Below are 178,602 nucleotides of genomic sequence, written 5' to 3'. Positions count from 1 at the left end.
GTCCCGCCCTCACTCCTCACGGAAACGGGTATGGCACGCTGAACAGGTTTGGCTCAGCATCATGAACACACCGTCGGCAGGCATCTGGGACAGGGCCTCGGCACTTGGACTGCTGCCCATCATTGCGCCGCCGCCCATCATGCTGCCGCCCATCATGCTTCCTGAACCCATATGAGATGATCCCATCATTGTGCTGTTGGACATCCTGCCTGCCCCTTGGGCTTCTGACATCATCAAGCCGTTCTGCGCCGCCGAGGCCAGACCATCAGAATAGGTCTGCAATCTTTCCGCGAGATCGACGAAATCCTCCCAGTCGGTCCATATGTCAGCCTTGGCTTCAGATGGATGCCTATTTGAACCTTCTGGAAAGAGCGCCGTCAGGACATCACCTGCATGGGCTCCGATTTTTTTTGCCTCTCTGCGGACTGCGGCTGCATCATAGGCCGTTTTTCCCTGCATCATCGGAGCCAGCACTTTCATGCTGTCTTTCATAACTCCCATGCCATCCATCCGTTCCTTAACGACCCCTGTTGCACCGCTATGGGCATGAGCAGCTACAGCAATGAGCGACGCCAATGCGGCGCCGGAAACCAGTTTGGAAAGTGTCATCTTGTTTTCCTGAAATAATTTGAGATTGCGCTTTGAAGGCGCAGGATCAGCATTCAGGAAAGGTAACGGGGCGGCGGCGGATCAAAGCCAGTGATCGTAAACCGCCTCAACAGGGCCAGCGGCATATCATGACGAGAGATCTGCATGCTTGGCCGCATTGAAAGGCAATTGCCTATGAGAACAGCGAAACCACCACAGAGCGAACTGCCATGACAGTGTTCAGTATGGCTACTGCCCGCCTGTTCTTGATCAGTGTCCTGAACAGTGACAGTGATATGCGCTCCGCCGCCAGCCCCATGTGCATTTGCCTGACTTGCAGACAGGAAGATAACTGCGACGAGTAGACCCGCAGCCAGCAGCAAATACCCGATTTCCAGTCTGGCAAAAAGGCGCACTGCTCAGTTTATCCCGTTTTCGTGGCTAAGTTCACGGACACAGGCAACGATGCCTTTCCTACCCATCCGGGTCAAGCGGCCGACCGTCGCGTTTCACTCTGCTGGACCACGCGGCTTGTTCATTTGGGAGCTTAAATTTATGCACTCGAAGATAAGCAGGAAAGCCTTCTGCAAGGACTGCTCGCTCGCTGCAGAGTGTTTTCAATACTGCGCAAACAGAGAAGCAAGCGAAGCTGCCTCTGATACACTTCGCGACAAATCTCTCTCGAACCTTGCCGCAGTGTTCGTATATTTCAAACAAGTATGAGCAACACCCCCCATATTCTGGTGGTCGACGATCACCGCGAAATCCGGTCTGCGGTCACACGTTACCTGGAGAAAAACGGCTTGCGGTCCTCCGCCGCCAAAGACGCCAAAGAAATGGATGCGATGCTCGCGTCCGGAAGCTTCGATCTGGTTGTTCTGGATGTGATGATGCCAGGTGAGGACGGGTTGTCGGTTTGCAAACGCTTATCTCAAGAAGGGCAATTCCCAGTGCTGCTGTTGACCGCCTTGGGCGAGGAGCACGACCGGATCACCGGGCTGGAGACCGGTGCAGACGATTACTTGGCCAAACCTTTTAACCCGCGCGAGCTGCTGGCCCGCATTCGGGCCATCCTGCGCCGTACAGCAAAGGAAGAACCACCCGCAGGCCGCTTGGCAGGAAAACGCGTGAAGTTCGGGCAATGTGTTTTGGATAGCGACAGGCGGGTGATCCTTGACAGCGCAGGACAAGAGACGGCGTTGACCGGCTCCGAATTCAAGCTGCTAATCGTGCTGCTAGAGCGTAACCGCCTGGTACTGAGCCGCGATCAGTTGATGGATCTGACCGCTGGCCGTGCAGCGGCGCCAATGGATCGGACAATTGACAATCAGATCAGCCGCCTCCGCCGCAAGATCGAGAGTGATCCCTTGCGCCCGCGCCTGATTACTACGGTTCGCAATGGCGGATACTGCTTGTCCGTAGATATCGAGGTTCTGGATCAATGAGTTTTGCTCCGCGCAGATTGCGGTCGCAGTTAGTGCTTTTGGTCGTGCTGGCGCTGGCCGCCGCACAAGCCGTAAGCCTGTTCTTCTTGTCTGGGGAACGCAGCCTAGCGATCCGGGCTGCGATGAGCACCGAAGCAGCCGGCAGGGCAGCCAATGTCGCAAGGCTGATTGAAGAAGCTCCCCCGTCCCTTCACCCCTCGATTATCCGGGCTGCCAATTCTCCCTTGGTGCGTTTCGAACTGAGCGATGGCCCGAACGTAACGCACACTTCACATGACACCGATGGTGCTGCCGAGGCACGGGTTCGCGCACTACTGGGCGGAGACACCAACCGGGAGATCAGGGCTGAACTGCACGAGACTGATAGTGCTGGACTGCCACTTCCGTATCTGGAACCAGAGATGGCTGAGATCCATCGGGAAATGATGCGCGGCCAGATGCTGGCAATTGAATTGAACCTGTCAATTGCGCTGAGCGATGGCCAATGGCTGAACGCAGCGACATTGTTCGAGCGGCCACCGCTGCAATGGTCCTTACAGCCGACTATCACTTTTGCCCTCAGCGCAGGCTTCATCCTGGCTGTAATTTTTCTGTTTGTGCTGACCCGTGTCACGGCTCCACTGCGCATGCTTTCTTCAGCGGCGGAAAACCTGGGGGGTGAGAAAGCTACTGAACCGCTTCCCTCAGAAGGGCCTCTGGAGGTACAAGAGCTCATCCATGCGTTCAACAGGATGCAGCATCGAATAACCAGCCTGGTTGCCGAGCGTACCCGGATGCTTGCCGCATTAGGCCACGACCTGCGCTCACCGCTGACAGCCATGCGGGTGCGGGCAGAGTTTGTGGAAGACGATGAAACCCGCTGTAGCATGATATCCCTTATCGGGGAGATGCAGAGCATGGTCGAAACAACACTCTCCTTTGCCCGTGGTTTGGCGGACGCAGAAGAGCCTGAAGATTGCGAGCTGGGCAGTTTTCTCCAAGCTTTACGAAACGACATGCTGAACGGTTTTGAACTGCTGCCTGGGGATCCCGTCCAGATCTGCCTGCGGCAGAACGCCATCCGCAGGGCTCTGCGCAATGTGATTGAAAACGCGCTGAGGTATGGCGGCGCGGCGCAGGTTGAATATCGATTACAGGACGGCGGCGCGGTAATCACAGTGTCGGACCCAGGACCGGGTATTCCGGAAACTGACTTGGAGCGTGTATTCGATCCCTTCACGCGATTGGAAGAGTCTCGCTCGCTTGAAACCGGCGGACACGGGCTGGGGCTGTCGATTGCCCGCACCATCCTGCGCGCGCATGGCGGCAGCCTCACATTGCGCAACCAGCCAGTGGGCGGTCTCTGCGCCGTGCTGAAGCTGCCGCTTGGACAGTGAGACCGGCTATTTTCGGATACACACCGATACAAATCACGGGCCGTACAGGCGTTGACCTTCCCGCGCTGGAAGGCCGCAAATCTAATGGCCGCCAGGACGGCTCCCGCAACGGTGGCAACTTTAGAAATTGGACGGTGAAGACATGAACAGAACGGGCCTTTTACTTGCAATAGCAGTGATTGCCGTCGGCGGATTTGCCATGTGGGGCGTTTCCCGGCCAACAGAGCAGAAGCCGGGAGCAGCGGAAGCCACATTGGAGAGCGTAGCTATTGTTGAGGTTAAGCTGCCCGAGACCCTTTCTGAAAACGCACAGGTCGGAAAACGCATCTTTGAAGCCAAATGCGCATCCTGCCATGGCGAAAACGCCGCTGGTCAGGAAGGGGTTGCCCCGCCGCTGGTTCACAAGATCTATGAGCCAAGCCACCACTCCGATACCGCATTCCTGCTGGCTGCCAAAAACGGCGTACGAGCACATCACTGGCGGTTCGGAAACATGCCGCCAGTGCCCGGAGTGACTGATGGCGAAGTCAACCTGGTGACACGCTACGTGCGCGAGCTGCAGCGCGCAAACGGGATCCAATGAGATCGGACGGACTTGCCAGCATAGCTTCTTCCGCCAGAAGGCTGGGCTGCAGCGCTGCTGGATGTCAGCATTTCACTGCCGGCATTAAATCCGCTTTCTGAGGTTCCAACAGAAACCCCAGGATCTCCTTGTAGCGTATCCGGGTATCTTCGAGCTGCTGATAAAAGCGGAACAGCTCTTTCAGCGGAGCTGAGAAATCCTTATGCGCCGCCAATACCGCGATCAGAGCGCCCAGAGTGATGCGTTCCTCAAGCACAAAGTACCCGCCTAGCGAATAAAAGAGGAACGGTGTCAGAGCGGTCAGGAAATTGTTCAACGCCTTGGCAAAGAACTTCACCCGGTGGATACGTCTGCGGATCGCCTCCAACTGCCGCAACGAGGCCATTGTAAGCAGCACATCTCTGGGGCGGTCCTGTTCAGGGTTCAGCTGTTCCGTTAGACCGCGGGTAAGTCTCCGCATCTCCTGAATACGTTCCCGGCTCAGCCGGTTTACGATACGCTGCAAATAGGGCAGCAGAAACAGTTGCAGCGGCAGAACAGTCAGTGCCGAAGCACCCAGGATCGGATCCTGTATGAACATGAACAGCAGGATTGTAAGCAAGGTTCCGCCCTGGGTCACCGGAAGCGCAACCAGATCCGCTGCAAAGCCGCCAATCGGCTCTGCTTCCTGCCCCAGAATTTGCGGAAGCTCGCTTTTTCGCGGGCGGCCGGCTTGTTTGCGCCAACGACAATAGATGAGCAGCCGGAGACGTCTGAGACAGCGTTCGGCAAGCCGCCCTTTCAGCACATTCAGCAAGTACTTCCCGACACCGTTCAGCGTGATTGCCAGCAGAAAAACACCGCTTAGAACTGCCAGATGCTGCGTAGCAGTCAGATCATATCCCAGCAGGCGCAGCGGTGCGTGCGATTTGCTCAATACGTTATTCACGATCTGCTTGGGCAGTTCCAACGATAGATACAACACAGGCAATAAAGACAGGCTCAGAAGCAGTAGGAAAAACTGCTGCCGGCGCGTGGTCCGGGCAATGTGGGTAACTAGGTTCCGGTCAAGACCGGCGACGGACACGGTCAACGCGGTCGCAAGGCTGGCGGAGGAACGCGCAAGCCGCAAATGGAGCGCCCGGCCGAGCAGCGCAGCCGCAGAGACTGCCAGCAGCGCCGGGGCCAGCAGTAGAACCAGATGCATTGCTGGATGCAGCCATTCCGGCGAGGCTTCATTAAGTCTGAAGCCCAGCCAATTCGCGACGCCATGGACGAAAGAGAAGAGTTCTGGAAAAGATTGCTCGGCAGGCATTGAACACAGTTGGCAAAAGGAAAGAAAAGGCGCGGCAAATCAAAAGATTTACCGCGCAGTGGGGCGCCAGCTGCATTTTCGTGAGTGGTATGGCGCCCGGGAGTGTTACTCTATAGCGACTTTTCCATACATGCCGGATTCATAGTGACCCGGGATCAGGCAGGCGAATTCGAATGTACCGCCATTGCTGAAGTTCCAGATGACTTCGCCGCGTTTGCCAGGAGCCAGGGTGACGGCATTCGGCGTATTGTGCATTTCCATCCCGCCAGCCATTGCCTGCTTGTGCATGGCGTTTCGTTCTTGGGTATCCAGAACGAATTCGTGGTCCAGTTCACCTTTGTTCACCACCATGAAGCGGATGGTCTCACCCTGCTTGAACTCCATGGATGAGGGGGAGAAAATCATTTCTCCGTCGTCGGTTTCTTTCATAATCACTTTCACTGTGCGGCTAACCTTGCTGCGGTTTCCGGGCATGCCGGCCGCCATCTGCTCGCCGTGGCTGCCATGGGCGCCTTGGCCGTCGCCGTGGCCCGAAACACCGGCCAGAACAGGTGTGCTGGTCAGAGCAGCCAGCGCCGCGGAAATGAAAAGCTTCTTCATTGGTATCTCCATGATTTCGAGAGGGGAAATTACCCTTCCGCCGCCGGAACTATGGCGGAAAGGGGATCCACCAGACCGGGCTGTCCCAGCCTGGCGTCAGAGTTCAGAACATCAGGCGGGTTCCGAAGACGACCGAGAACACACCGTTCTCTTCACCGCTGGCGCGCAGCAGATCCGCTGTGCCGCCAAAGGATTCCTCGTAGTTTACGCCGATGTAGGGAGAGACCGCCCGGTCAATCAGGTCGTAGCTCAGCCGCAGACCTGCTTCGACCGTGGCGCCGCCTGCTGCTTGATCGTAGGCTGGATCATCCTGCAGCGGCACTGTCAGCTCTAGGTTCGGAGTCAGGATCAGGCGGTTGGTCAGCGCAGCCTCATACTCTCCCTCGAACCGGAAGAATGAGTTGTCCGACAGGTACAGGTCGGCGTCGATTTCGAACCACTGCGGCGCCAGCCCCTTGAGGCCCAGCACCGCGTTGTAGCGATCAGGCAAGCCGTCTGGCGTGCTGGCCTGCACCCCAACCACTGCATCAAAAAAGGTAGACACCGGGAACTGCAGCCTCAGCTGGTTTTCCAGGGCTTCAAGCTCGCCCGATCCCTGAACCCTTTCCCCTTCACTGCGCCAGACAAGTTTCAGCTCATCGGTGCCGATCATGGCATCGAAATCCCAAACAAAGGCGTCCTCACCGTCGCTTTGCCTGTATTCTAGCTGCTCTGCCTGAAAGCCGTAGATCAGCTGCTCTGCCCTGGCAGGGGCGGAACAAAGTGCCGCCGCGCCGGCAGCGGCAAAGGCCGCGTTGCGTGTTTTGCTCATGTTTGCGTCTCTTTCTGATCTTGCAGGGTCAAGCGGGGCCGCCTTCGACGATCACTTTGCGGAACATACCCGCGTCAGCGTGGTAGGAGAGGTGGCAGTGAAAGGCCCACTGGCCTGTCGCATCGACTTCGGTTTCAGTGTAGACGGTGGTGCCCGGCGCGATGCTGACAGTGTGTTTGATGGGATCCCTGCGGCCCTTGCCGGTATCCAGGATCGTCCACATGCCATGCAGGTGCATCGGGTGGGCCATCATGGTTTCATTGACGAATTTGAACCGGACCCGTTCGCCGTACTTCAGCCGCAGCGGCTCGGCCTCGGACAGCTTCTTGCCATTGATCGACCAGATGTAGCGCTCCATGTTGCCAGTGAGGCGCAGCTCGATCTCGCGTGTCGCCGGACGGTCCCTGTAGAGCGGCCGGCGGGCGCTGAGATCATCATAGGAGAGGAATTTTCCACCGTTGGCCGCGCTGGGAGTCAGCCCGCTGCCCGCCGCGTAAAAACCCTCCTGTTCGCCGGCCATCACCATCTGATGCCCGTTGTGGTTCATCCCCGCCATTGCGCCGCCTTTGGATGTCTTGGCGCCGCTCACATTGTGCTGGCTATGGTCCATTTCAGCCGTCGGTTCAGCTTTGGCCGGCGCAGCCATGTTGTGCTGACTGTGGTCCATTCCAGCCATGGACGGGCTGTCAGAGGCGGCCGGCATCTGGTGCTGGCTGTGATCCATGCCGGGCATCATCATGACACTGTCGGACATGCCGGTGTCGCTGCGCATCACATGGCCTTCCATGCCCATGTCACCCATCATGCCGGCCATATCGGCCATCGTCAGCCGCGGCTTGGGTCGCATTTGCGGAACTGGCCCAGCCAGCCCCTCGCGCGGCGCCAGGGTGCCGCGCACCATCGCGGTGCGGCCCATGGATTCCGCCAGAATACTATAGGCGCGGTTTTCCTTGGGCTGCACGATCACGTCATAGGTCTCCGCCACCGCAATGCGCAGCTCATCCACGGTGACCGGTTTCACGTCATTGCCGTCAGCCTGCACCACAGTCATTTTCAGACCGGGCAGCCGCACATCAAAATAGGCCATGGCGGAGGAGTTGATCAGCCGCAGCCGGACTTTCTCGCCTGGCTTGAACAGGCCAGTCCAGTTCTGCGCTGTGCTCTGGCCGTTAATCATCGGAGCAAAGCCCTGAACATCCTCGATGTCAGTCGGCATCATTCGCATCCGGCCCCACATCTTGCGGTCTTCCAGCGCCGCCTTCAGGCCCATGCTGCCGGAATCCTGGATCAGGTCCTGCAGCGTGCGCTGCGAGCGGTTGTAGTAATCCGCCGACATCTTGAGATTCCGCATGATCCGCTTGCCGCGGTGCGGGTGGGTGTCAGTCAGTTGCACCACATAGTCGCGGTCCGCCCGCACCGTTTCACCGCGCTTCGGTTCGATGACGATGGCGCCATAGGCCCCGTCCGGCTCTTGAAAGCCGGAATGGCTGTGGAACCAGTAGGTGCCCGCCTGCGTGATCGGAAACTTGTAGGTGAAGGTTTCGCCCGGCTTGATGCCGTCAAAGCTGATCTCCGGCACCCCGTCCTGGTCGAAGGGGAGGATCAGCCCGTGCCAGTGAATCGAGGTGTCCTCGCGCAGGTTGTTTGTCACATTGAGCGTGACCTCTTCGCCTTCCTTCAAGCGCAGGATCGTCGGGGTCTGGCTGTTGTTGTAGCCGACACCGGACTTGCGGAAGTCCCCGGCGTTGATGCCGATCTTGTCCACTGTGATGTCATAGGTCCCGGCCTGGGCCGCGGCAGTCGCGGACAGGGCAAGGGCAGCGCCGGCAATGGCCGTGCGCCAAGGTGCGATGGGTGGCATCGTCAATCCTTTGGTCTGTTGAGATGTTGATCAGTTGGCCCCTGCAGGCATCCGCAAGCGCAGTTTTTGCGCGCCGGAATCAGCCGAAGCAGCAGTCACTCATAGAACGGTGCAATTGCACGCTGCTGCAGTCCTCAAGCGAAGGGAATGCCAAGCAGAGGGCTCAGGTGCTTGGGATCACGTTTTGGGAGGTGGAAGGTGCGCTTCAGGCGCCACAGAAGCCAAGCCGGAATCATTCAGGACGACCGCCAGCTTTCCTGCTTTTTCGGTGATGGAAACTTGCTGCCAGGGCTGCAGTGCAACCGGGACTTCACAGGCCGCAGCCTTGTGGCATGGGCCGGGGCCGGAATGGCTGTGCCCGTCTGCCGTTTCATGCTGGGCAACAGGAGCGGCCTCAGCCTGATTTTCTACTTCTGCAGTCAGGGGCGCGAAAAGTGCGGACAGCGCCAGCAACAACGCCAGCGTCAACGATGTCCACAATTTTCCCGCTTTTGAGCGCATAAAACAGCTCCGTTTCCCTTAGCTCTATCTAGCTAGCCAGTGTGGGTCTCCAACTCAAGGATACGTTTTGATACATTTGCGAACCGGGTGCGCTTTTGTCAGTTCGCCGCAAAACGTTCTGCACTTTTACGGCCTTTCTGAGCAGAGAGCGATCATCAGTGCTTCTAGAAACAGAAGGGCTGAGGAGATCCCAAACGATGCGCGGGGAAGCCGTTGCCCAAGCTTGGCAGACAACGCGCCCAACGCATGACCCCAGTTTCACCAGCTAGGGACCAGGGAGCCTGATGGCCTTCATTTCGCACCGGAAGGGGTTGCGCCGGAGAAAATTTTGATTATGTGCCACGCTATGGCAGTTACTGGGTTCAGGAGTGACTTTGGTCGGTTGATACGCGCCGGTGCGTCAACCCTACTTCTTGCTGTGGTTTTCTTGAACACGCTTGCGGCAATTTCTGCTCATGCATCGCCTCCCGCAAATTCCACCGTCGCTGTTTCTGACGTACAGCACGAGACATGCACTTTGCACAAAGCGGCAAAAAGAATGCCGCACAGGCATCATCAAAAGGGCACCTGCGAAATCCCTGATGAAGAACGGTATGCCACTTGTTCGGTGGCCGTTTGCTGTTTTCACGAGTTCAACGCAGCTCCAATTCCGTCTGTTGAGCGCCGCCTGGTAACTGTTCAACTTGTGATAGCGAGCTCGGCCGGAGTAATTTCCAGGTCAGAACTCCCGCATGATCGTCCTCCCCGTTCAATCTGATTGAATTCGCTTGGCGCCCAATCGAGTGCGCCATCTGTTTCTGATCAGACAAGGCTTGCATCCCGCAAGCCAAAACGAGGTTTTCCATGCGTGGACGCTATTTTGCTCTCGGTTTTCTTGCGCTTGCTGCAGGAGTTGCGGGAGGCATCTCTCTCGAAAGACTTATCCTCAACCCGGTATCAATGTCAGGGACGAACGAGGCCGAGATCTTGTATTGGGTTGCACCGATGGATCCGAACTTCCGGCAACCAGGGCCGGGTAAATCCCCCATGGGCATGGATCTTGTTCCTGTATATGCAGGCCAAGAGCCTTCCGGGGATCCTGCAGAAGTGCAGCTATCAGCGGCAGAGATTAACGCCATTGGCGTCCGCACCGCGATTTCACGGATGTCCGAGGTTTCCGGCAAGATCGAAACCGTTGGCTTTGTTGGCTATGACGAGCACCGGACAAGCCATGTTCACACTCGCGTGGACGGTTGGATTGAAAAGCTGAATGTGCGCGCTGTCGGAGACCCCGTTCAAAAGGGCGACGTCTTATTTGAGATGTTCTCCCCTCAGATCGGCTCATCAGCTGGTGACCTGGTTCGCGCTATTGAAGCAGGCAAATCGCAGATCATTGATGCCGCGCGTAACAAACTGCGCAGTCACGGCATGTCTGACAGGCAAATCAAGCGTATTGAAACCAGAGGCATTCCAGAGCGCAACATTGAAGTCGAGGCTCCGCAGGATGGCGTTTTGATTTCACTTGAGGCTGCGGACGGAATGTTTCTGCAGCCCGGTACACGCGCTGCATCGCTGACAGAGCTTACAACCGTTTGGCTAATTGTCGATGTCTTTGAGCGCGACATTGCAAAGCTGACTGACAATATGCTTGCTGAAGCGCGTTTCGAGCATCTGCCCGGCCGTGTTTTCAAAGGTTCAGTTGACTACATCTACCCTGAACTTGACGCTGTGACCCGAACGCTTCCTGTTCGCTTGCAATTTGACAACTCTGACATGCTGCTACGCCCGAACATGTTCGGTACAGTCAGCCTGATCCCGTCAGAAAACCGCATGGCGCTCACGGTCCCGACCGAGGCTGTTATCCGCACCGGCACCGCAGAACGGGTGATACTGAAAACCGGCGACGGCACTTTCAAACCCCGCCTCATCACCGCAGGGCTGCGTGACAATTTCGGCGGCGGCGGGCGGACAGAAGTCGCACAGGGATTGGAGCCTGGAGAAGAGGTTGTAGCCTCCGCTCAATTCCTGATCGACAGCGAAAGTGCACTGAGCGCCGGACTTATGCGCATGGCGCCGACAGATGAAGCTCCTGCACGTGGATCAGGAGTGTTGGTTGCGCTGGATTTTGGGTCCCGTATGGCAAAGATCCAGCACGGTGCTCTAGACAGCCTCGACTGGCCAGAAATGACGTCTAGTTTCCCGATCCGGGCTGATGTTTCTCTTTCGCGTTTGGTTGAAGGTCAGCAGGTGTCGTTTCGGCTGTCTCGTGGAGCAGATGGCCTGCTCGGGCTCATTGAGCTTGGTCCAGACGACGGTGTTGCTGCCACAGGTACCGGAATTGTGAGTGGCGTGACAACGGACGGAAAGCTGTCGCTCTCACATGAACCTATTCCTGAACTCGGCTGGCCTGCAATGCAAATGGATATGCCAGTGGCAGGTCTAGACACTGCCGAAGTACCCATGGATGTGCCAGTAGAGTTCGATCTCTCAAAAGACGATGACGGGATGTTCACCGTTATCGCTGTCCGGGCTGCAGGCCCCCAGCCTATCGCAGATGCAACCCCTGAGACCAATGAACAAATCACCTCCGAGGATGCTTCAGACGTTCTCGTTTCCGGAACCATTGATCAGGTCGACGCCGAAACCCGTATGGCCACGATAACCCACGGCCCTATCATGGAAATTGGCATGCCAAGCATGACCATGAATTTCGAAGTGGGTGAAGACCTGGAAATTACCAGCCTTCCGGTCGGCAACGAAGTGGCGCTGACATTTGCGCGTCCAGACGGCATGACCATGGTGCTCACCGGGGTGGAAACGGTCTCGCCGCCGATGGAGGTATTGGGCAAGATCAATAGCGTCGACCCTGAAACCCGGACGGCGAACATCACGCACGGCCCAGTAAAGCAGATTGGCATGCCGGGTATGACCATGGACTTCTCGATTGATCCAGCCCTCGACTTAGCTGGATTGCCGGACGGACAAGAATTGACTCTGCTTTTCACCCAGAACGCAGACTTCTCAATGACCCTGGTAGGCACAAAGCCGGTTGAGGTGACTCAATGATCGCTTCTGTAATAAGGGCTTCTGTTGCAAATCGCTTCGTCGTTCTTGCACTTGCAGTCATGATGGGCGTGATCGGTGTCTGGGCGATCCGCGAAACCCCCGTAGATGCTATTCCCGACTTGTCGGATGTGCAGGTCATTGTCCGCACGCCTTATGCCGGGCAAGCCCCTCAGGTTGTCGAAGATCAGGTCACTTACCCCATTGCCACTGCCATGCTTGCTGTGCCCGGAGCCAGTGACGTGAGGGGGTTTTCCTTTTTCGGCGACAGCTACGTCTATGTCGTTTTTGAAGACGGCACTGACCTTTACTGGGCGCGCACCCGCGTTCTCGAATACTTGGGTCAGATTACTGCGAACCTTCCGGAAGGGGTTTCGCCCCAGCTCGGGCCGGATGCAACCGGTGTCGGCTGGATTTACCAATACACGCTTATTGACCGGACAGGCGGGCACGACTTGGCCCAGCTGCGAACACTCCAGGACTGGTTTCTGAAGTATGAGCTGCAAACCGTCGAGGGTGTGTCCGAGGTCGCAACCATAGGCGGGATGGTCAAACAGTATCAGGTCGTTGTGGACCCGAACAAGCTGCGCGCCTTTGACGTCACCCTGCCGCAAATCCGCAGTGCCATTCAAAACGCCAACCGCGAGACCGGCGGTTCTGTGATCGAAATGGGCGAGGCGGAATTCATGATCCGCTCTACAGGTTATGTTGATGAACTGGCGGACCTGGCCAAAGCACCGCTTATGGTCAACGAACGCGGTGCGGCACTGACAGTTGGCGACGTGGCAGACATCCGCCTTGGGCCGGAAATGCGCCGTGGAGTTGGGGAGTTTAACGGCGAGGGTGATGCTGTCGGCGGTGTAGTGATTCTGCGCTGGGGCGGGAACGCCCTAGCCACGATCAAGGCTGTTGAGGCGCGTATCGAAGAGTTGCGGTCAAACCTGCCTGAAGGCGTTGAGCTTGTCACAACCTACAACCGCGCGGGCGTTATCGAGCGTGCAATCGAGAATCTCGAAACAAAGCTGACCGAAGAATTTATCGTTGTCATTCTGGTCTGTGCAGCCTTCCTGCTGCACATCCGCTCGTCCCTGGTGATCCTTCTGTCACTGCCTCTCGGCATCTTTGCAGCCTTCATCATCATGAAGCTGCAGGGGGTGAATGCCAACATCATGAGTTTGGGCGGGATTGCCATCGCCATCGGCGCGATGGTGGACGCGGCTATCGTCATGATCGAGGCCATGCACCGAAGGCTAGAGAAGGAAAAGCTGACCAATCAGAATCGCTGGCGCCTCGTCACCGAATGCGCAACCGAAGTGGGGCCGGCACTTTTCTTTTCCCTGGCAATCATCACCGTGAGCTTTTTGCCGGTCTTTGTTCTGGAAAGCCAGGAAGGGCGGCTTTTCAAGCCGCTGGCCTTCACAAAGACCTACGCAATGGCAGCGGCGGCGATCCTTTCCATCACGCTGGTGCCAGTTCTGATGGGATACTTTGTGCGCGGCCGGATTCTTTCGGAGCACAAGAACCCTCTGAACCGTATCGTGATCTGGATCTACCGTCCCTTTCTGGACGCTGCTGTCGCGTGGCCCTGGGCCACAACGTTGCTGGCCGGTGTGCTTGTCGCTTCCATGTGGTGGCCGCTCCAGCGTATCGGGACCGAGTTCATGCCAGAGCTGAACGAGGGCGATTTCCTCTACATGCCGACACTGTATCCCGGTGTCTCCATCGGCAAGGCACGCGAAGTGCTGCAGCAATCTGACCGGCTGATTGCTGCGGTCCCTGAGGTCGCGACGGTGCATGGCAAGCTTGGACGCGCCGATACCGCCACGGATCCCGCCCCGCTCACAATGATCGAGACGACGATTCAGCTGAAACCTGAATCCGAATGGCGCGCGGGCATGACGATGGAGGGCATACGCGACGAGCTTGACCGCGCTGTACAAATTCCTGGTGTGACCAATGTCTGGATTCAGCCGATTAAGAACCGCATCGATATGCTTGCCACAGGGATCAAGACACCCGTCGGTGTCAAAATCTCCGGCGCTGATTTGAGCGTCATCGAGCAGATTGGTGTCGATATCGAACGGGTGGTTGCAGGTATCGACGGCACGGCATCAGCCTATGCAGAGCGGCCTGTAGGAGGGCGGTTTGTGGAGATCGGCGTCAACCGCGATGCCGCTGCGCGCTATATGATGAGCGTGCGTGAAGTGCAGGATGTCGTTCAGACCGCCATCGGCGGGATGCAGGTGTCGGAATCCGTGGAAGGTCTTGAGCGGTTTCCAATAAACCTGCGCTACCCCCAGGAATGGCGGAACAGCCCCGAACGCCTGCGCGACCTTCCGTTGGTCACACCGTCCGGCGCGCATATCCCCCTTGGCAACCTGGCAGAGATCCAAGTGGTGGATGGGCCCGGTATGATCCGGTCCGAAAACGCACGCCGCACTGGATTTGTCTTCATCGACTTCGCCGGCCGGGATCTGGGAGGCTACGTTACCGAAGCCCGTCAACTGGTCGCCGGTAAGGTGGAATTGCCGCCTGGCTACTCGATCACATGGTCCGGTCAGTACGAGTACATTGAGCGCATGCAGGAGCGGCTGAAGCTGGTAGCGCCGGCAACGCTGCTTATCATCACGCTGATGCTCTTTCTGGCCTTCAACCGCGTCATCGAGGTTGGGATCATCCTTGCCGCGTTGCCGGTTGCCCTCGCAGGAGGAGTCTGGTTCCTGTGGTACTTGAGCTTCGACATCTCTGTCGCCGTTCTGGTGGGGTTCATTGCGCTTGCCGGTGTCGCGGTTGAAACCGCGATTGTCATGCTGTTGTACCTCAACCTAGCCTGGGAAAAGCGGAAAAACCTCGCGGCTGAAGCTCAGCGCAAGTTAACAACCGATGATGTCGAAGAGGTGGTATTCGAAGGCGCGCTTCTGCGGGTGCGCCCCAAGGTCATGACAGTGGCGACAATCTTCGCGGGCCTCATTCCGATCATGTACGGTCAGGGCACTGGCTCGGAAATCATGCAGCGCATTGCCGCCCCGATGGTCGGCGGCATGGCCACTGCCACGCTGCTAACCCTTTTCGTCATTCCTTCAATCTTTGTGATCTGGAAGCGGTTGGCTCTTGCACGGGTCAACCGAACCCTGCTGCAGGAACCCGGCCGAGAGGCATCACCGGTACCGGCAGAATAGCCCGAAATGTGAACTCACCCTAAGAGGACAATCCAATGAAAAACTTGCAATAACCCTAGTTGCCGCGCTTTTGGCTGCACCAATCGCTTCCGCTCAGACGAGCCATAGCACAATGGACCATTCCAACATGGGGATGAGCGATGCTCAAATGGAAGTGGTGTGCCCCCATCTCGGCTGGAAATTTGATCTGAAACCCAACGATGAGGGCGTACGGGTTCTCTCAGGTCTTTTCTATTCCTCCGATACCTTCCAGCAAGGAGTCGATAATTGGCCAGGCAAGGTGTCGGTATTTATTGACCCCGACAACCTCAACTTTGCCACCGCGGTAATTCCCGGTCGACCGACCCTGTTTCGCCTTGCCCTCCAGACCACGGTTTTTGCCGACCTCACAGTCTCAGAGTTTTTGGAACTGATGGAAAGCTATCGCCGGGAGGATCCTGAAACGACGACACTCTACGAAGATCGGATCGCGAAAGTCCGGCTCGAAAGGTTCGAACTATTGAAGAAAATTGGTGTGCAGCGGCGAGCGACCTGCGGGATGCGCACTACAGCTTCCCGCGGGCCAGCGTTCTCCACGAAGCGTTCACTGAGTGCGTGACCGATTATTTCATCAAGGCCAGCAACGGAGGCCATTTTGAAGCCCGAGGCCTCGTCGTTACGGGCGAGTCCAGGGTGGGAAAGACTTCGGAAACGATCAAGCTCATCAAAGAATTCAACGACAGTCAAACCATCATGCCCAACGGAAGGCCAGGAGAAATACTCTATTGCAAACTCGATGGTTCGGTCAGCTGGAAGGACCTTGGGCAAAAGACGCTCGAAAAGCTTGGGTACAGCGCCTCTCCCAGGCGGACGCAAAGCGAAATCTGGCGCCTCGTGCGCCATCACAGTCGCGAGTTTGGCGTGATCGGCTTTTACTACGACGAGTGCCAACACGTCTTTACGTCTGGCGCCAAGTCGAACCGCATTTTCTTGGATAGCTTCAAGTCCCTGATGAAAGAACCCGAATGGCCTCTGATACTGGTCTTGTCGGGAGTCCCTGCCCTTGGGACATATGTGCATTCCGAAGAGCAGCTGTCCCACCTGCTGACACAGGTTCATTTCGATGAGATCAGTCTTGGCAAGAGCGCCGATCCGGCCAAGGACCCTGACATGATAGAGCTGAACAAACTTGTATATGCTTATGCCGAACTTGCTGAGGTCGATGTCGAGGCGGTTGTGGATGTCGACTTCCTGGAGCGGCTGGACTTTGCATGTTGCTCACGCTGGGGGCTGGTCATTGAGCTTATGATTAGGGCATTCGCGTTGTGTTGGATGCGCGGAAAGGATGTCGTCACACTCAAGATGTTCACGAAAGCGTACGATAGGGGTTCCCGTCTCCCCAAAGGCCTATCACCCTTCACCGCACCGGACTACCGGGACATCTTCGAGAGGGCGATGCTCCTAGAGATAATCAACAAGACTTAGCAGACGCGGCAAAATCAAAGGCTGCACCGAGGGCTCGCATTCGCGGGCCCTTTTTCTTGGTTAAGGGTGTGCATGCTTATGTGTTTGCTGTGCATGCTTATGCTTCAGCGAGCAGAAAGAAAGGTATAACAAATTGACTAATAACACATTTTTGCAGCGTCACACCGATGCGAATCGATTGGGTGTGCAAACTTATGAGTCATTGGCATTAAATTCAGTTGGTAAGCGACCTCGTTCGACGTGGATGTGTATAGCAGGTACATACAGGGGCCGAATTTGAGGCCACAGAGATTTTAGCGGCCATTCATGATCTCACGCACCCTGTCCGCTACGTCCCGTTTGGCGAACTTGGCGCATTTCTGTGTCTGCGTCTCAGCCACTTGCACGCGCTGCGCTCCCGGCAGCCGCAGCGACAGTTTCACCGCCTCTAATCCTAGGCTGCTTCCGCATCCGCCTCCGGCGACAGGAAGCCCACGGGGTAGATGATCGTGTCAGGATGGATTTCCTGGTAAGCAAGAACGGGCAGGTAAATTCCATGCTTTTCCAGGATCGTGTACAGCGGATATCTTACATCCTGCTGAGTTATCAAAGCCGGATCCTGGCCGCGGCGGAATTCCCCGGAAACATAGCTCTTTGCCTGCTCTGCAATATGTGCCGAAACCTCAGGAGCCAAAATCAGGTAGGAACCTTCGTCCGTCTCCCGCATCCCTTCCCTGATGAAGTTTTCCAGCGTCGGCGCGGTCACGATCACCGGCAGATACCCTTCGGGCGCGAACCGCTTGGTGATGAATTCCGAAATGGACGTGCGTACTTTCTGCAGCACTTTCTCCGGCTCGGAGCGGGTTTGTGACGCCTTGGCGATGGCTTCCAGGATGCGCACGGTGCTGGTCACCGGGATTCGTTCCTTCAGCAGCATGCGCAAGACGCTGCTGATCTGGTTGTTGGACAAATCCTCGCGCAGATCAGCAACCAGGTTCGGATTGCTGCGCCCGACAATGTCCAGCAGATTGGACGTAGCCTGCAGGCCGGCAAAATCCCCCAGATGCTCGATAACAGCCTTTTTGACATGCATCAGAAGCTGCTCCAACGGACCCCAATACTGAATATTTTCCTCCTGCAGCCGCGGAATCTCGGAAACTTCGACCAGCGCCCCCTCCTGCGCGCCAAACCTGGCGATGGACGGAATGCCCAGGCTGCTCAAGTAGCTGATATTTGCCTTCACAAAAACCGTGTCCGGGTCCAGCCGGCCGGAGGCAACCAGCTCCTCCTTGATAAAGATCTGGTACTCTTGCAATTCATCGCTGAGACTGTAGCGCCAGTACCCCATCGGCACGCCGAAATCAGCCTCGTTGGTCGTCCGGACGCCTTCCAGCGTGTTGTTGAACACCTCCGGATTGAACATTCCCGTGACTTTACGCGGCAGAACAACCTTGACCGCTTCATCCGCACCTGTTCTTGCCTTGATGTCATCCCAGCTCAAGCTAAGCCGCTGAATCATGAGATCCCAGTCGCTCCATTGGGCTTCCAGCGTCTTGGCGTATTTTCTGATCCCGAAATAGACACTGCCGGATAACGACAGCCCCAGGATGGCAAAGATCGCAGTCGGAAATCCCGGCACAAGGCCAAACAGAGCAATCACCAGCCCGGCAATGATGATGGTCCTGCGGTTCGCCATCACCTGCTGGCCGATTTCGGTCCCCAGGTCCATGCCTTGCGGATTGGTGACCCGGGTGACCATTGTCCCAGCCGCTACAGAGATCAGCAGCGCCGGAATTTGCGAGACAAGCCCATCGCCCACGGTCATCAGGGCATAAAGCTGGATCGCCTCACCAAACGGCAGGCCGCGCTGCGCCATCCCGATCGCGACTCCGCCCAGCAGGTTGATGGCAGTGATCACAAGGCCTGCAGTCGCATCCCCTTTGACGAATTTCATCGCCCCGTCCATGGATCCGAACAGTTTGGCTTCCCGCTCCAGTGTCTGGCGGGCCGAACGCGCATCGACATGATCAATATTGCCGGCGCGCACGTCAGCGTCCACACTCATCTGCTTGCCGGGCATCCCGTCCAGCGTGAACCTGGCACCGACTTCGGCGACCCGGTCTGCGCCTTTGGTGATCACCAGAAACTGCACCACGGTAATGATCAGGAAAATGACCAAGCCAACAACCAGATTACCGCCGACAACAACCGTCCCGAAGGTCTCGACAATCTTGCCGGCATTACCCTCGATCAGGATCAGCCGTGTTGTCGAAATCGAAATCGCCAGGCGGAACAGAGTTGTGACCAGCAGCAAAGAGGGAAAGGTGGAAAATTGCACCGGGCTGTGCAGGTGCAGCGACATCAGCATTATGATAATCGCCGCGCTCATGTTGAGCGTGATGAAGATATCCATCAGCACAGTCGGCAGCGGCAGGATCATCATCATCAGGATCAGGGCAAAGACCGCGATCAGCATGACGTCCTTCTGACGTCCGAGGCCTGCAATTGCGTTCAGTATTTTCATAGGCCCTGTCCGTGCAGTTCTACTGTCCCGGCGTGTCGATCTCGGGACTGTCCAAAGACGTCAGATCAGGGCCTGAAATCTCGGTTCCCCGCACGACGGCCAGATCGTTCCTGTCCGCTTCCTCAATCGCTTCCACAGCTTTTTTAACAAGCGTGACATATGCCGCTGGTCCGGACACCAGAAAAACCCGGCGCTTCGGGTCCGAGGCGTGAACAAACTTTTCCTGATAGATGCCCAGCTGGGACAGGACATCCAACACCGTACCGCCGTCGTTGTCCTGGAGCGGAATTATCTCGGTCTCAACCGACCGCACGCTGGACACATGCAGCATGACACCATCATAGAACCAAAGCAGGCCGAATTCGTTCGACAGCCGGTCCAGATACGCCCGCCGCGACATCCGCTGATCAATGCTCACGGAGGCCTCGTTATTGATTTCCTCGTCGATGCTGACCGCCACCCGGATGTTGCGGCCAAAAGTTTCCAGCGTTGCCCGCAATCCCTGGTTCTTGCCAAGAAAAGGGTATTCCTCGTTCTCCTGCGGCAGCAGCCAGCGCGTCACCGGCGCCTGCTCCTCCGCCGCCGGGGCAAGCGCAGGCAGCAAGGCCAGCGCCCAGATGACGGTCAAGCGGCACAGGCTGGAAAGAAGACCCCTCATGACCACCCGTCAGTACAGGAACCCGGCGGGCCCGTGCACTTCGATTTTGCCGATGGAACCGGCTTTGCTGGAATACTGGGACAGAATGTATTCAAGGTTGGACATCGGGCGGGACAGGATATGCTCCACCGGCCGCCTTTCCAAATCACCAAACCGGGGGGTAATCACGGCGATCAATTCCCGTTTGGAAGAGCTGATGTTGTCTGTTCCCAGAATCCGCCGCATGGTCGCCGAAAAAACGGTGTCATTTTCACCAGTAGCCTGGTTTCGCGTTTCCTGGCGGCTAAGCCCGGCAATGACAAAACTCTGCTTGTCGCGCAGTTCCACATTGGTAGCAAAGCGGCGAGTGGACAGATTGGGAAAATCGTTTCCGTTAATTGTTGTTGTCGCAGGCTGAAGACCGGATATCACCGAATTGACTTCAAGGCGCAATTTGCTGCCCGGCAGCATTTGCGGCTTGAAGCGGACATTCATGCCGACAAACTTATAGTCGATGCTGAAATTTCCGGTCGCCGCTTCTGTCTCGCCAGAGAACGTCGGAATTGCGATTTCCTCCCCGACAGAGAAATCCGCATCCTTTCCCGAAACTGTCGTCAGCGAGGATTGCGTGACAAGCGTGGCAATACCGCTGTTGACCAGCAGGTCCACGGTGGCATCAACAGAGGTCTGGGGGTCCGTCTCATCATATCCGAAACGGATGATCCCGCCGCTCTGCGCGCCCACGGAAAACCCGCTCGACGCCACTAAGCCATTCCAGTCGATGCCATAGTTCTCGGCCAGGTCCACGCTGATTTCCATCAGCTTGACCTCAAGCTGGATTAACTGGCTGTCACGCACGACCAGTTCATCAATCAGGGCGCTGCTGGGCACACTGTTGCGCAGGGTTTCCAGAACATTTGCATGCACCCGCTCGGTCGAAACGACACCCGAAACGTAAATGCTGCCCCGTGCAGAGGCCAGAGTGATCGCTTCTCCAGGGAACCGCTGGGAAAGCGTCGCGCGCAGGCCTCTCAGGTTATGCGTTACGGAAATTGCGATCTCAAAGAGAATTCCGCCGTTCCTCCCGGTTGCAATCAGCGTCGTTTCACCAACCGCCTTTCCAAATATATATGCGGCCTCACCCGGCGAAGTGGAGACGTCCGCAATTGACGTGTCCGCCACAAAAATGGACTCCGCCTCCCCCAGATTGGACAGGCTTTTACCTTTACCCTCTTCAATCACCATGCGCTGCGTTACTTGGGCCTCCGCCGGAGCCGGTGTCACTGACAGGAAAAACAGCAGCGCCAATGGAACCAGAGAAGCGACTCTCAAGAAATGAGAGTACACGGATTGCGTCTGTTTCATGGCGCACCTGACTTTGATTGACTGCTCTGGTCTCACGGGCCTTATCCAGTGGCCCGCATTTGTAATTTAACCAAATCAGTATCAGCCTCAGGACTCCTTTTCCAATGATTTTCTGACAGGATGCGGGCCAGACCGGCGAAACTGCGCAAACTGACATGGCTTGCGACTTCCGAAGCCTTCATTTGACTGGATGCCAGCATCAATTGATCATGCTTTTGTCCGACAGGAGCCGTCTCGACTGCCGCAGACCTGGAAACCCCGCTGGCGGCAGTGGTTGCTTCTGCCTGCTGCTTTTGGCGCAGCCCCTTGAGCATCTGGGAGGACTGTGGGTCGTTCTGAGGCTTGGCAACTGCTGGCTTTGCAGTCCGGCTCCGCCTTATTTTCTGCGCGCTCGGATCGTTATCCTGCTCGCCGTTTTCCTTACTCGCCCCGCTATGCGCCCGCTGGGTTGCGGCATAAGCTTCATCCACCCCCCCGTCCTGCGCATCCTTGAGCATCGCCGCATAGGAGGTTGAGCTTTCGATCTTCTCCTGTGGCGCATTCTGCTTTTGCTGCTGTTCAGGTATGCTGGGCTGTTGCTGCCGGCGCCTGGGCGCAACAGGCTGCAACGACGTTTGCTGCAGCCGCTCTGATCCTCCCGGTCCAATTGTGTTGCTGCTCATGCCGATCCTCCTTTCAGGAAGCTGCGCACAGCCTCTGATCTGGATGCTTCAGACCCGTCTGTCAGCATTTCCAGCCGTGCCCTGACATAACTCAAATTGCGTGACGGCCGCTTCGCTCCGGCCAGAACCCCGGACACTTCGCTGAACTTCTGGTTCAGCAGCAGAGCCTGGGCATACATCTCGCGGATCCGGTCATCCTCGGGGAACAATGTCAGGCCAAGCCGCCCATAGGCCTCAGCCTTCCACAGCAGACCGGACCGGATGCTGAAGGAGGCAAAAACCAGAAGTGTGTCAGCACATGTGATCATTCATCCACCTGCTGTTCTGCCTGCCGCGGCATCCCGCGGCGGGCTCCGGCCCTGCAGCTGACCGGGAAATCATTCTGCAGCCCTTACAGCCGGAGTTCTGGGCGTGTGCTTGAAATAGCCGATATCGGCGACCTCAAACCCCAGCCGCTCCAATGCCGGATTGGGTTCCGGCATGGTGCAGAAAACATATTCGACGTTCTTTTCCTTGGCCCACCGCATGTAGGCGCGGAACAGGCCAAACCCTTTTCCCCTGGCTTCTGGAACCGTGTACCAGACCAGTTCATTGGCTACAGGGATCGGTGCATAAGGTGTCGCACTGATTGCTCCGACAAAAAAACCGGCACCGCCATCCAGCAGCAGCACCAAAGTATCGTCGCCTTCGATGGCTGCAGACAAAACCTCCATCCATGCCGCTTCGTCATAGGGGAGTTTCATGCCTGTCTTGTGATCGGCACGAAAAGCCGCGCTCAGCTGCTTCAGAACAGGGAGGTCATCGTGTGTTGCCGGGCGAATTGCCATCGTGGTCTCCTTAGGCTTGGCGGTCCGGAAAGGCTGCGTCACCCCATGCTTTGCTGGATTTTGGAGATCAGGCTGAACTTCCCTGCCAGGGAACTCATCACGCGTTGCGATTCCTGGTTGGCCATCGCGCGCTCTGCCTGAAATTTCGACGCTTCCATTGTGTAGATATCCAGCTTGTTCTTGATATCCTGGTACAATTGCTTGCTCCGGACCGTTCTGCCGTAGCTCAGAGCCTGCGATTGTTCAGTCAGCGCCTGGGAAAGCTGCAGGGAGGTGAAGCTGCCGCCGCTGTTGTTTGTTGGGCCTGGAAGATCGAACATAGTTGCGTTCTTTGTTTGGGGCTTGCCCCTCCCCTGTCAGCTGAAGACAGCGGGCGGGAAGGAGCAAGCCGTTCTGCTGTTAAGCTCCGGCCGCCTGAGACAGCTGCGATGTCGTGTTCTTCGACTGGGTCGCGGTGTCGGCCTGGGCATGACGCGACCGTTCCTGCTGGTCGTTGTCAATGCGGCGCTGATGCTCCTGCTGAGCGGATATCTGCTGCTGCGCAAACTGCTCGCGCGAGTTTGCCTGATTCTGCTGGTGCTGCATCAGCATCTGCTGCTGCGACTGAAGTTCCGCCTGTTTGGTCAGTGCTGCTGAAAGAGCCAAAGATCCGGCCATGATATTCTCCTGTTGATATCTGAGTTGGGGTTAATACGGACGGCCGGAAAACCAGCCGGTCCGGGAATTTCAAATGACGAACGCTTAGTGGTACTTCATGCCGTCCGTGTTCGGAGCACCCTTGCTGTCGCCCATATGGATGTGAATATTGATCTCGGTGTCATCATCGCTGTCATAGCCGCTGTCATAGCCGCCATCACCGCCACCTTTATGGCCGCCGACAGATCCCTGATGGCCTCCGGCACCACACTGGTGGCCGCCCTGCTTGCCGCCAACACCATTGTCTTTCATCAGCTGTTCGATGGTTTCCTGCTGCTTGGCATTCTTCTCTTCCATCTTCTTCAGCTGCTCTTTGAAATCGTCACCCTGCTCCTTGATGTCATCTTGCAGGTCCTTGGTCTGATCCATCAGCTGCTGGTTCATCCGTTGATTCTGCGCCTGCTGCATCATGTTCATCATCATCGAAATAATCATGGTCTTCCTCCGCTTCGTTTCAGAAAGGCGGGCAAGCTGGAAACCGAACTTCAGGTCGTCTAGTCACCTTCGGACCAGCGCATTTCTGCCTTACAATTGCCAGATTTCAGCAACTGGGACAGATAAGGTCATAGATATTAATTATAGTTTTCAAATTTCTTAAAAATGAATTGTTTTCAGTCGCTTGATGCCATTAGGTGAAATTGCTGCCAGTCGGCTTTGCTATTCCGGCTGGCGGGAATCACGGTGTCATTGAGGTCCGAAATGCGCGTTACTGACTCACCCGCCGCCAAATTCAACCCGCCCGAAATGCCGGCCCCAAGCAACAGCCGTGGCGGCGCACAAAAGCGGCCGGCCAGCCCGCAGGCACAACCGGACACAGCCAAACAGGCGCGCGCTTCCAGCGTATTCAGCGAAGGCGCTGCAAAGATTGCGTTTCCGCAGACCCGGCCCGCCGCGGCTTCCGCTTCAGCGCCGGCAGCAAAACCCAACCGCCATGACGACAGCTACGCCGGGTTTGTATTGAACACCAAAGTCCCGGAACTAGGCTCAGCGGACACCTCCGCCATTTTGGGCAAGGTCGCGGACAACGTCTCACTCAGCCGCGGCTACCTGGCAAACCAGCGCACCGCAGATGCCATCAACAGCACTTTGGCAGAGGCGCTGGAAAAATCCCCCACCTTCCGCCACACGGTTTCCTTTGCCAGCAGTCAGGGGCTTTCCGATCTCGGGAAAGTCCTGTTTCAAACGGTTTACGAGCCGACGGACGGCGGATTTATCGACGACATCGAACTGGGCGATGTTTATGAGGCCTATGAGGAAGGCAATCCCTTGCCGATCATGAACGTTGCCGAAGCTTGCGAGCGCGACATTGACGGCGAGACCCGCCATGCGGTCAACATTGGCATAGCACCGAACTCAGAGCAGTTTCCGGCTGAATACAGGTTCTGGCAGGAATGCCTGGTTCACGAACTGACCCACCATCTGTGCGATTCCGGCGACCCGAATGACAGCACCTCCCTTGGACCGACCGAACTTCTCGCCCGCCAGGTGGCTGCCGAAGCTGGCTGGGGAGAGATGCCGGGCGGATCCTACAATGACCCGGCCCGCACCTCAGCTATGACAGACAGGAACACAAAGGCGCTGATTGCTGCACTTGGCAGCCACGACGCACCGATGCTCTTTGACCGGCTCAAGGAAATCTGCGCTGACGCGCCCGCCAGTTCAGCCTTGCCGGCTTCTGACGTGTCCGACAGCGAAAGCGACAGTGATGCAGGTTAAGACCAAGCCTGACCCCTAATCGCCGTTTTGCAGCTGCCAAAGCTCTGCATAGGCGTGCCCGTTGCTCAGCAGCTCGGCGTGCGGCCCTTCCTCGATGATCTCGCCCTTGTCCATCACCACAACCCGGTCGCATAGCGGCATGCAGTTCAGCCGGTGGGCGATCATGATTACCGTACGCCCCTTGATGATCTCCGGCAGCCTTTGCAGGATGCCTGCTTCGGTTTCATAATCCAGCGCCGAGGTTGCCTCGTCAAAGATCAGGATTTTCGGATCGGCCACCAGCGCCCGGGCAATCGCAATCCGCTGGCGCTGGCCTCCGGACAGGTTGCCGCCCCGCTCCCCGACCTGAGTGTCGAACCCATGCCGCAGATGCTCGATGAAATCGCTGGCCCCGGACAGCCGTGCAGCATTCAGGATGTCTTCGGGTTTGGCAGTCGGATTACCCAGTGCGATGTTGTCCCAGACACTGCCGTTGAACAGGAAATTCTCCTGAAGCACCACACCCATGTTGCGGCGCAGGTTGGCCGGATCGGCCATGGCAAGATCAACATTGTCGACCAGAACCTGCCCGCTTTGCGGAACATACAGGCGCTGCACCAGTTTGGTCACCGTGCTCTTGCCCGACCCGGACAGGCCGGTCAGCCCCACGATCTCTCCAGCCTGCACCGTCAAATCAAGCCGCCGCAGCACTTCGGCGCCGTCCGGCGCATAACGGAACGTGACCTTGCGCAGATCGATCCTGCCCTTGATCTTCTCCAGCGAAGACCGGCCCGCACTGGCCGCCGTCTCCGGCTCCTCCTGCAGGATGTCGCCAATCCTGCGGATTGAGATGCCGGTGTGCTGAAAGTCCTGCCAGATCTGCGCCAGCCGCAGGATCGGCATGGTCACATGGCCCGACAGCATGTTGAAGGCCACCAGCTGGCCGACGCTCAGCTCGCCCGCCATCACCAGACTGACACCAAACCACAAAAGCAGCGCGGCTGAGATCTTCTGCACCAGCCCGATGCCGCCGCCGGCCCAGTGGCCCAGCATGCTGGCATCGAACGTCGCCTTCAGCGAGGCCCCCAGTCTGTCTTCCCAGGCCCGGGCGAACTGGCCGCCCAGACCCAGCGATTTGATGGTTTCGATGCCCGTCACCGTCTCGGTCAGAAAGGCGGAGTTCTCGGCATGCCGTTCATATTCCCGCTCCACCCGCTTGCGCAGAAAGGGGCCGATGACCAGCCACATCAGCCCGAATACCGCCAGCGTTGCCAGCACCACAAAGGCCAGCTTGCTGGAATAGGCGAACATCACCGCCAGGAAGACGCTGATGAAGCACAGGTCCACCACCATCATCAGCGCCGAGCCGGTCAGGAAGTTTCGGATATGGTCCAGCTCCTTGACCCGGGCCAGGATCTGTCCCGCCTGCCGGTTGCGAAAGTAGTCCAGCGGCAAATAGACCAGATGCCGGAACAGCCGCGCCGACAGCTCCGAATTGGCGCAGCTGGCCATATGGGAAAACACCAGTGACCGCAGAAAAGTCATCAGCGGTTCGAAAAAGGCAATTCCGATCAGGGCAATGGCCAGCACATCCAGGCTTTGCAGACCGCGGCTCACCAGCACCTTGTCAATCACCACCTCGAACAGTTTCGGCGACACCAGCGCAAATCCCTGAATGACCAGAGAGGCCAGCAGGATGCGCCGGAACCGCGCCTTGTGTTTCAGTATCGACGGCAAAAACCAGGAAAAACCAAAAGCTTTCTGCCCGGATTTCCAGGATGGCTCCCGGCTGCACAGGATCACGTCGTCTTCAAAGTCCGCGGCGACATCCGCAGGATCGCTGCGGCTGGTGCCGCCGGTCAGCGGGTTGGTCACCTGCAGCTGGCTGCCAATGGTGCCGGTCACCGCGTACCACTGCCCGCTCTGCGTCTTGCGGATCAGGTATGGCATCGGTGCGGTCAGCAGCCGACGCTTGGGCAAGGCCGCCAGCCGCGCCTTGATCCCCAGCCGCTTGGCGCAGCGGATAATATCCGCATCCTCAAACGCCGCATCGGTCTTGCCGTGCATATGCCAGACCTGGGCAGCCTCTGCCGCAACATCCAGCCGCCGGGCCGCCGCCATCAGCGCCATCAGGCCGCTATCCTGCCGCGGGTCCGACGCTGCCAGCCCGCCCCCTTGCAGGAAGGCCGTTTCCAGCAGGCTTTCCGCTGCCGCGCTCATCACCGTTCCCTCAAAGTTTCGGACTGGTATTCGCGCAGCGGGCTCAGGACATAGTCGATGATCCGCCGGTCGCCTGTCCTGATTTCAGCCGAGACCGTCATGCCGGGCGAGAGGGCAATGCGTTCGCTGCCCGACGTGATCTCCAGCCGCTCCAGCAGAACCCGCGCCGGATAGACCGGCCCCAGCCGTTCGTCTTCAATGGCATCGCCGGAGACATTCTTGACCTCACCCGCAATGGTGCCGAATCTGGTATAGGGGAAGCTGTCCACCTTGACCTCCACCGTATGGCCTGTGCGGACAAATCCGATGTCCTTGTTCAGCACCATGACCTCTGCCTCCAGGTTGGCGGCATGCGGCACCACCACCAGCAGTTCCTGGGCGGGCTGCACCACGGCACCGACCGTGGTCACCGCCACCTGCTGCGCCACACCGCTCACCGGCGCGGTGACGGTCATCTTGCGGGCGTTCTCATCCGCCTGGATCAGCTGGTTGCGCAGGTTTGACAGCTGGATCTGCTCCTGTGCCAGCCGGTCCAGCAGCGACTTGCGGGTCTCATAGCCGAACTGCTCGATCTGCTGGTTCAGATCGTTCTCCTCAGACGTTAGCTGCGTGAGCGAGACCTCGGTCTCGGCCTGTTCCCGGCGCTGCCCGATCAGTTCCCGCGACAGTTCCAGAAACTGGTAGCGCGGGAACAGGCCCTGCTCCATCAGGGTGCGGCGGCTGTCCAGCCGTTCCTGGGTGTTTTTGATCAGCGCCTGGGTTTCGGCGGCTATGGCCGCGGTGGCCTGCCGCCGCAGGCGCACCTGTTCAACCCGGTTCTGCAGCACAGTCAGCTGCGCCTCTGTGCTGTCCGCTTCCGCCTGCAGCCGGCTCTGCGCAATTTCAGCCAGTTCCGGCGGCGTGCCATCGGGAACCAGGAACTCCGTCAGCGGCCCGCCGCTCAGCAGCGCCTCCAGCCGCGCAGTCTCCAGTTCCGAGGCCTGCAGCTGGCGGCGCAGCCGGGCGCGCTCTGCCACCGCCGAGGTCGGGTTCAGCTCGATCAGCACCTCCCCCGCGCTCACCTCCTGACCGTCACGCACCAGGATCAGGCTCACCTCGCCGCGCTCAGGCGCCTGCACCACCTTGGAACGGTCGTCGACAATCAGCCGGCCTGAGGCGGTGGCGATAATGTCGATCCGCCCATAAACCGCCCACAGCACCACACCGATGCACAGCAGCACAATTGCCAGGCTGAAGCCCCGCGCAGCACTGGAGGGCGGCCGCTCCAGGATCTCCAGGTACTCCGGCAGAAACTCCAGCTCCAGCCGGCTTCGCTTGCCGGCTGCGGGTCGGCTGGCTGCCTTGAAGGCGGTCTTGGCCGGTTTCTCCGCCTGATCTGCGGTACGGCCCCGTTTGGTCAGCAAATTCATCTGGCCCTCCTGGTCAGGACGCTGCCGGCGTCCGGGTTTCGGCGGCAGCCAGTTCGCTCTTCTGCAGGTTCCACAGGTTGCGGTAGGCGCCGTCCGGAATCCGGATCAGCTCATCATGGGTTCCGCTTTCGATTATCCTGCCGTGATCCAGAACATGGATACAGTCGCAATCGCGGACGGTGGACAGGCGGTGGGCAATCACGATAACAGTCCGCCCCTTGCGGATTTCAGCCATATTCTGCTGGATCAGCGCCTGTGAATGATCATCCAGGGCCGAAGTCGCCTCATCCAGGATCAAGATGCCGGGATCGCTGAGCAGCGAACGGGCGATGGCAATCCGCTGCCGCTGGCCGCCGGAAATCGAACTGCCGCCTTCTGACAGGATGGTGTCATAGCCGTCCGTCATTTCCAGTATGAACTCATGCGCTCCGGCCTTTTCTGCGGCCTCCGCCACCTCTGCCAGCGAGGCCGACGGCCGGGTCAGCGCGATGTTGTCCCTCACCGACCGGTTGAACAGAAAGTTTTCCTGCAGGACGATGCTGGTGTTCTGCCGCAGCGAAACCGAATCCAGCGTCGCGATATCGGTGCCGTCGATGCACACCTGGCCGCTTTCAGGGATGTAGAGTTTCTGCACCAGCCGCGCGACGGTGCTCTTGCCTGACCCCGACCGCCCGACAAAGGCCACCATGCGGCCGCCGGGAATATCCAGGCTGAAGTCCTTCAGAACCGGCTCACCGTCCGGCGCGTAGCGGAAGGTGACGTTGCGGATCGAGACCGCCCCCCGTTCGATCCGCTGCAGCGGCTTATGTGCTTTCGACACCTCGGGAAGCGTGTGCAGCACATCCCCCAGCCGCTCCACGGACACCCGGGTCTGCACAAACTGCCGCCACAGCTCTGTCAGCCGCAGCACTGGCTGGCTGACGTGGTTGGCCATCATGTTGAATGCGATCAGCTGGCCGATCGACAGCTCCAGCCCGATCACCTTGCGCGCGCCGATCCACAGCACCAGCACCATCGTCAGTTTCTGGATTGCCTGCACCAGCGTGTTGGACAGCTGCATCAGCCGCTGCACCTTGTAGTTGGACAGCACGAAATCGCGGGTCTGGTATTCCCAGCGCCGAACCATCTGGGCTTCCAGCGCCAGCGCCTTGACCGTCTCCACGCCGGTCAGCATTTCTGTCAAAAAGGAGGTGTTGACTGCCCCGTCCCGGTAGAGCTCCTCAATCCTGCGCTGCAGCGGGCCAGTGATCAGAAACGAAACTGCCATGTAACAGGGCACCGATCCCAGCACCACCAGGGTCAGCACCGGCGAGTAATAATACATCACCGCAAAGAAGATGAAGGTGAAACTGAGGTCGATCACCAGCGTATTTGCCGCCCCGGTGATAAACTCGCGGATCGCACTCAGCTCGTTCACCCGCGCCACTGTCACCCCCACAGGGCGCGACTTGAAATAGGTCAGCGGCAGATCCACCAGATGCCGGTACAGATTGCCGCCCAGCCGGGCATCTATCCGGGTTGCGGTACGGGTCGCCAGATACTGCCGCAGGGTCTTCAGCACCACCTCGAACACCGCCACCGCAATCAGCGTGATAACAAGAACATCCAGGGTCGAGACGGAGTTATGGACCAGCACCTTGTCCATGATGACCTGAAAAAACAGCGGTGAGATCAGCGCAAGGCACTCGATAGCGGCAGAGGCCGCGAGGATCTCGAAGGCAAGCCCCTTGTAGCGGATCAGTTCAGGCAGAAACCACCGGATGTCAAATTTCTGAACGATCTTGTGAAACCGCGCCCGCAGCCGCAGCAGGGCCGCCCGCCCGGACCAGATCTGTTCCAGCTCCTCAGGCGTCAGGGCTTCGGGGGCGGCGGTATCCGGGCGCTGGATCAGGGCCTGCTGCTCTGACAGGCTGGCCAGCAGGAACCACACGCCGTCCCGGTCCTGAAGGATCAGCGGCAAGGGCTGATTTTGCAATTTTTCCCGCGTCAGCCCTTTAAACCGCACTTGCAGCCGCAATCCCCGCGCCGCGGCCCGCACCAGGCGCTCCGGGCCCGCCTCCGGCTGCTGCTCCAGCAGTTTACGCACGGCCGGCTCTGCATCCGGCATCTGCATTACCGCTGTCCAGATGACGAAACACTGGATAAGGCTGTCTGCCGGCGCGCTGCCCTCCATCTCCGGCTTGGTCAGGCTCATGCCCGCCACCCGGACAAGACTGCACCTACCTGCCCGCCTGCCTTGGGCAAACGCAAACCAGCGGCAGTCTGCGCCCTCCCGCGGAAAACCGCGGGTCCCATCACACGCCCTCGAATACAGATGCCAGCTGCTGTGCCAGCTTACGGACACAGGACGCTGAGTCCGGATTGCAAACCACGTGGAAATCGATGTTCCCAAGGTCCGGCAGATGCTCTTCCAGCAGCTTGACGGAATAAGGATTCCGGTCTGCCCGTAAGAACTTCTCCACCGTAAAGCCAACACCGTACCCGCGCCGGATCGCATCGAAGTAGGACGTCAGCGATGAGGTTTCAAAAACGATCCGGTAGCGCCGGTTGCAGCTTCTCAGGATTTCGTCCGCAGACGGGCCGCGGCTGACGTTGCCGCGCCAGATCACCAAGGGGACTTCGGCATCTCCGGCCAGCGTGGTTTTGTCAAACTGCAAGCCGCCGATCCATCTCAATTTGCAGCGCTTGGAAAAAACACTGTTCTGCGGCGCCCCCAGACGGCTGCAAACCACGGCAACTTCGATCTGCCCCAGCTCAACTTTCTTCAGCAGATTGTCTTCATTGTCAGTTACGATCTCCAGCTTTCGCCCCGAGCCCGGCGTATCCAGTTTCCAGATCATTTCTGGACCAAAAAAGAATTCGATGGCTGGCAGAACGCCAATCCGCGACCGGCTGCAGGTTTCGCTGTCGACAAGGTTTTCAATCTTGCCCAGCTCTTCGACAATCCGCTGCGTGATGCCATAAAGCTGCCGCGCTTGCTCTGTCATGCCCTGATGCGGGTTGCGGTCAATGAACAGCGTAAACCGCACTGCTTCTTCCAGCCGTTTGATACGGTTGCTGATCGCAGGCTGCGACAAGTTCAGCTTCTTTGAACACGCAGTGTAGGATTTAAGCTGCGCGAGTTCATAGAACGTCCGCAAAAGGTCGAGACTGACCTGGCTCATATACGCCAATCCTGTTCTTCTTGGATCGATACGTGCCAGCATAAGGTTACTCCGCTTAACAACTAATCACAATTCCCAATAGCTGCCGCCACGGAAGCCCAGGCACTGCTGCGGTGGGTACCGGCTGTGAAGGATAAGTGCGGGCACCGGGTTTACCGCCGGTGCCCGCACTCGTCTGGCCAGGGCCGCGGCTACACCGTTGGTGTGACCCACAGGCGGGTGATCTCTTCTTGGATCGTTGCCCCCGACTGTGTTGCCGCACCGTAGTCAAACCGTGCGTGCCCCGCCATCTGAGAAACCAGCAGGTCAATGTTTGCGCTCGACAGGCTTTTGCCGCCCGCTGCCAGTTCCTCAATCTTGCCTGCTCCGTCTTCGCTGAAGTACCCCTCGACCTTCTGGCTGCCCTCAGCCGCCGCGTCGGCCTCCGGTGTGCCTTCGCTGTTCAGGATGTAAAGATCCTCGCCGTCCCGGGTAAACCACAGGTTGGATATCCCGATGGACTGGCCATTCAGGTCTTCATAGATGATCCGGTCGGTGCCTCCGGCGTCAGCGATAACATCATGGCCATCCCCGGCGCTGTAGATGTAGCGGTCATCGCCCAATCCGCCCCGCAGCTCGTCATCGCCTTGACGGCCCCGCAACAGATCGTTGCCATCCTGCCCGTCAAGGTAGTTGCTGGCAGCGGTCCCGTAGAACTGGTCGTTGTGGGCGGAACCGACGGCGCCTTCGAAGTTGGACACATCGTCGCCTTCCAGCCAGCTGCCATTCAGATTGTAGCGCTCGAACTGGGTGCCGCCCAGATCGAACCAGACAGCATATCCGGCTCCCTTGTAGCTGGCGATGTCATAGCCTGCCCCGCCGTCCAGCACATCCAGTCCCGCACCGCCATGGATCAGATCATCGCCGCCGCCGCCCTGGATCGTGTCCGCACCTGCGCCGCCTTGCAGGAAGTTTGCACTGCCGTTGCCGGTCAGAATGTCATTGAAACCGCTGCCGATGACCCCTTCAAAGCCTGTGACGTCATCACCGTCGTTCCAGACACCACCTGCAAAATACTGCTCAGTCTGGCCACCGTTGAGATCGAACCGGATGGCAAAGCTTGCCCCGTCATAGCTCGCGGTGTCGAAACCATCCCCGCCTTCCAAGTGGTCCAGCCCTGCGCCGCCGTGAATGAGGTCGTCACCGCCGTAACCGTACAGGAAGTCCCGCGTGTCTCCGCCAGACAGGAATTCATCCGCATCCGTCCCGACAAAATAGTCTTCGCCGACGCTGCCAATCCGTTGGCTGGCGAAGCTGCCGTTGAAGTAGTCAAAGGCGGTCTTCTGCCTGTCTGAAACGGTGTGGATCTGGGTCTGCGGCAGCGCCGCTTCAGCGGGCCGCACAAACCGGGCGCCGGCCCAATCCGCGTGATCCGCACCGTTGCCGTCACCGGCGTCGCCAACCACCAGCCGCAGCTGGGAATAGCCGGCAACCGACACATCGACTTTGCCTGCGCCATCATTTCCGGTCAGGGTGCCGCTTTCGAACAGCAGCTGATTGTCGCCGTAGACCTTGAAGGTGACAGAGCCGTTGGCGCCGACTTCGTCATCAACCCCGATATCGGAGATGAACCGTCGGGCTCCCTCTGGAATGTCCACCACAATGTCCGAGCCCGCATGCACGCCCACACCCTTGGCATAGGTTGTGCCGCCGATGGTGATCTGGCCGCCGTCGGAGGAACCGGTTTCCCCATTCGACCGGTCCCGCTCTGCCGCACCCCAGCCATTGGTCTGGGAGCTGAAGGCCAGATCGCTCAGATAAACGTTTTCCTGCCCCATCATATTGGACACATGCTCTGTGATGCCCGTGGCCGTGAAAGTGATCTCCTTGATCCAGCGGGCCTTGCTGAAGGTGCCGCTGACCCCAACCAGACGGTAGCTTTTGTAGGGAATGCCCCCGGTCCGGATCTGCACGGTGTCGCTGCTGTTGCCTGCCGGCTCCCAGTCATAGACATCCGAGACATCCTGCCAGGTGCCGGTGTGATCCAGCGCCTGTATTTTGAACTGGCTTTTCGGGTCCGCCGCATTCTGGCTGCGCAGCAGGCTGATCGCGGCATCCGCAGCCGCCTGTTCCTCGTCGTCATAGGCCCTGCTGGACAGGTCGCTGTCGATGGTCAGGCTGGTCAGGATGACCTTGTCCGCCAGGTCGAACCGGATCCAGGCATTGCCGTTCATGGCAACATCATCCTCACCCGTGGTCCAGGCCGTTGCATCCCTGTTCAGCTGCCAGCCGTCAACGATGTTGGACGGGTTGGACCGGCTGCCCCAGGCAGTGGTGTCCGTTTCCGACACGCCGATGTCCTCCGTGCCGGAGTGCGGCACCGCCAGCGAACTGGCCGCTTCGCTTTCCAGAATTTCGCCAGCCTTGATATTGCCGCCGTCCAGATCCCGGTTGGCCCAATAGCTGCGGGCCGTCGAGAAGGTCGTCAGCGAGTCGCTGACTGACACCTGGATCTGCCCGCTGCGGTCGCCGGCCTCATATTTGGCAAAATTTTCATCGCCAGACACGATATCCGCAGCCGAAACGCCTGCATCAATGAAGCGCTTGATGGCATCCGCGCTGGTGATGCCAATCCTGAAATAGGCGTCGATGCGTGCATGATCGCTCAGGCCCTTCTCTGCCATCACCGCCGCAACTTCCCGGGCGGCCGACCGCTGATAGCCTGCGATAAACAGGGCTTTCTCGATCAGCGCCGCGTCCTGGCTGGTTGCTGAACTGTTGATCAGATCCCGGACCGTCTTCACGTCCTGCGGCAGCACGCCTTCGCGCAGGTACTGCTCGCCCTGAATGGCATTCAATCCGGCATCGATTGCCGCCAGCACAAACTCCGCGCTGGCTCCGATGCCCCGCAACTGGTTGACAAAGGCCAGATCGAATGCCTCCGGCCGGAGCTTATCACGAACGTCAGAAGTTCCCTGACCCAGCAGCTCATCATTGAACTGCTTGATCACTTCGGCATCGTCCAGCCCGGCCTTGAGATAGGCAATTGCGTTGGCCAGCGCCGGCTTGGTCTGGAAACCGAAGTCATCCACAAGCTGGTCAATTACGCGGCTCAGATCACCCTGCAGCTTCTGGCCGCGCAGCAGGACCTTGGCTTCGGCAGCAGTCAGCGTCTGATCCAGGTATTCGAACCCGGCCCCCGAAGGCCACCGGCCGCCGGCCAGCTCATACGCTGTGTCGCCAAAGTAGATCGTGCCGTCGAACTCCGGGTGAAACTCCTCAGCCTGCGTATGCTCCAAGCCAGCGCGGAACGCCTCCATCGCGATGGAAGGCAGCTCTGTCTGGAACAGCATCCCTTCTGTGTCATGGGCAATCCGCAGACGGCGGGTGGCCGGATCCATGGCGACAAGGATCTGCCCCGCATTGAAAGACTTCAGATGCGGCGAGCCGGGCGATGTCTGGAACTGGCGGATGTGGCCGCTCCATTCGCGCAGGTGCAATTCCAGGTCGCCCTCGCGGTTGACCTCGATCCGGATGCCCGGCTTGCTGCCCCAACTGGTCTGATCGAAGATCGTGACTTTGGTATCGAACTGGCTCTTGTCCTCCTGCGACAGATAGGCAAATTCCTTGTCCTCCAGCTGCTGCCAGCCGGATGCGGTCCTGGGCGCCTGGACCAGAGTATCCTCTGCGTTGAAAGCCTCCACCATTTGCGCCTCTACTGCCGTTAGGCCGGCATTGGCATAATGGACCACGTCCTTGCTGGCGATGCCGGCATCCAGATAGGTCTGATACAGCGGGTCTGCGTCCGGAAGCTGCACGTCGTGATTGTAGGTATCGCCATGCTTTGCCGCGGCGCTGCTGCGCCAGGCAAAGCTGATCAGATCCGGCTCCAGGTAGTAGTTCTTGAAGTAGAGCGACTGGGCACCGTCCGCAGAGGTCAGCTTCAGGTCCAGACCGATCACTTCTTTCGTATAGGCGGCCACATCCGTGTCCAGTTCAACATAGGCATAGCTCTGATTGCTGCCAAAGGCGAAATGCGGCTCCAGCGGCAAATCAAAGAAATGCGGCTTGCCGTTGTCCATCAGCTGGATGCGCTGGTGGTTGCGGGCATCCAGCTCATAGAAATTGGTCTCTCCGGCCACCAGTGCAGGCAGCCCGTAGTTGAACCCTGCCACACCCAGGCGAACCCGCAGGTGCCGCGCTTCGGTTTCCCGGTTGAAGTTCTTCAGCGTGACCTGGCTGTTCTGATAGGACAGGATCAGATCGCCATCCTGATGAGTAAGCACCACGTCGCGCATGTCTCCGGAGGCAACGCCGTCCAGTTGCAGCATGTCATAGGTCAGGGCGCCATCGGTGTTATCGATGACATAGGATTTGCTGCCTGACAGGTCCACGGCATAGGTGTCGCTGCCGGCTCCCCCTGCCATCTCGGTGTAACCGGCCCCAGACATCTGATCGTCGCCGCTGCTGCCCAGATAGCTGTCTGTTTCCGCGGCAATGGCCTGCGCCGTCACGGACTGTCCGTTCACCGTCAGCCCCGGCGCCGTTGAGGCCGTATAATAGCCTTCGATCAGCAGCGACTGCTGCGCCTCCAGCCCCAGCGCGGGATCCAGCCGGCTCTCGTCATAAACCAGCAGGTCATCCCCAATGCGCAAGTAGGACAGCTGCGACAGCGCGGCGATTGACACCGCCAGCCCGGCGGCGGCATCCGCCTGTGCGACATAGCGGCCTTGTTCCCCGGCAGCACTCAGGTCGACCGTATCGCCTGCCTTCACTGATGTTATCGAGCGCAGGCCGGACACTGCGGCCTCCGCTTCCGGCGTTCCGCCTGCCAGATTGTCCGCGCTCAGCCGCCCGCTGCCCTCCAGCGGCAGCTCCAGCAGCGCCGGAACCGCGGTTTCAGCACCTGGTTTGTTCGCGTAAACCGTTATTTGACCTGCATGGGCCTGATAATCCGGGATGAGCACCTCAATAGTGTCGTCGAACGCAAAATACAGCAGGTTCAGCTGGCCGTCTTCGGTGTAGGAATAATCGACCTTGTCGTAATCGACATTCAGGACAACGGACATCATCCGCTGCGTGCGGGGCTCCAGACGGAACGCGCCCGCCCCTTTGTTCAAACGGTAGGTCGATACAGCCTGATCGCCGGCCAGACGGGTAACATCGTTGCCGCCAGCCGCCTTTTTCTGGAACACAAAGGACTTGGACACCCGCTCCAGCGATACCGGGTACACACGGCTGCCGTCAGCTCGATAGGCGTTCTCCAGCGTCAGCGAGAAATTGGCACCGCTCTTGTCGCGGAACTGCAAGATCTTGTTCTTGCGCACCACACCGTTGCTTTCAAAGATGTCGCCGATCTGCAGGGTCTTACCGTCCGGCCCGCGCAGCACCAGCGCGTTGGCCGAGGTTTCCAGCGTGTAGCGGTCGTAGTTGTCCGGCAGCTCGATCAGCGCAGCCTGCGGGCCGTCGTTCTTGTCCAGCCAGATCTGGCCGTGGCTGCCCGCGCTCCACAGGAAAGTGTCGTCGCTGGTGCTGTGAATAACAATGCCGCTGTTGACGACAATAGTATTGGCGCCGCCGCCGCCATGCACCTCATAGCCGCTGGCAAAAAAGCCATCGCCGCGCACATCCAGAAGGTTGTCGCCATCATCGCCATAGACCTTGGTAAAGCTATGCGCGTTCACCACCGATATGTTCTCGATGCTGGACAGGTTGAAGTCGAGCGGGTCCGGATGCACGATCCGTCCGGTGCCCGTTCTCAGGTCGATGGTCGCTGTATTCCCATCCGCATCCAGGATCAGCGTATCGACACCGGCGCCGCCATCCAGATGACCCACTTTGGCTTCTGCGGACATGTTGTAGACATCCGCCAGATTGCCGCCTGTCAGCCGAGCCAGCTCGGTGGAATTGTCCAGGCTGAACAGGTTCTTCTTGTTCAGGTCGCCGGTGACCGACTCACCGGCCTTGCGGCCAAGCTCCGCCCAAACGGTGGTGCCGGCAGCAATCAGCTGCGTGGTGATCCGCTCCAGGCTGCCAAAAACCGGATCTTCCTGCTGCAGCAGATAGCCAACCTCATCCTTGTCGCCGTCATTGTCGCCGTCATAATCGACAATGCCATAGTTCACGTTAAAGCTGCGGTTGCGGACATTCAGGTCCTTGTGGCCGCTCTTGGCAAAGATGTCAGACAGATAGGCCTTGGTTTCATTCCAGCCATCCAGCAGGCTGGTCTCCGTATCGGCCGCCGCTTCCTCGCCCTGCTTGCGGGCCTTGGCTTCCTTGAACCCGCGGGTTTCCACCCCGACCCAGGCCGCAAAAAACTGATGCACCTTGTCAGCGGTGTTTTCGAAATAATCGCCGTATTCTTCAATCTGCAGCGCACCTTGAACGATGCCTTGGATGATGAATGCCGCGGCCCCGATGGCCAGGCCAATTGGGCCGGCAGAGGAGGCGACGGTGGCAAGCAGCGACCCGGCTGCCGCAGCAGCCGCAACCGTCGTGCCTGCAGCGGATGCCGAGACTGCCGCCGCAATCGAGACGCCGGTCAGCGCGACACTGGCGGCCAGCGACACCGTGGTGATCACGGTGCTGGAGACCAGGGACTTGTATTCGATGCTTCCGGTGTCGCCGTTGTTGTCCCAGAAATCTTTCCATTCCAGCCCGATGGACGCCAGACTGATCGGTGCCAGAACCAGGTCAAGCGCCCCAGCCTTGACCGCCTTGCCCACGGTTCCCAGCGCCTTGCCTGCCAGCTTGAAGCCGGTGCTGATCCCCTTGCTGACCACCGTCGGCAGCGCTACGCCGCCCGCCAGCTCTGTTACCGTCAGCGCTTTCTGGGTGGTGTTCAGGTTGTTCCAATCGGTGATTACGGAACGCACGGAGTTCAATGTCGTCAGGGTGGTAAAGCTGATATTCGCCCCGTTCAGCGCCTTTTGCGCCCGTGTCGGGCGGAAGTTACGGCGCAGCGACTGGCCCAGCTTCTGGGTTTCCAGATCCGTGTCCTGGCGCAGCTTGCCCTCTATCCCCCGGTACAGCTCAGGATCAATCTTGGTCAGCGCGCTGACCAGCTCCAGCCGGTCCCGGTAGGTGCCGCTGTTGACGATCTTGCGTACTGCGGCCACATCCAGGGGATCCGCATAAGGCCCGGCCCGGAACACGCCTTTATCGTTGAGATAGCTCATCGCGTCGGACCGGGTCCAATCGGCCATGTCCACAATCGCGGTTCCGTCATCCAGCCCGCGCACGCTGCGGCGCAGCTGATCCGTTGCCGCAATCTCCAGCAGCTGAAGGTCAGACGCACCTCGGTGCTTGTTTCTGAGTGTCTGGAAGTCCTGCTCGCTGTAGCCGTTCAGCTGCTTGGACAGTTCCGCAACCCGCAGAACCGAGGCGGTATCCTCAATGGACAGCCCGAACTTCGCTTGTAGCTCCTGCGACTTGCGCAGGTTCCGGCTCTGGCTCGTTGCGGTCTCTACCGCCTGATGGAAGTCCGGTGCGGCCTGATAGGCGCCGGTGATCTTGGAGGTGATCACATCCGCCAGCGACTGCGCCAGATTGGTGGACCCGACTGTGCTTTCCTCCAGCGACCCGGTGCTGAACACTTTGGAGAGATCGCCGCTTTCCGCCTCCAGCCGCTGCTTCAGGATCACTGCGATCTTGACCTTCTCCGCATCCGCCAGGTCACTGGACAGAACGCCTTCCAGGCCGCGAACGTCAAAGCGCAGATCAGACAGCATCGCGCCGCCGCTCGACAGTTCGCTGAACACGTTGCCGGACACTTTGAATCCATGCACCGAAGTGCCCGCATCATACAGCGCCAGAGCCGAAACAGCTTTGCCGTTCAGGCTGACATCCCCAAGTTTCGACAGGCGCTGCCGCTCGGTTACGAAACCATCGCCTTCCAGCAAACCGTCAAGATCGGTGAAAGCCTCTTTCCCAGCCACTTTTGCAGGGTCGAACTGATAGGTGTCAAACACCAGGCTGCCTGCGGAATTTTTCTGGGTATCATAGTAGGACGCCAGGCTGCCTTCCCAATGCCCGCCGCTGCTTTTCTGCAGCAGATGGCTCTCGATGATCGACTTCAGCGCCCCGGCTGTTCCTGCTTCTGACGCCGAGGACATTTTCACCTCAGCAGCATTGGTCTCGTAGAAATGATAGCTGGCCGTGCCGCCGGAAACCTTCTTGGCCACGGCAAAGGCATGGTTGCCAGTGTGCAGCTCATAAAACGCATCACCCGAGGACGCCTGCAGCCGCGACATCACCTGATCCAGGGTCAGGCTGCCCTGCCCGTTCAGAACTGACTGCGCCGCATCTCCGGAATTGCCGAATGCACTCAGGCGGCGGATCAGGCTCTGGAAGCCGACGCTTTCCACATCCTCGCGGATGGAACTGCCGCTGTTGTCCACGATCCTTGAATGGGTGAACACGCCGTCCAGGAATTTCTGCTTGACGCTGTCGGACTGCGACAGGCTGTAGAGATAGCCCAGCGACAGCCCCACGCACTGACCGCAAGGCTTGCCGTCCTTACCGACCCCGACATAGAGCGATTGCGGTGCGTGACGGACTTCGGTTGTGAACTGGCCCGCCGGCGCCTTGCTGTCCACCATCCGGGAAAACCCGGCAGACACTTCGCCCGACAGGGCATCCCAGCTCAGCAGGCGCTCGATATCGCTGCCGTCATCTCCCAGGAGATACAGCTGGTCATCCCCCGCCCCGGCCCGCACGCGGCTGGTCCCCGCCTGGCTCGGCGGCGCCTTGTAAAAGGTCAGGTTCTTCTGGATTTCCAGCGACTGGCCCACGGTATAGCCTGCCGCACCGCCTGCTTTAACCACAATACCGCCGGAAGTCACCGCCTTGTCGGTGAAACCGGACTGCACCACGACATCAAAGGTCAGCTGATTTGCGTTCTTTGACTTGGTTGGGTTTTTCAGGATCTTCTGAACGTCCTTCTGGAACCCCGTATTGTCGAACCCGACCTGATGTCCGGAGCTGTCCCGCACAATGTGTTTCTTGTACAGCGCTTCGGCGGCATCATCGCGGATCTTGAAACTCACAACGAATTTTTTCGATTTGTCGTTGCCAAAGGCCTCGCCCGCCGCACTGGACAGCCGCCGCGCCTGCGCCCGCCATTCGTTGAAGACGTCCCGGCCGAACAGTTTCTGCAGCCCGTTCTTAAACCCCAGCAGTTCCTTGCCGATCCCGACAATCGTGTCCTTGTGCAGCGAGAATGGGATCTCGAACCGCCCCCCCTCAGCGATCTTCGCCTGGCCCAGCCGAGCCTCTTCGGTGGCGTAGCTTTGCGCCGCCGAGCCGGCAACGTTGTCAGGCCGCGCTTCATCCGCCCGCAAACCCGCGCCGCCGGACACAGGCGTCCAGCCCAGGGTGACACCGCCTGAAGTCAGCGCCGCCCGCTTGGATACTGCGTCCGGGTCGTTCAGCAGCAGCTTGTCGATATTGACCTTGGTGACTTCCTTGTTGCCCGGCGTCGTGACCGTGATCGAGCCGCTGGAGGTCCCGTCCGCGGCCCCAACGTTCTCCGAATCAGTCCCCGTGGAACCAGCGATCCCGCTGGAAAGGCCCGCCGCAACCTCGCCCTTCTTCTTGATCTCGCGGGTGTAGGTCTGGAAATCAATGGCGTCCAGCGTGCCCGTGTACAGCTTCTCGATCAGATACTGAACTGCGCCCAGATCCAGGTTCTCTGAGGACCAGGTGGCGGTCTTCTGGTAATTGATCAGCTTCACATCCAGTGTCGGCTGCGTATAGGCCACATCGACCCCTGCCCCATAGTCGCCCCGCAGCTTGAAGGACCGGCCGCTGGCGATCATCAGATCCACCGAATAAACACCATCCTTGGCATTGATGGTGAAGACAGAAGTCGTATCGGAATCAAAGCTGACCCCGGCCTTGAACCCGCCCCCGACAACCCCTTTGGCGCCAATTCCGTGATTGCGTTCGGACTGGAAGGCAAAGGTGGTAGTCCCGACGTCATCCGCCATCGAGGTCGGAATTTCCTTCAGGATTTCCAGTTTCTGCGCGTCTGTCAGGTCGCCTAGTGCCGGATCGCGGTTCGGCTTCACAACCTGTTCAAAGAAATAGTCAAATGGCTTGGTGCGGGTTTCACTGCCGTTGAACTGGGCAATCCGGCTCTTCAGGCCTGCCAGATCCTCGATGTCGCCATCTTCGGCCTCCACCAGTGGTGCTTCGTCCCCCGTCGAACCGCTGCGGGCCTCAAGGATCCGCGTTTTCAGGTTACCCACCTTCTTCTTCACCAGCGATCCTGTGCTGGTGGCGCCTTCCTTCAGCCGCTTTACAGCACCAAGGAAGCTGGTCTTCGCACTGGGACGCGCATCCGGGTCGACTGATGTGCCGGTGGTGCCGGATTGCACAAACGGGGTCGCGGACTTGACGAATGCAGTCTTGGAGGATTCAGGCTTGCGCAGCCTGATCAGATTGACGAAATCGAATCCATCCGCCCTGACTTCCGTTGCATCGCTCTGATTGACGTCCAGCAGGCCCGCCGCGTCCTGGCTTGCGGCCCTGCGCAGGCGCCAAGCAAACTCACCCGGCGTCGCCAGATCATTGCGGATCTCGTTCAGCCCGTCAGCCAGGCTTTTGCTCTTGTTCTTCGTCAGCGCACCGCTGCTGGCGCCCTCGGCGCCAGCGAACTCGATATCGAACCCTTCGCCACCCATCTCAAAGACGCCGGCATCTTCGTCTGCCGCTTCCGCCGCGGTGTCGACCTCAAAGGCCTCGGCAATATCCGGATAAAGCGCAGCAGCGAATTTCGCCCCTTCATCACCGCTGCTGTCGCCATCCCCCAGCAGTGCATCAAAATGATGGCCCAGCTCTTCCGCCAGCAGATACTTCAGATATGAGCGGCCGCCGGTGATGGCGTCATAGGTCAGCACAATGGTGCCGCCCGCGTTTGCCGAATAGGCCGCATGCGCACCGCCCAGGCTGTGCTCCGGCAGGATCGCCAGCCCTTCCGGCATCAGATCATCGTCGATATTGGCAAACTTGTTGAACAGCGTGTCTTCCGCGGCCTGGTCTCCTGCGGCCTTGCTGAAACTGGACCGCAGGATCTCCCGCAGCGCAGCTGCATTTTCCGACACCGCCAGATTGAGGTCCGCCAGAACTTCGGCCATGACATCGGCAATGTGATCGTATTCCGCGGCCAGTACGGCTTCTTCACCAGCTTCGGCGTAGAGGAGTTCTTCAGTCGTTGTCATGCGGTTCAGCCTTCAGTCCAAGTTGCCAGTTCTGCACACGCCTGTGCACTTGGCCAAACGTGGTAGGAAAGCCGGACTATTCGCTCAAATTTCTATCCGAAATACACTATTCACCACGTAAATAGGGTCATAATTTTTGACCTAAAAAGGAATGGGCACCTTCGCTCTGCCGGCACGGCGGCCAGCCGGGAGAACCGGCAATCAAACCCTTTTCCGGCAAGACGTTAACACTTCAGACGCAACCCGAACGGTAACAGAACTGCGCCCGCATAGGAATTTCAGAATGTTTGTTTCAATGGTGTTGCAGGGTGCTGATTAACGTAGGGGCAGCCAGTATCGCCTTGCCGACCTCTCAGCCTGACCGGCAGAGCAGCATGACGCAAATGCATTTCAGTTTGCCGCTTTCCTGCCCGGCTGCCGAACACCGGTGGACGGCTTTCCTAGGGTTCCGAATCTCTTTCGCACGGCAGATTGGACACTGGACCGCTGCCCTGTCTAACGAAGCGCAGGCACGCAGCCTGCCCGCGGCCGAAACGGCCACCCAAGCTTTAGCTGGCTGGCCTTCTCTAAGTGTGCAAACCGCTTCCGCCCCGCCTGGAACCGGGACCTTGCCCTAGGTCTTTTCCAACAGCATGGCTGCAAGGCCAAGACCGTTTCCGGCGCCAATCATCAGCACCCGGTCATGCTTGCGAAGCACTTGCCTCCGGCCAAGCTCCCACAGGCCGATAAGCTGGTCAGCCGTTCCCGTATGCCCAATGCTTCGTCCGAGGCCCCACATGTCCTGCCGCGCCAGATCCGCAAAGGCGCCCGCATACAGCCGGGCACTCAACCCGGCTCCGGCATTGGGGTAGATGACATAGTCTGCCGGGCGCGTTTCAAGATCTGCGGTTTCCAGCAGCCTGCGGCGCAAACGCTGCAATGCCGGGATGAACAGCGCGTTGAACCCTTCCCGGCCATGCGCCTCCAGACACGCCTTCTTGGCAGACTTGACATCGTGATCGCCGGGCCCTTCCGGCTCTGGCCTGACGGCCCGGTACATCGGTTCAAGCGCAGGTTCCGACTCCAGCTCAAGGCAGGCAATGCGGTAGGCGCCGGGGGCCGCACTCAGCCGCAGCGCAAACGCCGCATCGCCGTAGAGCGTCCCCAAATCCGAGTTGAACCGGTCAAACGCTGAACCCGAAAACCGGTCCGCGCCAACAACCAGCTGATCGCCCGGCAGCCCGGCACGGATCAGGTCATAGGCCAGGGAAACCGCGGTGAAGCCGCCATTGCACCCCTGGTTCAGCGACATGACACGGGTGCGGCTGTCCAGCTCCAGCACCGGGTGCAGATAGCTTGCCGGCGGCCACAGCAGCTTGTGGCCATGCCGGTGGATGCTGCAAAGATACAGTGAATTGATGGCGCTTGCGTCCTCGGGGCGCAGCAGCGGCCGCACCGCCCTCAATGCCATTTCCGGCGGGCTCAGATGCTCTTCGATGCAGACCGAGGTGAAACCATCCGTTGCCGCCCGGTCTGCGTCATAACGGCCTTGCGAAACGGCCTCCTCCACCGTGCAAGCGGTGTCCGGCAGCCAGGCGCTCACGCCGGAGACATAGACATCCGCTGTCATGCCGCCACCTTGCGGACACGGTCCAGCGCCTGGACGGCATCAGCAACGATATCGTCCTCATGCTCGCAGCCGGCGCTGAGACGAACCAGATCGCCCGGGATGCCGGGATACCGCCTCGCATCCGCACCGACATCAGGTAGCCAAAGCAGTTCTCCTGCCCGCCCGGCTCCAGGTCGCTGTCCACCAGCACCATGTCACGCCGGGCAATCTCATGGCCGGGCATGTCCGGCAGTCCGGGATAGAAGGTCTCTGCGTCCGCCGGATGCGCGGACAGAACCTCTGCCAGCCAGGGCTGGGGCGGCATGGTCATCCCGCGCATTGGCATGGAAGTGGTGGTCGAGTTCCTGGAAGGCGACCCCGACAAGCCGCTGGTCACCGGCTGCGTCTACAACGGCCGCAACAAGCCGCCCTACCCGCTGCCGCAGCACAAGACCAAATCCGTGTTCAAGACGGATACCCACAAGGGCAGCGGCTTCAACGAGCTGACCTTCGAGGACGAGCGGGATCAGGAAAAGATCTATATGCACGGCCAGAAGGACCAGGAGATTGTCATCGAGAATGACCGCTCCAAGACCATCGGCCGCGATGAGAACAATGCCATCGGGCGTGACCGGACCCAAAGCGTCGGCCAGGACGAAACCCTGTCGGTGGGCCGCGACCAGCGCGAAACCGTGGGCCAGGACGTACTCTACAAGGTCGGCCGCAACCAGCAGGAGGAATACGGCAAGGACCATGTGCATGTGGTGGGCAATATCCACAAGCAGGACATCTATGCCGACCATCTGGTGCAGATCGGCCGCAACCACGAGGAAACGGTGTTCGGGAAATCCACCCTCAACGTGACCGAAGCGATCACCAACAACACCCGCAGCCATACGCTGATGGCTTTTGAGACGTTCACCATCAAGGGCCCGGGCGGCAAGATCACCATCGATGCGGGCGGGATCACGCTGGAGGCTGCCAGCATCAATCTGAAAGGCGCGGTCAGCATGGGCGGCAGCGGCGGCGCCCAGGTGCCCACGCTGCAGAACGCCGCCCGCGACGGCCTGCCGCTGGTCGAAGAATGCGTTCAGCAGAAGGATTGACCTGAATGGTGCGCCTGACCCTCGCAGTGCCGCAGGAGACGGTTCCATGCAACCGGTAGCCCGGATCGGCGACACCCACGCCTGCCCCAGATGCCGCAGCTGCCGGATCGTCAGCGGCGGCAGCGCCACCGTTGACGGCCGCCCGGTCGCGCGCGTGGGCGACAAGACCAGCTGCGGCGCGGTGATCGTGGCCGGGTCGTCCATGTCAAAAGACGGCGGCCGCCCCATCGCCTATACCGGCTCCCCAACCTCCGTCGGCGGCACCATCACCACAGGATCGCCAAACCACAAGGTCATGCCGTGAGGGGCCCCGCTCTCTGCACCGTATCCAGCACCTTGATGAACCCGCTTGGAAGCTTGCAATGACCGGATGTAATTCTCGCCATGCTGGCAACATTTGCAGAATGGAGGCGCGGAAGAAAAACGGGAGCTGGTTCGTGCCTGCAATTGATGCTCATTGCAGAAGACCCGGTTCCGACCGCTGCGGCTTAGGGTCAGGAGCCATTGATTTCCGGTGGATGGCGTGATGCGCCCAAAGATTACGGCCCGCACAAGACCTTGTACAATCGTTGGAAGCGGTGGAGCGAAAAAGGCATCTTTGCCCGGATGATGACCGGTCTGGCTGCTGAACACGGTGAGGAAAAGACCGTGATGATCGACGCAACTTACCTGAAAGCACACCGCACGGCCTCCAGTCTTGGGGTTGAAAAGGGGGGCGCGGGCGCCTGATCGGGCGCACTAAGGGCGGCATGAACACTAAGCTGCACGCAATCTGTGACAGCCAAGGGCGTCCACTGAACCAGTTCGTGACGGCCGGACAGGTCAGTGATTACACCGGTGCAAAGGCGCTGCTGAGTGGTCTGCCTGACGTCCAATGGCTTCTCGGAGATCGCGGGTATGATGCCGATTGGTTTAGAGAAGCGTTGAAAGACAAAGGGATACGCGCCTGCATCCCCGCTCGAAAGCAGCGCAAAAAGCCATCAGATACGACAAACGCCGATACAAGCGGCGGAACCGCCCCTCTCGTGACATTGCTGCGCAATGCACTGCCGGGCAGTGATTGAGATTATGTTCGGCAGGCAGAAGGACTGGCGGCGGGTTGCCTGCTTGTAGCCATGCACGAAATTCAGCGCCAGCTCCGGCCAGGCATTGACGACCTGTCCGGGCAGGTCCGGGTGCCCGGCGCTGATCCCCCAGCTGCCCGGCACGGTGACCGGAAAGTCCGGCAGCGGTCCGGCAAGCGCGTCATCGACCATCCAGCGGTATTTTGGCCGGATCGCGGTGGCGAAGTTGTGGAAGCGGCGCAGGGCATCGCGCCAGGCTTCCAGTTCCAGCACCAGCACCTCGGCGTGGCGGACCTCAACCCGGGCTGCGGGATCATGGGTGGACCGCGGGTTCAGCAGCGTGTCGGCCTGGGTCGGAAACCCGCAGGCCTCGCAGATGCCGCACTTGCAGTCATCCAGGCAGCGCGGGCACAACCCGCTGGCACCGGCTTCGTCCAGGAACTGATCCTGATCCGGCAAATACATGAACGAAAAGATTTTTTCTTTAGAATGCCCTGCTCATACAGCTGCAGCAGCGTGTCCCGCACAAAGCCGTCCGAGGCTGGGCCCGGTTCAAAGTAATTGTCGACCTGGCAGCCGTAGATCTCCAGCGTGTCCAGGATGTCGCGGGTCCAGCCGGAGGCCAGCTCCGCCGGATCGCGGTCCTGCTTTCCTGCGGTCGCCCGCACATAGGGCTGGTTGGTGTCGCTGAAGGACAGCACATGCACGCTCTGGCCGCCCGCCTGGGCTGCTTTGGCAAAGATGTCCGCGGCCAGAAACGGCCCCGCCATATGGCCCGCATGCAGCCCCCCGTTCAGGGTCGGCGGCGGCAGGGTGACGATGAAATCGGGGGTGGGCGTTGCGGCTTTCATCACAGGGCGTCCTCAAATTCGGCGTCACGATAGGCTTCAAAGCTGCGGCTCTTGTCACTCCAGTAAATATCAACAAAAACAAATGGTTCAGCGTTCGAATTGCGCAGATGATGTATCCAGAAGCGGGGGATATAGGCCACGTCGCCACTGGACAGCTGCGTTGTCTGGCCTTCGATCTCCAAGTCCGCCCGGCCCGCGGTCACGATGAAGCATTCCTCGTCGTCGTGGCGGTGGGCATCGACGTTCTCCTGCGGTCGGATGGTCACCAGAATGGCGCCGAACTCCGTCAGCGGGCGCTTGCTGTCGACGCGCCCCGGCCAGGGCAGCAGCCGCCGCATGTCGGCGTTGTACTCGCGCGTTGTCACCGCGCTTTTGCCGCGGCGCACCCGGGTTTCAATGTCAAAGGTGTCTCTGTCTTTCAGTTCAAACATAATCTGCCTCTTCATGCGGGTTGGACTGTCCGCGCAGGGGTGTCCTGCCCTGCGCCGGAGGAGTTGTTCTGCGGCCGGACCGGCACCGCGGCAATCGACCGGGCCAGCTCTGCCGAGCGGACCGAAAGAAGGCTGAAGGAACCGGCATCGCCAAAGCCGTGGCTGGTTTCCGAAACGCCGTTCAGAAATACCGGGGCCCGCGTCAGGCCCGGCTTGATCAGCAGCCGGTAGTCCCGCGCCTGGGCGATGGCGCCGTCCGCACGGAACCGGGCCTCTGCCGCAATGCCGGCAAGCAGCGGGTGAAAGGGCTCGCCCTCAGGCGCGCTGCCGTGGTTCAGGAAGCCTGTCGCCAGAATGACCGCATCAAATTCCGCCCGGGTTTCGCTGCGATCCATCCGGTCCAGCAGCGTCAGCTCAAAGCCCCCTGCCCCGCCCTGCGGTGCGATCTCCTGCGTGGTCTTGTTGTCCAGCAGCACGATCTGTGCCCGCCCGGTGACCCGCTGCTCGTACATGCGGAACTGCAGCGCATTGATCACGTCATGGTCAGCGGCGCCATAGTTGCTGCGCCACAGCTCCCGCCGCATGCTGTTCTGCACGTCCTCCGGCGCGTCGTAGAAACGGTCGACGAACTCAGGCTCATACACCCGTTCGGTGAACGGGCTGAGGTCCTTCTGCTTGTAACCGAAGGACCGGCAGATGCCAGTGATCTGCGCCTGCGGGAAATGGCCCGGCAGGTCCAGCAGCATTTCCACCGCGCTTTGGCTGGCACCGATCACGGCGATGCGCCGGACAGTGCCCTCCTCCTGCCAGCGGGCCACGGCGGAGCGGTATTGCGCCGCATGCACCATGCGCCCGCCCATATGCGCGGCAAAGGGCTGGGGGATGCTGATTGACCGGCCCGGCGCAAAGCTCACGCTGCGGGCAAGGAAGACCTCCCCGCTTTCCAGCCCGACCCGCACCGCAGGAAGCCCCCCGGCTTCGGTATATTCCAGGCTGCGCACCGCGGCGCTGTAGCGCACTGCGCGGTCGAACTGACGCGCCGCCCATACGGTAAAGCGGGCGTATTCGGTGCGCGGCGGATAGGGCGCTTCGAGGTTGAGAAATTCGAACAGGCGGCCCTTTGCCTTCAGATAGCTGAGAAACCCATAGGGGAAAGCCGGGTTGCGCGGGGTCACAAAATCGCGCAGCGGATTGTGCTGGATGTCGCTGCCATCGATCAGGAATTCACCCTGCCAGTCCGGCGCTGCCGCTTTTTCCAGAAACAGCACATTGTCCAGTTCCCCTGCTTCCTCGAGCGCAATTGCCAGCGCGATGTTGGAGGGGCCGAAACCGATGCCGATGAACCGGTAGATATGCGGGCTGTCTTCACTCACGTCCGTGCTCCGTCTGTTGCCACCGAGAGGGCGCGGCCAGCACGGGTGCCGGACATCTGACCTGTTTCGGTGATGCCCAAGCCGCCGGAAAATTAAGCGCCAAAAAAGCCGCAAATTGTGCCAAAGGCTGCAGGCCGCGCGCCTGCTGCAGGGGCGTGCCTGCCCGCCGCCAGCCTGAGGCAGCAGAGGTTTCGCAGCGAAACCTGGGCCGCGCATGGCATCACTGTCGCGCTTTGGCTTATAGCTGACCTGGATGGACGGCGGTTCTGCCCGCTATCTTCCAAGCCTGTCCGGTTTGGAGGTTTCGCAGCGAAACCTGTTACGAGGCAATGCAACCCGCTGGCAAGAAAACGAATTGCTGAGCAGAACGCTGCGAACAGGGCGCCGCAGAGAGGATTGGGCAGTTCAGAGGTTTCGCTGCGAAACCTCCCTGCCCTGCTCAGCCCTGCTCAGCCCTGCTCCAGCAGATGGCGGACGTTTTCCATCACCGCGTCAACCAGGTCGGAGGTGACATTGCTGCCGTGGAAGCGGATCGCATAGCCGTTGGGGCCGCTTTCGCGTTCGATGGAAATGCCGTTGGCCAACCGGGTGCGGCGGCTGCGCACGACCTTCTGCGCGGTCTTGGGGCGGCCGCCGCGGGCGGGGTCCTGCGGCGCGCCTTCGGCCTGTTCCACGAATTGCAGCAGCGCGTCCCATTCCTCTGCCGCCGAGCGCGCGCCTGCGGCCTCCAGCGCGGCGCGCATCACCTCTGCGGTGCCGGTGCGCAGGGCTGCGGCCAGCCGCAGGCACTGGCGCTCATTGAGGCCGGTGGCATAGGCCAGCATGTCGCCCAGCTCCTCGTGGATCAGCGCGAAGGAGCGGATCTTGGACCGCTTGGCCTTGGAGGCGTGCTGGAACAGCACCGCCACCGCGTCATCGACATTCTGGAAGATGCCGTCATGCACCGCCGAGGCCGCCGCCCGGCCGCGCTCATACTGGCTGAGGCCGGAGCGGATCTCGTTCTCCTCGATCATCGAGACCAGCGCGTTGGCGATGCTGCCGGGCTCGCGGATGAAGGCGGGGATGGTCTGGAACCGTTCGCCGCCGCTCATGGCATTGAGGCGGCGGATGGCGGACAGGCGGCGGTAGCCGGAGACCAGCGCGTATTTGCCCGCATCCTCGGGGTTCAGCGGCTCGAAGACCTCGATCGGCAGGCGCAGCCCGTTGGCGGAGATCGAGGCCATCAGCTCCTGCATCTCGTCCTCATCCAGCACGATGCGGTCGCGGTTGAGGGCGTCGGCGGTGATGTCCTCCAGTGGCAGCTCCACCGCCACCAGGCCCTTGCCCTCGGCGGCGCGCAACCGTTCGGCGTCAGCCTTGTCCCGTGCGGCTGCCTCGCGGTCGGCCTGGGGCAGCGGGCTGGCGTGGCGGGCGGCATCGGCCACCACATCGGCAATCGGCGGGCGCAGGCCACCGGGGCCGCGGGCCAGGTCGCGGTCAATCCCGGCCTCGATTTCCTTCAGCGCCTCGGGAGAGGGGGTTTCAAGCTGTCTGCGGCGTGCCATCTGCTCTGTCCTCTTTTGGGGTCTGTTCTGCCTGCTCCATCTGCTGATCGCGCCACCAGCTGCCGATCAGCAGCTCCTTGAATTCCGCATAGGTGCGGTCGAACACTTCACGCCCGCGCACATAGGTCTCGCGGTTGAAGTTGCGGTAATCCGCCTCGTAGATGCCGGAGACGCTTTCGCCGGCCTGGCCGACCAGGGCGGTATAGTCCTGGCGGTAGGCGTTCATCATGTCGCCGAAATAGGCCTGGATCACATTGGCCAGGTCGCTTTGCTGGCTGGCGTCGAAACGGGTGATCAGGGCGCGCACCACGTCCCATTCGAACTTCATCTCCGGCAGCCCCGCGCGGCGGCGGCCGGCGTTTTCGCCGTCCTCGATGGAGGCGAAGGTGGAATAGAGCATGTCGAAGAAACGGCCCGTTGAGTCGAACTCCAGGAAGGACGCGCCAAGCGGCACCATCAGGATGTCGGCGGCGGCGAGCGCGTTGATCGTGAGGTAGCCGAGGGCAGGGGGGGTATCCAGCAGCACAATGTCATATTCATCAAGCGCGCCGCCCGCCTCCAGCGCGTTGGTCAGCGCATCCCACAACGCCCAATTGCGCAGTCCCATCCGCCAGACCGGGATCTGGAACTCCGCCCAGTAGAGGTTCAGCTGGGCGCCGATGAGGTCGATGTTGGGCCAGTGGGTTTTCTGCACGACGTTTCGCAGCGAAACCTCCCGCGCCTCGGTCAGAGTCTCATCCAGCGGAATAGGGTCTAATCCGGAGGCGGCGCGGACTTTGTTCTCGGCCTCCACCGCCTCGGCGTAGTCGCGGGCGAGCAGGGGGAAGACGGTCTGCCATTCATCGGCCACCTGGCCGCCGAGGATCGAGGTCATGGAACCCTGGCTGTCGAGATCGACCACCAGCACCTTGTAGCCGTCGAGCGCGGCGGACATCGCCAGGTGGGCAGCTGTAGAGGTCTTGCCGACGCCGCCCTTGAAGTTGGCGACCGCGACAACCTTGGCCGGCAGGCCCTCCGGGCGGTAGGGGCGGTATTCCTTGGTGGCGATGCCTTCGGAGGCGAAATGGTCGCGCAGCTTCAGCACCTCCTCCAGCGTGAACCATTTGGAACCGCTGGCGCCCTCGCCCTGGGGCAGATCTGGGTTCTTGTTCAGCACCCGGCGCAGATGGGCGGGGGCCACGGGGATCAGGTAGCGGGTGATTTCCCAGGTGGAGAACTTGCGCAGCCGCTTGCGGCCGTCGGGGGCATAGCCGCGCTTGGCCAGATCATCGCGTCCGCGGCCCGCAAAGGCGGCGGCCTTGGCAAATCGGGCGGTGTCCACCAGATCGCCAAGCTTGGCCGCTGCTGCCTCCGGATCCAGGTTGAAATAGGGGGGCAGGGGGGTATCAGGTTTCTTTGCCATGTGCCTTATGCCTCGGGTAGATCGCCTGTTTGGCGTGTTATCCCGGTTTTTGTCGCACATCCTGGGCAGAAGGTGAATCATTATCTGGCAGCGCATCTGTTTTCCGCTGCCGTCCGTATCGCGCGGAATATATGAGTCTTTTCCCCAATAATGACTATCGCACAAACAAGTTGAAATGTTGTGAATCTTTGATTCAGTTTAGAATCTTTGCGGTCAGTAATCCGTTACTTATCATATGGTTAGATGTGTTTCGGGACCTGCCTCCGGTATCAAAGGAACCCGTTTACAGGGGCATTGGTACCCGTTTGCGGGAACAAGGGGCCCGATTCGCAGGAGCAGGGGCACCCGCGACTCAAGAGCGCCAAAATGAGGGTCCCGGGGCGTCAGAATAGCCCGGAACGCCGGGTTTTGAGCGCTGATTTGCGCGAAATTCCGAAGGCTGCGCCGATAGGTACCCGTTTGCGGGATGGCGTCGTCCTGTAAAAGGGTGCCCAAAGCAGGATTGAGCGCGGGTGCCTTTTCCGCCATAGTAGCCCCGAGAGCAGATCCCGCAGAGTCGCAAAGGCTAAAGCGGGGCAAAAGGGCAGGGCGATGGACGCTGACAACATCCCGCACAGCAAGCTGACAGGCCCCCTGCGCCGGGGGTCGGTGAAGAAGAACGTGGCGGCGATCCATGTCTCCGGCAAGCTGACGCTGCTGCAGCGGAAGCTGTCGAATGTGCTGTTGCTCAACGCCTATGACGCGCTGGTGACCAAGCCCAAGCACCAGATCGACGCGCAGACGCTGTGCCTGATGGTGGGCTATAACTCCAACGACATGGAGACCCTGAAGCAGTCGCTGCGCTCATTGGCGGAGACGGTGGCGGAATGGGACATGCTGGACGAGCAGGGGCGGCAGGAGTGGGGTGTCAGCTCGCTGCTCTCTTATGCCAAGCTGTCCGGCGGGGTCTGTGAATATGCCTACAGCCCGGCGCTGGCGGAGAAGCTGCATGACCCCAAGGTCTTTGCCCTGATCAACCTGAACATCCAGCGGCGGTTCACCAGCGGCCATGCGCTGGCGCTGTATGAAAACTGCTACCGCTTTGTGCGCACCGGTTCGACCGGCTGGTGGGATATTGCGCTGTTCCGCCGCCTGATGGGGGTGGATGGCAGTGCCTATTACGAAAGCTTCAAGCATCTGAATGCCAAGATCATCAAACCGGCGGTGGCGGAGGTGAACAAGACCTCCAACATCCTCTTGACGCCGGAGTTCAAGAAGATGGGTCGGCAGGTGGCGGAGGTGCGGTTCCGGATCAAGGAGAACCCGCAGCTGGCGATGCTGGATATCGACGATGGCGCGGGGGTCCGGCAGGGGGCTGTCTATGGCCAGCTGATGGAGCTGGGCGTCAGCGACCGGCTGGCGCGGCAGTGGATTGCCGAGCATGGCGAGGACTATGTGGCGGAGAAGGTCGGCTATCTGAAGGGGCAGAAGGGGGTCGACAGCCCGGTGCGCTATCTGAGTGCGGCGCTGCGCGATGATTACAAATCCGGGCCTGCCGAGACTGCTAAGGAGGTTGCGCCGGAGGTTCTGGCGGCGGCGGAGGCGCGCAAGGCGGCGGAGGCCAAGGCGGCGCGGGCTGCCGCGGCAGAGGATGCGGCCAAGGCGCGGGAGCGCTCCCTCAGGGCGCAGAAGCTGGAACGGATCCGGGAGCTGGCGGCGGGGCGTTCGCCGACGCAGCGGGATGCGGACAAGCGGCTGTTCCTGAGCCGCCTGGAAGATGAGATCGATCGCGAGGAATTCCGCAACCGCGGCTGGGCGGCGGCGCTGCTGGCGGCGGATATGGCTGCGTTCTGGGAGGAGCTGGTTCCGGGCGCGTTTGAGGATTTGCCTGCTTAGAGCCTGTTTTCCGGGCTTGCCCGGGTGCGGCCTGATTTACGGAAAGGGATGCGGGCATGGCCCTGAAAGTCAAACCCAAGCGCTATGGCCCGGTGTTCGTGATCTTTGATGGCGGCGCAGCGCTGCGCTATGCCAGCGGCGAAGGGGCGGACAGCAGCCCGTACCCGCCTGCAGGCTCACCGGTAGAGACGATGCTGGCCGCGCTTGGCGCCTGTATTGTGCGGTCGCTGGAATGGACGGCCGGCCGGCACAAGCTGCAGCTGCCGCCGTTTCAGGTGCGGGTAGCCGGAGTGGGTGCGCCAGAGCTGCCGGGGCGGCTGGAAACGGCAGAGGTTGCCGTGATTGGCAGGCTTTCGGATGATGCGGCGCTGGCCCGGCAGATTGTGGCGCAGGCCAAGGCCGCTTGCACCGTCAGCAACTCGATGAACAGCGCGGTGACGGTGAGGCTGGAAGAGGGCTGACGGCGCTACCGGGTGAAGCTGATGGGCAGGCTGAGGCGGATTTGGCTGGCCTGCAGCTGTTTCGGGGCGGGCGGGAATTTTCCGGCGCGGGCGACGGCGGCAAGGGCGGCCTGATCAAAGGCGGCATTCCCTGATGATTTGGCGATGCGGTGGTCCAGCAGGCGGCCGTCGCGGGCCACCGTCAGGCGCAGCACCACCTGGGCCGTGCCGGTGGCGCCGGAGGGGTAGCGTTTGCGCCGTTCGATGCGGGCGCGGATCTTGTTGCCCCAGACGGTGCGCAGCTTGGCCTCGCGGCCTGGATTGGCAGTGGCGGTTTGGGCGCCGCCGGATTGGCCCGCCTCAGCGCCGCCGCCCGCACCCGCGGCGCGCTGGCCTGCCTGTCCTGCCGCGTTGCGGGTGGAGTTGGCCTTGGGCGGCGGCGTCTGTTGCGGTTTGGCCTGAGGTTCCGGTTCAGGCTCTGATCTGCGCGGTTTGGGCTGTGGCGGCGGGGCGGTGTCCGCCTGCACGGGCTGCGCCGCAGCGGGCCGGGCGAGCGGCGCCAGCAGTGCGGCGCGCGGCGCCCGGGCCAGTTCAAACTGCGGCAGGGCAGGGGGCTGGATCTGCGGCGGAGCTTCCGGCTTCGGGGTTTCGATCTGCGGGGTCTCGGGCGATTTCTGCCAGGCCTCGGCCATGCGGGCGACCTCGGCGCTGGCGGGCTGCAGCGAGACCAGCGCGTCGCCGCCCGCACCGCTGGAGTGCGCGCCGGTTTCGGGCGCGCTGGCAAAGAGTGCGATGTGGATGAGGCCCGCAAGGCCCGCAAAGATGGTGAATTCAGCGGCGCGTCTCATGGCTGGCGCACCACCAGTTCGGCGCGGGTGAGACCGGCCTCTGCCAGCTGGCGCAGGATGCGGGCGAGGGTCCGGGCCTCCAGCCGTGCGTCGGCGCGCAGCTGGATTTGCGGGCTGTCCGCGCTGGCGGCAGCGAGGCGGGTGAGGGCGGCATCGCCCTCGGCCCCGTCGAAAAACATCCGGCCATCGGCGCCTATGTAGAGCACCGGCTGGGCCTCCGGCGCGGCCTCTGACGCGGCATCGGGCGGGGTGACGTCGAACGGATCGGGCTGCGCCAGCCGTGAAGTCATCAGGAAGAAGATCAAGAGCAGGAACACCACGTTGATCATCGGCACGATGGATTCGGCGCGGGGGCGTTTGGGGGGATCGCTCAGGTCCATGGGCGTTGCCTCACTCCACCAGCACGACGTTGCTGAGGCCTGCCTGCTGCAGCAGGGCGGTCACGCCGGTGATGCGCTGCAGGCTGGCACCGTCGCGGCCGCGCAGGATCATCATGTCGGCGGGGGATTTCATCAGCGGCGCCAGCGCCTGGGCGAGGTTGCTGTCCGCCACCGGCACGCCGTTCACATCTAGGTTGCCGGGGCCCACGCCAATTAGGCGCGGCGGGCCATCGTAGCTGCCGCCCTGTCCGGCCAGCGGCAGCTGCAGCACCGTGTCCATGCCAAAGCGGGAGGCCAGCATGAAGAACACCAGGAGCAGGAACACCACGTCGATCATCGGTGTCAGGCTGGGTTTGCGCCGGGGGCGCGGGGCGGGGGCGAGCTGCATGGGGTTACTCGGCGGCCAGCGCCAGCTGATCGGGCTGCCGGGCGACGAAGATGCGGGTGGCGCTGTCCTCCAGGTCGCGGCGGATGCGGGAGATTACCGCTTCAAACCAGGTGAGCGCGGCGGAGGCGGGGATTGCCACCGCCATGCCGGCGGCGGTGGTCAGCAGCGCCTCCCAGATGCCGCCGGCCAGCAGGGCGGGGTCGGCCTTGGAGCCGGCGGCCTGCAGCGCCTGGAAGGCGGCGATCATGCCCAGAACGGTGCCGAGGAGGCCCAAAAGGGGGGCGATGGTGGCAATCAGCTCCAGCGCGCCGAGGCCGGTGGCGGCACTGGCCAGATGCAGTTTGGCGACTCGTGCGGTCTCCTCGCGGGCGCGGTCTTCTGGTAGGCTGGCGGTGGCGGTGAGGGCGGCCGTGACGACTTTGGAGCGCACGCCGATGCGGGTCTGCACGATGGCCAGCGCGGCGGCGCGGTCGCCGCGTTCAAAGGCGGCAACGGCATCGGCGGCCTTGCCGCGGGACCAAGCGCCGATCAGGGCCAGCCGCCAGATCTTCCACAGGATCAGCGCCAGGGTGATCACCGAGAGCGCCGCAATGGCCCAGATCGACGGGCCGCCGTCGCGCAGGAATTTCAGCGCCTTGGCGGAGGCGTCAGAGGCCATCTGCGTCAATTCGGGCTGGCTGGCGGACGTTTCAGCCTCGGTCTGCGGTGCAGGGGGCGCGGCCAGCGTGCCTGCGTCTGTCGAAAGGGCAGGGGACGCAGATGCTGGGACCGGAGCAACTGGCGGCTGGGCAATAGGGGCTGACGGCTCTGGCGCTGTTCCGGCGGCGGCGGGCGTGTCTGCGCTGATGACGGGCACCGGTATTGCCGGGGTCTCCTGTGCCGCAGCCAGGGAGGCCATGAGCAGAAAGGCAGCCGCGGCTGCGGGCAAACGAAGGGTCATGGACCGGTCTCCAGCCAGAAGCGCCGCAGGGCTGCGGCGGCAGGTTTGGGGGATGGCTGGGCGGCCCCTGAGGGAGCGGGGAATGCCTTGCTGGGGAGGTTTCGCTGCGAAACCTGCGGCCACGGGTAGGAAAACCAACCCGTTTTGTCAAGATTTCCGGATCAGGCGTTCACGGACTGCCAGTCCATGGCCTCAAACTGCTCGCGGAAGGCGAAGCGTGCCAGGTGGCGGTCGATGATATCGCGGGCTTCGGCCAAGTCTGCCGCGTCCGGCGCGGTGACTTCGGCGGTGAGGATGCCATCGGCGGCGCGCAGCGTGGCAGGCCCCATTCCCAGCGCAACAGTGCCGCGGGTGTCGTCGTGCTCCACGGCAACCTTGTGGGCGAAATGCTTGCACAGCTGCTGCAGGTATCTGGAGGCGTTCGGAGTCTCAAAGCGGCCCTGGTCGGTGAGCATGTTGTAATCCTTAGTGTTTTACTCAGATTGCAGCACAATAGCGCGCTGCAGGCCTGCGGCAAGCGGAAATCCGGCGCGCATTTTGCCAACGGGGCGCGAATTTCGCTGCTGACAAGCGGCGCCGGGATGCGTAGAAGGGCCGGGCTGCGGTGCAGGCAGGATCCGCGCCTTGCCCTTGTTAGTCTCTGTTTCCGGGGATTCGGGCGGGCGGATACGGCGACCCACATCTCAAGCGGTTCCATGAAAATCCTTGAGAGGCTCCCAATGTTCCGGGCTTTTGAAAACCTTGTCGATCCCTTTGCGCCCGCCCATCAGGCGCCGCCGCGGGCCAGCTTAAGGGCCTATCTGGCGCAGCAGCTGGCGCCCTATGGCAAATGGCTGCCCTTGATGTTTGCCATCGGTGTTCTGACCGCGCTGATGGAAAGCGGGCTGATCTTCTATTCCGGCCGGGTGGTGGACCTGATGGCGGAGACCGGCGCGGGCGCGTTCTGGGACGCGCATGGCACCGAGATGCTGCTGGCGCTGTTCTGTGTGCTGATCGTGCGGCCGTCGCTGGTGGGGCTCAATCACCTGCTCTTGGAGCAGACGCTGTCATCAAACCTGCAGGAGCAGGTGCGCTGGCAGGCGCACCGGCATCTCCTGGGGCAGTCGGCGGGGTTCTTTCAGAACGATTTTGCCGGGCGGCTGAGCAACCGGGTGATGCAGATGGGGCCTGCGGTGCAGGACAGTGTGCACATGCTGTTCGAGGCGGTGCTGTTTGCTGTCACATACATGATCGGCGCGGTGGTGGTGCTGACGCAGATCGACTGGCGGCTGGCGGTGCCGCTGGTGGCCTGGGTGGGGCTTTATGGGCTGTATGTGCGGCACACCGCGCTGAATGTGGCGGCGACGGCAGAGAAATGGTCCGATGCGCGCTCTGCCGCGACCGGGCGGATTGTCGATGCCTATGGCAATATCGAGACGGTGAAGCTGTTTGCCCGGGACGGGCAGGAGCAGGCCTATGCCTTGTCGGCGCTGCGGCGGCTGCGGACGCGGTACCAGCGGTTTTTGCGGATGATGACGCGGCTGGCGTTCGGCAGCATTGCCATCAACGGCGTGCTGATCCTGATTGTGGTGGCGCCTGCCATATGGCTGTGGATGCGCGGGTCTGTCAGCGTTGGCGAGGTGGCGGCGGTGTCGGCCCTGACGATCCGGCTCAACGGCATGAGCGGCTGGATCCTGTGGGTGACGATCCGGCTGTTTGAAAACATGGGGGTGATCCGCGAAGGCCTGCGGTCTCTGTCGGCCGCGCATGAGGTGACGGATGCGCCGGGGGCAAAGCCCTTGGAGGTGGCCCGTGCCGAGGTGCGGATCGAGGGGCTGCGGCACCATTACGGCAATACGGCAGGCGGGGTGAACGGGATCGACCTGCACATCCCGGCGGGCCAGCGGGTTGGTATTGCCGGGCCGTCGGGGGCGGGGAAATCGACCCTGATCAACCTCTTGCTGCGGTTCCGCGACCCGGAGGGCGGGCGTATCCTGATCGACGGGCAGGACATCCGCGGCGTGACGCAGGAGAGCCTGCGCAGCCGGATCGGGGTGGTGACGCAGAACACCTCGCTCATCCACCGCTCGGTGCGGGCGAATATCCTGTACGGCAACCCCGGCGCGACTGAGGCAGAGATGATTGCCGCCGCCAAGCGGGCAGAGGCGCATGACTTCATCATGGGGCTGCGCGACCACGCGGGGCGCACAGGTTACGATGCCCATGTGGGGGAGCGCGGCGTGGCGCTGTCGGGCGGCCAGCGGCAGCGGATCGCGATTGCGCGGGTGGTTCTGAAGAACGCGCCGGTTCTGATCCTGGATGAGGCGACCTCGGCGCTGGACAGTGCGGTGGAGGCGGCGATTCAGAAGACCTTGCTGGATGTGATGCAGGGCAAGACGGTGATTGCCATTGCCCACCGGCTGTCGACGATTTCGCAGATGGACCGGATCGTGGTGCTGCAGGAGGGGGAGATTGCCGAGGACGGCAGCCATGCGGAGCTGCTGGCGCGGCAGGGGGTCTATGCCGGGCTGTGGCAGCGCCAGGCGGGCGCGGCGGAGCGGGTGGCGGAAGTGGTGTGAGGGCTAGACACCTGCCATCAGCACATCCACCGCACGGGTGATCAGGTCGCCCTGATCCGCAACAGAGCCGGTGCGGCGCAGGCTGGCGCGGCGCACCGCTGCGATCAGCCGGGTAGCCAGGATCAGGCGCTGGGTGTCGTGCGTGATTTCCGGGTTCAGGTGCGTCACGGCCGGGTAGTTTGCCAGCAACGGAATGACAACGACGGACGGGTCGGGCGGCAGCAGATCGCTTTCGATCACGACCATGGAGATACCATTGTATTCCGCTACGTCGAAGCGGGTCAGTCCTGCCACGAGGTTGCCCCCGGCGCAGTCATGATGTCAGCCAGCGGATGGCCGTGCTGTTCGTGCCACTCGGATTGCGCGGCAAAGGCATCGGCGTTTTCCTTCAGCCACTGCTGGCGCCGTGCCTCGGAAACGGCCTGCACCAGTGCGGTCTCTGCCACTGCGGAGACGTTGATGCCGAGAGCCTTGGCGCGGTCCAGCGCCTGCGCATCCAGGGTCAGGGAGGTTTTGCGTTTGGCGGTGGCGGTCATGGGCATATGCTCCAGTGATATACCGCCAGAATATACCGCCAGGTAGTAATTCGCAAATCCCGGTGCGCGTGGCTGGGCGCACCGGAGGCTGTTGCAGGGCAGGGGGCTGTTCAGACGGCTTCGGCAGTCTCAGGCACCTCTTGCCGGGTTTGGGCGCGAATCTGGACAATATCGGCTTTTAGGATCTGGAAAACCGCATCCCCGAACCACTCCAGCGAGGCCTCGCAGGCCGGGTCCTGGGCCATTTCTGCCAGCAGCGCGCTGTAGTCATAGGCGCCCTGGAACAGCGGCACCATGCCAGCACGGCTGCCTGCGGCGCTGTAGACGTTGGCAGGGGCAAAGACGTCCAGCCGGTCGCGGCTCGACACGTTCTTCAGGTGGTAATGGGCGATGCGGGGCAGGAGGATGCGGCGGGCCTCCACCGGGTCATCGCCGCCTTCCCAGACGTGCAGCGCGTCGAAGTTGATGGCGAGCGCGTCGTGGTCCGTGGCGTCGATCAGATCGCAGGTGGCGGCGAGCGTGTCGGCCAGGGTGCCGGGATGGGTTTCGACCAGCAGGCGCAGCCCGTGATCCGCGGCGATAATGCAGGCTTCGCGCAGGGCGCGGGTGGTCTGGCGGCGCTCTTCCTGCGTGGCCCCGGCGCTGGACTGCTGGCCCGCGAAGGTGCGCATTTTGGCCGCGCCCCAGGTCCGGGCCTGGGCGCATAGCGCCAGGGTGCGGGAGCGCAACAGGTCCGGGTCATGCAGCGGCAGGTAGTCGCTGATCATTGGCACCGACAGGCCTTGCGCCGCCATCCACTGGGCATTGTGAATGGCCAAGGGGGATTGGTTGCGGGCGTGCACGCCCCACAGCTCGATCCCCTGAAACCCGTTGTCGCGGGCCCAGAAGGCGATGTCCTTGAGCCCGATCAGCTGGTGGCGGAAGGAAATGGTGCAAAGCGAGATGTTCATGCCGGAACCTCCTGCGGCTGGGTGTTGTCCAGTTGAGGGCTGGCCGGGCTGCTCGACTGGGCTGGCAGGTTCGCGGCGCACCAGTTGTCAAACTGTGCGTGCAGCGCCGCTTTGATGGTGAATTCGAGCTGGTCCAGCGCATCCAGCGCCGCGAACAGGTCGGGGATCATGGCGCGGTCGCCTGTATGGGCGATGCGGGCGGCCAGGAAGTGCAGGCTGCGGAAACCCTCGCAGAGCGCCTCCACCCGGTCGCATTCGGCGTCGAAGGGCTCAAAAGGCGTGTCCAGCTCCTGCCAGAAGAAGGCAAAGGCGTGCTCATAGGCGTATTTGCGCAATGACAGCACCGGCATTTCCCGCACCGCGCGGCCGAGGTCGGCCAGCGCCAGCGGCCGGGCCGGGTCGCAGTGGTAGCTGAAAATCCGCCGCAGGGCGGAGGTCAGCAGGTTATCATCAGCGCGAAAGGTTTCGGTGAAATAGGCCGCCAGATCCGGTGCCTGCGGCGCCTGCGCATCGCCGCTGTTCAGAATGTACCCGCCCGCCACCGTGGGCTGCGCCATCGCGTTCAGGATGGTTTCGCGCGGCAGGTCGCCGCGCCAGCGGTAGTCCGGGTCATAGAGGTGCCAGAGGTCCGGATCGTCGGTCAGCTCAATGATGACGTAATGCGGGAAGGGGTTCTGGTTGTACTTGTTCTCGCGCTCCGGCAGGTGGAACATGTCGAGGAAGACCACCAACTGCGCGTCATCGGATTTGGTTGAGAGCAGCTGCTCGAAGCGGATCAGGTTCTGCTCCTTGCTCTGCCTGTGGTCGTACCATTCGCGCACCGGAATGCTGTAGAGCCGCTCGATCCAAACCGCGAAATGGTCCTGGGTGATCTCCTCGCTGTGGTAGGCAAGCTGCATCGCAGGCGTCACCGCAAAGCTGCTGTCCCAGGTGCCGAAGTAGAACGGGCGGAAGTTCAGATGCTCATGCCGGCGGATCGCGGCGCAGAGGCAGCTGACAAAGCAATGCACTGTGATTTCGCTGGGGGCGGGGGCGGTGTCTGCCTGCGGCGCGGGGTCTTCGCCCAGCAGCATGCGGATCAGCCCGTCGACGGTGGTGAAATCGCTCTTGGACAGCTCGCGTTCCGGCATCTCGATGCCATGATCGGTTTCCAGATGCAGCATCAGGTTGATGAGGATCACTGAGTCGATGTGCAGGTCGTCGTTCAGCACCGCCTGCGCGGAGAAGTTCTGCAAATACGGGTTTGCGAGCGGACCGGACAGGGTCTGGCGGATGGCCTCGAGGATATGGTCGTAGGTCATGCGTCTGCACTCTCCGGTGTGTACTCTGCGGCGATCTCGCGGCGGTTGATCTTGCCGTTGGCCTGGCGGGGCAGGGCGGGGAGGTGCCGGATCAGGGCGGGCTGCTGGTAGTCCGCAAGGGCGGCGCGGCAGGCCTGGCGGATGGTGTCTTCACTGGCGGTGCCCGAGTAAAGCAGCCCCGCGCGGGCGCCCGAATGCGGGTCGGGCAGGCGGAAGGCGACGGCGTCGCTGACGCCGGGCAGGGCCATCACGGCTTTCTCGACGTCCTGCGGATAGACGTTGAGGCCTGCGACATTGATCATGTCATCGGCGCGGGCGGTGAAGACCAGCATGCCGGTATCGCTCAGGCAGCCGAGGTCGCCGGTGTCGATTGTCTGGCCCGCGATAGTGATGCGGACCGCGTCCGGGGAGCCGTTGCGGCCAGCGGTCAGGGTTACATGCGGCAGGGGCTGGCCGACGTCATACGGGTTCTGCAAATCCTGATTGATCGCCACGCAGCCGGCCTCTGAACAGCCGTACTGCTGGAACAGATGGGTGGTGCGGGCGCGGATCAGCTGGAACCAGGCGTCGGGCAGCACGGTGCCGGAGGTGTTGGCGGCGTAAAGGCGCTGGCCCTCGGGCAGGAGGCGGGCCAGCGTGTGCAGCATCGCGGGCGAGGTATAAAGCAGCGGCTGATCCGTCTCGCGCAGGCGGCGCAGGATGTATTTCGGGTTCAGGCTGTCGAGCACCACCGGCACATGGCCCCGGTGCAGCGCCACGAAGACGCCGGCAATCAGCCCGTAGGAATGGGTGACAGGGCAGGCGATCACCGGCGTCATCGCGGCGCTGGCGGTGAAAAAGGCGGCGTAGCTTTCCACCTCTGCCGCGATCTGGTCCCAGGTGCGGGTGATCACCTTGGCGGCGCCGGTGGTGCCGGAGCTCATCTGCACCAGCACGCCGCCGCGCGGGGCGGTGCCCGCTTGCGGCAGGGCAGTCTGCTTCAGCCCGTCGCTGAGCATCACGTCGCAGCCTGCGGCCTGCGCCATGGTGCGGGCGGTTTCCGGCGGCAGGCTCGCGTGGATCGGAAAGACGCCGGCGCCCTGCGCGCGCAGGTACAGAAGCGCCGAGAGTGCGGCGCCGGCGTTTTGCATGTGCAGGCCGTAGCGGTGCGTGGCAGGCTCCGTCAGCACGCGGTCCAGCCGCGCGGCGAGGTCAGAGGGGTCGATCGGGGTGTCGTTCAGAACAAACATGGCGGTTATCCTTTTCCGGTGGCCAGGGCGTTGGCGATCAGGTGGCCGTGCTGCGGGTTTTCAGGGTCTAACTTGCGGGAAATCAGGCTTTCGGCGCGGATCTGCGGGGTGAAGGGGGCAAAGGCGGCCTGTCGGTCCTGCATTCCGTGGTCCGCCGCGTAGCGGTCCAGACGGCTGCGGACCCGGCGCCAGAAGGTGGCCTCTGCCAGCCCGTAATGGCGTTGCAGCAGGTCCGAGAGGTCGGCGAGGTTGAAGACAAACAGCGTGTCCATCACCAGCCAGCGCAGTTCCTCAGGCGCGGACATGCGGTGGAACTTGTCCGGCGGCGCGTGTTTGTAGGCCGGGTCGATCTGCGACAGGTCCGGGCAGAGGTCCGGATGAGAGAGCAGCTCCGGCACGTATTCCAGGCTTTCGTGGAAATCGCGGGCGATGAGGCCCGCGGGCCAGCCGTTTTCGTGGTGCAGGATCAGATTCTGGCCATGCGCCTCCAGCCCGATGCCGTGCGCGACCATCAGGTGCCAGACGGGCAGCACCGCCACTTCGATCAGCCGGGCGAGCCAGGCGTCCAGCCCGTGCGCCTCGATCCAGGGGGCGACCAGGGGGCGGCCATCTGGGTCGGTGAGGGCAAGACCGTTCACCGGCATCATCTGGTCTGCGGGCAGGCCGAGCGCCTCGGGACTTTGCCGCCAGATCGCGGCCAGATGCCCGTCGAGCGCGGTGCCGCGGCCGGCGGTGATGGCGGCGTATTCCGGCAGGATGGTGAGCGGGTAGCGGCTGGTGAACAGCGGGTCGCTGTCCAGCACCTGCGCCAGCCAGTTGGAAATCGCCGGGGCGACGGCGACGGATTCCGGCGCGAGGGTGCGCAAGGAGGAGGTGTTGCGCATCGCCATCGCGGTTTTCACATGGGCGCGGGCGGGGTCCGTGGCGTTCATCAGGGTGCGGATCGACTGGGTGGCGCGGTAATGGTCTCCGATGGGGCCGGCCTCGGCCAGTTGGCCTGTGTGGCGCCATTGACTGTAGAGCGGGTCGGATTGCAACTGGGCGTGCTGCCAGGGGTGCAGGGGCAGCAGGCGGAAGCTATCCAGAGGCGCGCCGTTCTGCTCTGCCAGTGCGGCGATGCGCTGCCATTCGGCGGTGCCCAGTTCGCGTTCCCAGAAATCCGGCGAAGGCAGCACCTGCTGCACCAGAGACTGGTGGAACAGCACGCCGGCCAGGCGGAAGGTCTGGCCGCCCTCCGGCCCGTAGGAGAGGTGGTCGGCGTCGGTGAACCCGCTGCGGGCCTTGTAGCAGGGGTGATACGGATGGCCCTCATGCAGGGCGGTTTCCAGCGCGGAGATGCCCAAACGGTGCCGCCGGGTTGCGGCAGGGACATGCAGCGCGGTCAGATCGCTGAGGTGCTCAGTGTGCTGAAGATCAGCGCGCAGGATGTCCAGCGCGGGCGACGGGTCCGCCACCGCTGCCAGCACGTCTTTGGTATTGGCGGGGCGCCATCTGCCGCTGTCATGCGTTTCGATGCTGCCCTCCTGCAGCCGGTAGCGGCCAAAGGCGCCGCGGCGGCCGCGGGCACGGAACTGGGCCTGCCGGAAGGACCAGCTGAGGGTCTGGCCGCGGTCCAGTTGCAGCGATGCGGCCCAGCCCTCGCACAAGAGCGCCTCGCACAGCTGGCGCAGGACGCGGGGGGCAGATGTTGCGCGGCTTAAGGGCTCATGCAGGGACATCGGTGCGCTCCTGCACGTGCTGCGGCTGCACCGCGGCGATCGGGTTGGGCATCTGCAGGAACAGTCCCTCCTGCGCTTGGGTTTCCAGCTCATCCACGTTGCGGGCGCGGGTCAGCAGGTTGGCCTTGGCGCTGAGCACCGGTGAGGTCAAAAGGTAGCGGGCGAAATCTGCCCCGGCGCCGCTGAGGCGGCTGGCGGCAGAGGCCAGCCGTTGGCGCAGAAGCAGCAGCAGCGCGGGCTCGGCCACCAGCCCGTCGCAGCCCAGGCGGCGGATCACTGCAAAGATCTGGTTGACCACCAGGTAATAGGCCGTCCGTTCGTTGATGTGCGCGCGCGGGTAGATCAGTGCGGGCTGCTCCGCCAGTGAGGGTTCCAGCGCGCTGAGGCGGGGCAGGGCGTCCTCGGCGATGAAATAACCCTGGTTGTCGCGGTAATAGCCGCAGGACGGCAGGCCGGTGCTGAGGTCCAGCAGGCTGTTCTGCTGATGCGCCTCCAGTGCGATGCCGTGGCGGTCATAGAGGTCCAGCACCGGGTCGAGCGTGCAGGTGAGGTAGGCCTCGAACCACTGGCAAGCGGTGTCCGCCGGTGTTTCGCGGCGCTCTGTTGCCAGCGGCTGGATCAGGCCGGCGAGCAGCGAGGTGCGGCCCGGCAGCGGATCGGCGGTGAGGGCGGCGAGGTTATAGACGCCCTTGCCCGCCGCGCCCATAAAGGGGTTGTCGCGGAAGATCACCTCGAACCCGCTTTCGCGGCGGCTGGGCAGGCTCAGGGTCAGATAGGCCGGGTCGTTGAGGATGCGGAAACGGGGGCTGCCGGTGTCCAGATGGTTCAGCAGCCGGGCCATGGAAACGCCGGTCTCCAGCTCATTGTGCTTGGTCACGCGCAGGGAGTTGGTGAGCCGCACGGGAACCGAGAATTTCAGCATCCAGGGGCAGCCCGGCGCATAGAGCGTGCGCAGGGAGGAGGTGGCGGTGAATTTGCAGCCGGCCTCGTCCAGATCGCGCAGACGGCCCGTGGCCAGCAGGGCCTGCACTTCCGGGTCCAGCCGCAGCAATTGCGCCTGCAGCGGGTGGGCGGGGATCAGCACCTCATCGGGGCGCAGCCGGAAGGCGCCGTCCAGTCCGGGGATCTGGCGGAGCATGTCTGCGGCGGGCATGCTGGCGGAGCCTTCTGTGACAAGTGTCTTGTCCGCGGCAAAGAAATTGAGGCGGAATTCACCCGCGTATTCCGGTGCATAGGTTGCTTGCTGCCAGGTGGTCAGCCCGTCGCGGCTTTTGGGTGTCGGGTGCAGCCAATGGCCAAACGTCAGTGCCTGTTCGGCGGTGAGGAAGCCGTCGGGGTCCGGTGTGCCAGCGTGGCGGATCAGGTTCTGCTCAATCCCGGCGTTGCTGTTGAAGAGGCCGCGCAGGAATTCCGGCAGCTGGCCTGCATCCCGGCTGTTGAGCCGCGCGAAACACTCCTGCGCGATCAGGGTGAGGACCTGAACGGGGGGCGCGGAGTGCCAGGTGCTGGAGCCATCAAACCGGATTTGCGCCGGGCCGAAGCGGTGGGGGCCGGTTGCGGAGAAATAGGTGATCCGCACCCGCAGCCGGGCGGGGATGTGGCTGAGCGGGATTTCCACTGCGCTGCGGTCGTCGGCAAGCACGGCGCTGCCGGGGGCCATTTCGCGCAGGTAGGCGCTGAGGAGCGCCTGCAGGGACGCAGCCTGTGCGGCCGTGGCGGCGCAGGGGTCTGATTGAATGCTCTCTTGAAGGCTCATCGCGGGCCTCCCGGAAGGGAGGGGGCAGGGGCGGTGTGCATGGGGGCTGGTCTTCCCGAAGCCGTGCCGCGGCACTGGCGGGCCCCGGCGGTGCCGGGCCGTCGGGCCGGGTCAGTTTTTGACAGATACTAGCGGGAAGCTGGCTGCGGAGCGGCGCGGGCAAGAGGGCTGGGCGCCGGCTGTGAAAAGGGTTTCACGCCCCGTATCTAGCCTGTGCGGCGGGGCGGGGAAAGGGATTTCTGACTATTTTACTGTGTTTTGCAGTGCCCGGCGGAGAACCGCCGGGCACTGCAAGCCCGCGGAGGCTTAGAACTTGAGCGTTGCCACAACCGAGATGTTGCGGCCCGGTTCGTTGAGGGTGGTTACTTCCGAGGAGATATACTCGGTGCCATAAGTGGCGCGGTCGGCGTATTGCTTGTCGAACACGTTGTCGATGGCGGCCCGGATGGTCAGGTTGCCCAGCGACGGCGGGCTGTATTCGGCAAAGAGGTTCAGCACGCCATAGCCGGGCTGTTTCCGGGTGTAGCTTTCGTAGACTCCGTTGTCGTTGGAGAGCGCCGCCTCGACGCTGCCGCCGACCAGCAGGTTCATCGTTGCGATCTCCTGCTGCACCTCGAACGCCAGCACCTTGCCGACCGGGGTGCCGGAATCGACCAAAAAGAAGCTCTCTGCCGCCTCGCCGTTGAAGGAGACGTCGCTGTTGTTCATGGTGAAACGGGCAAAGCCGGTGTTCCAGCCGTAGGTGGCGGCGATGTTGAAGCCTTCGCTCTCAAAGTCGTTGCCGGAGACAACGCCGCGGCGCGACACACTGCGGACATTGTCGATACTGGTTTTGAACAGTTCGCCGCCCAGGGTCCAGTTGCCGCGCTGCCAGTCGGCGCCGACCACGATGTTTTCGGCGCGGGACGAGCGGATGTCCGTGTAATCCCAGGTCCGGAAGAACAGGAAGTTGTCCTCGAGGTCATAGCCGCCGAACACGTTGGAGTAGCCTGCCCGCAGCGACAGGGAGTCTGTCACGTCATAGACCACCGACAGGTTGCCGCTTGCGCCGGAGGCTTCGTCGGTGAAGGCGGTGCCGGACTGGGCGAAGTCCTGGCCGGTGAAGTCCTGCCAGTCATAGCGCAGACCGGCAGAGACGCTGAGCCGGTCGGTGGGTTCCAGCCGGGCCTGGGCGAAGATGCCGAGGTTTTTGCTTTCCTCGCCGGTCTTGCCGTTGGTCCAGGTTGCGTTCACCGAGCTTTCGCGGATCTGGTAGTCCACCCCGGCGGTGATCGTGTTGCTGTCCGACAGGTGGAAGTCGTTCTGCAGCGTCAGCGAGTAGGTGTTCGAACTGGTAGAGGTGGAATCGCCCCACGGGTCCGACGGGCGGTCGACATTGATTTCGGAGAAGCCGAGGGTGGCCGAGGGATCCCAGAGGCCGGTTTCATTGCCGCTTTCATAGCGCAGCGAGGCGATGCGGCGTCTGGTGTTATAGGTGGCAAAGTCGGCGCCGCTGCTGGGGCCGAAGTTGGGCCGGATGTTGCGAAGCTCGTTGTCCTGCGCCTCCTGGAAGGACAACTCGATCCGGTCGCCCTGGTCGCCTTCATAGGCAAATTTCAGCAAGCCTGCGGTCAGGTTGGCGGCGGATCCGGAGATCTCAACGCCGCCGCCGTCCTCGTAGTTGCTGCCGGTGGCGCGTTTGGCGTAGCCGAGGATTTCGAACCCGCCGCTGCGGCCTGCCAGGGTCAGCGACCCCTGGGCGGTGTTGCCGTTGCTGGAATAGGACAGGCGGGACTGGCCGCCGAAGGTTGCGCCGTCTTCCAGGATGTCCTCTGCGTCGATGGTCTCCATCACCACCCGGCCGGCCAGGGCGCGCGGGCCGGCGTCGGCGGGGGCAACGCCCGGGTCGACGCGCACCGATTTCATCAGGCCGGGGTCGAAGGCGTTGGCGCTGACGTGGTGGAAGGTGCGGTTGTTCTGGCTGATGCCGTCCACCTGCACCGCGAGGTTCAGCATGTCGACGCCGTTGACGAAGATCTTCTGCGCAATCGGAATGCCGCCGCCGACGGAGACCGAGGCGATGCCGGCAAACAGGTCCTTGAGGTCGCCCATCGCGGCGCGCTCGATCTCGGCGTCGGCGACATAGATCGAGGTGGCGCGGTCGGCGGCGTTGCCGACGGGGTCGCGCTGTTTGACCACGATCGGGTCGAGCGAGAGGACCTCGTCGTCCTCGGCCAGCGCGGCGGAGGCGGTGATGAGTGTAAGCGCGGTGCTGCAGAGCAGACCGGACAGGCGGATGCTGGAAGTTCGTGCCATGATTAACCCGTGTTCTTGGAGCTGTTAGCTTGGGGTAATCCTGGCTTGCCTTTTCAAAGGCTTGGGCCTGATAGGGAGGGTTTGCGCCGGGCGCAAGAGGGTATTGTTGAGTAAAACAGTTTGTTATGCGCTGTTGCAGTTTTACCGCGCTGGGGGAGCGGCCGGAAACATATGCCCCGGCCGCGGCAGCGCTACTTGGCCGATGCGAAGGACATCAGCGCATAGCTGATCTGGGCGGTGGTGAACTCCGAGACCCGGCTGTCCTCTGTGGGGGCGAGTTCCACCACGTCGCAGCCGGCCAGATTGCGGCCCGCCAGCGCGGAGCGCACGATGTTGAGGGCCTGGTAATACCCCAGACCGCCGGGGACGGGCGTGCCGGTGGCGGGCAGAATTGCCGGGTCCAGCCCGTCCACGTCAAAGCTGACGTAAACGTCCTGCGGGAAATCCTCGGGCAGGGTGACGGAGTGGATGTTGCCGGTGACCAGCTCTTCTGCGTCGATGGAGATCACGTGGCAGGCGGCGCGGCGGTCGACCTCTTCCTGGCTCATGGCGCGGACACCGTACTGGGCGATGCGGATGCCGTCTTCCTCTGCCAGCAGCTGCATGACCGAGGCGTGGGAGTGGCGTTCGTCCTGATAGGCCTTGCGCAGGTCGGCGTGGGCGTCGATCTGGACGATGCCCACGGGGCGCCCCAGCGCGCGGGCAACGCCGCGCACCGCGCCGTAGCTGAGCGCGTGCTCACCGCCCAGCGTCACCGGCACAGCACCAGCGGCCACCGCGGCCTCGGTTCGGGCGGCGATACGCTCCATCACCTGGGGCAGGGGGCCGGTGCAATCGACGGCGTCTTCGGTCACGATGCCTGCGGCGCAGGGCTCGGCGTCGCGGTAGAGGCGTTCCAGCTCAACGCTGGCCTGAAGAATGGCCTCCGGGCCGCCTTCGGTGCCGCCGCCGTAGGAGACGGTGCGCTCCAGCGGCACCGGGATCACCCGGAAGCGCGCGGTGGCGGGATCGCGTTCGGCGTCGCTCAGTTCGCCTTCGAGGAAATAGGTCATGACAGGCGGTCCTTGAAATCGTCATAGGAGGGGGTGCGCAGGAGTTTCAGCGCGTCAGTTTCGGAGTTCCACAGCGCAATCGCGGGCAAGGGAACGCCGTTGAAGGTGTTGGTCTTGACCATCGAGTAATGCGACTGGTCGAGGAAGGCGATGCGGTCGCCGGGCTGCGGCGGGGTTGCAAAGCCGTAGTCGCCGATCACATCGCCCGCCAGGCAGGACGGCCCGCCCAGCCGGTGCGGCGGCACATCAGACACTTCGCCCAGGAGGTCCGGGCGGTAGGGCGCCTCGATCACGTCGGGCATGTGGCAGGTGGCGGAGATATCGGTGATTGCCAGGGGCATGCTGTTTTCGGCTACGTCCAGGATTTCGCCCACCAGAATGCCGGAATGCAGTGCCACCGCCTCGCCCGGCTCGATGAAGACCTCGACACCGTAGGTTTCGCGGATATGGCGGATCAGGGCGGTCAGCCCGTCGCGGTCATAGTCCGGCATGGTGATGTGGTGGCCGCCGCCGAGGTTGATCCATTTGAGCTGCTTGAGGCGGTGGCCCATCTTCGCCTCCAGCGCGGCAAAGGTGCGCTGCAAGGGCTCGAACAGCTGTTCGCAGAGCGTGTGCATATGCAGGCCCTCAACGCCGTCCCAGTCCTGGTCCGTCAGCTGCGACACCGGCGTGCCGAGGCGCGAGCAGGGGGCGGTGGGGTCGTATTTCTCGTTCCAGCCCTCGGAATGCTCGGGGTTGACGCGCAGACCGATGGAGATGTTCTGACCCTTCGCGCGGGCCTCTGCGATCAGGGGGGCAAAGCGGCGGTGCTGGGCCGGGGAGTTGAAGATCAGGTGATCGGACAGGCGGATGATTTCGGGCAGGTCGTCCGCCTTGAAGCCCGCGGAATAGGTGGTGACCTCGCCGCCGAATTCCTCGCGCGCGAGCCGCGCCTCATAAAGGCCGGAGGCGCAGGTGCCGGACAGGTAGCGCCGCACCAGGGGGGCAACGGCAAACATCGAAAACGCCTTGAGCGCCAAGAGGACGTTGGCGCCGGAGGCGTCCGCAACGCCTTTGAGGATCGACAGGTTACGCTCCACCGCGGCCTCATCGACCACAAAACAGGGGGAGGGCACACGGTGCAGGTCGAAACGGGCAAAGCTTTCGGTGGAGAGCGCTTTGATGTCCATGGCGGGGTCTTTCGTTGCGGCGGGAACGGAAAGGGCCGGTTTCCGGGTGCAAAGCCAAGAAAACCAGCCCGAAATGTCTGGCTGCGGGCAGTTGCTGCCCGCAGCCGGTGTCTTGGAGTGCTTAGAACTCCGGGTGGCCGTCCAGTTCGACCACCTGCCAGGGCAGGCCGTCGGTGTTCAGCATGTCCATGAAGGCATCCGGGTCCAGCTGTTCGGTGTTCCACACGCCCGGCTCGCGCCAGGTGCCGTTCATCACCATCGCGGCGCCGATCATTGCCGGCACGCCGGTGGTATAGGCCACCGCCTGGCTGCCAACCTCGGCATAACATTCCTCGTGGTCGCAGATGTTGTAGATGTAATAGGTCTTCTCTGCGCCGCCGTCCTTGGCCGGGCCGGTGATGATGTCGCCGATGCAGGTCTTGCCCTTGGTCAGCTCACCCAGTTCGCTGGGGTCCGGCAGAACGGTTTTCAGGAACTGCAGCGGGATGATTTCCTGGCCGTTGTGCATCACCGGCTCGATGCCGGTCATGCCGACGTTTTGCAGCACGGTGACGTGGTTGATGTAGGCATCGCCGAAGGTCATCCAGAAGCGGGCGCGCTCGATCTCGGGGAAGTGGGTCGACAGCGACTCCAGCTCCTCGTGGTACATCAGGTACATGTTCTTCTTGCCCACGACGGGGAAGTCGAATTCGTACTTGTGCGTCATTGCCGGGCTTTCGACCCAGGCGCCGTTCTCCCAGTGGCGGGCCGGAGCGGTGACTTCGCGGATGTTGATTTCCGGGTTGAAGTTGGTCGCAAACGGCTTGCCGTTGTCGCCGCCGTTGCAGTCCAGCACGTCGATCAGGCGGATGCCCTCCAGCTTGTGCTTGCGCACCCAGGTGGCCATGATCGAGGTGACGCCCGGATCGAAACCGGCGCCCAGGATCGCGGTCAGGCCCGCTTCCTTGAAACGCTCCTGGTAGGCCCACTGCCATTTGTACTCGAACTTGGCCTCGTCCTCGGGCTCGTAGTTGGCGGTGTCGAGGTAGTGAATGCCGGCCTCAAGGCAGGCGTCCATCAGCACCAGGTCCTGATAGGGCAGCGCCAGGTTCACCAGCAGCTCAGCGCCGGTTTCCTTGATCAGCGCCACGGTGTCGGCGACATTCATCGCGTCCAGCTGCGCGGTGCGGATGGTGACGCCGGTGCGTGCCTTGACGTTGGCGGCGATGTCTTCGCACTTGGACAGCGTGCGGCTGGCCAGGGTGATCTCTTTAAAGATCTCCGGGTGCATGGCCATCTTGGTGACCGAGACGGATCCGACGCCGCCGGCGCCAACAACCAGAACCTTTTCCATGTGTTTGTTCCTTTGCAGTAGGGGCCGGGGCCCCGGTGTTCCGATATGCCCCTGGGTGGTCAGCCGGGGGGCGGTTTCAGTCGAAATAGGTGCTGCCGGCAAGGCTGTCCTTGTAGGCGGCAATCATCTGGCGGCGCTCCGCGGCGTTGACCTTGCCGGATTTCACGGCGCGTTCCACCCGCTTGCGGAAGGTTTCCAGGCACTGGCGCGGGTCGTATTCGACATAGGACAGCACCTCGGCGATGGTATCGGCCTCGGTCTCGTGCTCGATATCAAAGCCGCCCTGGCCGTCCAGAGAGATGGTGACCACGTTGGCATCGCCAAACAGGTTGTGCAAGTCGCCCAGCGTTTCCTGATAGGCGCCGACAAAGAACACGCCGATCAGGTAATGCTCATCCTCGCGCAGGTCGTGGACAGGCAGCGCATTGGAGGTGCCGTCGGCCAGGATGAAGTGATCCAGCTTGCCGTCGCTGTCGCAGGTGATGTCGGTGATCATCGCGTTGCGGGCGGGCATCTCGTTCAAGCGCTGCAGCGGCATCATCGGGTGCAGCTGGTCGATGGCCCAGACATCCGGCAGCGACTGGAACAGCGAGAAGTTGCCCTGGTAGTGATCGGTGAAGGCGCCAAGGGCGCTGGCGGCCTCTGTCAGGCTGTCGTCGCCGCGGGCGGCGGATTTGAACAGGCCGGCCAGATACAGAAATGCCTGTTCGGCGCGTGACAGCTGCTCCAGCCCGATCTGGCCGCGGCGGAACAGCGCCCGCAGCTCGTCCCGGTAATAGATCGCGTCGTTCAGCGCCTCCTGAAAGCGCGGCGCGCCGATATAGGCCTCCACCGCCATCAGGTCGGAGACCAGATGGTGGTCGTCGGGCTGCACCTCCGGCTTTTGCGGTGCGTCATAGAGCGTGGCACCCAGCACCTCGAAGATGAAGATCGAGGAATGCGCCACCACGAAGCGGCCGCTTTCGGTGACGATGGTGGGGTGGGGCAGGCCCGCCTCATCCAGCGCATAGCGGATGGTCTCGACGATGTTGGTGCAGTATTCGTTGACGGTGTAGTTGACCGAGTTGTCGTCCGGCCGGCGGGCGCCGGTGTAGTCAACGCCCAGGCCGCCGCCGAGGTCCATATGGGTCAGCGGGGCGCCCATGCGGGTCAGTTCCACAAAGAAGCGGCAGGCCTCGTCCGCGGCGCGGCGGATGTCAAAAATGTTGGGAACCTGGCTGCCCAGATGGCTGTGCTGCAGCACCAGGCAATCAAGGAAACCGCTGTCGCGCAGGCGGTCCATCAGCGTCACCAGATCATGGGCGCCAAGCCCGAAGGTGGAACGGTCGCCGGAGCTTTCCTGCCATTTGCCGGTGACGCGCTCGGTCAGCTTGACCCGCACGCCCAGGAGCGGGCGGATGTCCAGATCCTCCGCCACCCGGCGGATGATGTCGAACTCGTCCAGCGTTTCGATCACGATGACCGTGTTGTGGCCCAGCTTGCGCGACAGGATCGCCAGCCGGATAAACGCCTCATCCTTGGAGCCGTTGCAGATCAGCAGCGCGTCTTCGGGCAGGGGCTGCGACAGGGCAATCATCAGCTCCGGCTTGGAGCCTGCCTCCAGACCGTAGTTGAATTTCTGGCCCGCAGCCATCAGGTGGCCGATCACCTCAGCCTGCTGGTTCACCTTGATCGGGAACACGCCGCGGTATAGGCCCTTGTAGCCCGCGGCCTCAATTGCGCCGTTGAAGGCGTCATGCAGCTGGTTCAGCGACTGTTCCAGGAACTGATGCACCCGCAGCACCACCGGGGCGGAAATGCCGCGCGCTTCAATCGCCGCGATCACCTCCGGCAGCGGCGTCGGCTTGGCGTCCGGGTCTTGCGGCAGCCGCAGTGCGACGGCGCCGTCCGGGGTGACCTCCAGCATGCCGCTGCCCCAGGCATCCAGGCCATAGAGGCCCTCGTATGTCTCAGCGCCGCTGCTCATTGGCTTTGCGCCTGTGCCGGGCGTTTCGGGAAATCGGAGAGGGGGAGCCGGTGCGGCATCGCGGGGCCTTTCTGTCCAGAGTTCGAGGGGGCTGGGAGGTGCAAAGCTGAAGGTTCGGGTCGAAGCCTTATCAGGTGCAGGACCGTGCGGTGGCCGCCTCCTTACAATCGGTGCCCAGCTGCATCAAGAGGTTTTCTGCAAACAGCGCGGTGATTTGCGCGCCTTCGCCGGGCGGGCGCATCCGCGGGCTGCCGCAGGGGCAGCGAAATGGTGCGTCTGGACTTTTGCAGCATGTGCCGGTAAGCCCCCCTTGATTTTCAGCAAGCCTTCCAAGCCAGCCGAAGTCCATCTCATCAGAGGACAGGAAATGGCACATTGGAAGGTTTTGCAACTGGCGGCGCCGGTTTTTTTCGCCCTGGCGGGTGCGGCATCGGCGCAAGCGGTCGCGGTTGAGACCGCGCGGGGCAGGGTGGAGCTGCCTGAAATTCCTGAAAGAATCGTGGTTCTGGATGTAGCTGCGGCGGACACGCTGGGCGCGCTCGGGGTTCAGCCCGTGGGCCTGCCTGCCGAGATGTTCGTGAGTTATCTGGATGATCTGAAGGAGCATGCCGAGTCTGCCGGCACGCTGTTTGAGCCGGATTTCGAGGCGATTGCGATGCTGGCGCCGGACCTGATTGTCGCGGGCGGTCGGTCGTCGGCGCAGGTGGAGCCTTTGGCGGAAATCGCCCCTGCTGTCGACATGACGATCTGGGGCAGTGATTTGGCAGAGCAGGCGGTGATACGGCTGCGCAGCTACGGCCAGCTGACAGGGCGCGAGGACCGGGCGGCAGAGCTGGAGGCAGCGTTTGCTGCCAACCTGGCCGCGGCCAAGGCGGCGGTGGCCGGGCGGGGCGACGCGCTGATCGTGATGACCAACGGGCCGCGGGTGTCGGCCTACGGTGCCGGGTCGCGGTTCGGCTGGCTGCATCAGGCGCTGGAGCTGCCGGAGGCGGTGCCGGATCTGGATGCGCAGACTCATGGCGAGGCGGTCTCGTTTGAATTCATCGCCGCCGCCGATCCCGACTGGCTGATCGTGGTCGACCGGGCGGTGGCGCTGGGGCAGGGCAATCAGGCCGCCGCGGTGACGCTGGATAATGCGCTGGTGGCGGGCACCAAGGCCTGGGCGCAGGGGCAGGTGATCTATTTGAACGCCGCCAATATCTATGTGGCGGGCGGCGGCATCCAGTCGATGAGCGCAACATTGGAGGAAATCCAAGCCGGGTTTGCAAAGGGCGGCAAAGCGGGTGGCTGATCTGGCCGCCCCCGTTACAGCGACGCCGCGCCGCTGGCTGCTGCTGGCGGCGGCTCTTCTGGTGCCGCTGGCGCTGGTCAGCCTGCTGGTGGGGGCCGGGCCGCTGCCGTTTGGCTCTTTGCTGAGCGATCCGCAGGCACTGCAGGTGCTGGCGGTCAGCCGCATCCCGCGCACCGCCGCGGTGCTCTTGACCGGTGCCGCGATGGCGGTGGCCGGGGTGATCATGCAGCTCTTGGTGCGCAACAGATTTGTCGAGCCGGGCACCACCGGCACCAGCGAGGCGGCAATGCTGGGCCTGCTGGCGGTGACGCTGCTGGCGCCGGGCGCGCCAATTCTGGCGAAGATGCTGGCGGCGGCCGCCGCGGCACTGGCGGGCACCGGTGTCTTCATGCTGCTGGCACGGCGCATCCCGCCGCATCAGGTGCTGCTGATCCCGTTGTCGGGGCTGGTCTATGGCGGGCTGCTGATGGCTATTGCCACCTTCATCGCTATCGAGGGCGGGCTGCTGCAGTACCTTGGCGTCTGGATGAGCGGCGAGTTCTCCGGCATCCTGGCGGGCCGGTATGAGCTGTTGTGGCTGGCGGGCGGGCTGGCGCTGCTGGCCTATTTTGCCGCCGATCAGTTCACCATTGCCGGTATGGGGCGCGATGTCAGCCTGAACCTGGGCCTGCGTTACGGACAGGTGCTGGGGTTCGGCATTGTCACCGTGTCGCTGGTGTCGTCGCTGGTGATTGTGACGGTGGGGATGCTGCCCTTTATCGGCTTGGTGGTGCCCAATCTGGTGTCGCGGTTGATGGGCGACAACCTGCGCGAAGGCCTGCCGGTTGTGGCCGCCACCGGGGCCGGGCTGCTGCTGATCTGCGATATTCTGGGGCGCGTGCTGCGGTATCCCTATGAGATCGCTGCGGGCACCGTTTTCGGCATCCTCGGGGCCGCGGTGTTCCTGTACCTTCTGCTGGGGCGGCGGGCGGGTGGCTGACCGGCGGCTGATTGTTCTGGGCTGCTTGCTGGCGGCAGCGGCGGCGCTGTTCCTGTTCTGGGGCCTGCGCGGCCCGACCGCCTATATTCTGGAGCTGCGGCTGGTCAAGCTGGCAGCATTGCTGGCGGTCGGCGCCTCTGCCGGGGTGGCGACGGTGCTGTTCCAGACCATCAGCCAGAACCGCATCCTGACGCCCTCGATCATGGGGTTCGACGCGCTGTTTCTGCTCTTGCAGACCGGGCTGGTGGCGGGGCTGGGGGCTGCGGGCGCCAGCCGGATCAGCGGCCTGCCGGGTTTCGCGCTCGAGACCGCGGTGATGCTGGGCGCGGCGCTGGTGCTGTTCAGCAGCCTGCTCAGCCGCACCCGCCACGATATTAAGCTGATGGTGCTGGCCGGCGTGGTGCTGGGGGTGATGTTCCGCACCCTTACGGCCTTTTTGCAGCGGCTGATGGAGCCCTCGGAGTTCACCATGGTCGAGGCGCGGATGTTTGCCCAGTTCAGCGGCATTGACCGCTCGGCGCTTGTTGCGGGGCTGGGGCTGATGGCGCTGGCCGCTCTGTGGCTGGTGCGCCATCACCGCGTGCTGGACGTGGCCGCCCTGGGCCGCAGCCCGGCGCGCAGCCTTGGCGTTGCGTATGACGGGCTGCAGCTTCGGGTGCTGTGCCTGATCGCGGCGCTGGTTTCCGTTGCGACCGCGCTGGTGGGGCCGCTGGCTTTTCTTGGCCTCTTGGTCACCAGCCTTGCCCACAGCCTGATGCAAAGCCACCGCCACGCACTGCTTTTACCCGCCGCCGCCTTGATCGGGGCGCTGATCCTTGTGGCCGGGCAAACGGTGTTCGAGCGGCTGCTGCATCTGCAATCCACCCTGGCCGTTGTGATCGAGTTCTGCGGCGGGTTGTTGTTCCTGGTCCTGCTGGTGAAAGGAAAGATCCGGTGATTGAAATTTCTAACCTCAGCTATGGGGTTGCGGAAAATCCTATCCTGCAAGATGTGAGCGCTGAAATCCCGGCAGGCCGGGTGACGGCGCTGATCGGCCCCAATGGCGCGGGCAAGTCAACGCTGCTGAAGCTGATTGCCCGGCAGATGACGCCCGCTGGCGGCAGCATCCGCATGGACGGGATGGATCTGGCGCAGGCGGCACCGGCGCAGCTGGCGCGCAAGATGGCCGTGGTGGCGCAGCAGCTGAGCGTCGCCAGCCGGGTGCGGGTGCGCGATCTGATCGGCTTTGGCCGCTGGCCTCACAGCGCGGGGCGGCTGGGGCCTGCGGATCACGCGGCCATTGACGGTGCGGTCGCGTTGTTTGATCTGGGCGCATTGCAGGAGCGGTTCCTGGATGAGCTGTCGGGCGGCCAGCGGCAGCGGGCCTTTATCGCCATGGCCTATGCGCAGGACACCGGCTGGCTGTTGCTGGATGAGCCGCTGAACAATCTCGACCTGCACCACGCCCGCAACCTGATGGCGCAGCTGCGGGACCTGGCAGAGGCGCAGGGTAAAGGCATCGTGATTGTGGTGCATGATCTGAACTATGCGGTCAGCTGGGCCGATCACGTGGTGGCGCTGCGGGACGGGCAGGTGGCCTTTCAAGGCCCGGTGGCAGAGGCCGCCACGCCGGAGCGGCTGAGTGCGCTCTACCAGACGCCGGTGGCAATCACCCGGCTGGAAGGCCAGGTGTTTGCGCAGTATCACCGTTAGAACTGTGCTTCTGGCATGTGTCTGGCCGTTGCCGTGATGTCGCGGCCCAGGTTACTTGGCCGCTGATACGGAGGGCCTGCGCCAAGCCGTCCGGGCGGAAAGCTTGGCTGTCAGTCTGATCAAGCCTGAAGTTTCACGGCTAGTCCCGTTTGTTCATCGGCGCAAAGATATCATCCATGTCCTGCTGAGAAAATGCCGCGACCGATTCCGTTGCTTCCGCAGTTCCCGCGGCGGCATCGCCTTCCAAGCCTTCATCTTCCTCGGGAATTGTTTCGAGACCCGGCGGGGTGCTTATTGTGTACCTGTCAGGCACCTCAACGTCAGCCGCGGCCTGCTCCTCTGGTGCGCTTCTGCTGGCAGACCGGCCATAGGCCTCTTCAAATTGCGCTTGGCTGTAACGGATGGCCTTGTCGTCATCGGCGATGCCCAGCTCAAAGGAGCGGGAGAAGGTGATGTCGGCCTTTTCCATGACGCTTGCCAGGAAGGGAATGCCGAACTTGGCGCCCTGACCATAGGTTTTGCTTTCGGTCATCGATACGCTGAAGTCGATGTCGTCGTGAAACTTTTTTGGGTTTGCAAGGATCGTCTTCAGCTTCTTCTTCAGCTCAGCCGCATCTTCGTGGCCGAATTCCTGAATTGTCTCGGTTCTGGCCTTGTCAAATGCCTCCGGTTTTACGGTCATTGTAGCGTTGAACTTCAGGTTCCGCTTGCGGACATCGTAGTCTTCGCCTGTTGCCTCTTTCAGCGTCGATATGGCTTTTGCCATGATTTTGGCGGCACGTTTCTCGCCAAACAGGGATTCCGGCTTGAGGCCGGAACTGCCTTCTGCGGTCCAGCGCTCCTTGCGGGTTGGAATGGTCGAGCGTTTGGCGCTCATCTTCAGGAGCTGAGAGTCCGCCTGCGGCACGGAGACTTTTTTGTCCTTTGGATCGCTTCCGTTCTTATTGCGTGTCAGAGCAGTGCCTTCGCCGGCAAAATTCTGGTGGCGCGTTGTGATGTTGTAGCTGCCGGTCGGCTGTCCGGTTTCCGGTTTTGGGGTTTCGACATCGGGATTTGCCGGCTCAGGGGAAGGCTCGACCCTCGGATCCCAATCCACACCGTCCCTGATCTGGGACAATCCCCATCCAAAGCCAGCGTCGGTTGACGCATCGCCGTTCCAGATCGTGTGCTCGGCTTTGACTTTTTCAGTCTTCACTTCAACCTTAACCTTAGTACCGTCGCCAGCGTGCGAGTCCTGAAGCTTGTAGGTCTTGTCCTTGCCGCCCAACTCCTTGCCGACACTGACCGTAGCGAACCCGCCCATATTGGCCTCGCCCAGCGAATCCGCATAGCCGCCGGGGCCAAACGCGGCCCAGGCTGCAAACTTGTTGGTCGATTTCTTTCCGTGAACAGCGTCGTCTCCTTGGTCCTTGGAAATATCGTGATCCATATAGAGATTGAAGAATTCGGCTGTTCTTTCCAGCGACTGGTCCTTGATGGTGAGGCTGCGCTCCTCCTTGTGGCTGCCGCCAGCATTTGCGGCGGCAAACAGGAAACTGTTGTCGACACTCTCGTCCAATCCGCCGACGGTTCCAAAGTCAGGCGCCACGCTTGCCCGCAAACCTGCGCCGTCAGCCTGGTCGTACTTCAGCTTGATCGAGAAATTGCCGTCGTCCTGCCGTTCAATCTTGAACCCTGTGGTGCGGTCGTGATTGGCATCAAGACCCACTGTCGGCCCAACCGGCAGGGCCACGATAGCGCCAATGGGGATGCGCGGCCCCCATTTCACATTGGTTGCCATATCAATGTTGATCGAGGAGCCCGGCCGGGTGCTGTCCAGGTAGGCGGCAAAGGATTTTTTGAGGTCGTCGCGTGTTTCGGTGTTGAAGACCTTGTTCATGCTGGATTTTGCCAGCCACCGCCCCGGCGAGGCTTTGTTAAGCTGTGAGGCTGGATCGTTGCCGTATTTTCCGGTTTCCCTGTTATTGTCATTCCGCACGGCAAGCGCAGCCAATTTGCCGCCGGTTTTGAATAGCTGGGCCCATTGCTTCCCCTCTTTTATGGCGGCTTTCTTTGCCAGCGTAGCCTCGTTTTGACCCTCGCTCTTGTAGCGTTCTTTTTTAAGTTCACGCTTGCGTACAGATTCGGCGTCCTGATGCACAACCTTTGTATTTGCGCGGACTTTGCCCATGATCAGTGTGGGCTTCATATGCATGAACGCCCGGGCAACTTTGCTTTTACTCTGAAGGTCCCTGAAGGCAGCATTTTCGGAAGCCGCAGGCTTTTGATCCGCCGCCTTGCCGGGAGCAGCTGACCCGCGCTTGACCTGCGCACGTTCCGGGCTTGCCCGTTCAAAGGGAGATGCCGCAGCCTGAGCTGGAGTGCGGTCTGCCTGCTTGCCAAGGAAGGCGCTTGCTCTGCGTTTGGTTGCTGCCCGTGCTTCGCTTCCCCTTCGGAACTGGGAGGCCTCAGTCTCATCTGCGCCGCGAGCAGATGCGTTGGAAGCAGCGGCGAAAACCTGCCGTGCCGGCACTTGGTCTGCTGCTCCGGCTTGTGCCGACTGCGCATTCTGTACGGCATTTGTCGCATTCTGGGACACGCCCTGCCGCTGCCGTGATTGAGGAGCGGTTTCTTGCTGAGACGGTGGCAATTGCGGTTGCACGTTCTGTGGCGATATCCTATCCGGCACGGCAAATCTCCTCTTCAGGCCCGAGCGTTCTGAGTGCCCGGCTCCTTTGTGACTGACTAGACTACTGCAACTTCAGCTTAAGAGTGTGCAGCTAATCGCACCGATTAAGTTATAGATAATAGTTATGCCGTTCAGTGCTGAGTGACGCTGATCAACTTTCGTACCCTTTGCGGGGACAAGCGCAACAGCAATTATCCTTGAGGATAGCGGTTGCCTGACATTCACAAGGTACTTTGAGGTCCGACTGCATGAGCATAACAATCACACCTCATGTCCGCATTTTTGTGGCCGTTGTTGAGTCCGGATCCATCACAGCCGCGGCGGAAAAGCTTGCGCTTGCCAAGTCCAGTGTCAGTCAATCCCTGAAGGACCTTGAAAATTCACTGGGCACGCGCCTCCTGAACCGGACAACACGGCAGCAATCGCTGACCGAAACCGGCGGCATGTACTATCAGGCTTGCCTTAAGATCATGTCGATGGCCAGGGAGGCCGAGGAGGAGATCAGTTCCGCGCTTGATACTCCCGCAGGAGAGCTGACCATCACAGCCCCGTTTGCCACCGTATGTTCCGCCGTGATTCCGGCCTTGAAAAAAATCCGTGCAGATTATCCGGAAGTCATGCCGCGCCTGCTGATTGATGATTCCCGCCTTGACCTGATCAGTAATAAAATCGATGTCGCCATTCGCCTGGGAGAATTGCCAGACAGCAATTACCGTACCCAAACAGTTGGCTACATGCCGGCGTCGCTGTGGGTCAGCCGGGATTATCTGGGGTATTCCGGGTTTAGGCAGGACGGGGTCAGCGATCCCTCTGAAGTTGCCCGTTATCGTTACATTGCGCAGAACTGGCAGGGCAATCCGATCCAGCATTCCTATCGCACTCCGGATGGGAAACAGGCCAAGCTGGTGTTCGAGACCTGCGTTCAATGCAATACGGCGGCTGTAGCCCGCGGCCTGGTCAAAGACGGGTTCGGAATGGCGCTATTGCCGGATATTCTGATGGAGGAATTCGTCGAAACGGGCGAGGTGGTCAAAGCACTGCCGCAACTCGAGCAGCCGCCGACACGCATCTCCGCGATTCATCCCTACGGAGACAAGGCACCCCTGTCTGTCCGCCGTTTCATTGACACGTTTCGGGCTGAACTGAAGGCTGAATAACCGGTGCGTTCTTCATTTTTTTGCAGTCTTCAGCCGGGCTAACGCGAATTCGGCTTCGGCAATCGCCAGCTGTCCCTTTGCAAGAGCCTTGTGATGCCGGGCATCTTCAAGCCGGAGGCCTTGCTCGACCAGCGCCGAAGCCTTGTTTGATTTCTCGCGGCTGATTATGCCGCTGATCGTTTTCTGGCGCTGTTCCTCGCGTTTGATGGTGCCTTCCATGGCCTTTTTCTGCAGGCTCAGCTGCCCCTTCAAGGCATTGGTCACCGCGCCTAAGTTCTTTTCCAACGACTTGATTTCTTTTGCGTTTGGTCCCGGATTGCGCTTCAGCTGTGCCAGCCGCGCCTTTTTCAGTTTCAGCTCCTCAATTACCGGCTTGTTTAGTTCCTTGAAGTTCTTTGTGAAATCTTCGAACTTCTGCTTGGCCTGCCTCGCGGCGGCTTGGCTTTGCTTCTCGTCTGCCCGCAACTGGGTGATGTTCTTGTCAAAGCTGTTTTCCGTGCGCTGCAGGCGGTTCTTTTGCTCTGCAACCCGGTCTCGGGCTTGCGTCAGGACGGATTTTGCGGACTTCACCTCCTGTTTCGCCATTTTCTGTTCTGGTGAAAGGGTCTCTTTCTTGAAAACCTTCGCCGCTTCCGAGAACAGGCTCGTGAGACTGGATTTCGGTTTTGGCTGCGGAGCGACTCCTGGAGAAGACGGCGGCGCAGGCTGTTTCTTCTGCTGTTTCTTTGTCTGCAAGGGTCCTGTCTGCTGAAGGTCAGCACCGGCAATTTTGGGAGAAAAAGAAATTTTCATCGCGGCCTCCTGCCTCTTGAGCAGAAGCCGGGTTGCGGCTGAAGTCAAAATAGGAAAATCCTATCTCGCTGTATCGCGGCGCACCGATGCTGGCCCTTCGATGGCCTGGTCTTGCTTCAGCTCGGCAACAGTTTGGCAGCTGGCGCGATGTCACCTGGCGAGGACGAGGGCCCGGGACAAAAGGCGAAAATTCTCATTGGCCTGCGCAGTCGACAGATCCACGGACGCCGTGCGCTGAGCTTGTTGGTGCTCACCTGACAGATATTGCGTGATGGCCAGATTTTGCCGGATGGTTGCATTGTCCGGATTGGACTGGGTCAGAGCAGCGAACAGGGGCTTGGACAGGCTCGGCGAACCGTTCAGTGTCATGGAAAGGGCAAAATTATTAAGCGTTTTCGTGTGGCCGGGCTCCACCAGAAGGATCTCCCGGTAGATCGCCTGAGCCTTGCTGTGCTGGCGCTGCAGATCATAGGCAACGGCCAGCCCGTTCTTGGCGTCGATATTGGACGGGTTTTTCTGCAGCGCCGACTGGAACGCCTGTTCCGCATCGCGGGGTTTGTTCTGGGCCAGTCCAACACGGCCCAGCCCGATGTGCCCTTCCTCGCGGGCACCCAGCGCTATAGCTTTCCGGTAGCTGGTCTCAGCTTTCAGGAAGGCATTGATACGGAAGTAGGAATCGCCCAGTTCAAGAAAGGCTTTGTGGGATTGGCTGTTGCGCTCTGCGACCCGGTCATAGATGCCGTAGCCCTGGCTGTATTCACCGTTTCTGACAAATTGCTCGGCCACATTGATTTGCGACGACACGCTGGTGAAATTGCTGTTCGGAGTCGCACAAGCGGCGAGACCCAGCGCTGCCGCCAGCACGGCCATTCCAAAGCGCGAGGCTGCCTTGCAGCGTCCGGCCCGGGCAAGGGTTTGTGTAGATGCAACCTTATCCATGGCACACCGCTTTCCTCAATCGATACGGAACTGTTTTGATTCCCGCACTGATCCCTTCAGGATGCATTGCGGGCCTGCTCCATTTTTATGACCTTATGTATACCCGCGGCCGACTTTGCAGGCAAATATGAACCGGGCGCAGCCATTTTGTGGAGTTCTTTTGCAACACCCGGAAGGTTGTAAAGACCAACACCATAACTCTGGCTGCGCCGGAGGGCCTTTCCGATGCTTCCTCCGCGCGCCTTGGCAACCATGAATGGCGGCGTTTGGGAATCCGGGTAATAGATTATGGCGACCATATACTGCTCTCCATAGATGACGTGGGTGGCTTCCTTGAGGCTGGGCAAATTCGCTTCCCGCATAGCAATCGACTTGCGCTCGCCCTTGACCTGCGGATCGCCTTCCTGCCCCTTGAACTCATTTTTCACATCATCCTTTGACATCATGTTCTGCTTTCGGAACAAGGCGTTTTGAACCTTGTAGTCGGCAGCGGCAAGCAGCAGCAGCACGACAAGAATGACTGCAAGAAGAGTTTTCAGATATCCAATGAAGAGCGGGGCCAGGCAATAGACGCCGCAATGGCTGGCGTTGATGACATCCGTGAAGTTGTTCCGGATCGTGATGTACAACAGGATAGACAGGATTATGAAGTACGTCAGGATCCGTCCAAAGTTGTAGAGGGTGTTCTTTGAAAACAATGACTTGAGGCCGTTAACAGGGTTCAGCTTCTCAAATTTCGGCTTCATCGCCTTGGGGGCGAAGTTGAACCTGTTCAGAAACAGCCCGAACAGCAGGGTGAATGCAAATGCGGCCCCCAGAAAGACAAAGAAGACCACTGCCAGCTCCTTGATGCTGATCAGCACAAGGCCCAGGCCCTCGTCAAACCCGGTCTGAACAGAGTTGATCACGTTGCTGAGTACAGCCTGCAAGGAGGCCGAAATCCGGCCGGCCAGCCCCGCCAGCAGCAAGACGGAAACCGTCAGGAAGACAGCCTCGATCACGTTCTTTCGCTGTGGCAGCTGGCCTTCCTTGCGGGCATCGTCCAGCTTTTTCTGCGTTGGCTCTTCTGTCTTTTCTCCGCTCACGGCACCAGAACCTTTGACATCATGGCCAGCGCTTCGCCGAAGGTCATCATGATCTTCGGATAGATTATCTCGAGGTAGAAGAAGAGCAGGATCAGCATGATCGCGGATTTTACCGGCATGCCGAAAGTCAGGGCATTCAGGCTCTGGGCGCTGCGGGCGAGGAAGGCGATCACAACGTCGGCAATAACCATGAAGCCGGAAATCGGCATGGCGACCGCCAGGGCAGTAACAAACAGAATGCCCGCGAATTGGATCAGGAGCGCGGAAGAATTGGCCGATACGTCGGGGAAGGGGGCGGTTGGCGGCCAGATGCGGGTGCTTTCAAACAGCATTGTCAGGACCATCAGCAGTCCGCCGCTGGAAAAGAAATAGGCGCTGAAGGTCTGCGCCAGCAAAATGGCGGTGGGTGTTGTCTGGGCCGCAAAAATAACATCGTAGTCCTGTGCCTGCGTGCTTCCGCGCTGCGTGTCCAGAACCACGCCTGCAAACTCCAGACCGCGCACCGGCAGCCAGGTCAGCACGCCCAGAAGAAATCCCAGAACAAATTCCTTCAGCACCAGGACATGCAGATTCCGTCCCAATTCCGGTGTGCTGTGCAGCTGCATGACAACCGGCGGTGCGCATATGAAGGCTGCGGCCAGAATGAAGCCCAGACGAACGGAGCGTCCCATCGCCCGCTTGCTGAAGAAGGGGGAGACAGCGAAAAATGCGGTGAATCTGGCCATCACCAGCAGCGTGCCGGAAATGGCGAAGTCGATGAGACCCGTATCAAAGGGTTCGAATTCCATTCCCGCGCGCCTATTGCCCGCCGATCCGGTCAAGCGTCTGCTCCAGCAGCTTAAGCAGTTCATAGGACATCCAGCTGCCGGTAAAGAAGAACATTGCAACCACCGCCGCGAGCTTGGCCGCGAAGGCAAGGGTTTGCTCCTGCAGCTGAATCAGGGTCTGGAGCAGGGCAATGATCAGGCCAACCACCGTTGCGGCGATGATGATTGGCATGGACAGGTAAAAGACCATCAGAACAGCGTTCTTTGCGGTCAGCATGACTTCATTCGGGGACATGAATGCTCCTGTCAGACATAGCTCAGGATCAGCCCGTGCAGCAGCCGGGCCCATCCGTCCGCGGCAACAAACAGCAAAATCTTGATCGGCAGGGACACCAGCATCGGAGGAACCATCATTGCGCCCATTGCCAGCAGGATGTTGGAGACGATCATGTCCACGACCACAAAGGGCAGAAACAGCAGAAAGGCAATTTCAAAGGCCCGTGTGATTTCCGAGGTGACATGAGCAGGCAGCAGCAGAAAGATGTTGTCGGGTTTGATGTAGCCATGCATCGTTTCCGGCCAGATCGCCCGCGCCGCATCCATGAAGAATTCCAGCTCGCGTTCATTGGAAAACCGGGTCAGATAGCCGGACATATTGGTGGTCATCACATCAAAGACCCGGAGTGCGCTGTCCCAGTCCGTCAAACCCAGGTTTTGCTGTTGCAGCTCCCGCAGAATGGCATCGCCCACCGGCACCATGATGAATGCGGTCAGGGTGAGCGCAATGGAGTTGATGACCATCCCGGATGGTGCCTGCTGAACCCCCAGCGCATTGCGCAGCAGCATGAGAACAATGGAAATCTTGGTAAAAGCCGTGCCCATCACAACCAGGAACGGCAGGAATGTCAGTCCCATAATTGCAATTGCCGTGGGGATGATGGCTGGCAGATCCTCACTCATCTGCGGCAATGCTCTTCGGATGCCATTTAGCGATCTGCAACCCGATGCTGTCACCGATCTGAACCAGTTGCCCGGTGCCAACCGGGGTGCCGTTTGCCTCGATGGTGAGCGCGGTGTTCAGATCGAATTCCAGTTCCATCACCGACCCGCCTGCAAGGCGGCTGAAGTCTGCCAGTGTCAAGGTCTTTGAGGCCAGTTTGAAATCCAGCCGCACTGGCAGGTCTTCCAGCGGAAATCCCTGTGCGGGAGGCTGCATGCCATCCTGTTCTGCGTCCTGAAGCGTGCTTTCAGCCTCTAGCCAGTCCGCACCACCGTCCTCTGAATACCCGTCTGCTTCCGCGTCGTACTCGGACAGCTCCGACGGAAAATAATCTTGTTCCTGCATGCTGTTTCCCCAATTGCCTTGGCCTTGAAACGTGGCAACGCCATCGTTCCCCAGTGTTCCGTCCCAATATCTGTCCGGGCCAAGCCGGGCCTGAATTGGAATGCCCTCTGCGCCTGACGGAAGCAGAAGAATGTCGCCCTGCGACAAGATCCGGAAATCACCGAGCGCAACCATCCTTGGCGCGGTCTGGACACCGAATTGAAATCCCGGGTCGGCCAGACTGACGCGCGAGTCCGCGATCTGATTTGCAAGGGCTGTCACGGTATCGGCCTGCACGGACCAGGTACGGATGGCAAAGGCATATCCTGCGCCGTCCAGAAAGACCGTGCCGCCGATGGCACCGGCAAGGTCCTGCGGTCCGAGACGCATCAGGCCCTGTTCTGCCCAGGCGGCTTCGATTTCTTGAGTCAGGCCGATGGTCTCGAGCACTTGCGACAGTGCATACATGGCCAGCCAGTCTGTACGGACAGCGGCCGCGGGCTCCTGCTCCCAGCCTGGCAGGCAGAGATCGCAGACGCGGCTGACCAGTTCGGGGGCAACAAAGAGGTCGAAACTTCCAAAGCCGGTTTCGGCGGATATCCCTATCAGCTGGTCCGGAAGCGCCTCCATCCCCTGAAAGACAATGCCTATGGAATAGGGCACAGCTTCGGTGTCCGATCCGAAAACCCGAAACTGGCCGTCAAAAAACCATTGCCGTCCTGCAAGCAAATTGCACAGTGCGGCCGCATCCGGGGCGATTTTCGGGAACCCGGCAAACTTGTTCATCTCGAGGCCCTTGCCCGTCCAAAGCGGATTTCGACAAAGGCGTCGATTTCGGCATCTTCGGCGTGGGCGAGGGCTGCCTTGTGCTCTTCTTTCAGAATGTTCAGAATTTCAGTGCTCTTGTTCAAAGACGCCTGCGCCGCCCGTTTGTCCAGGCTTGCCTGCCGCTGCGCGGCTTCTGCCTCCTGCAGCTCCTCTTCGGCCCGCCGGACGTCTTCCATCAGCGCGACGGCCTTTTCCTCTGCCGCTTTCAGGGTCTGTTCAATTGCGGTGAGATCGGTGATCGCCACACGGGTATTGAGCACTTCATTCAGCAAGTCGATTTCAAGTGTCATGATTTCCTTGCGGTAATCTTCCACCGCAGCGCGGGCGTCCTCGACGGCCTTCACTGCCGCAACCCGCACGCGCTTGGCGGCCTGTTCAGCACTGCGGAACCGGTCCAGCTTGCGGTTCCGGACCGCAACGAGGGAGGCAAATTCACGCATGGCCGAGCATCTCGAACAGCTGCGACAGGGTGTCGTCGTATGCGGAAAACTCACTGGTCCGCTGCCTGAGAAAACCGTCAATTAGAGGCTTGTAGTGTATTGCCGCGTCGGCTTCGGGATCCGAGCCTTCGATGTACTCGCCGATCCGGACGAGCAGCTCTATCTCCTGGTATTTTGCAAGCAGACCCCGCATCTTACCGATCACCGCCTGGTGGTCTTCGCTGGTGATGGCTCCCAAAACCCGGCTGGCGCTGCTGAGCACGTCAATCGCCGGATAATGGCCGGAGGCCGCCAATTTGCGCGACAGCACAATATGCCCGTCCAGCAGCGAGCGCACCTCGTCTGCTACTGGCTCGTTCATGTCGTCGCCCTCGACAAGCACCGTATAAAGTGCGGTAATCGAGCCGTGTTCGTTCTTGCCCGTGCGTTCCAGCAGCGAGGGCAGGCGTTCAAAGACCGAGGGGGGGAACCCGCGGCGCGTTGGCGGCTCACCGGCGGATAGGCCGATCTGCCGCTGCGCCCGGGCGAATCGGGTCAGGCTGTCCATCAGCAACAGCACTCGTTCCCCGCGGTCGCGGTGGTACTCGGCAATGGCCGTTGCGCTGTAGGCAGCCTTGACCTGTTCGATGGCCGGGCTGTCTGACGTGGCGACAATCACGATGGATTTTGCCATGCCTTCCGGACCCAGCTGGTGTTCGACGAATTCCCGGACTTCGCGGCCGCGCTCGCCGATCAGGGCAATTACGCAGCGGTCGCATTCTGCAAATTTGACCAGCATGGACATAAGGGTGGACTTGCCGCCGCCCGCGGCGGCAAAAATGCCAACCCGCTGCCCGTCGCCGCAGGTCAGAACCCCGTCCAATGCCCGTACGCCGAGCGAAAACGGCCGGTCAATGACCGGGCGGCTCATCGGGTCGGGGGGAGGGCGCATGCCGGGGTAGAACTGTTCTGTCTCGATCACGGGGCCGCCGTCAATCGGCTTGCCCAGGCCGTTCACGACCCGGCCTGTCATCGCTTCGCCCACGGGAACCAGAAACTCGGGCATGACCGGCCGGATGGTAGAGTTATAGGACATGCCATTGGAGAAGCCGTAGGGGGTTAGCAGCGCCTCGGGCCCGTCAAAGCCAACCACCTCGGCCAGGATTGGGGCCTGGCTGGCGCGGGTGATGGAGCAAATTTCGCCGATGCTGTAGTTGCCGGTGGCCCGGACCACCGCACCCGAAACGTTCTGCACCCGCCCGTATTTCTTGAAGATTGCCGGGCCAGTGCTGTCCAGGCCATCCTTGCGGCCATTCGGATCAGACTGCATCTGTGCCACCCCGTTCCGCGGTTTTCACAAATGCGGTGATCAGCTGTTCGACCATGACTGGCACGCTGGCGTTGATGACCTCTGTATCGGTATAGATCATGCAGTCGTCTGCTGACATGGACTGATCGAATTCAGCACTGATTTGCACCTGGCTGCCAAAGCGGTCGCGAAAGGCCTGCACTGCATGAGCAAACGCGCTGGCGTGGTTCGGATGCACCCGTGCAACGAGGGCGGTTTCGGATCTGAGTTCAGCCAGGACCGAAGCAAATGTCGCTTCCAGAAGATCCGCCTTGGGCATGCCGCCAAGCACCTGGCGCAGGCTGCGGGTAACCAGCTCTTCAACCCTGCCGGCCAGATCTTGCCGGGCGGCATCCAGGCGCCCGCTGGCCTCGGCAAACAGCTGCAGGCCAGCCTCGTAGCCTGATAGCAGCGCCTTGGCCTCCGTTTCCTTGCCCAATTCGGTGATCCTGAGCTGCTCCTGTTCCGCCCAAACCCTGGCCGCGGCGACACAGGCATCGGCTTCATTGACCGCGGCGAGCAGATCCCCGCGGATGATCCCGTTGGCCGGCATAGGAGCCTGGCCTGGCAGCTCAATCCTGCGCATGCTGCGCCTCCCCGGAAGACCAAATCGGCACCGCAAGGCGCATGTAAGCCTCAAAAGCCTGCCTGTCGGGATCTTCGGCCGGAAAAACCTTCTCGCCGGCAAAGGTTCCGGCTGGAAACCGCAGCATCAGGCGCTGGCGGCAAGCCTTGGGAAGAACCCCGATCAGATGAGTGAGAACATGCCCGGCGTAAAGCTCAAGCATGTCAATCGAGAGGCTGGAAAGGACGGGAAAGGCTGTGAAGGCCGGCAGATTCCTTTTGCGCAGGACATCCAGAACACGGGCATCCCCGCACCATTCGATCACTGTATTGAGCCGTTGGCTCTGTGTAGTTGAAATCACGGCTGAAAAGTTAATCAGCACCGACTGAATCCGCGCCAGACGCAGCAATTCGTCCCGACTGCTGAAGACTATGCTTTCATACATGCTAGCTGTATCGCCAGGCAGCTGCGGCAGTGGCAGCAAGCTGTCGCGCAGGAAGTCATCAATAGAGAGCCGCAGCATCGGAGTCTGCCACAGAGATACAGCCAGCGCCGGATTGTTCAGCCCAGTCATGGCTTGAAACTGATCGGGCACCACATACTCCGAAGGGCGTGCTGACATCTTGGCAAAACTCAAGGTGCCGGCCTCCCGCTGCCGCGGCCTTGCAGCCATTTGAAGATTCCAAAGGAGCCTGCAAGGCCAATTACCGCCAGCAACGCTGCAGCACCCGCCAGGAACCTGGCAGTTTGCAGGCTGCTCTGATGCACAAGCAGACCGGCAAAGCTGACCATTTGACCCGTTTCGACTTTGGGCGGCGGAACCGGAGACAACACCACGCCGACCCGTTCGTAATCAATGTTTTCAATGCTGAAGGAGACCAGCTGCTTGATCTGCGGGATCAGGTTTTCGGTTATGTAGTCTTCGCCGATGACCACCAGAACGGATGCACTTGGCGGCGGCGGGTCTTCAAACGGTTTGGTATTGCGGGGGTTTGCTATGTGCACCTCCGCAGAAACCACGCCAGGCAGCGAGGAGATCGACTTGGACAGCTCCTGGCTCAGGGCAAAATTGAAGCGGGCCCACTCTTGCATCGGACTGGCGACAAGCCCGTCGGTACTGAAAACTTCACCCATGTTGACGAACTTGCGGCGCGGCAGGCCATATGCGTTCAGCAATTCAACCGCTGCACCGAATTGGGATTTCTCAACAAACAGCGTGACGCTGCCATCCTGTTTTTCCTTAGACGCGACAAGGCCGTGGGCCAGCAGCTTGGACAGCATCTCGTTTGCTTCGCGCTCTTCCAGGTTGCTGTTCAGTTCCACCTGACAGCCCGCCAGAAAGACGGCGGCTGCGAACACTGCCAGCTTGCACCAGCAACGGAGATTGCCAAGCGAGTCCCGGATCATGACGCGCGACCTGTCGGAGCCCACAGGTTCATCATTGCGCAGACAGGATTTGCTGGATGCCATTTGTCGTTTTGCTGATTGCCTTGATGGCAAACTCGATCTTTATCTTGTCAGCGTTTGATTTCACCTTGTCGCGGATGTAGTCCGTGTTGCTGTTGTGCATCTCGATGATCTTCTTTTTAACAGCTTCCATCAGCGCGCGGGTTTCGGGATCAGTGAACTGGTCATCCCACTTCTTGAACTGATCCTGAACATGCTGGGGAAGTTTGAGTATCGCGCTGCCGGGCTCCAGAGATTTTTCAATGTCGCCGGAGATGTGCCGCTCATACTCCTTCAGCGTCTCGCTGAAGTTCTTGGCAATTCCGGGTACGCCGGCTTCCTCCTGGGCAGGCGGCGATGGCGCCGCCGTTGCGTTGCTGGTGGCTGAGATCATTTACGCATCCTCCGACTGGGGTATTTCGTCTGAAGCTTCGATGGTTTCGTAAAGCTCATCGGCGCATTCGGCGATCACGGTGGAAACCGCGGCAATTGCTGACGGCGATGTGACAAGTTCTTCTGCCAGATAAGCCTGGCCAAGCTCATGAGCCTGCTCAATGCTGCCAGCCTGTTGCAGCAGATAGAGATGGAAGGCGACGGCCTCGTCGCGATTGTTCTCTGTCTGAAAGGCACCGGACGTTTCCAGAAAAAGCCGGGCCTCTTCTGTCTGACCTATGGAATGCAGGTACATGGCTTCCAGCACAAATGCGCCGGCGTTGGCGGGGCGTTCTTCCTGGATGAGCTTCAAAAGCGGTTGGGCCAAATCGCCATACCCGGTCTTGATCGCTGTTGCGGCGATGTTCCCCAGCACAAACATGTCGTCTGCATTGAATTCAGGTCCGGCGGTATTCATTGCAGCTCCACTTTCTGCCGGGAGCCGCTGATCTCGATAACAATTGACTTCTGATGCACATGTATGAGCTTAGCGTCCTTCCCGATCGTTTCGCCCGGGCGGACTGTTTTTCCGTCTTCCAGCAGCACATAAGGGAAGTCACCTGCCCAGGTTCCGGCGATTTTGCTTTCGACCATCGCGGCGGTCTCCTGCAGGCGGCTATCGAAGACGACACTTTTCAGGCCCGGGACATCTGCAAGTAGGCTTGTCCGCAGCATCTGCGCCTTGGGGGCGTCTGCTGTCATCCGGGATACGCTGACCACACCCTCAGCGACGGTTTCGATTGTTGCCCCCAGGGCCAAGCTTTCAACCACGACTTCCGCAGCCTCAGCCAACCGGTCGTCCGCAAAAAAGCGCGGCGAAAAATGCGGGGCCAAGCCGGACAGGGAGGCCTCTATCCGCTCTTGCTCCGCCCTGTCCGGGACTCGCAGGACTCCCGTCCAGGCATCGCCTGATCGGGCAAGGCCAGTTACCTGCAGGCCAAGCGCTTCAAGCCCGGCAAGAATTTCCTGCCGGTCTGGGATGGTAGTTTGCGCAGCAAGGATTGGGTCCAGGGCCTTTGCATGGCTAGCGGTTTCAGACGCTTCCCTTGATCCTATTCCGGGCAGCTCAGTTTCAACTGCGCCAACCTGAGTCAGCAAGAGAACGCCGGCCATCAGGCCAATTGCAACGCTTCCAGCCAGCTTGATCCGCCAGCCCTGTGCCGGCTTTCCGGCCGGTTCCGGTTGCGGCAGGGAAGCTGTTGGGGAGCTCAGCATTTCGCCCTGCATCTTGATCTGCGTTCCGCCAATCGTCAGACTGTCGCCCCAGCCCCATTGCAGCACGGATCCCGGCGCGGCTGGACGGCCTGCAGGTTCGCCGCTGCTTTGAAAATGACCGCTGGAGTCCGGCGACATTTCCACTTCCACGCCATGAGGGGACACCTTGATCAGAAAATGCAGCGGGTCGATTTGCTCTTCCAGGAGCACAATATCGGAACTGATGCTTGAGCCGACGGCATGCACGCCTTCGCCGAGGCTGACAAAGCGATCCTCCAGCTCTTCAGAGATGATTTTGATGATCAGCATTAGCTTGGCTCACCGCTCTCCGGACCTGTGCTGCCCAGCAGGTCGAGCAGCGCCACGGATTGGTCGATTACTTTGATTGCCCGGATATATTTGGCCGGATCGGCTCCGGCTGATGAAGTTTGCGACATGTTCCTCAACAGCATTTTCCGGCGAAGCTGAAGGTACGTCTTCACTGCAGGCAGCCCGCCCAGCATCCCGTCGTGGAGGATACTGTCGAAGCTTACACCAGCTTCGCTGAATGATTTAAACGAGCCGCTGGCAACAGGCATACCAAATACCCCCGATTCAATCTTTGATAACCTTACGCTCAGGTTATGACGTAATCTGTTTTTGCTATTTCTGATGCGCTGCGGCTTTGTTGATGCTGGGCAGGGGGCTGAAAATGGTCAGTATGCATTACCCTATTTCCAAATTTTATGACCCATTCACATATCTTATTTGCATTTTCCTTTTGCCTGCAGCTAAAGAAGAGCTGCCTGAAAAAGCGGCCAGAATGGGTTGCAATCGATCGAACGTGCAACTAGTAAGAGCTCCAAGGGGACCTTGGGTTTTTAACATACCTTGAAATCTCGATTATGCGATCGGATGGCTTTTGCAATTTTAGGGTTATAACTTGCAGTCGAACTATTCATTTAGTTCTGGGCAAGTTTCCGCGCCAGTTTTTGGGAGCGAATGCATTCCAAAATTCTTGATGCAATTTCCTGAATCGGGTGACTGCAAAGAAAAATCCTCTCATGAGGATACGCTCCAGTCTGCACCCGTGCAACTGCTTCCTGTCTTTCAAGTGGTTTGAGACCTCAACTTAACTATCTGAAAGTATGAGCTGAACCGTAGAATTTGGCGGAGGGGGCATTGAAGTGTGCCGTCTGAAACTCAAAGCCACACATAGTTCCGTATGATTGGGGTTAATTTTTCAAGGCAGGCGTAATGAATGAAGAAGTTCACTGTTTTGTTACCTCACCATCTCACTTATACTCGCCCTTGATTGTAAGGGTATGTATTGCTCGTTCGAGACTGGCGAACATACAATCCGAGGCAAAACACTTAAGTTTCTATCAAAATTGTGCCCTTGTATTTTCTGCAAAGGCAAATAGTGATTCCAGCTATCCGTTGGTCATTAACCGCTCAACTGATCTGTTAGCGCGCATGCCTTTTCCGTTTTGGGTGAGGGTGAGATTATATGGAAATCAGTCTTAGGAAGATGAAGGTTTTTATGGCCATTGTGGAGGCTGGCAGTTTTACCAAGGGTGCGGCGGCAGTAAAAATTTCACAGCCGGCGGCCGCAGCCATCGTCGATGAAATAGAAGGCATCTCAAAGCACCAGTTGTTTCTGAGATCCGGCAAAGTCCGAACCGCCAAACTGACCCGGGAGGGAGAGGAGGTCTTCAAGGTGTTCTCGCGTGTGGTCAGCTCCTATGAGCTGGAGATCGGCAAGATCACCCGTCTGCATAAGTCGCTGCGGAAGTCTTCGCTGATCCAAGATGCGTACTCTTCCAGCATTGATGTAAGCCGACTGACCGGAATTATGCGCCGCTACCAGGAGAGCAATATCGAGATTGGAACCCGCAGCCGCCAGGAAGTCATAGACTCGGTTGCCAAACGGGAGGCGATCCTAGGTGTGATTGATGATGCTCCCGACAACTCGAACGTTGATTTCAAGCAGATTGGTGTGGTGGCCATTTCCCTGGCCGTGCCGTCAGGGCTGAACATCCTGAGCGACAGCCAGCGAGCGTTGCCTTGGCGGAACGTACCCGACAGCGCGGCGATTTTTTCGGGTGTCAGTCCCAAACTGCTGTCGCAAATTCAGGCCAACCTGTCCGTCGCCGGCCTGGACACAGGCAATATGATTACCATCAACAACAAAGAATTTGCACGCAGCTTCCTGAGTGATCTGAGGCGGCCGGTTGTGATTCCTTCTACGATGACAGAGGAAATCGAGGCACTTGGCTTAGGCCGCGTGCTAACCTTCTCGCATTCCCCAGTTTCGGCTCCGCTGGGGATCATCGCTCCCAAGGGCTATATCAATGCGATGAAGATCTCCAACCGCGAGTTGCAGAGCATCTTGAAGTCAGGCCAACCTGGCGGCCAGGAGGACGATCTGGTGCAGCGTGTCGGATAATCCGCTATGCCGCAGGATAACATGACTGGAAAGGGCGGCAGCTGGCAGGAGGGAAGCCAAGAGCGCTTGCCTAAGCACATGCAGCTGATTTCAAACGTTTTTCAATTCTCGCACGCGGAAATCTCCGATGTCATCAGGCGCCTGAACACAGGGGAGAGCTTGGGTGCAGCGATTGCCGAGGCTGCCCGGTTCGTTGCCGACTCGGATCTGCCGGATGAGGATAAGGATCTTCTGCTCCAGCTGCTGCACGAAGAAGAACAGGTTCTGCAGTTCTCTCGCACTGCGCGCAATTCTGTTGTGGAAATCTGAAGTTCTGCCTCGCGGATAGGATCCGCCTCAAAGCCAGGGCATTCTGTGAAGTGTCTGGCTACGTGCTGGATCCATTGGCGCTCTGGTTGGGGATGGCTGAGCTGCAACGAGAAATGCCCTGCCGGTTGCCGGCAGGGCGGGGTCATTTTCAAACGCAGGAAGTTAACGTTGAGCTCTGATCGATGGCGGCGTCAGTTGAACTGCATATCTCCGAAGTTTGGACCCTGGCCGCTGCCCATGCCGTGCGCCATTGCGCCGGCCTGAGGCCCGCCGCAGCCGCCCATGCCCTGTCCCTGGCTTTGGCCGCCGCAACCCTGCCCGCCTTGACCGCCGCCGCCGGCCTGGGCGCCGCCGCACTGCTGTCCGGCGCCCTGTGCACCGTTCTGGTTCATGGCAGTAAGCAGTTGCTGGAGCTGCTTGTCTTGCTCCTCATCCTTCTTCTTGAGCTCATCCATCTGTTTGGTGAAATCTTCGCCCTGGGCTTTCAGATCATCCTTGGCGCCACCGACCTGGCCGCCAATCTGGTCTGCGGCCTGATTCTGTTGCATCATGTTCATGAGCGACATCATCATTTGCATTATCATACCGGTTCTCCTAATAAATTCGTTTGTTTGCAGGCGGATGAACTAACGGCAGTACATTGTGGCTGCAAAAGGGGCCGCCTTACAATTGCCATGATTCACCACGGCGGCCGGATAACCTCATCAGAATTTGCTATATTCCCGCGTGCACGCACTGAGCGCGGCTTCAGAGGAAGCGGCATTGTGCGTCGGCGCCACTGCCTTCGCAGCCTCTTTGGCTGCGGCAGATAGGAAATTCAAATGTCAGGATAACCCCAGCTTTTGCTAGGAGCAGGAAACGAGAGCCGGACGGCTCCAGGGATGCAACAGACAGAGGCGGGCGGGATGCGGATTCCGGTACCAGCTAATAGACCGGTTCAGCAGCCAATTAATGGCGCAGCGGCGGACAATGCGCAGTGGCGGCCTGAAGCCAAGGCCGCCCGCTCTGCCGCGGCCAAGGCTGACAAAACCACCGCCGACGGGCCGCGGGGCGCTGCCTCCAAGGCGGTATGGAAGGAGGCGGGGGCCACCGCGGCTGCGGGAAAATACGGATCTTTGCCGCGTGACGCGGAAATCTCCCGTATTTCGTTCTTTGATGCCAGCGGCAGAAGCCATAAGGCGGATGTGAAACCCACCGGCCAGCGCCATCTGGGACGTGAAAGCATCTATGCGGAAATCGGCCTGAACGGCCAGCCCACCGGTCGCACTTTCACACGGGACGGGGAAACGGACGAATTCATCCTGTTGCATGCGGAGCGCAACAAACCGGCAAGAGCCGGGCCGGCAGCTGCCCGGTCCGGTGACAAAACGCCGGCACCAGCGGACCGGAACCCGCAGGCCACGTCCGCTGGCGCCCGTCCTAGGGCCGCACATGCTGCGGCGGACGGAGGCCGGGAGAGCGAGAGATTTCTGCAAGGTCTCATGGCGGAAGTGAAAAGGAACCCGGCGCTCCTGGGCGCAAGGGGGTTTACGTCACGGGCAGTTGCCGACAGGCAGGGTGTGAAATTTTCGCAGCTGCCGGATGCTGCGAAATTTCGCGTCATGGCCGAACTCATGAAGGGAGCCAGCACGGAGATTCCAAGGAAAACGTCTCACAAAATCGCCGAGCAGCTGACCGCACGCGATCCGCAGCTCGGCCGCTTTCTGAACAGCACTTACACTGTCAAGGGCAAGGAGTTTCAATACCGCTCCAAGCTGACGGATGAGAAAACGCCCACAGACAAACTCAGCGTGCTGGAACGGGTCTGCAAAAGCCGCATGAACAAAGTGCTGAGTTTTGCCGAGTGCACCGGTGCTGCCATGTATGCGGCCGGCTATATTGCGCGGCCGATCAACGAGGCGCTTCGTGCCGGAGATAAATCCCATCCCGCACAGGATCTGGCCAAGGTGGTTCGCGGCGCGGCGCATAAGCTCCATCATTCCAGAGCCGCGGCCGCCAACCAGCTGAGGTTTTCAGACATGTCGCCCTATAACGGGGCCTACCGGTACATTCAGCCACCTGCCGCAGCTAACGGGCAGCCGCAGAATTCCAGGGAGTTTGTTCTGGAAAAAATCGGCAAACCCGGGGACATCATCACCGATCCCTCGATCGTGAGTACCTCCATGTCGTTCACTGCAGCCAGCCACCGGCTGATAACTGGTGTTGCTGGAGGGACGCCAAAGGTCTGTGTTCTGTACAATCAGCCGCAAACCATCATACCGCTGGTGGACAAGATGGAGCCGGAATCAAGTTATGAGAACCGTACGGGCATTGAGCCCAACGGATTGGGGCATTGCACGGCTTATGCCGAGGCGATCATCGCTCCGGGTAGCCATTTCCGGGTTGCAGATGTGTCCTATGATGCAAGGCAGAAGTTCACGACGGTCATCCTGGAGCAAATTCCCGCAAGCGTGCCCGAAGCTGAAGATGACCGGGCGCTGGTAAGCCGCCTTGTCGACTATGACTTAGGGTGACCCGTAGGTCCAGGCCGGGCAGGCTTCGGGACCGTAACACGGGCACCGGCCTGTTCCGGCAGGCAAAGGTATCGGGAAAGCCGAATTGCCCATAGGCAGCCGTTATCGAACAGTGGCTCAGAGAGCGCACAGCCCTGAGTGCTTCTTCCTTTTGCTGCCTTGATGTGCAGGCCACGCTTTCCTGGCTCAGGCCCGGCGTTTTTTCATGCGCTCAGGCGTGCTGATCGGGCGGGCGGCGGTGCTGGAACGCCATGCAGGCAGATATGCCTGCTGCGGCACGGATGTCATTCAAGAGGGAAGTGCTTAAGCCGCGCGTCAGAATGGAGTTAAACACATGGCATCTGCTGGTCCGGTCACGAATAACCACGGATATTACACGGAGTCTGCTTATACCAAGAGCATTCACATGAAGTTTGATCCCCGTCGGCTGGCCGCGGTGGCGCGGGCAGGCGGGAGTGCTGCGCCGGACCCGATGGAGCCGTTCACCTATGCCGACTTCGGGTGCGGGTACGGGCTGACGGTTATCATGCTTGCGCAAGCTTTGCCGCATGGCCAGTTCTTTGGAATTGATCTGATGCCGGAGCACATGGAGGCCGCACAGGCCTATGCCCGCCAGCTGGGGGTCAAAAATGTCACCTTCATTGCCTCTGCCTTTGAAGAGATTCAGGCGCACGCTTTGCCGCCGCTGGATTTTGCCGTGGCGCATGGCATTCTCAGCTGGGTGGCGCCGGAAGTGCGCCGCTCGTTGCGGCGCATCGTTTCCAGCAGCCTGAAGCCGCAAGGCCTGTTCGCCGCAAGCTATAACCTGGGGTCCTCCGAACGCCTGAGCATCCCGCAAGTCCGCAGCTTGATGGTGGAGGCCATCGCGCGAGGCGTGCCTGAAGATACAGCATTGCAGCAAGGCGTGGAAATGATGCAGTACGCCCATGGCGGTGCGGCAGGCCAATTCCTGGGCGCTGGTGAGAGCGACCAGCTCGCCTATCTGCGGCACGAATACCTTAGCCAGAACTGGAGCTGTTTTTCGCACCTGCAGGTGGCCTCGGAAATGGCGGAAGACGGGCTGATGTTCCGCGGCCCGTATCTGTCCGATGCCTGCCTTGTTCCGGTAGGCGAACGGGCGTTGCCCATTGCTGATCCGCTGTACTGGGAGGACGTTAACGCGCTGCGTGAGAAGAACACCTTTGCCTTGTCGCTGTTTTCTCGAATGGACGCAGGAGAGTCCGGTCCGCAGCCAGCAAAACAGATGCCGTCGGGGTATCTGACACTGCTCCCCAGTGTAGCAAATTTGCTCGTTGGAGAAGGGTTCCATACAGTATTTGACGCGATGGGGAAATCTTCTGCACCGCATCCGGGCATTCCTCTTACGGCGATTGGCCGCCGTGCAGCAGATGCCTATTCGCAGAATGCGCTGGCCCGTATGCTGCACAACAGCAGCTTCGTGGCGTTTTCGAACAGACCTTTCCAGCCGTCTGCAGGTGATGGCCAGAGAGCCTTTGTTCTCTCGGATGAGGTGCGGGAACAGATTGCGCGCCATGAAAGCATCCTGCCGATGAACCGGACCCTGATTTGCCCGGGTACCCAGACAGTGGTTTCTCCGCTGCACGACCTGCCATGGCTGGTGCTGACCCATTGTTCTGACCTGCCGGTTGACCATTACGCCGAGGTGCTGCTTCAGCTGCCGGGTATCCGCACCATGCTGGCTTATCCGACCTACACATCCAGAGACGGACTTTCTTCGCTGCTCCATGCCTGGCACTCCCGCTGGGCGCCTTGGCTGGCTGCGCAGGGTGTACTGGCCTTCAAATAAGCTGACGCAAAGGAGCGGGGGTGCGGGAAAGGCTGAGGACTCTGTGTCCTCCAGCCTGGCCTGCGTCAAGTCTGCTCAACATGCGTGCGCTTTGCAGTCGCGCGCTGCTCAACAGAGAATAGCCTGATATGATCCGGACTTTCTGAGGGTGACCTGAGGGAAGGAACTGGGATCGTTAAGCCCACATAAATTCTTGAACCGCCAAATGCGTAGCGCAAGCAAAACGGAGGTGCGTTATGCCGGTTGGCTATCTGGTCGTACTTGGAGATGGCATTCTGGATGCGGGGGACAGCATCACGGTATCGCAGGCCAGTTTTTCGTCGGCCGGGACAATTGGAGCCGGTGAGTGGACGTGGTCCGGCATCATGGAGGATGACGGGCTTTACTACGAAAACATAACAGATACAGGCACCTATCACCTCGCCGAGGATGGCAATGTTTATTTCGTTCCGGACTTGTGGGATATCACCAGCGGCACCGCGGTTGCGGAGACCATCCCGGCAAATACCGTCAAGGGAACTTCGGGTGATGACAGCATTGATGGCGATGGTTCCGGCCAGGCGGTGTTTGGCGGGGACGGGTCCGATACCCTGGCAGGTTCCGGCGGCGACACGCTTATGGGCGGTGCTGGCAATGACCAGCTCAGCGCAAGTGGCGGCGCCTCGCCGCCGCCGGGTGCCACTTTTGTGGGCGATGGCGATACCGGCTCGGGCGGCTATGGACAGGATGATTTCGAGTGGGCGCCGGGCTCGGGCGGCACCAGCACCATAAACCTTGGCGGCAGCCCTGGCACAACCGGCAGCGACGACGTATCCGACACGATCACCGTGTCCAGCACCAGCGACGGAGCGCATCTAACCGCCCTGAAATTCGATGCGGGTATTGACCAAGTTTTACTTTCCGAGACTCCAGCGTCGATCGTCAGCACCTATGCAACCTCTGGCGTCTCCGATTTCACCGTGACCTATGCGAACGGGAACACGCAGACATTCCGGTTCTACAATGATGGCGGTTCAGGCATCTCCGATCCGGCGCAATTCTTCGCCACATTGCCGTCCTCAGGCTCAGAAACATTGGACGGTGGCGAGGGCGATGACACCTTGACCGGCGGGACGGGCGGCGATCTCCTGCTGGGCGGGGCCGGCGCGGATAGTATCATTGCAGGGGGCGGTTCGGACACCATCAACGGCGGGACCGGGGATGATATAATCGATGTCGCAGGCGACTCCGACCGTGACTATCTGGTCGTCGATGTGGATGGCGGCAACGACACGATCTACGGGTTCGACCTCAGTGACAAAGGCGACGGCACCACGGTTGACCAGTTTGACATCTCAGAGCTGACAACCCCTGGCGGGGCACCAGTGCGGGTTTGGGACATCACGGTGACCGACAGCAACGGTGACGGCACAGGCAACGCCATACTGTCATTTCCTGGCGGTGAAACGGTCACATTGGACGGGATACAGGCATCTCAGGTGGACGAGGGGCCGGAATTGATGGCGATGGGGTTCGTTTGCTTTGCGGAAGGCACACGGCTTGCGGCGCCGGGCGGCAGCCGCCCGGTTGAGGAGATCGCGCCAGGAGATTTTGTCACCACAGTCGGGAATGGCATACAACAGGTGCACTGGGTTGCATCCTCGGCCTTTGGCGACGGGACGGAAACGCTTCCGCAAAATCTGGTTCCGGTACGGATCAAACCGGGGAGCCTTGGAAATAAGCGTGCATTGCTGGTTTCCCAGCAGCACTGCATTCTGATGCAATGCCGCAAGAGCGGCGAGACTTTTTTTGCACGGGCCAAGCATCTTGCTGAAGAGACAAATCTCGCATCCTTTGCCAGAGGCCATAAAAAGATAAGGTATTTCCACCTGTTGACCCGGCAGCACGAGGTGCTGATTTCCAACGGGATTCCGTCGGAGAGCTTTTATCCTGGACCTTTTGCGACAGGCATATTGAGTCCGCAGGACAGGCATCGCCTCAAGGTCTGCGTTCCGGGCCTTGAAGATACGCCGCCAGAAAACTGCTATGGGCCACCAGCGCGTCCGGTTCTGACACGCAAGCAGCTGGCAGAGCGCTTTCAGGCTGGCGGCCTTGCGGCGCCGCGGATTCCAAGGTTTTTTGGCGGATTTCCGGCGTTTCTGCGCCCCGCGCGGTTGTGGAGCTGGCCGCCGGAGGTGGCGGCCTAGGATCAATGCGCCGGGTCTGCGTCCTGCCTGCAGGCTCCTTTAGCCCGGTTGTCATAGCCAAAAGCGATAAGCTCATCAGCACCATGTCCGCTAAACGGGTAGTCAAATCGGAGAGCGGGTTTTAGATGTCAGACGGAAACGTGAAATTTTACGACGCATGTGCCGGATATTATGATGTACTGCATGGCAGCCGGGATGAGGAGTTCCAGTTTTACCGGAGTTTTTTGCCGCCTGCGCTGAACGTTCTGGAAATTGCCTGCGGGTCGGGAACACTCTCGCGGGTGCTGGCGGAAAGCGCTGCTTCTGTCACCGGCATTGATGCCTCGGAGCCGATGCTTGACCTGGCTCGGAAACGGCTGCCGGAGGGGTGTTTTGTGCAGGCGGACATGAGGGCCTTTGATCTGGGGAAGTGCTTTGACGTTGTGGTCTGCCCGTTCAACTCCCTGATGCACTTGACACCAAGCGATGTCATCTCCGCTCTTTCCGCATTTGCAGCCCATTGTGCGGACGATGGGCGGGTTGTCATTGACGTTGCCAATGTTGACGACAGTTTCCTTGCGCCTTCTTCTCCGGAAACCGTCATCAGAACCTTCTTGGATGAGATGTCTGGCCGCAGTATGCGTGCCTGGGAGCGTTCGGAGTACGAACAGGAAAGCAGAACCCTGTCTGTACGCTGGAGAATCGAAGACATACAGAGCGGAGAAACCACAGCGGCTTCAAGTTATACGCAGCAAATTTTCACGGCCGGCGAACTGGACGGTCTGATCGCAGAAGCAGGACTGCATGTTTTGCAGAGGTTCGGCACCTATGATCTCAAGCCATTTGCTGCCGGCTGGCCGAGGCATTTGATTGCCGCGGCACCGTGTTCATAGTCAGGTTAGCGGCTGATCAGTGGACTGAAAGGCCGGTGATGGCAGAAGCGTTGCCGCCCAGGGTCAAAGATCCAGCTCATGCTGCCAGGGCGGGTTGGCGCCGCTGCGCGATACGGTGACGGCGGCAACCGCTGCGCCATGGTGCAGCGCGGCTTCGGCGGCCTCTGGCGTCAGGCTGCGGGCCGCCTGCTTGCTGGCTTTCCCGTCCGGGGCAAGCGCCGCCAGAAAGCCTGCGTTGAAGCTGTCGCCGGCGCCCACGGTGTCGCCTGCGCCTGATGCCGCAGCAGGGGCAGGGCGGGCAGGCACCTGCACCAGGCCGCCGCCGGGCAGCAGCGCCGCGGCGCCCTTGCTGCCGCGGGTCAGCACCACCACCGGCGGCCCCATGGCCTGGACCCGGGCCAGCTTGTCCGTGGCGGGTTCCGTGCCCGGCAGCAGCCAGCCCAGGTCGTCTTCCGACAGTTTGACAATGTCGCTGACCGCAAGCATCCGCTCCAGGCGGCGGCGGTAGCGGGCCTCTTCGGTGATGAACGCGGGCCGGATGTTGGGGTCGAGCATCACCAGCCGCTCTGCGTGGGACTGCAGGGCCAGCGTCTCAAAGGCCTCAGCCGCGGGTTCGCAGGCCAAGGAGATGCCGCCGAAGAACAGCACGGCGGTTTCCGGCCCCGGCTGCGGCAGATCCTGCGGTGCCAGCATCCGGCCTGCGGTGTTTTCGTCATAGAAGGCATAGCGCGCCTCGCCATGCTCCAGCGTCACAAAGGCCAGCGTCGAGGGGCGGGCGCTGATGACGCAGCCCGCGGTGCTGACATGGCTGGCCTCCAGCGCCTCCAGCAGCCGCTGCCCGAACATGTCCGACGACAGGCCCGCGGCCAGGCCGCAGGGCACGCCGAGGCGGCCAAGCGCGATGGCGGTGTTGAACACCGCGCCGCCGGGGCAGGGGGCAAAGCAGGCGCTGTCATCCGCGGCCGTGGCGGGCAGCATGTCGATCAGCGCCTCGCCGCAGCACAGGATCACCGGAGCCAGCTCCCGTAGTCTGAGACCAGCAGATGCAGCGGCGGCTCGTCCTCCTCGATCTGCGAAAACCGTCCGATGTCCATTTCAAAGACATTATCGGTGGTGTCGTCGTTGACGGTGGAGACCTCGCCGATCAGCACGTCGCCGTCCTCACCCCAGAAGGCATGCCAGACGCCGGGCAGCAGGGTGACGCTTTCGCCGGGCGCCAGCGCCAGACGGCCGCCCGGGGGCAGGGTGCGGATCTGCCCGTCGCAGGGCACGGAGACATCGCTGTGGCGGCAGATGCTGCCATCGGGGGCGCTGGCGAACAGCTCCAGCACCAGGGTGGCGCCGCCGCGGTTGATGATGTCCTCGGCCTTGTGGATGTGGCGGTGCATCGGCGACAGCTGGTTCCTGCGGCTGATCAGCAGCTTTTCGGCGTAGAGCATGCCGGAGCCGGCGGCCAGGTCCTGCTTGCGGCCGTTGCGCAGGGTGAACAGCAACAGGCCCAGCTCCTCAAAGCGGCCCTGGCCGTAGTCGGTGACATCCCAGCCGAGCCCGCGGGCGGCGATCATCGCGTGGTCCCGCGCTGCCATTTCCGCGGGTGTCCAATAGGCAAAGGGCGGCAGATGCACGTTGAAGGCGCCAAGGAAAGCGGCGCCTTCGCGGATCAGATCATTGACGGCAGAGCGTTTCATGGCGGAGCCTTTGTCAGCTGGGGCAGGGGCGCGGCCAAAGCCGTTCTCTTGCCTCCGCATCAAACACGCTGACGGCCCCATGGCGCAAGTCCGCTCCCGTTTCTCTGCATCACTTGCCCGCCGGTGCGCACAGGTGGCGGGCACATCTTCAACTGCAGATAAGCTGCAGCCTTCGCTGGATCCGGCTTGGCTTATCTGATGTCGAAGGCCGTGACGGCCAGGGCGGCAGACCCGGACAGATCGCCGGTGAGGCCGGTGAAAACATCCTGGGCCAGACGCCCGTCGCGGCTGCGGATTTGCTGCAGCGGGCGGGTGCTGCCGATGGCGATCAGCATCTGCGCCGTGTCGCGGACCGGGCCGGCCAGTGTCACCGGCACGTCGAAGCGGGTGACATTGCCTGTCTGTGTCAGGAACCGCTGAAGGTCCTGGACCACGCCATTGTTGTCCACCAGCAATAGCGCAACGTATTTTCCCGCAGTGCCGCGCAGCACGCCGGTGAGCCGGCCGCCGCTGGCGACCCTGCCGGAGTCCAGCCGGAGCCCCAGCCGGGTCGCCGGGTAATCACTGTGGCGGCGGATGTATTCTGCTGCCGGGCATTGGCGCGGGTCCAGCAGCGTCCGGGTCTGCCGCAGGGCGCTGTCGTCTTCGCTCAAGACAGATCGGGTGAACTGCCCGAAGGCGGCATCGCGGGCGGCAAGCATTTCCAGGCCGGCGCTGTCCTGGCCGTCCCTGCGGGGCAAGGCCAGCAGGCAGTCCGGCCCGCCGTTTGCGCGGATCCGGGCAATCAGGTCCTTTACTGCAAGGTCCTGCGCGCGGGGCGGCGGCGGGGTTTTTGCTGCGGCTGGTTCTTCCGGGGTGCCGGACTGTGCGCCGGGCAGGGCCGCCAGCGGCTGCAGGGTGGTGAGACCTGTATTCACGGTGGCGGTTGACACCGCGGTGCCGCCGGACGCCACCGGGGCAAGGGTTTCCGGCACCAGCGGGCCTGTCTCTGCCGGCAGAAGGGGCGAAGCAGCCTCGGCGGCGGGGGCGGGCGCGGCAATGTGCAGGCCGGGATCCTGCCGGGCCGGCTGTGCGGCAGAGGCAGGCGATCCGGGCGCTTCCGATCCGGCAGGCTCGGCAAGGTCAGAAATCTCCTCCGCCGCATGAGCAAGCTGTGGCGAGAGGGGGTCGCTTTCGGCCTGGGGTTCTGCGCCCGCCATGCCGTCCTGCAGGGCAAGGCCGGCCAGCGTATCGGAGTCCAGCCGCTGCAGGGTGACGCGGACCTCCGGGGGCGCGGTCTGCGGTGCGAAGCGGCCGATGAGAGGCTGCAGGCCGCCCAGGAGAAGCGCGCCCAGGGCCGCGTGAACGGCCAGAGAGCTGCAGGCGGCGGCAAGCCAGCCCCTGCGGGCCGGACTGCCATAGGGAAGAGTGCTCATGACCCGGCCTGCCTGTGGCGGGTGACCAGCCGGATGTCCAGATCCGGAAACGGCGGCTGCGCAAGCAGGTGCAGCAGGTCCAGCGCCGGGGCGGTGCTGTCGGTCAGCACATGCAGAACCTGGCCCGCGGGCAGGGCCGCCTGCAAGGCGGCGGCTGTGATCGCGCTGCCGTCGAGGCGCAAGCTGCCGTCCGGTCCGACCTCCAGAAGCGGGCTGGGAAGATGCCCGGACGGCAATTCCCGGGTTGCTGGCAGCTGAACCTGGGTGTCCGGCGCGGGCAGCAGGGACCCGGTGACCAGGAAGAAGAACAGCAGCAGCAGCACGATATTGACGATGGCAAGCGAAGTGCCGGGTGTGCGCAGCGCCTTGTGCGGCGGCAGCAGGGATCGCCGGGACAGCATCTTCAGCCGGCTCCTGCACTGAGCTGGACCGACGCAATCCCGGTCACGCGCAGCTGTTCAAGCACGGTGGTCAGGTCCTGCACCTTGGCTGAGGGCTTCACGATGACCACAACGGCTGCCTCGGGGTTGTCCTCGCGCAAGCTGCGGGCAAGGCCGGGCAGGGCTTCAAGGGGGAAGTCCTGTCCCTGCACCCGCAGCTTGCCGGCCTCCAGGTTCCACAAGGCCGTGCCGCCGGGGACGGAGGCCTGCGGGGCCTGGGCGGCGGCAGCGGATTGCGCCGGACCGGGCTGGCGGTCAGCCACCGGGCCGCTGCTGTGCAGGGGCAGAACGGAATAGGGGGTCAGGCTGGAGGACAGCATGAAGAAGATCAGCAGCTGAAACATGATGTCCGCCAAGGGCGTGAGGGAAAATGCCCTGCGCTGCCGGGGCGCAGGGAGGCCGAGCCGGCTGAATTGCATCAGGTCCGGGCCTGCGCGCTTGCAGTCTGGCCGACCCGGCCATGCAGGGCCGCCGAGACCAGAACCTCGATCAGGTTGCGCTCCCGCTCGATCCGGGCGTCCAGCCAATTGGCCAGGAAATAAGCCACCAGGGCGATTGCCAGCCCCGCCGCGGTGGTGGTGAGCGCGGTCCAGATGCCAGCGGCCAGCGCGGCCGGATCCGCGGTGGACTGCGACTGCGCCAGCACCGAGAAGGCATCGATCATGCCGATCACCGTTCCCAGCAGACCCAGCATGGGCGCCGCCTGCACGGCCAGTTCCAGGGCCCGCATCCGGTCCGAAAGGGTGGCGAGTTCGGCAATGGCGGTCTGCCGCCCCAATTCCTCGGCATAGGCCGTTTCGCCGGGGCGGGCCTGCAGGCCGGTAAACACGGCATGCAGAACCCTGGACAGAACCGACTGGCGCGCGGCGGCCTGCTGCATGGCGGCCTCGGCCTGGCCGGACAGCCAGGTGTCGATGATTTTCTCGGCCATGCTGCGCTTGCCCACGCCCAGGCGGGAAAACTGGAGCAGCTTGAAGAAAAAGACCGACAGCACCGTGAAGGACATCAGGAACAGTGCGGCAAAAACTGTCAGCGTGAAGGGATCAAACAAATCGCCCCGGAAACCGGTCATGAAAACACTCCTTGGCTGGCCGCAGGCGGCGCGCCGTTAAACAAATGGCGGCGGGTGTCAGATGCCGAACTGGATCGGCGTGCGGGAGCTGGCTGCAAGACTGGACATGCACAGCGGGCTTTCGCTGCCGTCGCTGGCGGTGCAGGCCGGAGCGTCGTTGACGACAATCCGTGAAATCGCGCCGCAGGGCGTGCCTGTCAGGTCAAATTGCAGAACCTTGGTTTTGCCTTCCACCAGGGCGCCGAATTCCAGGACCAGCAGCCGGCTGACCACGCCCTCGCCGTCAAACAGGGCGATCTGGTAGGACGCGCGTTCCAAGGCGGTGCCGGACTGGTTGGCGGCAACATAGGTCAAGCGGCAATCCCCCGCTTCGGTCTCGGTGACGGCGTTCAGATCAAGCTGGAACTGATCGGTGTCCTGGGCGGTCAGGGCTGCGGCCTGGGCCAGAAGGGCAGCGGCGGCAAGGGCCCCCGGTTTCAGAGCAGAACAAAAGCGCATTTTTCCTCAACGGGTCTGGTCATCAAATCGCGGCTATATGGGCGCTAAACCGCGGCACAGGTCAACCGGGAAAATTCGATGGAAAAAACCCGTAATGGCCGAGTTAGCGGAAGACCCCGATGAAGAACCCCGGAAGTGCGGACTGCGCGTCCCGGCGCTGGAGCTGCGGCGGCAGTGAAACCGCTGCCGGCCGGGCCCCGGCCACGGTGGTGGCATAGGGTTTTGCGGCTTGCGCTTGTCTGTGCACAGGCTGCGGGTGCGGGGGTTGGGCAGACGGACGGGGCGCGGGTGCTGCCGTTTCCCGGTGCTGCGGAACTGTCCCGGAGGCCTGCTGCCCAGGACGTTCAGCGCAGCAGCTTGACGGCGCCGCGGGTTCACTGGCGGCGGGCTGCACCGCCTGCACGGAAACCGGTTTGGCCAGGGTGCCGGGCAAAGCCGCCGCGGCCTTGGCGTCACGCCGCACAGCAGGTGCAGGCTGCACCGCTGGCGCCAGGGAGGCCAGGCGCCGCTGTCCGGAGGCCGCATCGTGGCCGAGCACCAATGCAACCCCTGCGGCAACTGAAAGACAAACAAGGCCTGCGCCTATCGCGAAATACCGTACCATGGCGGCCACTTTTAGGCATGCTGCCGTGCAGCGCCAGCGGATTCTGCCCTTGGCCTCCGGTCCGGGCTGGAAAATGTTGCGTTTATCTCACTTTCGCTGCCACGCGGATGGGATTACTGTAGGGGGAACGGAAAAATTCCAGCAATCCTATAATGATGCGCCTTATCCTGTTTGCCTGCCTTGCCGTCAGCCTGATCGCCGTGCGCCCAGCCAGGGCGGCGTTCACTGTCTGCAATCAGACCTTGGATGTTGCCAATCTGGCGGTTGGCGTCTCTGAGGGGGATGTTTTTGAAACCCTGGGCTGGTGGGTTGTCGGCCCAAGCCAATGCGCTGATCTGATCAGCCATAAGTTGCGGTCGCGGTATGTCTATGTGTTTGCAAAAGACGTGTTCGGGCGGGTGCTGCTGGAGGGCGCGGCCCCCATGTGTGTGGATGCCGGGCGGTTCCGGATCCGCGGGGAGTCGGATTGCCTGGTCCGGGGCTACACCGGTGCGCGGTTTCATGAAGTGGACACGCAGCAGGCGGACAGCTGGACATTTTTCCTGCGCTCTGGGGCGCAATAAGCGGATATTCTGCTCCAAAGCGCTCTCCCTTTAGGGTATGAAGCCGGTATTGATCTCCGCGTTTAGGTTGAAAGTATTGCAGCCTGTTCCTTATTCCCTGGCCCGGCGGGCCGCCCTGGCCCTGATTGCGGCTGCTGGTCTTGGTTGCGGTGCAGCCGCGGCGCAAGACTGGCGCGGGCTGGCGATCGGAGACACTGGCGGCGGTGCGGCACGGGCCTTTGCCGACGCTTATTATGCAGCCGAAGCTCTTCGCGGCTGGAGCGGCGCAGCGCCGGTTCTGCTGCGCAATGCAGCGCATGCGGATGCGGTGGAGGCGCTGGACGGGCTGCAGGGAGCCGGGCGGCTGGTGCTGTACTATGCGGGCCCGGTGCAGCCGGATGGCGGCCTGATTTCGGACGGGCACGGTCTGGCGCTGGCTGCCCGGCTTGAGCCGCTGGCGGCTGCGGGGCTGTCGCATCTGCTGCTGCTGGTCGAGAATTGCGCAGGCACCGCACGGGAGGCTGCGGCGCTGCCGGATCTGTCTGTCGAAGCTGCAAAGGCGGGGGTCACGCTGACGCTGGCCGCCAGTGCGGGGGCGGGCGAAGCCTGCCCCGGGGCGGCTGCTGGCGGGCGGCTGAGTGACGCGATGAAGACGGCAGCCAAGGCGCAGGGCGCTGCCGCCGCGGGTGCTTTGCAGGCGTTTGTGCGAAACGGTTCCGGGGAGGTGCTGGCGGGCCTGGGCGGTGCGAAGGCGGTCGCGGCCCCGGCCCGGCGCGCGCAGGTTCCGGTGGCGGATACGGTCCGGCTGATTCCCGCCCGGGCGCAGGCGCCGAACCGGCCGGTTGCCGCGGTCCGGCCTGTTTCCGTGCCGGCAAACGGCCTGCGGGGGGGCGGTGCGGCCCTGGCACTCCCGGCGCCGCAGCTTGCCGCGCTGCCGCGGGCGGAGGGGTTGCCGCAGCCCTCAGTCATCGTCGGCGTGATCGGGGGAGCGGGCGGTGCGGATTTCGCGGCGGCGCAGGACCCGGCGGACCTGCAGGGCAGTGAAATTGCCTATGACAACCTGGCTGCGCGGCAGCGTCTGCGCAGCGGAGATCCGGATTTGTTCGCCAGTCTGGTTGCTGCCGGGGCGTTTGATCCGCCGGCGCCGCTGCTGCCGCAGGCCCTGCAGAGCGAACTGGCCCGCATGGGGTGTTACACCAGCCGGATTGACGGCGATTGGGGGCGCGGCTCGCAGGCCGCGGCACGCCGGTATTTCGAGGCCGCAGGCGGCGGCAGCCCGGCCAGTCTGGAGGCGACGGCAGAGCTGTTCCGCCTGATTATCAGCCGGGATGACGCCGCCTGCGCCCGCCCGGTGGCCGCCGCCCCGCGCGCAAACGCAATTAGCGGCGGCAGCCGGCAGACCCAAGCCCGGCGGGCAGCGCCTGCGCAGGCGCCGTCACGCCAGCCGGCCCAGACCATCACGCCCGGGTCTGCCCTGGGCGGCGTGTTCCGCTAGGCAGGCGGCAATGGGTATCCCGGTTGATCCTGTCTTTCACAGGGCCAAAGCCAAGGCTGCGGCCAGACGGCGGCGGCGGCTGGCGGCCCGGCTGAGCGCGGGCGGTGCTGTGCTGGCGGCTGTGGCCGCGGCGGCTGTGTTCTGGGCGCAAAACCGCGGAATAGAATCGGACGCCAGCCTGACCATGATGCCGCAGAGCGAAGCAGCCGCTGCAGAACCGGCGCGGCGGCAGGCGCAAAACCGGGCGATGCTGAACCTGCGCCGCGCACCGATGCTGCTGCGGCTCAAGGAGGAGGGCCAGGGCGGCCGCCGCCGGCCGCTGCCGGGGCCGCCGGGTTTTCTGCCAGGGCGTGCAGGTCCGCCCGGCCCCGCCCGGTTGTCGGTTGTTCAGGATGACCTGTTTGCTGCCGGGCAGCAGCTGATGGTGCATCTGCCTTCGGCGCGCGATGACTTTGCCCTGTTCCAGGCCCATCGGCGGCGGGCGCTGCCTGCGGCGGAAGAGCCGGGGACAGCCCGAGAGGCCTTGGCCGGGCTTCGGGAGGCCGCCAGCGCCGCCGTGGTCAGCGCGGCGCAGGCGCGCGTGTACCTGTTCAGGGAAACGGTGCTGCGCCTGTCTGCGTCCCAGACCCTGAGCGGTCTCTTGGAGGATCACGGCTTCACCCGGCAGGAGGCGGAGGAGATCGGCGCGGCGGCGCAGCGGCTGCTGAAGCTCGATGGCGCGCTGGCGCCGGGCAGCCTGGTGGCGCTGCGCTGGCGGCCGAGGCCGTTCGGGCAAGCGGGGCGGCAGCTGCTGCAACTGTCGCTGTACGGGCCGCAGCGCTACCTCGCCAGCATGGCGCAAACCGGCCCGGGCCGGTTTCAGGCCGCGGCAGATCCCTGGGCCGGGGAGGATTTGCTTCAGATGTCGGGCCGCAAGCCTTTGCAAGCGGGCCCGGGCCAGCAGCCGCGGCTGCTGGATGCGCTTTACTCCACGGCCCTGCGCAACGGGCTGGCCACCGATCTGGCGGGTGAGCTGATCGTGATGCTGTCCAGGCGTTTTGACCTGGAGCGCCCGGTCTCCGGTGAAGACCGGCTGACGCTGCTGCTTGCTGCCAACCCCGGCCCGGACGGGCAGGGGGCCGGCCAGGTTCTGTTTGCCGGTATCGGCGGCCCGTCGGGGCAGATGCGCTGTTATGTTATGGCACGGTCCGGGCCGGACAGCGGTTTTGGCTGCTTCAGCTTTGCCGCAGGCGGCGGCGCCGCGGGCATGGAGGCGGTGGACGCGCTGGTTGGCCGGATCGTGCAGGTGGAAAGCGCCGGTCGGGCCGATGCCAAGAACCCGTTGTCCACGGCCACCGGGCTGGGCCAGTTCATCGAGGGCACCTGGCTGCGGATGATGCGCAGTTACCGCCCGGAGCTGGCGCAGGGCCTGGCGCGGGCAGAGCTGCTGGCGCTGCGGCTGGACCCGGATCTCAGCCGGGAAATGGTGCGCAACCTGGCACGGGAAAACGAGGAATACCTGCAGGCGCGGGGGCATCAGACCAGCGCCGGGCGCCTGTATCTGGCGCATTTCCTGGGGGCGGAGGGGGCGCACCGGGCCCTGTCCAGTGATCCTGCACTGGGTGTCGGCGACGTCATGGGCGCGGCAGTGGTGGCTGCCAATCCGTTCCTGGAGGGCAAGCGGATCGCGGATCTTCTGGCCTGGGCAGACCGCAAGATGCAGGGGCGGGGCAAGGCGGCTGCGGTTCCCGCCGATGTGCTGGCCTACAAGGCGCAGATTGATGCGGTGCTGAGCGGGCTGTAAGGGCTCAGCCGCTGCAGGGCTGCGGGCGGGGGGCGGAGAAGTCGCGCAGGCCGAACAGGCTGAGATCCGGGGTGAAGACATAGCCCGCCGCTGCTGCCGTGTGCTTGAAAAGCGCAAAGCCCCCGGCAGGAAGCAGCAGGAACAGCGCGGTGATGGCCCCCAGCAGACCGGCGTGCCAGCGGTGGTGCAGGGGGGCGAGCAGCAGGAACAGGGGCAGCACGGCCAGCCCGAGGAACCAGAAGGCGCTGTTGTCGATCACCGCTTCGGCGGCGCAGCCCCGCATGGCGGCGAGGGCTGCGGAGATATCCGACAGCCCCCAGCCTGCCGCCAGCAGGCCGAGCAGGGAAAACCCGCCCAGAATGGCGATGGCTGCGGCCCTTGGCATCAGTGCGGCAGCGCGTTGCGCAGGGCCTGGTTGACGAGGTGCCGCTCCCAGGCGTTGATCTGGCGGGCCAGTTTGCGCAGCGGGTTTTCAAAGGAATCCACCGTGTCCTCGATAGCGCGGACCAGGGTTTCCGTCAGGCCGAACTTGCGGTCCACCCGGTCCAGCAGGATCGACATGCCGATGCCGACGGCAATCGCTGCGATCACCGGGCCGGCGGCGATGGTGGTGAGGGTGCCCACGGCCACACCCGCCAGATAGCCGGCACCCGCAGCGATGGCGAATTTGGTCACATCTGATGCCACGGTGCCGATCAGCTGGGTCAGCCGCGGATCATTGTCGGCAAACACATGCTCCACCACCCGCAGCGCGGTGAAGGCGACAATGGCGATACCGGTCATCTTGGCGGCGCCCCTGGCCAGATCCTTGCCGCTGAGCACCAGTTTGGCGACCTTGGGATTGCTGGCGAGGTAGCGGGTGCCCTGCAGGGTGGCGCGCTGGCCGGGGTGGCCTTTGATGATGATGTAATCCTTGCCGTTCACATGTTTGATATAGGCCCGGCCCGTCAGCCCGAGGCGGCGCACGATGCTGACGGCACCGGCGCTGTCGATGCCCGCGGTGGCGGCGCTGACCAGATCGACGCCGGTGGCCTGGGCCAGTTCGTCGTTGATCTCGGCCACGTAAAGCAGGGTTTCCTCGATAGTGATCTTGCGGCTGTCAGTGGTGACGGTGCAGCGGCCGGTGGCCAGATTTTCTGCCATTGTACTCTCTCAACAAAGGGATTGCGGTTCAAAATCAGGATAGTGCGTATTCAAAGCCGTCCGGGGTGGCGGTGACGCTGACGCTGCGGATTTCTTCGCCGGAGCTGAGCGCCTGCAGCAATTTGCGGCTGAGGTCGGGCAGGATCGAATTGGTGATGATGTTGTCGATCATCCGGCCGCCGCTGTCGGGGTCGTTGCATTGGGCGGTGATATGGTCGAGCACGTCCTGGCCATAGGTCAGACTGGTGCCATGGGCGCCCTTGAGCCGCTCGGCCACGGCGGCGAGTTTCAGACGGGTGATGCCGCCCAGGACGTCGCGGCTGAGCGGGAAATAGGGGATCGTCACGATCCGCCCCAAGAGGGCCGGGGGGAAGACCTCCAGCAGGCTGGGTTTCAGGGCGAGGTCCAGCTGTTCGGGATCGGGCTGGCTGTCCGCGTTGCCTGCCATCTCCATGATCACATCGGTGCCGACGTTGGAGGTGAGCAGGATCAGCGTGTTCTTGAAGTTGATCAGGCGGCCGTTGCCGTCTTCCATCACACCCTTGTCGAAGACCTGGAAGAACAGTTCATGCACGTCGGGGTGGGCTTTCTCAACCTCGTCCAGCAGCACCACGGAATAGGGTTTGCGGCGCACCGCTTCGGTCAGGCGGCCGCCCTCGCCGTAGCCGACATAGCCGGGAGGCGCGCCCTTCAGCAGCGAGACGGTATGGGCCTCCTGAAATTCGCTCATGTTGATGGTGATGACGTTCTGCTCGCCGCCATAGAGCTGTTCGGCCAGCGCCAGCGCGGTTTCTGTCTTGCCGGTGCCGGAGGGGCCGCAGAACATGAAGACGCCGATCGGCTTGTTGGGGTTGGCCAGCCCTGCGCGGCTGATCTCGATCCGTTTGGCGATGGTGCGCAGCCCGTGGTCCTGACCGATCACCCGTTCGCGCAGCGTGTCCGACAGGGTCAGCACCGCCTCCAGCTCATCCTGGACCATGCGGCCTGCGGGGATGCCGGTCCAGTCGGAGATCACGGAGGCCACCGCCTGCGCATCCACATGGGCATAGACCATGCGGTCGTCGGGGCTGGCGGCGTCGAGTTCGGCCATATGGGCGTGCATTTCGCTGCGCAACGTTTCCTGGGAGGCTGTTTCGCCGCTGACCGGGTCTGCTGTTTGCAGCGCGGCGCGCAGGGCAAGCACCTGATCCACAATCTCTTTTTCGCGGGTGTAGCCGGACTGCAGGTCTTTAAGGCTGCTGTTAAGCGTTTCGATCTCAGCGCGGATGTCGTCCTCGCGCTCCGCATCCGCTTCGCCGAGGTCGCGGGCGGCGGTCTTGCCTGCCAGCTCAGCCTCCAGCGCGCTGATGCGGGCCTTGGTGTCCATGATGCGGGCGGGGACGGCGGATTGGCTGATGGCGACGCGGGCGCAGGCGGTGTCCAGGAGCGAGACCGCCTTGTCCGGCAGTTGCCGCGCCGGGATATAGCGGTGCGACAGGGTGACGGCGCTGACGATGGCCTCGTCCGAAATCCGCACGTTGTGGTGCCTTTGCATTGGCTCCAGAATGCCGCGCAGCATGTCGCAGCAGGTCCCGACCGAGGGTTCATCCACATTGACCGGCTGGAAGCGGCGGGTCAGGGCCGGGTCTTTTTCGATGTGCTGGCGGTATTCGCTCCAGGTGGTGGCGGCGATGGTGCGCAGGGTGCCGCGCGCCAGCGCCGGTTTCAGCAGGTTGGCAGCGTCGCCGGTGCCTGCCTGGCCGCCTGCGCCGATCAGGGTGTGGGCCTCGTCGATGAACAGGATGATCGGCTCGGAGCTGGATTGCACCTCGTCGATCACCGATTTCAGGCGCTGTTCAAACTCGCCCTTGATCGAGGCGCCGGCCTGCATCGACTGGATGTCGAGTTCATAGAGGCGGGTGCCCTGCAGCTTGGGCGGCACGTCGTTTGCAGCCAGCAGCTGGGCAAAGCCTTCGACCACGGCGGTTTTACCGACGCCTGCCTCGCCGGTCAGGATCGGGTTGTTCTGGCGGCGGCGCAGCAGCACGTCGGTCAGCTGGCGGATTTCCTCGTCGCGGCCCTTGACCGGGTCCATGTCTGCGGCGGCGGCGGTCATGTCCTTGGCAAAGCGGTCCAATGCGGTGCTGCCGCCCTTGGCCGGGCTGCCGCCGGCGGTTTCATCCCCGGCGGAGAGATTGGCGCCGTCCATCGGGCGCATGGCCTCCTCTTCGCTGCCGGCCCACAGCGTGCGGCTGTCCTGGCCCAGCTGCTCGGCAGAGATGCTTTCGAACACCGGCGAATAGCGCAGCAGCTGGCGGCGCAGGGCTGGGTCGTTCAGGAGCGCGGTCAGCACATGGCCGGTGCGGATCTGCGCCTCGCCGAAGAACAGCGTGGCATAGGTCCAGGCGTGGTTCAGCGCGTCCGACAGGTGATCGCTGATGCCCGGGGTTTCGGTCACGTTCTTGTCGAGCCGGTCCATGGCCGCTGACAGATCCTTGAGCATCCGGGTGCGGTCGAGGCCCAGCTGGCGCAGTGTGACGGAGATGTCGGCGTTCTGGTTGGAGACGGAATGGAACAGCCAGTGGCTGAGGTCGACATAGCGGTTGCGGGCGCTGCGGGCCTGGCGCATGCCTTGCAGGAAGGCGTCATAGCCTGCGCGGTTCATCTTGCCCGCGTATTTTTCAATGGTGATTTCAGTCATCTCGGTCTGCCTCAAATACGGGCGGCTGCGGGTCAGGCGGCCTGGCTTTCAAATACGGTTTCTGAATGGGGCGCTGGGAACAGCGGGTAGCGGCTGACCAGCAGGTGGCCGTTGCGGCGCGGGATGCCGGCGGCGGCGGCCTGATCTGCCGGGCCGACGCAGGCCAGCCAGCCGACCTGGGTGCTTTGACCCAGCACCGCGGTGCGGATCTCCGGCTCCGGCATCCAGAGCGCGGTCTCGACCTCAACCGACTGGCCGAGGTACCAGAACACAATGCCGCGCAGGCTGGCGTGATCCGGGCCGCCGGGCAGGAAACGCTGGTAGGAGGCCGGTCCGCTGACGGTCACATGAATGCGGATCTTGGCGCTGAGGGATTGCACATGTCCGCCGAGGAAGACGTTTTCACCCAGGGTGCATCCCTGTTCGCCCAGAAGGCACAGCGCGTCCGGTTCCAGGTCAAGCCAGCAGGGCACGTGCTCCTCGATGCGGAAGGCGGCGCGGTCTGCAAAATGCAGCTCCAGCATCTGGCGCAGGCGCACCGGGCTTTTGACGCGGCCAGCGGCCAGCGGCGCCAGCTGCAGTTTCGCCATGTCGCTGAGGCTTGGGGTGCCGCGCAGGGCCGGGGTGCCGCAGCCGAGCAGCGACAGGATATAGGCCTGGAACCGGTCGCCGTCCTGATGGTCGAACTGGGTGATCGCCTTGGCATCGGACCAGGCCCGGAAGAACAGCTCCTGAAAGCGGGCGGTGAAGATGTCGCAGAAGGCGACAAAGCTTTCATCACCGGCGGCGAACCAGGATTCCACCTCTTCTGTCCAGTTGAGAGGCAGCGCACCGAATGCGCCGAACAGCCCCATGAACTGGGCGCGCAGGCGGGGCGTGCTGCCGGTCAGGTCCACCCGCGCCAGATCGCGCCCGGGAAAGGCCAGTGCCGGATCCTGCCCCAAGTGCACGATGGCATCGCGCAGACGGCTGTTTCTGCCGATGCGGGGCTTGCCGGCGGTGCCGGCCCGGCGTTCCAGTTCGCGCAGCAGGGCAAAGAGGCCGGCGCCTGAGGCCGCCTGCTGCTGCTGTTCCCGCCGGGTCAGGGTTTCGGCCGCCTGGGAAACGGGCTGGATTTCGTTCATAGCAGCGCTCCGGTGCCGGAGCAGGGCGCGAAGCGGGCGATCTCGCCGCGCTGCTGGCTGACGATCACGGTCTGGGTAAAGCTGTTGACGGCGGTGTATTCCGCGAAGAAACGGTCCAGCACCGCGCCGAGCGGCACGATGCCGGTGCTTTCGAACTCGGTTTCGTCGAAGGTGACGCGCACTTCTATGCCGCGGGCGGTGTAATAGCCGTCCGGCGCCGTGACAGTGCGGGTGACCGGGGTGCAGTCGAGCCGCCGGATGCCGCTGATCTGGGCCTCGCTGACAGAGTCCGACAGGTCGGCAAACAGGGACAGCATCTCGCGCAGCGCCGCGGCGGAGCCGTCGCCGTCGGGGCTTTGCAGCCCGTGGGTGCCCAGCGACAGGTAGGAGATCAGCCGCCAGTAGGTGTCGCCCGCGCCGGCCCGGTGGCTGGCCGCGGTTTCCCTGTCCGCCAGACTGTCGAGCGGCGGTGTGGGCCCGGCCAGGCAGGCCAGCGACACCGACAGGTCGTCGCTCAGCTGGAAGGCATCGGTGCTGCCTGCGATCGGCAGGTATTCGGTCAGATGCCGGTTGGAGCAGAGCAGTTTGACCTGCAGCCGGTTCAGGGTGTCGTGGCCTTCGGGCTGATAGAAGCTGAGGAAGGTCTCGGTGCCGCGGTAGCTGTTGCGCGGTGCGCCGTTGCGCTGCTCGTTCAGTGTCTGGCGGCGCGGTTTGCGGCGGGTGGTGTAATAGAGTGTCTGGCGCGGGTCCTTGCCTTCGGGCGGCAGCGCATAGAGCGGGTGCACCTCGGTCTTGCCCTTGCGGTCGCTGTAATGGGCCCAGGCCTGGCTGACGTGATGCACCTCGTAGTGGGTGACAGGGCTGGAATTCGGCACAACCGCGTATTCATGCCGCTTGCGGTCGAGATGCAGCTGGCTGGACATTTCCTCGAACAGGTTCACTGCCGGGGCGGCGTTCACGGCCAGATGATGCGGCTCCATCGCGGTTGCAAGCCGCTGGCGGGGGGTGCTGAACTCAAAGATGATCTGCAGTTTGCTGCCGCGCACATGGGGCAGCACATCCTGCAGGCCGCTGAGGCGCAGGCCGAGGAATTTGCGCGGGAAGACGAAGAATTCGCGCAGGCGGGCAAAGCCGCCGAACAGGCGTTTCTGATGTGCAAACAGCCGCTCATCAGGGTCGAAGCCGATCGTGTGCAGCTGGCTTGGGGACAGGCGGGCAAAGACCGGATCGCCCTGCGCATTGAGCCAGCGCAGCGAGATGCGGGTGCAGTTGCAGAAGACCTGCTCAAAAAGCGCTGCAGCCTGGTCCATCGGGGCGGTGAAATGCAGGGTCAGGCTGTCCATTGCCAGAGTGCGGAGGCTGTCGCTGCCGGTGTCCTCGCCGCCCAGCCGGGTGAGTTCCGCAACCAGCCCGGCCTTGGTGCCGCCGGCGATCTCCTGCCCAAGCGCGCCAATTGGCCCGGCGCTGGCGTGGTAGGCGGCCTGGCTGACAGCGACCGGCCAGACCGAAAGGGGCGCCGCCAGGGCGAACCGGCAGGACACCCGCTGCTGGGCATCCAGGAAACGCGCGTCCATATAGCTGCCGGGCTGGAAATGCAGGCCGTTTTCGATGTCGGGGCTGTCCACGGGCACATGGGCCTGGGCCAGCATGACGCTGGGCGTGGGGGCCAGCGCATCGGGAAAAATCTGCTCCAGCAGCTCGCGGGTGAAGGTCTGGTATTCCTCGTCCATCCGGACCTGGACGCGGGCAGACAAAAAGGCGCTGCCTTCCAGAAGGCCCGCCACTGCAGGGTCGAGGTTTTCCTCCAGCAGCCCGCCCAGCCGGTCGGCAAGGCCGGGATATTCCGCAGCGAACTCCGCCGCGCGTTCCTTGAGCAGCCCGAGTTCCTGGTTGTAGGCGTCACGCAGGGCCCGTTTCATGCTGTCATCCGCAGCTTGGACAGAGTCATCTTGCCCGCGCCAAGATCAACCTCGGCATCAAAATCGAGCGGCACGTCGACGGGATCGCCCATCAGTTCGGCTGACACCACCACAGCCAGGTGGTGTTTGCGGCCGTCACCGTCGCGGATCTGCACATCCAGACTGGCGGGGATGAGACGGGGTTCGAACCGCAGCAGCGACTGGCGCAGGGTTTCGACCACGGCGGGGGTGTTCAGCTCACGCGCGCCCAGGCTGCTGAGATCGCGGAAGCCGTAGTTCACGATGGAACCGGCCACATGCGGCACGTCGTCCAGGGGGATGGCAGATTCCAGGTGGGTTGTGTTCAACAGCGCCGCCAGATCGGCCTCGAGGTGGGCGCGCAGCTCACTTTCGGATACGCCGAAGCGGCGCTGCTTGCGGGCCTTGGTCAGCTGCGCGGTGCCGTCGCCGGCCTTGCCGCGGTTGCGGCGGGCATCATGTTCCAGGTGGGCGGTGCGGAAGACCTGCAGCAGCGAGGTCTTGGCCTTTCTGCCGGATTGCCAGGGGCGGCGGGCGGTATCGGAATTGTCGGCGTCACCCCGCGGCATGGCTGCACCTGAAATCTGGAAACGTTGCAAGACGCTGGCGGCCGCAAGGGGAGGCAGGCCGCCAGCTGAATTCCCGGGCAAGCCTTTGCCCGGGGATCCTTTGTTTGGGACCGGTCTGGTCCGGGCTTACTTGGCCCACTCGCGGTTTTCCGCGATTTCCCAGCCTGCCTGGCTTTCCGGGCCTGCGGCGCCGGTCTGTTCCTGGAAGGTGTAGGTCACCTGGAAGCGGCGGAAGTTCAGGGTCAGGGTTTCCTGGACCCGGTCCAGGCCGTCCTTGCTGCCGCCGGTCTGGTAGTTGCTGATCAGGACATCCTCGAAATCAATCTTGAGGTAATCCACCGGCGCGGTGCCGCCGGATTTGCGCACCACCAGCTGGCCGGACTTGATGTGCTCGCCCGAGCAGCAGCGCTTGATCAGGTCGTGGGTCGCCTTGTCGACGTATTTGGTGACCTGGATGTCCTGGACGTCGACCTTGCCGCCGCCGCCGCCGCCGCCCATGTGGGTGGTGCCGGACTGGGACATCGACCAGCCCCAGGACAGGATGTCGATCCAGTCCTTGTGCTTGTCGTCCTGGCATTCGCCGACGATGCCATTATCAAGTTTCAAAAAACAATCAATCGCCATGAATAACTCCTTGAGGCGTTAAACATCGCTTCCAAATAGCGGAAACGAATTACTTCCCGGAAGGCAGTTTGGAGACCAGGCTCATGCCGATATCCATGCCTTCCAGCTGAAAATGGGGTTTGAGGAAGAACTTGCCCTGGTAGTAGCCCGGGTTCAGCTCGTCCTCGACAACTTCGACCTTGGCGCCAGCCAGCGGCTTCTTGGCTTTTTCCATCTCGCTGGCGCTTTCGGGGTTGCCGGCCACGTATTTGTTCACCCAGGCCTGCAGGTCGCGCTGCAGCTGTGAGACATCGGGGCTCTGGCCGATTTTGTCGCGCACCATCGCCTTGAGGTAATGGCTGAAGCGCGAGACCGCGAAGATATAGGGGATGCGCGACGACATGTTGTCGGAGGCGGTGGCCTGGTCATCCACATAGGTTTTCGGCCGGTACAGGCTCTGGGCGCCGATGAAGACGGCCTTGTCGGTGTGCTGGCGGTGGATCAGCCCGATCAGGCCGGCCTTGCTCAGCTCGCCTTCGCGGCGGTCGGTGATCGACACTTCGGTCGGGCACTTCAGATCCTTGGCGCCGTCGCCGGTGTCGAACACATGGGTCGGCAGGTTGGCCACTTCGCCGCCGGAGGTGACGCCGCGGATGCGGACGGTCCAGCCGTGCTCCTTGAAGGCGCGGTTGATGTTCGCCGCCATCGCATGGGCGGAGTTCATCCAGGCGTACTGGTTGCCTGCGTGGCCATCGGTTTCCTCTTCGAAGTTGAACTCCTCAACCACCGAATTGGAGTTCTGGCTGTAAGGCTCACGCGACAGCACGCGGGGCAGGGTCAGGGCGACAAAGCGCGAGTTTTCGCTGTCGCGCAGGCTGTTCCACTGGGCGTATTCCGGGGTCTCGAAGATCTCCGACAGATCCGGCGGCGCTGCGATTTCATTCCATTCGTCCAGCCCCAGAAGGTTGGGGGAGGCGCCGGAGATGAAGGGCGCGAGCGACGCCTCGGAGATCTTGCCCATCGAGTTCAGGAGGTTCACATCGGCTGAGGAATGGTCGAAGTGGTAGTCGCCGATCAGGCAGCCGAAGGGTTTGCCGCCCAAGGTGCCGAGGTTCTGCTCGTAGACGATGTTGAACAGCGGGGACTTGTCCCATTTGGCGCCGGGGAAGCGGCGCATCATCGCCTGCAGCTCTTTCTTGGAGACGTTCAGCACCTTCACCCGCAGCGAAGCGTCGGTTTCGGCGTTGTTCAGCGTGTAGGCCAGGCCGCGCCAGCTGGCTTCGAACTGCTGGAATTCCTCGTTGTGGAGGATCGCGTTCATCTGGTCGGACAGCTTTTTGTCCAGCTTCGCCAGCATCGCATCAACCGTGTCGATCACGTCATCGGCGACAACCGACTGGTCGTCCAGCGCTTCGCGCACCAGCGCCACCACCGCGTTGTCGACCTCGCGGGCGGCGATGTCGCTGCGCGGCTTGATGGTCTGTTTCAGGATGTCGGAAAACTCCGACAGCTCATTCAGTTCCGCAGGAGCTTCGCCTGCCAGTACCTGTGCTTCGTTATCCATGGTAATCACCGTTCCCGTCTATCGCCCAAGCGGCGTTCAGGCGTCGTCGCCGGTTTCGTCTTGTGCTGCGCGTTCCGCCAGCGCTGCCATCAGCTCAGGATCGTCGAGCAGCTTCCTGAGGTGGTCCTGAGCCTTGGGCTTGGAGGCCATGTAGCGCTGCAGGTTGGCCAGCTGTTCGCGGGCCTCCAGCAGCTTTTTCAGCGCAGGGACCTGGCGGGCGATGGCCGCCGGTTCCAGATCGCCCATGTTTTCGAACTTGAGCTCGATGCCGATCTTGTCGTTGCCGCCGCCGCCCAGCCGGTTCTCCGCCATGAAAGTCATGCCGGGCTGGATCGACGCCATGTAGTCATCCATGGTGTCCTTGGTCACATCGGCAAAGGCGCGCTCCTCGACCGCGTCCTTCTCGACCCCCGGATTGTTGCCCGACAGATCCGACATCACCCCCATGACAAAGGGCAGTTCAATCATCTGCTCGCTGTCGAACGGGTCTTCGTACTGGATCTGCACGCGCGGAGGGCGGTTGCGTTTGATAAAGCTGGAACCTGAATCTGAGGCCATGAGTGCTACTCCCGTTACGTGCTGATCGAAGGGGCCCGCGTTTTCAGCTGACGCTGGAATGCCAATAACGGGGCGGGGCCTTCGATCGGATCAAATGTCTATTTTGCTACTTCAAGATGTTTTGGTTTGCGGTATAAGTTCTTCAATCAGTGATTGAAAGTCCTTGTCCAGATAACTTTGCGCCCGCTGCAACAGGACAGGAACCGGGCTGGACCGTTCCTTGCGGCGGAAAAACTCCTCGACAGAGCGGATTGCCTGGGCCGCCTGGGCTGCGGTTGAGATTCTGGTTTCCGGGCCGGGGTCCTGGGGCAGCTCCGGCACCGTGCCGGCGCCTTCGGGCAGCGCGTTGCTCAGCTCCTCGAGCCGTCCGGCGCCCAGCAGAAACCCGCTCGGCGCGCCGAAATCCACAACGGCGGTGTCGGCCTGGGCCGGAAGCAAAGCACGCAGCGCCTCCACCAGCGGCTTGCCGATGAGCAGGCGCGCCTGGGTGACCAGCAGCAAGGCTGCGGAAGAGGGTTCGGCCTTGCGGTAGTAGAGTTCACAGGCCTCAAGTGTGCGCCGGGCGTGGAGCTGGCTGACGATTGCGCTTTGCGGCGGCGCCTGCTCAGGTGCCGCCAGCACGGGCGGCGGCTGCAGGGCTTGCTTGGCCGGCTGCTCCGCTGCGGTCTCTGCGGGCGGAGCGGGGGCCGCCTCCGCGGCCTTCAGCTCCGGGCGGGCCCTGGCGAGCGTTTGCAGGATCTCGGAGACCACCGCGCGCAACTGGTCGAAGCTGGGAGTGAACGGCCTTTCCTCATTGTTCCTGCATGAAAATTCAATCCGGTTCAGCGCATTGGAAATGCGGGTGAAATCCTGATGGCAGGCGCTGACCTTGCTGGCATTGGCAGGCGCGGCAAGGGTGTCCAGAAGCGGTTTGAGCTCCAGATCGGCTTCATGCTGCAGCGGTGCGGCGCTGCCGCTGGCGGCGCGGATCTTGCGCAGGGTGACTTCGGTGGTGCCTGTCAGCCCCATGAACATCAGCGGCTGCACCATGGTCACGGGCTGGTTCAGGTCGTTGATCGCATCCCGCCGTTCCGAGCCGCCGTCGTCCAGGGCCGGATGCGCCTCCGCCGGGTACTGCTCCAGCAGGGCGGCGATGGTCTCGATGGTGCCGGCCAGCGCGCTGCGGCGCCCGGCCAGCGCATCCCATTGCGCTTGCAGCACCAGCAGCCGCAGATCCCGGCTGCGCGCCAGAAGCGCATCCAGCGCCTGTCTTTCCGCGCGGTGGTCAACATCCTTGGGGTCGAAAATCCGGTCCGGGGAACGGCTGCCGTCAGGGCGCTCGACACCGGGCTGCATGTAGAAACCGGGCAGGCGCCCGACCGCGCCGAAATAGTATTCCTCGTACTCCGGGTCAAAGCTGGCGTTCAGGTCCGGCCCGCAAGGGGCGCTATCGGACAGGGGCGCGGCAATTGCGCTGCTGTGCATCAATCAATCCTGTCCAAAATCAACCTGAAGTTATTGTCTTGTTCAAATCTGCGCTGAACTTAATCAACTTTAACATGTCGTCAAGGGTGACAGTTCAGTCGAATTTCCCATTTTGCTGCGCGGCATCGTGATAGGCCTGCGCAAAGGCTTTCAGAAAGACGTCCAGCATCCCGTGTTCAGCTTCCGCGGCCTTCTCGTCCCAGCGGTCCACATAGCTCTCCCACAGCTTGCCGCGGCGGCTGCCGCCCAGCAGATGGGAGCCGCCGGCGGCAGCTTCGATCTCTTCTGGCGAGAGGCCCTGCAGGACGGCAGCAAGCGCTGGCTGCAGGGCTGCAAACACTGCCTGCTGGTGGCTGCGGAGATCCGCAAGGGCAGCCGCAAAGCTCTCCGGGCCTTCCATGAAGCCTTCACGCGGGTTCAGGAACATTGCATCCAGCGCCTCGTTTGCATCCGGAAGAAACTTCAGGGGATTGTTGCCCTGGGCATTGCGCATGGTGCGCTCGCCGCCCTTGGTGAACTGTTTGACGCTGGCCCGGTCCTGCAGCATCCGCATGATTTCATCGGCCGAACCGCGCAGCGCCTGCCCCAATGAGCGGGCCAGGTGTTCCGGGCCGGCGTTCTGCGCGAGACCGGGATCCAGTCCGGCCCCCTCGCAGAAGGCGCGCAGGATGTCCGGGCCGGGTGCCGCTGCGGGGGCGGCTGCGGGGGCGCCGGTGGGAACGGGCTGGGGCAGCGGTGCAGGCACCGCAAGCGGCGGTGCGGGCGCCGGCGAGCCCGGGGATGGCATGGGGACCGGCGCAACCGGAGAATAGCCGTCCGGAACACCTGCCGGCCGCCCTGCGGCCTGCGGTGCATGAGCCGGGCCGGGCGCTGGCGGCGCAAACTGCAGGAACTGCTGCGCTGCATCGTCAAAGGCCCTGGAGCCGGCCGTCCGGTGCGGCAGCGGATTCACCGGTGCGCCTGCCAGCACCCCCAGATCCCAGGGGTCGGCCTCTTCGCCTGCCTGCGGGTGCGCATCGGGGGCTGCGGCGCCGGCTTCCACGGCAATGACGTAATGGCCGGCGATCAGCCGCTCTCCGCCGCGCAATTGCACAGGGCCTTGCAGCCGGTGGGGCTGGCCTTGAAGGAATGTGCCGTTGGTCGACACGTCGGTCAGCCAATAGCTGCCATCGCGGTAGCTGATGTCAAAGTGATGGCCGGAGACATGCCGGGTGGCGTCGGGCAGCACCCAGTCCATCGACGTGTTGCGGCCGGCGCTGGCGCCATGGCCGTCCAGGGTGATCCAGACCGGTCCGCCATTTTCCAGCAGGTCGAAGTTTTCCAGTCTCAATGTCAGCATCATGGCCATGGTTCGGGTCGGTTGATTTCAGGCGCGCCTGCCGGGCATCCGGCGCGCTTAGTAGGTGCGGAACAGAGGCGCGGCCAGATCGATGAAACGTGCCAGCCGCACCGGCCGGTCCGACAGGGCGGCCTTGCTCAGGCAGGACAGCACCGCGGAATTGACCGCCCGCGGCGCGCGGTGATCCGGAACCGGCGCGGGATCGTTCGGGGCAATGGCGCCGCCGGACCAGGCAACCGCAAGCCCCAGGAACACCGCCGGGCTGCGCACCGGGGCGTAAAGCGCCATTCTGGCGGCCCGGTACCGGTTCTCATCGTCCGGGTATGTTGTCCAGGTTGCGACCAGCTCCATCATGCGCCGGTCGTCCTCGCTTATGGGATCAGCCGCCAGCCGCATGCACTCGTAGGCCCACCAGACGGCCATTTTGGGTTGGGCAGCAAAGGCGGTGAATGTCACGGCATCCTCAGGTGTGGTTGAAGCGCGCAGCCGCATGAGAAAAGCGAGCCCGTCCTCCAGCTCTTGCGGCCGGTTCTGGATCAGCCGGCTGAGCTGTGGCATGCCCTGATAGAGGGCGTAAGGCGTACCGAACCGCAGCGCGGACACCGGCGGCTGGGTCTTTTCCCCGTCGTCGCCGCCGTTAAACGGCAGTCCTGCAGGGGGCGTTGTTTCAGGGCTGTTCAGGGTCAATGCGTCTGGTCGTCCAAGTGTTTCGGCCTTCCGGCGGCGCTTGCATTTGCAGGCGCATGCCGCGGCGGGGCTGTGGCAGCGGCGTCAGCCGCCGAAGCACATATCTTTCGGGCAGCCTGTGGCCGGGGAGGGCGGAAAATGGCAGCCGTGCCCTGATCCGATGTCACCCTTGCGGGCCGCCGCTGGCATTGTTGTCTCCTGTTGCTTTTCGGGCTGATCCTGACCGGATCCGGGATTCTATGAACGCCTATAGATTGCGTTCTGCCAGGCCCCTTTCGTCGAGGCGCGTGCTCTTTGGCAGATCTGTTCTCTGAGACGATTTTAAAATAGATGTTTTATCACAACTGTTTATGCAGATTCTGCGGCGATCATAACGGCCTGTCCCCATGAGTGGAAGGGTGAATAATTTGTAAATCTCCCCACCGTGTCCAGTTGACTTCTCATGTTTAAATTGCATTTTGCGCACATTTGCTGAAGCTTTCCGCTTGCTACTTTTGATTGAAACTTTATCCTAAAACGGTATTCAAACATGCGCATTCTCCTGCTTGGAACCACTGCAATCTATGCAGGGATGATGGCTTGCCCAGTGGCGTCGCAGTCCTGGACCAATGGCAATGGAACCGCAAATTGGGGGGAAGCCGGCAACTGGGACGCAGGGACAGTGCCCGATTCCAGCGCTGCGGCGGCTGAAATCTCCGGCGGCAGCGGTCCGGAAACCATCTTGCTCCGGAACAGCGACGGTTCCATCACCAGCTACACGGCCAATACCGTAGACATCCAGTCCGAGGCCCAGCTGTCCGGCGGCACCCTGGTGCTGGACGGACCCGATGCCGGCTTGTCGTACAGCGGCAGTTTTGCCGGCGATGTGCTGGCTGACGATATGGTGCTGCAACTGGACGGCAGCGCGGAACTGACACTGGATACGGATTTCTCCGCGGCGGCAGACATTACCAGCACCGGCACGGCGGCTCTCTCCATCAACGCGGCAAGCGGCACCGAAGCGGATTTCTCAGGCGTTATTGAGGACGGCAGCGGGGTCCTGTCGGTGGACGCCGTTGGCGACGGGGATGTCACACTTTCGGGCAGCAATACCTACACCGGCAGCACCGCGGTGCAATCCGGCAGCCTGACTGTGACCGGCAGTCTGGCATCGGAAACTGTGAGCGTGGCGTCCGGAGCAACCCTCGCCACCGGTGGCGGCGCGCTGGCGGCGGGAACTGAACTTAGCAACGAGGGCGCTGTTTCACTAGGCGGTGATGAGAGCATCGCCCGCCTGAATGGGGCAGGCACGGTGGCGCTCAGCCCCGGCAGCCTGACGCTGACCGCCGGAACCTCCTCGGTTGATGGCGGAATCTCCGGCACTGGCGGGCTGACCGTTGCGGGCGGGGATGTCACTCTCGCGGCGGAAAACTCCTATACCGGCGCAACGGAGGTTCAGTCCGGCAGCCTGACAGTCACCGGCAGCCTGGCCTCGCAGTCCGTATCGGTCTCACCGGATGCGCTGGTGACGTTTGACAGCACAGACGGGTCCACTGTCGGCGGGCTGACCAATGCGTCCGCAAGCGGCGGTTTGGTTCTGGAAGCCGGTTCCGCGGTGACGGTGTCCAGTTCCGCCGGCGGCACCGGCGCGTTGAGCAACAGCGGGGTTGTTTCCGTCGGGGACGGGGGGTCGCTGGAGGCGGAGACGATCAGCAACGCCAGCGGGGCGGCTTTGACCCTGGGGGCGGGGGCGTCGCTTACGGGCACCGGCAACACGCTGACCAACAGCGGCAGCATCACCGTTGGTGATGGCGGCACCGTGGAAGACGCCGGCGCGATCAGCAACACCGCCAGCGGCAGCATCACTTTCACCGGCTCCGGGGTGCTGAACGCCGACAGCGACAACAGCGGCGAGGGGCTGACCAACGCCGGCGCGATCTCGACCCAGGACGGCGGCAGCGACACGCTGACCCTGGGCGACGGCAGCGGCGACAGCTTCACCAATACCGCGGGCGGCAGCCTCAGCATCGGCGCGGGCGACCAGCTGGAGGGCAGCGGCACGGTGCTGACCAACAGCGGCACGGCGGGGGCGGCCGCCACCCTCACGGTGGGGGATGGCGCGACCCTGTCGGTGGCGCAGCTGGACAACGGCGCCTACGGGGAAATCACCAACGCAGGCACCATCAGCACCAGCCACGGCACGCTCAGCAATGCCGCGGACGGGGTGCTGGAGAACACCGCCAGCGGCACGATTTCCGACAATGTGGAGACCTCGGGCAGCTTCACCAATGCAGGCATCGTAAGCGGCACAACCTCTGTTCTGGCGGGGACAGCCAGCAGCACCGGCACGCTGAGCGGCGATGTGACGGTTGCGGCGGGCGCGGATCTGACCACCAGCGGCATTGCCGGGACGGTGGACAACGGCGGCACGGTGAGCGTCACCGGCGGCAGCGTTGCGGAGCTGGCCAACAGCAGCACCGCCGTGGTGAGCGGCGGGGCGGTGGCCGACCTGGAAAACAGCGCAAGCGGCGGTCTGACCATCGCCAGCGGCGGTTCGGTGACAGCGCTGAGCAACGCAGGCGTCGCCGCGAACGCAGGCACTGTGGGCACGCTGGACCAGAGCGGCGGCAGCTTCACCAACACCGGCACGGTCAGCGGCGCGGCGTCGGTCTCGGGCGGCAGCGTGACCAACAGCGGCACGATGGACGGGGCGGTGACCCTGTCGGGCGGTTCGCTGGACAGCACCGGCACGCTGAGCGGCGATGTGACGGTTGCGGCGGGCGCGGATCTGACCACCAGCGGCATTGCCGGGACGGTGGACAACGGCGGCACGGTGAGCGTCACCGGCGGCAGCGTTGCGGAGCTGGCCAACAGCGGCACTGCCACGGTCAGCGGCGGCACGGTGGCCGACCTGGAGAACAGCGCAAGCGGCGGTCTGACCATCGCCAGCGGCGGTTCGGTGACAGCACTGAGCAACGCAGGCATCGCCGCGAACGCAGGCACCGTGGGCACGCTGGACCTGACCGGCGGCAGCTTCACCAACACCGGCACGGTCAGCGGCGCGGCGTCAATCTCGGGCGGCAGTGTGACCAACAGCGGCACGATGGACGGGGCGGTGACTGTCTCGGGGGGGACACTGGTTGCCGATGGCGGCGGTTTTGGCGGCGATGTGACGGTCGAAAGCGGCAACAGCGCAACCTTCGAAATCGCTGCGGACACCATCGTGAACGGAAATGTCGTGAACGATGGAACGATCGTCTCCAGCGGCAGCGATACCGTGACCTTGAGTGTTGCGGGCGGCAATAGCTTCACCAATACCGGCACGCTGGATGGCAGCACAGCGGACCTGCAAATCTCTGCGGATGAGATCGTGCTGAGCAGCAGTTCAGTGGTGACAGACGGTGTGACTCTGACAGGGAATGTGACCAACCATGGCGATCTTTCCCTCAATACCGATCTGACCGGCGATTTGCGTGCGGAGAGCGGATCAGTTGCGCAGATCTCCGGCAATGTGAATGCTGGCGGCCATTCTGTATCGGTCAATGGCGGCAGCCTGCAGGTGGCAAATGGTGTGGCGCTGGAGAATGTCGGCGCGTTGAGCAACAGCGGGGTTGTATCCGTCGGTGACGGGGGGTCGCTGGAGGCGGAGACGATCAGCAACGCCAGCGGGGCGGCTTTGACCCTGGGGGCGGGGGCGTCGCTTACGGGCACCGGCAACACGCTGACCAACAGCGGCAGCATCACCGTTGGTGATGGCGGCACCGTGGAAGACGCCGGCGCGATCAGCAACACCGCCAGCGGCAGCATCACTTTCACCGGCTCCGGGGTGCTGAACGCCGACAGCGACAACAGCGGCGAGGGGCTGACCAACGCCGGCGCGATCTCGACCCAGGACGGCGGCAGCGACACGCTGACCCTGGGCGACGGCAGCGGCGACAGCTTCACCAATACCGCGGGCGGCAGCCTCAGCATCGGCGCGGGCGACCAGCTGGAGGGCAGCGGCACGGTGCTGACCAACAGCGGCACGGCGGGGGCGGCCGCCACCCTCACGGTGGGGGATGGCGCGACCCTGTCGGTGGCGCAGCTGGACAACGGCGCCTACGGGGAAATCACCAACGCAGGCACCATCAGCACCAGCCACGGCACGCTCAGCAATGCCGCGGACGGGGTGCTGGAGAACACCGCCAGCGGCACGATTTCCGACAATGTGGAGACCTCGGGCAGCTTCACCAATGCAGGCATCGTAAGCGGCACAACCTCTGTTCTGGCGGGAACGGCAAGCAGTTCCGGCACGCTGAGCGGCGATGTGACGGTTGCGGCGGGCGCGGATCTGACCACCAGCGGCATTGCCGGGACGGTGGACAACGGCGGCACGGTGAGTGTCACCGGCGGCAGCGTTGCGGAGCTGGCCAACAGCGGCACTGCCACGGTCAGCGGCGGGGCGGTGGCCGACCTGGAAAACAGCGCAAGCGGCGGTCTGACCATCGCCAGCGGCGGTTCGGTGACAGCGCTGAGCAACGCAGGCATCGCCGCGAACGCGGGCACCGTGGGCACGCTGGACCAGACCGGCGGCAGCTTCACCAACACCGGCACGGTCAGCGGCGCGGCGTCGGTCTCGGGCGGCAGCGTGACCAACAGCGGCACGATGGACGGGGCGGTGACCCTGTCGGGCGGTTCGCTGGACAGCACCGGCACGCTGAGCGGCGATGTGACGGTTGCGGCGGGCGCGGATCTGACCACCAGCGGCATTGCCGGGACGGTGGACAACGGCGGCACGGTGAGCGTCACCGGCGGCAGCGTTGCGGAGCTGGCCAACAGCGGCACTGCCACGGTCAGCGGCGGCACGGTGGCCGACCTGGAGAACAGCGCAAGCGGCGGTCTGACCATCGCCAGCGGCGGTTCGGTGACAGCACTGAGCAACGCAGGCGTCGCCGCGAACGCAGGCACTGTGGGCACGCTGGACCAGACCGGCGGCAGCTTCACCAACACCGGCACGGTCAGCGGCGCGGTGGCCTTGTCCAACAGCTCAATGGATAACAGCGGGACGCTTTCTGGCCAGGTCAGTGTTTCGGCAACTGCTGTGCTCACCACAAGCGGGACAGCCGGTGTAGTTCAGAACAACGGCTCCGTGGCAGTGACAGGCGGGACTGCAGCAGAAATCAGCAATACCGGCAGCAGCAGCCTCACGGTGGCAAGCGGTGCTGCCGTGACGGAGGTTAACAACTCTGGAACCAGCACTGTAAGTAATGCAGGCACTATCGGCACGCTGACCCAATCCGGGGGAGGCATTACGAATAGCGGCACGGTTGATACGCTGACTCAGTCTGGCGGGAGCATCAGCAACAGTGGCACGGTAACCGGTACAGTCATCGCAACAGGCGGAACTCTGGACAACTCGGGCACCATCAGCGGTCCGCTCACATCGTCGGGAGGCACCCTGACCAATACTGGTGTCATGTCCGGCAGTGTTCTAATCGGCGGGGCTGCGTCGCTGACTACCAGCGGTACCGCCGGGCAGGTTCAAAATTCAGGTGTTGTGGATGTCACTGGCGGTACAGTTTCAAACCTGACCAACACCAATACGGCTTCGGTCACCGGCGGGACGGTCGGCGGCCTGGAGAATTCCGCCTTTGGTATCCTGACGGTGGGCAGCGGCGGCACTGTGACAGCGCTGAGCACCGCTGGCACGGTGTCGAACGCAGGCACCGTGGGCACGCTGGACCAGACCGGCGGCAGCTTCACCAACACCGGCACGGTCAGCGGTGCGGCGTCGGTCTCGGGCGGCAGTGTGACCAACAGCGGGTCGATGGACGGGGCGGTGACTGTCTCGGGCGGTTCACTGGACAGCTCCGGCACGCTGAGCGGCGAGGTGGCGGTTGCGGCGGGTGCGGATCTGACCACCAGCGGCAGTACCGGGACGGTGGACAACGGCGGCACGGTGAGCGTCACCGGCGGCAGCGTTGCAGAGCTGGCCAACAGCGGCACCGCCATGGTCAGCGGCGGCACCGTGGCAGACCTGGAAAACAGCGCAAGCGGCGGTCTGACCATCGCCAGCGGCGCCGCAGTGACAGCACTGAGCAATGCAGGCACCGCCGCGAACGCAGGCACCGTGGGCACGCTGGACCAGACCGGCGGCAGCTTCACCAACAGCGGCACGGTCCTCGGCACCGCGGCAGTCTCGGGCGGCACCGTGATCAATGACGGCACCATCGGGGGCAGCGTGGACATTTCCGGCGGCACGCTGACGAACAACAGCACCATCAATGGCGGCATCTCCAATTCCGGCACCTTGGTTTCCACAGGGGTGATTGCTGGAGACCTGAGGAACAGCGGCAGCGCTGCGGTTGATCTGTCTGGCACGCTGGACGGCAGCCTGACCGTTCAGGACAGTGCAGTGGTCACTGTCTCAGGCGACCTGACAGGCGTGGAGAGCTTCTCCAATTCCGGCAATGGCACGCTGGCCTTTACGGGCGGAAGCACCACCGTGGAGAGTGGCGGGACAGTGTCAAACAGCGGCCGGACAGAGATTTCCGGCGCCACGCTCACCGGCTCAGGGGGAACGGTTTTTGAGAACTCTGAAACCGGCAGCTTGACTGTTGGCAGCAATGCCCGGCTGGAAATGGGACTGGAAAATGCCGGTACAGCCGAAATCGCGGCAGACGGCACTTTGACCGGAGATGTCATCAACAGGTCCGGCGCAACCCTGGATCTGGACGGAACCGTCACCGGTGATGTCACCAATAACGGTACCGCGACGCTGGCAGGCGATGTGTCGGGGTCCTTGAGCAACAGCGGAACCCTGACCGTGGATGGCACGTCGGAGGTCACGGGAACACTGTCCAGCAGCGGGCGCATGGTCATCGAGGGCAGTTTGTCCTTTGGGGCGCTCGAAATCAGCGGCGGCAGCACGGCGCAGGCTGCCACCACAAATGCCAGAATGAATGTCAGCGGCGCTTCGCTGCAGGTGTCCGGCAGCGGTGTACTGGCCTCCGGCACATTGACCAACACCTCTTCGCTCGGCCTGTCGGACGGCGCCACGGTCCATGCGGCGGTGGTGAACAGCGGGACAATTGTCGCAGATGGCACCGTGACTGGCGCGGGCCAGCTGACCCATCAAACAGGGGCGGTCATCGACCTGGCTGACGGGGCGGGGGACGATGTCTTCAGAGTCTCGGGTGATGCCGTGCTGAACGGCACGATCGAAATGGATGCGGTCTTCGCAGACGGCGTGATTCAAAGCGATGTTGTCGAAGTGACCGGCAACCTGTCCGGCCAGGCCACCTTCAATTTCAGTAACACGGAAGATCTGACCAACCGTTTGACCGGCAGTGTCGATGTTGTGAGATACGGCAGCGGCGCGCTGCAAGGCGTCACGGTCAGCGGTTTGCCCAATACCGGGGCAGCGGTCTATGCCCTGGTCAACAACAGCAGTGCAGGCGCCTATCAGCTGCAAGGCGCGGCCAACCCTGCGGTCGGCGGGCTTGCAACCGGGCTTGCGCTGACGCAATCGCTGATGGGCAGTGTGGTCAACCGCCCGACAAGCCCCTTTGTGACAGGCCTGGCCGTCCCGGGCGACGATGTGTGCGGGCTGGGTACCTGGAGCCGCGCCACAGGCGGTCAGGCAACCGCCACCGGGACATCGCAAACCGTGCTTGGCAGTTACAGCAGCGAGCTGTCGGCGGACTACTACGGATTTCAGATCGGCGCGGACTACTCCTGTTTCAACGGCTATTTCAACGGATGGGATCTGAGCTTTGGCGGCATCGCGGGCTATAACGGCGGTACCACGACGCAGCCGGTCTACTATTTCGATGCCAATACCGGGCTGCTGAACCCGAATGTGCGCACCAGCACCAACCGCAGCAGTTTCTCCCAGCGGTACGGCAGCGCTTATATGGCGGCTTCCCGCAGTTTGGGCGACAGCGGCCGGGTACTGTTTGCAGATGTGCAGATCAGGGCGGACAAAACCGCGTTCGATCTTGAAAACACGGTGAATGCGGCAGCTTTGGACACGGTGCGGACACTGTCCGGGGACGCGGCCCTTACCGCAGAGGATCTGAGCTTTGGTGTTCAGGATCAGTCCTACGACAGCCGCGGCCTGACCATCGGCGCCTCAGCGGGGCTTTCGATTCCCTTGAACGAAGCCAAGGACCTGCGCATCGTGCCCTCGCTGGGGTTCTCGTTGTCCAATATCGAGACCGATACGCTGTATTTTGACAATGGCGAGCTGGAGATTGAGGACATCGAGAGCCGGGTGGGCTTTGCGGGCCTGACCCTGTCCAAGAGCAGGATCGGCCTGTCCGGCACGTCCGCGCTCAACTATTTCGCCACGGCAACGGTTTACCACGACTTCGGATCCGACGTGGAGTCGCAGTTTTTCCTCTATGACCCGGACACTGGCGAACGTGCCGGAACCGCGCTGAGCAGCACGAGCAGCAATCTTGGCACCTATGGCGAACTTAGCCTTGGCCTGAACTACACCAAGATTTTGCAGCCCGGCAGCGCGCTGCCGGGACGTCAGCTGGACGCATCGTTTCGCGCCGACACCAGATTCAGTGACAGGCTCGACAGCTGGGGGGTGACCGCGCAGATCCGCCTGCAGTTCTAGGGCGCACTACCGGGCCGTGTTGACGATCCGTCCGCAAGCCTTAAAAGTTGCGTCATTCTTACCGGGGGCCAGCGGCCCGTTTGATATGGAAGCGATTGAATACACATGTCGAATTTCAGCAAAGTGGCTTGGAAAGAAGGCCTGTTCCTTCAACCGCACCATCTGCAGCAGGCCGACCGCTACCAGGAATACCAGCTGCGTGAACGCACTGCGAACATCACCCCCTACCCCTGGGGGGTGAGCGAGCTGCGGTTCGACCGGGATCTGGCGCAGCAAGGCAAGATCGGCCTGCGGGCGGTGGCAGGCATTATGCCGGACGGCATGGCCTTTGACGCGCCGGGATCGGCGCCGCTGCCGGTGCCCGTGGAGGTGCCGGAGGATGAGGCCCAGGGGCTGGATGTCTGGCTGACCTTGCCGGATGCCAGCGTCAGCGGGCAGGATGTGTCGCCCGCGGCGGCAAATGCGGCGACACGTTTCGTCCTGAATGCCGAAACCGTGGTCAACAACGCGTCGGCCGGCCGCTCTGAGCATATCGTTGAAATCGCCCAGCCGCGGCTGGAACTGGTGCTGCGCAAGACCCCGCGCCCCGGATACCAGAACATCCGGCTGGCGCGCATAATCGACATGCGCGACGGCATCGTGACCCTCGACGACAGCGTGCCGCCGGTTGCGCTGGTGATGCGGGTGCATCCCGCCTATGAAGGCTATCTGAGCCGCGTCATCGGCTGGATCGAGGCCAAGCTGGAAACTTTGGCGCGCTATGCCTCTGACCCGTCCTCGGGCGGGGGGATGCAGGCCACGGATTACCTCATGCTGATGGTGCTGAACCGCGAGCTGCCGGTTCTGCAGCACATGCAGGGGCTCGCCAATCTGCATCCCGAGAGGCTCTATGAAAAACTGCTGGCGCTGGCAGGCGAGCTGTCAACCTTTGACCAGGGTGCGCGCCGGACCCGCACTTACGAACGTTACAGCCACCAGGACAGCAAGGACAGCTTCACCGCCCTGGTGCAGGACATCCAGCAGCTGCTGGCCCGGGACGTCGGCCGGGCGGTGCGCCTGCCGCTGAACGAGGTCCGTGCCAATTCCTACGCGGCGCTGGTCAATGACCGGAACCTGTTTGCCCAGGCGACCTTTGTCATCGAGGTGTCCTCCAGCCTGCCGCTGACCCAGGTGCAGCAGCAGTTCCCGCAGCTGTGCAAGGCCGGGCCCTCCACCAGCATGAAGCAGATTGTCAGCAACAACCTGCCCGGCATCGGCCTGGTGCATCTGCCCAACCCGCCGCGGCAAATCCGGGTGGTGTCGACCAATGTCTATTTCCTGCTCGACAAGTCCTCGGACCTGTGGCGGGAGTTCTCGACCGCCCCGGCGGTGGGGCTGCACTTTGCGGGCAACTGGCCGGACCTGAAGCTTGAGCTTTGGGCGGTGCCGGAGGGCGGCTGATGGCGGAGGATGACGACAAGACCGTTTTCGGACAGCCGATCCCGCCGGTGCCTGGCCCGGCGCATGCGCGCCCGCCAGCTGCTGCGCCAGCAGGAAATACGGTGTTCGGGCAGCCGCTGCCGCCTGCCGGCGGCGGGCCGGGCCGTATTGCTCCGGTGCAGTACCCGGCAGATGACACCTGGCTTGGCGGAGCGCTGCCGCCGCAGCCTGCTCCGCCGCAAATGCAGCCGCATTACCGGCCCGCAACAGGCCAGCAGCCGGCCGGTGCCGGGATTTTCCCCGATATCGTGCAGCCGGGCCAGGCGGCCCGGCCACAGGCGCAACCGCGGATCGCCCTGGCTGATGCACTGAAGGCACAGGGCAGCGGCGCTGCGCAGTCCTCCAATCCGCTGATTGCGGCAGCGGCAGACCTTCTGGTGCTGCTTGGCCGGCTGCGCACCGGGCTGGTGGACATGCAGGCTGCACCGCTGATCGACCATGTGGTCCGGGAAATCGACGCTTTCGAGAAAAAGGCGCATGCTGCAAATGCTGCGCCGCAGGACGTTCTCGATGCCAAATACGCGCTGTCCGCCACAGCGGACGACATCGTCCAGAACCTGCCTGGCACCGACCGCGGCATGTGGCAGGAATATTCCATGGCGGCGCGGTTCTTTGGCGACCGCTCCTCCGGGGTGGGTTTCTTTCAGAAAGTGGACGAGGCGATGCGGGCGCCCGGCCAGCGCTTTCACCTGCTGGAGCTGATGCTGACCTGCCTGTCGCTGGGTTTTGAAGGCCAGTACCGCACCATGCCCAACGGCACGGTGGAAAGCGCCCGCATCCGCACAGCCATCTACGAAACCCTGCGCCGGGTGCAGCCGCGCCCGGATGACGATATCTCGCCGCGCTGGAGCGCGGTACCGCTCGGCACCCGCCGCAATCAGGGCAAACTGCCGCTGTGGGTGGCGCTCAGCGTGTCCGCCGTGATGGTGATGGCGCTGTTTGCAACGCTTTCGACCCTGCTCACCCGGCAAAGCGCCGAAGTGCGTGACGGTATCCTGGCGCTGCACCAGGGCCAGCCCGGCATAGTCATCGAACGCACGCAGCCGGTTGTCCGCCCGTATGAACCGCCCCCCAGCACGCAGATGCAGCGGTTGACCGGCGCGCTGGAGGGCGAGCTGGAAACCGGCCAGATCGAGCTGGACCAAACCAATGACTGGGTGCTGATCCGTGTCGGCCAGGCGCTGCGCTTCACCTCGGGATCTGCGGATCTGAGCAGCGACATCAGCATGCTGATCGGTGCCGCTGCCGCGGCCTTGGACGGTGAGACCGGCCCGGTGCGGGTGGTCGGCCATACCGACAGCGTGCCGCCGTCGGGGCGCGGGCGCTACAAAACCAATGAGCAGCTTTCACTGGCCCGGGCGGAAACTGTCGCAACTGTTCTGGGCGAAGCACTGGCTGATGCCAGCCGGATTTCGGCCGAGGGCAAAGGCGCAGTCGACCCGATCGCCGACAACAGCAGCCGTGACGGCAGGGCGCGCAACCGCCGCGTCGAAATCATGATTCCGAGAGAAAACTAGAATGTTCCGGCTCCTTTCCTTTCTCAGCCTGCCAGTCCAGCTGCTGCGCAAGCCCTGGATGCGCATTCCGCTGATCGTGACCGGCATCCTTGCCCTGTTTGCCGCCATCTGGTTCGGGTTCCCGATGACCGGCCTGACCCTGTTTGCCGCGGTCTGGTTCCGCGCCGCGGTGATTGGCGCAATTCTGTTTGCGCTGGCGCTGTATTACGGGTTGCGCTGGCGGCGCCGGCGCAAACGCGCGCAGGATCTGGAGGACAGCCTGCTGCAGGAACCTGCGGGCGATGCCGCGGTTCTGAGCGAACGCCTGCAGGAGGCGATGGCGAAACTGAAGAAGGCCGGCGGCAGGAACTACCTGTATGATCTGCCCTGGTATGTGATCATCGGACCACCCGCGGCGGGCAAGACCACAGCCTTGTCCAATGCCGGGATCGAATTCCCGGGCCAGGACATTCTGCCCGACAAGGCGCAGGGGTTCGGCGGCACCCGCAACTGCGATTTCTGGTTTGCCGAGGACGCGGTGCTGATCGACACCGCCGGCCGCTACACCATGCACGACAGCGATGCTGCGGCAGACAAGGCCAGCTGGGATGCCTTCCTCGGCCTGCTCAAGAAGGGGCGCCCCGACCAGCCGGTGAATGGCGTCATTCTGGCCTTTTCGGTCGAGGACATGATGTCTGCCTCCCCCGCCTCGATCGCTGCCCATGCCGCGACGGTGCGGGCGCGGCTGGGAGAAATCCACGAGACTCTCAGGATCGATTTCCCGGTTTACGTTCTGTTCACCAAGGCAGACCTGATTTCGGGCTTCCGCGAGTACTTTGCCAGCTTCAGCCAAAGCCGCCGCAAATCCGTCTGGGGGGTGACCTTCCAAACCAAGGACCGCAGCGTGGAAACCTATAAACAGGCAGGTGCGGAGTTTGACCAGCTGATCAGCCGCCTGTCGGACGAAGTGATCGACCGGATGAACGAGGAACCCGACGGCGCCAGCCGCATCGCGATATTTGGTCTGCCGGGGCAGATGGCGATGCTGCGCGGGAACATTTGCGAATTCCTGCGCGTCGTGTTCGAACCCACCCGCTACAAGACCAGCGCGCTGCTGCGCGGCTTCTACTTCACCTCCGGCACCCAGGAAGGCACACCGGTCGACCAGGTGCTGGGTGAGATGTCCCGCAACAGCGGCGATGCGGGCCTGTTTCAGCCTGCCTTCATGTCGGGCAAGGGCAGGTCCTATTTCTTGCACGACCTGATGAAGAAAGTGATCTTCGAGGAGCGCGGCTGGGTCGGCTTCGACCGTGCCGCCATGCGCCGCACGGCGCTTCTGCGCAGCACGGCCTTTGCCGCCATTCTGCTGGGTACCGCAGGTTCAATGGGCGCTTTCGGCTACAGCTACTGGCAGAACGCGACGCTGACCCGCAATGCGGAACATGACGCGGTGGCGTTTTTCGACGCGGCCCGAAACGAGCTGTCGCGCACCGTGATTGACGGCACCGACCCCTCGCTGGTGATGCCGCATCTGCAGGACCTGCGCGACATGACAACGGGGTATGGCGATCCGGAGCAGCCGGGGTTCTGGCAGGGGCTTGGCCTGTCGCGCCATGCAGAGCTGTCGGGGGCCACGCACCGGGCCTACTCTGACGGGCTGGAGCGCATGCTGCGGCCGCGCCTGGTGCTGCATCTGGAAAACGCCATCCCGCAACTCATTACCGATGAAGACACCGCCGAGGTTTACCGCGCGCTCAAGGTTTACCTGCTGCTGGGCGGGACGGGGCAGGGCAATGCCGCTGACAATGACGCTGCTGTCACCAGCTATTTCGAGCAGCTGTGGCGGGGCCAGTTCAACGCGCCGGGCCAGATTGATGAGCGTCAGCAGCTGCTGGCGCATCTGGAGGCGCTGCTGGATCTGGACGGGGACCGTAAACCGGTGATCGGCATCGACCCGGAAATCGTGCGGCAGGCGCGCGAGGCAATCGTCAACCTGCCGCTGGCGGAACAGGCCTATGCCCTGATCAAGGAACGCGCGGCAACTTCCGGCATTCCAGACTTCGGCCTGGCTGAGCGGCTGTCCGGCCAGGTGGCCCAGGTTCTGGAAACCACGGACGGCACGCCGCTCCAGTCGGTTGGCGTGCCGGCGCTTTATACCTTTGAAGGATACTGGGGCTATTTCCTGGAAGAGCTGACCACGGCCCGCACCCGCCTGCGCGAAGACCAATGGGTTCTGGGCGAGGCAGCCGGGCGGGTTGGATATGAAACCCAGCTCGCAGGGCTTGAGGCAGAGCTGCACCGGGTTTACCGGCTGGAGTTCAGCGCCGCCTGGAAGGCCATGTTCGCGCAGATCGGACTGGCGCGGATGTCGGCGGATGCACCGCAGTATGCAGCCCTGGCCGCGGCGTCGTCTCAGGTCGCCTCACCGCTGCTGGAACTGGTGGAAGCGGTCGAGGAGGAAACCCGTCTGTCCCGCTTCTATGATCAGCTCGATACGCTGGACCCGGCAGCAGTCGCGGCCTCCGGCGGCGATCTGGGCGCCAACATGGGCGATGCGGTGTTCAAGCGCATCTACAGCAAATCCGGCGTCTTTCAGAAAGTGGCACTGGACAGCTTCAAGGCACGCGGCAAGGTGCAGACCCAGGCGGGCGCGGCCGGCCAGGCCCATGGCGAGGACTTGCAGCGCCGGCAGGTGGAACGCATCTCAGATGACTTTGCGCAATGGCACAGCCTGCTGAACGGCAAGCCGGGCCAGCGCCCGATCGACCTCGTGCTTGCTGCGCTTGGCGACCTGCGCGAGAACCGGCGGCAGGCGGCCGTTGCACCGACCCCGGCGGACGAAGCGATGCTGAGCCAGTCGCTGTCGGCGCTGACCATGAACAACACGGCCTTGCCGACCCCTCTGGCGCAATTGCTGAATGAGGCTGAAAGCGAATTCCGCGCCGAGGCCCAGGACGCGGCGATGACCCAGCTGAACCGGGCGCTGAACGATGAGGTGACTCAGTTCTGCCGCGACTTTATCGCGCCGCTCTACCCCTTTGGCAGCGGCCGGCATGTCTCGCCTGCGGTGTTCGGGCAGTTCTTCGGCCCCGGCGGCCGGATGGACAGGTACTACACCTCTTATCTGCAGCCGCATGTGGTCCGCTCGCCGGACGGGCTGAGGCCCGCACCGGGCAGCGCAACCGGGCAGCGGCTGTCGCCCGAGGTCCTGCGCCAGTTCAGCAATGCTCAGGCCATTCAGCTGGCCTTCTTTGCCTCCGGCGCGCCGGAGCCGGAGGTGGGGATGTCCATCGTGCATGCGGACTCCTCTCCATCGGTGGAGCTGGCGGTGCTGTCGGTCAACGGCACCTCCGTCCGCACCCAGCCCGGCAGCACCCCGGCGGCTCTGTCCTGGCCGGGGCAGTCCTCCGGTGTTTCGGTGGAGCTGTTCCCGCAGAAACGGCAACGGCAGTCGGCGCTCAGCTTCACCGACGGGCGCTGGGACATTGTCACCTTCCTGCGCCAGGGCCGCGCCAAGGCCACGGGCAATGTGGTGGACGTGCGCCACGAAATCGGCGGCCGCTCGATCAGCTACCGGATTGAGTTCGACAGCACCACAGTACCGTTCCTGATGCCGGAACTGGCAGATTTTTCCTGCCCGGTCACCTTGGAGTAGCAGAATGGAAGCGGACATCGGCCTGTTAGGCAAACATCCCGGATACGGCGATTTTCTCCGTGCCAATGTGGCGCCCCGGGTGGCGGAGCAGCTGGAAGCCTGGCTCGACAGCTGCCTGCCGGAGATCCGCGACCAGCGGGGGCAGGACTGGCCGGCATTCTGGGAGCAGGCGCAGGATCTGCGGTTCTGGATCGGGCGCGCCGTGCTGGGACGCAGCCTGATGGGAGTGCTGCGCTGCTCGCGCGACCGCGCCGGGCGGCGCTACCCTTTGTTTCTGGTTGCCCAAGGGGCCGCGGTGCCCGCCCCGCTGCAGGATCCGGACCAGTCCGCCTATGAGGCGCTGGCCGCGCATTTCTCGGTCATGCAGCCGGGCCAGGGCGGGGCAGCATTGCTGGACGGCCTTCATCTGCAGCTGCCTGCCGAAGATGACGCCGCCGCACAGAGGGGCAGCATGCTGTGGGCGCATCAGCCGAACGGCGATCTGCCGAAGCTGCTTCAGGCGGCCAGCGCCGCCGATGCTGAACGCGCACTGCTGACCCGCAGCTACTGGTGGGCGCCTGCCAGCGGTGCCAAGGCCGCCATCTGGCTCGGATGCAGCGGCATGCCCGCGGCGCCGGCCCTTCACTGGCTGCTGGCCGGCACCCCGCGCAGCACAGAGGATGCGGACGGTGACAGCTGAGTTCTGCCCCGAATTTGAAACCGGGTCGGCCACTGATGTAGGGTGCCGCCGTGATGTGAACGAAGACGCCCTGCTGGCGCGCCCTGACTGGGGACTGTGGGCCGTGGCTGACGGAATGGGCGGCCATGAGGCAGGCGACTTTGCCAGCTCCGCGATTGTCCGGCAGCTGGATACCATCGGTCATGCCGCCTCTGGCGAGGACCTGACGTCCCGGCTGATGGACCGGCTGCTCCTGGCCAACCGGCTGATCCGGGCGCGCGGCGAAGAACTGGGCGGCAGCACGGTCGGCTCCACCGTTGTCACCCTGCTTGTGCATGGCTGCCACTACACCTGCATCTGGTCGGGGGACAGCCGCGCCTACCTTCTGCGCAACGGCCAGCTGGTCCAGCAAAGCCGCGACCACACGGAGGCAAACGCCCTGCTCATCGCAGGCACGATAACGCCGGAAGAGGCCGAGAACTGGCCCCGCAAGAACGTGATCACCCGGGCTGTCGGCACCGGCAATGAACCGCAGTGCGACCAGGTCTGCGGCAGGCTTGAGCCAGGCGATGTTTTTTGTCTTTGCTCGGACGGGCTGACCGAACATATGCAGGACCACGAAATCGCGGCCTGCCTTGCATCCATGCCGCCGCAACAGGCCTGTGATGCGCTGATCCGCGAAACACGCAACCGCGGTGCCAGGGACAATGTGACGGTTGTGGCCGTCCGCTGCACTGCTGCCAGCGGCACAGGCCGCTGGCCCGCCAGCGACATCCTGGATGACTTGGCGTGACCGGGACAGCCCCCAAGGATCCCCCGGCTGACGCATCCGCTGCCGGCGGCGCGGACGACCGGACGCAGGTCATTAGCGAGGCGCAGGCGCTGAGCATGCCGCATCTGCCCGCTGCTCCCCGGGAGCGTCCGCAGACGGCACCCGCGGGCGAACCGCCCGCTGCCGCAAGCGCCGGACCTGCTCCGCTGGCCCGCCCGGCCACCGCCGCCGCGGCTTCCGGGCTCAGCCCGGGCACCGTGATCAACAACAACTACCGCATTCAGGCGGCGCTGAAATCCGGCGGCATGGGCGAGGTGTACCAGGGCATTGAAATCGGCACCGAGGATCCGGTGGCGATCAAGGCAATCCGGCCGGAACTGATCAGCGACGCGCAGGCTGGCGACATGTTCCGGCGCGAGGCCCGCACCCTGCGGCTGCTGACCGATGATGCCATTGTCCGGTATTACAATTACGTCCATGACCGTGATCTGGACCGTTACTTTCTGGTGATGGAATTCATCGGCGGCATCCCCTTGTCGGACTGCCTGCGCCAGTATGGCCCGCTTCCGGCTGAGACCGGAAAAGTCCTGCTGCAGCGCCTGGCCAAGGGGCTGGCCAAGGCGCACAGCAAGGGTGTTGTGCACCGCGACCTGTCGCCGGACAACGTCATGCTGCCCGATGGTCTCGTCAGCGAGGCGCGGCTGATCGACTTTGGCATTGCCAGGGCGCAAACGATCCCCGAGGGCGCCGCTGCGGGCAAGTTTGCCGGCAAGTTCAAATACGTTGCCCCGGAGCAGCTGGGCCACTTCGGCGGCAGCACCGGCCCGGCAACCGACATCTACGGGCTGGCCCTGCTGACTGCGGCGGCACTGCTCGGCAAGCCGCTGGACATGGGCAGCTCGATCTCCGAAGCGGTCCTGGCCCGCCGCGAGGTGCCGGATTTGTCAGCACTGCCAGAGGTGTTCCAGCCGCTGCTTGCACGGATGCTGGAACCTGACCCGGCCAGCCGGCCCGCATCGATGCAGGATGTGCTGCAGCTGCTTGACGGCCTCGATGCAAAGCAGGGGCCGTCTGCCCGGCCGCCGGAACGCCTGCCGCAGCCGGTGCCAGGGCTGCAGGTATCCGCGGCCGGAATGGCCCTGCCGCTGCAGGCTGCCATCCCGGATTTACAGGTCCCTGCATCTGCCGGATCCCGTGGCCGCCCTCCACCGTTTGCCCCGGCTGGGCATGTGCCGCCAGAACCGGCGCTTGCTGAGAAGCCTGTGGCCGGACGCAAGGCCGCCGTATTCGGAACACTCCTGCTGTGTGCCCTTGCCGGCAGCGCCGGCTGGCATGCCTGGCGGACAGGGCTGCTGCAGGCCGGATCTGCTGCTCAGGCCTCCGGTGACGGGCAACCGGGGGCACAGCCGGCCGCCCCGGATATTCCGCCGCCTTCCCCAGGTACCCGCGAAGGGTTTCTTGCGGCATTCGACGCCGGAGCCTGCAGCTTTGCCACCCGGATCGCCGCAGGTCCCAGCGCGGGAATGGTGGAAACCCATTCGGCGGATGGCAGCGGCTTTGACGGCTTGCCCGCAGCTTTCGAGGATCGCTTCGGCACCCGCCCCGCGCTGCTGCAGCGCACAATAACCCCGGACCAATGCCCGGCGGCGGATATGGCCCGCGCCCTCCAGGGCCGCCACCCGGATCCCGTGCAGCTGACGCTTTCAGGCGATCAGGCTGTCAGCGGCGAAGCGGTGCAAGCCGGCATCCGGGTGCCGCCTGGCCAATCGCTCTGGGTGGTTCTGATCAGCGACCAGGGCAAAGTCTACAACCTGTCCAGCCGGCTGGCCCCAGGCCACGGCGCAAACCGGCACCTGGAATTCGCCCTAGCCCTGGCGCCAGAAGCAAAAGCAGCTCCGCAGCTGGTTCTGGCCGTGGCAAGCGGCACGCCCCTGGTCCGCGCCGCCACCGCGCCGGACGGCAAAAAAGCGGCGGAACTGCTGCCGCAAGTGCTGGAGGAAATCCGGTCGGACCGCGGCCAAGCCAGCGCGGCCCTTTCCTATGTTCTGCTGACGGCTCCTGTTGCTGACTCTGGCGTTCTTGATCACTGACCCAGAGGGTGGGCACCTGGAGAAACAGGCAGGAACCGGAGCCCTCGCCCAGCCTCTGAGGCGCTTTCGTTCAGTTCCCCCTATTGTTATTGTTGAAACACTGTCACAGCCGCCCGGAACTGCGACCGCTGAGGACAGGCCGCCGGATCGGGCCAGAGAGCGCAGGCAGAAAAGCGGCAATGAAGGCAAGCCAGCCGGCGCACCAAAGCACGGCGGCGGTTGTTGTCAGGCTCTGGGAAAAGGCCGGAAGAAGAGGCGGAGCCAGACGGGTGCAGGCGGCAAGCCACACCAGCGTGCATCCGGCCGTGAACCCGGCGCCTGCACGCATTTCCCCGTCCGGTCGATGGCTGCCCGCCCGGACGGAAATGGCCATTATGAACCCGGTCATGGCGCCGATGGTATTGGCGTGAAGCGTGTCAGGAACCGGATAAGCGATGATGCCAAGCCCGGCGGCACCGAAAGCCAGTGTGCCGAAGGCCAGCCAGACAAAGGCCAGGTGCTGCGCTGCCAGCAGCGGATTAAAGAGCGCTTTCCCGGTTCTCCAGCCCCGTATGAACCATAGCATCATTGTACCTGCCGCGGCCCATATGGCGGAGGCCGCAGCTGCAAACCCGGCGGGCTTCACTGCCAGTGCCATAAACAGCATGCCCATCAGCAGAGTGCGCAGCTGCGTTGCGTTCCGCACCGGCGGGCCTGCATCGTCCTGCTGGGCCTGCCAGTTCCGGGTAAAGGCAGGGACTGGCCGGGCACCGGCAGAGAACAACAACAGCAGCATGCCAGCGAAGGCAATATGCGCCACGTCAAGGCAGTACCAGACATTGCCGACGGCTGCCTCGATCAGGAACACGGTATCGCAGAGGGAAAGGCCCATGACTGCAGCCGGATACCCAAGCTTGCGAATGGCCTTGGCAGCGGCCTAGCTGTTCAGTCCCGGCATCTGGTGGATCGGATTTAGGATGAATCGATCCGGCTCTGATGTCCAGGTTTTGCAGATGTTTTCGTATGGAGTGAGGCCGCTGAGAGTCTTCAGCCGACGCGCGAAGTTGTAGGCATCAAGGAAGTCGCCCAGATGGCTGCGAAGTTGATCGTGGCTGTCGTAGTGGTGCCGCTTGACGGTCGCATCCTTGATGGTGCGGTTCATGCGCTCGACTTGGCCGTTGGTCCATGGGTGGTTCGGCTTGGTGAGACGGTGCTCGATCCCGTTGGCCTCGCAGATCATGTCGAACCGCAGCGGACGGGAATAGATGGTATTCCGGTTTCTCGGCTGCTCCGCGAACTGGATGCCGTAGCACGTCGGGAAGATTGGCCGCTGAGAGGTTATGGCCGCGCGCGCAGCCCTCAAACCGCGCAGCGGGTGGCCATAACCGGGTCTCAGGTCTCAACAGTGGTTTTGCGTAGACCACACCGCTGAGGAGACCGGCTATGACCGCTTTTGATTTTACCGTCTCGACCTTATTGGTCGCCATCGACATTTCCAAACACCGCCATGAAGTGCTGATTGGCGTTCCCGGCAAGAAACGCCGCCGCCGCATGACCATCACCAACACCCTGGGCGATTTTCAACGTTTGGTGGCGGCTCTTTCCGGTTACGGCCTGCCGGTTCGTATTGGGTTCGAAGCAACCGGCAACTATCACCGGGCACTGGCGCATTATCTCGGCCAAGCGGGGTTCGAACTGAAGCTCGTGTCCTCCGTGGGTTTGGCCCGGACACGCGAGGCCCTGCATAACAGCTGGGACAAGAACGATCCGAAGGACGCCCAGGTCATCCTTCACATGCTGGAGATCGGGGCCGTGCAGTTCTTCCATGATCCGCTGGCCACCGGAACCGCTGACATTCAGGAACTGTCAAAGACCCATGAGATCGTTTCGCGGTCGAAGACCGAACTCTGGCATCGCATCCTGACCCATTACCTGCCTCTGTATTTTCCCGAAGCCGAGCGGTTTCACAGAAGCTCCCGGACGGATTGGTTCCTGGCGTTTCTCGAGAAGTACCCCTCCCCTCACATGATCTCGGCCATGAGCCGGCAGGCATTCATCGCCGATGCCTGGCAAGTCGTCGGCCGCAAGGTTGCCAAAGAACGCCTGCTTTCAGACATTTACACGACTGCTGCGGGTTCAGTCGGGCTTCCTGTCGGCCCGGATTCCGACGCCGTGCGTATGTTCCGCCTCGTTCTCGCCGAAGGCCGCAGCCTGATCCGACAGCGCAATGAGATTGAGGCCAGATCCGTCGAACTCCTGTCCGGCCTGCCTGACTATCAGCTGCTGACGACCATCCCCGGCATCGGACCGATCAACGCAATGACCATCCTGGCTGAGGCGGGTGATCTGCGCCGCTTCCGGCATCACCGCCAGTTCCTTAAGTTCTGCGGCATGGATCTCGCCACCGTGCAATCCGGGATGTTCCGCGGACAAAGCAAGATCTCCAAATATGGCAATGCCCGGCTCCGGCGCACGCTCTGGATGGCGGGCCAGACGGCCGCGTTGAAGAAGACAAACAGCTTCCGCGACAAGTTCGAGCGTTACATTTCGAAGGACCGGCACAATGCTCACCTGCGCCGCAAGGCCTATACCGCGATTGCTGCCAAGATGGCGCGCACCGTTCACGCCGTGGTCAAACACGGTGAACCTTATCGCCCCTTCTTCGAGGGGTGAGCCCAGGCGGAAGGACCTCTCTCTGTAATGGCCGTGGAGGCAGTTCGCTGACCTCGTAGATAATGTTCGGGCTTTCTGCTTGGGATTTGGGATCTCGTATTAAGGACGGTGAGGGCCGCCGGAGCGCGTACCCTGTGTTTGCTATGGAAGAGATCATTTCTTGACGGCAGAGCCCGTCTGGGCAAACCTGTCAGGGCGTCCGGGGCTCCGGATGCTCCATGACCTGCTGACCTAAGCAGCCGGAAATTCCCGACATAGGACGTTGTCTGTCGAGATCGTGCGGATCTTGTAAGGCACGGCTTCCAGAAGGAGTTCAAGGAATTCCCAGGCTGTCTTGCGGTTCGCCCTTTCAACCAACTGCGCGACGGCGAACTTGCTGGTCCGGTCAATGGCGACAAAGAGATGGAGTTTGCCTTCTTCTGTTCTGACCTCGGCAATGTCGACGTGGAAATAGCCAATCGGGTATCTCTTGAACTTCTTCCGTTTGGGCTTGTCCCCATCCATATCGGGTAGTCGAGAGATACCATGCCGCTGAAGGCAGCGATGCGGAGAAGACCGCGTCAGGTGCGGGATCGATGGCTGCAAAGCATAGAGACAGTCGTCCAGCGGTAGCAATGTGTGCCGCCGGAACGCGACGATCATGGCTTCCTCTTCCTCGCTGAGAACGGTTGAACGCGGGTCTTTGGGCCCGGTCTTCAGATCTTCAACAGTTTGGCGTTTACGCCACTTGGCCACCGTCTTGGGATTGGTCCCCAATTCCCGGCTCAGCTCCGCGATCGAAGCTTGCGATCGCTGTATTGCAGCTCTGACGGCGTGCGTGCCCTCTCGGCAGATTTGCCACGCAAATCGCCTGCCGGGTGACAGTGCGTGGCGCTGCCATGACAAACTTGCCCCATAAGGCTTTCTTTCATTCCAACGAAAGGATCACACCTTCAAATCTTGGGATCAAACACCTAGGCAGGCTTCAATATCTTCGGTGTTCCACCGTTCCATTTTGGTCAGCCCAGGCACAAGATGTGCAATTTCGGAAACTTCAAACGGCTCTGACGGGCTGATAGGTGTAGCGGATTGAGATTATCCGCGCTTGGGCGCGAAATTATCGCTGTTTCTGGCGATTATTATTTGAGACCATAATTGAGCTTGGGGTCATTTTGCTTGCGACTGGGCTCAGAATAAATGAGACAGGCTCACATTGCTGAGACTGAGATCGTTGGGGTGAGAACCTACGCGCGTCGTCACAGCGACAACCCCGCCATCCGCATTCGCTCGGCCAGTTCGCGGGTCCGTGCTGGTTCGAGCTGGCCGCGATTGGCTCGTGGTGGCGGCGTCCAGACAATCTCAGCATCGACCCAGACTCGGCGATTCTCGCTGCTTCTGTGCAGCATTGCAGAAGACCAGTTCGTGATCCTCTAGTTCGTGGAGGCCAGCTTCTCATTCCTCCAGAGATCAGCTGTAAGCGCGACATGAATCCACTGCGCCGAGTTCTGCCACAAACCCGTGCATCTTCAAAAACTGGGCATCAGAGCCAGACGGATTCATCCTGAATCCGATCTACGAGAAGCCGGGACTGACCACTGGATGTGCCCCCGGACAAAAGAAACGCGTAAGCGAAATTATGGTAAGTTTATAGACGCAAAACACCTTCCTTGCTGGCAGGCTGAAGGCTGGCTCCAGCCAGCCGTTTCAGTTTCAGGCGCTCAGCCGATGCGGATCCGCCGCAAAAACTCTGGCTCTATGCTATCTTCCGGCTCACAACGTCCAAGCAAGGCGTCAGCGGGAAATAGCTTCAGTGCTAACCTAGTGTGACCTACAAAACCGCTTGGCGAACGTCGCACAAGCACCCAAACCGCTGCGTTAAAGAGTTCGAGAACCGTTTGAATCGCCGGATGCGTCCCGGGAGGATACTTTCCGAATTGCTTTCGCGCTTCCTTGAATGGGACGTTTGATTACTTCATCCTGCTTGTCAAAGTCGCCTGTCGGGTCGGCATCATGCTTCTCAGTGTAGCGCCTTTCGTCGTTTCTTTACAGAATAGGCGCGGTAGCTTTGGTACCAACCCGCAAGCATCCAAACATGGCCGCTACTTCCAGCAGTGCGGCCCAGGCAGACGCAGGGCGGCACAACCTTTCAGAGCGGCGGCGTCATCGAGGATGACATGCACTGGCGCGGCGATGCGGGCGTCGAGTTCGAAAGGCTGCTGGAAACGCTCCGCAAAGAGCCCCCGCGCCGGGGAGGTAAGGATGCTGCGGGCCACGGCGCCGGCGAAATACAGGCCCTGCGCCGGCAGGAAGGCCAGCATCAGGTTGCGCGCCAGAAGTGCCAGCAGATGGGCATAGAAAGCCTGGAAGTCCTGCGTGCCGGTGTCTCCTTCGGGGAAATGCGCCCGCACCGCCGCATGGCCGCGGCCGGAAAACAGATGCTCAACCGTGGCAAACCTTTCTGTCTCCGGCACATGGCGGAGCAGGTGCTTGACCACGTCCAGCGGCAGGCTGACATGGCCGTATTCCACGTTCAGGCATTGGACCTGGCCGCCGGCGTCCAGCACCGGCGAGAGGTTGAAGCCGGTTCCGATGCCAACGACCAGGCGCTGGCCGTCCCCGCCTGAACCCTCTGCGGGCGGGATCACCGTATCAAGGCAGTCTGCGCCCAGATGCGGGCAGGCCTGACCCAGCGCGGCCAGGTCATTGAGCAGATGCGCGCGCGCGCCGTTCAGATGCCGCGACAGCGCTGCAGCGTCGAAGTGCCAGTTCCGGTTGGTCAGCCGCGCAGTGGCACCGGTGACAGGTCCGGCGATGGCAATCGCCACCTCTGCCACGCCGCCGGGGGCGGCATCCTGAAGGTATATGTCCATCACTTCCGCAAAACTGCCATGGGCGTCGTTGCGGAAGCTTTGCACCGTGTCTGCCAGCAGCACGCCGTCCCGCGCCAGCCCCAGCCGCGTGTTGGTGCCGCCCGCATCGGCGGCCAGCCGCAACCCGGTCAATTCAGCCGCTCGCCGGTTGCAGGCGAGAAATAGGAGACCTTGGACAGGTCAAAGGCCAGATCCAGCATCTGCCCCGGCTGGGCCCGGGTTTCCGCGTGCAGCCGCGCGGTCACCTGCTTGCCGCCGAGATTGGAGACCACATAGGTGTCGGCGCCCGCGGGTTCCACCATGTCGATGAGGCAGGCGGCCTCCTGCACGCCTTCGCCGGCGCGGAAGCCCGCCTCGGCGATGTCTTCGGGACGCACGCCCAGGATCACATCCTGCGGCAGGCCGGTGGCGCGGCTGTCCTTCAGCACGATCGGGGCGCTGCCGCCGCAGTCCATCTCGATCCGCGTGCCCTGGCCATTGGCCTCGGCACGGGCCGGGATCAGGTTCATCGCCGGGCTGCCCATAAAGTCGGCCACAAACAGGTTGGCGGGCTTGTTGTAAATCTCGGCGGGGGTGCCGATCTGCTGCACCACGCCGCCCTTCATCACCACGATCTTGGTGGCCAGCGTCATCGCCTCGATCTGGTCGTGGGTGACATAGACCATGGTGGCGCCAAGATTGTGGTGCAGTTTCTTGATCTCGGTGCGCATCTCGACCCGCAGCTTGGCGTCGAGGTTCGACAGCGGCTCGTCGAACAGGAACAGCTTGGGATCGCGCACCAGCGCCCGGCCCATCGCCACCCGCTGGCGCTGGCCGCCGGACAGCTGTCCGGGGCGGCGGTCCAAGAGCGCCTCGATCTGCAGCTGCGCCGCGACTTCCTTCAGCTTGCGTTCTTGCGTCGCGGCATCGGCGCCGCGCACTTTCATGCCAAATGTGATGTTCTTGGCGACCGTCATCGTCGGGTAGAGCGCATAGGACTGGAACACCATGGCGATGTCGCGGTCCTTGGGGCTGACATGAGTCATGTCGCGGCCGCCGATTTCGATCTGCCCGCCGGAGATCGGCTCCAGCCCGGCGATGCAGTTCAAGAGCGTGGATTTGCCGCAGCCGGAAGGGCCGACCAGCACCAGGAAGTCACCCGGCTCGATGCTGACGTTGATGTCCTTCAGGATCTCTGTCGACCCGTAGTTCTTGCGCAGGTTGGTGATGTCCAGAATGGGTTTCATTTTTGTGTTTCCTCCCCGGCGGCGTGCAGCGGCCCGCCGCGTTCAAGATTTGAAACCCGCCACTGGCGGCTTTCATTTTTGCAGGCAAAAACCATCTTTCACCCTTTCACAGAGCCAGCGGTAAGGCCGCGGATGAAGTATTTGCCGGCAACGGCATAGACCAGCAGCGTCGGCAGCGCGGCGATGATCGCGGCGGCCATGTCGACGTTGTATTCCTTTACGCCGGTGGTCGAGTTGACGATGTTGTTCAAAGCCACGGTCACCGGCTGGGTGCCCGCCTGGCTGAAGGAGACGCCGAACAGGAAGTCGTTCCAGATCTGGGTGAACTGCCAGATGACGGTCACGACGATGATCGGCAGCGACAGCGGCAGGAAGATCGACCAGAAGATCCGGAAGAACCCCGCGCCGTCCACCTTGGCCGCCTTCACGAGATCCTGCGGGATGGTGACATAGAAGTTGCGGAAGAACAGCGTGGTGAAGCCGATGCCATAGATCACGTGGACAAAGATCAGCCCCGGAATGCTGCCCGCCAGCCCCATCAGCCCCAGCATCCGCGCCATCGGCAGCAGCACCACCTGAAACGGGATGAAGCAGCCGAACAGCATCAGCGAGAAGATCAGGTTGGCGCCCTTGAACCGCCATTGCGCGATGACATAGCCATTGGCCGCGCCCAGCATGGTGGAAATGGCCACCGCCGGCACCGCGATTACCACGGAGTTCCAGAAGAACGGGCGCAGGCCCTCGCATTGGATACCGGTGCAGGCCTCCGACCAGGCAGTGCGCCAGGCGCCGAAGGTGACCTCGCGCGGGAAGGCGATCAGGCTGCCGGTGCGGATTTCCTCCAGGCTTTTGAGCGAGGTGGTGATCATCACGAAAAGCGGCATCAGGTAGAACAGGGCAAACAGGCCCAATAGGGTGAACAGCGTCCAGCGCAGGGCGAAGTGGCTCCAGTTGCGGCTGTTTGCTGCGGTGGCGGGGGCTAGCGTCACATCAGTCATGTTTGGCCCTCAGCTCAGAGTAGAGATACGGAACGATGATTGCGAACACCACAGCCATCATCACCATGGCAGAGCTGGCTGCCTGGCCGATGTCGCCGCGGGAGAAGGCCATCGTGTACATGTAGGTGGCGGGCAGGTCGGTGGCATAGCCGGGGCCGCCGCCGGTGAGGGCAATCACCAGGTCGAAGCTCTTGATCGCCAGATGCGCCAGCACGATGAAAGCTGACAGGAAGATCGGCGCCATTGAGGGGATGATGATCGCGGTATAGATCCGCCAAGCCGGGATGCCATCGACCTGCGCGGCGTTGATGATCTCGCCATCGACCCCGCGCAGTCCCGCCAGGAACAGCGCCATCACAAAGCCGGACGCCTGCCAGACACCGGCGATGACCACCGCATAGATCGCCTTGTCCGGGTTGATCACCCAGTCGAAGGTGAAGCTGTCGAACCCCCAGCCCCGCACCATGGCTTCCAGCCCCAGGCCGGGGTTCATGATCCACTTCCAGGCGGTGCCGGTCACGATCAGCGACAGCGCCATCGGATACAGGTAGATGGTGCGCAAGACGCCTTCGGTGCGGATCTTCTGGTCCAGCAGGATGGCCAGCATCAGGCCGAGGACCATCGAGATCAGGATGAACAGGGTGCCGAACACAAACAGGTTCGACATCGCGGTATCCCAGCGCGGCGCGTTGAACAGGCGCTCATACTGGATCAGCCCGTCGATCTCGTATTTCGGCAGCAGGCGGGAGCGGGTCAGCGACACCCAGGCGGTCCAGGCAATGAAGCCGTAGACAAACACCAGCACCGCGGCGAAGGACGGTGCCAGCACCATCTTCGGAATATGACGTTCAAGCCATTCGGTCATTGCAACGGCCCTTGAATTAGGTGGCCCCGCATCCCGGAGGACGCGAGGCCCGGGGGAGATCAGAGAGAGTTGGCGACAGCGTCGGCCAGCATCTGCACGGCCTCAGCCGAGGACATCTCGGAGTTGAAATGCGCGGTCACCACATCGGTGATGGCGCCCGATTGCGCGCCGCGCAGGGCCATGCCGTGGGCATAGCTGGGCAAGAGCGAGCCATTGTCCGCGCTGTCGCCCATGTCCTTGGCCGACAGATGCGCGCAGGTGTCAAAGGCATCCAGTTTCACGTCCACCCGTGCCGGGATCGACCCCTTGTTGAGGTTGAACACCTCCTGGAATTTTGGCCCGACGATCAGCTTGGCCAAGAGATCCTGCCCGGCCTGCTTGTCCTCGCCGTCCACCTCGAACATGGCGAAGCTGTCAACATTATAGAGGAATCCGTCGCCCGGCACCGAGGCGCAGAGGAAATCCTTGCCCGGCACTTTGCCTGCGGCCAGGAACTCGCCCTTGGCCCAGTCGCCCATGATCTGGAACGCCGCCTCGCCGTTCATCACCATCGAGGTGGCCAGATTCCAGTCGCGGCCCGGGAAGTTGGCGTCGACATAGCCGCGCATCTTGCGCATCTGGTCGAAGACCGCGGCCATTTTGTCCGATTTCAGGGTGTCCATATCCAGGTCGACAAAGGCCTTCCGGAAATCCTGCGGCCCCAGAATGCCAAGCGCCACGGCCTCAAACACAGTGGCGTCCTGCCAGGCCTGGCCGCCATGCGCCAGCGGGGTGATGCCCGCGGCCAGCAGCTTGTCCGCGGCGGCGTTGAAGTCTTCCCAAGTCTGGGGCATCTCAATGCCGTTGGCCTCCAGCAGCGCGGCATTGGCCCAGATCCAGTCGACCCGGTGCACGTTCACCGGTGCGGCGCACCATTTGCCCTCGCATTTCATGTGGTCGGCGATGGAGCCGGGCAGCACGTCCCCCCAGCCCTCGGCCTCAGCGACGGAGGAGATATCGGCCAGCACGCCTTCCTCGTACCATTCCTGGATGGCGGGGCCTTTCAGCTGCACCGCGGTCGGTGCATTGCCGGAGAGCACCCGGGCGCGCAGCGCGGTCATCGCCGCATCACCGCCGCCCCCGGCCACCGGCATATCAGTCCAGGTGCCGCCGTTGTCGGCAAATTCCTGTTGCAGCACCGCGGCCGACTTGGCCTCGCCTCCGGATGTCCACCAGTGCAGAACTTCGGCCTCCGGTCCGGCTGCTGCCGGTGCCGCACAGGCCAGCGCCACGGCCGAAACGGCCGCAAAAGCGGTGTATTTCATCGCTCATTCCTCCCATATGTAACGGCTGCTCCCCGCAGCCTTCACCAATCAGCTTGCCCGGTCCCGGTGCTGCATTTCAATTACCCGGCAGCGCCCCGCACGCCTGCCGCAGCAGATTTTCCGTCCGCCTGTTACCTGTTGTTACGCAGCAATTGATTTTGTTGCATGATGTTACAAACAAACAGCCGGGGCAGCCGCAAGAAGCGGTTTTTCGGGGAGGAGAGCAACAGATGGCGATTCCGCGGCTTCTGGTGGTGGATGATGACGTTGAGACGCGCATGATGCTGACCCAGTATCTGCGCCAGAACGGTTTTATCGCCCTGCCCTGCGGCAGCGAGGCGGAGATCCGGGATCAGATCGGCGCGGGGAGGATCGACCTCATTCTGCTCGACGTGATGCTGGGCGATGAGAACGGGGTAGAGATCTGCACCCGGCTGCGTGAGCAGCAGGATGTGCCGATTATCCTGGTCTCGGCCCTGTCCGCTGATCACCAGCGGATGGCGGGGTATGAGAGCGGCGCCGATGATTACATCGCCAAGCCGTTCAACCCCGATCTTCTGCTGGCCCGTGTCCGCGCCGTGCTGCAGCGGGCGCGGCGGTCGTCGTCGCTGATCTACCGCCGCAGCGTCGCCACCTTCCGTTTTGCGGGCTGGTCCTATGACGCCAAGCGCGACGAGGTGATTTCGCCCGCGGGCGTGCAGGTGGCGCTGTCACGGCGCGAGACGGGACTTCTGAAAGTGTTCCTGGCCAACCCGCATATTCCGCTGACGCGGGAGGAAATCGCCGCAGCGCTGGATGTAACCGGCGATAGCGGGTCCGACGAAGGTTCAGGCCGCGCCATCGACGTGCTGGTGGGGCGGTTGCGCTCCAAGATCGAAGACACCCCCAAGGCGCCAAAGCTGCTGCGCACCGAGCGCGGCACCGGCTATGTCCTGGCGGTGGATGTCGAGACCGGCGGGGACTGAGGCACATGGCGCTGCGGCTCAGAACCCGGGGGCTGATCCTGCTGCCGCTGGCCTTTGCCGCCGGGCTGGGCGGCGCCTGGGGCTGGTTCCATTCCGCTGCCAGCTGGCAGGCGCATCTGACCCGCGCCGCCATTGCTGGGATTACCCTGGACGGCACCCTGCGCCGCGGCGCGCCGCCGCCTGCGGGAGTTTTGGTAACGCCGGTGGCACCGGATCAAGCCGCGTTTCTGGCGGCGGGTGACTACCTGCGGCTGCAGGGGGTCGCGAAGCCTTCGCTGTTCACCAATGTCTCGATCCTGGACAGCGGCCCTGATCCCCTATCGGGGGAGGTTCTGGCGCTGGTCATCGCCTCCCCTGCCCTGCGCTATCCGGTGGCGGAACTGCCGCCTGCCGGCGGGGACACCGCGGCGGAGAAACTGGGGGCTGTGACCCGGCTGCTTGCAACCTATTGCAGCGCGCCGGTGGTGTTTGCCCGCGCAGGATACGGGCCTTGGATGCGGGTGGACGGCGCAGCGGTCTGGGGCTGCCGCGCCGCGCCGCGCGACCTGCGTCTGCCCTCGGTGCTGCTGTCACTGCTGGCGCTGGCGGTGCTGGCGACGCTGGTGATGGACACCTCGGCCCATTTCGACCGCTTTGCCCGTGCCCTGCGCCACCGCCGCCGGCTGGGCGGGCCGGATGCCTATGCGATGCAAGGCCCGGGCGAGCTGCAGGAGATCGTCTCGGCTGTGAACAGCTATCTGGAGACCGAACGCGATCAGCTTGCCAGCCGCGCGGCGGTGCTGTCGGGCGTCAGCCACGATCTGGGCACCCCCGCCACCCGGCTGCGGCTGCGCGCGGCGCTGATCCAGGACGCGGAGCTGCGGCAGAAGTTCGAGGCGGATCTGGACGCCATGACCGGCATGATCGAGAGCGTGCTGACCTATACCCGCGCGGAGATGAGCGCCGAAACCCCGCGCCGCCTGTCGCTCAGCTCTCTGGTGGAAGCGCTGGCGGCCGATTACCAGGATATGGGCAAACCGGTGGAACTGCTGCCGCCGGAACCGCAGGTGGCGGCGGGCGGGCGGTCTGTCTTTACTTCAGCCCCCGGCCACAGCGCGATGCCGGAGGGGCGGCCGATGCTGGTGGTCGCGCGTCCAGTTTCCTTGCAGCGGGCCATCACAAACCTGATCGACAACGCGCTGAAATACGGCCGCCGGGCCGCCATCACCCTCAGCGCCACCGCCGACCACGCCATCATTACGGTGGAGGACGAAGGCTCCGGCATGACAGCTGCGGAGATCACCGAAGTGATTGCCCCGTTCCGCCGCGGCGGCAACACGCGGGCCATCGATGGCTTTGGCCTGGGGCTGACGATTGTTGCCACGGTGGCCGAACAGCATGGCGGGAAGCTCTCTTTCGAGGACGGCAGGCGGGGCCTGCGCGCCGTCCTCGAGATCTGCCGCAACTGACCGGCTGCGGGCCTCAGCCGAGCACCGCCTTGACCGCGCGCAAAGTGGCCTCCACCACCTGGTCTGCCTCGGCGCGGGTCAGGCAGAAGGGTGGCGCAAAGCCCAGGATGTCGCCCTGCGGCATGGCCCGGGCGATCACCTTGTCCTGCTCCAAGAGCTTGGCGGATATCTGCGGGCCGATCTTCTCCGCGGCGTCAAAGAAGGTGCGGCTGTCCTTGTCTTTCACAAATTCCACCGCGCACAGCATCCCCTCGCCACGCACTTCGCCCACGTTGGGATGTCCCGCCAGCGCTTCGGCCATCGTGGCATTCAGATAGGCGCCGGTTTCGCCTGCATTGCTGACAAGGTTCAGCGCGTCGATCAGCTTGAGGTTCGCCACCCCTGCCGCCGCCCCGATCGGATGCGCCGAATAGGTCCAGCCGTGGCCGATCGGGCCGTTCTCGTCGGTGCCCTGCTCCAGCACCTTCCAGACCTTGTCCGAGACGATGGAGCCGGACAGCGGTGCATAGGCCGAGGTGAGGCCCTTGGCGATGGTGATGATATCCGCCTCGATCCCGTAGTGGTCAGAACCGAACATGGTGCCAAGGCGTCCGAAGCCGGTCACCACCTCATCCGCCACCAGCAGAATGTCGTGCTTTTTCAGAACCGCCTGAATGGCCTGCCAGTAGCCCGCAGGCGGCGGCACGATGCCGCCGGTGCCCAGGACAGGTTCGCCGATGAAGGCGGCGATGGTGTCTGCGCCCTCGCGCTCGATCAGTGCTTCCAGTTCGGCGGCGCAATGGGCCACGAACTGCTCCTCGCTCTGATCCAGGTTGTCCCGGCGGTAGTAATAGGGCGCCTCGGTGTGAATGACCTGCTCCACCGGCAGGTCGAATTTTTTATGGAACAGCTCCAGCCCGGTCAGCGAGCCGGTGACCAGCCCCGAGCCGTGATAGCCGCGCCAGCGGGATATGATCTTCTTCTTCTCCGGGCGGCCCAGGATGTTGTTGTAATACCAGATCAGCTTGACGTTGGTTTCATTGGCGTCCGAGCCGCCAAGGCCGAAGTAGACCTTGGACATGTTCGCAGGCGCCCGGTCCAGGATCATCTTGGCCAGGGTGATCGAGGCCTCGGTGCCATGGCCGACATAGGAATGGTAATAGGCCAGCTCCCGCGCCTGGTCGGCGATGGCTTCTGCGATCTCCTGGCGGCCATAGCCAACGTTCACGCAGTAAAGCCCGGCAAAGGCATCCAGGAGCCGGTTGCCGTCGCGGTCTTCGATAAACACGCCGGAGGCGGTTTTTATGACCCGGTTCGGAATTTCACCGCGGGCGTGCTGGGCCAGGTGGGTCGAGGGGTGAAAGAAGTTCTCGCGGTCCCATTGGTCCAGTTGGTCGTTCTTCAGCATTTGTCATCCTCGCAAATAGAGCGGCGCGCCGCCGGGTGGTTTTCGGGAGGAGGGCTGCGCGGATCCTGCGCAGCTGTTGCGCGGGATAGGCGGGTATCTCCACCCGGCCCTCAGCAGCAGCGCGCAATGCCTTTATTGCGAGGGCAAGACAGGCCTATACGGCCTGTCCGGTTATTTCCAGAGTTTGTTTATCCCCTCGCGACCCCAATCACCGCGACGCAGTCGCCGGATTTGATCAGGCCGGGGAAATGGCGGCTGATCAGCAGACCCGCGCGGCGGGCGCGGTATTCCACCGGCGGCTGGCCGGTGCGGTCCAGCGGCCAGACGCGGGCCAGCAGATCGCCCTTGGCAACAGGGGCGCCCAGATCGGCCATGATCTCAAACAGCCCGTCGCCTTCGCTGAACAGAAAGCAGTCATCATCCGGCATGGTCAGGTTGACAGTCTCCTCCAGCTGCATCTCGCCCTGCAAAATGCCCGCATGGATCAGCACATTGCGAAGCCCCTTTTTGGCAATCGCATTGCTGCGCGCGGATGAAGACCCGCCGCCGCCGAGTTCCGTGGTGACCAGAACCTTGCCCATCTCCTCAACCGCGGTGTCGTACATGCCCGCGCTGTCGATCTCCAAGAGCTCCACCGAATAAGGAGCGTTGAACGCCTTCATCGCGGCAAAGCACGCCTCCTGCACTGCCTTGTCGTCCAGGATATGGGCGGCGGCAAAGGGCACGAAGTCCAGCGTCTTGCCGCCGGAATGGAAATCCACTGCCAGATCCGCCATCGGCAGCAATGTGCGCTGGAAGTAGTCGGCGATTTTTTCCGTCACGGTGCCGTCAGGGCGGCCCGGGAACGCGCGGTTCATATTGCCCTTGTCGATGGGCGAGGTGCGGGTGCCTGCGCGGAACGCCGGGTAGTTGAAGGCCGGCACGATGATCAGCCGGCCGGTGATGTCCTCAGCCTTGGTGGTTGCCGCCAGCTCATGCAGGGCAATCGGGCCTTCGTATTCGTCCCCGTGGTTGGCGCCGGTCAGCAGCGCCGTCGGCCCCTCGCCGTTCCTGATCACCGTCAGCGGGATCATCACCGACCCCCAGGCCGAGTCATCGCGGCTGTAGGGCAGTTTCAGGAAGCCGTGATGCACCCCGTCCCGGTTCAGCGGGATGGTGGGAGAGATTGGATTTACCTTCATGGCTCAGTCCTTCACCAGCATCTTGCGCGGCACATCGGACAGGCATTCCGGCCCGTCTGCGCCGATGCGGATGCTTTCGGTGATCTCGAACCCCCAGTCCTCCATCCAGAGGCCGGTCATGAAGTGGAAGGTCATGTTCTCCTGCAGCACCGTGACGTCGCCGGGGCGCAGCGACATGGTGCGCTCGCCCCAGTCCGGCGGGTAGCTGACGCCGATCGGATAGCCGGTGCGGTTGTCCTTCTCGATGCCGTATGTTTTCAGCACCTTGAAAAACGCCTTGGCGATATCCTCACAGGTGTTCCCGGCCCTGGCCATCTCCAGCCCGGCCTCCATGCCCTCGAGCACTGCCTTTTCCGCGTCCAGGAAGGTCTGCGTCGGCTTGCCCAGGAACACGGTGCGCGACAGCGGGCAGTGGTAGCGGTGCACGACACCGGCGATTTCAAAGAAGGTGCCTTCGCCGGATTTCATCGGCAGATCATCCCAGGTCAAATGCGGCGCGGCGGCATCCGGCCCGGACGGCAGCAGCGGCACAATCGCCGGGTAGTCGCCGCCAAAGCCCAATTCCGCATCATAACGCAAGGCAGCGTCATAGATATCCGCCACCAGATCGCATTTGCGCATCCCTGGCTCGACCTTCTCGAAAATCCGCTGGTGCATCCGCCCGACGATCTGGCCGGCCTGGCGCATGTATTCCAGCTCCGTCTCCGACTTCACTGCCCGCTGCCAGCTGACCAGCGCATTGGCATCGCTGAACCGCGCGTTGGGCAGATGCTTTTGCAGCGACGCATAGGCCGCCGCGGTAAAGTAATAATTGTCCATCTCGACGCCGATCACGCCGCCGTCCAGCCCGCGGTCCGTGAGCTGCGCCGACAGGTAGTCCATCGGGTGGCGTTCGGTCGACTGCACGTAATGGTCCGGGTAGCCGATGATATTGGCGGGATCCATGTAGCAGGTGCGCAGCGCGCCGTTTGCATCCTGTCCGCGCCCGTACCACAGCGGTTCGCCCTCCAGCGTCAGCACGACGCATTGATGCACATAGAAGGACCAGCCGTCGTAGCCGGTCAGCCAGTTCATGTTCGAGGGATCAGTGACGATCAGCAGGTCAAGCCCGCGGCGGGACATTTCGGCCCGCGTCTTGCCGAGGCGCGCCTGATATTCAGCACGGGAGAAATACAGCGTGGGGTCTGCCATTGCGCGGCTCCTGGTTGCTCAGCTGGTAAATGTGGCGCCGGCCCCGGCCGCAGCAGAAGGGCGGGCGTGATTCCCCCGGCTGCCTGCAGCGGACTCACCGGTTCCGGCACAGGCCCGGGGTCTTTCGGCCAGCCTTGTGAGGACTTGTCCTGCGAGTCAATTATTTTATTGTCACGCGACAATCAGAAGGCCAGTGAAGCGGCCCCTTCCGGCGGCTGGCGCAGCATTCCGGCCAGCAGTTCCAGCGCCTGCCGGAAGCGGGCCGGATCCTGCACGCTGCCCAGCGAGACCCGCACCGCGTTCTGCGGCGGCACCCGCGGCGCTAGGAACGGGGTGTCCGGCGCCACCGAGACCTGCAGCCGCCGCGCATAGGCCGCAAAGCCCTCGCTGGTCCAGCCGTTCTGCAGCGGCAGCCACAGGTGCAGCGCTGCCGGGTGGCCCTGCCATCCGCAGCCCTGCAGCATCTCTGCAGCGACGGCATGGCGTTCCGCCAGGGCGCGGCGCTGCCAGCGGGCGAGTTCCAGCGCGGTGCCGTCCTGCACCCAGCGGCTGGCCAGCTCCCCCATCAGCGGTGTCGCCATCCAGCTGAACACCACGATCCGTGTGGTGAGCGCGGGCAGCAGATGCTCCGGCGCTGCCAGATACCCCGCCCGCAGCCCCGGCAGGGTGCATTTGGTGAAAGTGGTGAGATAGACCGTGCGTTCCGGCGCCAGCGCGGCCACCGGGACCGGGCGGTCTGCGGCCACCGGCCCCAAGGCGTCGTTTTCGATGATCAGAAGGTCATGGCGGCGGGCCACCTCCACCAGCGCCCGGCGCCGCTCTTCCGGCATCATGCTGGCGGTGGCATTGGCCAGAGAGGGCAGCAAAAACAGCAGCTTGGGGCTGTGCTTGCGGCAGTATTCGTCCAGCGCATCCGGCAGCATGCCGCCGCCGTCCGTTTCCAGCCCGGCCAGCGTCAGGCCCAGGCTGGCACAGGCGGGGATCAGCAGGTGATGGGTGATCTTCTCCGCCACTACCGTGTCTCCGGGGCGGGCCAGCGCGGTCAGTGCCGCCGACAGCCCGTGGCTGACGCCGTTGGTCATCAGGATGCGTTCCGCCGGCACTTCCAGCCCGCAGGCCCTGAGCCATGCGGCGCCCGCCTCGCGGTGCGGCTGATGGCCCGCATTGGGCCGGGTCGAGAGGTAGCAGGCGGGATCCAGCCCCTCCGGCAGCTGCCGCAGCGCCTGCTGGAACCGCTCAGCGTGCAGCGGTGCGAACAGCGGCCTGGAGATCGACAGATCATAGCCGCTGCCGGTCTCCGGCTGCAGCCGGTAGGGCGGGCTGCTGCCTGCTTCAGCCCCGGTCACGAAACTGCCGCGCCCGACCTGGCCGTCAATCAGGCGCTGCCGCCGGAGGCTGTCATAGGCCTTGCTGACCGTATGCACGCTGAGACCCAGCTCCTGGGCCATCCGCCGGTGGGTCGGCAGCTGCGCGCCCGTTGCCAGGCGGCCGTCGGAGATCGCCCTGGCCAGGGCCTGTGCCAGGCTGGCATGCAGCGGCGGTGTGAGGGTTTCGGGATCGGGATACCAGATTGTCATGCGTCAATCCTACCGGGACGCACCGGGAAAGCCCAGCCTTTCTCCGCCCGGCGGCAGGGGGCCCTCAGGCGGGATAGCGCCCCAGTTTAACTAACTTCAAGGCAACTCGCCGGCGCGCCTTTAACCCAATGTTTGCTGCCCTTTGGCAAGGATTGTGGCGAAAATGCGGCGGCTTTGCCGCAATTGCCCGAATGGGGCCGTGAACATTCCCCATTCCGCCGGCAGCTTAGAGGTCCGCCCGCGCCCTTCCGGCCGGGGACCAGGCAGCCAGGAGGAACAGACGCCGTGCCGCACGACCCGACTTCCGCCGATCCGGCACAAACCTGCGAACTGCCCTGCGGTTTCAAGCTGTTGCAGGGCCAGTACCAGATTGAGCGCCCGCTGATCAGCGGCGGTTTCGGCATCACCTATCTGGCCCGCGACAGCCTGGAACGGCGGGTGGTGATCAAGGAATGCTTTCCGGCGGGTATTTGCCGCCGCAACGGCGCCGAGGTGGAGCCGGCGGCGCAGGAACATGCCAAGTCCTGCCGCAACGTGCTGCGCGCCTTCCTGCGCGAGGCGCATCTGCTGGCCCGCGCCGAACACCCGGGCATCGTCGGCGTGCATCAGGTCTTCAAGGAAAACCAGACCGCTTATATCGCGATGGAGTTCATCGACGGGCTGGATCTGCTGACCGTGCGCGAGGAACAGCCCGAGCGGCTGACCGCACCAGTGCTGCGGCAGATCCTGACCCAGGCGCTGGAGGCGCTTGGCTGCCTGCACGGGCTGGGCATCCTGCACCGTGACATCTCTCCCGACAACCTGCTGCTGGGCCAGGACGGCACCCTGACCCTGATCGACTTCGGCGCGGCGGCCGGAAGCACGCCCAAGGACGACACGGCGCTGCCGATGCTGCTGGCGGTCAAGGACGGCTACTCGGCGCATGAGCTTTACAAGCCCGATCTGCCTCAGCGCCCGGCCTGCGACATCTACGCGCTTGGCGCCACCTTCTATTACCTGATCACCGGCGCACCGCCTCCGGGCAGCCAGCAGCGGCTGAACGCGGTGATGGCCGGCAACCCGGACCCCTGCCCGCCGCTGCTGGGCGGGCCCTGGGCGGCGGACCCTGCGCTTTTGGCCACTGTTGATCAGGCAATGTCGGTGCCGCCCGCCGAACGGTTTCAGTCAGCCCGCGCCTGGGCAGAGATGCTGGCAGAGTATGAGACCGAAGAGATGGGGCCTACCGCTGCTGCGGCAGAGACAGCACTGGACCCCGTTGATAACGGCGAGCTGGACGCAACCATCGCCGATCTGGTCGCTTCGACCAATTCCAGCCTGACCCCGGGCCAGCCGCGCATTGCCCGGGCGGAGGCTGCACCCGAACCGGCACCGCAGGAACCCCGCCAGATGGTCAACCTGTTCGGCGAGCCGGTCAGCGACTTGGAAGCCTGGCTGGCGGAAGAGGACTCCCGCAACCGGCGCAGCAGGAAAGCCCCGGCCGCCGGACAGCCCGCCGTGGCTGCGGCAGGCAGCAGCGCCAGTGCCGGCAAACCAACATTCGCAGGCCGCCTGCGCAAGATTTTCGGGTTCCAGAACGGCACCCCGGCAACCGTTAAGAACTGAAGGAAACCGCAATGAAGTTCATCAAGGATATCATCGGCGAAAAGCGGGAACGGGTGCGGGCAGAAGCTGCCGCCGCCCCCGCCGCCGAACCGGTGCAGCCGCCGGCACGGGACCCGTTTGACAGCCTCGCCGCCGCGCCCGAAGCAGAGGCCGGCACCGCCGGTGCGCCCTTCAGCCTGGAGCGCGGCTTCCAGCTCGATCCTGAACCGGACGCCGCTGACGACGGCTGTATTCTGCCGGAGGATTTCCTAGAGGAAGATGAGCCGGAAGAAGACAGCGCGGAAACCTGCCTCGACAGCCTCGGCAGCGAAGCGCCGGAAGAGGATGCCATCGCCGCCTTCTTTGCCCGCGAACAGACGCAGGAGGCCGTCGCGAAGCCGCAACCCTCAGCGGCAGCCCCGGAGTATGCAGAAGCCGAGGACCCATTTACGGCGGAGGACGCAGAGCCGGAGGCCTATGCCACTGAAGACTATGCAGCCGAAGAAGATGAGGATGCGCGGGAAATGCTGGGGCAAGAGCCAGATTTCGGTCGGTTGCAGCAGCCGGAGGCCGTGGCAGAACAGCCTGAAAGCTACCGGGTCTTCCACCGCAAGCCTGCGGCGGCACCGCAGATGGCGCCGCAAGCTGATGTGCAGCCTGACCCGCAGCCAGATCCCAAGGCGGATCTTCCTGCTGAACCGCGGCCTGATGCCTGGCCCGAACCCGCGCCGCAGATGGCCGCCCCGGCGCCCCAGCCGCAGCCGGAGGCGCCTGCCGCCGCTCCCATTGACGTGCCTGCACCCTCGATGGGCCGCGGCGCCAGCCGTGCCGGCCGCGTCAAGACCCGGCTGCTTGGCTTCAGCCCGGCACAGGCGCCCGGCAGCGATCCGTTTTCACGCGGCGGTGAAACCGCCGCGCCTGGCTACACCCAGTTCCCGGTCGGCTGGCTGGCGGTGGTGCAGGGCCCGGGCCGCGGTGCTGCCTTTACCCTGTTCAGCGGTGTGACGGTCATTGGCCGCGGCGAGGATCAGACCGTGCGGCTCGACTTTGGCGACAACAGCATCTCGCGCGACAACCACGCCGCCATCGCTTATGATCCGGAGCAAAAGGCGTTTTACATCGGCCACGGCGGCAAGGCGAACCTGTTGCGCCGCAACGGCCGGCCGGTGCTCAGCACTGAAGAGCTGGCGTCGGGCGACGAGATCCGCATCGGCGAAACCACCCTGCGGTTCGTGCCGCTCTGCGGTGCTTCTTTCGGCTGGGACCAGCCGCAGCAGGACGACAGCGCCCATGCTGCATTCCGCTGAACTTGAGTATGACGCCGCGACGGCCATCAGCCAGGGCCGCCGCGAGCGTCAGGAGGATGCCGTCGCCGCCGATTTCATGGCTGGCGCCGGTGCCGGTTTTGCGGTGCTGGCCGATGGCATGGGCGGCCACGCCGCTGGCGATGTCGCGGCCAGGATCGTGGTGACAGAGGTGTTTGCCGAGCTGAAGCTGCGCACCGGCGAGCCGGAACTGCTGGAACCTGCCATCGGCGCGGTGCTGCACAATGCGGCGGATGGCGCCAACGCCTGCCTTGGCGAATATGCCAGCCATCAGCCGCAGGTGCAGGAACAGGGCATGGGGGCCACCTTGCTGGCGCCAGTGCTGTTCCGTGACCGGCTTTACTGGATTTCGGTCGGCGACTCGCCGCTGTACCTGTTCCGCGACGGGGCGCTGATCCGTCTCAACGCCGATCATTCGATGGCGGCAGAGCTGGAGAAGCTGGTCGCCCGCGGCCGCATGGACCCGGCCGAGGCTGCCGCCCACCCCGACCGCCACTGCGTGACCTCGGTGCTGACCGGCGGCGGCATTCCGCAGATCGACTGCCGCAGCGCCCCGGTGCGCCTGCAGCATGGCGATATCGTGCTGGCCGCCAGCGACGGGCTCCTGTTCCTGGCCGAGGAGGAGATTGCCGAAGTGCTGGCTGCTGAATGCCACAGCCCCAGCGCCCGGATCGGCGCCGCACTGATGCGGCGGCTGGAGGCGCTGGACGCGCCGGAACAGGACAACGCCGCCTTTTGCGTGATCAAGCCGTTCGACCCGCAGGCGCCGCAGCCCGCCGCGGCAGAAACAGCGGCGCCGCCAGCGCCGGAGCAGCAGCCGCCAGACCCCGCCCCCGCCGCCACCCGCCAGCGCGCAGGCCGCCGGGTTGTCACCTTCATGGCCGCATCCTCCTGGCGCGACGCGCCGGAGGCGGGCCGCAGCAAGACGGATGCATCCGCGTGAGCCTTCCCCAGAGAGATATAAGCCCGCTGGCAGGCCAGCTGGAACAGACCCTCAGCGCCGGGCGCCTCCCGTCCGAGGTTTCAGGCTGGGGCAGCCAGCTGCTGCAGCGCCTGCGCCAACCGGTGCAGGTGGCGGTTGCCGGCAGCCCCGGCAGCGGCAAATCCGCCCTCATCGACATGCTGCTGGGCCGGGTTGTGATTGGCCGCAACGGCGGCGGCCTTCTGGTTGATATCTGCCATGGCGCCCAGGAGATGGCGGAGGTCGAGACCGCCGCGGGCGAGCACCTGCAAATCCCGGGCCTGCTGGCACAGATGGAGCTGCCGCAGGACGCCCGCCGGGTGCGCCAGATCCTGCCCGACCCGCGCCTGCGCTGGCACAGCTACCGCGAACTGCCGCTGGCAGGCCCGCTGGCAGCGCAGCAGGAGATGCTGCAGCAGGCCGCCGCCAGCGCCGACATCATTCTGTGGTGCAGCCAGGAGTTCGCCGCAGAGGAACAGGCGCTCTGGGCTGCGGTGCCGGACAGCACCAAGGATCACAGCTTCCTTGTTCTCACCATGGCCGACCGCCAGGTGATGCGCGGCACCCTGCCTGCGCTGATCGAAACCCTGGAACCGGTGGCGGCGGAGGAGTTTCTGGGCGTCTACCCGGTGGCGGCGATCCAGGGGCTGACCGCCCGCGCGGCAGAGGCGCCGCAAGACGGGCTGTGGCGCTCCAGCGGCGGCAAGCAGCTGGCCGAGGACGTGCAGCGCCAGGTCGATCTGGGCCGCGCCTCCGACGTTGATCAGGCTGAACTGCTGATCCGCCAGTTTGGCGGCACCCTGCCGGCTGAAGCCGCTGCCGCGGCTGCCGCAGCCCCTGCAACGGCCCCTGCAACGGTCCCCGCAACGGTCCCTGTTTCCGCGATTGCCTCTGCCCCGCAGGCTGCCAGCCTGGCGGCGGCGCTGGACCAGCTGCAATCCGGCGCCGAGGCCATGCTGGCGGAGGCTGAGGCGGCTGGCGGGCCACAGGCCGCCCCGGTGCTGGCGCAATGCATGGAGATGATCCGCAACCTGTCGCAATCGCTTGATGAAATGCCTGCCAGCGCCGCGGTGGAAGCTGCGCGCGAGGCCGCGCAGGACGGTGAGGAGATGCTGATGCTGTGCCAGCTGGAACAGGATGAGGACGCAGCCGTCGATGCGGTAACCCTGCTGATCCAGCTGAAAAAGGAACTGATGGAAGAGCCGCCCGGATAGACGCGCGCCGCACCAAGGCCCGCAAGCCGGACAGCAGAACAAGACGCCGAAGCAGATATCAAACAGGCCCCGCCATGAACATGGAACACCAGATCGAGAGCGCTACCGACATCCGCGCCTCCGCCCGCCCCACCAACCTCAGCGCCGGGCTGGAACCGCTGGCGGACTTTGCCCGCAAGGCGCGGCGGCTGGAGGGTGCCCTGGCGGCCCTCCAGGAGGTCTCGGGCGAGCGGGTGCAGCGCAGCCTCGCCCGGCTGCAGGAGGAACTGGGCACGTTTGAACCCTCCGTCACCCTGCTGGGGCAGGTGAAATCCGGCAAGACCTCTCTGGTCAATGCGATGGCAGGCTGGGCCGACCTTCTGCCCTCGGACGTGAACCCCTGGACCTCGGTTGTGACCTCGCTGCATCTGGAGCCCGGTGAAACCCGCACCGAGAACAAGGCCTGCTTCCAATTCATGACCGAAGAGGAATGGGACCGGCTGACCACCAAGGGCGGCCGTATCGGCGAAATGGCGGGCCGCGCAGGCGCCGACAGCGAACTGCAGAAAATCCGCACCCAGATCGAGGAAATGCGCGACCGCTCCCGCCAGCGCCTTGGCCGCAAGTTCGAACTCCTGATGGGGCAGAAGCACGACTATGGTTACTTCGACAAGAACCTGATCGAACGCTACATCTGCCTTGGCGATGACTTCGACGACGAGGATTTGGGCGCGGTAGACGAACAGGGCCGCTTTGCCGACATCACCCGCGCCGCCGATCTCTACCTCAATTGCCGCTCGGTGCCGCACCGGCTCTGCCTGCGCGACACGCCGGGTGTCAACGACACCTTCATGATGCGCGAGCAGATCACTATCCAGGCGATCCGCGACAGCCGCATCTGTGTGGTGGTGCTGTCGGCGGGCCAGGCACTGACCTCGGTCGACATGGGTCTGATCAGGATGATTTCCAATCTCAAGTCGCGTGAGGTGGTGATTTTCGTCAACCGCATCGACGAGCTGGCCGATCCGGCAAACCAGATCGCCGAGATTGAAGCCAGCATCCGCCAGACCCTGGAGACCCACCACGGGCCGCAGGAGGCGGAAATCATCTTTGGCAGCGCCTACTGGGCCAACAAGGTGCTGACCGGCGGGATGGAGGATATGGACCCCCCCAGCTCTGCCGCGCTCCTGAATTGGGCCGAGGCCTCGGTCAACGCCTCCCACGCCAAGGCAACACCGCAGAACATGGTGTGGGAACTCTCGGGCCTCCCGGCCTTGAACCGCGCCGTCAGCGAACGGATCGTCGCCGACCTTGGCACACCGCTGTTGCAGCGCATCGCGGCCACCGCCACCACCGCCGCCACCGGCCAGCAGGCCGCTAATGCAATCCTGGTGCAGGGCGAGGGCAGCACCGGCGGCGCCAATATGCACGATGTGCGCACCGCTTTCGAGAACATCTGCCAGACTCAAATGGCGGCGCTGGAAGCAGAGGCGGGCCAGGTGCTTGACAGCTTCCGCGAGCGCGCCGATCGGGCCCATGCCACGTTTACAGACCGCGCCACCCACGCGCTGATCGACCATCTCGAGAAATGGGGCGAGGACTGCCACTGGGAATACGACCCGGCCGGGCTGCGGATGCTCTTGCGCTCTGCCTACTCGGTGATGGCAAGCCGTCTGCAATCTGCCGCGCAGGCGCGGTACGAGGCTGCGGTGCAGGATGTGGCGGAGCTGCTGTATGACGGGTTCGGCCCGGCAGTGGAGGGCATCCAGCTGGCAGTGCCCGAGGTGCCGCAGCCTGCCTCCCCGGTGGCTCTGGCACAGTCCATCGCACTGGATTTCAACGACAGCTGGTGGGCCTCCTGGTGGCGCCGCACCCGCGGCTACAAGGCATTTGCCAAACAGTTCCGCAAGCTGATCGCAGGCGAGACCGAGGATTTCATGACCCAGCTCAAGACGGTGCAGACAGCGGACGCCCGCGCCGCCATCCTTGCCCGGCTGCAGGGTTTCTTCGACGACCAGCGTGACATCCTGCTGGAGATTTCCGCCTGCCGCCGCGGCGGTGGCGACATGCAGGCACTGTTCGCCGGCGACGCGGCCGGGCAGCGCCAGACACAAACAGATACTGCATTAGAAACACTCAGGAGTTTCACAGCATGACCTATCAGACTGTCCAGCACGCCCCGGCCTCCGCCGCGCTCTCTCCGGCGGCCGCCCCGGCCCGCAAGCCGCGGCTGGCGCTGATGGGCGAATTCAGCGCCGGCAAGAGCACTCTCACCAACCTTCTGGTGGGCCAGCAGCCGCTGCCGACCCGCGTCACCGCCACCCGCCTGCCGCCGGTCTGGATTTCCCACGGGGCCGAGGCCGCCCGCCTGACCGGCACCGACGGCAGCGAGACTCCGGTGCGGCTGGAGGATCTGGACGATGTGCCGCTGGAAACCACCGCGCTGATCCGCCTGACCCTGCCGGCCGAGGCGCTGGAGCTTTGCGATCTGATTGACATGCCCGGGATATCCGACCCGAACATGCCGGCCAGCGTCTGGCAGAACCTGCTGCCGGAGGTGGACAGCGTGATCTGGTGCACCCATGCCACCCAGGCCTGGCGCCAGTCCGAGGCCGCCGCCTGGGAGGAGATCTCCGCCCGGCTCGACGCCCCCAGCACCCTGCTGATCACCCATTTCGACAAGCTCAAGACCCCGCGCGACCGCGACCGGGTGCTGCGGCGGGTGCAAAAGGAAACCGGCGGCGGTTTCAACGCTGTGTTCCCGCTGTCGCTCAGCCAGGCGCTGGCCGCGGGCGAGGACATGGAGGCCTGGAAGACCAGCGGCGCCGATGGATTTATCGAATACCTGGTGGATCTGCTCTTGAACTGGTCCCAGCCGGACCGCCCCCGCCCGCCGCTCCAGCCTGCCGCCGCAACCCAGGCGCTGCAGCCCGAACAGCAGCTGCGGGCAGATGTTCTGGATATCGGCGGACTGCGCGACAGCGGAGCGCAGATGGATCCCCAGCCGCAGCTGCAGGCTGCCGCCGCCGGTGGCGGCGGGCCCCGGGTAATGCCGCGCCGCGTCCCGGCCCCGTCCCGCCGCAGCCAGCGTCCTGAAACCCCTTCCGACGGAGACTGAGACCGCCATGCTGCCAGCACACGCGCCTTGTAATCGTCCTGCCGGCTGCGGAGGCTGCCCATGACCCTGGCCCGCCAGCTCGACGCCCTGCGCCAGTTTGAGCCCGGCTGCCGCCTGGCTGCCTTTGGCGATCTTGGCGCCAGCATCGTGCTGCGCAGCAGCAGCGGCAGCGGCCATCCGCAGGAATACCTCGATGATCTCTGCCAGCAGGCCCGCCGCGGCTTTCTGGCGCTGGATGCAGCGGTTCAGGCCGGCGGTGCGGCTGCGGCGCCGGCGGATGACGTGCTGCTGCTCGCCCCCGGCGAGGCGCGGCTGTTCCTGCGTGCCACGGACGGCTCGGGCGATGCGGTGCTCTGTGTCTGCGAAGATGCGGATGCCGCGGCCCGGCTGGCCGCCCCGGCCCGGCAGCTGCTGGCCTGTCAAGACGGGGGGGCGTGATGGCAAAACCTGCGCAGCAGATCCCGCAGGCCGGACCCGGCACCGCCTCTGCCCTGCAGCAGGCGCTGGTCCGGCTGGCCCAGCCCGCCCGCGCCGCGCCATCGGGCACCGGCGCCAGCCTGACCGCTGCAGTGCTGCGCGAAATCCGCGAGACCGTGCTGCCGCGCGAAATCACCCTGTGCGTCAGCGGCCGCGCCGCCGCCACCCTCACCGTGGCGCAGCGCCGGATTGCGGGCCTCAGCCTCCCGGACAGCGCGGATCCCTCCTCCGCCGCTGAAGATCCGGAGGCCGCCGCCCAGCTTTTTGCTGCCCGCCTGCTCGTGCTGCAGGCGGGCAGCAAAAGCGGAGAATTCAGCTTCCGCCGCCGCCCCTGCCCTGCGCCGCAGGGTGCCGGCACCTGCTCTGCCGGAGCCCTGGCCGCCGCCCTCGCGGCGGCCAGCGGCGGCCGCCTGGACCAGTTCCGCGCCCGGGCGCTGCCGCAGGCCGCGGCCTGGCTGCATTGCCCGGCGGGCAGCACCCAGATGCGCGGCGGCGGGCCGGAAGCGCTGCTCACCCGGCTGGATGCCGTGCGCCAGACGCTTGCCTCCAAGGCGTCCCGCCCTGCCTCGGCCCGGATGCCGGTGCCGAAACCGGACTGCCTGCTGCTGCCGGTCTCGCCGCAGCTGCATATCCTTGCCGCCTCCGACGGCGGCGCCCTGCTGCTGCTGGCCCTGCCGCCGGAGGCCGCCCGCACCCAGGCCGGCGCCTGGGCCAGCCTTTACGGCTGATTTCCCGGGCATTGCCTAAAAAACAGGCAAATCTCCTGCCGGGGACCGCGGCACAGCACCTGCGCGATTGCCATCCGCCGCAGGCCGGGCAATACCTTGGGGCAGCCAGCCCGAAGGGATCCGGACAATGACCTCCACAGATTTTGACATCGCCGCTGCCCGCCCCTCGGACCCCGAGGCCACCGCCCTGATCCGCCGCCACCTGGCGCAGATGGCGGCTCAATCGCCGGAGGAAAGCTGCCACGCCATGGATATCAGCGGCCTGGAGGGGCCGGAGGTGCAGTTCTTCCTGCTGCGCCGGGATCGTCAGGCGCTGGCCATGGGGGCGCTCAAGGACCTGGGCCACGGCCGCCGCGAGCTGAAATCGATGCACACCGTTGAAGAGGCCCGCGGCAGCGGCGCAGGCCGCGCGATGCTTGGCTTCCTGCTGGAGCTCGCCCGCCGCGAGCAGGCCGCCGCCATCTACCTGGAGACCGGCTCGACCGAGGATTTCCTGCCTTCGCGCCGGCTCTATGAATCTTTCGGCTTTGTCCCCTGCCCGCCGTTTGCGGACTACGGCGAGGATCCGTGGTCTGTCTTTATGCGCCTGGATCTGCGCACCGCGGCTTGACCCCCGCCCGCAGCCTGTCATAACTGGCGCCAAGCGGTCCCTTAGCTCAACTGGATAGAGTACAAATAAGGGGCAACCGTCTACCATATGTTCATAAGGCGTTGATTCCTAATCAACTGTTACTTGGTAACCTTACCGAGTTTCTACCGTGTGAAGCAGTGTTGACTTGGCTCGCCCTTGTGAACTAAACCTCACACGGAAAAGTGCGGGCCCTTAGCTCAGCTGGATTTAGAGCAGGGAACTTCTAATTCTCAGGTCGGGGGTTCGAGTCCTCCAGGGCTCGCCATATCACCTTTGTATCGGAGCCATCAAGGCACTAGATGTGTTGTGACATGTAAGGCTGACGCAATCTGGGCCTAGAGAGCTCTGTTGGGCAATCTCCGGCGCCAGTTGCAGCGATTGCAGGGAGATTGCCTATGGCTGACGCCTGTCAGGAACCGCTAAGTTCGATAGGGCAGTTAGGCTTCTTTGGGGCAAAACTTTAGGAAAGTCAGCAACACGGGCAGGATGCCGAAAATTTTCAGCACTGAGCAACGTCAGTGAGAGGGCTTATTTCCTCTTCATTCGCAACTATGTAACACTAGGATCTTCCGAAGCGCTTGTTCGAGAAACCCCCTAGAAATCTGGACCTGTCTCCGTTTGCGGCTTGGGGGAGGTTCGATGCTCAAAATACCCAAACTATCGAAGGCCAAGTTCCTTCTTTTCATCGAGTTTGGCTTCAGAAAATCCTGCAATGCATCAAGTTCCTCGGGTAGAAGGGTTGGATTTGCTGGTTCGCCGGCGGGCTCGTCAGCAACCTCTCTATTAACCATTCTCGACGGTTCTGTTGCGCAAATCCCGTGTAGGATTCATCTCATGAATCCAGCGTGGTAGCTGAGATGTATGAGCAGACCTACACCCCCGTCCTACAAGACCAGGAACTGGCCAGCCTACAATGAAGCGCTCAAGCGCCGGGGCTCGCTGACGATCTGGTTCGACCCCGATATGAGCTGGGAGGCCGCGCCGACTGGCAGACGTGGCCGGCAGCAGATCTACAGCGATGCCGCCATCCAGACCTGCCTTTCCATGAAGGTGTTGTTCGGCATGGCGCTCCGGCAGACGACCGGGTTCGTAGAGAGCCTGCTGCGGCTAGTTGGCCTCGACTGGACGGTGCCCGACTTCAGCACCCTGTCCCGGCGCCAGAAGACCCTGGCTGTGAACATTCCGTATCGCGGCTCCAAGGGGCCGCTGCACCTGCTGATCCCCTCTCGTGACATCACTGCGTGATGCACTGCCGGGCAGCGGACAGCACAGGTATCAAGGTCGAGGGCGAAGGCGAGTGGCACGCCCGCAAGCATGGTGGACCCAAACGGCGCGTCTGGCGCAAGATCCATCTTGGGATCGACGAGGAAACACTGGAGGTTCGCGCAGTCGAGGTCACCGGGAGCCACATTGGCGATGCACCGGTTTTACCCGACCTGCTCAACCAGATCCCGGCGGACCAGCAGATCGGCAGTGTCACGGCTGACGGCGCCTACGATACAGGAAAATGCCACGACGCCATTGCTGACCGTGGCGCCCACGCCGTCATCCCGCCACGCAAGAACGCAAAGCCATGGAAGGCCATCACCGCCGGAGCCGTGGCGCGAAACGAGGCCCTGCGCGCGGCGAAATACCTGGGCCGCGCGCTCTGGCGACGATGGAGCGGATACCACCGCCGAAGCCGCGTCGAGACGAAGATGCACTGTGTGAAGTTGCTGGGGCAGCGCCTTATGGCGCGGGACTTTGACCGTCAGGTCGCTGAACTCCAGGTCCGCATCGCCGTCCTGAACGGATACACCGCGCTCGGCAAACCTGTCACGGAAGCTGTGGGATAAGTCCGTCCGGGGAAAGGGGAACCTCGGCCATCACCCGATTTGCGCAACAGAGTCCCCATGGCATTACAAGCACGGCGCTCCGACACCTCAAACACACCCTGATAGTGCCGGACGACCTCGCGGCGGCGGACAGGCTTCACCACTTTTTTTCTCAGCGCGTCCTGCAACATCGTTTTGTCCAGCGTCAGATCAGCGACCAGGCGCTTCAGCTTGCTGTTCTCGTCTTCGAGCTGTTTCAGCCGCCGGATCTCCGACACACCCATCCCCGCATAGACCTTCTTACCGCGATAAAACGTCGCTTCCGCGACCCCCATCTTGCGGCAAATCTCTCCAACCGCCGTCCCGGCTTCCGCTTGCCTCAAAGCAAAGGCAATCTGTTCGTCGCTCAATCGTTTCTTCGGCATCGGTACACTCCCTCTCTTGCCAGAAATGTTCCCAAAAATTCGCATTCACTCCGGACCAGTTTCAGGGGGCAGGACCAACCTGCGCTAGGGGTGAAGCTGCCCAGGCCAGGCAAACAAAGACTCCAGCCAATGCGGCCTCCGCAGTGGCGGGACTTGTCTTCATGTCACACGCAACCAAGTCTTCATACCTGCGGCCTGATGGGAAAGCATGTGACAGTGCAGCAGCCAGTCACCCGGATTGTCTGCGACAAAAGCGATTTCACGGGTTTCCCGCCTGGCCACCAGAAGGGTGTCCTTCAGCGGTCCCAAACCGCCGTCCGGAAGCACCTCTTGGAAATGTGTGCCATGCAAATGCATCGCGTGCGGAAAGGCCGTGTTGTTATGAATAGGCATCCGGATGATTTCACCTCGCTGAGCTGTCGTGATCGGCTCAGCCGGAAGCCCTGCCTCACCATTGAAAGTCCAAATCTGCCCCGCCTCGAACAGCTCTTGCGAACTCAGCAGCTCTCCTTCGTAGCGGCCCTGACGCAAGCCGCTCATTGCGCCGCCCTCCATGGTCAAAGAAATCCTGCGCGCATGCGACAGGCTGCCAAGACGCGTGATTGGATTGTCAGGCAACGGAGCGACCACCCCGCGCGGGGCCTTGGCATGCCGGCCAGCCACTTCAATCTCTTCAAGAAGATAGGCAGTGCCGCGTTCGTGGAGAACCACTTGGACACTCTCGCCTGGAGCGGCCGAAACATCAGCTATAACATCAGCTCTTTCCGCCGGGCCAAGGACCATGAGACCCAGATCCTCAGGTTCTTGCAGCGGCATACCATCACGGGCAGCGATCTTCCCGGTCAGACCAAGCAATGACACCGTCATAATCCTGTCGGTCGCCACATTGACGAAACGCAGCCTGAGACGCTGGTTTTGCTGAACTTCGGAGACCTGCGGTGTCAGCGCAGCATGGATGAAATTGCCCAACCGTCCCGCGTGTGTCCAATCATGAACTGCGCCAAAATCATTGGCAATCTGAGCTTTCTCGCTGAGGCGCCAGTCATCCAGCACAACAACGATATCATGGTCAGTTTCCGGCGCTTCGGCCTCACTTACAACCATCACGCCGTAGAGTCCCCGCGCGACCTGCTCCGTCGACTGATTATGCGAGTGATACCAATATGTTCCCGCATCCTTCAACGGCAATTCATACAGAAAATCATCACCCGGCAAGACGGCATCTTGTGTCATCCCTGGAACCCCGTCCATCGCATTCGGAACTCGCAGACCATGCCAATGCACAGCCGTTGGCTGCGGTAATCTGTTGATTAGACGCGGCTGCAGAAGCTCCCCTTGCCGGGCACGGATCAGCGGGCCAGGAACAGTGCCATCAAACCCCCAGACTTCGGTTTCGGGGTGCTGACCGAACTCAGGCGGCACCAGTTGCATACTGCTTGGTTTGGCCTCCAGGACGAATGGCCCGGTTGCCGCACTATTTGCCTGGGGCAGAATGGCCATGGCACTGGCGCCTGCCAGGAATTGCCGGCGATTGAGGTTCATAGTGTCCTTCCTTTCCATGCTAGGCCTGATTTTCGGCGAGATCTTCACCCCCCGGAATGGTCATCCAGAAGATAGGCCGCCATTGCCTTGCGGTCCTTGACGGTCAGAAAGGCGGTTCCATAGAGAACAACCTCCCCCATCGTTCCGCCAAATGCGTCGCCATCCGGCATCACGCCAGTACGCAGTGCGTAAGCCAGGCTGTCGACGGTCCAGCCGCGTTTCTGAAGAGATAGGTAATCAATGGCCGGAGCCTTGCCGCCTCCCGGCAGGGCATCACTGCCCTTGAAGTGTTCTGTGTCAGTTTTCCGGGCTCCGGCTAAATTGCGCCCGGTGTGACACGCGGCGCAATGCGCGGCCCCCTCAACCAGAAGCCGCCCGCGGTTCCACAATTCACCGTTCCCAGGGACAGGTTCCGTTCTTGGAGGTTCAAGGAACGCCGCGCGCCAGATCTTCAGCCCCCATCTCTGGTTGAACGGAAAAGCCATCTCTTGCTTCCTGGACGGCTGGGCCACAGCCGGAACCGTCTGAAAGGCAGCCCAAAGATCAGCAATGTCCTGATCAGTGAAGTTGCTATAAAACGGGTATGTGAAAGCCGGGTAATAGGGCTGTCCGTCAGGGGCAACACCCTGGCGGACAGCCTGTGCAAATTGTTCAACCGTCCAGCTGCCGAGCCCATGTTCGCTGTCCGATGTGAGGTTGGGCGAGTACAGAGTGCCGAATGGAGTATCGAACTTTACCCCACCCGCCAAAGATGCTCCGCCGCTAGAAAAGTCGGTATGGCAAGCGATACAGCCAGATGCTCTGGCCAAATAGGCTCCCCGGTTCACATCTCCCTCGAGGTTAAGCTCGCCCAGCGGCACGCCGATAGGCCAAGCGACCACTGCGGCCAGGGCTGCCGACGCCGCAACTGCGGTGCCAAGGGCAAAACGTAATATGCGCTTCAT

138 protein-coding genes, 1 tRNA gene and 8 pseudogenes are annotated in these 178,602 nt (G+C 62.6%); 51 read left to right on the top strand and 96 right to left on the bottom strand.

Features of this window, described 5'->3' with window-relative positions; all coding sequences use genetic code 11:
* Positions 1 to 9: 9 nt before the first annotated feature.
* Positions 10 to 609, bottom strand: coding sequence for a cytochrome c (locus K3725_RS21790; RefSeq protein ID WP_260018989.1), 600 nt, complete (start codon positions 607 to 609; stop codon positions 10 to 12).
* 698 nt (positions 610 to 1,307) lie between these two features.
* Here K3725_RS21790 and K3725_RS21785 point away from each other — a divergent pair.
* From K3725_RS21785 to K3725_RS21775, 3 genes are all read left to right on the top strand, one after another.
* Positions 1,308 to 2,033, top strand: coding sequence for a response regulator (locus tag K3725_RS21785; RefSeq protein ID WP_260018988.1), 726 nt, complete (start codon positions 1,308 to 1,310; stop codon positions 2,031 to 2,033).
* On the top strand, positions 2,030 to 3,409 hold the full coding sequence (locus K3725_RS21780) for an ATP-binding protein (RefSeq protein WP_260018987.1): 1,380 nt from the start codon (positions 2,030 to 2,032) through the stop codon (positions 3,407 to 3,409). Before K3725_RS21785 ends, K3725_RS21780 begins: the two co-directional genes overlap by 4 nt.
* A gap of 142 nt (positions 3,410 to 3,551) precedes the next feature.
* On the top strand, positions 3,552 to 3,992 hold the full coding sequence (locus K3725_RS21775; protein ID WP_260019060.1) for a cytochrome c: 441 nt from the start codon (positions 3,552 to 3,554) through the stop codon (positions 3,990 to 3,992).
* A gap of 64 nt (positions 3,993 to 4,056) precedes the next feature.
* Here K3725_RS21775 and K3725_RS21770 read toward each other — a convergent pair whose 3' ends face one another.
* From K3725_RS21770 to K3725_RS21750, 5 genes are all read right to left on the bottom strand, one after another.
* Positions 4,057 to 5,286, bottom strand: a complete 1,230-nt coding sequence (locus K3725_RS21770; RefSeq protein WP_260018986.1) for an ABC transporter transmembrane domain-containing protein — start codon at positions 5,284 to 5,286, stop codon at positions 4,057 to 4,059.
* Between the two features lie 105 nt (positions 5,287 to 5,391).
* The gene (locus K3725_RS21765) at positions 5,392 to 5,886 is read right to left on the bottom strand and encodes a cupredoxin family protein (RefSeq protein WP_260018985.1); all 495 of its coding nucleotides are present in this window, start codon (positions 5,884 to 5,886) and stop codon (positions 5,392 to 5,394) included.
* A 103-nt stretch (positions 5,887 to 5,989) separates the two neighbouring features.
* A complete protein-coding gene (locus tag K3725_RS21760) occupies positions 5,990 to 6,697 on the bottom strand; it encodes a copper resistance protein B (RefSeq protein WP_260018984.1) in 708 nt (235 codons plus the stop codon).
* A gap of 28 nt (positions 6,698 to 6,725) precedes the next feature.
* Positions 6,726 to 8,558 (bottom strand): copper resistance system multicopper oxidase, encoded by a 1,833-nt coding sequence (locus K3725_RS21755; RefSeq protein WP_260018983.1) that lies wholly within the window; start codon positions 8,556 to 8,558, stop codon positions 6,726 to 6,728.
* A 177-nt stretch (positions 8,559 to 8,735) separates the two neighbouring features.
* Positions 8,736 to 9,059 (bottom strand): hypothetical protein, encoded by a 324-nt coding sequence (locus K3725_RS21750; RefSeq protein WP_260018982.1) that lies wholly within the window; start codon positions 9,057 to 9,059, stop codon positions 8,736 to 8,738.
* Positions 9,060 to 9,902: 843 nt separating this feature from the next.
* On the opposite strand from K3725_RS21750, the gene K3725_RS21745 reads away from it, so the two are divergent.
* The 4 genes from K3725_RS21745 to K3725_RS21730 all read left to right on the top strand — a co-directional run bounded on the left by K3725_RS21745 (position 9,903) and on the right by K3725_RS21730 (position 16,744).
* Positions 9,903 to 12,104, top strand: coding sequence for an efflux RND transporter periplasmic adaptor subunit (locus K3725_RS21745; protein ID WP_260018981.1), 2,202 nt, complete (start codon positions 9,903 to 9,905; stop codon positions 12,102 to 12,104).
* A complete protein-coding gene (locus K3725_RS21740; RefSeq protein WP_260018980.1) occupies positions 12,101 to 15,280 on the top strand; it encodes an efflux RND transporter permease subunit in 3,180 nt (1,059 codons plus the stop codon). Before K3725_RS21745 ends, K3725_RS21740 begins: the two co-directional genes overlap by 4 nt.
* Before the next feature lie 112 nt (positions 15,281 to 15,392).
* On the top strand, positions 15,393 to 15,878 hold the full coding sequence (locus tag K3725_RS21735; protein ID WP_260018979.1) for a hypothetical protein: 486 nt from the start codon (positions 15,393 to 15,395) through the stop codon (positions 15,876 to 15,878).
* Positions 15,875 to 16,744, top strand: coding sequence for an ATP-binding protein (locus K3725_RS21730; RefSeq protein WP_260018978.1), 870 nt, complete (start codon positions 15,875 to 15,877; stop codon positions 16,742 to 16,744). Before K3725_RS21735 ends, K3725_RS21730 begins: the two co-directional genes overlap by 4 nt.
* 293 nt (positions 16,745 to 17,037) lie before the next feature.
* On the opposite strand, the gene K3725_RS21725 is transcribed toward K3725_RS21730, so the two are convergent.
* The 11 genes from K3725_RS21725 to K3725_RS21675 all read right to left on the bottom strand — a co-directional run bounded on the left by K3725_RS21725 (position 17,038) and on the right by K3725_RS21675 (position 24,360).
* The gene (locus K3725_RS21725) at positions 17,038 to 17,166 is read right to left on the bottom strand and encodes a hypothetical protein (RefSeq protein WP_260018977.1); all 129 of its coding nucleotides are present in this window, start codon (positions 17,164 to 17,166) and stop codon (positions 17,038 to 17,040) included.
* Between the two features lie 11 nt (positions 17,167 to 17,177).
* A complete protein-coding gene (locus K3725_RS21720) occupies positions 17,178 to 19,247 on the bottom strand; it encodes a flagellar biosynthesis protein FlhA (protein WP_260018976.1) in 2,070 nt (689 codons plus the stop codon).
* Positions 19,248 to 19,266: 19 nt separating this feature from the next.
* Positions 19,267 to 19,875: a hypothetical protein gene (locus tag K3725_RS21715; RefSeq protein WP_260018975.1), complete on the bottom strand. Its 609-nt coding sequence runs from the start codon at positions 19,873 to 19,875 to the stop codon at positions 19,267 to 19,269.
* A 39-nt stretch (positions 19,876 to 19,914) separates the two neighbouring features.
* Entirely contained in the window at positions 19,915 to 21,192 is a 1,278-nt protein-coding gene (locus K3725_RS21710; RefSeq protein WP_260018974.1) for a pilus assembly protein N-terminal domain-containing protein, read from the bottom strand.
* 98 nt (positions 21,193 to 21,290) lie between these two features.
* The gene (locus tag K3725_RS21705; RefSeq protein ID WP_260018973.1) at positions 21,291 to 21,911 is read right to left on the bottom strand and encodes a hypothetical protein; all 621 of its coding nucleotides are present in this window, start codon (positions 21,909 to 21,911) and stop codon (positions 21,291 to 21,293) included.
* Complete coding sequence (locus K3725_RS21700) at positions 21,908 to 22,219, bottom strand: hypothetical protein (RefSeq protein ID WP_260018972.1); 312 nt, start codon at positions 22,217 to 22,219, stop codon at positions 21,908 to 21,910. Before K3725_RS21700 ends, K3725_RS21705 begins: the two co-directional genes overlap by 4 nt.
* Before the next feature lie 69 nt (positions 22,220 to 22,288).
* Entirely contained in the window at positions 22,289 to 22,738 is a 450-nt protein-coding gene (locus tag K3725_RS21695) for a GNAT family N-acetyltransferase (RefSeq protein WP_260018971.1), read from the bottom strand.
* Positions 22,739 to 22,776: 38 nt separating this feature from the next.
* Entirely contained in the window at positions 22,777 to 23,058 is a 282-nt protein-coding gene (locus K3725_RS21690) for a hypothetical protein (protein WP_260018970.1), read from the bottom strand.
* A gap of 79 nt (positions 23,059 to 23,137) precedes the next feature.
* Positions 23,138 to 23,395, bottom strand: a complete 258-nt coding sequence (locus tag K3725_RS21685; RefSeq protein WP_260018969.1) for a hypothetical protein — start codon at positions 23,393 to 23,395, stop codon at positions 23,138 to 23,140.
* 84 nt (positions 23,396 to 23,479) lie between these two features.
* On the bottom strand, positions 23,480 to 23,869 hold the full coding sequence (locus K3725_RS21680; protein ID WP_260018968.1) for a hypothetical protein: 390 nt from the start codon (positions 23,867 to 23,869) through the stop codon (positions 23,480 to 23,482).
* Between the two features lie 176 nt (positions 23,870 to 24,045).
* On the bottom strand, positions 24,046 to 24,360 hold the full coding sequence (locus K3725_RS21675) for a hypothetical protein (protein ID WP_260018967.1): 315 nt from the start codon (positions 24,358 to 24,360) through the stop codon (positions 24,046 to 24,048).
* A gap of 31 nt (positions 24,361 to 24,391) precedes the next feature.
* Between K3725_RS21675 and K3725_RS21670 the strand changes: the two genes are divergently transcribed.
* A complete protein-coding gene (locus K3725_RS21670; RefSeq protein WP_260018966.1) occupies positions 24,392 to 25,150 on the top strand; it encodes a M85 family metallopeptidase in 759 nt (252 codons plus the stop codon).
* A gap of 15 nt (positions 25,151 to 25,165) precedes the next feature.
* Here K3725_RS21670 and K3725_RS21665 read toward each other — a convergent pair whose 3' ends face one another.
* The 6 genes from K3725_RS21665 to K3725_RS21640 all read right to left on the bottom strand — a co-directional run bounded on the left by K3725_RS21665 (position 25,166) and on the right by K3725_RS21640 (position 44,732).
* A complete protein-coding gene (locus tag K3725_RS21665; RefSeq protein WP_260018965.1) occupies positions 25,166 to 27,349 on the bottom strand; it encodes a type I secretion system permease/ATPase in 2,184 nt (727 codons plus the stop codon).
* Complete coding sequence (locus K3725_RS21660; protein ID WP_260018964.1) at positions 27,349 to 28,758, bottom strand: HlyD family type I secretion periplasmic adaptor subunit; 1,410 nt, start codon at positions 28,756 to 28,758, stop codon at positions 27,349 to 27,351. Before K3725_RS21660 ends, K3725_RS21665 begins: the two co-directional genes overlap by 1 nt.
* Positions 28,759 to 28,771: 13 nt before the next feature.
* Positions 28,772 to 30,952: a type I secretion system permease/ATPase gene (locus K3725_RS21655; protein WP_260018963.1), complete on the bottom strand. Its 2,181-nt coding sequence runs from the start codon at positions 30,950 to 30,952 to the stop codon at positions 28,772 to 28,774.
* 100 nt (positions 30,953 to 31,052) lie between these two features.
* The gene (locus tag K3725_RS21650) at positions 31,053 to 31,922 is read right to left on the bottom strand and encodes a LysR family transcriptional regulator (protein ID WP_260018962.1); all 870 of its coding nucleotides are present in this window, start codon (positions 31,920 to 31,922) and stop codon (positions 31,053 to 31,055) included.
* Between the two features lie 191 nt (positions 31,923 to 32,113).
* Positions 32,114 to 43,123, bottom strand: coding sequence for an NPCBM/NEW2 domain-containing protein (locus K3725_RS21645; protein ID WP_260018961.1), 11,010 nt, complete (start codon positions 43,121 to 43,123; stop codon positions 32,114 to 32,116).
* Positions 43,124 to 43,736: 613 nt separating this feature from the next.
* Positions 43,737 to 44,732 (bottom strand): ketoacyl-ACP synthase III family protein, encoded by a 996-nt coding sequence (locus K3725_RS21640; protein ID WP_260018960.1) that lies wholly within the window; start codon positions 44,730 to 44,732, stop codon positions 43,737 to 43,739.
* Positions 44,733 to 45,022: 290 nt separating this feature from the next.
* Here K3725_RS21640 and K3725_RS22650 point away from each other — a divergent pair.
* The 4 genes and pseudogenes from K3725_RS22650 to K3725_RS21620 form a co-directional block, all read left to right on the top strand.
* Positions 45,023 to 45,109, top strand: a pseudogene (locus tag K3725_RS22650) (phage baseplate assembly protein V); the annotation flags it as partial.
* A gap of 63 nt (positions 45,110 to 45,172) precedes the next feature.
* Positions 45,173 to 45,817: a bacteriophage T4 gp5 trimerisation domain-containing protein gene (locus K3725_RS21630; RefSeq protein ID WP_409201610.1), complete on the top strand. Its 645-nt coding sequence runs from the start codon at positions 45,173 to 45,175 to the stop codon at positions 45,815 to 45,817.
* A 46-nt stretch (positions 45,818 to 45,863) separates the two neighbouring features.
* A complete protein-coding gene (locus tag K3725_RS21625; RefSeq protein ID WP_260017112.1) occupies positions 45,864 to 46,121 on the top strand; it encodes a PAAR domain-containing protein in 258 nt (85 codons plus the stop codon).
* Positions 46,122 to 46,336: 215 nt separating this feature from the next.
* Positions 46,337 to 46,921 (top strand): annotated as a pseudogene (locus tag K3725_RS21620) (IS5 family transposase); the annotation flags it as partial.
* Between the two features lie 47 nt (positions 46,922 to 46,968).
* Here K3725_RS21620 and K3725_RS21615 read toward each other — a convergent pair.
* The 5 genes and pseudogenes from K3725_RS21615 to K3725_RS21595 form a co-directional block, all read right to left on the bottom strand.
* Positions 46,969 to 47,651, bottom strand: a pseudogene (locus K3725_RS21615) (class I tRNA ligase family protein); the annotation flags it as partial.
* 80 nt (positions 47,652 to 47,731) lie between these two features.
* Positions 47,732 to 48,163, bottom strand: a complete 432-nt coding sequence (locus K3725_RS21610) for a cupin domain-containing protein (protein ID WP_260018958.1) — start codon at positions 48,161 to 48,163, stop codon at positions 47,732 to 47,734.
* 11 nt (positions 48,164 to 48,174) lie between these two features.
* Positions 48,175 to 49,536 (bottom strand): lysine N(6)-hydroxylase/L-ornithine N(5)-oxygenase family protein, encoded by a 1,362-nt coding sequence (locus K3725_RS21605; RefSeq protein ID WP_260018956.1) that lies wholly within the window; start codon positions 49,534 to 49,536, stop codon positions 48,175 to 48,177.
* A 449-nt stretch (positions 49,537 to 49,985) separates the two neighbouring features.
* Positions 49,986 to 51,080: a ParB/RepB/Spo0J family partition protein gene (locus K3725_RS21600; RefSeq protein ID WP_260018955.1), complete on the bottom strand. Its 1,095-nt coding sequence runs from the start codon at positions 51,078 to 51,080 to the stop codon at positions 49,986 to 49,988.
* Positions 51,058 to 52,482 (bottom strand): AAA family ATPase, encoded by a 1,425-nt coding sequence (locus K3725_RS21595; protein ID WP_260018954.1) that lies wholly within the window; start codon positions 52,480 to 52,482, stop codon positions 51,058 to 51,060. The genes K3725_RS21600 and K3725_RS21595 overlap by 23 nt, the downstream gene beginning before the upstream one ends.
* Positions 52,483 to 53,073: 591 nt before the next feature.
* Between K3725_RS21595 and K3725_RS21590 the strand changes: the two genes are divergently transcribed.
* Both K3725_RS21590 and K3725_RS21585 read left to right on the top strand, forming a co-directional pair.
* On the top strand, positions 53,074 to 54,357 hold the full coding sequence (locus tag K3725_RS21590; protein WP_260018953.1) for a replication initiation protein: 1,284 nt from the start codon (positions 53,074 to 53,076) through the stop codon (positions 54,355 to 54,357).
* A 56-nt stretch (positions 54,358 to 54,413) separates the two neighbouring features.
* Positions 54,414 to 54,818: an OsmC family protein gene (locus K3725_RS21585; RefSeq protein ID WP_260018952.1), complete on the top strand. Its 405-nt coding sequence runs from the start codon at positions 54,414 to 54,416 to the stop codon at positions 54,816 to 54,818.
* Positions 54,819 to 54,823: 5 nt separating this feature from the next.
* Here the strand turns inward: K3725_RS21585 and K3725_RS21580 are convergent, their stop codons facing one another.
* The 5 genes from K3725_RS21580 to K3725_RS21560 all read right to left on the bottom strand — a co-directional run bounded on the left by K3725_RS21580 (position 54,824) and on the right by K3725_RS21560 (position 57,808).
* Complete coding sequence (locus K3725_RS21580) at positions 54,824 to 55,645, bottom strand: TonB family protein (protein ID WP_260018951.1); 822 nt, start codon at positions 55,643 to 55,645, stop codon at positions 54,824 to 54,826.
* Positions 55,642 to 56,025 carry a biopolymer transporter ExbD gene (locus K3725_RS21575; protein ID WP_260018950.1) on the bottom strand — a complete coding sequence of 128 codons (384 nt, stop codon included), beginning with the start codon at positions 56,023 to 56,025 and terminating at the stop codon, positions 55,642 to 55,644. The genes K3725_RS21580 and K3725_RS21575 overlap by 4 nt, the downstream gene beginning before the upstream one ends.
* A 10-nt stretch (positions 56,026 to 56,035) precedes the next feature.
* Complete coding sequence (locus tag K3725_RS21570) at positions 56,036 to 56,413, bottom strand: biopolymer transporter ExbD (protein ID WP_260018949.1); 378 nt, start codon at positions 56,411 to 56,413, stop codon at positions 56,036 to 56,038.
* A 4-nt stretch (positions 56,414 to 56,417) separates the two neighbouring features.
* Positions 56,418 to 57,353, bottom strand: a complete 936-nt coding sequence (locus K3725_RS21565; RefSeq protein WP_260018948.1) for a MotA/TolQ/ExbB proton channel family protein — start codon at positions 57,351 to 57,353, stop codon at positions 56,418 to 56,420.
* A 161-nt stretch (positions 57,354 to 57,514) separates the two neighbouring features.
* Positions 57,515 to 57,808, bottom strand: coding sequence for a DUF2218 domain-containing protein (locus K3725_RS21560; protein WP_260018947.1), 294 nt, complete (start codon positions 57,806 to 57,808; stop codon positions 57,515 to 57,517).
* A gap of 264 nt (positions 57,809 to 58,072) precedes the next feature.
* Here K3725_RS21560 and K3725_RS21555 point away from each other — a divergent pair, with 264 nt between their 5' ends.
* Positions 58,073 to 59,911 (top strand): ABC transporter ATP-binding protein, encoded by a 1,839-nt coding sequence (locus tag K3725_RS21555; protein ID WP_260018946.1) that lies wholly within the window; start codon positions 58,073 to 58,075, stop codon positions 59,909 to 59,911.
* Positions 59,912 to 59,914: 3 nt separating this feature from the next.
* On the opposite strand, the gene K3725_RS21550 is transcribed toward K3725_RS21555, so the two are convergent.
* The 12 genes from K3725_RS21550 to speA all read right to left on the bottom strand — a co-directional run bounded on the left by K3725_RS21550 (position 59,915) and on the right by speA (position 75,216).
* On the bottom strand, positions 59,915 to 60,205 hold the full coding sequence (locus K3725_RS21550; protein WP_260018945.1) for a CcdB family protein: 291 nt from the start codon (positions 60,203 to 60,205) through the stop codon (positions 59,915 to 59,917).
* Positions 60,193 to 60,447: a type II toxin-antitoxin system CcdA family antitoxin gene (locus K3725_RS21545; RefSeq protein ID WP_260018944.1), complete on the bottom strand. Its 255-nt coding sequence runs from the start codon at positions 60,445 to 60,447 to the stop codon at positions 60,193 to 60,195. Before K3725_RS21545 ends, K3725_RS21550 begins: the two co-directional genes overlap by 13 nt.
* 110 nt (positions 60,448 to 60,557) lie before the next feature.
* Positions 60,558 to 61,397 (bottom strand): sugar phosphate isomerase/epimerase, encoded by an 840-nt coding sequence (locus K3725_RS21540; protein WP_260018943.1) that lies wholly within the window; start codon positions 61,395 to 61,397, stop codon positions 60,558 to 60,560.
* Positions 61,394 to 62,698, bottom strand: coding sequence for a DUF6005 family protein (locus tag K3725_RS21535; RefSeq protein ID WP_260018942.1), 1,305 nt, complete (start codon positions 62,696 to 62,698; stop codon positions 61,394 to 61,396). Before K3725_RS21535 ends, K3725_RS21540 begins: the two co-directional genes overlap by 4 nt.
* On the bottom strand, positions 62,695 to 63,927 hold the full coding sequence (locus K3725_RS21530) for an AMP-binding protein (RefSeq protein WP_260018941.1): 1,233 nt from the start codon (positions 63,925 to 63,927) through the stop codon (positions 62,695 to 62,697). Before K3725_RS21530 ends, K3725_RS21535 begins: the two co-directional genes overlap by 4 nt.
* Positions 63,928 to 63,932: 5 nt before the next feature.
* Positions 63,933 to 65,645 (bottom strand): IucA/IucC family siderophore biosynthesis protein, encoded by a 1,713-nt coding sequence (locus tag K3725_RS21525; protein ID WP_260018940.1) that lies wholly within the window; start codon positions 65,643 to 65,645, stop codon positions 63,933 to 63,935.
* On the bottom strand, positions 65,632 to 67,401 hold the full coding sequence (locus tag K3725_RS21520; RefSeq protein ID WP_260018939.1) for an IucA/IucC family siderophore biosynthesis protein: 1,770 nt from the start codon (positions 67,399 to 67,401) through the stop codon (positions 65,632 to 65,634). The genes K3725_RS21525 and K3725_RS21520 overlap by 14 nt, the downstream gene beginning before the upstream one ends.
* A gap of 306 nt (positions 67,402 to 67,707) precedes the next feature.
* Positions 67,708 to 69,696: a TonB-dependent siderophore receptor gene (locus K3725_RS21515; RefSeq protein ID WP_260018938.1), complete on the bottom strand. Its 1,989-nt coding sequence runs from the start codon at positions 69,694 to 69,696 to the stop codon at positions 67,708 to 67,710.
* 191 nt (positions 69,697 to 69,887) lie between these two features.
* Complete coding sequence (gene speB, locus K3725_RS21510) at positions 69,888 to 70,748, bottom strand: agmatinase (protein WP_260018937.1); 861 nt, start codon at positions 70,746 to 70,748, stop codon at positions 69,888 to 69,890.
* Complete coding sequence (locus K3725_RS21505) at positions 70,745 to 71,917, bottom strand: carboxynorspermidine decarboxylase (protein ID WP_260018936.1); 1,173 nt, start codon at positions 71,915 to 71,917, stop codon at positions 70,745 to 70,747. Before K3725_RS21505 ends, speB begins: the two co-directional genes overlap by 4 nt.
* Before the next feature lie 121 nt (positions 71,918 to 72,038).
* Entirely contained in the window at positions 72,039 to 73,250 is a 1,212-nt protein-coding gene (locus K3725_RS21500) for a saccharopine dehydrogenase family protein (RefSeq protein WP_260018935.1), read from the bottom strand.
* Between the two features lie 76 nt (positions 73,251 to 73,326).
* Positions 73,327 to 75,216 (bottom strand): biosynthetic arginine decarboxylase, encoded by a 1,890-nt coding sequence (gene speA / locus K3725_RS21495; protein WP_260018934.1) that lies wholly within the window; start codon positions 75,214 to 75,216, stop codon positions 73,327 to 73,329.
* Positions 75,217 to 75,583: 367 nt separating this feature from the next.
* Here speA and K3725_RS21490 point away from each other — a divergent pair, with 367 nt between their 5' ends.
* The 4 genes from K3725_RS21490 to K3725_RS21475 are packed head-to-tail and all read left to right on the top strand — an operon-like array spanning position 75,584 to position 79,178.
* Positions 75,584 to 76,507: a siderophore ABC transporter substrate-binding protein gene (locus K3725_RS21490; RefSeq protein ID WP_260018933.1), complete on the top strand. Its 924-nt coding sequence runs from the start codon at positions 75,584 to 75,586 to the stop codon at positions 76,505 to 76,507.
* A complete protein-coding gene (locus K3725_RS21485; RefSeq protein ID WP_409201607.1) occupies positions 76,500 to 77,486 on the top strand; it encodes an ABC transporter permease in 987 nt (328 codons plus the stop codon). The genes K3725_RS21490 and K3725_RS21485 overlap by 8 nt, the downstream gene beginning before the upstream one ends.
* Positions 77,479 to 78,423 carry an iron chelate uptake ABC transporter family permease subunit gene (locus K3725_RS21480; RefSeq protein WP_260018932.1) on the top strand — a complete coding sequence of 315 codons (945 nt, stop codon included), beginning with the start codon at positions 77,479 to 77,481 and terminating at the stop codon, positions 78,421 to 78,423. Before K3725_RS21485 ends, K3725_RS21480 begins: the two co-directional genes overlap by 8 nt.
* Entirely contained in the window at positions 78,420 to 79,178 is a 759-nt protein-coding gene (locus K3725_RS21475) for an ABC transporter ATP-binding protein (protein WP_311202236.1), read from the top strand. The genes K3725_RS21480 and K3725_RS21475 overlap by 4 nt, the downstream gene beginning before the upstream one ends.
* A 139-nt stretch (positions 79,179 to 79,317) precedes the next feature.
* On the opposite strand, the gene K3725_RS21470 is transcribed toward K3725_RS21475, so the two are convergent.
* The gene (locus K3725_RS21470) at positions 79,318 to 81,846 is read right to left on the bottom strand and encodes a hypothetical protein (RefSeq protein ID WP_260018930.1); all 2,529 of its coding nucleotides are present in this window, start codon (positions 81,844 to 81,846) and stop codon (positions 79,318 to 79,320) included.
* Between the two features lie 248 nt (positions 81,847 to 82,094).
* Here K3725_RS21470 and K3725_RS21465 point away from each other — a divergent pair, with 248 nt between their 5' ends.
* Complete coding sequence (locus K3725_RS21465; protein ID WP_260018929.1) at positions 82,095 to 83,003, top strand: LysR family transcriptional regulator; 909 nt, start codon at positions 82,095 to 82,097, stop codon at positions 83,001 to 83,003.
* Positions 83,004 to 83,015: 12 nt separating this feature from the next.
* Here K3725_RS21465 and K3725_RS21460 read toward each other — a convergent pair whose 3' ends face one another.
* The 16 genes from K3725_RS21460 to K3725_RS21385 form a co-directional block, all read right to left on the bottom strand.
* Positions 83,016 to 83,795, bottom strand: a complete 780-nt coding sequence (locus K3725_RS21460) for a hypothetical protein (protein ID WP_260018928.1) — start codon at positions 83,793 to 83,795, stop codon at positions 83,016 to 83,018.
* Between the two features lie 150 nt (positions 83,796 to 83,945).
* Positions 83,946 to 84,734 (bottom strand): tetratricopeptide repeat protein, encoded by a 789-nt coding sequence (locus K3725_RS21455; RefSeq protein WP_260018927.1) that lies wholly within the window; start codon positions 84,732 to 84,734, stop codon positions 83,946 to 83,948.
* 56 nt (positions 84,735 to 84,790) lie between these two features.
* The gene (locus K3725_RS21450; protein ID WP_260018926.1) at positions 84,791 to 85,819 is read right to left on the bottom strand and encodes an EscU/YscU/HrcU family type III secretion system export apparatus switch protein; all 1,029 of its coding nucleotides are present in this window, start codon (positions 85,817 to 85,819) and stop codon (positions 84,791 to 84,793) included.
* On the bottom strand, positions 85,816 to 86,607 hold the full coding sequence (locus tag K3725_RS21445) for an EscT/YscT/HrcT family type III secretion system export apparatus protein (protein WP_260018925.1): 792 nt from the start codon (positions 86,605 to 86,607) through the stop codon (positions 85,816 to 85,818). The genes K3725_RS21450 and K3725_RS21445 overlap by 4 nt, the downstream gene beginning before the upstream one ends.
* 10 nt (positions 86,608 to 86,617) lie before the next feature.
* Positions 86,618 to 86,881 (bottom strand): type III secretion system export apparatus subunit SctS, encoded by a 264-nt coding sequence (gene sctS / locus K3725_RS21440; protein WP_271908272.1) that lies wholly within the window; start codon positions 86,879 to 86,881, stop codon positions 86,618 to 86,620.
* 11 nt (positions 86,882 to 86,892) lie between these two features.
* The gene (sctR, locus tag K3725_RS21435) at positions 86,893 to 87,546 is read right to left on the bottom strand and encodes a type III secretion system export apparatus subunit SctR (RefSeq protein WP_260018924.1); all 654 of its coding nucleotides are present in this window, start codon (positions 87,544 to 87,546) and stop codon (positions 86,893 to 86,895) included.
* Positions 87,539 to 88,696: a FliM/FliN family flagellar motor switch protein gene (locus K3725_RS21430; RefSeq protein ID WP_260018923.1), complete on the bottom strand. Its 1,158-nt coding sequence runs from the start codon at positions 88,694 to 88,696 to the stop codon at positions 87,539 to 87,541. The genes sctR and K3725_RS21430 overlap by 8 nt, the downstream gene beginning before the upstream one ends.
* On the bottom strand, positions 88,693 to 89,178 hold the full coding sequence (locus K3725_RS21425; RefSeq protein ID WP_260018922.1) for a YscO family type III secretion system apparatus protein: 486 nt from the start codon (positions 89,176 to 89,178) through the stop codon (positions 88,693 to 88,695). The genes K3725_RS21430 and K3725_RS21425 overlap by 4 nt, the downstream gene beginning before the upstream one ends.
* A complete protein-coding gene (locus tag K3725_RS21420; protein WP_260019055.1) occupies positions 89,171 to 90,487 on the bottom strand; it encodes a FliI/YscN family ATPase in 1,317 nt (438 codons plus the stop codon). Before K3725_RS21420 ends, K3725_RS21425 begins: the two co-directional genes overlap by 8 nt.
* The gene (locus K3725_RS21415; RefSeq protein ID WP_260019054.1) at positions 90,477 to 91,091 is read right to left on the bottom strand and encodes an HrpE/YscL family type III secretion apparatus protein; all 615 of its coding nucleotides are present in this window, start codon (positions 91,089 to 91,091) and stop codon (positions 90,477 to 90,479) included. The genes K3725_RS21420 and K3725_RS21415 overlap by 11 nt, the downstream gene beginning before the upstream one ends.
* A complete protein-coding gene (locus K3725_RS21410; RefSeq protein WP_260019053.1) occupies positions 91,078 to 91,707 on the bottom strand; it encodes a hypothetical protein in 630 nt (209 codons plus the stop codon). Before K3725_RS21410 ends, K3725_RS21415 begins: the two co-directional genes overlap by 14 nt.
* Positions 91,704 to 92,540 carry a type III secretion system inner membrane ring lipoprotein SctJ gene (gene sctJ / locus K3725_RS21405; protein WP_260019052.1) on the bottom strand — a complete coding sequence of 279 codons (837 nt, stop codon included), beginning with the start codon at positions 92,538 to 92,540 and terminating at the stop codon, positions 91,704 to 91,706. The genes K3725_RS21410 and sctJ overlap by 4 nt, the downstream gene beginning before the upstream one ends.
* Positions 92,509 to 92,910 carry a hypothetical protein gene (locus tag K3725_RS21400; RefSeq protein WP_260019051.1) on the bottom strand — a complete coding sequence of 134 codons (402 nt, stop codon included), beginning with the start codon at positions 92,908 to 92,910 and terminating at the stop codon, positions 92,509 to 92,511. Before K3725_RS21400 ends, sctJ begins: the two co-directional genes overlap by 32 nt.
* Positions 92,911 to 93,366 (bottom strand): hypothetical protein, encoded by a 456-nt coding sequence (locus tag K3725_RS21395; RefSeq protein WP_260019050.1) that lies wholly within the window; start codon positions 93,364 to 93,366, stop codon positions 92,911 to 92,913.
* Complete coding sequence (locus K3725_RS21390) at positions 93,363 to 94,472, bottom strand: FHA domain-containing protein (protein WP_260019049.1); 1,110 nt, start codon at positions 94,470 to 94,472, stop codon at positions 93,363 to 93,365. The genes K3725_RS21395 and K3725_RS21390 overlap by 4 nt, the downstream gene beginning before the upstream one ends.
* Positions 94,472 to 94,741, bottom strand: a complete 270-nt coding sequence (locus K3725_RS21385; protein ID WP_260019048.1) for a hypothetical protein — start codon at positions 94,739 to 94,741, stop codon at positions 94,472 to 94,474. Before K3725_RS21385 ends, K3725_RS21390 begins: the two co-directional genes overlap by 1 nt.
* A gap of 911 nt (positions 94,742 to 95,652) precedes the next feature.
* On the opposite strand from K3725_RS21385, the gene K3725_RS21380 reads away from it, so the two are divergent.
* The 7 genes from K3725_RS21380 (at position 95,653) to K3725_RS21350 (ending at position 104,278) form a co-directional block, all read left to right on the top strand.
* On the top strand, positions 95,653 to 96,591 hold the full coding sequence (locus tag K3725_RS21380) for a LysR family transcriptional regulator (RefSeq protein ID WP_260019047.1): 939 nt from the start codon (positions 95,653 to 95,655) through the stop codon (positions 96,589 to 96,591).
* A gap of 6 nt (positions 96,592 to 96,597) precedes the next feature.
* Complete coding sequence (locus K3725_RS21375) at positions 96,598 to 96,900, top strand: hypothetical protein (protein WP_260019046.1); 303 nt, start codon at positions 96,598 to 96,600, stop codon at positions 96,898 to 96,900.
* 182 nt (positions 96,901 to 97,082) lie between these two features.
* Positions 97,083 to 97,712 carry a hypothetical protein gene (locus K3725_RS21370; RefSeq protein ID WP_260019045.1) on the top strand — a complete coding sequence of 210 codons (630 nt, stop codon included), beginning with the start codon at positions 97,083 to 97,085 and terminating at the stop codon, positions 97,710 to 97,712.
* 69 nt (positions 97,713 to 97,781) lie between these two features.
* Positions 97,782 to 99,413: a hypothetical protein gene (locus tag K3725_RS21365; RefSeq protein ID WP_260019044.1), complete on the top strand. Its 1,632-nt coding sequence runs from the start codon at positions 97,782 to 97,784 to the stop codon at positions 99,411 to 99,413.
* A 406-nt stretch (positions 99,414 to 99,819) separates the two neighbouring features.
* Positions 99,820 to 101,220, top strand: a complete 1,401-nt coding sequence (locus K3725_RS21360; protein WP_260019043.1) for a class I SAM-dependent methyltransferase — start codon at positions 99,820 to 99,822, stop codon at positions 101,218 to 101,220.
* A 236-nt stretch (positions 101,221 to 101,456) separates the two neighbouring features.
* Positions 101,457 to 103,406 carry a Hint domain-containing protein gene (locus K3725_RS21355; RefSeq protein WP_260019042.1) on the top strand — a complete coding sequence of 650 codons (1,950 nt, stop codon included), beginning with the start codon at positions 101,457 to 101,459 and terminating at the stop codon, positions 103,404 to 103,406.
* A gap of 140 nt (positions 103,407 to 103,546) precedes the next feature.
* Positions 103,547 to 104,278: a bifunctional 2-polyprenyl-6-hydroxyphenol methylase/3-demethylubiquinol 3-O-methyltransferase UbiG gene (locus tag K3725_RS21350; protein WP_260019041.1), complete on the top strand. Its 732-nt coding sequence runs from the start codon at positions 103,547 to 103,549 to the stop codon at positions 104,276 to 104,278.
* Positions 104,279 to 104,341: 63 nt separating this feature from the next.
* On the opposite strand, the gene K3725_RS21345 is transcribed toward K3725_RS21350, so the two are convergent.
* From K3725_RS21345 to K3725_RS21315, 7 genes are all read right to left on the bottom strand, one after another.
* Positions 104,342 to 105,289: a carbohydrate kinase gene (locus K3725_RS21345; protein WP_260019040.1), complete on the bottom strand. Its 948-nt coding sequence runs from the start codon at positions 105,287 to 105,289 to the stop codon at positions 104,342 to 104,344.
* A complete protein-coding gene (locus tag K3725_RS21340; RefSeq protein WP_260019039.1) occupies positions 105,286 to 105,966 on the bottom strand; it encodes a D-lyxose/D-mannose family sugar isomerase in 681 nt (226 codons plus the stop codon). Before K3725_RS21340 ends, K3725_RS21345 begins: the two co-directional genes overlap by 4 nt.
* A 191-nt stretch (positions 105,967 to 106,157) precedes the next feature.
* Positions 106,158 to 107,381, bottom strand: coding sequence for a serine/threonine protein kinase (locus tag K3725_RS21335; protein WP_260019038.1), 1,224 nt, complete (start codon positions 107,379 to 107,381; stop codon positions 106,158 to 106,160).
* On the bottom strand, positions 107,378 to 107,782 hold the full coding sequence (locus K3725_RS21330; protein ID WP_260019037.1) for a biopolymer transporter ExbD: 405 nt from the start codon (positions 107,780 to 107,782) through the stop codon (positions 107,378 to 107,380). Before K3725_RS21330 ends, K3725_RS21335 begins: the two co-directional genes overlap by 4 nt.
* 2 nt (positions 107,783 to 107,784) lie before the next feature.
* Positions 107,785 to 108,240, bottom strand: a complete 456-nt coding sequence (locus K3725_RS21325; RefSeq protein WP_260019036.1) for a biopolymer transporter ExbD — start codon at positions 108,238 to 108,240, stop codon at positions 107,785 to 107,787.
* Positions 108,240 to 108,893 (bottom strand): MotA/TolQ/ExbB proton channel family protein, encoded by a 654-nt coding sequence (locus K3725_RS21320; RefSeq protein ID WP_260019035.1) that lies wholly within the window; start codon positions 108,891 to 108,893, stop codon positions 108,240 to 108,242. The genes K3725_RS21325 and K3725_RS21320 overlap by 1 nt, the downstream gene beginning before the upstream one ends.
* A gap of 57 nt (positions 108,894 to 108,950) precedes the next feature.
* The gene (locus K3725_RS21315; protein WP_260019034.1) at positions 108,951 to 109,391 is read right to left on the bottom strand and encodes a hypothetical protein; all 441 of its coding nucleotides are present in this window, start codon (positions 109,389 to 109,391) and stop codon (positions 108,951 to 108,953) included.
* 756 nt (positions 109,392 to 110,147) lie between these two features.
* Here K3725_RS21315 and K3725_RS21310 point away from each other — a divergent pair.
* The 3 genes from K3725_RS21310 to K3725_RS21300 all read left to right on the top strand — a co-directional run bounded on the left by K3725_RS21310 (position 110,148) and on the right by K3725_RS21300 (position 113,815).
* The gene (locus tag K3725_RS21310) at positions 110,148 to 110,558 is read left to right on the top strand and encodes a DUF1036 domain-containing protein (RefSeq protein WP_260019033.1); all 411 of its coding nucleotides are present in this window, start codon (positions 110,148 to 110,150) and stop codon (positions 110,556 to 110,558) included.
* Positions 110,559 to 110,634: 76 nt separating this feature from the next.
* Positions 110,635 to 112,032 (top strand): hypothetical protein, encoded by a 1,398-nt coding sequence (locus K3725_RS21305; RefSeq protein ID WP_260019032.1) that lies wholly within the window; start codon positions 110,635 to 110,637, stop codon positions 112,030 to 112,032.
* A gap of 10 nt (positions 112,033 to 112,042) precedes the next feature.
* Positions 112,043 to 113,815: a hypothetical protein gene (locus K3725_RS21300; protein ID WP_260019031.1), complete on the top strand. Its 1,773-nt coding sequence runs from the start codon at positions 112,043 to 112,045 to the stop codon at positions 113,813 to 113,815.
* Positions 113,816 to 113,819: 4 nt separating this feature from the next.
* Here the strand turns inward: K3725_RS21300 and K3725_RS21295 are convergent, their stop codons facing one another.
* The 12 genes from K3725_RS21295 to K3725_RS21240 all read right to left on the bottom strand — a co-directional run bounded on the left by K3725_RS21295 (position 113,820) and on the right by K3725_RS21240 (position 127,483).
* Positions 113,820 to 114,200 carry a hypothetical protein gene (locus tag K3725_RS21295; RefSeq protein ID WP_260019030.1) on the bottom strand — a complete coding sequence of 127 codons (381 nt, stop codon included), beginning with the start codon at positions 114,198 to 114,200 and terminating at the stop codon, positions 113,820 to 113,822.
* Positions 114,200 to 114,958, bottom strand: coding sequence for a hypothetical protein (locus tag K3725_RS21290; RefSeq protein WP_260019029.1), 759 nt, complete (start codon positions 114,956 to 114,958; stop codon positions 114,200 to 114,202). The genes K3725_RS21295 and K3725_RS21290 overlap by 1 nt, the downstream gene beginning before the upstream one ends.
* A 34-nt stretch (positions 114,959 to 114,992) precedes the next feature.
* Positions 114,993 to 117,638 (bottom strand): type VI secretion system ATPase TssH, encoded by a 2,646-nt coding sequence (gene tssH / locus K3725_RS21285; RefSeq protein ID WP_260019028.1) that lies wholly within the window; start codon positions 117,636 to 117,638, stop codon positions 114,993 to 114,995.
* 32 nt (positions 117,639 to 117,670) lie between these two features.
* A complete protein-coding gene (gene tssG / locus K3725_RS21280; RefSeq protein WP_260019027.1) occupies positions 117,671 to 118,762 on the bottom strand; it encodes a type VI secretion system baseplate subunit TssG in 1,092 nt (363 codons plus the stop codon).
* On the bottom strand, positions 118,759 to 120,681 hold the full coding sequence (tssF, locus tag K3725_RS21275; protein WP_260019026.1) for a type VI secretion system baseplate subunit TssF: 1,923 nt from the start codon (positions 120,679 to 120,681) through the stop codon (positions 118,759 to 118,761). Before tssF ends, tssG begins: the two co-directional genes overlap by 4 nt.
* The gene (gene tssE / locus K3725_RS21270; protein ID WP_260019025.1) at positions 120,678 to 121,268 is read right to left on the bottom strand and encodes a type VI secretion system baseplate subunit TssE; all 591 of its coding nucleotides are present in this window, start codon (positions 121,266 to 121,268) and stop codon (positions 120,678 to 120,680) included. The genes tssF and tssE overlap by 4 nt, the downstream gene beginning before the upstream one ends.
* Positions 121,269 to 121,394: 126 nt before the next feature.
* Positions 121,395 to 121,892, bottom strand: coding sequence for a type VI secretion system tube protein Hcp (locus tag K3725_RS21265; protein WP_039186972.1), 498 nt, complete (start codon positions 121,890 to 121,892; stop codon positions 121,395 to 121,397).
* Positions 121,893 to 121,941: 49 nt separating this feature from the next.
* The gene (gene tssC / locus K3725_RS21260) at positions 121,942 to 123,435 is read right to left on the bottom strand and encodes a type VI secretion system contractile sheath large subunit (RefSeq protein ID WP_260019024.1); all 1,494 of its coding nucleotides are present in this window, start codon (positions 123,433 to 123,435) and stop codon (positions 121,942 to 121,944) included.
* 36 nt (positions 123,436 to 123,471) lie between these two features.
* Positions 123,472 to 123,993, bottom strand: coding sequence for a type VI secretion system contractile sheath small subunit (gene tssB, locus K3725_RS21255; RefSeq protein ID WP_260019023.1), 522 nt, complete (start codon positions 123,991 to 123,993; stop codon positions 123,472 to 123,474).
* Between the two features lie 111 nt (positions 123,994 to 124,104).
* Positions 124,105 to 125,457, bottom strand: coding sequence for an ImpA family type VI secretion system protein (locus K3725_RS21250; RefSeq protein WP_260019022.1), 1,353 nt, complete (start codon positions 125,455 to 125,457; stop codon positions 124,105 to 124,107).
* Between the two features lie 94 nt (positions 125,458 to 125,551).
* On the bottom strand, positions 125,552 to 126,799 hold the full coding sequence (tagH, locus tag K3725_RS21245; protein WP_260019021.1) for a type VI secretion system-associated FHA domain protein TagH: 1,248 nt from the start codon (positions 126,797 to 126,799) through the stop codon (positions 125,552 to 125,554).
* Between the two features lie 54 nt (positions 126,800 to 126,853).
* Positions 126,854 to 127,483 carry a DUF6931 family protein gene (locus K3725_RS21240; RefSeq protein ID WP_260019020.1) on the bottom strand — a complete coding sequence of 210 codons (630 nt, stop codon included), beginning with the start codon at positions 127,481 to 127,483 and terminating at the stop codon, positions 126,854 to 126,856.
* Between the two features lie 529 nt (positions 127,484 to 128,012).
* Here K3725_RS21240 and K3725_RS21235 point away from each other — a divergent pair.
* The 7 genes from K3725_RS21235 to K3725_RS21205 all read left to right on the top strand — a co-directional run bounded on the left by K3725_RS21235 (position 128,013) and on the right by K3725_RS21205 (position 146,220).
* Positions 128,013 to 136,070, top strand: a complete 8,058-nt coding sequence (locus tag K3725_RS21235) for a hypothetical protein (RefSeq protein ID WP_260019019.1) — start codon at positions 128,013 to 128,015, stop codon at positions 136,068 to 136,070.
* A gap of 105 nt (positions 136,071 to 136,175) precedes the next feature.
* The gene (gene tssK, locus K3725_RS21230; protein WP_260019018.1) at positions 136,176 to 137,510 is read left to right on the top strand and encodes a type VI secretion system baseplate subunit TssK; all 1,335 of its coding nucleotides are present in this window, start codon (positions 136,176 to 136,178) and stop codon (positions 137,508 to 137,510) included.
* Positions 137,510 to 139,066, top strand: coding sequence for a type IVB secretion system protein IcmH/DotU (gene icmH, locus K3725_RS21225; RefSeq protein WP_260019017.1), 1,557 nt, complete (start codon positions 137,510 to 137,512; stop codon positions 139,064 to 139,066). Before tssK ends, icmH begins: the two co-directional genes overlap by 1 nt.
* Before the next feature lies 1 nt (position 139,067).
* Positions 139,068 to 142,700: a type VI secretion system membrane subunit TssM gene (gene tssM, locus K3725_RS21220; RefSeq protein ID WP_260019016.1), complete on the top strand. Its 3,633-nt coding sequence runs from the start codon at positions 139,068 to 139,070 to the stop codon at positions 142,698 to 142,700.
* Between the two features lie 4 nt (positions 142,701 to 142,704).
* Positions 142,705 to 143,379, top strand: a complete 675-nt coding sequence (tagF, locus tag K3725_RS21215) for a type VI secretion system-associated protein TagF (protein WP_260019015.1) — start codon at positions 142,705 to 142,707, stop codon at positions 143,377 to 143,379.
* The gene (locus tag K3725_RS21210) at positions 143,360 to 144,151 is read left to right on the top strand and encodes a PP2C family protein-serine/threonine phosphatase (protein ID WP_409201608.1); all 792 of its coding nucleotides are present in this window, start codon (positions 143,360 to 143,362) and stop codon (positions 144,149 to 144,151) included. Before tagF ends, K3725_RS21210 begins: the two co-directional genes overlap by 20 nt.
* Positions 144,148 to 146,220, top strand: a complete 2,073-nt coding sequence (locus K3725_RS21205) for a serine/threonine protein kinase (RefSeq protein WP_260019013.1) — start codon at positions 144,148 to 144,150, stop codon at positions 146,218 to 146,220. The genes K3725_RS21210 and K3725_RS21205 overlap by 4 nt, the downstream gene beginning before the upstream one ends.
* Before the next feature lie 103 nt (positions 146,221 to 146,323).
* Here the strand turns inward: K3725_RS21205 and K3725_RS21200 are convergent, their stop codons facing one another.
* Together K3725_RS21200 and K3725_RS21195 are read right to left on the bottom strand one after the other, a co-directional pair.
* Complete coding sequence (locus tag K3725_RS21200; protein WP_260019056.1) at positions 146,324 to 147,121, bottom strand: NnrS family protein; 798 nt, start codon at positions 147,119 to 147,121, stop codon at positions 146,324 to 146,326.
* Positions 147,122 to 147,136: 15 nt separating this feature from the next.
* A pseudogene (locus tag K3725_RS21195) lies at positions 147,137 to 147,445 on the bottom strand (integrase core domain-containing protein); the annotation flags it as partial.
* Between the two features lie 197 nt (positions 147,446 to 147,642).
* On the opposite strand from K3725_RS21195, the pseudogene K3725_RS21190 reads away from it, so the two are divergent.
* Positions 147,643 to 148,931 (top strand): annotated as a pseudogene (locus K3725_RS21190) (IS110 family transposase).
* A gap of 202 nt (positions 148,932 to 149,133) precedes the next feature.
* Here the strand turns inward: K3725_RS21190 and K3725_RS21185 are convergent.
* The 6 genes and pseudogenes from K3725_RS21185 to K3725_RS21160 form a co-directional block, all read right to left on the bottom strand.
* Positions 149,134 to 149,706, bottom strand: a pseudogene (locus K3725_RS21185) (IS481 family transposase); the annotation flags it as partial.
* A gap of 1,244 nt (positions 149,707 to 150,950) precedes the next feature.
* Positions 150,951 to 151,853, bottom strand: a complete 903-nt coding sequence (locus K3725_RS21180) for a glucokinase (protein ID WP_260019011.1) — start codon at positions 151,851 to 151,853, stop codon at positions 150,951 to 150,953.
* A complete protein-coding gene (locus tag K3725_RS21175; protein WP_260019010.1) occupies positions 151,850 to 152,947 on the bottom strand; it encodes an ABC transporter ATP-binding protein in 1,098 nt (365 codons plus the stop codon). The genes K3725_RS21180 and K3725_RS21175 overlap by 4 nt, the downstream gene beginning before the upstream one ends.
* Positions 152,948 to 153,045: 98 nt before the next feature.
* Entirely contained in the window at positions 153,046 to 153,945 is a 900-nt protein-coding gene (locus K3725_RS21170) for a carbohydrate ABC transporter permease (RefSeq protein ID WP_260019009.1), read from the bottom strand.
* Entirely contained in the window at positions 153,938 to 154,810 is an 873-nt protein-coding gene (locus K3725_RS21165) for a carbohydrate ABC transporter permease (RefSeq protein ID WP_260019008.1), read from the bottom strand. Before K3725_RS21165 ends, K3725_RS21170 begins: the two co-directional genes overlap by 8 nt.
* Positions 154,811 to 154,869: 59 nt before the next feature.
* Complete coding sequence (locus tag K3725_RS21160) at positions 154,870 to 156,114, bottom strand: ABC transporter substrate-binding protein (protein ID WP_260019007.1); 1,245 nt, start codon at positions 156,112 to 156,114, stop codon at positions 154,870 to 154,872.
* 230 nt (positions 156,115 to 156,344) lie between these two features.
* Here K3725_RS21160 and K3725_RS21155 point away from each other — a divergent pair, with 230 nt between their 5' ends.
* Both K3725_RS21155 and K3725_RS21150 read left to right on the top strand, forming a co-directional pair.
* Positions 156,345 to 157,079, top strand: a complete 735-nt coding sequence (locus K3725_RS21155) for a response regulator transcription factor (protein WP_260019006.1) — start codon at positions 156,345 to 156,347, stop codon at positions 157,077 to 157,079.
* A gap of 5 nt (positions 157,080 to 157,084) precedes the next feature.
* The gene (locus tag K3725_RS21150) at positions 157,085 to 158,527 is read left to right on the top strand and encodes a HAMP domain-containing sensor histidine kinase (protein ID WP_260019005.1); all 1,443 of its coding nucleotides are present in this window, start codon (positions 157,085 to 157,087) and stop codon (positions 158,525 to 158,527) included.
* 13 nt (positions 158,528 to 158,540) lie between these two features.
* Here the strand turns inward: K3725_RS21150 and K3725_RS21145 are convergent, their stop codons facing one another.
* The 4 genes from K3725_RS21145 to K3725_RS21130 form a co-directional block, all read right to left on the bottom strand.
* Positions 158,541 to 159,914, bottom strand: coding sequence for an aspartate aminotransferase family protein (locus tag K3725_RS21145; protein ID WP_260019004.1), 1,374 nt, complete (start codon positions 159,912 to 159,914; stop codon positions 158,541 to 158,543).
* 188 nt (positions 159,915 to 160,102) lie between these two features.
* Positions 160,103 to 161,095 (bottom strand): N(2)-acetyl-L-2,4-diaminobutanoate deacetylase DoeB, encoded by a 993-nt coding sequence (gene doeB / locus K3725_RS21140; protein ID WP_260019003.1) that lies wholly within the window; start codon positions 161,093 to 161,095, stop codon positions 160,103 to 160,105.
* Positions 161,096 to 161,098: 3 nt separating this feature from the next.
* Complete coding sequence (doeA, locus tag K3725_RS21135) at positions 161,099 to 162,286, bottom strand: ectoine hydrolase DoeA (protein WP_260019002.1); 1,188 nt, start codon at positions 162,284 to 162,286, stop codon at positions 161,099 to 161,101.
* Between the two features lie 182 nt (positions 162,287 to 162,468).
* Positions 162,469 to 163,863, bottom strand: coding sequence for a PLP-dependent aminotransferase family protein (locus K3725_RS21130; RefSeq protein ID WP_260019001.1), 1,395 nt, complete (start codon positions 163,861 to 163,863; stop codon positions 162,469 to 162,471).
* Positions 163,864 to 164,148: 285 nt separating this feature from the next.
* Here K3725_RS21130 and K3725_RS21125 point away from each other — a divergent pair, with 285 nt between their 5' ends.
* The 11 genes and pseudogenes from K3725_RS21125 to K3725_RS21070 all read left to right on the top strand — a co-directional run bounded on the left by K3725_RS21125 (position 164,149) and on the right by K3725_RS21070 (position 175,712).
* The gene (locus tag K3725_RS21125; protein ID WP_260019000.1) at positions 164,149 to 165,465 is read left to right on the top strand and encodes a serine/threonine-protein kinase; all 1,317 of its coding nucleotides are present in this window, start codon (positions 164,149 to 164,151) and stop codon (positions 165,463 to 165,465) included.
* An 11-nt stretch (positions 165,466 to 165,476) separates the two neighbouring features.
* Positions 165,477 to 166,751: an FHA domain-containing protein gene (locus K3725_RS21120; protein WP_260018999.1), complete on the top strand. Its 1,275-nt coding sequence runs from the start codon at positions 165,477 to 165,479 to the stop codon at positions 166,749 to 166,751.
* Positions 166,735 to 167,712, top strand: coding sequence for a PP2C family serine/threonine-protein phosphatase (locus K3725_RS21115; RefSeq protein ID WP_260018998.1), 978 nt, complete (start codon positions 166,735 to 166,737; stop codon positions 167,710 to 167,712). The genes K3725_RS21120 and K3725_RS21115 overlap by 17 nt, the downstream gene beginning before the upstream one ends.
* Entirely contained in the window at positions 167,709 to 168,944 is a 1,236-nt protein-coding gene (locus K3725_RS21110) for a zeta toxin family protein (RefSeq protein WP_260018997.1), read from the top strand. Before K3725_RS21115 ends, K3725_RS21110 begins: the two co-directional genes overlap by 4 nt.
* A 74-nt stretch (positions 168,945 to 169,018) precedes the next feature.
* Positions 169,019 to 171,079: a dynamin family protein gene (locus K3725_RS21100; RefSeq protein ID WP_311202237.1), complete on the top strand. Its 2,061-nt coding sequence runs from the start codon at positions 169,019 to 169,021 to the stop codon at positions 171,077 to 171,079.
* Complete coding sequence (locus K3725_RS21095; protein ID WP_260018995.1) at positions 171,076 to 172,041, top strand: dynamin family protein; 966 nt, start codon at positions 171,076 to 171,078, stop codon at positions 172,039 to 172,041. Before K3725_RS21100 ends, K3725_RS21095 begins: the two co-directional genes overlap by 4 nt.
* A 60-nt stretch (positions 172,042 to 172,101) precedes the next feature.
* Positions 172,102 to 172,479 carry a hypothetical protein gene (locus tag K3725_RS21090; protein WP_260018994.1) on the top strand — a complete coding sequence of 126 codons (378 nt, stop codon included), beginning with the start codon at positions 172,102 to 172,104 and terminating at the stop codon, positions 172,477 to 172,479.
* Entirely contained in the window at positions 172,479 to 173,246 is a 768-nt protein-coding gene (locus K3725_RS21085) for a hypothetical protein (protein WP_260018993.1), read from the top strand. The genes K3725_RS21090 and K3725_RS21085 overlap by 1 nt, the downstream gene beginning before the upstream one ends.
* Positions 173,247 to 173,373: 127 nt before the next feature.
* Positions 173,374 to 173,856 (top strand): GNAT family N-acetyltransferase, encoded by a 483-nt coding sequence (locus tag K3725_RS21080; RefSeq protein ID WP_260018992.1) that lies wholly within the window; start codon positions 173,374 to 173,376, stop codon positions 173,854 to 173,856.
* A 207-nt stretch (positions 173,857 to 174,063) separates the two neighbouring features.
* Positions 174,064 to 174,142: transfer RNA gene (locus K3725_RS21075), tRNA-Arg, on the top strand.
* 596 nt (positions 174,143 to 174,738) lie between these two features.
* Positions 174,739 to 175,712: pseudogene (locus K3725_RS21070) on the top strand (IS5 family transposase).
* 53 nt (positions 175,713 to 175,765) lie between these two features.
* Here the strand turns inward: K3725_RS21070 and K3725_RS21065 are convergent.
* The 3 genes and pseudogenes from K3725_RS21065 to K3725_RS21055 all read right to left on the bottom strand — a co-directional run.
* Positions 175,766 to 176,116 (bottom strand): annotated as a pseudogene (locus K3725_RS21065) (transposase); the annotation flags it as partial.
* A 159-nt stretch (positions 176,117 to 176,275) separates the two neighbouring features.
* Positions 176,276 to 177,616 (bottom strand): multicopper oxidase family protein, encoded by a 1,341-nt coding sequence (locus tag K3725_RS21060; protein WP_260018991.1) that lies wholly within the window; start codon positions 177,614 to 177,616, stop codon positions 176,276 to 176,278.
* Between the two features lie 86 nt (positions 177,617 to 177,702).
* A complete protein-coding gene (locus K3725_RS21055; RefSeq protein ID WP_260018990.1) occupies positions 177,703 to 178,602 on the bottom strand; it encodes a cytochrome c in 900 nt (299 codons plus the stop codon).

The sequence above is a fragment of the Leisingera sp. S132 genome, from assembly GCF_025144465.1.
Lineage (GTDB): Bacteria > Pseudomonadota > Alphaproteobacteria > Rhodobacterales > Rhodobacteraceae > Leisingera.
Note: the sequence above shows the minus strand (reverse complement) of the source record. Positions and strands in the feature narration are given on the sequence as shown.

Coding starts and splice junctions, on each gene's coding strand:
- K3725_RS21790 (WP_260018989.1), bottom strand. CDS start 609: ATGACACTTTCCAAACTGGTTTCCGGCGCCGCATTGGCGTCGCTCATT.
- K3725_RS21785 (WP_260018988.1), top strand. CDS start 1,308: ATGAGCAACACCCCCCATATTCTGGTGGTCGACGATCACCGCGAAATC.
- K3725_RS21780 (WP_260018987.1), top strand. CDS start 2,030: ATGAGTTTTGCTCCGCGCAGATTGCGGTCGCAGTTAGTGCTTTTGGTC.
- K3725_RS21775 (WP_260019060.1), top strand. CDS start 3,552: ATGAACAGAACGGGCCTTTTACTTGCAATAGCAGTGATTGCCGTCGGC.
- K3725_RS21770 (WP_260018986.1), bottom strand. CDS start 5,286: ATGCCTGCCGAGCAATCTTTTCCAGAACTCTTCTCTTTCGTCCATGGC.
- K3725_RS21765 (WP_260018985.1), bottom strand. CDS start 5,886: ATGAAGAAGCTTTTCATTTCCGCGGCGCTGGCTGCTCTGACCAGCACA.
- K3725_RS21760 (WP_260018984.1), bottom strand. CDS start 6,697: ATGAGCAAAACACGCAACGCGGCCTTTGCCGCTGCCGGCGCGGCGGCA.
- K3725_RS21755 (WP_260018983.1), bottom strand. CDS start 8,558: ATGCCACCCATCGCACCTTGGCGCACGGCCATTGCCGGCGCTGCCCTT.
- K3725_RS21750 (WP_260018982.1), bottom strand. CDS start 9,059: ATGCGCTCAAAAGCGGGAAAATTGTGGACATCGTTGACGCTGGCGTTG.
- K3725_RS21745 (WP_260018981.1), top strand. CDS start 9,903: ATGCGTGGACGCTATTTTGCTCTCGGTTTTCTTGCGCTTGCTGCAGGA.
- K3725_RS21740 (WP_260018980.1), top strand. CDS start 12,101: ATGATCGCTTCTGTAATAAGGGCTTCTGTTGCAAATCGCTTCGTCGTT.
- K3725_RS21735 (WP_260018979.1), top strand. CDS start 15,393: ATGGACCATTCCAACATGGGGATGAGCGATGCTCAAATGGAAGTGGTG.
- K3725_RS21720 (WP_260018976.1), bottom strand. CDS start 19,247: ATGAAAATACTGAACGCAATTGCAGGCCTCGGACGTCAGAAGGACGTC.
- K3725_RS21705 (WP_260018973.1), bottom strand. CDS start 21,911: ATGAGCAGCAACACAATTGGACCGGGAGGATCAGAGCGGCTGCAGCAA.
- K3725_RS21700 (WP_260018972.1), bottom strand. CDS start 22,219: ATGATCACATGTGCTGACACACTTCTGGTTTTTGCCTCCTTCAGCATC.
- K3725_RS21695 (WP_260018971.1), bottom strand. CDS start 22,738: ATGGCAATTCGCCCGGCAACACACGATGACCTCCCTGTTCTGAAGCAG.
- K3725_RS21690 (WP_260018970.1), bottom strand. CDS start 23,058: ATGTTCGATCTTCCAGGCCCAACAAACAACAGCGGCGGCAGCTTCACC.
- K3725_RS21685 (WP_260018969.1), bottom strand. CDS start 23,395: ATGGCCGGATCTTTGGCTCTTTCAGCAGCACTGACCAAACAGGCGGAA.
- K3725_RS21680 (WP_260018968.1), bottom strand. CDS start 23,869: ATGATTATTTCGATGATGATGAACATGATGCAGCAGGCGCAGAATCAA.
- K3725_RS21665 (WP_260018965.1), bottom strand. CDS start 27,349: ATGAGCGCGGCAGCGGAAAGCCTGCTGGAAACGGCCTTCCTGCAAGGG.
- K3725_RS21660 (WP_260018964.1), bottom strand. CDS start 28,758: ATGAATTTGCTGACCAAACGGGGCCGTACCGCAGATCAGGCGGAGAAA.
- K3725_RS21655 (WP_260018963.1), bottom strand. CDS start 30,952: ATGAGCCTGACCAAGCCGGAGATGGAGGGCAGCGCGCCGGCAGACAGC.
- K3725_RS21650 (WP_260018962.1), bottom strand. CDS start 31,922: ATGAGCCAGGTCAGTCTCGACCTTTTGCGGACGTTCTATGAACTCGCG.
- K3725_RS21645 (WP_260018961.1), bottom strand. CDS start 43,123: ATGACAACGACTGAAGAACTCCTCTACGCCGAAGCTGGTGAAGAAGCC.
- K3725_RS21640 (WP_260018960.1), bottom strand. CDS start 44,732: ATGACAGCGGATGTCTATGTCTCCGGCGTGAGCGCCTGGCTGCCGGAC.
- K3725_RS21625 (WP_260017112.1), top strand. CDS start 45,864: ATGCAACCGGTAGCCCGGATCGGCGACACCCACGCCTGCCCCAGATGC.
- K3725_RS21610 (WP_260018958.1), bottom strand. CDS start 48,163: ATGTTTGAACTGAAAGACAGAGACACCTTTGACATTGAAACCCGGGTG.
- K3725_RS21600 (WP_260018955.1), bottom strand. CDS start 51,080: ATGGCACGCCGCAGACAGCTTGAAACCCCCTCTCCCGAGGCGCTGAAG.
- K3725_RS21595 (WP_260018954.1), bottom strand. CDS start 52,482: ATGGCAAAGAAACCTGATACCCCCCTGCCCCCCTATTTCAACCTGGAT.
- K3725_RS21590 (WP_260018953.1), top strand. CDS start 53,074: ATGGACGCTGACAACATCCCGCACAGCAAGCTGACAGGCCCCCTGCGC.
- K3725_RS21585 (WP_260018952.1), top strand. CDS start 54,414: ATGGCCCTGAAAGTCAAACCCAAGCGCTATGGCCCGGTGTTCGTGATC.
- K3725_RS21580 (WP_260018951.1), bottom strand. CDS start 55,645: ATGAGACGCGCCGCTGAATTCACCATCTTTGCGGGCCTTGCGGGCCTC.
- K3725_RS21575 (WP_260018950.1), bottom strand. CDS start 56,025: ATGGACCTGAGCGATCCCCCCAAACGCCCCCGCGCCGAATCCATCGTG.
- K3725_RS21570 (WP_260018949.1), bottom strand. CDS start 56,413: ATGCAGCTCGCCCCCGCCCCGCGCCCCCGGCGCAAACCCAGCCTGACA.
- K3725_RS21565 (WP_260018948.1), bottom strand. CDS start 57,353: ATGACCCTTCGTTTGCCCGCAGCCGCGGCTGCCTTTCTGCTCATGGCC.
- K3725_RS21560 (WP_260018947.1), bottom strand. CDS start 57,808: ATGCTCACCGACCAGGGCCGCTTTGAGACTCCGAACGCCTCCAGATAC.
- K3725_RS21555 (WP_260018946.1), top strand. CDS start 58,073: ATGTTCCGGGCTTTTGAAAACCTTGTCGATCCCTTTGCGCCCGCCCAT.
- K3725_RS21545 (WP_260018944.1), bottom strand. CDS start 60,447: ATGACCGCCACCGCCAAACGCAAAACCTCCCTGACCCTGGATGCGCAG.
- K3725_RS21540 (WP_260018943.1), bottom strand. CDS start 61,397: ATGAACATCTCGCTTTGCACCATTTCCTTCCGCCACCAGCTGATCGGG.
- K3725_RS21535 (WP_260018942.1), bottom strand. CDS start 62,698: ATGACCTACGACCATATCCTCGAGGCCATCCGCCAGACCCTGTCCGGT.
- K3725_RS21530 (WP_260018941.1), bottom strand. CDS start 63,927: ATGTTTGTTCTGAACGACACCCCGATCGACCCCTCTGACCTCGCCGCG.
- K3725_RS21525 (WP_260018940.1), bottom strand. CDS start 65,645: ATGTCCCTGCATGAGCCCTTAAGCCGCGCAACATCTGCCCCCCGCGTC.
- K3725_RS21520 (WP_260018939.1), bottom strand. CDS start 67,401: ATGAGCCTTCAAGAGAGCATTCAATCAGACCCCTGCGCCGCCACGGCC.
- K3725_RS21515 (WP_260018938.1), bottom strand. CDS start 69,696: ATGGCACGAACTTCCAGCATCCGCCTGTCCGGTCTGCTCTGCAGCACC.
- speB (WP_260018937.1), bottom strand. CDS start 70,748: ATGACCTATTTCCTCGAAGGCGAACTGAGCGACGCCGAACGCGATCCC.
- K3725_RS21505 (WP_260018936.1), bottom strand. CDS start 71,917: ATGGACATCAAAGCGCTCTCCACCGAAAGCTTTGCCCGTTTCGACCTG.
- K3725_RS21500 (WP_260018935.1), bottom strand. CDS start 73,250: ATGGAAAAGGTTCTGGTTGTTGGCGCCGGCGGCGTCGGATCCGTCTCG.
- speA (WP_260018934.1), bottom strand. CDS start 75,216: ATGAGCAGCGGCGCTGAGACATACGAGGGCCTCTATGGCCTGGATGCC.
- K3725_RS21490 (WP_260018933.1), top strand. CDS start 75,584: ATGGCACATTGGAAGGTTTTGCAACTGGCGGCGCCGGTTTTTTTCGCC.
- K3725_RS21465 (WP_260018929.1), top strand. CDS start 82,095: ATGAGCATAACAATCACACCTCATGTCCGCATTTTTGTGGCCGTTGTT.
- K3725_RS21460 (WP_260018928.1), bottom strand. CDS start 83,795: ATGAAAATTTCTTTTTCTCCCAAAATTGCCGGTGCTGACCTTCAGCAG.
- K3725_RS21455 (WP_260018927.1), bottom strand. CDS start 84,734: ATGGATAAGGTTGCATCTACACAAACCCTTGCCCGGGCCGGACGCTGC.
- K3725_RS21445 (WP_260018925.1), bottom strand. CDS start 86,607: ATGGAATTCGAACCCTTTGATACGGGTCTCATCGACTTCGCCATTTCC.
- sctS (WP_271908272.1), bottom strand. CDS start 86,881: ATGTCCCCGAATGAAGTCATGCTGACCGCAAAGAACGCTGTTCTGATG.
- sctR (WP_260018924.1), bottom strand. CDS start 87,546: ATGAGTGAGGATCTGCCAGCCATCATCCCCACGGCAATTGCAATTATG.
- K3725_RS21430 (WP_260018923.1), bottom strand. CDS start 88,696: ATGAACAAGTTTGCCGGGTTCCCGAAAATCGCCCCGGATGCGGCCGCA.
- K3725_RS21425 (WP_260018922.1), bottom strand. CDS start 89,178: ATGCGTGAATTTGCCTCCCTCGTTGCGGTCCGGAACCGCAAGCTGGAC.
- K3725_RS21420 (WP_260019055.1), bottom strand. CDS start 90,487: ATGCAGTCTGATCCGAATGGCCGCAAGGATGGCCTGGACAGCACTGGC.
- K3725_RS21415 (WP_260019054.1), bottom strand. CDS start 91,091: ATGCGCAGGATTGAGCTGCCAGGCCAGGCTCCTATGCCGGCCAACGGG.
- sctJ (WP_260019052.1), bottom strand. CDS start 92,540: ATGGCATCCAGCAAATCCTGTCTGCGCAATGATGAACCTGTGGGCTCC.
- K3725_RS21400 (WP_260019051.1), bottom strand. CDS start 92,910: ATGATCTCAGCCACCAGCAACGCAACGGCGGCGCCATCGCCGCCTGCC.
- K3725_RS21395 (WP_260019050.1), bottom strand. CDS start 93,366: ATGAATACCGCCGGACCTGAATTCAATGCAGACGACATGTTTGTGCTG.
- K3725_RS21390 (WP_260019049.1), bottom strand. CDS start 94,472: ATGCTGATCATCAAAATCATCTCTGAAGAGCTGGAGGATCGCTTTGTC.
- K3725_RS21385 (WP_260019048.1), bottom strand. CDS start 94,741: ATGCCTGTTGCCAGCGGCTCGTTTAAATCATTCAGCGAAGCTGGTGTA.
- K3725_RS21380 (WP_260019047.1), top strand. CDS start 95,653: ATGGAAATCAGTCTTAGGAAGATGAAGGTTTTTATGGCCATTGTGGAG.
- K3725_RS21375 (WP_260019046.1), top strand. CDS start 96,598: ATGCCGCAGGATAACATGACTGGAAAGGGCGGCAGCTGGCAGGAGGGA.
- K3725_RS21370 (WP_260019045.1), top strand. CDS start 97,083: ATGGCGGCGTCAGTTGAACTGCATATCTCCGAAGTTTGGACCCTGGCC.
- K3725_RS21365 (WP_260019044.1), top strand. CDS start 97,782: ATGCAACAGACAGAGGCGGGCGGGATGCGGATTCCGGTACCAGCTAAT.
- K3725_RS21360 (WP_260019043.1), top strand. CDS start 99,820: ATGAAGTTTGATCCCCGTCGGCTGGCCGCGGTGGCGCGGGCAGGCGGG.
- K3725_RS21355 (WP_260019042.1), top strand. CDS start 101,457: ATGCCGGTTGGCTATCTGGTCGTACTTGGAGATGGCATTCTGGATGCG.
- K3725_RS21340 (WP_260019039.1), bottom strand. CDS start 105,966: ATGAAACGCTCTGCCGTCAATGATCTGATCCGCGAAGGCGCCGCTTTC.
- K3725_RS21335 (WP_260019038.1), bottom strand. CDS start 107,381: ATGAGCACTCTTCCCTATGGCAGTCCGGCCCGCAGGGGCTGGCTTGCC.
- K3725_RS21330 (WP_260019037.1), bottom strand. CDS start 107,782: ATGCTGTCCCGGCGATCCCTGCTGCCGCCGCACAAGGCGCTGCGCACA.
- K3725_RS21325 (WP_260019036.1), bottom strand. CDS start 108,240: ATGCAATTCAGCCGGCTCGGCCTCCCTGCGCCCCGGCAGCGCAGGGCA.
- K3725_RS21320 (WP_260019035.1), bottom strand. CDS start 108,893: ATGACCGGTTTCCGGGGCGATTTGTTTGATCCCTTCACGCTGACAGTT.
- K3725_RS21315 (WP_260019034.1), bottom strand. CDS start 109,391: ATGCGCTTTTGTTCTGCTCTGAAACCGGGGGCCCTTGCCGCCGCTGCC.
- K3725_RS21310 (WP_260019033.1), top strand. CDS start 110,148: ATGATGCGCCTTATCCTGTTTGCCTGCCTTGCCGTCAGCCTGATCGCC.
- K3725_RS21300 (WP_260019031.1), top strand. CDS start 112,043: ATGGGTATCCCGGTTGATCCTGTCTTTCACAGGGCCAAAGCCAAGGCT.
- K3725_RS21295 (WP_260019030.1), bottom strand. CDS start 114,200: ATGCCAAGGGCCGCAGCCATCGCCATTCTGGGCGGGTTTTCCCTGCTC.
- K3725_RS21290 (WP_260019029.1), bottom strand. CDS start 114,958: ATGGCAGAAAATCTGGCCACCGGCCGCTGCACCGTCACCACTGACAGC.
- tssH (WP_260019028.1), bottom strand. CDS start 117,638: ATGACTGAAATCACCATTGAAAAATACGCGGGCAAGATGAACCGCGCA.
- tssG (WP_260019027.1), bottom strand. CDS start 118,762: ATGAACGAAATCCAGCCCGTTTCCCAGGCGGCCGAAACCCTGACCCGG.
- tssF (WP_260019026.1), bottom strand. CDS start 120,681: ATGAAACGGGCCCTGCGTGACGCCTACAACCAGGAACTCGGGCTGCTC.
- tssE (WP_260019025.1), bottom strand. CDS start 121,268: ATGCCGCGGGGTGACGCCGACAATTCCGATACCGCCCGCCGCCCCTGG.
- K3725_RS21265 (WP_039186972.1), bottom strand. CDS start 121,892: ATGGCGATTGATTGTTTTTTGAAACTTGATAATGGCATCGTCGGCGAA.
- tssC (WP_260019024.1), bottom strand. CDS start 123,435: ATGGATAACGAAGCACAGGTACTGGCAGGCGAAGCTCCTGCGGAACTG.
- tssB (WP_260019023.1), bottom strand. CDS start 123,993: ATGGCCTCAGATTCAGGTTCCAGCTTTATCAAACGCAACCGCCCTCCG.
- K3725_RS21250 (WP_260019022.1), bottom strand. CDS start 125,457: ATGCACAGCAGCGCAATTGCCGCGCCCCTGTCCGATAGCGCCCCTTGC.
- tagH (WP_260019021.1), bottom strand. CDS start 126,799: ATGATGCTGACATTGAGACTGGAAAACTTCGACCTGCTGGAAAATGGC.
- K3725_RS21235 (WP_260019019.1), top strand. CDS start 128,013: ATGCGCATTCTCCTGCTTGGAACCACTGCAATCTATGCAGGGATGATG.
- tssK (WP_260019018.1), top strand. CDS start 136,176: ATGTCGAATTTCAGCAAAGTGGCTTGGAAAGAAGGCCTGTTCCTTCAA.
- icmH (WP_260019017.1), top strand. CDS start 137,510: ATGGCGGAGGATGACGACAAGACCGTTTTCGGACAGCCGATCCCGCCG.
- tssM (WP_260019016.1), top strand. CDS start 139,068: ATGTTCCGGCTCCTTTCCTTTCTCAGCCTGCCAGTCCAGCTGCTGCGC.
- tagF (WP_260019015.1), top strand. CDS start 142,705: ATGGAAGCGGACATCGGCCTGTTAGGCAAACATCCCGGATACGGCGAT.
- K3725_RS21210 (WP_409201608.1), top strand. CDS start 143,360: ATGCGGACGGTGACAGCTGAGTTCTGCCCCGAATTTGAAACCGGGTCG.
- K3725_RS21175 (WP_260019010.1), bottom strand. CDS start 152,947: ATGAAACCCATTCTGGACATCACCAACCTGCGCAAGAACTACGGGTCG.
- K3725_RS21170 (WP_260019009.1), bottom strand. CDS start 153,945: ATGACTGATGTGACGCTAGCCCCCGCCACCGCAGCAAACAGCCGCAAC.
- K3725_RS21165 (WP_260019008.1), bottom strand. CDS start 154,810: ATGACCGAATGGCTTGAACGTCATATTCCGAAGATGGTGCTGGCACCG.
- K3725_RS21160 (WP_260019007.1), bottom strand. CDS start 156,114: ATGAAATACACCGCTTTTGCGGCCGTTTCGGCCGTGGCGCTGGCCTGT.
- K3725_RS21155 (WP_260019006.1), top strand. CDS start 156,345: ATGGCGATTCCGCGGCTTCTGGTGGTGGATGATGACGTTGAGACGCGC.
- K3725_RS21150 (WP_260019005.1), top strand. CDS start 157,085: ATGGCGCTGCGGCTCAGAACCCGGGGGCTGATCCTGCTGCCGCTGGCC.
- K3725_RS21145 (WP_260019004.1), bottom strand. CDS start 159,914: ATGCTGAAGAACGACCAACTGGACCAATGGGACCGCGAGAACTTCTTT.
- doeB (WP_260019003.1), bottom strand. CDS start 161,095: ATGAAGGTAAATCCAATCTCTCCCACCATCCCGCTGAACCGGGACGGG.
- doeA (WP_260019002.1), bottom strand. CDS start 162,286: ATGGCAGACCCCACGCTGTATTTCTCCCGTGCTGAATATCAGGCGCGC.
- K3725_RS21130 (WP_260019001.1), bottom strand. CDS start 163,863: ATGACAATCTGGTATCCCGATCCCGAAACCCTCACACCGCCGCTGCAT.
- K3725_RS21120 (WP_260018999.1), top strand. CDS start 165,477: ATGAAGTTCATCAAGGATATCATCGGCGAAAAGCGGGAACGGGTGCGG.
- K3725_RS21115 (WP_260018998.1), top strand. CDS start 166,735: ATGCTGCATTCCGCTGAACTTGAGTATGACGCCGCGACGGCCATCAGC.
- K3725_RS21100 (WP_311202237.1), top strand. CDS start 169,019: ATGAACATGGAACACCAGATCGAGAGCGCTACCGACATCCGCGCCTCC.
- K3725_RS21095 (WP_260018995.1), top strand. CDS start 171,076: ATGACCTATCAGACTGTCCAGCACGCCCCGGCCTCCGCCGCGCTCTCT.
- K3725_RS21090 (WP_260018994.1), top strand. CDS start 172,102: ATGACCCTGGCCCGCCAGCTCGACGCCCTGCGCCAGTTTGAGCCCGGC.
- K3725_RS21085 (WP_260018993.1), top strand. CDS start 172,479: ATGGCAAAACCTGCGCAGCAGATCCCGCAGGCCGGACCCGGCACCGCC.
- K3725_RS21080 (WP_260018992.1), top strand. CDS start 173,374: ATGACCTCCACAGATTTTGACATCGCCGCTGCCCGCCCCTCGGACCCC.
- K3725_RS21060 (WP_260018991.1), bottom strand. CDS start 177,616: ATGGCCATTCTGCCCCAGGCAAATAGTGCGGCAACCGGGCCATTCGTC.
- K3725_RS21055 (WP_260018990.1), bottom strand. CDS start 178,602: ATGAAGCGCATATTACGTTTTGCCCTTGGCACCGCAGTTGCGGCGTCG.